Annotated in this window: 159 protein-coding genes, 1 tRNA gene and 3 riboswitches; of the genes, 91 read left to right on the top strand and 69 right to left on the bottom strand. The window is 72.7% G+C overall.

What is annotated here, in order from left to right:
- Positions 1–185: 185 nt before the first annotated feature.
- Positions 186–326, bottom strand: a riboswitch (cobalamin riboswitch).
- A 63-nt stretch (positions 327–389) separates the two neighbouring features.
- The 3 genes from MCM47_RS31545 to MCM47_RS31535 are packed head-to-tail and all read right to left on the bottom strand — an operon-like array spanning position 390 to position 4698.
- Positions 390–2222, bottom strand: coding sequence for a glycosyltransferase family 39 protein (locus tag MCM47_RS31545; RefSeq protein WP_238865385.1), 1833 nt, complete (start codon positions 2220–2222; stop codon positions 390–392).
- A complete protein-coding gene (locus MCM47_RS31540; protein ID WP_238865384.1) occupies positions 2219–3283 on the bottom strand; it encodes a glycosyl hydrolase in 1065 nt (354 codons plus the stop codon). Before MCM47_RS31540 ends, MCM47_RS31545 begins: the two co-directional genes overlap by 4 nt.
- Entirely contained in the window at positions 3280–4698 is a 1419-nt protein-coding gene (locus MCM47_RS31535) for a glycosyltransferase family 2 protein (RefSeq protein ID WP_238865400.1), read from the bottom strand. Before MCM47_RS31535 ends, MCM47_RS31540 begins: the two co-directional genes overlap by 4 nt.
- Before the next feature lie 417 nt (positions 4699–5115).
- Between MCM47_RS31535 and MCM47_RS31530 the strand changes: the two genes are divergently transcribed.
- From MCM47_RS31530 to MCM47_RS31520, 3 genes are all read left to right on the top strand, one after another.
- A complete protein-coding gene (locus MCM47_RS31530; protein ID WP_238865383.1) occupies positions 5116–6342 on the top strand; it encodes a ricin-type beta-trefoil lectin domain protein in 1227 nt (408 codons plus the stop codon).
- Positions 6343–6884: 542 nt separating this feature from the next.
- Positions 6885–7913 (top strand): LamG domain-containing protein, encoded by a 1029-nt coding sequence (locus MCM47_RS31525; protein ID WP_238865382.1) that lies wholly within the window; start codon positions 6885–6887, stop codon positions 7911–7913.
- 138 nt (positions 7914–8051) lie between these two features.
- The gene (locus tag MCM47_RS31520; protein WP_238865379.1) at positions 8052–9755 is read left to right on the top strand and encodes a hypothetical protein; all 1704 of its coding nucleotides are present in this window, start codon (positions 8052–8054) and stop codon (positions 9753–9755) included.
- Between the two features lie 87 nt (positions 9756–9842).
- Here MCM47_RS31520 and MCM47_RS31515 read toward each other — a convergent pair whose 3' ends face one another.
- Positions 9843–10337 carry a GNAT family N-acetyltransferase gene (locus MCM47_RS31515; protein ID WP_238865377.1) on the bottom strand — a complete coding sequence of 165 codons (495 nt, stop codon included), beginning with the start codon at positions 10335–10337 and terminating at the stop codon, positions 9843–9845.
- Between the two features lie 430 nt (positions 10338–10767).
- On the opposite strand from MCM47_RS31515, the gene MCM47_RS31510 reads away from it, so the two are divergent.
- Entirely contained in the window at positions 10768–11724 is a 957-nt protein-coding gene (locus MCM47_RS31510; protein WP_238865375.1) for a helix-turn-helix domain-containing protein, read from the top strand.
- A gap of 81 nt (positions 11725–11805) precedes the next feature.
- Here MCM47_RS31510 and MCM47_RS31505 read toward each other — a convergent pair whose 3' ends face one another.
- The 4 genes from MCM47_RS31505 to MCM47_RS31490 form a co-directional block, all read right to left on the bottom strand.
- Entirely contained in the window at positions 11806–12615 is an 810-nt protein-coding gene (locus tag MCM47_RS31505) for a histidine phosphatase family protein (RefSeq protein ID WP_238865373.1), read from the bottom strand.
- A 154-nt stretch (positions 12616–12769) separates the two neighbouring features.
- Complete coding sequence (gene mctP, locus MCM47_RS31500) at positions 12770–14383, bottom strand: monocarboxylate uptake permease MctP (protein ID WP_238865370.1); 1614 nt, start codon at positions 14381–14383, stop codon at positions 12770–12772.
- Entirely contained in the window at positions 14380–14649 is a 270-nt protein-coding gene (locus tag MCM47_RS31495) for a DUF3311 domain-containing protein (RefSeq protein ID WP_238865369.1), read from the bottom strand. Before MCM47_RS31495 ends, mctP begins: the two co-directional genes overlap by 4 nt.
- A gap of 313 nt (positions 14650–14962) precedes the next feature.
- Positions 14963–15754, bottom strand: a complete 792-nt coding sequence (locus MCM47_RS31490; protein ID WP_238865367.1) for a GntR family transcriptional regulator — start codon at positions 15752–15754, stop codon at positions 14963–14965.
- A 335-nt stretch (positions 15755–16089) separates the two neighbouring features.
- Here MCM47_RS31490 and MCM47_RS31485 point away from each other — a divergent pair, with 335 nt between their 5' ends.
- From MCM47_RS31485 to MCM47_RS31455, 7 genes are all read left to right on the top strand, one after another.
- Positions 16090–17382 carry an extracellular solute-binding protein gene (locus MCM47_RS31485; RefSeq protein WP_238865365.1) on the top strand — a complete coding sequence of 431 codons (1293 nt, stop codon included), beginning with the start codon at positions 16090–16092 and terminating at the stop codon, positions 17380–17382.
- Between the two features lie 89 nt (positions 17383–17471).
- Positions 17472–18491, top strand: coding sequence for a carbohydrate ABC transporter permease (locus tag MCM47_RS31480; RefSeq protein WP_255753041.1), 1020 nt, complete (start codon positions 17472–17474; stop codon positions 18489–18491).
- Positions 18488–19318, top strand: coding sequence for a carbohydrate ABC transporter permease (locus tag MCM47_RS31475; RefSeq protein ID WP_238865361.1), 831 nt, complete (start codon positions 18488–18490; stop codon positions 19316–19318). Before MCM47_RS31480 ends, MCM47_RS31475 begins: the two co-directional genes overlap by 4 nt.
- A gap of 6 nt (positions 19319–19324) precedes the next feature.
- Positions 19325–20878 (top strand): glycoside hydrolase family 3 protein, encoded by a 1554-nt coding sequence (locus MCM47_RS31470; protein ID WP_238865359.1) that lies wholly within the window; start codon positions 19325–19327, stop codon positions 20876–20878.
- 414 nt (positions 20879–21292) lie between these two features.
- On the top strand, positions 21293–22609 hold the full coding sequence (locus MCM47_RS31465; RefSeq protein ID WP_238865357.1) for an extracellular solute-binding protein: 1317 nt from the start codon (positions 21293–21295) through the stop codon (positions 22607–22609).
- A 215-nt stretch (positions 22610–22824) separates the two neighbouring features.
- Positions 22825–23883 (top strand): SIS domain-containing protein, encoded by a 1059-nt coding sequence (locus MCM47_RS31460; RefSeq protein ID WP_238865355.1) that lies wholly within the window; start codon positions 22825–22827, stop codon positions 23881–23883.
- Positions 23884–24651: 768 nt separating this feature from the next.
- Positions 24652–26172 carry a sensor histidine kinase gene (locus MCM47_RS31455; protein ID WP_238865354.1) on the top strand — a complete coding sequence of 507 codons (1521 nt, stop codon included), beginning with the start codon at positions 24652–24654 and terminating at the stop codon, positions 26170–26172.
- A gap of 426 nt (positions 26173–26598) precedes the next feature.
- Here the strand turns inward: MCM47_RS31455 and MCM47_RS31450 are convergent, their stop codons facing one another.
- Together MCM47_RS31450 and MCM47_RS31445 are read right to left on the bottom strand one after the other, a co-directional pair.
- The gene (locus MCM47_RS31450; protein ID WP_014138019.1) at positions 26599–26850 is read right to left on the bottom strand and encodes a WhiB family transcriptional regulator; all 252 of its coding nucleotides are present in this window, start codon (positions 26848–26850) and stop codon (positions 26599–26601) included.
- Positions 26851–27217: 367 nt separating this feature from the next.
- On the bottom strand, positions 27218–28189 hold the full coding sequence (locus MCM47_RS31445) for a diacylglycerol kinase family protein (protein ID WP_238865353.1): 972 nt from the start codon (positions 28187–28189) through the stop codon (positions 27218–27220).
- A gap of 50 nt (positions 28190–28239) precedes the next feature.
- Here MCM47_RS31445 and MCM47_RS31440 point away from each other — a divergent pair, with 50 nt between their 5' ends.
- Positions 28240–28668, top strand: a complete 429-nt coding sequence (locus tag MCM47_RS31440) for a hypothetical protein (protein WP_238865352.1) — start codon at positions 28240–28242, stop codon at positions 28666–28668.
- 69 nt (positions 28669–28737) lie between these two features.
- Here the strand turns inward: MCM47_RS31440 and MCM47_RS31435 are convergent, their stop codons facing one another.
- From MCM47_RS31435 to sodN, 8 genes are all read right to left on the bottom strand, one after another.
- Positions 28738–29730 carry an RNA polymerase sigma factor SigF gene (locus MCM47_RS31435; protein WP_238865351.1) on the bottom strand — a complete coding sequence of 331 codons (993 nt, stop codon included), beginning with the start codon at positions 29728–29730 and terminating at the stop codon, positions 28738–28740.
- A gap of 155 nt (positions 29731–29885) precedes the next feature.
- Positions 29886–30296, bottom strand: coding sequence for an anti-sigma regulatory factor (locus MCM47_RS31430; RefSeq protein ID WP_238865347.1), 411 nt, complete (start codon positions 30294–30296; stop codon positions 29886–29888).
- A gap of 281 nt (positions 30297–30577) precedes the next feature.
- Positions 30578–31054, bottom strand: coding sequence for a GNAT family N-acetyltransferase (locus MCM47_RS31425; RefSeq protein ID WP_238865345.1), 477 nt, complete (start codon positions 31052–31054; stop codon positions 30578–30580).
- A 9-nt stretch (positions 31055–31063) separates the two neighbouring features.
- Complete coding sequence (locus tag MCM47_RS31420) at positions 31064–31447, bottom strand: nuclear transport factor 2 family protein (protein WP_238865343.1); 384 nt, start codon at positions 31445–31447, stop codon at positions 31064–31066.
- Positions 31448–31524: 77 nt separating this feature from the next.
- Positions 31525–32529: an ABC transporter substrate-binding protein gene (locus MCM47_RS31415; RefSeq protein ID WP_238865341.1), complete on the bottom strand. Its 1005-nt coding sequence runs from the start codon at positions 32527–32529 to the stop codon at positions 31525–31527.
- Between the two features lie 16 nt (positions 32530–32545).
- Positions 32546–33313, bottom strand: coding sequence for an ABC transporter ATP-binding protein (locus tag MCM47_RS31410; protein ID WP_238865339.1), 768 nt, complete (start codon positions 33311–33313; stop codon positions 32546–32548).
- Entirely contained in the window at positions 33313–34401 is a 1089-nt protein-coding gene (locus tag MCM47_RS31405; RefSeq protein ID WP_238865338.1) for an iron ABC transporter permease, read from the bottom strand. Before MCM47_RS31405 ends, MCM47_RS31410 begins: the two co-directional genes overlap by 1 nt.
- 121 nt (positions 34402–34522) lie before the next feature.
- Positions 34523–34595: riboswitch (cobalamin riboswitch) on the bottom strand.
- A 131-nt stretch (positions 34596–34726) separates the two neighbouring features.
- Positions 34727–35122: a superoxide dismutase, Ni gene (sodN, locus tag MCM47_RS31400; RefSeq protein WP_238865337.1), complete on the bottom strand. Its 396-nt coding sequence runs from the start codon at positions 35120–35122 to the stop codon at positions 34727–34729.
- A gap of 186 nt (positions 35123–35308) precedes the next feature.
- Here sodN and sodX point away from each other — a divergent pair, with 186 nt between their 5' ends.
- Positions 35309–35749, top strand: a complete 441-nt coding sequence (gene sodX, locus MCM47_RS31395; protein ID WP_238865336.1) for a nickel-type superoxide dismutase maturation protease — start codon at positions 35309–35311, stop codon at positions 35747–35749.
- A gap of 59 nt (positions 35750–35808) precedes the next feature.
- Here the strand turns inward: sodX and MCM47_RS31390 are convergent, their stop codons facing one another.
- The 5 genes from MCM47_RS31390 to MCM47_RS31370 all read right to left on the bottom strand — a co-directional run bounded on the left by MCM47_RS31390 (position 35809) and on the right by MCM47_RS31370 (position 40702).
- On the bottom strand, positions 35809–36402 hold the full coding sequence (locus MCM47_RS31390; RefSeq protein WP_238865335.1) for an ABATE domain-containing protein: 594 nt from the start codon (positions 36400–36402) through the stop codon (positions 35809–35811).
- 145 nt (positions 36403–36547) lie between these two features.
- Positions 36548–37342, bottom strand: a complete 795-nt coding sequence (locus tag MCM47_RS31385; RefSeq protein WP_374209240.1) for an amino acid ABC transporter ATP-binding protein — start codon at positions 37340–37342, stop codon at positions 36548–36550.
- Complete coding sequence (locus MCM47_RS31380) at positions 37339–38313, bottom strand: amino acid ABC transporter permease (protein ID WP_238865334.1); 975 nt, start codon at positions 38311–38313, stop codon at positions 37339–37341. The genes MCM47_RS31385 and MCM47_RS31380 overlap by 4 nt, the downstream gene beginning before the upstream one ends.
- A 36-nt stretch (positions 38314–38349) precedes the next feature.
- Positions 38350–39276: an ABC transporter substrate-binding protein gene (locus MCM47_RS31375; protein WP_238865333.1), complete on the bottom strand. Its 927-nt coding sequence runs from the start codon at positions 39274–39276 to the stop codon at positions 38350–38352.
- Between the two features lie 496 nt (positions 39277–39772).
- Complete coding sequence (locus tag MCM47_RS31370; protein ID WP_238865332.1) at positions 39773–40702, bottom strand: ABC transporter substrate-binding protein; 930 nt, start codon at positions 40700–40702, stop codon at positions 39773–39775.
- Between the two features lie 584 nt (positions 40703–41286).
- Between MCM47_RS31370 and MCM47_RS31365 the strand changes: the two genes are divergently transcribed.
- On the top strand, positions 41287–42483 hold the full coding sequence (locus tag MCM47_RS31365) for an NADP-dependent malic enzyme (protein WP_308222525.1): 1197 nt from the start codon (positions 41287–41289) through the stop codon (positions 42481–42483).
- Positions 42484–42608: 125 nt separating this feature from the next.
- The gene (locus MCM47_RS31360) at positions 42609–43571 is read left to right on the top strand and encodes a zinc-binding dehydrogenase (protein ID WP_238865331.1); all 963 of its coding nucleotides are present in this window, start codon (positions 42609–42611) and stop codon (positions 43569–43571) included.
- Positions 43572–43626: 55 nt separating this feature from the next.
- Here the strand turns inward: MCM47_RS31360 and MCM47_RS31355 are convergent, their stop codons facing one another.
- The 7 genes from MCM47_RS31355 to MCM47_RS31325 all read right to left on the bottom strand — a co-directional run bounded on the left by MCM47_RS31355 (position 43627) and on the right by MCM47_RS31325 (position 54335).
- On the bottom strand, positions 43627–44664 hold the full coding sequence (locus tag MCM47_RS31355) for a PadR family transcriptional regulator (protein ID WP_238865330.1): 1038 nt from the start codon (positions 44662–44664) through the stop codon (positions 43627–43629).
- A 1-nt stretch (position 44665) separates the two neighbouring features.
- On the bottom strand, positions 44666–45595 hold the full coding sequence (locus MCM47_RS31350; RefSeq protein ID WP_238865327.1) for a DUF4097 family beta strand repeat-containing protein: 930 nt from the start codon (positions 45593–45595) through the stop codon (positions 44666–44668).
- 211 nt (positions 45596–45806) lie between these two features.
- Entirely contained in the window at positions 45807–45986 is a 180-nt protein-coding gene (locus MCM47_RS31345) for a DUF6104 family protein (protein WP_031068881.1), read from the bottom strand.
- A 33-nt stretch (positions 45987–46019) separates the two neighbouring features.
- Positions 46020–48047 (bottom strand): serine/threonine-protein kinase, encoded by a 2028-nt coding sequence (locus tag MCM47_RS31340; RefSeq protein ID WP_238865325.1) that lies wholly within the window; start codon positions 48045–48047, stop codon positions 46020–46022.
- 269 nt (positions 48048–48316) lie between these two features.
- The gene (locus MCM47_RS31335; RefSeq protein WP_238865323.1) at positions 48317–52069 is read right to left on the bottom strand and encodes a multifunctional oxoglutarate decarboxylase/oxoglutarate dehydrogenase thiamine pyrophosphate-binding subunit/dihydrolipoyllysine-residue succinyltransferase subunit; all 3753 of its coding nucleotides are present in this window, start codon (positions 52067–52069) and stop codon (positions 48317–48319) included.
- 300 nt (positions 52070–52369) lie between these two features.
- Positions 52370–53500 (bottom strand): cell wall metabolism sensor histidine kinase WalK, encoded by a 1131-nt coding sequence (locus MCM47_RS31330; protein WP_238865321.1) that lies wholly within the window; start codon positions 53498–53500, stop codon positions 52370–52372.
- A 97-nt stretch (positions 53501–53597) separates the two neighbouring features.
- Positions 53598–54335, bottom strand: a complete 738-nt coding sequence (locus MCM47_RS31325; protein ID WP_238865320.1) for a response regulator transcription factor — start codon at positions 54333–54335, stop codon at positions 53598–53600.
- Positions 54336–54901: 566 nt separating this feature from the next.
- Between MCM47_RS31325 and MCM47_RS31320 the strand changes: the two genes are divergently transcribed.
- The 5 genes from MCM47_RS31320 to MCM47_RS31300 all read left to right on the top strand — a co-directional run bounded on the left by MCM47_RS31320 (position 54902) and on the right by MCM47_RS31300 (position 61894).
- Positions 54902–55732, top strand: a complete 831-nt coding sequence (locus MCM47_RS31320; protein ID WP_238865319.1) for a rhomboid-like protein — start codon at positions 54902–54904, stop codon at positions 55730–55732.
- Between the two features lie 134 nt (positions 55733–55866).
- Complete coding sequence (gene lon, locus MCM47_RS31315) at positions 55867–58260, top strand: endopeptidase La (protein WP_238865318.1); 2394 nt, start codon at positions 55867–55869, stop codon at positions 58258–58260.
- A gap of 278 nt (positions 58261–58538) precedes the next feature.
- Positions 58539–59978: a hypothetical protein gene (locus tag MCM47_RS31310; protein ID WP_238865316.1), complete on the top strand. Its 1440-nt coding sequence runs from the start codon at positions 58539–58541 to the stop codon at positions 59976–59978.
- 32 nt (positions 59979–60010) lie between these two features.
- On the top strand, positions 60011–60532 hold the full coding sequence (locus MCM47_RS31305) for a GtrA family protein (RefSeq protein WP_238865314.1): 522 nt from the start codon (positions 60011–60013) through the stop codon (positions 60530–60532).
- Positions 60533–60679: 147 nt separating this feature from the next.
- Positions 60680–61894: an ROK family transcriptional regulator gene (locus MCM47_RS31300; protein WP_238865312.1), complete on the top strand. Its 1215-nt coding sequence runs from the start codon at positions 60680–60682 to the stop codon at positions 61892–61894.
- Positions 61895–61901: 7 nt separating this feature from the next.
- Here MCM47_RS31300 and MCM47_RS31295 read toward each other — a convergent pair whose 3' ends face one another.
- The gene (locus MCM47_RS31295; RefSeq protein WP_238865311.1) at positions 61902–62963 is read right to left on the bottom strand and encodes an ABC transporter permease; all 1062 of its coding nucleotides are present in this window, start codon (positions 62961–62963) and stop codon (positions 61902–61904) included.
- Positions 62964–63165: 202 nt separating this feature from the next.
- Between MCM47_RS31295 and MCM47_RS31290 the strand changes: the two genes are divergently transcribed.
- Positions 63166–64716: an MDR family MFS transporter gene (locus tag MCM47_RS31290; protein WP_238865310.1), complete on the top strand. Its 1551-nt coding sequence runs from the start codon at positions 63166–63168 to the stop codon at positions 64714–64716.
- A gap of 97 nt (positions 64717–64813) precedes the next feature.
- On the opposite strand, the gene MCM47_RS31285 is transcribed toward MCM47_RS31290, so the two are convergent.
- The gene (locus tag MCM47_RS31285; RefSeq protein ID WP_238865309.1) at positions 64814–65071 is read right to left on the bottom strand and encodes a hypothetical protein; all 258 of its coding nucleotides are present in this window, start codon (positions 65069–65071) and stop codon (positions 64814–64816) included.
- Between the two features lie 26 nt (positions 65072–65097).
- Positions 65098–66288 carry an inorganic phosphate transporter gene (locus tag MCM47_RS31280; RefSeq protein ID WP_238865308.1) on the bottom strand — a complete coding sequence of 397 codons (1191 nt, stop codon included), beginning with the start codon at positions 66286–66288 and terminating at the stop codon, positions 65098–65100.
- Between the two features lie 382 nt (positions 66289–66670).
- Between MCM47_RS31280 and MCM47_RS42715 the strand changes: the two genes are divergently transcribed.
- Entirely contained in the window at positions 66671–68305 is a 1635-nt protein-coding gene (locus MCM47_RS42715) for an NlpC/P60 family protein (RefSeq protein WP_308222524.1), read from the top strand.
- 76 nt (positions 68306–68381) lie between these two features.
- On the opposite strand, the gene MCM47_RS31265 is transcribed toward MCM47_RS42715, so the two are convergent.
- On the bottom strand, positions 68382–70667 hold the full coding sequence (locus MCM47_RS31265; protein WP_238865307.1) for an FdhF/YdeP family oxidoreductase: 2286 nt from the start codon (positions 70665–70667) through the stop codon (positions 68382–68384).
- Between the two features lie 166 nt (positions 70668–70833).
- Between MCM47_RS31265 and MCM47_RS31260 the strand changes: the two genes are divergently transcribed.
- Positions 70834–72771 carry a serine/threonine-protein kinase gene (locus MCM47_RS31260; RefSeq protein WP_238865306.1) on the top strand — a complete coding sequence of 646 codons (1938 nt, stop codon included), beginning with the start codon at positions 70834–70836 and terminating at the stop codon, positions 72769–72771.
- A gap of 72 nt (positions 72772–72843) precedes the next feature.
- On the opposite strand, the gene MCM47_RS31255 is transcribed toward MCM47_RS31260, so the two are convergent.
- Together MCM47_RS31255 and MCM47_RS31250 are read right to left on the bottom strand one after the other, a co-directional pair.
- The gene (locus MCM47_RS31255) at positions 72844–74757 is read right to left on the bottom strand and encodes an FAD/NAD(P)-binding domain-containing protein (protein ID WP_238865305.1); all 1914 of its coding nucleotides are present in this window, start codon (positions 74755–74757) and stop codon (positions 72844–72846) included.
- Complete coding sequence (locus MCM47_RS31250; RefSeq protein WP_238865304.1) at positions 74754–75794, bottom strand: amino acid ABC transporter permease; 1041 nt, start codon at positions 75792–75794, stop codon at positions 74754–74756. Before MCM47_RS31250 ends, MCM47_RS31255 begins: the two co-directional genes overlap by 4 nt.
- 665 nt (positions 75795–76459) lie before the next feature.
- On the opposite strand from MCM47_RS31250, the gene MCM47_RS31245 reads away from it, so the two are divergent.
- From MCM47_RS31245 to MCM47_RS31215, 7 genes are all read left to right on the top strand, one after another.
- Entirely contained in the window at positions 76460–77065 is a 606-nt protein-coding gene (locus tag MCM47_RS31245) for a GNAT family N-acetyltransferase (RefSeq protein WP_238865302.1), read from the top strand.
- A 142-nt stretch (positions 77066–77207) separates the two neighbouring features.
- Positions 77208–78158, top strand: coding sequence for an ABC transporter substrate-binding protein (locus MCM47_RS31240; RefSeq protein ID WP_238865300.1), 951 nt, complete (start codon positions 77208–77210; stop codon positions 78156–78158).
- Between the two features lie 40 nt (positions 78159–78198).
- Positions 78199–79230 (top strand): amino acid ABC transporter permease, encoded by a 1032-nt coding sequence (locus MCM47_RS31235; protein WP_238865298.1) that lies wholly within the window; start codon positions 78199–78201, stop codon positions 79228–79230.
- Positions 79231–79250: 20 nt separating this feature from the next.
- Entirely contained in the window at positions 79251–80003 is a 753-nt protein-coding gene (locus MCM47_RS31230; protein WP_238865394.1) for an amino acid ABC transporter ATP-binding protein, read from the top strand.
- A 114-nt stretch (positions 80004–80117) separates the two neighbouring features.
- Complete coding sequence (locus MCM47_RS31225) at positions 80118–81107, top strand: ABC transporter substrate-binding protein (protein ID WP_238865297.1); 990 nt, start codon at positions 80118–80120, stop codon at positions 81105–81107.
- Between the two features lie 91 nt (positions 81108–81198).
- Complete coding sequence (locus MCM47_RS31220; protein ID WP_238865291.1) at positions 81199–82401, top strand: serine/threonine-protein kinase; 1203 nt, start codon at positions 81199–81201, stop codon at positions 82399–82401.
- Between the two features lie 268 nt (positions 82402–82669).
- Positions 82670–83521: a fumarylacetoacetate hydrolase family protein gene (locus MCM47_RS31215; protein ID WP_238865290.1), complete on the top strand. Its 852-nt coding sequence runs from the start codon at positions 82670–82672 to the stop codon at positions 83519–83521.
- Positions 83522–83641: 120 nt separating this feature from the next.
- Here the strand turns inward: MCM47_RS31215 and MCM47_RS31210 are convergent, their stop codons facing one another.
- A complete protein-coding gene (locus tag MCM47_RS31210; RefSeq protein ID WP_238865289.1) occupies positions 83642–84379 on the bottom strand; it encodes a TetR/AcrR family transcriptional regulator in 738 nt (245 codons plus the stop codon).
- 448 nt (positions 84380–84827) lie between these two features.
- Between MCM47_RS31210 and MCM47_RS31205 the strand changes: the two genes are divergently transcribed.
- The 4 genes from MCM47_RS31205 (at position 84828) to MCM47_RS31190 (ending at position 90444) form a co-directional block, all read left to right on the top strand.
- On the top strand, positions 84828–86534 hold the full coding sequence (locus MCM47_RS31205; RefSeq protein ID WP_238865287.1) for a DUF885 domain-containing protein: 1707 nt from the start codon (positions 84828–84830) through the stop codon (positions 86532–86534).
- 193 nt (positions 86535–86727) lie between these two features.
- The gene (locus MCM47_RS31200) at positions 86728–88338 is read left to right on the top strand and encodes an MFS transporter (protein WP_374209239.1); all 1611 of its coding nucleotides are present in this window, start codon (positions 86728–86730) and stop codon (positions 88336–88338) included.
- Between the two features lie 80 nt (positions 88339–88418).
- Positions 88419–89429 (top strand): carbohydrate kinase family protein, encoded by a 1011-nt coding sequence (locus MCM47_RS31195; protein ID WP_238865283.1) that lies wholly within the window; start codon positions 88419–88421, stop codon positions 89427–89429.
- Between the two features lie 43 nt (positions 89430–89472).
- Positions 89473–90444 carry a serine protease gene (locus MCM47_RS31190; RefSeq protein WP_238865281.1) on the top strand — a complete coding sequence of 324 codons (972 nt, stop codon included), beginning with the start codon at positions 89473–89475 and terminating at the stop codon, positions 90442–90444.
- 103 nt (positions 90445–90547) lie between these two features.
- Here the strand turns inward: MCM47_RS31190 and MCM47_RS31185 are convergent.
- Positions 90548–90619, bottom strand: a tRNA-Arg gene (locus tag MCM47_RS31185).
- A 211-nt stretch (positions 90620–90830) separates the two neighbouring features.
- On the opposite strand from MCM47_RS31185, the gene MCM47_RS31180 reads away from it, so the two are divergent.
- From MCM47_RS31180 to MCM47_RS31055, 26 genes are all read left to right on the top strand, one after another.
- Positions 90831–91250, top strand: a complete 420-nt coding sequence (locus MCM47_RS31180) for a response regulator (RefSeq protein WP_238865393.1) — start codon at positions 90831–90833, stop codon at positions 91248–91250.
- 84 nt (positions 91251–91334) lie between these two features.
- Positions 91335–92990 carry an arginine--tRNA ligase gene (argS, locus tag MCM47_RS31175; RefSeq protein WP_238865279.1) on the top strand — a complete coding sequence of 552 codons (1656 nt, stop codon included), beginning with the start codon at positions 91335–91337 and terminating at the stop codon, positions 92988–92990.
- Between the two features lie 88 nt (positions 92991–93078).
- Entirely contained in the window at positions 93079–94473 is a 1395-nt protein-coding gene (lysA, locus tag MCM47_RS31170; RefSeq protein WP_238865277.1) for a diaminopimelate decarboxylase, read from the top strand.
- A gap of 137 nt (positions 94474–94610) precedes the next feature.
- Positions 94611–95903 carry a homoserine dehydrogenase gene (locus tag MCM47_RS31165; RefSeq protein WP_238865275.1) on the top strand — a complete coding sequence of 431 codons (1293 nt, stop codon included), beginning with the start codon at positions 94611–94613 and terminating at the stop codon, positions 95901–95903.
- A gap of 8 nt (positions 95904–95911) precedes the next feature.
- Positions 95912–97000 carry a threonine synthase gene (gene thrC / locus MCM47_RS31160; protein WP_238865273.1) on the top strand — a complete coding sequence of 363 codons (1089 nt, stop codon included), beginning with the start codon at positions 95912–95914 and terminating at the stop codon, positions 96998–97000.
- Positions 97001–97347: 347 nt separating this feature from the next.
- Positions 97348–98283: a homoserine kinase gene (thrB, locus tag MCM47_RS31155; protein WP_238865272.1), complete on the top strand. Its 936-nt coding sequence runs from the start codon at positions 97348–97350 to the stop codon at positions 98281–98283.
- 608 nt (positions 98284–98891) lie between these two features.
- Entirely contained in the window at positions 98892–100970 is a 2079-nt protein-coding gene (gene rho / locus MCM47_RS31150) for a transcription termination factor Rho (RefSeq protein WP_238865270.1), read from the top strand.
- 126 nt (positions 100971–101096) lie between these two features.
- Positions 101097–102245, top strand: coding sequence for an LCP family protein (locus MCM47_RS31145; RefSeq protein WP_238865268.1), 1149 nt, complete (start codon positions 101097–101099; stop codon positions 102243–102245).
- Positions 102246–102382: 137 nt separating this feature from the next.
- The gene (gene rpmE, locus MCM47_RS31140) at positions 102383–102604 is read left to right on the top strand and encodes a 50S ribosomal protein L31 (RefSeq protein WP_238865266.1); all 222 of its coding nucleotides are present in this window, start codon (positions 102383–102385) and stop codon (positions 102602–102604) included.
- A 150-nt stretch (positions 102605–102754) separates the two neighbouring features.
- Positions 102755–103831, top strand: a complete 1077-nt coding sequence (prfA, locus tag MCM47_RS31135; RefSeq protein WP_238865264.1) for a peptide chain release factor 1 — start codon at positions 102755–102757, stop codon at positions 103829–103831.
- 61 nt (positions 103832–103892) lie between these two features.
- Complete coding sequence (gene prmC, locus MCM47_RS31130; protein ID WP_238865263.1) at positions 103893–104759, top strand: peptide chain release factor N(5)-glutamine methyltransferase; 867 nt, start codon at positions 103893–103895, stop codon at positions 104757–104759.
- Between the two features lie 88 nt (positions 104760–104847).
- Complete coding sequence (locus MCM47_RS31125) at positions 104848–105495, top strand: L-threonylcarbamoyladenylate synthase (RefSeq protein WP_238865261.1); 648 nt, start codon at positions 104848–104850, stop codon at positions 105493–105495.
- A 29-nt stretch (positions 105496–105524) separates the two neighbouring features.
- Positions 105525–106166, top strand: a complete 642-nt coding sequence (locus tag MCM47_RS31120) for a protein-tyrosine-phosphatase (RefSeq protein ID WP_238865392.1) — start codon at positions 105525–105527, stop codon at positions 106164–106166.
- A 178-nt stretch (positions 106167–106344) separates the two neighbouring features.
- Positions 106345–107688 carry a serine hydroxymethyltransferase gene (glyA, locus tag MCM47_RS31115; RefSeq protein ID WP_238865259.1) on the top strand — a complete coding sequence of 448 codons (1344 nt, stop codon included), beginning with the start codon at positions 106345–106347 and terminating at the stop codon, positions 107686–107688.
- Between the two features lie 160 nt (positions 107689–107848).
- The gene (locus MCM47_RS31110) at positions 107849–109192 is read left to right on the top strand and encodes an MraY family glycosyltransferase (protein ID WP_238865257.1); all 1344 of its coding nucleotides are present in this window, start codon (positions 107849–107851) and stop codon (positions 109190–109192) included.
- A gap of 295 nt (positions 109193–109487) precedes the next feature.
- Positions 109488–109931, top strand: a complete 444-nt coding sequence (locus MCM47_RS31105) for a hypothetical protein (RefSeq protein ID WP_238865255.1) — start codon at positions 109488–109490, stop codon at positions 109929–109931.
- Between the two features lie 285 nt (positions 109932–110216).
- Positions 110217–111029: a F0F1 ATP synthase subunit A gene (atpB, locus tag MCM47_RS31100; RefSeq protein ID WP_238865253.1), complete on the top strand. Its 813-nt coding sequence runs from the start codon at positions 110217–110219 to the stop codon at positions 111027–111029.
- Positions 111030–111120: 91 nt separating this feature from the next.
- Entirely contained in the window at positions 111121–111357 is a 237-nt protein-coding gene (gene atpE, locus MCM47_RS31095) for an ATP synthase F0 subunit C (protein WP_148642913.1), read from the top strand.
- 40 nt (positions 111358–111397) lie between these two features.
- The gene (locus tag MCM47_RS31090; RefSeq protein ID WP_238865251.1) at positions 111398–111958 is read left to right on the top strand and encodes a F0F1 ATP synthase subunit B; all 561 of its coding nucleotides are present in this window, start codon (positions 111398–111400) and stop codon (positions 111956–111958) included.
- Entirely contained in the window at positions 111955–112770 is an 816-nt protein-coding gene (locus tag MCM47_RS31085) for a F0F1 ATP synthase subunit delta (RefSeq protein ID WP_238865249.1), read from the top strand. Before MCM47_RS31090 ends, MCM47_RS31085 begins: the two co-directional genes overlap by 4 nt.
- Before the next feature lie 151 nt (positions 112771–112921).
- A complete protein-coding gene (gene atpA, locus MCM47_RS31080; protein WP_238865247.1) occupies positions 112922–114496 on the top strand; it encodes a F0F1 ATP synthase subunit alpha in 1575 nt (524 codons plus the stop codon).
- A 32-nt stretch (positions 114497–114528) separates the two neighbouring features.
- Positions 114529–115443, top strand: a complete 915-nt coding sequence (locus MCM47_RS31075) for a F0F1 ATP synthase subunit gamma (protein WP_238865244.1) — start codon at positions 114529–114531, stop codon at positions 115441–115443.
- Between the two features lie 2 nt (positions 115444–115445).
- The gene (atpD, locus tag MCM47_RS31070) at positions 115446–116891 is read left to right on the top strand and encodes a F0F1 ATP synthase subunit beta (RefSeq protein ID WP_238865242.1); all 1446 of its coding nucleotides are present in this window, start codon (positions 115446–115448) and stop codon (positions 116889–116891) included.
- Positions 116892–117075: 184 nt separating this feature from the next.
- Positions 117076–117459: a F0F1 ATP synthase subunit epsilon gene (locus tag MCM47_RS31065; RefSeq protein WP_030302765.1), complete on the top strand. Its 384-nt coding sequence runs from the start codon at positions 117076–117078 to the stop codon at positions 117457–117459.
- Between the two features lie 148 nt (positions 117460–117607).
- Positions 117608–118108: a DUF2550 domain-containing protein gene (locus tag MCM47_RS31060; RefSeq protein WP_238865240.1), complete on the top strand. Its 501-nt coding sequence runs from the start codon at positions 117608–117610 to the stop codon at positions 118106–118108.
- A 125-nt stretch (positions 118109–118233) separates the two neighbouring features.
- Positions 118234–118806 carry a cob(I)yrinic acid a,c-diamide adenosyltransferase gene (locus MCM47_RS31055; RefSeq protein ID WP_238865238.1) on the top strand — a complete coding sequence of 191 codons (573 nt, stop codon included), beginning with the start codon at positions 118234–118236 and terminating at the stop codon, positions 118804–118806.
- 39 nt (positions 118807–118845) lie between these two features.
- Here the strand turns inward: MCM47_RS31055 and MCM47_RS31050 are convergent, their stop codons facing one another.
- Complete coding sequence (locus MCM47_RS31050; protein WP_238865236.1) at positions 118846–119436, bottom strand: hypothetical protein; 591 nt, start codon at positions 119434–119436, stop codon at positions 118846–118848.
- A 154-nt stretch (positions 119437–119590) separates the two neighbouring features.
- On the opposite strand from MCM47_RS31050, the gene MCM47_RS31045 reads away from it, so the two are divergent.
- The 5 genes from MCM47_RS31045 (at position 119591) to MCM47_RS31025 (ending at position 125737) form a co-directional block, all read left to right on the top strand.
- Complete coding sequence (locus MCM47_RS31045; protein WP_238865234.1) at positions 119591–120802, top strand: sensor histidine kinase; 1212 nt, start codon at positions 119591–119593, stop codon at positions 120800–120802.
- On the top strand, positions 120799–121449 hold the full coding sequence (locus tag MCM47_RS31040) for a response regulator transcription factor (protein ID WP_238865232.1): 651 nt from the start codon (positions 120799–120801) through the stop codon (positions 121447–121449). Before MCM47_RS31045 ends, MCM47_RS31040 begins: the two co-directional genes overlap by 4 nt.
- A gap of 179 nt (positions 121450–121628) precedes the next feature.
- Positions 121629–122498, top strand: a complete 870-nt coding sequence (locus MCM47_RS31035) for a 3-hydroxyacyl-CoA dehydrogenase family protein (protein WP_238865230.1) — start codon at positions 121629–121631, stop codon at positions 122496–122498.
- Between the two features lie 374 nt (positions 122499–122872).
- Positions 122873–123217: an STAS domain-containing protein gene (locus MCM47_RS31030; RefSeq protein ID WP_238865228.1), complete on the top strand. Its 345-nt coding sequence runs from the start codon at positions 122873–122875 to the stop codon at positions 123215–123217.
- Between the two features lie 216 nt (positions 123218–123433).
- Positions 123434–125737, top strand: a complete 2304-nt coding sequence (locus MCM47_RS31025; RefSeq protein ID WP_238865226.1) for an ATP-binding protein — start codon at positions 123434–123436, stop codon at positions 125735–125737.
- 21 nt (positions 125738–125758) lie between these two features.
- Here the strand turns inward: MCM47_RS31025 and nucS are convergent, their stop codons facing one another.
- Positions 125759–126418 (bottom strand): endonuclease NucS, encoded by a 660-nt coding sequence (gene nucS, locus MCM47_RS31020; RefSeq protein ID WP_238865223.1) that lies wholly within the window; start codon positions 126416–126418, stop codon positions 125759–125761.
- Positions 126419–126904: 486 nt separating this feature from the next.
- Here nucS and MCM47_RS31015 point away from each other — a divergent pair, with 486 nt between their 5' ends.
- Positions 126905–127297, top strand: coding sequence for an SCO5389 family protein (locus MCM47_RS31015; protein ID WP_238865221.1), 393 nt, complete (start codon positions 126905–126907; stop codon positions 127295–127297).
- A gap of 81 nt (positions 127298–127378) precedes the next feature.
- On the opposite strand, the gene MCM47_RS31010 is transcribed toward MCM47_RS31015, so the two are convergent.
- The gene (locus tag MCM47_RS31010; RefSeq protein WP_238865219.1) at positions 127379–128671 is read right to left on the bottom strand and encodes an LLM class flavin-dependent oxidoreductase; all 1293 of its coding nucleotides are present in this window, start codon (positions 128669–128671) and stop codon (positions 127379–127381) included.
- Between the two features lie 226 nt (positions 128672–128897).
- Between MCM47_RS31010 and MCM47_RS31005 the strand changes: the two genes are divergently transcribed.
- Positions 128898–129221, top strand: a complete 324-nt coding sequence (locus MCM47_RS31005) for an ATP/GTP-binding protein (protein WP_238865217.1) — start codon at positions 128898–128900, stop codon at positions 129219–129221.
- 45 nt (positions 129222–129266) lie between these two features.
- Here the strand turns inward: MCM47_RS31005 and MCM47_RS31000 are convergent, their stop codons facing one another.
- Positions 129267–130034: an ABC transporter permease subunit gene (locus tag MCM47_RS31000; protein ID WP_238865215.1), complete on the bottom strand. Its 768-nt coding sequence runs from the start codon at positions 130032–130034 to the stop codon at positions 129267–129269.
- A 1-nt stretch (position 130035) separates the two neighbouring features.
- Positions 130036–131049 carry an ABC transporter ATP-binding protein gene (locus MCM47_RS30995; protein WP_238865213.1) on the bottom strand — a complete coding sequence of 338 codons (1014 nt, stop codon included), beginning with the start codon at positions 131047–131049 and terminating at the stop codon, positions 130036–130038.
- Positions 131050–131141: 92 nt separating this feature from the next.
- Between MCM47_RS30995 and MCM47_RS30990 the strand changes: the two genes are divergently transcribed.
- Positions 131142–131969: an alpha/beta fold hydrolase gene (locus MCM47_RS30990; RefSeq protein WP_238865211.1), complete on the top strand. Its 828-nt coding sequence runs from the start codon at positions 131142–131144 to the stop codon at positions 131967–131969.
- A complete protein-coding gene (locus tag MCM47_RS30985) occupies positions 131966–132286 on the top strand; it encodes a hypothetical protein (protein ID WP_238865208.1) in 321 nt (106 codons plus the stop codon). The genes MCM47_RS30990 and MCM47_RS30985 overlap by 4 nt, the downstream gene beginning before the upstream one ends.
- Positions 132287–132359: 73 nt before the next feature.
- Here MCM47_RS30985 and MCM47_RS30980 read toward each other — a convergent pair whose 3' ends face one another.
- The 3 genes from MCM47_RS30980 to mce form a co-directional block, all read right to left on the bottom strand.
- Positions 132360–133289 carry a cellulose-binding protein gene (locus MCM47_RS30980; RefSeq protein ID WP_238865206.1) on the bottom strand — a complete coding sequence of 310 codons (930 nt, stop codon included), beginning with the start codon at positions 133287–133289 and terminating at the stop codon, positions 132360–132362.
- A gap of 107 nt (positions 133290–133396) precedes the next feature.
- Complete coding sequence (locus tag MCM47_RS42710; protein ID WP_308222521.1) at positions 133397–137914, bottom strand: hypothetical protein; 4518 nt, start codon at positions 137912–137914, stop codon at positions 133397–133399.
- Between the two features lie 484 nt (positions 137915–138398).
- Positions 138399–138842 carry a methylmalonyl-CoA epimerase gene (mce, locus tag MCM47_RS30970; RefSeq protein WP_238865204.1) on the bottom strand — a complete coding sequence of 148 codons (444 nt, stop codon included), beginning with the start codon at positions 138840–138842 and terminating at the stop codon, positions 138399–138401.
- 256 nt (positions 138843–139098) lie between these two features.
- On the opposite strand from mce, the gene MCM47_RS30965 reads away from it, so the two are divergent.
- Positions 139099–140292 (top strand): acetyl-CoA C-acetyltransferase, encoded by a 1194-nt coding sequence (locus MCM47_RS30965; RefSeq protein WP_238865202.1) that lies wholly within the window; start codon positions 139099–139101, stop codon positions 140290–140292.
- Between the two features lie 72 nt (positions 140293–140364).
- Positions 140365–141321, top strand: coding sequence for a methylmalonyl Co-A mutase-associated GTPase MeaB (gene meaB, locus MCM47_RS30960; RefSeq protein ID WP_238865200.1), 957 nt, complete (start codon positions 140365–140367; stop codon positions 141319–141321).
- A 76-nt stretch (positions 141322–141397) separates the two neighbouring features.
- Here meaB and MCM47_RS30955 read toward each other — a convergent pair whose 3' ends face one another.
- The 4 genes from MCM47_RS30955 to MCM47_RS30940 all read right to left on the bottom strand — a co-directional run bounded on the left by MCM47_RS30955 (position 141398) and on the right by MCM47_RS30940 (position 144293).
- Positions 141398–141913, bottom strand: coding sequence for a MarR family winged helix-turn-helix transcriptional regulator (locus MCM47_RS30955; protein WP_238865195.1), 516 nt, complete (start codon positions 141911–141913; stop codon positions 141398–141400).
- A gap of 39 nt (positions 141914–141952) precedes the next feature.
- Positions 141953–142765, bottom strand: coding sequence for an AIM24 family protein (locus MCM47_RS30950; RefSeq protein ID WP_238865391.1), 813 nt, complete (start codon positions 142763–142765; stop codon positions 141953–141955).
- A gap of 239 nt (positions 142766–143004) precedes the next feature.
- On the bottom strand, positions 143005–143655 hold the full coding sequence (locus MCM47_RS30945; RefSeq protein WP_238865193.1) for an AIM24 family protein: 651 nt from the start codon (positions 143653–143655) through the stop codon (positions 143005–143007).
- A complete protein-coding gene (locus MCM47_RS30940) occupies positions 143655–144293 on the bottom strand; it encodes an AIM24 family protein (protein WP_238865191.1) in 639 nt (212 codons plus the stop codon). The genes MCM47_RS30945 and MCM47_RS30940 overlap by 1 nt, the downstream gene beginning before the upstream one ends.
- Before the next feature lie 148 nt (positions 144294–144441).
- Between MCM47_RS30940 and MCM47_RS30935 the strand changes: the two genes are divergently transcribed.
- The gene (locus tag MCM47_RS30935) at positions 144442–144828 is read left to right on the top strand and encodes a DUF3817 domain-containing protein (protein WP_238865189.1); all 387 of its coding nucleotides are present in this window, start codon (positions 144442–144444) and stop codon (positions 144826–144828) included.
- A 116-nt stretch (positions 144829–144944) separates the two neighbouring features.
- Here the strand turns inward: MCM47_RS30935 and MCM47_RS30930 are convergent, their stop codons facing one another.
- Entirely contained in the window at positions 144945–146561 is a 1617-nt protein-coding gene (locus MCM47_RS30930; protein ID WP_238865187.1) for a M4 family metallopeptidase, read from the bottom strand.
- A 478-nt stretch (positions 146562–147039) separates the two neighbouring features.
- A complete protein-coding gene (locus MCM47_RS30925) occupies positions 147040–148677 on the bottom strand; it encodes a M4 family metallopeptidase (RefSeq protein WP_238865185.1) in 1638 nt (545 codons plus the stop codon).
- A 495-nt stretch (positions 148678–149172) separates the two neighbouring features.
- Here MCM47_RS30925 and MCM47_RS30920 point away from each other — a divergent pair, with 495 nt between their 5' ends.
- The 3 genes from MCM47_RS30920 to MCM47_RS30910 all read left to right on the top strand — a co-directional run bounded on the left by MCM47_RS30920 (position 149173) and on the right by MCM47_RS30910 (position 152061).
- Positions 149173–149703, top strand: a complete 531-nt coding sequence (locus MCM47_RS30920) for a MarR family winged helix-turn-helix transcriptional regulator (RefSeq protein WP_238865183.1) — start codon at positions 149173–149175, stop codon at positions 149701–149703.
- A gap of 139 nt (positions 149704–149842) precedes the next feature.
- Positions 149843–150184, top strand: a complete 342-nt coding sequence (locus tag MCM47_RS30915) for a DUF3817 domain-containing protein (RefSeq protein WP_238865181.1) — start codon at positions 149843–149845, stop codon at positions 150182–150184.
- Positions 150185–150375: 191 nt separating this feature from the next.
- Positions 150376–152061 carry a methylmalonyl-CoA mutase gene (locus MCM47_RS30910; protein ID WP_238865179.1) on the top strand — a complete coding sequence of 562 codons (1686 nt, stop codon included), beginning with the start codon at positions 150376–150378 and terminating at the stop codon, positions 152059–152061.
- An 83-nt stretch (positions 152062–152144) separates the two neighbouring features.
- Here MCM47_RS30910 and MCM47_RS30905 read toward each other — a convergent pair whose 3' ends face one another.
- Positions 152145–152837 carry a TetR/AcrR family transcriptional regulator gene (locus MCM47_RS30905; RefSeq protein WP_238865177.1) on the bottom strand — a complete coding sequence of 231 codons (693 nt, stop codon included), beginning with the start codon at positions 152835–152837 and terminating at the stop codon, positions 152145–152147.
- Positions 152838–153201: 364 nt separating this feature from the next.
- Here MCM47_RS30905 and MCM47_RS30900 point away from each other — a divergent pair, with 364 nt between their 5' ends.
- The 4 genes from MCM47_RS30900 to MCM47_RS30885 all read left to right on the top strand — a co-directional run bounded on the left by MCM47_RS30900 (position 153202) and on the right by MCM47_RS30885 (position 157819).
- On the top strand, positions 153202–154194 hold the full coding sequence (locus MCM47_RS30900; RefSeq protein ID WP_238865175.1) for a tetratricopeptide repeat protein: 993 nt from the start codon (positions 153202–153204) through the stop codon (positions 154192–154194).
- Between the two features lie 735 nt (positions 154195–154929).
- Positions 154930–155598, top strand: coding sequence for a DUF6230 family protein (locus MCM47_RS30895; protein WP_238865173.1), 669 nt, complete (start codon positions 154930–154932; stop codon positions 155596–155598).
- A 134-nt stretch (positions 155599–155732) separates the two neighbouring features.
- The gene (locus MCM47_RS30890; protein WP_374209238.1) at positions 155733–156383 is read left to right on the top strand and encodes a DUF6114 domain-containing protein; all 651 of its coding nucleotides are present in this window, start codon (positions 155733–155735) and stop codon (positions 156381–156383) included.
- Positions 156380–157819 (top strand): hypothetical protein, encoded by a 1440-nt coding sequence (locus MCM47_RS30885; RefSeq protein WP_238865171.1) that lies wholly within the window; start codon positions 156380–156382, stop codon positions 157817–157819. The genes MCM47_RS30890 and MCM47_RS30885 overlap by 4 nt, the downstream gene beginning before the upstream one ends.
- Positions 157820–157918: 99 nt before the next feature.
- On the opposite strand, the gene pyk is transcribed toward MCM47_RS30885, so the two are convergent.
- From pyk to MCM47_RS30845, 7 genes are all read right to left on the bottom strand, one after another.
- On the bottom strand, positions 157919–159346 hold the full coding sequence (gene pyk / locus MCM47_RS30880) for a pyruvate kinase (RefSeq protein WP_238865169.1): 1428 nt from the start codon (positions 159344–159346) through the stop codon (positions 157919–157921).
- A 94-nt stretch (positions 159347–159440) separates the two neighbouring features.
- Positions 159441–160655: an acetate kinase gene (locus MCM47_RS30875; protein WP_238865167.1), complete on the bottom strand. Its 1215-nt coding sequence runs from the start codon at positions 160653–160655 to the stop codon at positions 159441–159443.
- Positions 160652–162868 carry a phosphate acetyltransferase gene (pta, locus tag MCM47_RS30870; RefSeq protein WP_238865165.1) on the bottom strand — a complete coding sequence of 739 codons (2217 nt, stop codon included), beginning with the start codon at positions 162866–162868 and terminating at the stop codon, positions 160652–160654. Before pta ends, MCM47_RS30875 begins: the two co-directional genes overlap by 4 nt.
- 315 nt (positions 162869–163183) lie before the next feature.
- Positions 163184–165559, bottom strand: coding sequence for a 1,4-alpha-glucan branching protein GlgB (gene glgB / locus MCM47_RS30865; RefSeq protein ID WP_238865163.1), 2376 nt, complete (start codon positions 165557–165559; stop codon positions 163184–163186).
- Between the two features lie 221 nt (positions 165560–165780).
- Positions 165781–167271, bottom strand: coding sequence for a phosphotransferase (locus MCM47_RS30855; protein ID WP_238865161.1), 1491 nt, complete (start codon positions 167269–167271; stop codon positions 165781–165783).
- 267 nt (positions 167272–167538) lie between these two features.
- Positions 167539–169263, bottom strand: a complete 1725-nt coding sequence (treS, locus tag MCM47_RS30850; protein WP_238865159.1) for a maltose alpha-D-glucosyltransferase — start codon at positions 169261–169263, stop codon at positions 167539–167541.
- The gene (locus MCM47_RS30845) at positions 169260–171215 is read right to left on the bottom strand and encodes an alpha-1,4-glucan--maltose-1-phosphate maltosyltransferase (RefSeq protein WP_238865389.1); all 1956 of its coding nucleotides are present in this window, start codon (positions 171213–171215) and stop codon (positions 169260–169262) included. The genes treS and MCM47_RS30845 overlap by 4 nt, the downstream gene beginning before the upstream one ends.
- A gap of 1036 nt (positions 171216–172251) precedes the next feature.
- Between MCM47_RS30845 and glgP the strand changes: the two genes are divergently transcribed.
- Positions 172252–174924, top strand: coding sequence for an alpha-glucan family phosphorylase (glgP, locus tag MCM47_RS30840; protein WP_238865150.1), 2673 nt, complete (start codon positions 172252–172254; stop codon positions 174922–174924).
- 70 nt (positions 174925–174994) lie between these two features.
- Here glgP and MCM47_RS30835 read toward each other — a convergent pair whose 3' ends face one another.
- The 3 genes from MCM47_RS30835 to glgX form a co-directional block, all read right to left on the bottom strand.
- Complete coding sequence (locus MCM47_RS30835) at positions 174995–176887, bottom strand: ABC transporter ATP-binding protein (RefSeq protein ID WP_238865148.1); 1893 nt, start codon at positions 176885–176887, stop codon at positions 174995–174997.
- Complete coding sequence (locus tag MCM47_RS30830) at positions 176884–178719, bottom strand: ABC transporter ATP-binding protein (RefSeq protein WP_238865145.1); 1836 nt, start codon at positions 178717–178719, stop codon at positions 176884–176886. Before MCM47_RS30830 ends, MCM47_RS30835 begins: the two co-directional genes overlap by 4 nt.
- A gap of 94 nt (positions 178720–178813) precedes the next feature.
- Complete coding sequence (gene glgX / locus MCM47_RS30825) at positions 178814–181030, bottom strand: glycogen debranching protein GlgX (RefSeq protein ID WP_238865143.1); 2217 nt, start codon at positions 181028–181030, stop codon at positions 178814–178816.
- Positions 181031–181343: 313 nt separating this feature from the next.
- On the opposite strand from glgX, the gene MCM47_RS30820 reads away from it, so the two are divergent.
- From MCM47_RS30820 to MCM47_RS30805, 4 genes are all read left to right on the top strand, one after another.
- Positions 181344–182516 carry an Ig-like domain-containing protein gene (locus MCM47_RS30820; RefSeq protein WP_238865141.1) on the top strand — a complete coding sequence of 391 codons (1173 nt, stop codon included), beginning with the start codon at positions 181344–181346 and terminating at the stop codon, positions 182514–182516.
- A 214-nt stretch (positions 182517–182730) separates the two neighbouring features.
- The gene (locus MCM47_RS30815) at positions 182731–184005 is read left to right on the top strand and encodes an Ig-like domain-containing protein (RefSeq protein WP_308222519.1); all 1275 of its coding nucleotides are present in this window, start codon (positions 182731–182733) and stop codon (positions 184003–184005) included.
- A gap of 190 nt (positions 184006–184195) precedes the next feature.
- A complete protein-coding gene (locus MCM47_RS30810; protein WP_238865139.1) occupies positions 184196–185443 on the top strand; it encodes an Ig-like domain-containing protein in 1248 nt (415 codons plus the stop codon).
- 129 nt (positions 185444–185572) lie between these two features.
- Positions 185573–186118, top strand: coding sequence for an ATP-binding protein (locus MCM47_RS30805; protein ID WP_238865137.1), 546 nt, complete (start codon positions 185573–185575; stop codon positions 186116–186118).
- A 444-nt stretch (positions 186119–186562) separates the two neighbouring features.
- On the opposite strand, the gene MCM47_RS30800 is transcribed toward MCM47_RS30805, so the two are convergent.
- A complete protein-coding gene (locus MCM47_RS30800) occupies positions 186563–187030 on the bottom strand; it encodes a MarR family transcriptional regulator (protein ID WP_238865135.1) in 468 nt (155 codons plus the stop codon).
- A gap of 221 nt (positions 187031–187251) precedes the next feature.
- Positions 187252–188058, bottom strand: a complete 807-nt coding sequence (locus MCM47_RS30795) for an alpha/beta fold hydrolase (protein ID WP_238865134.1) — start codon at positions 188056–188058, stop codon at positions 187252–187254.
- Between the two features lie 120 nt (positions 188059–188178).
- Between MCM47_RS30795 and MCM47_RS30790 the strand changes: the two genes are divergently transcribed.
- Positions 188179–189135, top strand: coding sequence for an alpha/beta hydrolase (locus tag MCM47_RS30790; RefSeq protein ID WP_238865132.1), 957 nt, complete (start codon positions 188179–188181; stop codon positions 189133–189135).
- A 117-nt stretch (positions 189136–189252) separates the two neighbouring features.
- Here MCM47_RS30790 and MCM47_RS30785 read toward each other — a convergent pair whose 3' ends face one another.
- The 4 genes from MCM47_RS30785 to gcvT all read right to left on the bottom strand — a co-directional run bounded on the left by MCM47_RS30785 (position 189253) and on the right by gcvT (position 193722).
- Positions 189253–190620 (bottom strand): L-serine ammonia-lyase, encoded by a 1368-nt coding sequence (locus MCM47_RS30785; protein WP_238865129.1) that lies wholly within the window; start codon positions 190618–190620, stop codon positions 189253–189255.
- Positions 190621–190787: 167 nt separating this feature from the next.
- Entirely contained in the window at positions 190788–192056 is a 1269-nt protein-coding gene (gene glyA, locus MCM47_RS30780) for a serine hydroxymethyltransferase (protein ID WP_238865127.1), read from the bottom strand.
- Between the two features lie 85 nt (positions 192057–192141).
- Complete coding sequence (gene gcvH / locus MCM47_RS30775; protein ID WP_238865125.1) at positions 192142–192522, bottom strand: glycine cleavage system protein GcvH; 381 nt, start codon at positions 192520–192522, stop codon at positions 192142–192144.
- Positions 192523–192600: 78 nt separating this feature from the next.
- The gene (gene gcvT, locus MCM47_RS30770; RefSeq protein ID WP_238865123.1) at positions 192601–193722 is read right to left on the bottom strand and encodes a glycine cleavage system aminomethyltransferase GcvT; all 1122 of its coding nucleotides are present in this window, start codon (positions 193720–193722) and stop codon (positions 192601–192603) included.
- 234 nt (positions 193723–193956) lie between these two features.
- Positions 193957–194064: riboswitch (glycine riboswitch) on the bottom strand.
- A 149-nt stretch (positions 194065–194213) separates the two neighbouring features.
- Here gcvT and MCM47_RS30765 point away from each other — a divergent pair.
- The 6 genes from MCM47_RS30765 to MCM47_RS30740 form a co-directional block, all read left to right on the top strand.
- Positions 194214–195008 carry an enhanced serine sensitivity protein SseB gene (locus tag MCM47_RS30765; protein ID WP_238865121.1) on the top strand — a complete coding sequence of 265 codons (795 nt, stop codon included), beginning with the start codon at positions 194214–194216 and terminating at the stop codon, positions 195006–195008.
- A gap of 164 nt (positions 195009–195172) precedes the next feature.
- The gene (locus MCM47_RS30760; protein ID WP_238865119.1) at positions 195173–196105 is read left to right on the top strand and encodes an enhanced serine sensitivity protein SseB C-terminal domain-containing protein; all 933 of its coding nucleotides are present in this window, start codon (positions 195173–195175) and stop codon (positions 196103–196105) included.
- A gap of 474 nt (positions 196106–196579) precedes the next feature.
- Positions 196580–197569, top strand: a complete 990-nt coding sequence (locus MCM47_RS30755) for an ABC transporter permease (protein ID WP_238865386.1) — start codon at positions 196580–196582, stop codon at positions 197567–197569.
- Between the two features lie 56 nt (positions 197570–197625).
- Entirely contained in the window at positions 197626–199398 is a 1773-nt protein-coding gene (locus tag MCM47_RS30750; protein WP_238865117.1) for an ABC transporter substrate-binding protein, read from the top strand.
- Positions 199399–199497: 99 nt separating this feature from the next.
- Complete coding sequence (locus tag MCM47_RS30745) at positions 199498–200508, top strand: ABC transporter permease (protein ID WP_238865115.1); 1011 nt, start codon at positions 199498–199500, stop codon at positions 200506–200508.
- Positions 200505–201311: ABC transporter ATP-binding protein (locus tag MCM47_RS30740; RefSeq protein WP_238865113.1), on the top strand; the 807-nt coding region annotated here is incomplete at its 3' end. The genes MCM47_RS30745 and MCM47_RS30740, both read left to right, overlap by 4 nt.

Here is a 201311-nt window from a genome sequence, read left to right as displayed (position 1 = left end):
GGCTGAGGCAGCGGTGGTCAAGGCGCTCTCTCCTGGCGGCGATCGGCGGCGGTGGATCGAATCACCGGGCCGTTCGGGGCAGGGGAGCACGGCGCGGCAGCCGGACGGCGTCGCGCGACGGTGTCATCCCCGGCCCGCCCGCGAGGCCCGGAAGTACTACTGGTGCTGAAGGCCTCTGCGGGGAGGGCGACCGGCACACCGTCGGCAGGTACTCGGACTCGCGGGCTCGGCTGGAGCCGCCCGCACACCGCTGCGGGGCAGTCCCGGATTCCCACCGGGTTCCCCTGCGTCGACAGCAGGGACGAGCATACATCTAGTGGCGACTGAGTATGACGGCCCCATATGTAGTGGCGGCGTGTCGCCGAGCCCGGGTTGCGGGCCCGTTGCGCTCAGTATCTGAGGAACACTTTGTACGTGCCGGAATCGCCGGTCGGGGAGCTGAACTGAGCGATCAGGCGGTAGTGCCCGCCGGCCCCGAGAGCGTCCGCGAGAGCCCGGTTCATGGCGCTCGGAGCGGTGCTGTCGAGGACGACCAGGTTGAACCAGCCGTCCCGGACGGCGGTGACGGTGCCGTCGTCGCCGCGGTGCACCACGCCGGCCCGGTCCTGGTACTCGGTGCCCCGGCGGGCCGAGAACCACTGGTCGGGTTTGCTGACGCTCCCCAGGTAGTACTCCGGCAGTCCCTCGACCTCGGTGAGGTAGCGGCCGTGCGGCTGGGCGTGCAGGCGCAGCACGCTGAGCAGCCGGCCGGAGTCGGGACCGTCCTGGTACCGCAGGGACGCCTGCTCCAGCCCGAGGGCGAGCAGCACCACCCACACCAGGATGCCCAGCTGGGGGTTGCGGAAGTGCGCGCCGACCAGCCTGGTGATGCCCACGCCGGCCAGCGGCGCGGCGAAGAGCATGCCGAACCCGAGGTGCCGGAACATCACGCCCGGGGTGCCCAGGCAGGCGTACAGGACCGGGATCAGCAGGGCCGTCCCGCACAGGACGGCGCTCAGCGCGGCGCGGCGAAGCCGGGTGGCCGTGATCTCGTCGTCCTCGGGCGACTCGTACATCCGCTCGCGCCGCACGTAGGCGGCCGCCCCGGCGCAGGCGAGCAGCGTGAACAGGCCGCTCCACCGGGCCGCGGAGAGCAGGACCGACCCGGCCGACCGGGCCTCGTGGCCCTGCGTGGGCGACCAGGCCGCGATGTCGTCCAGCAGGCCGAACGGCAGCAGCAGCCCGACGATGCCGACGGCCAGGAGCAGTGCCCGCAGGGCGGCCGGGCCGCGGCCCTTCCGGGCCGAGGCGGAGATCACCGCGAGGGCGAGCACGGCCGGCAGGGCGACCACCGCGGCGTACTCCGCGGCGACCGCCAGGGCCGCCACCGGCGCGGCCAGCAGCACCAGGGCCACCGGGCCGCGGGCGGTACGGACGACGATCCAGGCGCTGACCGCGACCAGGGCGATCGCGAGGGCGTCCGGGGCCGCGTAGAAGCCGACGACCACGGTGGACTGCACGACGGCGTACGCGGCGGCGCCGCAGATGGCCACGCGCTCGTTGAAGAGGCGGCGGGTCAGTGAGTAGGCGAGGACGGTGGTGGCGAGGGCCAGGACCAGGCTGACCACTCGGGCCCCGAAGATCCCGCTCGCGTTCGCGGCGGCGCCGGCCAGTGGCGGGTAGAGCCAGGGCGCGCCGGGGATGCGGTCGACCAGGTCGGTCGTCATGGGAGCGCCGTCGAACAGGTGGTCCAGCTCCTGCCGGCCGACGATCATGGCGATGGCCTCGTCGGGGTGCGCGGCACCGAGCAGGCGCAGCGAGAGCGCCGCCTGGACGGCCAGCACGGCGAAGAGCAGGGCGCGGCCGATCCAGCGCCGCCGGGGGCTGGGAGCAGGGTCCCAGCCGGTCGCGGGGACGGCCGGGATCGTGTACGGGGCCAGCTCCACGGGCGGGCCGTCGGACGGGTGGAACCGCGGGTCGGCGGGCGCCGGGCCGTCGTCGGGGTACGGGGGTTCGTCCTGGTGGGCGGAGTCGTCCGGGTGGGCCGAGAGGTCGTCCGGATAGGCGGGCTCGTCCTGGTATGCGGGCTCGTCCTGGTACGCGGGGTCGAGGAGCCGGGCAGGCTCGTCCGGGTGCCCGGGGCCGTGTGCTCCGCTCCCGGCCTGCGCGGTGTCCTCGGCCGTCGCCGTCCGGATCGGGGTGTGCGGGGTGAACCAGGGGGAGTCGGTCTCTGAGGGCATCATGGGTTCCGGATGTCGAAGCCGTAGCGGGGATCGGACACGCGCTGCTTGTAGTCCGCGAGCGACGGCGGGGAGGTCTCGATGCGCCAGTCCGCCCGTTTCACCATGTTGAACCAGACGAACCCGACGATGTCGTCGTGCGCCTCGATCCCGGTGAAGAGCTGGTCGATGTCGGCGCGCTGGCGCTTCCCCTGCTGGGAGGCCGTCTCGCTGATGAAGAACGGCTTCTTGCAGAAGGCGCGGATCTCCGCCATGGTCCCGCCGTAGAGCGTGTCGAAGGTCTTCGGGCCGGTGAGGGTGAAGTAGCCGGTCATACCGGCCCAGTCCACGTAGGTGTCCCCGGGGTAGTACGGGGCGAGCCGGGTGTTGGGCGCCGGGACGATGATGTTCGGGCTCCAGACCCAGATCACGTTGGTCGCGCCGGCCCGGTCGAAGATGTCGTGGATCCGGCGCCAGGCGCCGACGAAGTCGGCGGCGCTGGCGGCCTGCCGGCCCCACGGGTACCAGTCGCCGTTCATCTCGTGCGCGATGCTGATCGCGATGGGCAGGTTGAGCTTGGCGGCCGCCTTGGCCACGCCCTTGACGTAGTCGTCCGTCTCGCCGGCCGCGATCGCCGCCATCGAGGGGGAGTGCGGCTCCCAGGCCATGAACGGCAGCGCCCCGGCCTCGTAGATCCGCCGGACGCCGGCGGTGTCGAAGCCGTCGCCCCAGCTCGCGTAGTACTCCACGACGTTCGGCTGCTTGCCGATCATGGCGGTGAAGCTGCTCAGCGGGTCCATCTTCGCGGGGACGTCGTCCAGGGCCGTCCCCAGGTACTTGCGGCTCGGCTTGAGCAGCGGCGTGACGTCGTAGGGGACGTCGGCGGGGGCCGGCTTCCGGTGGCCCGGGGCGGCCGCGGCGGCGGTCCCGGTGCCGGCCGCCTCCGCGGCGACGGACTCGGGTACGGCGAAGCCCGGGTCCTCGGGGCCGCAGGCGGTGGTCAGCAGCAGGCCGGCGGTCAGCACGGCGATCAGGGCGAGCGGGCGGCGGCCGGCCCGGGGGCGGTGGGCGGACACGGTGATCACACAGCTTCCGTGGGACGCGGCTGGACCAGGACGCGGCCCACGATGACGGCGTAGAAGAGGCCGGACGCGAGCACCAGCGCGAAGTTGAGCGCGCCCATGGTGAGCATGCGCCAGATCCCGAAGCCGACCCAGGCCAGGGCGGTCCCGCCGCCCCAGACGATCACGCCGATCCAGAACCGGCGGGTCTTGTTCTTCCGGGCGCCGCTGGAGCCGGTCGGCTGCCAGGCCATCCGGTTGCGGCGCAGGATGTCCCAGATGGCGAAGACGTGGGCCCAGCCGTACATCATCCGGGCCGCCCAGGCCTCCAGCCGGTAGGGGTTGCGGTGCCAGAGCGGGAAGATGAGCGTCGCGTACACGAGGCCGGGGATCACCAGCATCGTGTTCTCCCACCGGATCAGGTCGGGCCGCGTGACCAGCAGCACGATCGGCACCAGCGGGGAGACGATGGTGAACAGGGCCGTGTGGATGTAGTAGAAGAAGCCGGACATGTAGCACATCCGGGTGATCGGGCGGAGCTTGGTGCTCCAGAACTTCCGGCTTCCCAGCAGGCTCATCGAGCCGGTGCACCAGCGGTACTGCTGGTTGAAGAAGCCGCCCACGTTGTCGGGGCAGACCCCGGCCGCCAGGGCGATCGGCACGTAGTGCAGGTTCCAGCCCAGCCGGCGCAGGTCGAAGCCGGTGTGGACGTCCTCGGAGTGCTCGATCAGCGTGGTGCCGCCGTTCTGTTCCAGGGCGGCCCGCCGGTAGACGGCGCAGCTCCCGACGCAGATCGCGCCGTCGTTGCGCTGCCGGGAGACCTGGACCGTCCGGTAGAAGAGCTCCTGGACGGCCCCGGCGCCGCGCTCGATCCAGTTCTGGGAGTCGAGGATGCGGAAGTACTGCGGGGATTGAACGATTCCCAGCTCGGGGTCGTTCTCCATGTAGGGGAGCAGCTCGTCGAGCAGATCGGCCCGGGGCGCGAAGTCGGCGTCGAGGATGAGGATGTAGTCGCTGTCGGAGTTGCGGAAGCCGAACTGGAGGTTGCCGGCCTTCTTGAACCACCCGCGGTTGTTCCGGGTGCCGTAGACGAACTCGAAGTCGACGGCCATCTGCGCGAGTTCCGGGCTGTCGCTGTCGTCCAGGACGTACGGGGTGACCTCGCCCGGGTACTGGTCGCGCAGCTTGGCGACGTGGGTCCAGGTGTTGTGCAGGACCTCGATCGGCTCGCCGGCGACCGGGAGGAAGACGTCGACCGTGGGGTACCGCTCCGGGCGCCAGGCCTTCACCAGCGCGCGGTGCGCCTTGAGGTCGAAGCTCTCGTTGAAGCCGTGCACCCAACGGGATATCAGGTAGTAGACGATCGTGAAGGCGAGGAACGGGACGAACACCCAGAACCACGGGGTGGCGCCGACCAGGCCGATCTCGCTGGCCACCATGGAGCCGAAGCTGACGAGGGAGAAGCAGGTGAGCACCCAGAGGTGGCTGCGGGTGTAGGAGTACTTCTCCACGCCGTCCGGCGGCTGCGGGAGCAGCCCGCGCTGGACCCGGGCGCTCGCGTCCGGCCGGCTCCTGCGGCGTGAGGCGGCCGCCCTCCTACTGCCCGCGAGCTGTGCACTCTCGGTGACAGTCACGTCGCTCTCCCCCGGAAACCGTATTGAAGTGGTCCAAATCCACCCAAGGCCGTTCAGTGTGCGGCCACTGGGACGTCAGGATCGTACGGGACCGGCTCCGGGGGCATCCCACCCTCCTCTCCGGCCGGGCGCCCGGAACCGGCATCGATCTCCGATCGTGATGTGGGGGCAGACGTATACGGTTGGCGGCCGCTGGGCCGTCACCAGGAGAGGGAGGACATCGTGGAGGGCACTGCCGCACAGCTGGCGCGGGGGTTGCGGGCGCTGCTCGCCCACGGCACGGTGGCCGTGCTGCTCCTCGGCTGCACGGCCGAGGCGACCCCGGCGCCCGCGCGCACCAGCGCGGCGGCCGGCGCCGACGACCCGGTGGACAGCGGCTCCGGCAGGCTCTGTTCGACCCCGGAGGTCCGCTTCCCCAAGCGGCTGGTCGACGGCGGCACCAAGGTGATCGAGACCAACCCCTGGAACTCCTCCGGCACGCTGTGCCTGGACACCCAGGGGACCGGCTTCACGGTGACGGAGCTGCGCGACCTCGCGCCCAAGGCGCCGCTCGCCCCGGGCGCCTACCCCAACATCTCCACCGCGCCGGGTGCGAGCGGACTGCCCGTCCCGGTCAGTGCGCTGGGCGACGCGACCAGCGACTGGGACGCCACGGCCCAGGCGACCGGCTCCTACAACGTCTCCTACGACCTCTGGTACGGACCCAACCCCGACAACTGCGCCCCGGGCGAGAGCGCCGAGGTGATGATCTGGCTGGACTCCACCGACAGCGTCAAGCCGGCCGGGAGCAAGGTGACGGACGCCCAGACCCTGGGCGACGCCACCTACGACGTCTTCCAGGCGCCGATCACCGGCCCGCACAGCGTCATCAGTTACGTGCGGACGGCGAACACGCACAGTGCCCACGGGCTGAACCTGCGGCTGTTCACCGCCGACGCCCTGATCCGCGGCTACGTCCCGCCGGGGTCGTACCTGTGCCGGGTGCAGGCGGGCTTCGAGATCTGGAGCGGCGGCACCGGCCTGAAGAGCTGGGCGTTCGCCTTCCACAACAGAGTCGGCCTGCCGGCCGGCGAGGTGCCGGCCGGCGCGCCCGGGATCTGCCTGCGGCACGGCGGCGGGGGCCTGGCCGGGACGCCGGTGACGGTCGGTTCCTGCGGCGACCAGGCGCTCTCGACGGGATGGACCGTCGGCAACGACGGCTCGCTGCGCGGCGGTGCGGCCTGCCTGGCGCCGGCCGAGGACGGCCGGACCGTGGCGCTGGCCCGCTGCACCGGCGGGGCTCCGCAGCGCTGGGCGGCCGGGCCGGGCCAGAGCCTGCTGCACATGGAGTCGGGCCAGTGCCTCAGCACCGTCGGCGGCGTCCTCGCGGACGGGACGGCGGTGACCCTCAAGCCGTGCGCGGGCGCGGTCGGGCAGAAGTGGAAGCTTCCGTACAACGGACTGGCGTAGCGTCGGTCCGCCCCGTCAGCCGCAACACCCTCCATGGGCGTTGGGGCACCGATGCCCTACCATTCCGACACATGAGCGATCGACCGGTACCGACTGGCGAGCCGGAGCAGACCCCGGGGTGGTCCCCGCAGCAGCCGCCGGCCGGCGCGTTCGGCCCGCCGGTGCAGGACGCCGTGCAGCCCGCGGCGGGTCTGGTGCCCCCGGCCGCCGTGCAGCCGCCGGCCGTTCCAGCGCCCGCGCCCGGCCCGATACCCGCGCCCGGTCCGGTACCTGCTCCTGCTCCTGCTCCGGTGCCGGCTCCGGCACCCGCACCGGCGCCTCCGGTCTCGGCGCAGCCGCCGACCGGTCCGGTGCCCCCGGCCGCGGGGCAGCCGCCCGCCGGTGTACCGCAGCAGCCGCCGGCCGGCGCGTTCGGCCCGCCGCCCGGCGCGCCCGTCCAGCCCGGCCCCGGCGCGCCCGTTCCGCCTGCGCCCTTCCAGCCCGGCGCGCCCGTTCCGCCTGCGCCGGGGCAGCCCGGCGCCCCCGGGGCGCCGGCCGGCCTGATGCCGCCCGCGCCCGGACAGCCCACCGCGGCCGGTGCGCCCGGTACGCCCGGCGCTGCCGCGCCGCAGTGGCCGCAGCCGCAGCCGCCGCAGAACGGCTTCCCGCCGCCGCAGACCGCCGCCACCCCGGACTGGGAGGCGCTGGCCGCCAAGAACGAGGAGCAGGCCAAGCGCAAGCGCCGGTTCCGGATCATCATGGCCGCCGTGGCCGTGCTGGTGGTCGGTGCCGCTGCCGCCGGCGGTGTGGTGCTGCTCAAGGAGGACAAGAAGGACGACCCGGCGGCCCAGCCGTCCGCCGCCCCGACCGCGGAGGCGACGACCAAGGGCCCGAGCGCGACGCCGACCGCCACCCCGAAGCCGATCGCCGGTCCCCCGACCGTCGGCTCGCTGCCGGCGACCAAGGGGGGCCCCGCCCTGGGCCTCGGCGCCGACGCCAAGACGGGCTCGGTGGCAGGCTTCCCCTCACAGGTCCTCAAGCTGCCCAGCGGGCAGAACTCCTTCGCGCAGAGCGCCCAGCCGGTCGTCGACACCAACAAGAGCTTCACCGTGTCCGCCCGGGTCTTCGTCGACGTGCCGAACGGGGTCCGCTCCGCGGTCAGCCAGGGTGACGGTCCGTACTACTCCTTCTCGCTCGGCCGTGGCACGAACAACGGCCACGAGCTCTGGTACTTCAAGGTGCAGCTCCAGGGCGGCGGTTCGGCGATCGCCTGGGCCAAGGGCGACGCGACGGTCAACCAGTGGGCCCTGCTGACCGGCGTCTACGACTCGGCTGCCAAGCAGATCACCCTCTACGTCAACGGTGCCGCGCAGTCCTCGGCCCCGGCGGCCGCGGTGCAGAGCAGCGGGACCAACGCGCTCCAGCTCGGGCGGCTCAGCTCGAACGGGCAGTGGAGCGATCCCTGGCACGGGGCCGTCGCGGACGTCCAGACCTGGGACCAGGTGCTGCCGGAGGCCGACATCGTGAAGATCGTCGCGGGCCCCAGCTCGCCGCCGGCGATCCCGCCCACCGCGGGCTGGCTCACCGGCTGAGCCGGTCCCGCCGCGGGCCGACGCTCGCCGCGGACATCCACGGCGCCGGGGCTGCGGGCTGCCCCGGCGCCACTCGTCGTCCCGAGCCCGAGGCGTGCCGCACCGGGCACGCGGTCCTGAGTTGAGGAGCAGTACCTGATGAGCGCCGACGGCCGTTGGATCCGGCCCGTATCCACCCGGCGGCCCGTGCTCACCTCCGCGGACGTCCGCCCGCCCGGTGCGGCCGGCCCGGGGGCGCGACCGGGGAGCGGCGGACCGTCCGGGCGGTCCGGCGGCGAGCAGCCGTCCGCGCGCGGACGCCGGCGACGCACCACGGAGCCGGCGGTCCGGATACCCCGGCCCGGCCTCAAGCCGGACCTGCTGCCGCTGCTGGCCGTGCTGCTCGTCCAGGGCGGGCTCTCGTTCCACCTGCTCGGCAGCAACACCGCCTTCGTGGACGAGGGCACCTACATCTACGCGGGCTACCAGGAGATCGCCAACCTCGCACACGGCACCCCGGTCGCGACGTACGAGACCTTCTTCTCCGGCTCCCCGCTGATCTACCCGGTGGTCGTGGCGCTGGCCGACATGCTCGGCGGCCTGACCACCGCGCGGCTGCTGAGCATGGCGTTCATGCTCTCCGCCACCGTGGCGGTCCACCTGGCGACCCGTCGGCTGCACGGCTCCCTCGCCGCCTTCTGCGCGGCGGCGGCCTTCGCCGCGCTCGGGCCCACCCAGTTCCTGGGCGGCCTGGCCACCTACGACTCGATGGCCCTGGCCCTGCTGGCCTGGGCCGGCTACCTTGCGGTGCGGCTGACCACCGGCGGCGGCTACCCCAGCATGGTCCTGTCCGGCCTGCTGCTGGCGCTGGCCGGCTGCACCAAGTACGCCGCGCTGCTCTGGGTGCCGGTGGTGTGCGCAGTGGCGGTCTTCGCCGGTGCGGGCGGGACGCCCGGCGCGTGGGCGCGGTGGAAGCGCGGGCTGCAGCTCCTGCTGGTCTTCGTGGCCGGGGTCGGCGTCGCGGCGCTGCTGGCCGGCGAGCGCTACATCAACGGCTTCAACCACACCACGCTCAAGCGCGCCCCGGGGCACGACGCCTACTCGTACGTGGCCTCCGAGGCCGCCAAGTGGGTGGGCGCCCTGGTGGTGCTGGCGCTGGTCGGAGCGGTGGTGCAACTGCTGGCCGCACGCCGGCGCGGCGGCGCCGCGTGGTCCGAGGCCTGCCTCGCCGCCGTGCTGCTGGCCGCCGGTGTGCTGGCGCCGGCGAACCAGATCCGCATCCACACCTGGCTCTCGCTGCAGAAGCACGTCGACTTCGGGGCCTGGTTCTCCTGCATCGTGGTGGGCGCGCTGCTGGCCCGGGTGGTCGTCCTGCTGAAGGACCGGATCCACGTCACGGTCGGGATCGTGGTCGCCGCCCTGGTGATCGGCCCGCTCGGCTGGGCGGGGTCGGCCCAGGGCCGGGAGATGTTCGGCGAGTGGTCGAACACCGAATCCTTCGTGGCGGCGCTGGAGCCGTACGTCTCCAAGGGCACGGACCGGTACCTGGTCGAGAACTACAACGTGCCGGCCTACTACCTGCGCGAGTCGACCAACTGGCAGCAGTGGCACGACCTGGTGGCGGTCTACCGGAAGGACCCGACCACCGGCAAGCAGCAGGTCGGGGTGCCGGCGATCCAGGCCGGCATCGAGGCGCACGAGTGGAAGGTGGTGGTCCTGGACTTCACCCAGACCGCCGCCACGGACAAGGCGATCCAGCCCACCCTCAAGGCCGCCGGCTACCGGGTGGTCGCGGTGGTCCAGAGCGGCCAGCACGGCCGGTACACCATCTACGTCGCGCCGGGGCACGAGAAGAGGAAGTGACCCGCTCCGGCGCCGGCACGGCCGGGGCCGGCGGGGCCCGGGAGCGGCGCCGCCCCCGGGAGCCGGCGCGCTCCCGGTACCGGGCCGTCAGAAGGCCATCGTGTAGACCATCAGGTCCATCCCCGGGTACGGCGCCCAGTCCCGCTCCGGTGCGCGCCGGAAACCGAGCCGCTCGTAGATGCGGTGAGCGGTCGTCATCTCGGGGCGGGTGGAGAACGCCATCCCGGCCAGGCCGAGTTCGCGGCTGCGGTCGATGGCGGCGCGGACCAGCGTCTCGCCGACGCCCCGGCCGCGGGCGGCCGCGGCGGTGGCCAGCATCCTGATCTCGCCCTCGTGCGGCTCCGCGATGTCGGCCCACTCGGTGCCGCCCACGGCGAAGGTCACGCAGCCGAGGACGCTCCCCTCGACCGCGTCGACCGCGACGAGGAGTTCGGCCTCCCGGGACCGGCGGGCGGTGTCGCGCAGGAGGTCGACGTACCCACTCCCGGGCGAGGTGTAGCCGTCGCCGACGAAAGCCTCGACGGAGACCCGGCCGGCTGCTTCGAGGTCCTCTTCACGGGCGTGGCGGATGACGATGTCCATGCGGTCAGTGTGCCGGAGCCGTCGCGGCCGCCCGGGGCCGGGTCGGCGGACGGGTCGCTGGACGGGACGGCAGCCGGGACGGCGGACGGGCCGGTGGCCGGGTCGGCGGAGGGCCGAAGCGAGGCGGCCGGCATGGTGCCGTACAGCCGGTCGGGCAGGGCGGGGTCGACGGGGTAGCCGCCGGGGCGGTGCCAGTTGTCGCGGCCGGCGGCGGCGCCCCGGGCGGCCTCGCGCCCGATCAGGCCGCCGAGCAGTCCGAAGCCGCCGACGGCCCCGGCGATGGCGAGTGCGCTGGCGATCGTGTCGGAGTCCATGGCTCCACTCTTCCGCCGTGGCGACCCGTCGACGAGTGGCAGGAATGCCTGATCGCATCGAAAAACTGCCAGTCGACCCCTTCCCCGCGGCCGGGGGCGCGGGGCATCCTGGCGGCATGCTGAAGAACGTGGTCGCGGTGGTGCTGGAGGAGGTCCACCCCTTCGAACTCGGGGTGGCCGCAGAGGTGTTCGGCCTGGACCGGAGCGACGACGGCCTGCCCCGGTACGACTTCGCCATCGCCGGCGCCCGCCCCGGGCCGCACCGGACCCACGCCGGCTTCACCGTCGACGTGCCGCACGGCCCGGAGCGCCTGGCCGAGGCCGACCTGGTGGTGGTCACCGCGACCGGCGTCCGCGAGGACCACCCGGAGCCGCTGCTGGACGCCCTCCGGGCGGCGGTGGACGGCGGCGCCCGGGCGCTCTCGATCTGCAGCGGGGCCTTCCTGCTGGGCGCCGCCGGGCTGCTCGACGGCCGCCGCTCCACCACGCACTGGCGGTACACCGACGAGCTGGCCGCCCGCCACCCGCTGACCACGGTCGAGCCGGACGTGCTCTACGTCGACGACGACCCGGTGATCACCTCGGCCGGCACCGCGGCCGGCATCGACGCGTGCCTGCACCTGGTGCGCCGGCTCCAGGGAGCCGAGGTGGCCCGGGCGATCGCCCGCCGGATGGTGGTGGCCCCGCACCGGGAGGGCGGGCAGGCGCAGTTCGTCGCCCGTCCGCTGCCGGAGGGGGACGGCGACTCCCTCGCCCCGGTGCTGGACTGGATGCGCCACCACCTGGACCGGGAGTCCACCGTCGAGCAGCTGGCGGCCCGGGCGCACATGTCGCCGCGCACCTTCGCCCGGCGCTTCCAGCAGGAGACCGGGACCACTCCGCACCGCTGGCTGGTCGGGCAGCGCCTGCTGCTGGCCCAGCGCTTGCTGGAGTCGACCGCCGAGCCGGTGGACGCGATCGCCGCCCGCTGCGGCTTCGGCAACGCGGCGACGTTGCGCCACCACTTCGGCCGCAGGCTGGGCACGACCCCGCTGGCGTACCGCCGCTGCTTCGCCGAGCCGGCGGCCGGCTGACGCCGGGCGGGCCGCCGGCTGCCCGCCCGCCACCCCGCCCGCGCGTCAGCACGCCCGCGCGCCTGCGCGCCCGACCGCCCGTCAGTCGACGGCCAGGTGACCGGTCTCGTTCCAGTGGTCCGGCCGCAGCCGGCCGCCCTCCGCCCGCCAGAGGCTGGTCGAGCAGTTGTTGACCGGCCCGAGCGCGGTCAGCTGATCCTCGGTCAGCCGGTCGAGCGCGTAGCGGAGCATCAGCACCGTGCAGTCGTGCGCCACCAGCAGCACCGGCCGGCCGGCCTCCTCGGCGCAGACGTCGCGCAGCAGGCTGCGCACCCGCAGGGCGACGTCGGCCCAGGACTCCCCGCCCGGCGGGCGGTAGTACAGCTCGCCCATCTTGCGGCGTCTGGCCGCCTCCTCCGGGTACTTGGCCTCGATCGCGGCCTTCGGCAGCATCTCCAGGATGCCGAGCTCGCGGTCGCGCAGCCGCTCGTCGTAGCGGATGCCCAGCGAGACCGGCACCGCGCCCAGCCCGGCCGCCTGCGCCAGCGCGAACCGGGCGGTCTCGGCGGTGCGCACGTACGGCGAGCACCAGACGCTGCGCGGCCGGTCGGCGCTGGGCAGGCCGGCCCACCAGCGCCCGAGCGCCTGGGCCTGCTGCCGGCCCTGCAGCGAGAGCGGGATGTCGGCGTCCCGGCAGCTGATCGGCACGCTCAGCGCGCCGGCCGCCTCCGCCAGCTGGAACTCCACGTTGGCGGTGGACTCGCCGTGCCGGGTGGCGATCAGGACGGACGGCAGCGGGGCGGGCGCCGCGGTCCCGTCGGCGGTGAGGCCGTTGGCGGCCGGGACGGGCGGCCCACCAGCCGCGTGGGCGGAGTGGTGCTGGCCGTTGAGTGTGGTGCGCAGGTCTGCCATCGCCGCTGCTCCCCGTGGGTCGATCAGTTGCCGGCCGGCTGCCGGTCCGGTCTGGTGGTGCCCTGTGTGTGCGGCCGTTCATACATATGATCGCGCCGTCTCCTCCAGTGTTCACGGAGGAGACGGCGCGACCACAGGGCGCGCGCAGGGGTTGTCAGTGCGCCGATACGGGCTCCGGCGCGTTCTTCAGCTCGTCGTCGCCGGTTTCGGCGCTGTAGTCGCCGGGGCGGGTCTCGTCCGGGCCCTCGGGCGCCTTGACCGCCTTCAGCACCAGCGTGAGCACCACGGCGACCAGCAGGTTGATCACGAACGCGGTCAGCCCGATGTAGCCGAGCTCGCCGATGCCGGGGATCTCGGCCGCGTTGCCGCCGAAGTGCTTGGTGGCGGGGCTGGCGATGTCGTAGGCCTCCCAGGTGCCGTAGATCATGCCGACGGCCCAGCCGGCGAACAGCGCCCAGTGGTGGAACCAGCGGGTGAAGAGGCCGCCGACGATCGAGACGAAGGTCTGCAGGATCCACAGACCGCCCAGCAGCTGCAGGTTGATCGCCGCCTGCTTGTCCATGGTGAGCACGAAGACCAGCGCGCCGACCTTGACCAGCAGCGAGGCGATCTTGGCGACCCGGGTCTCGTCGGCCGGGGTGGCGGCCGGCTTCAGGAACTCCTTGTAGACGTTGCGGGTGAACAGGTTGGCCGCCGCGATCGACATGATGGCCGCCGGCACCAGGGCGCCGATCCCGATCGCCGCGAACGCGACGCCGGTGAACCAGTCCGGGAACATGTCCTCGAACAGCTGCGGCACCGAGAGCTGGGCGTTGAACTTCTTGTCGCCCTTGCCGATCCCGGCCGCGACCGCCATGAAGCCGAGCAGCGCCAGCAGGCCGAGCATCAGCGAGTACGCCGGCATGATCGCCATGTTGCGGCGCACGGTGTTGCGGGACTTCGAGGCCAGGACCCCGGTCACCGAGTGCGGGTACATGAACAGCGCCATCGCCGAGCCCAGCGCCAGGGTGGCGTACGTCCACTGCTTGTTCTCCGGCACGGTGAGCGAGCCGGCCGCCTTGGGGGCGCTGAACTTCTGGCCGACCGCGTCGAAGATGTGGCCGTAGCCGCCGAGCCGCAGCGGGATGTAGATCACCGCGACGATGATCACGATGTAGATCAGGGTGTCCTTGACGAAGGCGATCAGCGCCGGCGCCCGCAGCCCCGAGGAGTAGGTGTACGCGGCCAGCACGCCGAAGGCGATGAACAGCGGCAGGTCCTTGACGAACCAGTTGGCGTTCTCGCCGCCGCCGACGCCCAGCACGTCCAGCACCGCCTGGATGCCGACCAGCTGCAGCGCGATGTACGGCATGGTGGCCAGGATGCCGGTCAGCGCGACCACCAGCGCGAGCGGCTTGGAGCCGTACCGCCCGCGCACGAAGTCGGCCGGGGTGACGTACCCGTGCACCCGGGAGACCGACCAGAGCCGGGGCAGGAAGAGGAAGACCAGCGGGTACGCGATGATCGTGTACGGGACGGCGAAGAACCCCGCCGCGCCGGTCGCGTAGACCGCCGCCGGGACGGCCACGAAGGTGTACGCGGTGTAGAGGTCGCCGCCGAGCAGGAACCAGGTGACCCAGGTCCCGAAGCTGCGGCCGCCGAGGCCCCACTCGTCCAGGTGCAGGGCGTCGTCGGCCTTGCGCCAGCGCGAGGCCAGGAAGCCCATCACCGTGACCAGCAGGAAGAAGAGCACGAACACCGCCAGGGCGGGCACGTTGACGTCCTTCATCGCGCGCCACCCGCCTTCCGGGCGGCCTTGCGGGCCTTCTCGTCCCGGTTGACCAGCAGGTAGGCCGCGACCGTGAAGACGGCCGAGACCGGCACCCAGAGCAGCTGGTACCAGTAGAAGAACGGCACCCCGCCCACCTCGGGGCCGGTCTTGTCGTACGAGCTCACCCAGAGCATCGCGACGATGGGCACGAGCAGGGCGAGGGCGGCCAGCACCCGCTCCGGCGTCACCGCCGGCACGGAGTCGGGGCCGGGTGGCTCGGGCATGACAGGTTCGGTGGCAGCGCGGTCTGTCGGCATGGTTCGGCTCCGCTCCGGAGGAGGGCTCACCCGGTCGGCGCCGCAGCCCCGCGGGGCCGCACAACCCCCCGGAGCCCGCCGAGCAGCACCACTGGTGATCGGCAGTCAATACGGCTGCGAAATCTAGAGCATGGAGTGATCTCTGTCACCGGATTCGACGGAACTTCCCGCCATCCGGACGCACCGCGCGCCGCGACGGCGCCCCGGGCGCCGCCCGGATGCGCGGAGGCACCGGCGTGCGCGGGTGCGCAGGCCGGTGCCCGGGAGCGGGGAGCGGCGCCTACTCGGGGCGCTTGAGCCGGGTGATGAACTTGTAGCGGTCGCCGCGGTAGATCGAGCGCACCCACTCGACCGGGGCGCCCTCGGCGTCGAAGGAGTGCCGGGAGAGCTGGAGCATCGGCAGTCCGAGGTCGGAGCCGAGCAGCCCGGCCTCGCGCGGGGTGGCCAGCGTGGTCTCGATGGTCTCCTCGGCCTCGGCCACGGTGACCCCGTACACCTCGCGCAGGGCGGCGTAGAGCGAGTTGTGCTTGGCCAGGTTGCGGCGCAGGGCGGGGAAGCGCTTGGCGGACAGGTGGGCGACCTCGATGGCCATCGGGTCGCCGTTGGCCAGCCGCAGGCGCTCGATCCGCAGCACCCGGCCGCCGGGCTTGATGTCCAGCAGCGGTGCAAGCCGGTCGTCGGCGGTGATGTAGCCGATCTCGATCAGCCGGGAGGTGGGCTCCAGGCCCTGGGCGCGCATGTCCTCCGTGTAGGAGGTCAGCTGGAGGGCCTGGGCGACCTTGGGCTTGGCGACGAAGGTGCCCTTGCCCTGGATGCGCTCCAGCCGGCCCTCGACCACCAGCTCCTGCAGCGCCTGCCGGACGGTGGTGCGCGAGGTGTCGAACTGCGCGGCCAGCGCCCGCTCGGGCGGCACCGGGGTGCCCGCGGGCTGGGTCTCGGTGAGCTGGAGCAGGTGGCGCTTGAGTCCGTAGTACTTCGGGACCCGGGCGGTCTGGTCCGTGCCGGTCTGCGCCGGGAGGCTCTTCGCCTGGGGGTCGTTCACCTGGGCCGTGCTGCCCCCGTCGCTGCTCATCGGACCTGTCTCCCGCTTCTCGCGCGGCTCCTGGTGGCCGCGCCACATCGTTAACAGCTCACATCGTTGCATGTATGGCAACGGAACGAATACCTCATCACGCGATGAACGATGTGCGGTGTCGGCTTGATAACGGGTGGTCCTGATCGCATGAACAGCCGTTGACAGGCCCATTGGTCTAGGCCAAGCTCCAGGCATCTGGTCTACACCACTAGGCCGGTCACTACGAATCCCCCACCCGTTCGCTGGGGTCCGCGGCACCATTCCTCCCGCCTTGCGTGGGTCTGCCGCAGCCACCCGACGGGGGCAACCCAGGCATCCCTCAGGAGGATGGCGTGAAGCGTCAGCTCATCGCGGCGGTCGGCGTCGCAGCAATGGTCGTCGGCGTGGCGGCTTGTGGTTCGGACGCCAAGTCCAGCGACGAGGGCAAGGGCGGCTCGTCCTCGACCTCCGCGGCCGGCAAGAACTACAGCGGCAAGACCCTGACCGTGTGGCTGATGGACGGCTCCGCCCCGAAGGGCTGGACGGAGTCCGTCAAGTCCGAGTTCGAGTCCACCTACCCGGGCGCCAAGGTCGACTTCCAGATCCAGAAGTGGAACGGGATCGGGGCGAAGATCACCACCGCGCTCTCCGAGGGCTCCGTCGACGTCCTGGAGCTCGGCAACACCCAGACCGCGGGCTACGCGGCCAGCGGCGGTCTGCTCGACATCACCAAGGACAAGGCCGCCCTGGGCGGGGCCGACTGGGCCGCCAACCAGAACGAGGCCGCCACCCTGGAGGGCAAGCAGTACGCGGCCCCGTGGTGGGTCTCCAACCGCGTGGTCACCTACAACAAGGACCTCTGGGCCAAGGCCGGTCTGAGCGCCGCCCCGAAGACCCTGGACGAGTTCTACGCCGACCTCGACAAGCTGAAGGCGACGGCGGGCGTCACCGACCCGATCTACATGCCGGGCCAGGAGTGGTACGTCTACTTCGGCCTCCTCTCCAGCGAGGGCGGCAAGCTGGCCAAGAAGGACGGCGACAAGTGGGTCGGCGGCCTGTCCACCCCCGAGGCGCAGAAGGCCTTCGAGACCTACAAGAAGCTGCAGAGCTACTCGGCCACCGGTCCGAAGGACAAGGACGAGGCCACTCCGCAGCAGAAGGAGGTCTTCGGCAAGGGTGACATCGGCACGATGATCAGCCTCGGCTGGGAGCTGCCGGAGGAGAAGGTCATGCCGAAGGACAAGATCGGCTTCTTCCCGCTCCCGGGCAAGACCGCCGACAAGTCCTCGGGCGTCTTCCTCGGCGGCTCGAACCTGGCCATCGCCCAGGCCAGCAAGAACTCCGAGATGGCCAAGGACTTCCTGAAGGTCGCCCTCAACGACAAGAACGAGGGCCTGGTCGCCGCCGCCGGCTCCATCCCGAACAAGACCTCGCTGAACAGCCAGGTCGCCGGCGAGTTCGCCAAGGCAGCCCTCCCGGCGTCCGCCAACGGCGCGATCACCCCGAACACCCCCACCTGGGCGAACGTGGAGAACGAGCCGAACCCGATCAAGGAGTTCCTGACCGGCGCCCTGACCGGCGACTACGCGGCCGCTGCCAAGAAGGCCGACGACGAGATCGCGAAGCGTCTCAACCAGAAGCAGTAAGCAGGTGAGCGGCGTCGCTCACCGGCTCCCGGCGGGGGGCCGGTGGGCGGCGCCTGTCCGTCGTGGTCGGTTGCTAGGAAGAGAGAACGATGGCTGTGCATTCGGAGCGGGTGCAGACGCAGTCCCCGGAATCAGGGAAGGCTGCCGTGGCCAGTACCGACGAGAGAGACGTCGTCGTCGGTGCCACCCCGAAGAAGAGCGGCAGACCGGTCGACCGGCGGGTCGGCCGGTCCGTCGCCCCGTACCTGCTGCTGCTGCCGGCCATCGCGGCGACGCTGCTCCTGCTCGGGTGGCCGCTGCTCAAGACCGTGCTGGTGTCCTTCCAGAACCTCAACCGGCGGCAGCTGATCCAGCACCTCACCGAGTGGAACGGCTTCGAGAACTACACCGACCAGCTGACCAGCTCGGAGTTCTGGTCGGTCACCGGCCGCACGGTGGCGTTCACCGTGGTCAACGTCGTCCTGATCATGGTGTTCGGCACCCTGGTCGGCCTGCTGCTGGACCGGCTCGGCAAGCGGATGCGGCTGGCGCTCTCGATCTCGCTGATCCTGGCCTGGGCGATGCCGGTGGTCGCCGCGACCACGGTCTTCCAGTGGCTCTTCGACTCGCAGTTCGGTGTCGTCAACTGGGTCCTGGACAAGCTGGGCTGGCACGGGATGGCCCACTACAACTGGACCAGCGGCCAGTACTCGACCTTCTTCGTGATCGTCGTGCTGATCGTCTGGGGCTCGATCCCGTTCGTGGCGTTCAACATGTACGCGGGCCTGACCACCATCCCGAAGGAGCTCTACGAGGCGGCCCGGATGGACGGCGCCGGCTCCTTCAAGATCTTCGGTGCGGTGATCTACCCGATCATGAAGCCGTTCTTCCTGGCGACGACCTTCCTGGAGGTCATCTGGGTCTTCAAGGCCTTCACCCAGGTCTACCTGATCAACAAGGGCGGCCCGGACGGGCTCACCCGGACCCTCCCGGTCCACGCCTTCCTGGAGGGCTTCGGATCCCAGCGCTTCGGCGTCGGCTCCGCGATCGCCGTGCTCACCATCCTGATGCTGGGCGCGCTGATGGCGTACTACTTCCGGATCATTCTGAAGCAGGAGGACGAGCTGTGAGGCGCTCGCTCATCGGACGCACCTGGCCGAACGCGATCGCGGTCGTCCTCTTCGTCTTCTTCATCTTCCCCGTCTACTGGATGATCTCGACGGCCTTCAAGCAGGACAACGACATCATCAGCCGGACGCCGGTGTTCCTCCCGCTGGACGCGACGTTCGAGCACTTCGACAAGGCCGTCCACGCCCCCAACTTCTGGACGTACGTCACCAACAGCCTCGTCGTCACGGTCGGGGCCGTGCTCGGCTCGCTGGTGATCGCGACCCTGGCCTCCTTCGCCATCGCGCGGATGCGCTTCCGCGGCCGCAAGAGCTTCGTCCTGGTCGTCATGGCGGCCCAGATGGCGCCCTGGGAGGTCATGATCATCGCGGCCTACCTGCTGGTCCGCGACAACGACATGCTCAACAGCCTCGTCCCGCTGACCGCGCTCTACCTGATGATGGTGCTGCCCTTCACGATCTGGACGCTGCGCGGCTTCATCGCCGCCGTGCCCAAGGAGCTGGAGGAGTCGGCCATGGTGGACGGCTGCACCCGCACCCAGGCCTTCCTCAAGGTGATCTTCCCGCTGCTGGCCCCCGGTCTGATGTCGACCTCGCTGTTCGGCTTCATCACCGCGTGGAACGAGTTCCCGCTGGTCAACATCCTGAACAAGAAGGAGGAGTTCCAGACCCTCCCGCTCTGGCTCTCCTCGTTCCAGACCAACTTCGGCACCGACTGGGGCGCCACCATGGCCGCGTCCACCATGTTCGCGATCCCGATCCTGATCCTCTTCATCTTCCTGCAGCGCAAGGCCGTGGGCGGACTGACCGACGGCGCCGTGAAGGGCTGATCCCACGTGAGCATCCTCATCCCCACCCTGCCGGCCAGCGACCAGCTGCACCGGGACGCGCTGACCGTCCTGCAGCCCGGCTTCGTCGGCACCGAGCCCCCGGAGTGGGTCCGCCGCCACCTGGCCGCCGGCCTCGGCTCGGTCGCCCTGTTCGACCGCAACGTGACCGACCTGGCGCAGCTTTCCGCGCTCACCCGGGCGCTGCGCGAGGAGAACCCCGACCTCCTGATCGCGATCGACGAGGAGAGCGGCGACGTCACCCGCCTCGAGGCCGGTTCGGGCTCGTCGTGGCCGGGCAACTTCGCCCTCGGTGCGATCGACGACCCGGCGCTGACCCGCGACGTCGCCCGCGAGCTGGGCCGGGCGCTGGCCGCCGCCGGAGTGAACTACAACTGGGCGCCCACCGCGGACGTCAACTCGAACCCGCGCAACCCGGTGATCGGCGTCCGCTCCTTCGGCGCCGACCCCCAGCTGTGCGCCCGGCACACCGCCGCCTGGGTGGAGGGTCTGCAGTCGGCCGGCGTCGCGGCCTGCTCCAAGCACTTCCCGGGCCACGGCGACACCGCGGTCGACTCGCACCACGGCCTGCCGGTGATCGACGTCGACCTGGACGTGCTGCGCGCCCGCGACCTGATCCCGTTCCAGGCCGCGATCGCCGCCGGGACCAAGGCCGTCATGACGGCCCACATCATGATCCCGGCGCTCGACCCGAAGCTGCCGGCCACGCTCAGCCCGCTGGTGCTGCGCGACCTGCTGCGGGCGGCCCCGGCGGACGGCGGCCTCGGCTACCAGGGGCTGATCGTCAGCGACGCGATCGAGATGGGCGCCATCGCCGACACCTTCGGCATGGGCGAGGGCACCGTGCTGGCCCTGGCGGCCGGTGCGGACGCGATCTGCGTCGGCGGCGGCCTGGCCGACGAGGAGACCGTGCTGATGCTGCGCGACGCCATCGTGGCGGGCGTGCAGTCCGGCCGGCTCCCCGAGGAGCGCCTCGCCGACGCCGCCGCCCGGGTGCGCGCGCTCGGCAGCTGGGGCCGGATCGCGGCCCAGGCCGAGCGGCCGGAGCCGGACCTGGCGGTGGGCCTGCGGGCCGCCCGCCGTGCGCTGCGGGTGGTCCGGGCGCCGGGCCGGGTGGTCCGGCCGGTGACCGAGCGTCCGTACGTGGCCTCGTTCGCCGACGAGCCGAACATCGCCGTCGGCGAGGTGACCCCCTGGGGCGTGGCCGACATGCTGGCCGACCGCTTCCCCGGGACCCGCACCCGCGCGGTCCGGCCGCAGGACGCCGCGCCGGAGCAGCTGGACGCGCTGGTGGCCGAGGTGCTGGCCGGTGCCGAGGACCGCAGTCTGGTGCTGGTGGTCCGGGACGCCCACCGCTACGAGTGGATGGCCGCCGCGCTGGCCCGCCTGGTGGCGGCCCGGCCGGACGCCGCGGTGGTCGAGATGGGGCTGCCGCAGTCCCAGCCGGTCGGCGCCCTCCACATCGCCACCCACGGCGCCGCTCGCGTCTGCGGTCTGGCGGCCGTGGAGGTGCTCACCGGGCAGCCGGGAGCGATCGGCTGAGCCGTCGTCGGACCGTGGTCCGGGGCGCCGTCGAGGCGCCTTCGAGGCGGGCCCGCCACGCGCATGTCGCGTGGCGGGCCCGTTCGCGTTCCACCCCGTCGACCTGCGGTTTCGCCACCTGTCGGTGCTCCCTCAAATCGCCCTTAAGCCAGCCTTAAATTCCACTGAGGGTAATGAACCGGCAACGCATCGCCACGCGGTACAACAGGTTGGCAACGCCCTTGGCGGGCAGGTCATTTGGCGTTGACACCGCGAGTGGTCTAGGCCAGGCTCCACTGCATCCGGTTCGAACTCAAACATCACCGGATGTGGTATCAGCCCTTCCCGCACTACGCCGCCCCTTCCCGGAGACCACTCCCGGCGGGCGCCCACGATGCCGGCGGGCACCCAGCTCTAGCACTCTCGGAGGACGGCGTGAAGAAGCGTCAGCTCGTGTCCGCGTTCGGGACCACGGCGCTGGCCGTCGCACTGACGGCCTGTTCCTCGGCCGGCTCGCCGTCCGGCGGCGCCAGGAGCGGTACGACGGACCCGAAGGCGGCGACCGGAACGGTCACCGTCTGGCTGATGGAGGACGCCCAGAAGAACTGGCCCGACCTCGTCCAGCGGGTCAACGACCAGTTCGCCGCGAAGTACCCGAACGTCACGCTGAAGCTGGCGTACCAGGGTTGGGCCGACAAGGTGACCAGGTTCGACAAGGCGCTCGCCGAGGGCTTCGCCCCCGACGTGGTGGAGCTCGGCAACACCGAGACCATGAAGTACATCCTGGCCGGCGCCCTGGCCCCGGTGGAGCGCAGCAGCTTCGACAACTCCGACGCCTGGATCAAGGCGCTCGCCAACACCTGCACCTACCAGGACAAGCTCTGGTGCGTGCCGTACTACGCGGGCGCCCGGGTCGCCGTCTACAACGCGACGGCCTTCCAGAGCGCCACCGGGAACGCCGAGTTCCCCAAGACCGAGGACGAGCTGAGGGCGGCGCTCGACCGGGTCGCGGACAGGAACAAGTCCGACCGGACCTACTCGGCGCTCTACCTGCCCGGCCCGTACTGGTACGCCGCGATGAGCTACGTCTCCGCGTACGGCGGTGCGATCGCCCGCTTCGACAGCAGCGGCAACTGGCACGGCACCCTCAACGACCCGAAGTCCCAGCAGGGCATCGCCCACTTCGTCGACCTGGTGCGCAAGTACAACAAGGGCGACCTCGCGGTCAACGAGCTCAACCAGTTCGAGGCGATGGCCCGCGGCCACGCCGGCGCCTTCTACGGCAACCCCTTCGAGGCGGCCAGCGTCACCGCGCCGGTGACCGGCGACCCGTCCCTCAAGGACGCGGTCAAGATGGCCACCATGCCCGGCCCGGGCGGCAAGCCGCTGCCGACCTTCATCGGCGGGTCGGACCTCGCCGTCACCGCGAAGTCCCCGGTGGCCGCCCTGGCGGCGGACTGGATCCGGATGTTCACCGGCACCAAGTCGCAGCAGGCGCTGGCGGACCGGGACATCCTGCCGAACAACCTGACCCAGCTGGGCCCGCTGAAGAACAAGCCGGCCACCGCGGCCGCGGCCAACGCGGTGCCGGACGCGTGGTTCACCCCGCTGGCACCCGGCTGGGGCGCGATCGAGAAGCAGAAGATCCTGCCGGACATGCTCACGGCGATCCTCAAGAACAACAAGCCGATCGACCAGGCCACCAAGGACGCGGACGCCGCGATCGACCAGCTGATCAACAAGGCCGGCTGACCCGCCGCCGCGGAGCCGCGGGGCCCGGCCCGACCCCTCCCCACCAGCGGGGGAGGGGCCCGGGTCGGCGCCTCGACTGTGCTCCCGGGTGGGGGTCCCCGTAGGATTGCCGCAGGAAACACCGCAGCGAGTGTGCGGACTCGCCGCCGTAGAGGTCCCCACCGGGCATCCCCGCCCGCGTGGGGTGGAACCATCTCATCGGAGGCACACCCAAGATGTCCGACACGCAGACTGTCCCCGTCCCCGGCCGGATCATGGCGGCGGAGATGGCCGAGCAGCCGGCCGTCCTCCAGCGCATCCTCGACGAGGGCGCGCCGAAGATCTTCGAGATCGCGGCCGAGATCGCCGCCCGCAACCCGCGCTTCGTCCTGCTGACCGCCCGTGGCACGTCCGACAACGCGGCGCTCTACGCGAAGTACCTGATCGAGATCCTGCTCGGCAAGCCGGCCGGCCTGACCTCGATGTCGACCACCACCGCGTACGGGGCCAAGCCGGACCTCACCGACGTGCTGGTGATCACCGTCAGCCAGTCCGGCGGTTCGCCGGACCTGGTGGCCTCCACCAAGGCGGCCCGCGAGGCCGGCGCCATCACCCTGGCCGTCACCAACAACGCGTCCTCGCCGCTGGCCGAGGTCTCCGAGTTCCACATCGACGTGCTGGCCGGCCCGGAGAAGGCGCTGCCCGCCACCAAGACCTACACGGCCGAGCTGCTGGCGCTCTACCTGCTGGTCGAGGGCCTGCGCGGCGGCGACGGCGCGGCCGCGAAGGAACTGCCGTCGCTGGCCGCCGGCATCCTGGCCCGCCAGGCCGAGGTGAAGGCGCTGGCCGAGCGCTACCGCTTCGCCCAGCGCCTGGTCATCACCTCGCGCGGCTACGGCTACCCGACCGCCCGTGAGGCGGCGCTCAAGCTGATGGAGACCACCTACATCCCGGCCTCCCCGTTCTCCGGCGCCGACCTGCTGCACGGCCCGCTGGCCATGGTGGACAACGTCTCCCCGGTCATCGCGATCGTCCCGGACGGCAAGGGCGGCGAGGCCCTGCAGCCGGTCCTGGACCGCCTGCGCGGCCGCGGCGCGGACCTGGTGGTCATCGGCCAGCAGGCACAGGTGGAGGTCGCCTCGGCGGGCTTCGCGCTGCCGGCCGGCGTGCCCGAGGAGGTCCAGACGATCCTGGAGATCCTGCCGCTGCAGCTGCTGGCCTACGAGGTCACCATCGCCCGCGGCCAGGACCCGGACGCCCCCCGCGCCCTCGCCAAGGTCACCGAGACGCACTGATCTGTCGCCCGCTCGCCTCCGGGCCGCTCCTGGCCCGGGGCCGACGGTCGGCGCTCCAACGTCCCTCGTGCCTCGGGTCGTCCTCGCTTCTCCCTTTCGGCCCCGGCGCGGTCCTTCGGCTCGGGGCGGGGTCGCCCGCTCGCCTCCGGGCCGCTGCTGGCCCGGGGCCGACGGTCGGCGCTGCAACGTCCCTCGTGCCTCGGGTCGTCCTCGCTTCTCCCTTTCGGCCCCGGCGCGGTCCTTCGGCTCGGGGCGGGGTCGCCCGCTCGCCTCCGGGCCGCTCCTGGCCCGGGGCCGACGGTCGGCGCTGCGGTGCCGGTCGTCGCCCGGGCGGCGTGCGCAAGGCCGAGCCCCCGTCCACAGGGTGTGGACGGGGGCTCGGCCTTTGAGCGGCTGGGGAAGCCGGGTGCGCACCCCGCCGAGGCGGAAAGCACTACGGGCCACGGCGCCGACACGGGACCCTCAACCCGTGCGGCACCGCAGCCCGGAGCTGTCGTCGGGCGCCGAGGCCGGTCGAGGACTGTGCGGGGTCCTCGCCCGGTGGCGTCCGACCGAGGAGAAGCCGTGCGCGGGTCAGGGCAGTTGCGCGGTGGGCTCCTCCTTGGTGCCCTTCCATTGTGGACTAGACCAATCTGCATTGTCCAGGGATCCCCGGAAATTGGTCTGGACAACTCGACGTCCCGCCCGGGCCCCCGCAGTCCGCCCGGCAGCCCGCCCGCGGACGGGTGCGACGGGCCCGCCCGCCCGGCCTGGAGCTACGCTCGCGGTGTGCCCTCGCTGAACGAACTCGTCCGCCGCCACACCACCCTGACCGGTGCCGATGTGGAGTGGCTCCACATGCTGGTCTCGGAGTGGCAGCTGCTCTCCGACCTCTCCTTCGCCGACCTCGTCCTGTGGATCCCCACCTGGGACGGCATCCGCTACGTCTCGGTGGCCCAGATGCGGCCCAACACCGGGCCGACGTCCTACCAGGACGACATGGTCGGCCACCTCGTCCCCCGCGGCCGCCGCCCGCTGTTGGACGCCGCCTTCGACGAGGGGCGGATCGTGCGCGAGGGCGACCCGGAGTGGCGCGAGGAGGTGCCGGTGCGGGTCGAGTCCATCCCGGTCCGGCGCGAGGGCAAAGTGCTCGGGGTGATCGCCCGGAACACCAACCTGCTGACCGTGCGCACCCCCAGCCGGCTGGAGCTCACCTACCTGCAGAGCGCCTCCGACCTGGCCCAGATGATCGCCGCCGGGGCGTTCCCGTTCCCCGGTGTCGAGCAGGCCGACATGGACGCCGCGCCCCGGGTGGGTGACGGCCTGATCCGGCTGGACGCCGACGGCATCGTCACCTACGCCAGCCCCAACGCACTCTCCGCCTACCACCGGCTCGGCCTCACCACCGATTTGGTCGGCAGCCACCTCGGCCGCGCCACCGCCGAGCTCGCCCCGCCGTCGCGGGCGGCCGTGCACGAGGCGCTGGTGAAGCTGGCGAGCGGCTGGGCGCCGCGGCAGACCGAGGTGGAGGCCCAGGGGGGCGTGGTGACCCTGCGGGCCATCCCGCTCAAGCCCAAGGGCACCCTCACCGGTTCGCTGGTGCTCTGCCGCGACGTCACCGAGCTGCGCCGGCGCGACCGCGAGCTGATGACCAAGGACGCCACCATCCGGGAGATCCACCACCGGGTGAAGAACAACCTGCAGACCGTGGCCGCGCTGCTGCGGCTGCAGTCCCGCCGGATGGACTCGGAGTCCGGCCGGGCCGCGCTCGACGAGGCGGTCCGCCGGGTCGGTTCGATCGCGATCGTCCACGAGACGCTCTCCCAGGCGCTGGACGAGCAGGTCGCCTTCGACGAGATCGCCGACCGGGTGCTGGCGATGGTGATGGAGCTCTCCCAGGACGGCCGGGTCACGACCCGCCGCAGCGGCAGCTTCGGGATCCTCTCCGCCGAGGTGGCCACCCCGCTGGCGATGGTGCTGACCGAGCTGCTGCAGAACGCGCTGGAGCACGCCTTCGGACCGTCCGCCTCCGGCCACGTGGAGGTCAGCGCGCTGCGCGGACGCGCGCCGGCCACCGGCATGGGCTGGTCGGACAGCTGGAACGGCGGGGCCCGCCCGGAGGAGTACCTGCTGATCACCGTGCAGGACGACGGCAAGGGCATGCCGGAGGGGTTCGACCCGCAGCAGGCGGGCAACCTCGGTCTGCAGATCGTCCGGACCCTGGCCACCGGGGAGCTCGGCGGCACCTTCGACATGGTGGCCGGGCCGAACGGCGGCACCAAGGTGGTCCTGGAGATCCCGGTGCGCTGAGGCGGGAGGGGGCGCGTGCCCGGCGGGGGAGCCGGATGCGCGCTTCCGTGCAACCACCCGGGCGGCGGCCGGCCGGGCCGCCGCCGGCGAGGGCCCGGCGGCTGGCCGCAGAGACAGAAACGAGGCCCTGTCGACCGGGGGGGGGTGGGTCGACAGGGCCTCTCAACCCGTTCCGGCCGTCGGGGGGAGTCGGCCGGAACGGGGGCTCTGGGTGGTGCGACACCCCACCGGTGCGTTGCACACGGTGAGCGCCACAGCTCCACGATATTGCTCTAAGTGAACAGTATCAAGTGGCTGGGCGGCCCGGTGTCGCAGGACCTCGTCGAGCAAGGTCCTTTGTGCGGAAGGCTTCGCCAGGAAGTGCAGGGAAGCCCTTGATCATGTGTTGATCGGTCCTGCGGTCACTGCTGGTGCTACGGCGTGTGATCAGGCGGTGCGGGCGCGGTTGCGGGCAGCACGGCGCTTCATGGCGCGACGCTCGTCCTCGCTCATACCGCCCCAGACGCCGGCGTCCTGGCCGGTCTCGAGCGCCCACTGGAGGCACTGCTCCATGACCGGACAGCGGCGGCACACGGCCTTGGCTTCCTCGATCTGCAGCAGAGCAGGACCGGTGTTCCCGATCGGGAAGAACAGCTCCGGGTCCTCTTCGCGGCAGACAGCGCGGTGGCGCCAGTCCATGGTCGTCCAACTCCTCCTGCCGACGGGGGTGGCCCGGCGGCATAATCGATGGCTTTGTGAATGTGAACGCTTTCACGAATCCCGCAACAGCAAAAGAGACCAAAGGCCCACCGGGCCCGGGAGGTCTGTGCTGGGGAGGGATTCGGCGATTCGAGGGACACTCCGCGGTCGGCCTCCGTCGGTCCGAGGCTGCCGTCGCTGCGATGTGTCCCGATCGCCATGTAGAGGTTCGCAAACCTCGGGCCCGGATACAACCCCCTTCAGGGAGGAATTTTTGATTCTTCGGTGTCGCCTAGCTCACAGCCAGTACTTCTATGGAGTGAAGGGGGCTTGTGCGTTCGAGAAGAAGGGTGAACCCCCCTTCCGGTCACACAATCACACGCAGTGCCCGCCGTACGCCTGTGAAACTGACGCGACTCCTGTCTCCAAGGTGGTCCCCGTCGACCTGAAACGGGGCCGGTTCCTGTGAAACCAAGGTGAAATGCCGGGCGTCGTGGTAGGAGACGACGTGCTTGCCCGACGGGCCGACCGGGGCGGACCCGTCGCTCGAAGCGCTGTGCGACCGCAGGATCTGACGGACCGTTCGAGCCGTGCCGAACGCCGTCATCCGGGTGATGCCGAAGACGTCGAGATCCGTGTCGAAGGAGGCGAGCGGGGAGGGGTAGACCGGCCGGTTGCCGAGGAACGTCCAGGGGGACGTGTTGCTGACTATGGTCAGCACGAGGCCCGGCACCGGCTCGTGGCCCGGCATTTCCAGGGTGACCGGGCCCGATCGACGCTGCTCACGCTGGGTGACGTAGTGCCGGAGCGCCTGCCTCACGTAGAGCGCGTGGGTGGACTTGCGCCCCGCCCGGCGCTGCTCCTCCACCCGGCCGACCACGCCGGCGTCGAAGCCCAGGCCGGCCGTGAACGTGAACCAGCGGTCCGGCAGCCCGTCGGTCATCGCCTTGCCCAGGCCGATCGGCCGCTCCCGGCGGGCCTCCAGGGCGTTCAGCAGGGCCCCGGTCGCCTCCACGGGGTCGTTGGGCAGGCCCAGCGCGCGGGCGAACACGTTGGTCGAGCCACCGGGCACCACGGCCAGCCGGGGGACCTTCTCACCCGGGCCGTGCGAGAGCAGACCGTTGACCGTCTCGTTGACCGTGCCGTCGCCGCCCAGCGCCACCACCAGGTCGACCGTGCCGTCCTCCGCCGCCTCCCGGGCCAGGTCGCGCGCGTGGCCCCGGTACTCGGTCTGCGCCACCTCCAGCTTCAGGTCGCTGCGCAGGGCGTGGATCAGGACATCCCTGGTGCGGCCGCTGGTGGTGGTCGCTTTCGGGTTGACGACCAGGAGAGCGCGCATGTGCTCAGCCTACGGGTCGGTACGGACCGGGCGGCGGCTACCCTGCTGGAGTGACCGCAGAATCCTCCGCACCCGCACCCACGCCCGGCAGCGACCGGCCGGCCGCCCTGGTCGTGGGCGCCGCCATCACCGCCTTGGCGGGCGCCGCGCTGGCCGTCGTCGGCGTCTGGGACATGGTGTCCGCGCTGTCCGGCCAGGAGAAGCAGCTCGCCCTGAACGAGTTCGGCGGCCTGGTGATCGTGCTGCTCGGCGCGCTGCCGATACTGGCCGCCCGGGCGCTCCTGAAGGGCCGGCGTTGGGGCCGCAGCCCGGCCGTGCTGACCAACTCCATCTGCCTGCCCGTGGCGTACTACATGTGGCAGAGCGGCGGTGCCATGGCGGCCGTCGGCATCGGTGTCGGCCTGCTCGGTGCGGTCGGCATCGGCGCCCTGCTCAGCCCGAAGTCGACGGCGGCCCTCTACGCTCCGCACGAGGGCTGAGCACAGAGGGCCGCACGGCCGTTCACGACCACTGAGGTGCCGTCAGTTCCAGGGCGTGCCCACCACGCCCTACTCCTCCACCAGGAGCTTCTCCCGCAGCTGCGCCAGCGTGCGGGCGAGCAACCGGGAGACGTGCATCTGCGAGATGCCCACCTCGGCGGCGATCTGCGACTGCGTCATGTTCCGGAAGAACCGCAGCACCAGGATCTTCTGCTCCCGGGGCGGCAGTTGGGCCAGCAGCGGCTTGAGCGACTCGCGGTACTCGACGCCCTCCAGTGCCTCGTCGGTGGCGCCCAGGGTGTCCGCGACGGCCGGCGACTCGTCGTCGCTGTCCGGCACGTCGAGCGACAGCGTGGAGTACGCGTTGGCGGACTCCAGGCCCTCCAGGACGTCCTCCTCGGAGATCCCCAGGTGCTCGGCCAGCTCGTGCACGGTGGGGGAGCGGCCGTGCCGCTGGGAGAGCTCGCTGGTCGCCGTGGTCAGCGACAGCCGCAGCTCCTGGAGCCGGCGCGGCACCCGGACCGCCCAGCCCTTGTCCCGGAAGTGCCGCTTGATCTCGCCGACGATGGTCGGCGTCGCGTAGGTGGAGAACTCGACCCCGCGCTCGTGGTCGAACCGGTCCACCGACTTGATCAGCCCGATGGTGGCGACCTGCGTCAGGTCGTCCAGCGGCTCGCCCCGGTTGCGGAACCGCCTGGCCAGGTGCTCCACCAGCGGGATGTGCATGCGCACCAGCTGGTTGCGCAGCTCCACCCGCTCCGGCGAGCCCTCGGGCAGCGCGGACAGCCGGACGAACAGCGCACGGGCCGCCTCCCGGTCCGGCGCGCCCGAGCGGTGCGGGCCCTGGGCGGGCACCGCGCCGCGCAGCGCCTCGGCCGCCGGGTCCTCCGGGGAGGGCGGGGGCGAGGGCGTCTGCGACGGGTCGGTCGGCTCGGTCGGCTGGCTCATCCGGTGGGCGTCCTTCGGGTGCGCGTCGTCGTTGGCGGCGAGGCCGGGAACGCTCGCCTGGGTCGGTACGGCAGGGCCCGCCGTCGCGAGGCCGGTACGGTCCAGATCACTCACGGCCATTCCCCCGTTCCGTTCCGGGAGCACCGGGACCGTGGCGGTCCCGGATTCGTCTTGTGGGTCGTACCGCGTGGAGGGCGGTACCGGGAGCCGTCCGCCGGCCCGGGTGGGGAACCGGGCGGACGGCCCTTGTTCGGTGCTGCTGCGGTTGCCTAGTGCGCGGAGGATCCGCCGCGCTTCTTGTGCAGGCTGATCGACACGGTGTTGTCCTCGCCGACCGAGGAGTCGACCTCGCCGGCCAGCGCGGAGAGCACCGTCCAGGCGAAGGTGTCCCGCTCCGGGGCCCGGCCGTCCGTGGTCGGGGCGGAGACGATGACCTTCAGCGAGTCGCCGACCAGCCGGAACTCGCAGGAGAGGACCGAGCCGGGCACCGCCTGCTGGAGCAGGATGGCGCAGGCCTCGTCCACCGCGATGCGGAGGTCCTCGATCTCGTCCAGCGTGAAGTCCAGCCGGGCCGCGAGCCCTGCCGTCGCTGTTCGCAGCACCGAGAGGTAGGCCCCCGCCGCGGGCAGCCGGACCTCCACGAAGTCCTGCACTCCGGGCTCGCCGTCGATCTGGGACACCCTCACCTCCTGGGTGACGCGCTGTGCTTCCGGGCCGGTGGCCGCGGCACTGTCTGTTGCTTGGCTCAACTGCTTCGCCCCAACTGTCCAGAGGGGTGGTGCGGTACGTACCGGTCATACCCTTCGAAGAGTGGCCGGACGCCGCGCCCGCACGAGACGTTACCGCTTTTGATCCCCGCGCGGGAGTCACTCATGGTAAGCCCTTGCGACACAGGGCGTCAGCGGTCGGAGGGCGCCTTCCGCGATCCCCCGGGAGCGGGCTCCCGCGGGGCGGGCGCGGGTCAGCGGGTGCCGGCCGCGGTGAGCGCCTCACCCGTGAGCCGGTAGACGGTCCAGCCGTCCATCGGCACCGCGCCGAGCGACTTGTAGAAGTTGATCGAGGGCTCGTTCCAGTCCAGCACCGACCATTCCATCCGCGAGTAGCCGCGGTCCACCGCGATCCGGGCCAGCTCCAGCAGCAGCGCCTTGCCGTGGCCGCCGCCGCGGGCCTCCGGGCGGACGTAGAGGTCCTCCAGGTAGATCCCGTGCGTCCCGCGCCAGGTGGAGAAGTTGAGGAACCAGACCGCGAAGCCCACCGGCTCGCCCGTGGCGTCGTCCTCGGCGATCAGCCCGAACAGTGCCGGAGCGGCGCCGAACAGCGCGTCCCGCAGCTGTTCCTCGGTGGCCACCGCCTCGTGCGGGGCCTTCTCGTACTCCGCGAGCTCGCGGATCATGGCGTGGATGACCGGGACATCGGTGGCAACGGCGGTACGGATCATGTGACGAGCCTACTTGGCCTGCTCGTTCTCGTCCCAGGCCTGGACGGAGGTCTGGTCGACGATCCGGCCGTCCCGCAGGTCGGCCATCGAGCTCATCAGGACCCGGATCCCGTCGGGGTACTGGCAGGACTCCAGGAAGGCGAGGTGGCCGTCCTGGACCACCGCCCGCTCCAGCTTGTGGGTCATCTCCCGGCCGTAGAGGTCTTCCAGCATCGCGGCGATCTCCTCCCGGCCGTGCATCACCAGCGGGTGGCTCGGCTGGGTCTTGCGGTCGACGACGCGCAGTTCGGCGTCGTCCGCGTACAGCGCCAGCAGGGCCTCGGCGTCGCTGCGCTCGATGCCCTCGCGGAGTGCGTCGGTGTCGAAGGCGGTCGGCGCGGCCATCGTGCTCATGCTCTCGCTCCTCCGGTCGGTTCCGTCGGCTGGTACCTCCGAGCCTACGCCCGCGGGGCCGCCCCCCACCCGGTGGTTCAGCCCCCCGCCGTAGCGCGCAGGTACGCCGCGAGCGCGGTGATCGCGGCCGGGTTGCGCGGGCTCTCGACCAGGTCGGCGTAGTCCAGGACGAAGATCCGGTCGTTCCTGACCGCGGAGACGCCGGCCAGCGGCGGGAAGGACTTCAGGAAGCTCCGCTTGGCCCCGGCGTCGGGGTCGCCGTAGTCGTTGATCAGGATCACCTCGGGGTCGCGCCGGACCACGCTCTCCCAGCCGACGGTGGTCCACGAGTCGGCGATGTCGCCCGTCACGTTCTCCCCGCCGGCCCGGGTGATGATCTCCTGCGCGGCGGCGAACCTCCCCGCGGTGTAGGGCTTGTCCTCGCCGCTGTCGTAGAGGAAGACGCGCTGCCGGCGCGCGGGCTGCGGCACGGCGGCGATCTGCGCCCTGAAGTCGGCGATCAGCCGGTCGGCCCGGTCGCGGACGTCGAAGATCTCGCCCAGGTTGGCGAGGTCGGTGTAGAGCGCGTCCAGCGGGGACATCACCCCGCGCTCGGGGCCCGAGCCGCTGCGGCAGGACTCGCTCAGCACGTAGGAGTCGATGCCGAGGCCGGCCAGCGCCTTCGGGGTGAAGCCGTCGGCCTCGCCGAAGCCGTAGTGCCAGCCGGCGAAGACCAGGTCGGCCCCGGCCTCCAGTACGAGCTCCTTGGTGATCCGCTGCCTGGAGAGCCAGGTCGTCCGCCGGTAGCCGTCCTTCCAGGCCACCTCGTCCACCCGGCCCCTGTCGTCGGGCATCACGTAGCCGGCCATCCGGTCGGCGACGCCGAGCGCGAACAGCAGCTCGGTGATGCCGACGTCGTTGCTCACCGCCCGGGCGGGTTTGCGCTGGTAGGTGGTCCTGGTCCCGCAGTTGTCGACGGTCACCGGGTAGTGGGCGGCGGCGCCGGAGGAGGCGACGGCGTCCCCGGCGGGGGCGATGTCGGCGCCGCAGGCGGTCAGGGCGAGGGCGAGCAGGGCGGCGGAGGCCGCGGCCTTGGTGCGCACGGGATGTCCTCGGGGGTCAGCGGAGTCGGTCGAAGAGCAGTTGGACGGCGCCCGTCCCCGGGTGCCGGACGGGGGTCGCGCGGACGCCGAACACCTCGGCCAGCAGGGCGGGTTCGAGCACCTCGGCGGGCGCCCCCGAGGCGACGATCCGGCCGGCCGCGATGACGTGCAGCAGGTCGCAGTGGGCGGCCGCCAGGTTGAGGTCGTGCAGCGCGGTGAGCACCGTCGGGCCGGCCTCCCGGACCAGCGCCAGGACCTCCAGCTGGTGGCCGATGTCCAGGTGGTTGGTGGGCTCGTCGAGCACCAGCACGCGCGGTTCCTGGACCAGCGCGCGGGTGATCAGTACGCGCTGCTTCTCCCCGCCGGACAGGCTCAGGAAGCCGCGCCCGGCGAGGTGCCCGGCGCCCATCCGCCGCAGCGCGGCGGCGCACTTCCCGTCGTCGCCCGCGGTCGGCCGGGCGAACCCGCCCCGGTGCGGCAGCCGGCCCATCCCGACCACCTCGGCGGCCGTGAAGTCGAATTCGGCGGAGTGCTCCTGCGGCAGGGCGGCCACCCGCCGGGCGGCCTCGCGCGCGGGCAGCGCGTGCAGGTCCTCGCCGTCCAGCCGGACGGCTCCGGCGGAGGGCCGCAGCGCCCGGTAGACGCAGCGCAGCAGGGTGGACTTGCCGCTGCCGTTCGGCCCGACCAGGCCCACCAGCCGGCCGCCGGGGGCGGCCAGGGTGACGTCGTGGACCAGCCGGACGCCGGCCAGGTCGACCGAGAGGCCGTCGAGGGAGACGTCCATCAGCGGCCTCCGAGGGTGTGGCCGCGACGGCGCATCAGCAGCAGGAAGCAGGGCACCCCGAGCACCGCGGTGACCACGCCGACCGGAAGTTCGGCCGGGGCCAACAGGGTCCGCGAGACGACGTCCACCCAGACCAGCAGCAGCGCGCCCGCGAGGGGAGCGACCAGCAGCACCCGGCGGTGACCGGCGCCGACCAGCATCCGGGTCAGGTGAGGCACCATCAGGCCGACGAAGCCGATCGCGCCGCTGACGGCCACCACGGTGCCGGTGACGGCCGCGGTCACGGCGAACAGCTCCCGGCGCAGCCGGTCGCCGTCCACGCCGAGCGAGGCGGCGGTCTCGTCGCCCATCGCCAGCGCGTCCAGCCGCCCGGCCGCGCAGGCCAGGTGGCCGAGGCCGGCCAGTACGGTGGCGGCGGCGATCGGGACCGATCCCCAGGTCGCCCCGCCGAGGCTCCCGAGCAGCCACATCATGGCGCTGCGGGCCGCCTCCCCGCGCGCGGCGGCGAACACCATCAGCGCCGTCACCGCCGAGAAGCCGTACGACATCGCCGTGCCGGTGAGGACCAGCCGCAGCGGGGTGAGGCCGCTGGAGGTCCGCGCGGCGGCGTACACCAGCACCATGGCGAGCAGCGCCGCGCCGAACGCGGAGACCGAGATCGCCCAGATCCCGAGCGAGGCGAAGGCGCCGAGCAGCAGCACCGCGTTGGCACCGACCGAGGCGCCGGAGGAGATGCCGAGGACGAACGGGTCGGCGAGCGCGTTGCGGACCATCGCCTGCACGGCGACCCCGGTGGCCGCGAGCCCGGCGCCGACCACGGCGGCCAGCACGGTGCGCGGAAGCCGGATCTCCCAGACGATGGCGTACGCGGCGGCCTCCTCGGCCGGCAGCCGACCGCCCGTCAGCCCGGCACCCAGCAGCCGCAGCACGTGCGACCAGCCGAGTCCGGTGGAGCCCAGGGCCACCCCGCAGACCAGGGAGAGCAGCAGCGCCGCGGCCAGACCGGCGGCCAGCGGGCCGGCGGGCAGGCGGCGGGCCGCCGCGGGTGCGGGCGCCGTCGGGGGCGGTGCGGTCGCTGTGGTGGTCAAGGGTGGCGCGCCTTCGCCTCTGGCCGCGGCCGGCGGCGGGCGATCGCGCCCGGGCCGCAGGCGTGCCGGGGGCGCCATCCCCTCGCAGTCCGCGGCGAGTTGTCGGGAGGTCGGCGCCCCCGGGCGATCGGGCTCGCGGGCACGGGGCACCGCTTACCGTTGCGGGTCAGCGCCGGATTCGCACCGGCTTCCCCCGCGGGGCGCCCTGGCAGCATAACAAGTGATCAGGCCAAGTGACCCTTACCGGGCGGTCGGCTCCGCCGAGAACGCGACCGCCCCCGTCCGGCGGGCCGGACGGGGGCGGTCGGTGCGGGCTGATCGGCGATCAGGCCTGCTTGGTCTCCCAGAAGATCTTGTCGACCTCGGCGATCAGGTCGAGCAGGGCCTGGCCGGTGGCCGGGTCCGTCGACGCCTTGGTGGCCGAGGCGGCCTTCAGGGTGTCGTTGATCAGCTGGTGCAGCTGCGGGTACTTCTCGAAGTGCGGGGCCTTGAAGTAGTCGCTCCACAGCACCGAGATGTGGTGCTTGACGGCCTCGGCGCGCTGCTCCTTGATGATGATGGCGCGGGCGCGGAAGTGCGGGTCCTCGTTGGCCTGGTACTTCTCCTGGGTGGCCTTGACCGACTCGGCCTCGATCCGGGCCTGCGCGGGGTCGTACACGCCGCAGGGGAGGTCGCAGTGGGCGTGGGCGGTGGCGCGAGGTGCAAACAGACGAGAGAACATGGGAGTCCTTCCTTAGATCGTCTTCCCGCGCCCGAGATTACCCCTCCGGTCCCCGGGTTTCGCGATCGGGCGGTGGGCCTCGGTCAAAAGGCGGAGTCGGAACCGGGCCAATCCGGACACCGGCCGGGAGGTCGCCGGTGCGGCAGACTGGGACGCGGCCGGCCGGGAGGAGGAGTCGTGGCGCGGATGACGGAGCCGGAGGGCGGCACCCCGGGGGGTGGCGCGCCGTTCGGACTGATCGACGTGGCGGGTCCCTCGATGGTGCCGACCCTGCGCGAGGGGGACCAGCTGCTGGTCCGCTACGGCGCGCGGATCCGGCCGGGCGCGGTGGTGGTGTTCCGCCACCCGTTCCAGCAGGACCTGCTGGTGGTGAAGCGGGCGGCCGAGCGCCGGGCCAAGGGCTGGTGGCTGCTCTCCGACAACCGGCCGGTCGACAGCGACAGCCGCAGCTACGGCGCCGTCCCGGACGAGCTCGTGCTCGGCCGGGTGCTGCTGCGGCTGCGGCCGCGCCCGGCCTGGCTGGCGCCGGGCCGGGGGCTGGAGCGCCTGCTGCTCTCCGGCCCGCTCGCCCGGGTGCCGGGCCTGGCCCGCCGCTGCGGCGTCTGGGTCGACCCGGACAGGCCGTAGCCCGGACCGGCCGGGCGGCCGGGCGGCCGGGGGGACCGGGAGAGCGGACCGGGTTGCTGTCAGGCCTGCCCGCCGAGGGCGGCCGCGTCCTGGGCCTCCTGGCGCTTGCGGGCCCGGTAGGCGGCGACGTTGGCCCGGGTGGCACAGCGGTCCGAGCAGTACCGCCGGGACCGGTTGGTGGAGGTGTCGAGGTAGGCGTTGCGGCAGGGCGCGGCCTGGCAGATGCCCAGCCGGTCGGCGCCCAGCTCGGTCAGGTGGACCGCCAGCCCCATGCAGGCGACGGCGCTGAAGTGGGCGGTGGCGGTCGGCGAGTTGTCGGCCAGGTGCAGGTGCCAGCGCGGGTGCCCGGCGTCGTCCAGGTGCTCGTGGCCGGAGATCAGCGGGCTGACCGGGAACTCCATGAGCAGGCTGTTCAGCAGGTCGACGCCGCGGACCTCGTCGCCCTCGGCGGCGGCCTCGAACACCCCGCGCAGCCGGGTCCGGACGGTCCGCAGCCGCGGCAGGTCCGACTCGTCGGCGAGCGCGGCGGCGCGCGAGGACTCGGAGAAGAGGGCGCGCACCGCCTCCACCGAGGTCAGCGAGTCGGTGCCGCGCTCGGGCTCCTCGGTGTTCACCAGCCGGACGGCCAGATCGGCGTACGAGGCGAGCTCCACGGTGGTCCTTCCAGAATGCGGTAACGGGCTGAATGCCTCCAGCCTATTACCCGGGCGGGGAAAGCGTCGGCGCCCGGCAGGACCGGCCTGCCGGGCGCCGCGGGGTGCGGTGGGCGCACCCCGGTGAGTTCGGAGCAGCTCGGGATCAGAGCACCTTGGAGAGGAAGGCCCGGGTGCGCTCGTGCTGCGGGTCGGTGAGGACGTCGCGCGGGTTGCCCGACTCGACGACCACGCCGCCGTCCATGAAGACCAGGGCGTCACCGACCTCGCGGGCGAAGCCCATCTCGTGGGTGACGACGACCATGGTCATCCCCTCCTCGGCCAGTCCGCGCATGACGTCGAGGACGTCGCCGACCAGCTCGGGGTCGAGCGCCGAGGTGGGCTCGTCGAAGAGCATCAGCTTGGGCTTCATGGCGAGCGCACGGGCGATCGCGACACGCTGCTGCTGGCCGCCGGAGAGCTGGGACGGGTAGCTCTTGGCCTTGTCGGACAGGCCGACCCGCTCCAGCAGGGCCATCGCGCGCTCCCGGGCGTCCGCCTTGGACTCGCCCTTGACCTGCACCGGCGCCTCGATGACGTTCTCCATGGCGGTCATGTGCGGGAACAGGTTGAAGCGCTGGAAGACCATGCCGATGTCGCGCCGCTTGAGCGCGACCTCGCGGTCCTTGAGCTCGTAGAGCTTGTCGCCCTTCTGCCGGTAGCCGACGAGCTCGCCGTCGACCCAGAGGCGCCCGCCGTTGATCTTCTCCAGGTGGTTGATGCACCGCAGGAAGGTCGACTTGCCGGAGCCGGACGGACCGATCAGGCAGAACACCTCGCCCTGCTTGACCTCCAGGTCGATGCCCCTGAGAACCTCGACCAGGCCGTAGGACTTGTGGACGTTCTCGGCGCGGACCATCGGGCCGCCGGCGGCGTCGACGGGCTTGCTCAGATCGGTCATACGTGACCACCTCCCTCGAGCCCCGGGACCACGTCGGTGGTCTTCTTCGGGGTGGGCTTCCCACGGAACAGACCCCGCACCCGCTGCAGCGGGGTCGGCGGGAGCGTCCGGTTGGAGCCGCGGGCGTAGTGCCGTTCGATGTAGTACTGGCCGATGGTCAGCACGGAGGTGAAGAACAGGTACCAGAGGCTGACCACGATCAGGATCGGGATGTTCTGGTAGTTCCGAGAGTAGATCACCTGACCGGCGCGGAAGATCTCCTCCAGGGAGATCACCGAGACCAGCGAGGTGGTCTTGAGCATCGAGATGGTCTCGTTGCCGGTCGGCGGGATGATCACCCGCATGGCCTGCGGCAGGATGATCCGCCGCATGGTCTGGAACTGGCTCATGCCGAGCGCGTGCGAGGCCTCGGTCTGCCCCAGGTCGACCGACTGGATGCCGCCGCGGACGATCTCCGCCATGTAGGCGGCCTCGTTGAGGCCCAGGCCCAGCAGGGCGGCGACGAAGGTCGGGATCAGGACGTTGGTGGACTCCGACCAGAACTCCGGTCCCCACGGCACACCGATCGAGAGCTTGGCCCAGATCAGGCCGAGGAAGTTCCAGAACACCAGCTGCACCAGGACCGGTGTCCCGCGGAAGACCCAGATGTAGACCCAGGCGGTGGCCGAGAGCAGCGGGTTCGGGGAGAGCCGCATCACCGCGAGGATGATGCCGCCGACCACACCCATGAGCATGGAGAGCGCGGTCAGCTCCAGCGTGACGAGCATGCCGTGCACGATGCTGTCGTGGAAGAGGTACTTCCCGACGATGTCCCACTTGAAGGCGGGGTTGGTGAAGAGGGCGCTCACGAGCATCGCAGCCAGTACGGTGATGACTGCGGCGCCCGCCCAGCGTCCGGGGTGGCGGACCGGGACGGCCTTGATGGTCTCAGGCCGTCCCTTCTCCGCGTGCCCCTTGTCCAGAGAGTTCACGGTGTGGCCTCGGGGGAGAGATGTGCCGGCGGAGGGTCAGCTGACGGCGCCGTTGAGGGTGGACTTGTCGAGGGCGCCGGCCTCGACGCCCCACTTGGTGAGGATCTGCTTGTAGGTGCCGTCGTCGATCAGCGACTGGACCGCGCCCTGGACGGCCGGGGCGATCGCGGCGCCCTTGGCGAGGGCGATGCCGTACGGCGCGGAGTCGTAGGTGGTGCCGATCTTCTCCAGCTGGCCGCCGGACTGCTTGACGGCGTAGTCGACGACCGGGGAGTCGGCCATCATCGCCTGGTCGCGGCCGGAGACCACCGCGTTGGTGACGTCGGTCTGCAGGTCGAACTTGTCGCCGTCGTTGACCACGCCCGGCTTGCCGGCCTTGGCGCAGGCGGGGTTGCGGACGTCGACGATCTCCTGGGCCTGGGTGGTGCCGGTCTGGACGGCCACCTTCTTGCCGCAGAGGTCGTCGGCGCTGATCTTGTCCGGGTTGCCCTTCTTGACCGCGATCGCGCTGCCCGCGTTGAAGTAGGTGACCATGTCGACGGTCTGCTCGCGCTCCTTGTTGTCCGTGAGGGACGACATGCCGAGCTGGAACTTGTTCGACTGGATGCCGGGGATGATCGCGGTGAACTGCGAGTCCTGGACCTCGGCCTTGAGGCCGAGCCGGGCCGCGATGGCGTTGGCCAGGTCGACGTCCATGCCGATGATCTTGCCGCTGTCGTCCTTGAACTCGTTCGGCGCGTAGGAGGCGTCCGAACCGACGATGATCTTGCCGGCGGACTTGATGTCGGCGGGGACGAGCGCGGCGAGCTTGTCGTCGACCTTGACCTCGCTGACGGTCGCGGTGGCGTTGGGGGCGCCGCCGCCCTCTTCCTTGCTGCTGCTGCAGGCGGTCAGCGCGAGCGAGAGGGACGCGGCTGCCACGCCGGCGGCGAGGAGGCGGGTGCGCTGGGTACGGGCGGTCATGGGGGGATCTCCTCCTGAGGGAGAGGTCGGGCGGAGCGCGCCGCGGGGGAGCGGCACACCGGGGCAGCAGGCCGTACGGCGCTGTACGGGTACGGGTGGTATTTCGCTGTACTGCGTACGGGCAAAGCCGGTGGTGCAGGGCCTGGGCATGGTCTGCGCAGGGTGGAGCGAGGTACTGCTTCCGCCACCCTCCGCCGAGGTGGACGTTGATCGAACCGCCTCGACCAGTGGTCGGCTCGATCCGAGATGGGGGGAATCCTGCCACCAGATGACGGTCGGGGGGCCCTCATTCAGATCAAAATCGGATAACGAGGGGCCTCGCTGTCCGCTATACGGACGAATGCCAGGCTCCTGTCACCCTGCGTATAAGTATGCGGATCCCCCTGCACTCCGCCCGGGAGGCCCGCCCGCGCGCCCGGGGGATTGCGGACGCACGAGGGCCGGGTCGGATCCCGCCCGGATCCGACCCGGCCCCTTCGTCCGGTTGCCGGCGGTCTCAGATGCCGCCGTTGACCACCGCGTTCTGCGCCGCGCCCGCGGAGACGTTCCACTTGGAGAGGATCTTGTCGTACTCGCCGCTGCGGATCAGCTGGTCCACCGCCTTGGACAGCGAGTCGCGCAGCGCGGTGTCGTCCTTGCGCACCGCGATCCCGTACGGGTTGGACTTGGACTGCGCGCCGGTGACCTCGAAGCGGTTGCCGTTGTCGGTGGTCTTCGCGGCGTAGGCCGCGACCGGGAAGTCGTTCAGACCGGCCGCCGACACGCCGGAGGCGACCTCGGCCAGCGCCTTCGCGTCGGTGTCGAACTTGTGCACGGTGAGCGGCTTGCCGGCCCGGCTGCAGGCGGTCACCTGGCGGCCGATGATCTCGTCCTGCGTGGTGCCCTGCTGCACCGCGACGACCCGGCCGCAGAGGTCGTCCAGGGTGTGGATGCCCTTCGGGTTGCCCTTGGGGACCGTGATCGAGCTGCCGGCGATGAAGTAGTCCACGAAGTCCACGCCGGGGTGGATCTGCCTGCCGGTGTCGTCCACGCCCTCGCGGCGCTGGCGGATGTCGCTGAGCGCGGACATCACCACGTCGTACTGCTTGGCGTGAAGGTTCGGTATCAACTTGTCGAAGGGAGTGTCGACGATCTCGATCCGGACGTTGAGGACCTTGCCGAGGGCCTCGGCGATGTCCGGGTCGAGACCGGCCGGCTTGCCGTCGGCGCCGCGGAAGTCCACCGGGGTGTAGTTCAGGTCCGAGCCGATCCGGAGCACGCCGGCGCTGCGCTGGGCCTTGGGGAGCTTGTCGCGTGCCACCTCCCCCGCGTCCTTCGCGGTCTTCTCCTGGCCGCCAGCGCTGCAACCGGTCAGCAGGAGGGCTCCGGCGGACACCAGCGCGAGGGCGGCGGCGGCCGTACGTCGGGGGTGGGGACGGTGGTGCATGGGCGGGCTCCTGTGGGAGGGACGTGGAGGCTTCGCGGTGTCGCGGAGGTGTACGCGAGGTGGCGGGCCATGGGATCCTCCCATCCCGCCTTCCGGGGCCCGGCGGCGGGTGTGTCAGAATTCGGTACCGGGTGACCCCCGACGCTCGAACCCAGACCGCCGAGTCGAGACAGGCTCGGGGTGCAGAGGAACGGAAGTCATCGACGCCGACTCCGTATCCGTGGCACCGGCTCCCCTCGCGTCTGCGTTCACTCCTACGGGTGTTCGTGCACGTTCGCCGTTGCCGCCACCGGGTCCGGGCGCTTCCGACGCCCGGCGCCGTCAAGTGGTCGAGATGCGGATGAAATGCACGTAACGAGGACGAAAAGGCACAGGTGCGGTGCCGCCGTCCGACCTACGCTCGGCCCGGTAGCACAGCGCAGACAACTGGAAACAACCCTCACCCGAGGGCGCAGGCCCCGACGGCAGCGCCCCGACCCCGCCATCCCCCCGGGTCCGCTTCGGCGTACCCGGTTTCGGGTTTCCGGCGGGGTCGCCCCAGCTCCGTCGGCCGTGCCCTCGCTATCAATGACGAAGAGGTCATCGTGGCAGCGGAGATCATCCACACCAGCACGCAGGACACCGACGATCCGGTCGACGCCGTTTTCGCGCTCCACCGCGGCGGCAAGATGGAGGTTCGGGCCACCGTCCCCGTGCGCGACGCGGACGACCTGTCCCTCGCCTACACCCCCGGTGTCGCCCGGGTCTGCACGGCCATCGCCGAGCAGCCGGAGCTGGTGAACGACTACACCTGGAAGGCCAACACGGTGGCGGTCGTCACCGACGGCACCGCCGTGCTGGGCCTCGGCGACATCGGCCCGGAGGCCTCGCTGCCCGTGATGGAGGGCAAGGCCATCCTGTTCAAGCAGTTCGGCGGCGTCGACGCGGTCCCGATCGCGCTGGCCTGCACCGAGGTGGACGAGATCGTCGAGACCGTCGTCCGGCTCGCGCCCTCCTTCGGCGGCGTGAACCTGGAGGACATCTCCGCCCCGCGCTGCTTCGAGATCGAGCGCCGGCTCCAGGAGGCCCTGGACATCCCGATCTTCCACGACGACCAGCACGGCACCGCGATCGTCACCACCGCGGCCCTGTGGAACGCGGCCAAGGTGACCGGCCGGGAGATCGGCTCGCTGCGCGCGGTCATCTCCGGCGCCGGTGCGGCCGGCATCGCCATCGCCAAGATGCTGGTGGCCGCCGGCATCGGCGACGTGGCGGTCTGCGACCGCAAGGGCGTGGTCCACGACGGCCGCGGGGACCTCACCGACGTCAAGGCGGAGATCGCCGCGCAGACCAACAGGTCCGGCATCAAGGGCTCGCTGGCCGACGCGCTGGCCGGCGCCGACGTCTTCATCGGCGTCTCCGGCGGCACCGTGCCCGAGGAGGTCGTGGCGACCATGGCCGAGGGTGCCTTCGTCTTCGCGATGGCCAACCCCAACCCGGAGATCCACCCCGAGGTCGCGCACAAGTACGCGGCGGTCGTCGCCACCGGGCGCAGCGACTTCCCGAACCAGATCAACAACGTGCTGGCCTTCCCCGGGATCTTCGCCGGCGCCCTGCAGGTCCGGGCCAGCCGGATCACCGAGGGCATGAAGCTGGCCGCCGCCAAGGCGCTGGCCGGCGTGGTGGCCGAGGAGCTGACGCCGCAGAAGGTCATCCCCTCGCCGTTCGACGAGCGGGTCGCCCCGGCGGTCACCAAGGCCGTCGCCGACGCCGCCCGCGCCGAGGGCGTGGCGCGGATCTGACGCGAACGGGGGAGCGCTTCCGCCACGAGGAGCGCTCACCCGAGAGGTGAAGGGCCGGGTTCCGGGATACGCGTCACACCGACGTGTGGTTCCGGGCCCGGCCCTTCGCCGTTATCGTCCGGATCATGTTTGCTGCCTACGCCGCACGAATCGACGCCGACGACCCGCTGAGCGCCCTGGAGTTGGGCGAGCTCCCCGAACCGCAGGCGCGGCCCGGGTGGAGCGTGGTCACCGTCAAGGCCGCCAGCCTCAACCACCACGACCTCTGGTCGCTGCGCGGGGTCGGCCTGCCCGCGGAGAAGCTGCCGATGATCCTCGGCTGCGACGCCGCCGGCGTCGACGAGCACGGCAACGAGGTGGTCATCCACTCCGTGATCGGCCAGAGCGGCCACGGCGTGGGCCCGGACGAGCCGCGCTCGATCCTGACCGAGCGCTACCAGGGCACCTTCGCCGCCCGGGTGGCCGTGCCCACCTGGAACCTGCTGCCCAAGCCCGCCGAGCTCTCCTTCGAGCAGGCCGCGTGCCTGCCCACCGCCTGGCTGACGGCCTACCGGATGCTGTTCACCAACGCCGGCGTGAAGCCGGGCGACACCGTGCTGGTGCAGGGGGCCGGCGGCGGCGTCTCGACCGCGCTGGTCGTCCTCGGCAAGGCCGCCGGTCTGCGGGTCTGGGTCACCGGCCGGGACGAGGCCAAGCGCGCCCGGGCCGTCGAGCTCGGCGCCGACGCCGCCTTCGAGAGCGGCGCGCGGCTGCCCGAGCGGGTGGACGCGGTGATGGAGACGGTCGGCGCCGCCACCTGGTCGCACTCGGTGAAGTCGCTGCGCCCCGGCGGCACCATCGTGATCTCGGGGGCCACCTCCGGCCCCAGCCCGAAGGCCGCCGAGCTGAACCGGATCTTCTTCCTGGAGCTCAAGGTGGTCGGTTCGACCATGGGCAGCAAGGAGGAGCTGGCCGGGTTGCTCTCGCTCTGCGCGACGGCCGGCGTCCGGCCGGTGATCGACTCGGTGCTGCCGCTGGCCGAGGCCAGGGAGGGCTTCGCCCGGCTCGCCAAGGGCGACGTGTTCGGGAAGATCGTCCTCAACCCGTGAGCGCGCGGGTGCCCGGTGCTCCCCCCGAGGGGCACCGGGCACCCTTCGCGCCGGCTCAGCCGAGCAGGCGCTTCAGCCGCTCGCCGGCCTGGCCCAGCACCGCACGGGCCTCGGCGAGCCGGTCGGCCGTCACGCGGCCGTCCCGGGCGGCGTCGCGGACCTGGTCGCGGAAGCGGTCGAGCAGGCGCTCCAGCTCCCGGGCGGGGTCGGCGGCCGGGTCGGTGGCCGTCCACGCCGGCGGGTCGGCCGGGGCGGAGCCGGCCGGCTCGTCCTTGTCCAGGTCGATCCGGGTGACGGTGATCCGCTCGGCGGCCGGCCCGGCCTCCTCGGCCGGGTGGCCCCAGCGGGCCGCGTCGGCCAGGCCGGCCAGCCCCTTGGTGAGCTCGGAGAGCCCCTCGGCGAGGCCCGTCGGCCAGTCGCCCCTGGCGGCGTGCTCGCGCACCTGCTGCTCGACCCGGCGCTTGATCCGCAGCGCCTCCTGCTGCGCCGCCGTCCGTGCCGCCCTCGACTGCTCGCGCAGCCGGCGGGCCTCCTCCTCGGCGGCCTTCGCCTTGGCCTTGGCCGCCTTCTCCTGCTCCTTGGCGCGCTTGGCCTGTTCCTTGGCCTGCCGCTTGAACTGGCTGAACTCCTCCTTGGCCCGCTGCCAGGCGTCCTTGTCCCCCCAGGGCCCGGCCCACGGGTCCCCGTCCTCGGCGCGCTCGGGCCGGGGGGCCTGCCTGGCCGCGCCCCACAACTCCTCACGGAGGTCCTTGGCACTGTCCCGGACGTCCTCGCGGATCGCCCCGGCGAGCTGGGCCACCGAGTCGCGGATCTCCAGCTCCAGCTCGTCCAGCTCGCCCTGGCGGGCCGCCAGCTCGGTGCGGCCGGCGTCGGTGAGCCGGTAGACCTTGCGGCCGCCCTCGGTGCTGTGGGCGACCAGGCCCTCCTGCTCCAGCTTGGCGAGGCGGGGGTAGACGGTGCCGGCGGACGGCGCGTACAGGCCCTGGAACCGCTCCTCCAGGAGGCGGATGACCTCGTAACCGTGCCGCGGCGACTCGTCGAGCAGCTTCAGCAGGTAGAGCCGGAGCCGGCCGTGGCCGAAGACGGGGCTCATGTCAGGCCTCCTTGGTCAGGTCGGGGCCGTCGCCGGCGTCCTTCGCCGGCTTCGGGCCGGACGGGAGCTCCTTGACGAGCACCGGGCCGTCGTCCTCGGCGTCGGGGCGGCGCAGCACGGTGACGGCACCGGAGACGGTGGTCACCGAGAGGCTGCCCTGGCCGTCCCCGAGCTGGCCGGAGAGGCGCTTGGCGCCCCAGGTGCCGCCGACCTTGAGCTGGTCGAAGGTGCTGGAGATGTCCCCGCTGTTGGTGCCGGCCTCGACCCTGGTGTCGGCCAGCGAGGGGAGCCGGACGCCGACCGGGCCGCTGACCGTGGTGACCTTGATCTCGGTCGGGTTGACCACGTCGAGGTCCAGGGTGACCGCGCCGGTGACGGCGTTGGCCAGCACCTTGTCGGCCTTGCCGGCGACCACGGTGAGCCCGCCGGAGACGGTGTTCAGCTTGAGCTGGCCGGCGACCGACTGGACGTCGACGTCACCGGAGACGGTGTTGGCGGAGGTCCGCCCGGCCAGGCCGACCAGGGTGACGTCGCCGTTGGCCGACTGGGCCGAGACGTGCCCGGCGAAGCCGGAGACGGTGGTGTCGGCCGAGACGGTGCCGACCTTCACCTCGGTGCCGGCCGGCGCGGTCAGGGTGACCGAGGCGGTCCGCCTGCGCTTCAGCGAGGAGAAGAAGCCCTTCACCGAGTCGACCGACTTGAGCACGTCGCCGAAGTCGCTCCAGCTGCTGAGGTCCTTGTAGGTGACCGTCAGGACGCCGTCCACCAGGGTGACGTGGAGCGCCTCGCCCTTGAGCTCGGTGACCTCCAGACGGGCCGGCCCCTCGGCGGCGACCACGTTGACCGCCCCGTCGATGATCCGGACGTGGACCGTCCGGACCTCCTCGTCGATGGTGATCCTGTCGGGGCCCTCGATCGTCCACTGGCTCATCTCTGCCGCCTCCCGTTGCGACTCGCGATGTATCGCGTTCTCTTCCAAAGACGATATATCGCGTGACGCCGAAGTCAAGGGAGCCCGCCCCCGAGGCCGACCCGGAGCCGTCCCCGATCCGCCCCCTACGGGAGGCACGCGAAGGGCCCGGGAGGCGGTTGCCTCCCGGGCCCTTCGGCGGCGTCTCACCGGGTCGCCCGTCGTCCCCGGGTCACTCGTCGTCCTCGTCGTCGAGCCGCGCCAGCCAGGTGGCCAGCCGCTCGACCGGGATCTCGAAGTCCGGGTTCAGGTCGACGAACTCGCGCAGGCGCTCGGCCAGCCACCCGAAGGTGACCTCCTCGTCGCCGCGCCGGCTCTCCAGCTCCTCGATGCCGCGGTCGGTGAAGTACACGGTTCGCTCCGGTCCGATGGGGATGGGACCTGGTCAGGATAGACCGGGCTGGCCGTTGGCCCGCCAGGTGCTGACGACCACCTTGGCCGCCCCGGACGAGGCGTCGGCGATCTCCACCGCGGCGATCGCGATGTTCTGGCTGGTGCGGTCCCGGATGCAGAGCAGCCGGCCCGCGGTGACCCGGTTGAAGGTCAGGTCGGTGTCGGGCCGGGAGTCGATCGCGGCGGCGCACTGCTCGGGGGTGACGGCGGCGTCGCTGATCACCGCGAAGTCGGACTCGCCGTCGCCGACCGAGTCGAAGGAGTCGGCCCGGCCACCGCAGCAGACCGCCTTCTTGACGCCCAGGCCCCACTTGAGGCCGTTGGTGTTGCGGGGCACCACCTTGCCGGAGTTCAGGTCGATCCGGTAGGCGTCGCTGGCGTACTCCGTCCCCGGGATGGCGAGCGAGACCTTCTCGAGCGCGGGGGTGTAGCCGCTCGGCCGGGCCGGCGCGGAGACCCCGCCCGAGGCCGGCGAGGCCGACTTCGAGGACGACGCCGGCGGGGTCTTGCTCGCGGTCGGGCTCGGGGCCGCCGTCGGGGAGTCCGCGGCCGCGGGCGTGCTCTGGGCCGGCGCCGGCAGGCTGCCCGGCGTCTGCGGTGCGGACGCCGCGTTGTCGGCCTTCTTGTCGTCGTTCCCGAGCTTCTTCATCAGCACCACGCCGCCCGCGGTGCCGCCGAGCGCCATCACCAGGGCGACGACCAGCAGTGCCTTCCAGGAGACGCCCTTGCGCTTGGGCTCCGGCGCGGCGGCCGGGGTGTCGGTCACCACCGGGCCGGGCGGCGGGGTGTCGTAGGAGGGAGGCTCGTGGCGCAGCTGCACGGTCGGCGGGGAGGAGATCACCGGCCCGGTCGGGGACTCGGCGGTCGGCTGGGGGGCGCCGTACGCGCCGAGCGGCGGCGGGCTGAAGCCGGGCGGCGGGGTGACCGGCGGCTGCTGCGGGGCGCCGTACGACACCGCCGTCGCCGGGTGGGTCGGCTGCGGCGGCGTGGCCCCGGTCGGGGCGACGCCGGGCGCGGTCGGCGGTGCGGCCGGGGCCGGCGGCGGGGTGGCCGGCGCGGCCGGCAGCGGGGTCGGCGGGGTCTTCGGCAGGTCCGAGCGCCGGGTGATCTCGGTGTTGACCTGCTTGGGCAGCCAGTCGTCGGCGAACCGCAGCTGACCGCCGACCGACGGGTGGTTGCGGGCGATCTCGATGATCTCGGCCGGCTTCGGCCGGTCCTCGGGGGACTTGGCCAGGCAGCGCAGGACCAGCTCGCGCAGGTCGGCCGGGACGCCCGCCAGCTCGGGCTGCTCGTGCACCACGCGGTAGAGCACCGCGGTGTCCGGGCCGTCGCCGAACGGGGCGGTGCCGCCGGCCACGTACGCGGCCAGCGCGCCGAGCGCGAAGACGTCGGTGGCCGGGGTGACCGGGCGGCCCTGGGCCTGCTCGGGGGACATGAAGGCGGGCGAGCCGATCCGGTAGCCGGTGCCGGTGAGGGCGGTGGCGTCGGCGGCCCGGGCGATGCCGAAGTCGATCACGCGCGGACCGTCGCCGGCCACCAGCACGTTGGCGGGCTTGAGGTCGCGGTGCACCACCTCGACGCTGTGGATGGCCTGCAGCGCCTCGGCGATGCCGCCCAGCAGAAGCAGCACGGTGCGGACCGGCAGCGGCCCGTTCTCCCGGACCACCTGCTGCAGCGACGGGCCCGGCACGTAGGCGGTGACCAGCCAGGGCGCCTCGGCGTCCACGCCGGAGTCGATCACCTGCGCGGTGTACAGCCCGTGGATGCGCTGGGCGTTGGTGACCTCCTGGGCGAAGCGGCGGCGGAACTCGCCGTCCTCGGCGAACTCCGGGCGGACCACCTTGAGGGCGACCGGACGGCCGCCCGGCGTGTAGGACAGGTAGACGCGGCCCATGCCGCCCGCGCCGAGCCGGGCGAACAAGCGGTAGCCGCCCACCTCCCGGGGGTCGTCCGGGTGCAGCGGTTGGAACACCGGGGGCAACGGGGAGGCGACGGCGTCCCGTGGTGCGTCGGCAGTCATGCGGTGGGTCCCCCTGGGAGAGCGTGAGGTCATCGGCCGGCCGGGGGCGATGACGGGCGCCCCGGCGGCGGTCTGGCGAGGCATAACCTATCGATCCGTCAGGTCGCTCCGCAGGTCGGTGCCGGTTTGGTTGCAGAGCTGGGACCTTGGCATGGCGCGTCCGTGTCGTTCCCGGGCCGCGAAAGGCCCCGGCCCCCGTGCGTGTGCACGGGGGCCGGGGCCTTCGTTCGACTGCCGTCCGACGGGGTCGGGCCGGGGCCGGAGCGGGATCAGAGCGAGAAGATCTCCTCCAGCAGCGACTGCTGCTCGGCGGCGTGGCGCTTGGCCGAGCCGACCGCCGGGGCCGAGGAGGCCGGGCGGGCGACGCGGCGCAGGCGCGAGCCGTTGGCGCTGCGGCCGATGACGACCTGCAGGTGGTCGACCAGGTTCATCGCGATGAACGGCCAGCCGCCCTGGTTGGCCGGCTCCTCCTGCGCCCAGATGAACTGGACGTCGTCGCCGTAGCGGGCCAGCTCCTCCTGGAGCTCGGCCACCGGCAGCGGGTAGAGCCGCTCGACCCGGACGATCGCGGTGTCGGTGACCCCGCGCTCGGCGCGCGCCGCCTCGACGTCGTAGTAGAACTTGCCCGCGGTGATGACCACCTTGCGGACCTGCGACGGGTCGACGGTGGTGTCGCCGATGACCGGGCGGAACGAGCCGGTCAGGAACTCCTCGGTCGCACTCGCCGCGGCCTTGAGACGCAGCATCGACTTCGGGGTGAAGACGACCAGCGGCTTGTGGTGGGGGTTGTGCGCCTGCCAGCGCAGCAGGTGGAAGTAGTTCGACGGCAGGGTCGGCATGGCGACCGTCATGTTGTTCTGCGCGCACAGCTGCAGGAAGCGCTCGGGGCGGGCGGACGAGTGGTCCGGGCCCTGGCCCTCGTAGCCGTGCGGCAGCAGCAGGACGACGCCCGAGTGCTGGCCCCACTTCTGCTCGGCGGACGCGATGTACTCGTCCACCATGGTCTGCGCGCCGTTGACGAAGTCGCCGAACTGCGCCTCCCACATGACCAGCGCGTTCGGGCGGGTCAGCGAGTAGCCGTACTCGAAGCCCATGGCCGCGTACTCGGACAGCAGGCTGTCGTACACGGTGTAGCGGGCCTGGTCCTCGGTCAGGTACAGCAGCGGGGTGTAGTCCTCGCCGGTGTTCCGGTCGATCAGGACGGCGTGGCGCTGGCCGAAGGTGCCGCGGCGGCTGTCCTGGCCGGCCAGGCGGACCGGGTGGCCCTCCATCAGCAGCGAGCCGATGGCGAGGGTCTCGCCCATCGCCCAGTCGATGGTGTTGTCCTCGACCGAGGCGGCGCGGCGCTGCAGCTGCGGCAGCAGGCGCGGGTGGACGGTCAGCCAGTCCGGCAGGTTGACCTGCGAGGCGGCGATCCGCTTCACCATCTCCTCGGAGATGCCGGTCTGGATGGAGACCGGGAAGTCGGCGACCGGCTTGCCGTTGGCGGCCGGGGCCGGCGCCTGGGCGGCGTCGCGGACCTCGGCGAAGACCTTCTCCAGCTGGCCCTGGAAGTCCTGGAGCGCCTGCTCCGCCTCTTCCATGGTGATGTCGCCGCGACCGATCAGGCCCTCGGTGTACAGCTTGCGCACCGAGCGCTTCTTGTCGATCAGGTCGTACATCAGCGGCTGGGTGAACGACGGGTTGTCGGCCTCGTTGTGACCGCGGCGGCGGTAGCAGATGAGGTCGATCACCACGTCCTTGTGGAACTCCTGGCGGAACTCGAAGGCGAGCCGCGCGACGCGGACCACGGCCTCCGGGTCGTCGCCGTTCACGTGGAAGATCGGGGCCTCGATCATGCGGGCCACGTCGGTGCAGTACATCGAGGAGCGCGAGGACGCCGGGGCGGCGGTGAAGCCGACCTGGTTGTTCACCACGATGTGCACGGTGCCGCCGGTGCGGTAGCCGCGCAGCTGCGACATGTTCAGGGTCTCCGCGACGACGCCCTGGCCGGCGAAGGCCGCGTCGCCGTGGATCTGGATCGGCAGCACCGGGAAGGTGGTGCCGCCCTGGTCCAGGATGTCCTGCTTGGCGCGGGCGATGCCCTCGACGACCGGGTCCACGGCCTCCAGGTGGGAGGGGTTCGCGGCGAGCGAGACCTTGATGGTCTCGCCGTCCAGGCCGGTGAAGGTGCCCTCGGCGCCCAGGTGGTACTTGACGTCGCCGGAGCCGTGCATCGACTTCGGGTCGAGGTTGCCCTCGAACTCGCCGAAGATCTTGCCGTACGGCTTGCCGACGATGTTGGCCAGCACGTTGAGGCGGCCGCGGTGGGCCATGCCGATGACCGCCTCGTCCAGGCGGTGCTCGGCGGCGGCGTCGATGGTGGCGTCGAGCAGCGGGATGAGCGACTCGCCGCCCTCCAGCGAGAAGCGCTTCTGGCCGACGTACTTCGTCTGCAGGAAGGTCTCGAAGGCCTCGGCGGAGTTCAGCCGGCGCAGGATGCGCAGCTGCTCCTCGCGCTCGGGCTTGGTGTACGGCTTCTCCAGGCGCTCCTGCAGCCACTTGCGCTGCTTCGGGTCCTGGATGTGCATGTACTCGATGCCGACGGTGCGGCAGTACGTGTTGCGCAGCAGGCCGAGGATGTCGCGGAGCTTCATCATCCGCTGGCCGCCGAAGCCGCCGACCGCGAACTCGCGCTCCAGGTCCCACAGGGTGAGGCCGTGCGTGGTGACGTCCAGGTCGGGGTGCTTGCGCTGCTTGTACTCCAGCGGGTCGGTGTCGGCCATCAGGTGGCCGCGCACGCGGTACGCGTGGATCAGCTCCATGACGCGGGCGGTCTTGTTGACCTCGTCGTCGTGGGTGGTGGCGACGTCGGTGGCCCAGCGGACCGGCTCGTACGGGATCCGCAGCGACTCGAAGATCTCGTCGTAGAAGCCGTTCTCGCCGAGCAGCAGGCGGTGGATCTCGCGCAGGAACTCGCCGGACGCCGCGCCCTGGATGACGCGGTGGTCGTAGGTCGAGGTCAGCGTCATGATCTTGGACACGCCGAGGCGGGCCAGGGTCTCCGGGGCGGAGCCCTGGAACTCGGCCGGGTACTCCATGGCGCCGACGCCGACGATGGTGCCCTGGTTCTGCATCAGGCGCGGCACGGAGTGCACGGTGCCGATGCCGCCGGGGTTGGTCAGCGACACCGTGACGCCGGTGAAGTCGTCCATGGTCAGCTTGTTGGCGCGGGCCCGGCGGACGATGTCCTCGTAGGCCTGCCAGAAGCCGAAGAAGTCGAGGGTCTCGGCCTTCTTGATGGCCGCGACGACGAGCTGGCGGTCGCCGTTGGGCTTCACCAGGTCGATGGCCAGGCCCAGGTTCACGTGGTCGGGCTTGACCAGGAAGGACTTGCCGTCCTCCACCTTGTAGCTGTGGTTCATGCCCGGGTGCGCCTTGACGGCCTTGACCAGGGCGTAGCCGATCAGGTGGGTGAAGGAGACCTTGCCGCCGCGGGCGCGCTGCAGGTGGTTGTTGATGACGATGCGGTTGTCGATCAACAGCTTGGCCGGGACGGCGCGCACCGAGGTCGCGGTCGGCACCTCCAGGGAGGCGTCCATGTTGGTCGCGACGGCCTTGGCCGGGCCGCGGAGCTGGACCAGCTCGGGGCCGGTGGCGGCGTCGGCCGCGGCCGGAGCCGGGGCGGCGGCCTTGGGGGCCGGCGGCGCGGCGGGCGCTGCGGCGAGCGGCGCGGGGGCCGGGGCCGCGGGGGCCGGCGCGGGCGCGACCGGGGCGGCGGGGGCCGGCGCGGCCGGAGCGGCAGCGGTGGGCGCGGGGGCAGCGGCAGGGGTCGGCGTGGGGCCGGCCTGGGTCGCGGCCTGGGTCACTGGGGTCACCTCGGTACCGGGCTTGTAGTCGGCGAAAAAGTCCCACCAGGCTCGGTCGACCGAGTTCGGGTCCTGGAGGTACTGCTGGTAGATCTCGTCGACGAGCCACTCATTGGGGCCGAAGCCAGTGGAGCTTGCCGAGCTGTTTGGGGGTTCTGGGGACTGTGGCGACACGGCGGCAACCGCCCTCTTCCGCTTCCTTTTGGGATGTTTGGACAGCGGGGATTAAGGCTACGCCCCTCATCAGTGATCGCGCAGTCCCCAGGGCGCAGGCGTCGCCCAGATCACAGTCCTGACCTGCGGTTTGGCTGAAAATGTGCGTTAGAAACTCGCTAGAGATGGGAAGCGATCGCGCCTGATCGCCCACCATACCCGGACAGAACCGGACAAAACCTGGTGCGGTCCGCGGACGATCCTCCGTCCGCAGCTGTGTCGGTTCTGTGACATGGGCGGTGCCCGAATCGTTGCTCCCGGTCACCGGGGGCCGGGCAGCCGCACCTCGATCCGGCAGCCGCGGGCGGCCTCGGCCACCTCGATCCGCCCGCCGTGCAGGTCCACCGCCCACCGGGCGATGGCCAGCCCCAGGCCGGTGCCGCCGTCGGAGCCGGGCCCCTGGGCGGTGGCGGTGCCGCTGCGGCTGAACCGCTCGAAGACCCGGCCGCGGTCGGCCGCCGGGATGCCCGGGCCCTCGTCCTCGACCTCCAGCAGCAGGGCGCCGGGTCCGTCGCCGGGCCGGGCGCGGACCGTCACGGTGCCGCCGGGCGGAGAGTGCTTGCAGGCGTTGTCGACGAGGTTGGCGACCACCTGGTGGAGCCGTTCCGGGTCCGCCACACCGGTCAGCCCGGCCGGGCTGACCTCGAGGGCGAGCCGCACGTCGCCGCGCCGGGAGAACGCCCCGCCGGCCGTCGCGCCGTCCACGGTGACCCCGCGCAGCACGCCGTCCAGGAACTCGCGGACCTCGAAGGGGCGGGCGTCCAGGTCGACCACGCCGTCGTCGATCTTGGAGAGGTCCAGCAGGTGGGTGACCAGGCGGCCGAGCCGCTCGGTCTGCTCCAGGGCCGCGCCCAGGGTCGCCGGATTCGGCTGGACCACGCCGTCGACCACGTTCTCCAGCACGGCGCGCAGCGCGGCGATGGGCGTGCGCAGCTCGTGCGAGACGTTGGCGACCAGTTCGCGGCGGTGCCGGTCGGCGGCCTCCAGGTCGGCCGCCATCTGGTTGAAGGTGGCCGCCAGCTCGCCGATCTCGTCGCGCGAGTTCACCTCGACCCGGCGGCTGTAGTCGCCGGAGGCCATCGCGCGGGCGGCGGCGGTCATGTCGCGCAACGGGGCGGTGAGCCCGTGCGCGAGGAACTGCATGAAGAGCAGCGAGGCGATCATGGAGAAGACCATGATGATCCGGATCTGCGTCTCGGAGCGGATCGCCACGACGACCATCCCGGTGGCCAGGAAGACCGAGACGATCACCAGCAGGGCGAGCTTGCCCTTGATCGAGCGGACCGGATCGAGCGGCCGGATGTCGGCCCAGACCCGGCGGGCGGCGCGGGCGGCCAGGGTCGGCCGCGGGGTGCCGTCGGCGGCCCCGTTGCGTTGCTGTGGAAAGGTCATTGGTCCCTGTGATCCCCCGCGTGCGGTGGTCCCCCGCATGGTGTGCAGGGCGGTTCGGGACACGGGCCCCCCGGAGGCCCGGTGCCCGAGGCGCCGCCTAGGAGAGCGGAGCCTCCAGCGCGTATCCGACACCGTGCACGGTGCGGATCCAGCTCGCGCCGATCTTCCGGCGCAGCGCCTTGACGTGGCTGTCGACGGTGCGGGTGCCGGACGCGTCCGTCCAGTCCCAGACCTCGGCCAGCAGCTGCTCGCGGGTGAGCACGGCGCGCGGCTGGGCGGCGAGGCAGGCGAGCAGGTCGAACTCGGTCGGCGTCAGGTGGACGTCGCCCGAGGCCAGCCGGACCCGCCGCTGCACGTGGTCGATCTCCAGCTCGCCGAAGCGCAGGCTGCCGAGCGCGGGCGTGCGGGCCGCCTGCTGGGCGCGCTCGACGCGGCGCAGCAGCACGTTGACCCGGGCCGCCAGCTCCCGCATGGAGAACGGCTTGGTCATGTAGTCGTCCGCCCCGACGCCGAGGCCGACCAGCAGGTCCGTCTCGTCGTCGCGCGCGGTCAGCATCAGGACCGGCACCGGGCGCTGGGCCTGGATCCGGCGGCACACTTCCAGGCCGTCGAAGCCGGGCAGCATGATGTCGAGGACGACCAGGTCAGGCTGCCAGGTGTGGAAGCCGTCGACCGCGCCCGGACCGTCGTGGGCGACGGCGACCTTGAAGCCCTCCGCGCCCAGCCGGGCCGCGATCGACTCCGCGATCGTGGGTTCGTCCTCCACCACCAGCACTCTGCGCTGGCTGCTCACCGTGCCGCCGCTGTTGTGGTTGTCCTGCTGAATTTCTGTCACGGTCACGCCACCGCCCCCAGGGCTGCGGGCCGGCCACCTGTGGGGATGGCGGGGCTCCGCTCGTAGTCTTGTTCCGTCGTGGACTGTGCCGGGTCCGCCGTCCCGTTTCCGAACGCGCGTGGATCGGTGGACAGGTGTGGACTGCCCACGTCTCCCCGCGCACTCCGCAGCGTACGGACAACGGGTGGTTCCCGGCAGGTGGACCGGACGTTTCCGGCCCGCGGGCCGGCTTGTCGGGCCGCCCTCGGACCCACTCGGAAGTGGGCACGGGCCGATACCTTACCCGGCGAATTTTCACTGCGTAACGGTATGTATGCAGTCGGGTTGACGTGGAGCCGCCGGTCAGAGCCGCTACTCGTGCGTAAACAGAGGGATGGTCCGGACCAAATACCGCGGTTCCGGCCGCTCGGCGGTCCACCGATCTTCACGGGGATTTCCCAGCCGACTCCCAGGACCCGGACGTAACGTGGTCACGACAAGGATCGGGGGGCGGGATTTCCGGCGTTCGCCGGTACGTTGGGCACCGGACGGGAGCCGAGGGCTGCGGGGTCTGGAGCGGAGGCGGCATGGCGGGGCTGCGGATCGGCGCCGAGCGGAGCGGGCCGCACCGGGGGCCCGGTGCGGGCACCGGTTCCGGGCCGCCGTACGGGATGCTGCGGCTCGGACTGCGGTCGACCCTGCTCGGCTGGCTGCTGGCCCGGGTGCCGACCCCCCGGCGCAACCCCTTCGCGCTCGGCTACGTCGCCGTCGTCGGCGCCACCACCACCTTCGCGATGCTCGCCGACCCGGACCTGGTGCTCCGTCTGCAGGAGGCGTCCAGCTCGGACGGGGACAACCTGTTGCACCACCCGCTGCGCGCGCTGCTGTTCAGCGGCTTCTGGGTGGCGGGGACGGTCTGGATGCCGTACCTGTGGGCCTTCGCCTTCACCGTCGCACCGCTGGAGCGCCGGGTCGGCGCGGGGCGGGCGGCGGCCGTGTTCGCGACCGGCCACATCGCCGCGACGGTGCTCTCCCAGGGAGTGGTGATCGCCGCCGTGGTGGCCGGGCGGCTCGGTCCCGCCGAGCTCGACCGCCTGGACATCGGCGTCAGCTACGGCGTGCTGGCCAGCCTCGCCGCCCTGGCCGGGCTGCTCCGGCCGATGGGCCGGCTGCTCGCGCTGGGCGGTGCCGCCCTGATGCTCGCCGACCAGTACGCCACCGACCAGGACCTGGTGACCGGGATCGGCCACCCGGCGGCGCTGCTGGCCGGGGTGGCGCTCTGGCGCTGGCTGCGCCGCGTCCCCGACCGGCGCGCGCACCCGGGGGAGGCCGCCCAGGCCCCGGCGCAGGCGGTCGCCCACGCCGCGTCCGGTGCGTCCTCCGCGTCCGGCGGGGCCGCGGTGCTCGACCGGATGTGAACCCCTCGCAGGTGCTTTTGACGGGACCTCGGGCGCCCGTCCCCGTTCGCTCATGGCGAACAGAAGGCGGGGAACATCCGGCGGCCGCCAAACCTTAGTCAGGTCAGCTCAAGTTCACTGACTGGGGAGAGATCATGGCATCGACGTCCACACCGCTCACCCTGCCCGTGCTGCCGCTCGACGACGAGGTCGTGCTCCCGGGCATGGTCGTCCCGCTGGACCTGAAGGACACCGAGGTGCGCGCGGCGGTGGAGGCCGCGCGGTCCGCGGCCACCGGCACCGGTAAGCCCCAGGTCCTGCTGGTCCCGCGGGTGGACGGCTCGTACGCGGCGGCGGGCACCCTCGCCACCGTCGAACAGGTCGGCCGGCTGGCCGACGGCGACCCGGCCGCGCTGGTCCGCGCCGTGCGCCGGGTCCGGATCGGCGTCGGCACCACCGGGCCCGGCGCCGCGCTCTGGGTGGAGACCACGCCCTTCCGGGAGTCCTCGGTCGGCACCCCGGTGGCCGGGCGCGCCGCCGAGCTGGTGAAGGAGTACAAGGCGCTCTCCACCCAGTGGCTGCGCAAGCGCGGCGCCTGGCAGATCGTCGACCGGGTGGCCCAGATCGAGGGCGTCGGCGAGCTGGCCGACAACATCGGCTACGCGCCCTTTGTCACCGCCGAGCAGAAGCTCAAGGTGCTGCTGGAGGCCGACCAGGTCGCCCGGCTGGAGTACGCCCTGACGCTGCTGCGCGACCACCTCGCCGAGGAGGAGGTCAACGACACCATCCGCAAGGACGTCGAGGAGGGCGTGGCCAAGCAGCAGAAGGAGTTCCTGCTCCGCCGCCAGCTGGAGGCCGTCCGCAAGGAGCTGGCCGAGCTGAACGGCGACCCGGCCGACGAGGAGGGCGACTACCGCGCCCGGGTCGAGGCCGCCGACCTGCCCGAGAAGGTCCGCGAGGCCGCGCTCAAGGAGGTCGACAAGCTGGAGCGGGCCTCCGACCAGTCGCCGGAGGGCTCCTGGATCCGCACCTGGCTGGACACCGTCCTGGAACTGCCGTGGAACGAGCGCACCGAGGACGCCTACGACATCGCCGGCGCCCGCGCGGTGCTGGACGCCGACCACTCCGGCCTGGCCGACGTGAAGGACCGGATCGTCGAGTACCTGGCGGTCCGCAAGCGCCGGGCCGACCAGGGCCTCGGGCTGGTCGGAGGGCGGCGCGGCGGCGCGGTGCTCGCACTGGTCGGCCCGCCCGGCGTCGGCAAGACCTCGCTCGGCGAGTCGGTGGCCCGGGCCATGGGCCGCAACTTCGTGAGGGTGGCGCTCGGCGGCGTCCGGGACGAGGCCGAGATCCGCGGCCACCGGCGCACCTACGTCGGTGCACTGCCCGGCCGACTGGTGCGGGCCATCAAGGAGGCCGGCTCGATGAACCCGGTGGTCCTGCTGGACGAGATCGACAAGGTCGGCTCGGACTACCGCGGCGACCCGGCGGCCGCCCTGCTGGAGGTGCTGGACCCGGCGCAGAACCACACCTTCCGGGACCACTACCTGGAGGTCGAGCTGGACCTCTCCGACGTCGTCTTCCTGGCCACCGCCAACGTGCTGGAGGCCATCCCCGAGCCGCTGCTCGACCGGATGGAGCTGGTCCGGCTGGACGGCTACACCGAGGACGAGAAGGTCGTCATCGCCCGCGACCACCTGCTCCCGCGCCAGCTGGAGAAGGCCGGCCTGCGGACCGGGGAGGTCGCGGTCGACGAGGAAGCGCTGCGCCGGCTGGCCGGCGAGTACACCCGCGAGGCCGGCGTGCGCAACCTCGAACGCTCGATCGCCCGGGTGCTGCGCAAGATCGCCGCACAGAGCGAGCTGGGGGAGCGCGAGCTCCCCGCCGCGATCGGCGCCGACGACCTGCGCGCCCTGATCGGCCGGCCGCACCACGTCCCCGAGTCGGCGCAGGAGCCGGCCGAGCGGCGCACCGCCGTCCCCGGCGTGGCCACCGGCCTCGCGGTGACCGGCGCCGGCGGCGACGTCCTCTACATCGAGGCCTCGCTCGCCGACGCCGAGACCGGCGGCACCGGGCTCACCCTGACCGGGCAGCTGGGCGACGTGATGAAGGAGTCGGCGCACATCGCGCTCTCCTTCCTGCGCTCGCGCGGCGCCGAGCTCGAACTGCCGGTCACCTCGCTGCGGGACCGCGGCGTGCACCTGCACGTCCCCGCCGGGGCCGTCCCCAAGGACGGGCCGAGCGCCGGCATCACCATGACCACCGCGCTGGCCTCGCTGCTCTCGGGCCGCAAGGTGCGGACCGACGTGGCGATGACCGGTGAGGTGTCGCTGACCGGGCGGGTGCTGCCGATCGGCGGGGTGAAGCAGAAGCTGCTCGCCGCCGACCGGGCCGGCGTCACCACGGTGATCATCCCCAAGCGGAACGAGGCCGACCTGGACGACGTCCCGGCGGAGGTGCTGGAGCGGCTCACCGTCCACCCGGTCTCGGACGTGCGGGAGGTGCTCAAGCTGGCCCTGGAGCCGGCCGAGGTGCTGGTCGCCGCCTGACGGCGGTTCACCCGAAGGGGTGCGGAGAACCGGGCGCGGTTCCCCGCACCCCTTCGGGCTTGTGCAACAAAGTGTCAGTAGTCCATCCTGGGCGCATGCATCGCCACGCGTACCTGAGCCGTCGACTCGTCGTCGACCTGGCCTACGCGTGCTCCGCGAGCTGTCACCGCGCGTTCTGACGCGGTGATCCGCCCGGCCGCCCCGCGCGCCGTGGAACCCCCTCCGGGTGGAGTGCACCGCCACGCCGTCCACTCCTCCTCACCCGATGGGACTCCGCCATGCGCTTCGCGCTGCCCAGGCGCGCCGCCGTGCTCACGGCCGCCGCCCTGCTGTTCGCCGGTGCCGCCCCGGCACACGCCGACACCCCGTTCGGCCCACTGCCGCCGCACAACCCCTACGCCGGGCCGGACGGCACCGCCACCATGCACGGCGACACCGGCTCCTCGGACGCCACCCCGCTGCCCGGGCCGAAGGCCGGCCCGCTCGCCTCCGACCGCGTCGCCCTGCAGTCCGCCTGCCCGACCGTGCTGGTCGGTTCGGACGGCTACCCCGTCGCGCTCTGCACCACGATCTTCGGCCTCACTCCCACCGTCCACCTGCTCGATCCCGCCGACGGCGGCTCGGTGGCCGAGCTGCCGCTCGCCAAGGGCTCGCTGCTCGGCGGCGTCTACGCCTACCTGGACCACGAGGACCGGCTGGTCGCCGTCGACGGCGACCGCCACCTGCTGCGGATCGGCCACCACCGGGACGCGGCGGGGCGGTGGCAGCTGACCGTGGACAGCCGGCTGCCGCTGGCCGGTGCGGTGCCGGAGGGGGACGCCGTCACCGGCGTCTCCCCGGACTGGCAGGGCCGGGTCTGGTTCGCCACCGGCGGCGGGGTGGTCGGCACCGCGGACGACCGCACCGGGACCGTCCGCGCGCTGGCCCTGCCGGCCGGGGAGAGGATCGCCAACTCGATCTCCACCGCCCCGGGCGGCACCGCCGTCGCCACCACCCACGCCACCTACCTGCTCACCGCCGCGCCCGACGGCACCCCGCGGATCGCCTGGCGCCGCCCCTACGACCGGGGGCCCGGCCGCAAGCCCGGCCAGCTCAGCTGGGGCACCGGCTCGACGCCGACCTTCTTCGGCCCGCGTACCGGCACCGAGTACCTGACCATCGTCGACAACGCCGCGCCGACCGTGAACCTCCTGGTCCACCGCGTCTCGGACGGTGCGCAGATCTGCTCCGTCCCCGTGCTGAAGGCCGGCGGCAGCGGCAGCGAGAACTCCCCCGTGGCGGTCGGCAGCACCGTCTTCGTCGCCTCCACCTACGGCTACCCCTACCCCAAGCTGCCCGCCGACGCCGGGCCGAGCGTGCCCTCCTCCGACCGGTTCCAGGGCGGGCTGAGCCGGGTGGACGTTCGGGCCGACGGCTCCGGCTGCGACCTCGTCTGGGACAACAGGGTGCGCTCGGCCGCCGTCCCCCGGCTCTCCACCGCCGACGGGCTGATCCACACCGTGCTGCGCAACCCCGTCATCCCCGGCACGACGGCCACCTCGGTCCTGGACCCGTACTACTACGCGGAGGTCGACCCGCGCACGGGCGAGGTGGTGCGCACCCGCTACACCGGGGCCGGCTTCCTGTTCGACACCCTGCAGATGGTCGGCTCGATCGCCCCCGGCGGAGTGGTCTACCAGGGCACCACCACCGGAGTCCTGCGGATCACCGCCGAGTAGCGGGTGGGGGGCGGTGTGGCCACACTGCGAAGATGCCGTCCCCCACGCAGCGGGCCCTGGCCAAGGTGCCGGCCGGGCTGCGCCCGTTCCTGGTCAGGCACCGCCGGCTGGTGAAGTTCCTGATGGTCGGCGGCCTCTGCTTCGCGCTGACCACGGTGCTCGACTTCACCCTGAAGTTCACCGTGCTGGAGCGGAAGCCGGTGGTCGCGCTCACCGTCGCGACCGTCGCGGGCACCGCGGTCTCCTACGTGCTGAACCGCCAGTGGTCCTTCCGGGCGACCGGGCGGCGGCGCGAGGCGCTGCTGTTCGTGCTGGTCAGCGCGGTGGCGGTGGTCGTCAACGACCTGCCGCTGATCGCCTCGCGCTACCTGTTGGAGCTGCGCGAGCCACAGGTGACGGCCTTCACCCAGGAGGTGGCCGACTTCCTCAGCGGGATGGTGGTGGGCACCTTCGTCGCCATGCTGTTCCGCTTCTGGGCGATGCAGCGCTGGGTCTTCACCCGGACCGCGGAACCGGCCGTCGCCCCGGCAGAGCAGCCGCAGTGGATCCCCTGACGCGGGCTGCGGGGCAGGACGTCGCACCGGCCGGCCTCCCTGCGCCGTCCCCACCGGGAGCGGGCGCCCGAACGCGGTTACGCTGCAAACGACCCGGCCCGACGGCCGGGGAGCGGCAGCCGAGCGCGGCGAGCGGGGTGAAGGGCGATGCGCGACACGGAGGGCCTCCGGGCCGGCCCCGCCAGCCAGCAGGGCATGCGCCGGTCCAACCTGGCGCTGGTGCTGGGCGTGATCGCCCGCGCCCCGCGCTCCCGGGCCGAGGTGGCCGCCGAGACCGGGCTGACCCGGGCGGCCGTCTCCTCGCTGGCCGAGGAGCTGATCGCCGCGGGCCTGCTGGTCGAGGAGGGCCCCGCCGCGCCCAGCGGCAAGGTCGGCCGGCCGGGCACGGCGCTCGGGCTCAACCCCGAGGGGCCGGGCGGGCTCGGCGCCGAGATCGGCGTGGAGCACCTCGGCGCCTGCGTGGTCGACCTGCGCGGCGAGGTCCGCTCCTGGCGCCGCCAGGAGATCCGCAACCGGGACCGGCGGCCGGCCGCCGTCATGGCCGACCTCGCCGAGCTGCTGCGCCGGGCCACCGCCGAGGCGCGGTTGCGCCCGGCCGGGCTGGCGCTGGCCGTCCCCGGACTGGTCGGTGACGGAGGCGGGGTGCTGCTGCGGGCCGCCAACCTGGGCTGGCGGGACGTGTCGCTCGCCGCGGAGCTACGGCTCGCCCTGCGGGCCGCGGGTGCGGAGGCGCTGGCGGAGCTGCCGATGGAGGCCGACAACGAGGCCAACCTCGGCGGACTGGCCGAGCTCTGGCTGGGCGGCGGGCCGGACCACTTCCTGCACGTCTCGGCGGAGGCCGGGGTGGGCGGGGCGATCGTGGTCGGCGGCCGGCTCCTGCGCGGGGCCCGCGGATACGCGGGCGAGCTCGGCCACGTGCCGGTCCACCCGGACGGGCGGCCCTGCGCCTGCGGTGCGCGCGGCTGCCTGGAGCAGTACGCGGGGGAGGCCGCGGTGCTGCGGGCCGCCGGGCTGGACGGGATCCGCGGCGACTGGGTGGCGATGCTGGCGGAGCGGGCCGAGGCCGGCGACGAGGAGGTGCGCGCCGCGCTGGCCGGGGCCGGTGGGGCGCTGGGCACCGCCGCGGCCGGGGCGGTCAACCTGCTCGACCCGGCCGAGGTGGTGCTGGGCGGCGGCTACGCCCAGCTGGCGCCCTGGCTGCTGCCCGCGATGCGGGCCGAGCTGGCGGCCCGGGTGACCGTCCGCCCATGGTCGGGCGAGCGGCTGAGGGTCTCCCGGCTGGGCCGCCGCGGCCCCCTGCTGGGAGCCGCGGTCGGCGTGGTCCGGGCGATCGTCGCCGACCCGGGCCGGCTGGAGGGGTGACCCGCGCTCAGGCGGCCTCCGGCCGGTTCTCCAGCAGCTCGCGGCTGCGGCGCGGCGGGCGGCCGACGACCGCGGCGAAGGTGATGCCGACACCGACCAGCGCCCAGACCACCAGCACCGCGATCGGCTGGGTGAGCCCGGTGGCGTCGAAGTAGACGATCGAGCGGGCTGCGTCCGTCCCGGCGCCGTTCGGGATCCAGGCGCCGATCGCCCGCCAGAACGCCGGCATCATCGGCGGCGGGAAGACCCCGCCCGCGCTCGGGTTGCCGAGCACCACGAAGACCAGCACCGCGATGCCGATGCCGATGATGTCGAACAGGCACTGCAGCGCCATGGTGAACGCGCCGACCGCGAAGACCACCAGGGCGCCCACGCCGACCAGGCCCCAGAACCCGCCGGACAGCGCGCCCAGCACCGGTCCGACGATGATCGCGCCGCCGATGCCGGCCGCGACCGAGTACAGCGCCAGGGTGCCGAGCCGGATCAGCGCACGGTGGACGTTGGCGGGCTTGGCGCCCGCGCTGACGCCGAGGATCGAGGCGACCAGGTAGCCGCCGACGCACCATCCGATCACCAGGTAGAACGAGGACAGGCCGTTGGTGTCGGACTTGGGCAGCGGCACCACGTCCTGGGTCTTCACCGTCCGGCCCTGGCTCTTCTCCAGGGCGCTGACGACGGCCTCGGCGGCCTTGGCGGCGGACGGGCCGCGCGCACCGCCGACCAGCAGCGTGTCCTCGGTGCCGGCGGGGTTCACGACCAGCGCGGCGTAGATCTTCTGGTCCTTGATCTGCGCGGTGGCGGTGTCCGCGTCCGGTGCGGTCACCGCCTTCACGGCCTCGTCCGGCACCGACTCCAGCGCCGCGACCAGCTTGGGGGAGACCTGCGGCGGGGCGACCACCGCGATCGACAGCTCGTGCGGCTTGGGCTCGTGGAGCGCGCCGACGTACGAGGTGATGAAGCCGAGCTGGAGCAGGAGCACGGCGATCACCAGCAGCGCGGCGCGCGGAGTGACCGCTCCCTTCAGTTCGGCGAGGAGACCCTGCCTCGGTACCTGCCCGGCGGCGGTCATCAGACGACTCCTTGTCCATGTGTCCGGAGGGGAAGAGCAAATACTTCATACCATGAAATAGTTTCGCGGCCCTGCGCGCCCCGCCGCCCGGGCTCCCAGAAGGTTGCCTTAGCCAACTACTGATCCTATGGTTGCGCAAGGCAACGATTCTGCCCGCCGTCCGGCGTTCCCGCCTCCGCCCGCACCCCGCCGAAGGACCCCGATGACGACCACCGTCCGAGCCGCGGCCGGAGCCGCCGCCACCGACGACCGACCCATGACCCACCGGCAGGTGATGGAGGCGCTCTCCGGCCTGCTGCTCGGCCTCTTCGTGGCCGTCCTCTCCTCCACCGTCGTCTCGAACGCGCTGCCCCGGATCCTCACCGACCTGCACGGCGGCCAGTCCGCCTACACCTGGGTGATCACCGCGACCCTGCTCACCCTCACCGCCTCCACCCCGATCTGGGGCAAGCTCGCCGACCTCGCCAGCAAGAAGGTGCTGCTGCAGATCGCGCTGGTCGTCTACATCGCCTCCTCGGCGCTGGCGGGGCTCTCGCAGAACACCGGCCAGCTGATCGCCTGCCGCGCCCTGCAGGGCGTCGGCGCCGGCGGGGTGACCGCGCTGGCCCAGATCTGCCTGGCGGCGATGGTCCCGCCGCGCGAGCGCGGCCGGTACAGCGGCTACTTCGGCGCGGTCTTCGCCCTGGCCACCATCGGCGGGCCGCTGATCGGCGGCGTCATCGTGGACACCTCCTGGCTGGGCTGGCGCTGGTGCTTCTACGTCGGCATCCCGTTCGCCCTGGCCGCGATCGCGGTGCTGCAGCGCACCCTGAAGCTGCCGGTGGTCAGGCGCCGGGTGCGGATCGACTACGCGGGCGCCCTGGTCGTCACCGGCGCGGTGAGCCTGCTGATGATCTGGATCACCCTGGCCGGCAAGAGCTACGCCTGGCTCTCCTGGCAGACCGCCGCCATGGTCGGCGGCGGGCTGGCGCTGGGCGCCCTCGCGGTGGCGGTCGAGCGGCGCGCCGCCGAGCCGATCGTCCCGCCGCACCTGTTCCGCCACCGCACCGTCACGCTGGCCGCGATCGCCGGCGTCCTGGTCGGCATCGGGATGTACGGCGCGACGACCTTCCTCAGCCAGTACTTCCAGCTGGCCAGGGAGAAGTCCCCGACCGTCGCCGGCCTGATGACCCTCCCGATGATCCTCGGCCTGGCCGTCTCCTCCACCGTGGCCGGCAGGCTGATCACCAGGTACGGCCGCTGGAAGGCCTTCCTGGTGGCCGGCACCCTGCTGCTCGCGGTCGGCTTCGCGCTGCTCGGCACCGCCCGCGCCGACACCCCCTACGGCATGCTCGCCGTCTCCATGGCGGTGACCGGGACCGGCCTCGGCCTGACCATGCAGAACCTCGTCCTCGCGGTGCAGAACACCGTCCCGCACGGCGAGCTGGGCGCGGCCAGCTCGGTGGTCACCTTCTTCCGCACCCTGGGCGGCGCGATGGGCGTCTCCGCGCTCGGCGCGCTGATGAACGACCGGGTCGGCCACTACCTCGCGGAGAACCTGGCGGCCGCGCACCTGCCGGCCGGCGCAGGTGCGGTCGGCGGCGGCATCCCGGACCTGCACCGGCTCCCGGCCCGGGTCGTCCCGCTGGTGACCGACGCCTTCGGGCACGGTGTGGGCGTGGTCTTCCTGGTCGCGGCGCCGTTCGCGCTGCTGGCCTTCGTGACGGTGCTCTTCATCCGCGAGACCGTGCTGCGCACCACCCAGCAGGACTGACCGGCGGGGTCCGGACATGCGGCAGGGGCCGGGGCCGGCAGCACTCCTACGAGTACTGCCGACCCCGGCCCCTGCGGCGTCGTGTGCGGCGCCGTGCTCAGTGGCCGGCGATCAGCGACAGCCCGTAGAGGACGGCCGCCCCGCAGACCGCGAAGCAGGCGTACGCGCCGGCCAGGGCCAGCTTGCCGGTGCCCCCGGACGCGGCCCCGGCGCCGGCGGCCGAGCGCCGTGCGGACAGCGCGGCCTCGCGGCGGGAGAGCGCCAGGATGCCCAGCGCGAAGACGGCGACCACGGCGACGGTGATGCCGAAGCTGAATCCGGCGGTCTGCGCCAGGGCGTTCCACTTGATGTGCATGGTGTGTGCTCCTCGGCCGGCGGCGCTCAGGCCGCGACCGTGGTCGAGGCGGTGGTGGGGACGGCGGCCGGGCCTGCCGCGACGGGGGTGACGGCGTCGACCGGGGCGGTCCCGGAGACCTCGTTGACGTTGTCCGCGCCGACCGGCTGGCGGCGGGAGAGGACCCACATCGCACCGGAGCCGGCCACCAGCGCGGCGCCGACCACGGCCACGCCCCAGTTGCCCTGCTGGGCCACGAAGGCGGCGGCGCCGGACACCGTGGCGGCGGCGGGCAGGGTCAGGCCCCAGGTGTAGACCATGCGGCGGACCAGGCTCCAGCGCAGCTTGCCGTCGGGGCCGCCGAGGCCGGCGCCCATGATGCCGCCGGAGCAGACCTGGGTGGTGGAGAGGCCGAAGCCCATGTGGGAGGAGGTCAGGATGACGGTGGCGGCGGCCGACTCGGAGGCGAAGCCCTGCGGCGCCTTGATGTCCGCCAGGCCCTTGCCCATCGAGCGGATGATCCGCCAGCCGCCCATGTAGGTGCCGATCGCGATCGCGGCGCCGGCCGAGACGATCACCCAGGTGGGGGGCAGTGCGCCCTTCGGCAGGGCGCCGACCGAGACGAGGGTCAGGGTGATGATGCCCATCGTCTTCTGGGCGTCGTTGGTGCCGTGGGCCAGGGAGATCAGCGAGGAGGAGAACATCTGGCCGGTCTTGAAGCCCTTGGTGACGGTCTCGCCGTTGCTCCTGCGGGTGATCGCGTACGCCAGCTTGGTGGCGCCCCAGGAGGCCAGGCCGGCGACCAGCGGGGAGGCGATCGCGGGGATGAGGATCTTGGTGATCACGGTGTCGAAGTTGACGCCGTTGACGCCGACGCCGACCACGGTGGCGCCTATCAGGCCGCCGTAGAGCGCGTGCGAGGAACTGGACGGCAGACCCCTCAGCCAGGTGAGGAGGTTCCACAGGATCGCGCCGACCAGGGCGGCGAAGATGATCTCCGGGTGGATGCCGGTCTTCTCGTTGACGATGCCGCCGGAGATGGTGGTGGCGACCTTCACGGACAGGAACGCGCCCGCGAAGTTGAGGACGGCCGCGATGGTGACCGCGACCTTGGGCCGAAGGGCTCCCGTCGCGATGGAGGTGGCCATCGCGTTGGCGGTGTCGTGGAACCCGTTGGTGAAGTCGAAGGCGAGCGCCGTGATGATCACAACGGCCACCAGGAACGAGATGTGTTCCATACCCAAACAATCGTCGTAGTTGTCGCACTGACGTTGGTGTCGGTCGCGACGGTAGGGAGGCTCGGTGAACGGAAGGTGAACTGAGCCGGGATTCGCAGTTCCGTCAGTGTCGCTAGGGTGTCTGACGCCTTGACGGGAGATGTCCTGAACGGCGCTGAGCTGGACATTAGCCGAGATCGTCCCGGTTCGCGTAGTTCTGCTGAGAGCTGCCTCACACCGGAGCCGAGAATTCACCGAGCCGCCCTGGTGCGGTCTGTTTCCGGCGGGTAACCCGTGGCAGGATCGGCGGGGATTCCGGGGACCCCGGAGCGGACAGGTCGGGGAGGACACACCCATGGGCGGGGCTGCCAAGCACACGGAATCGGCCGGAACGAGACCGTGGGTGCGAGCCGCGCTGCGCTGCGGGGCCCTGCTCGCCGCCGCCGCGCTCGCGCTGCCGGTCGGCGCGCAGGCCGCGTACGCCGCGCCCGGCCCCGGCACCCCGGGCGTCACCGCCCCGACGGTCGCCCCCGGAGCCGACCCGCTGGCCGACGCCAAGGCCACCCTCGGCCCGATGCTCGACCGGCTGCACGAGCTCTACACGAGCGCCGAGGCCGCCACCGAGCAGTACAACGCCGCCGTCGCCAGGGTGGCCGAGCAGCAGGCCGCGGCCGCCGACCTCAAGGACCGGCTGGAGCGCCAGCAGAAGCAGGTGGACGCCGGCACCGACGTCGCCGCCCAGCTCGCCGCCGCCCAGTACCGCAACGGCGCCGCCTCCGCCTACGCCGAGCTGCTGCTCTCCAAGGACCCCTACGAGGCGGTCACCATCGCCGAGCTGCTCGCCGCCGCCAGCCGCTCGCAGTCCGAGTTCCTGGACCGGCTCAAGAGCGACCGGGACGCGCTCACCGAGCTGCGGCGGAAGAACGACGAGGCGCTGAAGGCCGCCGAGGCACTGGTCGCCCAGCAGGACACCGCGAAGGCGAAGGTCGCCACCGACCTCGCCGCCCTCGAACAGCTGGTCTCCTCGCTCACCGGCGCGCAGCGCACCGAGCTGGAGAAGCTGGAGAAGGCCAAGGCCGACGAGGCCCAGCTGGCGTTCCTCGCCTCCGGCGCGCTCGGCAAGGGCGAGCGGACGCCGTCGCTGGCCGGCCGCGCCGCCGTCGCCTACGCGCTGGCGCAGCTGGGCAAGCCGTACGTGTGGGGCGGGGCCGGCCCCGACGTGTTCGACTGCTCCGGCCTCACCTCGCAGGCCTGGCTGCACGCCGGCAAGCCGATCCCGCGGACCAGCCAGGAGCAGTGGGCCCAGCTGCAGCACGTGCCGCTGAACCAGCTGCGCCCCGGCGACCTGGTGGTCTACTACGAGGGGGCCACCCACGTCGGGCTGTACATCGGCGGCGGGCTGATCGTCCAGGCGCCCCGGCCGGGTGCGGTGATCAAGGTGTCGCCGATCGGCTCGATGCCGATCCTGGGCGCCGTCCGGCCCGACCCGGAGACCGCGCCGGACGAGGCGGGTGGCGTCTGGAAGGTGCCGGACCTCCCGGCCGGCTGGGACTCCGCCACCCCCATCGCCCCGGTGCCGGCCGCCCAGCTGCCGGCCGTCCCGAACCAGCCGACCCCCGCGCCCGGCACGCCGGCCACGCCCGTCACCCCCGCCCCGGGGACGCCGAGCACCCCGGCTCCCGGCACCGGCACGCCGACCGACCCGGGGACGCCGTCCACCACCCCGACCGGGACGCCGACGACCACGCCGAGCGGCACCCCGACCGGGACGCCCACCGGCACGCCCACCGGCACGCCCACCGGGACGCCCACCGGGACGCCGACGACCACGCCGACCGGGACGCCCACCGGCACCCCGACCGGGACGCCGACCGGCACCGGCACGCCGACCGGCACCGGCTCGCCGAGCGGGACGGGCGCTCCCTCGACCGGCTCGCCGAGCGCGACCACCACGGCCGGCGGCACCGGCTCGGCCCCGGCGTCCGCCCCGGCCTCGGGGAGCGCCCCGGCGACGCCGCTGCCGTCCGCGCAGAACTGACCGCCGAACGCCGAGGGGCCGGCGGACCCGTCACGGGTCCGCCGGCCCCTCGGCGTGCGCTCGGTACCGCGGAGGCTCAGCGCTCGCCGCTGTCCGGCTCGAAGCGGACGACGACGGCCTTGGAGGTCGGGGTGTTGCTGATGTCGGCGGTGGAGTCCAGCGGCACCAGCACGTTGGTCTCCGGGTAGTACGCCGCGGCGCCACCGCGGGCGACCGGGTAGTGCACCACCTTGAAGTGCGGTGCCCGGCGCTCCACGCCGTCCTTCCACTCGCCCACCAGGTCGACGTACGCGCCCTCGGCCAGGCCGAGCTCGGCGGCGTCGGCGGGGTTGACCAGAACGATCCGACGGCCGCCGGTGATGCCGCGGTAGCGGTCGTCCAGGCCGTAGATCGTGGTGTTGTACTGGTCGTGCGAGCGCAGCGTCTGCAGCAGCAGCCGGCCGGCCGGCACCTCGGGCGCGGTCAGCGGGTTGACCGTGAAGTTCGCCTTGCCGGTCGCGGTCGGGAAGGTCCGGGAGTCGCGCGGCCCGTGCGGCAGGGTGAAGCCGCCGGGGCGGCGGACCTTCTCGTTGAAGTCCGCGAAACCGGGCACCACGCGGGCGATCCGGTCCCGCAGGGTGTCGTAGTCGGTGGCGAAGTCCTCCCACGGCACGCTGTCCTGCGGACCGAGCACGGCGCGGGCCAGCCGGCAGACGATCGCCACCTCGGAGAGCAGCCCCGGGGCCGGCGGGCGCAGGCCGCCGCGCGAGGAGTGCACCTGGCCCATCGAGTCCTCGACCGAGACGAACTGGGCGCCCCGGGCGGTGACGTCCCGGTCGGTGCGGCCGAGGGTGGGCAGGATCAGCGCCCGCGCGCCGGTGATCACGTGCGAGCGGTTGAGCTTGGTGGAGACGTGCACGGTCAGCCGGCAGCGGCGCATCGCGGCCTCGGTGACCTCGGTGTCCGGGGTGGCCGCGACGAAGTTGCCGCCCATCGCGAAGAACACCTTGACCCGGCCGTCCCGCATCCCGCGGATGGTGTCGACCGAGTCGAGGCCGTGGGCGCGCGGCGGCTCGAAGCCGAACTCGCCGGCCAGCGCGTCCAGGAAGGCCTTCGACGGGCGCTCGAAGATGCCCATCGTCCGGTCGCCCTGCACGTTGCTGTGCCCGCGCACCGGGCAGACGCCGGCCCCCGGGCGGCCCACGTTGCCCCGGAGCAGCAGGAAGTTGACCACCTCGCGGATGGTCGGCACGGCGTGCTTGTGCTGGGTCAGGCCCATCGCCCAGCAGACGATGACCTTGCGGGAGCCGAGCACCAGCCGGGCCAGCTCCTCGATCTGCTCCCAGGGCAGGCCGGTGGCGGCGAGCACCTCCTCGCGTCCGGTGGTGCGGGCCTCGGCGGCGAACTCCTCGAAGCCGTGGCAGTGCTCCTCGACGAAGGCGCGGTCGACGCCGCCGTCCGCGTCCAGGATCAGCTGGTTCAGCGCGCGGAACAGGGCGAGGTCGCCGCCGAGGCGGATCTGCAGGAAGAGGTCGGTCAGCTTGGTGCCGTGGCCGACGAGGCCGCGGGCGTGCTGCGGGTTCTTGAACCGCTCCAGGCCGGCCTCGGGCAGCGGGTTGACGCTGACGATGGTGGCGCCGGCGCGCTTGGCCCGCTCCAGGGCGGAGAGCATCCGGGGGTGGTTGGTGCCCGGGTTCTGGCCGGCCACGATGATCAGGTCGGCCTGGTAGAGGTCCTTGAGCGAGACGCTGCCCTTGCCGACGCCGAGCGTCTCGGTGAGCGCCGAGCCGGACGACTCGTGGCACATGTTGGAGCAGTCGGGCAGGTTGTTGGTGCCCAGCCGGCGGGCGAACAGCTGGTACGCGAAGGCGGCCTCGTTGCTGGTCCGGCCGGAGGTGTAGAAGGCGGCGCCGTCCGGGGTGTCCAGCGCGCGCAGCTCCTCGGCGATCAGCGCGAAGGCGTCGTCCCAGGAGATCGGCGAGTAGTGGGTGGCGCCCTCGTCCAGCAGCATCGGCTGGGTCAGCCGGCCCTGCTGGCCGAGCCAGTAGCCGGAGCGCTCGGCCAGCTCGGAGACCGAGTGGGCGGCGAAGAACTCGGCGCGGATCCGGCGTTCGGTGGCCTCCTCGGCGACGGCCTTGGCGCCGTTCTCGCAGAACTCCGCGGTGTGCGTCTTGTCCGGCTCCGGCCAGGCGCACCCCGGGCAGTCGAAGCCGTTCGGCTGGTTGACCTTGAGCAGGGTGGCCAGGGTGCGGCGCGGGCCCATCTGTTCGGCGGCCATCCGCAGGCTGTGACCGACCGCGGGCAGCCCGGCCGCCGCGTGCTGGGGCGCCGACACCTCGGGGGCGTCCTGCGCCGGGTCGCTCTGCGGGGCCTGCTTGGCCATGACTGCGCTCCTCGGCTGCTGGGTCGGCCACCCGCGTCCTTGCGGGGGCCCCGGCCCCGGTGCTGCGGGACCCGGCCCCATCCTTTCACCTGGACGGCGGTGCCGGGAGGGCCGCCGACCCCGGCGCTAGAGTGTGAGCGCTTGCGGAGAGGCGGGGGTGGGACGGGTGAGGGTCGGGGACGTGCTCGACGGCCGGTACGAGCTGGTCGAGCGGCTCGGCCAGGGCGGCTTCGGCGTGGTCTGGCGGGCCTTCGACACCCGGATGCAGCGCCAGGTGGCCGTCAAGGTCATCGGCCACCACGGCGAGGACCAGCAGAAGGCGGCGCTCCGCTTCGTCCGGGAGGCCTGCGCGGCCGGCAACCTCTCGCACCCGCACATCGTCACCGTGCACGATCTCGGCGAGGGCGAGCTCGCCGGCCGGCAGGTCACGTTCCTGGTGATGGAGCTGCTCACCGGCCGCACCCTGACCGCGGTGCTCCGGGCCGGCCTGCCCGACCCGGTGCGCAGCCTGACCTGGGGGCGGCAGATCTGCGACGCGCTGGCCGCCGCCCACGACGCCGGGATGGTGCACCGGGACATCAAGCCCGACAACATCATGGTCACCGAGGCCGGCGTGGTGAAGGTGCTGGACTTCGGCATCGCCCAGCTGGACACCGGGGCCGGCGGGCTGACCACGACCGGCACGGTGATCGGCAGTCCGGCGTACATGGCGCCCGAGCGCTGGACCGGCGGCCGGGTGGACGGCCGGGCCGACCTCTACGCCTTCGGCTGCGTCCTGGTGGAACTCTGCACCGGGGCCCGGCCGTTCGCCGGGGACTCGACGCCGGTGCTGATGTACCAGCACCTCAACGAGCCGCCGCCGGCGCTGGACCCGGCGCAGTTCGGGCTGCCCGCGGAGGTGGCCGGGCTGGTCGCCGAGCTGCTGGCCAAGGACCCGGCGGACCGGCCGGCCGACGCCCGGGCGGTGGAGCGGCGGCTCGCCGTACTGGCGGAGCGGTACGCGGCTCGGGCGTCGGCTGCGGGACCGGCCGGGCCGGGGCCGACCGCCACCGTGCTGGACCGGCCGGTGCCGCCGGTCGCGCCGCCGGTGACCCCGCCGGTGACCCCGCCGCCCGCCGAGCGACCCGCGCCGGTCCCGGGGCCGGTCCCGCCGCAGCCCGGGGACGCCGCGCCGGCCGGGGCCGAGGCGCCCGGGCCCGTCCCGCCGCTCCCGGCGGCTCCGCCGGCGCTCCCGGCCCCGGCCGCCTCGGCCCCGGCCGGGCCGGTGCTCCCGCCGTTGACCACCCCGCCGGTCACCGCCCCGCCCGCGGCGGCCGACACCGTCCGGGCGGCGCTGCGCGAGCGCCGGAGCGCGGCCTTCCGGGCGGCGACGGCCGGCGAGTCCGCCGCGGCGCTGCAGTCGGTGGCCCAGGACGCCGTCGTGGCGCTCGGCGCCACCGACCGCGACACCCTGGCCACCTGGCGGGACTTCACCTGGTACCTGAGCCGGGCCGGCGACCTCGACGGGGCGATCCGGCTGCTCACCGTCGTGGTCGAGGACATGCGGCTGGCTCTCGGCCCGGCCGATCCGGACACCCTGAGCGCGCGCTACCACCTGACCTGGTGCATCGGGGAGAGCGGCGAGACGGTCACGGCGATCCGCCAGCTCTCCCAGCTGCTGCCCGATCTGCACGCCGTCTGGGGCGGCCACGACGCCCGGGTGCTCAAGGCGCGGCACGACCTGGCCGTGTACGCGGCCAACCGGGGCGACCTCGACGGCGCCGTGCTGCAGCTGCGCACCCTGCTGCCCGACCTCGCCCGGGCGCTCGGCGAGCAGCACCCGACCACCGTCCAGGCCTGGCACGACCTGGCCGGCTACCAGCAGCGGCTCGCCCAGCCGGCCCGGCGCTCCCGGACGGTGCGCCGGGCGCGGATCGGCCGGGAGGAGGCCGTGGTCCTGGTCCGGCGCCTGCTGGCCTGGGACTTCGCCTCGGACCAGGAGGCCAACGCCTGCCTGACCGCGCTGGAGCGCGGCACCGGGATCAAGGGCGTCGGCGACTGGATCCTCTCCGCGCCCGACCACGTGACCGCCGAGGACCTGGTGGAGGAGCTGCTCAGCCCCTGAGTCCCGGCCGGGAGCGTCGAACCCCGGCCGGGACGTCGTCCGGCCCCGGCCGGGGTGCCGGCCGCCGAGGGCTCAGCGGCCGGCCAGCGCCGCCGGGGTGCCGGCCAGGGCGCGGAGCAGCGCCCGGGCGGCGGCGTCGTTCTGGCGGAACCCGGGTGCGTCCGTGCGGGGCCGGGCGAAGGCGGCGGCGGACCGGTGGGTGGTGTGCGGGCCGAGGGCGGTGCGCCGCGGGTGCGCCCCGCCGTCCAGCGCCGGGTCGAGCACCCGGCTGTCGCCCGGGCGGACGGTGACCAGCCCGGAGCGGTGGGTGTGCTCGGCGTCGGCGACCACCTCCTCCACGATCCGCCCGGCGCCGTGCAGGTCGCGCAGCAGCGGGTCCCTGGTGCGGGTGAGGTCGTGCTTGGGCAGGTACGCCTCGACCAGTGCGGTGGCGGTCACGGTGTGGCCGGGCACGGTGGTTCCGGACGCCCGCCAGGTGCCGGTGGACTCGTCCCGCTCCACCCGGATGCCGGCGCCCAGGAAGCGCACCACGCCGGCCTCGGAGAGTGCGAGCAGCTGGCGCAGCCGGAAGCCGGGCGGCCCGGAGGCGACGTAGCTGAAGAAGCCGAAGAACCACTCGTCCACCTCCTCGGCGACGGAGCGCGCGGTGAGCCGGCCGGAGGAGAGGACGCGCGGCAGTTGGACGAAGAGCGAGAGGACGGCGAGGAAGGCGCCGAGGTCGGCACTGTGCGCCGGGTCGGCGCGCCGGCCGGCGTCGGCGGCGATGTACCGGCGCAGGTGGTCCTGGAGGTCCTGGGCGGAGCCGAGTTCGAGACCGGCCAGCGGGTGGTCGAGCTGCTCGAAGTCCAGCCGGTCGGCCGGGTCGGGGACGGCCCGGTCGATCAGCCCGGAGAGTTCGGGGGAGTACCAGCCGTACGCGTCGTAGCCGGCCAGGAACTCCGCCCAGGGCAGCGCGGTCCGTTCCGGGTGGGCGTGGAACAGCTCGTGGTAGTGCCCGAAGCCGATGTCCTTGGCCATCAACGGCCAGAAGTCGCGCCGGAATTCGAGGGGGCCCGGACGCTCCAGCACGGCGTCGACGGCGGCCGCGTCGAAGTACCGGGGGAGCGGGGCACGGGGGCCCTGCAGGGCGTAGTCGGTCTTGGAGTGGTACGGCACCCCGCGCCGGGAGCCGACGTGGATCACCGGTTCGCGGCCGGACGCGCGGTACACCAGGCCCGTGGGCGTCTCCTCGAACCGGCCGCCGCGGCCCTCGGTGAGCAGCGCGACCAGGTCGACGAAGGCGAGGCCGAAGCCGCGCAGCACGACGTGCTCGCCGGGCGCGATGCCGTCGAGGTCGGCGTCGGCGGAGAAGGCGGGCGGCAGGTGGAAGCGGCCGTGCCGGGCGGCGAACTCGGCGTCGGCGGCGTACCGGGGGTGCGGGGCGGAGTCCAGGTGGCCGAGGGTGAGGGCGACGTGGTCGGCGGTGAGCACCCGGTCGCCGAGGTGGACCGACTGCGGCCCGTCGACCGGTCCTTCGATCCGGCGGGCGGTGTCGCGGTGCACGGTGACGGTGACGTGCGGCGGGAGGTCGGCGACGGCGCGGCGGAACACCCAGTCCAGGTAGGCGCTCTGGGCCCGGCGGGTGGGGAAGTCGGTGGGCGCGAGGGTGCGCAGCTCCTCCCGGATCGCCGGGTCGTCCGCCTCCCGGAAGGGCTCGAACTCCTCCGGCCGGGCGGCCCATTCGGCCATCGAGGGGCCGGGGCGGACCGGTCCGTCGATGGCGGAGCGCTCGTCGGTGAACATCGTGACGTCCTCGGCCATCGAGTTCATCCGCAGCAGCGGGGACTGGTCGCGGCGCCAGATCCGGCCCGCCCCGGGCGGGTAGGGGTCGACCAGGTGGATCTCCAACGGTCGGTCGGCGGGGAGGAGTTCGGCGGCGTTGGCGGCGATCCGCTCCAGCAGGCCGGTTCCGCGCGGGCCGGCTCCGACGATCACCAGCGTGCTCATGCCCGCACCTCGTCGGCCGCAGCGGCAGGGGTGGCAGGGGCGGCCGGGGCCGCCGGGTCGGCGGCGGCGCGCAGCCGGCGCAGGGCGGTCCGGGCCCGCTGCAGCGGAGTGGGCGGCAGCCCCTCGCGGGTGGCGCCCTTCGCGTAGTGGCGTTCGACGTAGTACTGGCCGATCGACAGCACGGTGGTGATCACGACGTACCAGATGGTGGCCACCATCAGCATCGGGATGACCTGGTAGGACTGCAGGTAGACCAGCTGCACCGAGTAGAGCAGGTCGGAGACGGCCAGCACGCTGATGATGCTGGTGCCCTTGAGCGCGCTGATCAGCATGTTGCCGGCGGTCGGCACGATGGTGCGCATCGCCTGCGGGACGACGATCCGGCGCAGCACCCGCCACCGGCCCAGGCCGAGTGCGGAGGCGGCCTCCAGCTGGCCCCGGTCGACGGCGAGGATGCCGCCGCGGACCACCTCGGCGGCGTACGCGGCCTCCAGCAGGGTCAGGCCGACCAGGGCGGTGAAGGTGGGCCCGAACAGGTTGACCGTCCGGACCGTGAGGAACTCGGGACCGAACGGGATGCCGAGGCCGAGGGTCGGGTAGAGCGCGCCGATGTTGAAGAAGAGCAGCAGCTGCACCAGGGCCGGGGTGGAGCGGAAGATCCAGATGTAGACCCAGCTGAGCGTGCGCAGCACCGGGTTGGCGGAGAGCCGCATCACGGCCAGCACGGTGCCGAGGGCGAAGCCGAGGGTCAGGGTGGCGGCGGTCAGCCAGAGGGTGAGGGCGAGGCCGTTCAGGACGGAGGGCGCGGTGAACCACGCCGCCACCACGTCCCACTGGAAGGCCTTGTTGCGGATCACCGAGTTGAGCACCATCGCGAAGAGCAGGAGGGCGACGGCGGCGGAGACCCACTGGCCGGTGCGGCGGCGCCCGACGATCCTGGCCCCGGGGTCGGCGGCGGTGGCTGTGGCGGCGGGTGGTGGACCGGCCTGCTTGCGGACGGCGGCCGGCGGGGGAAGGACGTCCTGCGGGGTGGCCATGAGGAGGGCTCCAGGGGGCGGCGCGGGTGCGGGGCGGGTGGTACGGAAGCGGTCACGTACGGGCCGTCACGCCGGTCCGCGTCCCTCAACACGGCCGGCTTGCACTTGCACTCCGGCCCGATCGTACGCATCTGCGAACGGCGGCTGTCAAGGGTCACCGAGCGGGTCGCAGGGCGACAGGTGATCGCAACAGAGCGGTAATGGAAGGTGGTTGACGCCGCACAGGCTTCACTGCTCAACTAAGGGCCATGTACGCCGAGCAGCTCCTGGTCACCCGCGACCACATCGACTTCGGTCGAGTGTGGTCCGCGGCGTGTCTCGGCTGACCCGGCAGCGGGCCGCCCAGCCGGCCCTGTCCTCCTCCGGAGGCCCCTCCCTCGGTGCCCCGTCGCGGGCCGGGAGAGCCGTCGTCCACTGACGGCTCGTCAGGCGCACGCTGCCGCCGCTCCTTGAAGCACCGCACTGCGCTCCGGCAGTTCCACCGGCATCGCCGCCGTCACCGCCCCGGTCACCGTCACCGCTCCGATCAGAGTTCCGTTCACCGCTCCTGTCGCCGCCACCAGCACGTACCGGTGGCGGCGCACCGCGCCCGGCCGTGCCACGGCCTCCTCCGCCCTGCCCGCCCGCAGCCCGCCGGAGCCGTCCGACCCGAAAGGTCCGTCACCATGCCCGTCGAAGCCCTCCGAACCGCCGACCCCGGCGAGGGCGCAGCCGCCGGTCCCGCGCCCGGCGTCGGCCCGGTGGTGGAGATCCGCCGGGCCGCGATCGGCGACCCGCTGGTCGAGCCGCTGCTGCGCGAGCTCACCCACGAGTACGTCACCCGGTACGGGCCCGAGGCGCGCGAGGAGATGAGCCGGTACCCGGCGGAGGTCTTCGCCGAGCCGGCCGGCGGCCTGCTGCTGCTCCTGCTGGAGGACGGCGCCCCGGTGGCCGGTGGCGCGTACAAGCGGTACGACGAGCGGACGGCCGAGCTGAAGCGGATGTGGACGCACTCCGCGCACCGCCGCCGCGGACTGGCCGGCCGGGTGCTGGCCGAGCTGGAACGGGAGGCCGCCGCGGCCGGATACAGCCGGATCTACCTCACCACCGGCCCGCTCCAGCCCGAGGCCAAGGGCCTCTACCTGGCCCACGGCTACACGCCGCTGTTCGACGTGGACGCGGACCCGCTCGCCCCGCGCGCCGAGGGGGAGGACGGGCCGCCCGGCGGCCACCGGCCGCTGCCCTTCGAGAAGCACCTGCCGGGCGGTGCGCCCGGCGCCCGCACGTCCTGACCTCCGCCGAGCCCCGCCCGTCCCCAGCCCCGCCCGTCCGGAGCCCCGCCCGTCCCCAGCCCCGCCCGTCCGGAGCCCCGCCCGTCCCCAGCCCCGCGCCTCCCGAGATCTCCCGAGAACGACTTCCGAAAGGCACCGCCCCGTGAGAACGACCACCGTCCGCCGCCGCCTGTTCGCGGCCACCGCCCTGCTGCCGGTCCTGGCGCTGGCGGCGTGCGGATCGGACCCGAAGACCGCTGCCCCCTCCGGCGCCGGCAAGGCCGCGGTCGACGCCGCCGCGCAGGACCTCGTCTCCTCCGTCCCCAAGTCGGACGCCGCGGCGGCGCTGCTGCCGGAGGACGTCCGCAAGGCCGGGACGGTGAAGTTCGGCTCCTCGCTGGGCTACCCGCCGTCGGCCTTCTACGCCGACCAGGCCACCAAGAAGCCGGCCGGCGTGGACATCGACCTCACCGACGCGGTGGCCAGGGTGCTCGGCCTCACCGTGCAGCGGGAGGAGGCCGCCTTCGAGACCATCCTGCCCGCGCTCGGCAGCGGCAAGTACGACGTCGGCACCGGCAACTTCGGCGTCACCACGGCCCGCCTGAAGACCATCGACTTCGTCACCTACGTCGACGACGGCCAGGGCTTCGCGGTCCGCAAGGACGACACCGCGATCCAGCCGGTCACCGAGCTGGTCCAGCTCTGCGGGCTGACCATCGGCACCGGCGCCGGCACCACCTTCGAGACCACGCTCAACAGCAAGAAGAACGTCTGCTCCGACGCCGGCAAGAAGCCCTACGAGGTCAAGGCGTTCAGCGACAACGGCGCCGTCCTGACCAGCCTCCAGCAGGGGCGGGTGGACATCGTGATGTCCACCATCAACGGCCTGCGCTACCAGGCCTCACAGGAGGCGTCCGGCACGCGGTTCCTGGGCGAGTTCCACCGGCTGGACGTCGGCTTCGCGTTCAAGAAGGGCTCCCCGCTGACACCGGCGTTCCAGGCGGCCGTCAACCAGCTGATCAAGGACGGGACGTACGACCGGATCCTGAAGAAGTGGGGGGTCTCCGACTCGGCGATCAAGGAGTCCCTGATCAGCCCGCCCGAGCACGCGTGACCCCCTGTCCGGGCTCCGTGCCTGTTGGAGGAATCCCCCCATGACCATCACCACCACCGCCGGTACCACCGCGACCGGCTCCGCGACCGGCTCCGCCGGCGCGTCGGCCGGTACGGCAGCCGGCCGGCTCGACCTCGCCGAGCTGACCGGGCTGCGCACCGTCCCCGCCCGACATCCCTGGCGCTGGGCGGCCGCGGCCGCCGCCCTCGTCGTGCTGGCCCAGTTCGCCCACGGCCTGGCCACCAATCCCGGCTGGGACTGGGCGACCTTCCGGATCTACTTCTCCACCGACACCATCCTGCGGGCGGTCGGCCGGACCATCGAACTCACCTTCTACGGGACCGTGCTGGGCTTCCTGCTCGGTGCCCTGGTGGCCGCCATGCGGCTGTCCCGCAGCGCCGTGCTGCAGTCCATCGCCTGGGCCTACGTCTGGGCGTTCCGCTCGATCCCGCTGATCGTCCAGCTGGTCTTCTGGTTCAACCTGTCCTACCTCTACAAGCGGTTCGGCGTCGGGATCCCGTTCGGCCCCACCTTCGCCGACTTCGAGACGGTGGGCGTGCTGGGTGCGCTGGGCGCCGCCGTGCTGGGCCTCGGGCTGCACCAGGCCGCGTTCGCCGCCGAGATCATCCGCGGCGGCGTGATCGCCGTGGACGCCGGCCAGCGGGAGGCCGCCGCCGCGCTGGGCGTGCCCCGTTGGCGCCAGGCCTGGCGGATCGTCCTGCCGCAGGCGATGCGCGGCATCCTGCCCGCCGGCGCCAACGAGGTCATCTCGCTCTTCAAGGGCACGTCGGTGGTCTACGTGATGGCCATCGGCGAGCTCTTCTACCAGGTGCAGGTCGTCTACGGCCGCACCGGCCGGGTGGTGCCGCTGCTGATGGTGGCCACCGTCTGGTACGTGCTGCTGACCACCGTGCTGTCGATCGCCCAGTACTACGTCGAGCGCCACTTCGCCCGGGGCTCCGACCGGACCCCGCCGCCCACCCCGCTGCAGCGGGCCCGGACCTTCGTCCGGGGCCTGCGGGCCGCCCGCACTCCCAGCCCCGCCCCGACCGCCTCCGGAGGACGCTCGTGACCACCACCGCGCTGGAACCCATGGTGCAGGTCAGGGGCCTGCACAAGAGCTTCGGGCAGCTCGCCGTGCTGCGCGGGGTCGACCTCGACGTGCCGGCCGGCTCGGTGACGGTGGTGCTCGGCCCGTCGGGCTCCGGCAAGTCGACCCTGCTGCGCTCGATCAACCACCTGGAGAAGCTGGACCGCGGCTTCGTCGCGATCGACGGCGAGCTGATCGGCTACCGGCGCTCCGGCGACCGGCTGTACGAGCTCAAGGAGCGCGAGGTCCTGCGGCAGCGCACCAACATCGGCTTCGTCTTCCAGAACTTCAACCTGTTCCCGCACCTCACCGTGGTGGAGAACATCGTCGAGGCGCCGATCAGCGCACTCGGCCGGCCCAGGGCCGAGGCCCGGGCGGCCGCGCTGGAGCTGCTCGCGCGGGTCGGTCTGGCCGACAAGGCGGGCGCCTACCCCCGGCAGCTCTCCGGCGGTCAGCAGCAGCGGGTGGCGATCGCCCGGGCGCTGGCGCTGGAACCGAAGGTGCTGCTGTTCGACGAGCCGACCTCGGCGCTCGACCCGGAGCTGGTCGGCGAGGTGCTGGACGTCATCAAGGACCTCGCCAAGGGCGGCACCACCATGATCGTGGTCACCCACGAGATCGGCTTCGCCCGCGAGGTCGCCGACACCGTCGTCTTCATGGACGGCGGCGTGGTGGTCGAACAGGGCCCGCCGAAGGCCGTCCTGGACGACCCGCAGCACGAGCGCACCCGCGCCTTCCTGGCCAAGGTGCTCTGATCGTCGGGCCTTCGGGCCCGACCCGGGGGACCGCCGAGCGCGGGCCTCCGACGCCCACCCCCCCGTAGTCCCCCTCCCTCCCCGCAGTCCCCTTCACCCGGCAGGAGTTCCGCCATGTCCCTACCCCGTCGTGCCCTCGTGACCGCCGCCGCCGCGCTCGCCGCCACACTCACCCTGGCCGCCTGCGGCAGTTCCTCGGACGCCTCGGCGGAACTCGCTCCCGCCAAGGGCAGCGTGGCGCCGGACGGCACCAAGGTGAACCTGACGCCAAATCAGAACAGAGTCACCACGCCCAAGGTGGAGGCCGTCGCGGCGCTGGTTCCGGAGGAGATCCGCAAGAGAGGCACGTTGACCGTCACCGACTCCATCGGCACCACGCCGCCGCTCGACTTCTACGCCAACGACGACAAGACGATCATCGGGGTCGAGCCGGACATCGCCTCGCTCATCGGCAACGTGCTCGGCCTCAAGGTCGAGTTCAACCCGGTCTCCTGGGAGAACATCTTCGTCGGGCTGGACAGCGGCAAGTACGACGTCGGAATCTCCAACATCACCGTTACCGAGGCCCGCAAGGAGAAGTACGACTTCGCGACCTACCGCCTGGACGTCCTCGGCTTCGAGGCCAAGAAGGGTGCCGGCTTCAAGGTCGCCGGTGCCAAGGACGTCGCCGGCCGCACGATCGGCGTCGCGTCCGGCACCAACCAGGAGAAGCTGCTGATCGGCTGGAGCGAGGAGAACGTCAAGAACGGGCTCAAGCCGACCGACATCAAGTACTTCCAGAACAGCTCGGACTACTACCTGGCGCTCTCCTCCGGACGGATCGACGCCTACGTCGGCCCGAACCCGAGCCTGGCCTTCCACGCCGTGCAGACGGGGGAGAGCGAGGTGGTCGGCACCTACTCGGGCGGCGGCGCCGACGTCCTCGGGAAGATCGCGGCGACCACCAAGAAGGACAGCGGCCTGGTCCGGGCGCTCAACGGGGCGATCGACGAGATCATCAGGAACGGCACCTACGCCCAGGTCCTCAAGCGCTGGGGCCTGGAGAGCGAGGCGGTGCAGGCCTCCGAGATCAACCCGCCCGGCCTGCCCAAGCCGAAGCCGTAATCCGTTCACCCGGATGTGCTCCCCCGCCGCTATGGTGGCCCGGTCACGGTGAACGCCGTTCGGATCCGCGGGACTTGGTGGTGGGGGAGCAATGGAGGCTGGGGAGGTGCTGGACGGCCGGTACCTGCTGGAGGCCAAGCTCGGCGAGGGCGGCTTCGGCGTGGTCTGGCAGGCCCGCGACGGCAACATCGGCCGGCGGGTCGCGGTGAAGGTGCTGTCCGAGGAGAAGGCCCGTGACGAGGAGGCCGTCCAGCGCTTCGTCCGCGAGGCCAAGACCGCGGGCAGCCTCTCCCACCCCAACATCGTCACGCTGTACGACTACGGGACGGTGCGCGAGGGCGGCTGGTCCACCCACTACCTGGTGATGGAGCTGGTGCCCGGCCGGCCGCTCTCCGCCCTGCTCCGGGAGGGCCTCCCGGAGCTGGAGGTCTCGCTCAGGTGGGTCCGGCAGGTGTGCAAGGCGCTGGCCGCCGCGCACGCCTCGGGCGTGGTCCACCGGGACATCAAGCCGGAGAACATCATGATCACCGACGGCGGCGAGGCCAAGGTGCTGGACTTCGGCATCGCCCGGCTGCTCACCCAGTCCGGCGGCGCGCTCACCTCCACCGGCGTGGTGATCGGCACCCCGCCGTACCTGGCCCCCGAGTGCTGGGCCGGCGCCCCGATCGACGGCCGGGCAGACCTGTACGCGCTCGGCGTGGTGCTCTTCCAGCTCTGCACCGGGCAGCGGCCGTTCAACGCGGGCTCGGCGGTCACGATGATGTACCAGCACCTGAACGAGCCGCCGCCGCCGGTCCGCACGCCCTACCCGGCGCTCGCCGCGCTGGTCCGCGAGCTGTTGGCCAAGAGCCCGGCCGATCGGCCCGCGGACGCGGCCGAGGTCCGCCGCCGGCTGCGCGAGATCCGGCTCGGACCCGAGGAGCCCACCCCCGAGGCGCTGCGCAAGCGGGCCGACCGGGCCTGGGAGCACGGGACGGAGGGCCGGCCGGGGGAGGCCGTCGCGATGCTGATCCCGCTGATCCCGCAGCTCGCCCGGGTCTGCGGCCCGCGCGACCTCCGCACCCTGCGCACCTGCCACGACCTCGCCCTCTGGCTGGCCCGGGACGGCAGCCCGGGCGCCGCCGTCGCGCTGCTGCGCGAGCTGGAGGCGGCGCTGGCCTCCGAGCCGCAGGCCCGGGCCGACGTGGCGCGCGACCTCGACCGCTGGCGGCGCGCCTGCGACCGGGGCGGCCCGGGCACCCCGCGCCCGCTGGCCCTCGACCGGCTCCTCGACGGCGGCGCGCAGCGCGGCTGACGCCGGCGGTGACCGGGTGGGCGGCTCCGGCGGGCGGCTCCGGGCGCCGCCGTCCCCCGTCGGCCGGCCCGCCCGTCCGGAGCGAGGGCTGTCAACCGTAGGGGCAACCGATTCGGCGGCGTTCGGGCTTGTGTGAATTGATAGGAATTCGCCCACCGGAACCGTCTGGTGACCGGGCGGGGCGCGTTGATATACCTCGCAGGCAAGAGTCCGGGCGCGGTGTGCGGCCGCCCCGGCCAGCTGCGACGAAACTGGTGGTGACGCTCAGATGAAGCTCCTCCGTGTCGGACCGCCGGGCGCCGAGCGTCCGGTCGTGCAGGGCCAGGACGGCACCGCGTACGACCTCTCCGGCCGGGCCCGGGACATCGACGGCGCCTTCCTGGCCGAGCTCGACCCGCAGGCGCTGGCCCGCGACATGGCCGCCGGCCTGCTGCCGGTGGCCGACATCGCCGGGCAGCGGGTCGGCGCGCCGGTCGCCCGGCCGGGCAAGGTGGTCGGGATCGGGCTCAACTACCGTGACCACGCGGCCGAGGCCGGGGCGCCGATCCCGGACGAGCCGGTGATCTTCCTCAAGCCCAGCTCCACCGTGGTCGGCCCGTACGACGAGGTGCTGGTGCCGCGCGGCGGCGAGAAGACCGACTACGAGGCCGAGCTGGCGATCGTGATCGGCCGCACCGCCCGCTACCTGGAGGACCACCGGGCGGCGGCGGAGGTCATCGCGGGCTACACCATCGCCAACGACGTCACCGAACGCGCCTTCCAGTTCGAGCGCGGCGGCCAGTGGGACAAGGGCAAGTCGGCGGAGACCTTCACCCCGCTCGGCCCCTGGCTGGTCACCACCGACGAGGTGGCGGACCCGCAGCGGCTGTCACTGCGGCTCTGGGTCAACGGAGAGCTGCGGCAGGACGGCTCCACCGCGGAGATGGTCTTCCCGGTGCTGGAGATCGTCCGCTACGCCAGCCAGTTCATGGTGCTGGAGCCCGGGGACGTGATCGTCACCGGCACCCCGGCCGGCGTCACCCTCGGCCGCCCGGGCACACCGTTCCTGACCCCGGGCGACATCGTCGAGATCGAGGTCGACGGCCTCGGCCGCCAGCGCCAGGTGCTCGGCAAGGCCTAGGGTCCTGCCCGCTCGGCGCCTGCCGGTGCGGGCCCGTTCGCCCGCCGGTGCGGGCCCGGCGCCCGCCCTGCGCAGGGCCCCGCGGCCCCGCGGCGCTGCCGTGACCCCGGGCACGGGGGGTCAGGGCCGCGGTGTCAGCAGTTCGCGCAGCCGGCGCACCCGCGAGTCGTCCGGCCGCTCCAGCGCCAGCAGCCCGGCCAGCACCGCCGCGGTCTGCGGATCGCCGAGCGCCGTCGCCGCCGCCATCGCCACGAACTGGTCCACCAGCCAGTCCCGCAGCTCTTCCACGGGAACCGTCCGGCCCTCGTCCAGCCAGGTCAGCGAGGCGCCCTCGATCACCGCGATCCACGAGCGGACCAGCAGCGTCAGCCGCGGCCCGGCCTCCCGCACGCCGAGGTGGCGCAGCGTCCGTTTGAGCGCGGCCCGCCGCACGTCGTCGACGATGGCCGAGGTCCGCGCCGTCTCCACCACCGAACCGCCGCGCAGCAGCGCCGAGTAGCCGGCGTCGTGCTCGGCCACGAAGGCGAAGTAGCGGTCCAGCACCGCCGCCAGCTGCTCGGTCGGGGTCCCGGTCAGCGGCACCGTGAACCGGTTGCTCAGCTCGTCCGCCGCGGTGCGCAGCGCGGCCTCGTACAGCTGCTGCTTGCCGCCCGCGAAGTAGCGGTAGACCAGCGGCCGGGACGCTCCCGCGGCGGCCGCCACGTCGTCCAGGCCGACCTCCTCGGGCGGGCGGGAGGCGAACAGCTCCAGCGCGACCGCGATCAGCTGCTCCCGCCGCTGCTCCACCGGGAGCCGCCGGTAGGCGGCGCGTCGGGGGCGTGCCTGGGGGGACGGAACGGGCGCTGAGCTGGCTTCCATGGCGGTCAGCGTAGTGGCCGATCGACCGATCCGGGCCGGTCATGCGTGGTACTTCTCGAACGGCCGTCCGTACGGCCCGGAGGCAAGGCACGGCCCCCCGGCGGCCTCCCGGCCTCCCCGCGGCCTCCCGGCGGCGCAGCCGTACCGCGTCCGGTCGCGGGCCCCGGCGGCCGGGCGGCACCGGGCCCGCCGCCCGCGGGTGGGCGGGGTACCACCGGCACCGCTGCCGCCGGCCCCTCGCACGGCTTCGCGGGCATCGGACACTTCTGCCCCGCCGTGATCGGCGCCCTCCGGCGGCTCTTCGTAGGCGCACGGCCCCTCGGCGGGAAGGGTTCGCCGCCGCGCGGGTGCGGGGAGCGCGTGGCCGGCGCCCGAGCCTCCCTGATTGGCCGGAGCATGCCACCGGTGGGGGGCTTGCATTCGGCTGCGACCGCGAAATGATGTCCGAATGGTTGAAGAACTAATCACCTCCGACGGCACCACCCCGCGCCGTGTCGCCGACGCCTACGTCCAGGCGCTCGCCCAGCTGGACCCGCTGACCGCGGTGTATCTGGGGCTCAACCCCGAGGACGACCGCCTCCCCGACCTCTCCCCGGCCGGCGCCGAGGCGGTCGCCGAACTGGCCCGGCACACCCTGGCCGTGCTGGAGGAGGTCGAGCAGGCGGGCGCCGCCGAGGACGAGGCGGAGCGCCGCTGCGCCCGGCTGCTGCGCGAGCGGCTCACCGCCGAGCTCGCCGTCCACGCCGCAGGGGAGGGCTTCCGGGCGATCCGCAACCTGGGCTCCCCGGTGCACAACGTCCGCGACATCTTCACTCTGATGGCCACCGAGACCGAGCAGCAGTGGGACGTGGTCGGCCGCCGGCTGGCCCGGGTGCCCGTCGCCCTGGCGCAGTTCCGCGAGACGCTGGCCGAGGGCATCGAGCGGGGCCTGCTCTCCGGTCCCCGCCAGGTCGCCACCATGGTCGAGCAGCTCGGCGAGTGGCTGGAGGGCGAGGTGCCCGGCGGCTGGTTCGGCGGGTTCGTCGGCAAGGCTCCCGAGTCGCTCCGCCCCGGGCTGGCCGAGCACGCGACGGCCGCCACCGCGGCCGTCGCCGAACTGCGCGACTGGATGCGCGACGTCTACGGCCCGGCCGCCGCCGGCGCCCCCGACACCGCCGGGCGGGAGCGGTACGGCCGGTGGGTCCGCTACTGGACCGGCGCCGACCTCGACCTCGACGAGGCGTACGCCTGGGCCTGGCAGGAGTTCCACGACCTGCTCGCCCAGATGCGGGCGGAGGCCGAGAAGGTGCGCCCGGGTGCCGACCCGATGGAGGCGATGAAGTGGCTGGAGACCGACGGTCCGGCCATCGCGGGGGCCGAGGCCGCCCGTGAGTTCCTCCAGGGCCTGATGGACCAGGCCATCGACGACCTCCAGGGCACGCACTTCGACCTCGCCGAGCCGGTCACCCGGGTCGAGTCGATGATCGCCCCGCCCGGCAGCGCCGCCGCCCCGTACTACACCGCGCCGTCGCTGGACTTCACCCGCCCCGGGCGGACCTGGCTGCCGACCCTCGGCCGGGAGACCTTCCCGGTCTGGGACCTCGTCTCGACCTGGTACCACGAGGGCGTTCCCGGCCACCACCTCCAGCTGGCGCAGTGGAACTACGTCGCCGACCGGCTCTCCACCTACCAGGTCAGCATCGGCGGGGTGAGCGCCAACCTGGAGGGCTGGGCGCTGTACGCCGAGCGCCTGATGGACGAGCTGGGCTACCTCACCGACCCCGGCCACCGGCTCGGCTACCTCAACGCCCAGATGATGCGGGCGCTGCGGGTGATCGTCGACATCGGCATGCACGTCGGCCTGGACTTCCCGGCGGACTCGCCGTACCGCCCGGGCGAGCCGGTGCTGCCCGACTCGGCGCGCGAGTTCTTCGGTCTGTACTGCGGGCTCTCGGCCGAGTTCCTGGACAGCGAGCTGGTCCGCTACCTGGGCATGCCCGGCCAGGCGATCGGCTACAAGCTGGGCGAGCGGGCCTGGCTGCGCGGCCGGGCGGCGGCGCGGGCGGCCCACGAGGCGCGCGGCGAGGTCTTCGACCTCAAGGCCTGGCACATGGCGGCCCTGTCGCAGGGCTCGCTCGGCCTGGACGACCTGGTCGCCGAGCTGGCCGCGCTCTAGCCGGCAGCGGGCGGCGACCCCGCGGGCCCCGGGTGCTCCGGCACCCGGGGCCCGCGCGCGTCCCGGGCCCCGTCCCCTTCTCCCGCTGCGCTCTCCCCGCTGCTTTCACTTCCTCCGTCGCTGGTCCCAGGACCCTGGTTCTTTTGTCCCAAATAGCCATATTTGGTCAGGTTTTTCCTTGCCATCCGCCACCATGAGCGTTTGGCTGGAAAGCGACTGCGTGTCCTCTCCGACCCGACGGAAGGCTCCCTCAGTGTCTGCGCAACCTGCCACCGGTCCCCGGACCGAAGCGGCGGCGGACAACCGTCGCTGGTGGGCGCTGGCGGTCATCGCCATCGCCCAGCTGATGATCGTGCTCGACATCACCATCGTGAACATCGCACTGCCGTCGGCCCAGAAGGACCTCGGGATATCCGACGCCAACCGCCAGTGGGTGATCACCGCCTACACGCTGGCCTTCGGCGGCCTGCTGCTCCTGGGCGGCCGGCTCGGCGACCTCTTCGGCCGCAAGCGCGTCTTCACCGTCGGCCTGCTGGGCTTCGCCCTCGCCTCCGCGCTCGGCGGCGCCGCGGCCGGCCCGGCCATGCTGTTCGGGGCCCGCGCCCTCCAGGGCGCCTTCGGCGCACTCCTCGCCCCGTCCGCGCTGGGCCTGCTCTCGACCACGTTCAGGGACCCCCGCGAACGCAGCACCGCGTTCGGCATCTTCGGTGCCATCGCCGGCGGCGGCGCCGCGATCGGCCTGCTCCTCGGCGGCCTGCTGACCGAGTACCTGAACTGGCGCTGGTGCCTGTTCGTCAACACCCCGATCGCGATCGCGACCGCCTTCGCCGCCTACTACGTGCTCACCCGCGACCACATCGAGAAGGGGCGCCGGGTCAAGCTGGACCTGCCGGGCGCACTGCTCGGCTGCGGCGGTCTGCTCGCCATCGTCTTCGGCATGTCCGAGGCCGTGTCGCGGGGCTGGGGCGACTGGCTGGTGCTCGGCTCGCTGGCCTTCGGCGTGGCGCTGCTGGCGGTGTTCGTCCTGGTCGAGAAGCGCACCGAGCACGCCCTGCTGCCACTGCACATCGTCGGCGAGCGCAATCGCGGCGGCGGCGCGCTCTCGGTGGGGCTGGCGATGGTCGGCATGTTCGGCCTGTTCCTGTTCCTGACCTACTACCTCCAGGTGATCAAGCACTTCTCGCCGGTGATGTCCGGCGTCTCCTTCCTGCCGATGACGGCCGCCATCATCATCAGTTCGACCGGCTTCGCCGCCCGGCTGATGACCAGGGTGCCGTCGCGCAACCTGATCGGTCCGGGCCTGCTGCTGGCCGCGGCGGGCATGGCCTGGCTGACCCAGATGAAGGTGGACAGCCCCTGGGCGGGCATGGTCCTGCCGGCGGAGCTGCTGCTCGGCTTCGGCATGGGCCTGGTGTTCATGCCGTCGATGAGCCTGGCCACGCTGGGCGTCGCCCCCGCCGAGACCGGCGCCGCCTCGGCGACCATCAACTCGGCCCAGCAGGTCGGCGGGTCCTTCGGCACCGCACTGCTGAACACCATCGCGGCCAGCGCCACCGCGAGCTACCTGGCCACCAGGATCGCCTCCGACCCCGCGGTCCAGGCCCAGGGGGCGGTGCACGGGTACGTGGTCGCGACATGGGTGGCGATGGGCATCCTGATCCTCGCGGCGCTGATCGCCTTCCTGATGATCAACCACCGGCCGGCCCCGGGGGAGGCCACCGGCGACGCGGGCGGCCCGGCGGTCGAGGCCGCGGCCACCGGCGCGGGCTCGACGGCCACCGGCGCCCGGCAGCAGGCGAAGTGAATCTTGCCGCAAGGTCTTGCAGCCAACCTCCGGCGCCTGCTTGACTCCTGGCCACCACCCGGGATCAAGGAGGCGCCGCCGTGACGCAGTTCGACTCCTCGTACGGAACGCCGGATTCCGCGCCCGACCTCGACCTGCTGGTGGTCGGCGGGGCCGGCGTGGACACCGTCGTCCGGGTCGAACGGCTCGAAGTCCCGGACGGCGACTCGCGGTACGTGCCGCCGGTGCGCGACTACGTGGCCCACACCGGCAACGGCGTCGCCCTCGGCGCCCACCACCTGGGCCTGCGCACCGCCTTCATCGACTTCCTGGGCGACGACCCGCAGGGCGAGCTGATCCTCGCCGAGTACGCCCGCCGAGGCCTGAAGTTCGCCCACCTCGTCTCGCCGCACGGCACGCCCCGCGCGGTCAACCTGGTCGACGCGGCCGGCCGCCGGTTCTCCTTCTACGACGGCCGGCACCCGGCCGACCTGCGCCTGCCGCGCGAGTTCTACCTGCCGTACCTCGAGCGCAGCCGGCACGTCCACCTCTCGATCACCGGCATCAACCGCGACATGTACCCGGACCTGCACCGGCTCGGCCGCACCAGCTCCACCGACCTGCACGACTGGGACGGCCGCAACCCCCACCACCGGCACTACGCGGTCAACTCGGACCTGGTCTTCCTCTCGGTGGCCGGCTGCCGGGGCCGCCACGAGGAGGTGATGCGGGCGGTCCTCGCCGAGGGCCGGGCCGCCGTCGTGGTCGCCACCGCCGGAGCCGAGGGCGCCTTCCTGCTCTCCCGCGACGCCGCGGACGCCCCGCCGCTGCACGTCCCCGCCGTCGACCCGGGCCGGCCGGTCGTCGACACCAACGGCGCGGGGGACGCGTTCGTGACCGGCTTCCTCGACGGGTGGCTGCGCGGCCGCCCGCTGCCGGAGTGCGCCCGGGCGGGCGCCGTGGCCGGGGCGTTCGCCTGCACCCGGGCGGGGACGCACACCGCGTTCATCACCGCGGACGCCCTCGCGCGCGCCGTGTCGCAGGCTCGACGGTCGCGTTCTCATCAAGCTCCCAGCCGGGGATCACGGCCCTCCAAGCCTGCTTCGCCATAGTCGGACCCGTCCCCGCACGCACCAGGGCAGGAGCAGACCAGGTATGGGCCAGCACCGCCGCAAGCCCCGACGCCGAATGCTGGGCCCCACCCTGCTGACCGGCCTGTCGGCCCTCACGGTCGCGGCCCTGGTGGTGGGTTCGCACACGCTGGCCTCGCACGTCACGGCGGTCGGCAGCCCCTCGACGGTGCACCCGCTGCCGCCCGCGCCGGCCGCCGCCGTCCCCGCGCCGGCCGGGTCCACGCTCCCGTCCCCGGCCCCGTCCTCGGCCGGCCCCGCGGCGACCGCCACCCCGGCGACCGCCACCCCGGCGACCGGCGCGACGTCGGCCGGTGCGAGCGCCACCCCGTCCGTCCCCGCCGCCGAGCCGGGCACCACCGCGGTGGCCCCGGCCACCGCCGAGGCGGCCACCGTCGGCGCCCTCTTCGCCGGCGCCGTCGCGGCCGGGAACCACTTCTGCACGGCCAGCGTGCTGGACAGCCCGACCGGCAACCTGCTGCTGACCGCCGCCCACTGCCTGGACGGCACGGCCGGTGTCACCTTCGCCCCCGGCTACCGCGACGGCCGCGCCCCGTACGGCACCTGGCGGGTCACCGCGATCCACACCACCGACGGCTGGTCCCGCGACGGCGACCAGGACGAGGACTTCGCCATCCTGGAGACCGCCGCCGCGGACGGCCGCCGGATCGAGGACGTGGTCGGCGCCAACCGGCTCGGGACCGACGAACCCTTCGGCGCCACCGTCCGCCTCTACGGCTACCCCGGCGACTCCGAGTCGCCGGTGCTGTGCACCAACACCACGAGCCGTCACAGCACGTACCAGCGCGCCGTCGACTGCCCCGGCTATCCCGGCGGCACCAGCGGCGGCCCCTGGATCAGCACCGCCACCGGCCACGTGATCGGCATCATCGGCGGCTTCCAGGAGGGCGGCGACACCGAGGACACCTCGTACGACGCGTACTTCGACCACACCATCGCCGCCCTCTACGCCGAGGCGGTCGCCGCGGCCTCCTGACGGCGCGCCAGGGACCGGGCGAGAACGGCGCCCGGAACAGCAGAAGGCCCAGGCTGGTGGCAACTCGCCACTGACCTGGGCCTGTTCAGCACTTCTTGCGAAGTGCCCCCGGCAGGATTCGAACCTGCGCACCCGCCTCCGGAGGGCGGTGCTCTATCCCCTGAGCTACGGGGGCCTGCTTGGTGTCTCGGCGCTGTGCGCTCCGACGTGGAGAACATTACCAGGCCCGGGGCGCGGTCCGTGCACGGGTTTCGATCGATCGCTCCGCGCGGTCGCGGCGGCGGGTCGTGCAACGGCCCCGCGGCCGGGGGCGGAGGGGGGAGCGGAAGTGCGCAAAGGCCGGACGGGGCGGTGGGCGCGCCGATACCCTCGGTGAGGTGTCGGGAGTGTCCGGGCGGGTCCTCGTGGTGGACGACAGCGAGGTGATCCGCCAGCTGATCAGGGTCAACCTGGAGCTCGAGGGCTTCGAGGTGGTGACCGCCGCCGACGGCGCCGAGTGCCTGGAGGTGGTCCGCCGGGTGAAGCCCGACGTGGTGACGCTGGACGTGGTCATGCCGCGGCTGGACGGTCTGCGGACGGCGGCCCGGCTGCGGGCGGCACCGGGGACGAGCTCCCTGCCGATCGCGATCGTCTCGGCCTGCTCCCCGGCCGACCTCGACCTCGGCGAGGCGGTCGGCGTGGACGGCTACCTGGGCAAGCCGTTCGACCCCGCGGACCTGGTGGCGCTGGTCCGGCGGTTGATGGGCCTCGGCGGGAACCCCGCCGGATTTCGCCCTGAGCGAACGAATCGGACCGATCGCGGCTGAGAGCCGCAGGGACGGGGCGGCCCGGCGTCTCAACCGGCAAACCGAGTGGCGGGCGGGCACCCCCTCTCGCCTACGCTTGGCGTCGTGACCCCCGCAGAGCTTTCCCAGGCAGTCCAGGCCGCAGTGAGCGCCGCCGTCGAGGCGGGCGAGCTGGCCGTCGCCGTGCCCGAGCACGTGACGATCGAGCGGCCCAAGAACAGGGACCACGGCGACTACGCGACCAACGTGGCCCTCCAGCTCGCGAAGCCGGCCGGTCGGCCGCCGCGAGCCGTCGCCGAGCTGCTGGCGGACCGCCTGCGAGGGATCACCGGCGTCTCGAAGGTCGACATCGCCGGTCCGGGCTTCCTGAACATCACCCTGGACACCGCCACCCAGGGCGAGCTGGCCCGCACCATCGTCGAGGCCGGCGAGGCCTACGGCCGCAACGAGGCGCTCAAGGGCCTGAAGATCAACCTGGAGTTCGTCTCCGCCAACCCGACCGGCCCGATCCACATCGGCGGCGTCCGCTGGGCCGCCGTCGGCGACTCGCTGGCGCGCGTGCTGCGGGCCTCCGGTGCCGACGTCACCACCGAGTACTACCTGAACGACGCCGGCGTGCAGATCTCCAAGTTCGCCGCCTCGCTGCAGGCCGCCGCGAACGGCCGGGAGGTGCCCGAGGGCGGGTACGTCGGCGAGTACATCGTCGACATCGCCAAGGCGATCACCGACGGCCTCCCGGGCGTGCTCGACCTGCCCGAGGACGAGCAGCTGCAGGCCTTCCGCACCGAGGGCCTCAGGCTCATGGTGGCCGAGATCAAGCGGTCCATGGACGAGTTCGGCGTGGACTTCGACGTCTGGTTCTCGGAGAAGTCGCTGCACGACTCCGGCGCCGTCGAGAAGGCCATGGACCGGCTGCGCGAGCAGGGCCACGTCTTCGACCGGGACGGTGCCGTCTGGCTGCGGACCACCGACTTCGGCGACGACAAGGACCGCGTCCTGGTCAAGGCCGACGGCGAGACCACCTACTTCGCCGCCGACGCCGCGTACTACCTGTCCAAGCGCGACCGCGGCGCCGAGGTCTCGGTCTACATGCTGGGTGCGGACCACCACGGCTACGTCAACCGCCTCAAGGCCATCGCGGCCTGCGCCGGCGACGACATGGACCGCAACATCGAGGTCAAGATCGGCCAGTTCGTGAAGATGCTTCGCGACGGCGAAGAGGTCCGCATGTCCAAGCGGGCCGGCAACATCATCACGATCGACGACGTGGTCGACTGGATCGGCGTGGACGCCGCCCGCTACACCCTGGCGCGCTCCTCCACCGACTCCACCATCACGCTCGACATCAACGTGCTGACCAGCCAGACCAACGAGAACCCGGTCTTCTACGTCCAGTACGCGCACGCCCGGATGTGCTCGGTCCAGCGCAAGGCCGGCGAGCTGGGCATCTCCCGCAGTGCCGACTTCAAACCCGAGCTGCTCGCCACCGAGTGGGAGTCCGACCTGCTCGGCCAGCTCGGCGAGTTCCCGCGCGTCCTGGCCACGGCCGGCGAGCTGCGCGAGCCGCACCGGGTCGCGCGCTACCTCGAGGAGCTGGCGGGCAAGTACCACCGCTTCTACGACAACTGCCAGATCCTGCCGAAGGGCGACGACGAGGCCACCGACCTCACGCACGCCCGCCTCTGGCTCGCCGACGCCACCCGTACGGTGATCGCCAACGGCCTGACGCTCCTGGGCGTGACGGCGCCCGAGCGGATGTAGTACCACCCCCAAGCGCACGGCGGGGGGGGCGGGCGGGCGACGTGGCCCGCCCCCCCCCCTCGCCATAGGTCAAGGACGAGAGAGCCAGATGAGCCGCTCCGCACACCCCGCAGGCCCCCGTCACGGCGACGTGCTGCCCGAGGGCCACTACCAGGCGCCGCCGAGCGACCTGAACGCCCTCGACCCCAAGGTGTGGTCGAAGACCGTCACCCGCGGCGCCGACGGCGTCGTCACCGTCGGCGGTGTCGACGTCCAGCGGCTCGCCGCCGAGTTCGGCACCCCGGCCTACGTGATGGACGAGGAGGACTTCCGCACCCGCGCCCGCGCCTGGCGGGACGCCTTCGGCGCCGACGCCGACGTCTACTACGCGGGCAAGGCGTTCCTGTCCAAGGCCGTCGTCCGCTGGCTGCACGAGGAGGGCCTGAACGTCGACGTGTGCAGCGGAGGCGAGCTGCACGTCGCGCTGGCCGCCGGGATGCCCGCCGAGCGGATCGCGCTGCACGGCAACAACAAGTCGGTCCACGAGCTGGAGCAGGCCGTGAAGGCCGGCGTCGGGCACGTCGTGGTCGACTCCTACGCGGAGATCGAGCGCCTCGCCGCGATCGCCGCCCGCCAGGGCGTCCGGCAGCAGGTGCTGATCCGGATCACCGTCGGCGTCGAGGCGCACACCCACGAGTTCATCGCCACCGCGCACGAGGACCAGAAGTTCGGCCTCTCGCTCACCGGGGGAGCGGCCGCCGAGGCGGTCCGCCGGGTGCTCGCCCACCCCGACAGCCTGGAGCTGCGCGGCATCCACTCGCACATCGGCTCGCAGATCTTCGACACGGCCGGCTTCGAGGTCGCCGCCCGCCGGGTGGTCGGCCTGCTGGCCGAGATCCGTGACGAGCACGGCGTCGAGCTGCCCGAGATCGACCTGGGCGGCGGCCTGGGCATCGCGTACACCAGCGACGACGACCCGCGCGAGCCGGCCGAGATCGCCGCCGCCCTGGCGGAGATCGTCCGCCGCGAGTGCGCCGCCGCCGACCTGCGCGCCCCGCGGCTGTCCGTCGAGCCGGGCCGCGCGATCGTCGGCCCGACGGCGTTCACCCTGTACGAGGTCGGCACCGTGAAGCCCCTGGAGGGCCTGCGCACCTACGTCAGCGTGGACGGCGGCATGTCCGACAACATCCGTACCGCGCTCTACGACGCCGAGTACTCGGTGGCGCTGGTCTCGCGCAGCAGCGACGCCGAACCGATGCTCTCCCGCGTGGTCGGCAAGCACTGCGAGTCCGGCGACATCGTCGTCCGCGACGCCTTCCTGCCCGCCGACCTGGCCCCCGGTGACCTCATCGCGGTGCCCGCCACCGGGGCCTACTGCCGCTCGATGGCGAGCAACTACAACCACGCCCTGAAGCCTCCGGTGCTGGCCGTCAAGGACGGCGCGGCCCGGGTGATCGTCCGGCGCGAGACGGAGGAGGATCTCCTGCGTCTCGATATCGGATGACGAAATCCTCGTCTCAGATCATGGAACGACCGTAGATCCGTGCGGAAAGTCCCGGAGACTGGTACGGACCGAAGTTCCGGCGGCCCCCGAAATCCCGCCGGAATTACCGAAGCACGATGAATGCAGAGCGGAGTCGGATGATGCGTACGCGGCCGCTGAAGGTGGCGTTGCTGGGCTGTGGTGTGGTGGGCTCCGAGGTGGCGCGCATCATGACGACGGACGCCGCCGACCTCGCCGCGCGCATCGGCGCGCCGGTCGAGCTCGCCGGCATCGCGGTCCGCCGGGCCGGTCGGACCCGCCCGGGGGTGCCCGAGCACCTGATCACCACCGACGCCGAGGCCCTGGTCAACCGGGGCGACATCGACGTGGTGGTCGAGGTGGTCGGCGGGATCGAGCCGTCCAAACACCTCATCCTGTCGGCGTTCGAGCAGGGCGCCTCGGTGGTCAGCGCCAACAAGGCGCTGCTCGCCAAGGACGGCACCGAGCTGCACGCGGCGGCCGCCGAGGCCGGCGTGGACCTGTACTACGAGGCCGCGGTGGCGGGCGCCATCCCGCTGCTGCGCCCGCTGCGCGAGTCGCTCGCCGGCGACAAGGTCAACCGGGTGCTCGGGATCGTCAACGGCACCACCAACTTCATCCTCGACAAGATGGACTCCACCGGCGCCGGTTACTCGGAGGCGCTGGAGGAGGCCACCGCGCTCGGCTACGCCGAGGCCGACCCGACGGCCGACGTCGAGGGCTTCGACGCCGCCGCCAAGGCCGCGATCCTGGCCGGCATCGCCTTCCACACCGAGGTGACCGCGGCGGACGTCTACCGCGAGGGCATCACCGAGGTGACCGCCGCCGACATCGCCTCCGCCAAGGAGATGGGCTGCGTCGTCAAGCTGCTCGCTATCTGCGAGCGGGCGGCCGACGGCGCGTCCGTCACCGCGCGCGTCCACCCGGCGATGATCCCGCTGTCGCACCCGCTGGCGTCCGTCCGCGAGGCCTACAACGCGGTGTTCGTCGAGGCCGAGGCGGCCGGTCGCCTGATGTTCTACGGCCCGGGCGCCGGCGGTTCGCCGACCGCCTCGGCGGTCCTCGGCGACCTGGTCGCGGTCTGTCGCAACAAGCTCGCCGGCTCCACCGGCCCCGGTGACTCGGTGTACACCCAGCTGCCGGCCAAGCCGATGGACCAGGTGGTCACCCGGTACCACGTCAGCCTGGACGTGGACGACCGCGCGGGCGTGCTCGCCCAGGTGGCGTCCGTCTTCGCCGAGCACGGCGTCTCCATCGACACCGTGCGCCAGCAGGGCCGCGACGGCGACGCCTCGCTCGTCGTGGTCACCCACCGTGCCACCGACGCCGCGCTGTCGGCGACGGTCGACAAGCTCCGCGCACTCGACAGCGTGCGCGACGTGGCCAGCATCATGCGGGTCGAAGGGGAGTAGGAACAGCCATGAACGCCGTCATCGCCCGAGGCGCCCACACCCACCAGTGGCGTGGCCTGATCGAGGAGTACCGCGACCGGCTGCCGGTCACGGACTCCACCCCCGTGGTCACCCTGCTGGAGGGCGGCACGCCGCTCGTCCCCGCCCAGGTGCTCTCCGAGCGCACCGGCTGCGAGGTCTACCTCAAGGTCGAGGGCGCCAACCCGACCGGCTCCTTCAAGGACCGCGGGATGACGATGGCCATCTCCAAGGCCAAGGAGGAGGGCGCCCAGGCGGTCATCTGCGCCTCCACCGGCAACACCTCGGCCTCCGCCGCCGCGTACGCGGTGCGCGCCGGCATGGTCTCCGCGGTGCTGGTGCCGCAGGGCAAGATCGCGCTCGGCAAGATGGGCCAGGCGCTGGTCCACGGCGCCAAGATCCTTCAGGTGGACGGGAACTTCGACGACTGCCTCACCCTTGCGCGTGAACTGTCCGAGAAGTACCCGGTGGCGCTGGTCAACTCGGTGAACCCGGTCCGGATCGAGGGTCAGAAGACCGCCGCCTTCGAGATCGTGGACATGCTCGGCGACGCGCCGGACATCCACGTGCTGCCGGTCGGCAACGCGGGCAACATCACCGCGTACTGGAAGGGTTACCGCGAATACGCGACCGACGGCCTGGCCGCCCGCACCCCGCGGATGTGGGGCTTCCAGGCCTCCGGCTCGGCCCCGATCGTGGACGGCGCCCCGGTGCTCAGGCCGCAGACCATCGCCACCGCGATCCGGATCGGCAACCCGGCGTCCTGGGACTACGCGCTCGCCGCGCGGGACGAGTCGGGCGGCCTCATCGACAAGGTGACCGACCGTCAGATTCTCGCCGCCTACCGGCTGTTGGCCGCGCAGGAGGGTGTCTTCGTGGAGCCGGCCTCGGCCGCCTCGGTGGCCGGCCTGCTGGCCAAGGCGGAGGCCGGCCTGGTCGACCCGGGCCAGCGGATCGTCTGCACGGTGACCGGCAACGGGCTCAAGGACCCGGACTGGGCGGTGGCCGGCGCGCCGCAGCCGCAGGTCGTCCCGATCGACCCGGAGGCCGCCGCGCAGCGCCTCGGCCTGCTGGACTGACCGGTCGCACGCCGATCGCACGGCGGGCCGACCCCTTCGGGGGGCGGCCCGCCGCCGTTCTCGGCTGACACTTCTGTGTCAATTCCGCCGCGCATTCCGATGCCATTCCGGCACGCATTCCGGCCAGAAACGGCAACACACCAGATCGAAGGCCCACGGGGTGTACCACTGTGGAACCCGTCTTCGATACTCTGGGTTCGGCCGTGTGGCACATGCCCCGGGTCCGGTCCCTCTGCGGACCGCGCCGACGACTGTGACCGCCCGCCCCGGCCGGGGCCCGCGGCTCCCTCCCCACCCTCGCACCGACGCGCTTCGCGCCGCCCGATTTCCCCAGGAGAGTCCACCGCATGGCCGGTCCTGCGTTCCGTGCCGCCGCCGTCCGGGTCCGGGTTCCCGCGACCAGCGCCAACCTCGGCCCCGGCTTCGACGCCTTCGGACTCGCGCTGGGTCTGTACGACGACGTGGTCGTCCGGGTCGCCGACTCCGGGCTCTCCGTCGACATCGCCGGCGAGGGTGCCGACACGCTCCCGCGCGACGAGAGCCACCTGCTGGTCCGCTCGATGCGCGCGGCCTTCGACCGCCTCGGCGGCCAGCCGCGCGGCCTCGAAGTGGTCTGCGCCAACCGGATACCGCACGGCCGCGGCCTGGGCTCCTCCTCCGCCGCGATCTGCGCCGGCATCGTGGCCGCCCGCGCCGTCACCATCGGCGGCCCGTCCGCGCTCGACGACGACGCACTGCTGGCCCTGGCCTCCGAGCTGGAGGGCCACCCGGACAACGTCGCGGCCTGCCTGCGAGGCAACTTCACGGTCGCCTGGACGGAGGAGGACACCGCGCGGGCGATCGCCCTGGAGCCGTCCGGGTCGGTCGTCCCGGTGGTCTTCGTACCGGCCACCGAGGTGCTCACCGAGACCGCCCGCGGCCTGCTGCCCAGGACCGTTCCGCTGGCCGACGCCGCCGTCAACGCGGGCCGGGCCGCGCTGCTGGTCGAGGCCCTGACCCGCCGCCCGGAGCTGCTGTTCGCGGCCACCGAGGACCGGCTGCACCAGGACTACCGGGCCTCCGCGATGCCGGACAGCGCCGCCCTGGTGGGGGCGCTGCGCGCCGAGGGCATCCCCGCGGTGATCTCGGGCGCCGGCCCGACCGTGCTCGCGCTCACCGACGAGGCGGGCGCGGACAAGGTCCTGGCCTTCGCCGGCGACCACGGCGGCAACGGTCCGCTGTTCGCCGCGCACCGGCTGGAGCTCGACCGGGCAGGGGCCTCGGTGCTCCCGCTCGACGTCTGAGCACCCCGTCCGAGGGGGCCGGTTCCGGCGTGTCCGGAGCCCGGTCGTCCGGACACGATTGGCAAGCGCAAGGCTGGGGAATGTGTGAGGGGGTCGGTAGTGTTAACCTCATTGCTGCACCAGGTGCCCTCCGGGGCTCGGTGCGCCGCGTCCCGATCCCAGCACTCCGCACCAGCGGAGTCCCGGCGATGCACGGGGCGACGATTCTCCGGGAGCCCACCGCAGCGCGTACGCAGCCTGCCTGCGCGACTTGCGGCCGCATCCCGAAGCCGTGACGGCACCTGACTCCCACCCGCGGCCTCCCACCTGAGGCCAGGACGGGCGGAGCACGGGCCACCGTCACGCGACGGGGGCCCGGGATTCGCAGGCAGCGTGGGGGTACGCCCCCTCCCGGCCGGAGGCCGGGGGGAGGGTCGGCACGCGACCGACCCGCCGCGCCACTCAGCACCACCGTGCTTCATGCACCGCACCTCGCAGCTCTCCCTCGACGGGCTACCCGCCATTCGGGGGACCACCGCCTCGGACCGACGCAGTCGAGCGTCGGTCAGGACAGCACAACCGGTCGCCGAGCCAGACAGGCCGACGTCCGCTCCAGGGAAGGACCCTTAGTGAGCGACACCACCGATCTGATGGGCGCGCGCCCGGACGCCGAGGCGTCGGACGCAGCCGCCGCCCCCGCGGCCCCGGCCCGGCGCCGTCGCACCGCCGCCGCGGGCCTGGACGGCCTCGTCCTGGCCGAGCTGCAGAAGCTCGCCTCGACGCTCGGGATCAGCGGCACGGGACGCCTGCGCAAGAGCCAGCTGATCGAGGCCATCAAGGAGAAGAGCGGCGGGGACCCGCTGCTCGCCGCGGGCGGCGCCACCGCCGCCCCGGCCGCCAAGCGCGCCGCCAAGGCGGACAGCGCCGAGCCGGCCGCCGAGAAGCCGGCCCGCCGGACCAAGGCCGCCCAGGCCGAGGCCCCGGCCGCCGAGGCGCAGGCCCAGATCGAGATCCCGGTCCAGGCCGCCGCCGAGACCGCCGCGCCCGCCCGTAGCGAGCGCACCCGCCGCCGTGCCACCTCGGCCGCCGGCGCCCCGACCGCCGAGGCCGCCGCCGAGGCGCCCGCCGCGGTCGCCACCGAGACCAAGCAGGCCGAGGGCCGCCCGGCCGAGGCCCGCGGCTCGGAGACCCGCGAGGAGGGCCGCACCGAGACCCGCCGTGACCGCCGTGACCGCCGTGACCGCCGCGAGGGCGGCGAGCGCGAGGGCCGCCCGGAGGGCGGCGAGTCGCAGGCCGGTCAGGACGGCGAGGGCCGCGAGTCCCGCCGTGACCGCCGCAACCGCCGTGAGCGCACCGACCGCCAGGGCCAGCAGCAGGGCGGCCAGGCCGACGGCGGCCAGGCCCGCCAGGGCCAGCAGCAGGCCCAGCCGCAGGCGCAGCAGCAGGGCGGCTACGAGGACGACGAGTTCGGCGACGGCCGGCGCGGCCGCCGCGGGCGCTACCGCGACCGCCGCGGCCGTGGCCGCCGCGAGGGCTTCGAGGCCGGCGTGGCCGAGCCGCAGGTCGGCGAGGACGACGTCCTGATCCCGGTCGCGGGCATCCTCGACATCCTCGACAACTACGCCTTCGTGCGCACCTCCGGCTACCTGCCGGGCCAGAACGACGTCTACGTCTCGCTCGCCCAGGTCCGCAAGAACGGCCTGCGCAAGGGCGACGCCATCACCGGCGCGGTGCGCCAGCCGCGCGACGGCGAGCGCCGCGAGAAGTTCAACGCCATGGTGCGGCTGGACTCGGTCAACGGCATGGACCCGGAGAGCGGCCGCGGCCGTCCCGAGTTCAACAAGCTGACCCCGCTCTACCCGCAGGAGCGGCTGCGCCTGGAGACCGACCCGGGCGTGCTGACCACCCGGATCATCGACCTCGTGTCGCCGATCGGCAAGGGCCAGCGCGGTCTGATCGTCGCGCCGCCGAAGACCGGCAAGACGATGGTGCTGCAGGCGGTCGCCAACGCGATCACCCACAACAACCCCGAGTGCCACCTGATGGTCGTCCTGGTCGACGAGCGTCCGGAAGAGGTCACCGACATGCAGCGGTCGGTGAAGGGCGAGGTCATCTCCTCGACCTTCGACCGGCCGGCGGAGGACCACACCACCGTCGCCGAGCTGGCGATCGAGCGTGCCAAGCGCCTGGTGGAGCTGGGCCACGACGTGGTGATCCTGCTGGACTCGATCACCCGCCTCGGCCGCGCCTACAACCTGGCGGCGCCGGCCTCCGGCCGCATCCTGTCCGGTGGTGTCGACTCGACCGCGCTCTACCCGCCGAAGAAGTTCTTCGGTGCCGCGCGCAACATCGAGAACGGCGGCTCGCTGACCATCCTGGCCACCGCGCTGGTCGAGACCGGCTCGCGGATGGACGAGGTGATCTTCGAGGAGTTCAAGGGCACCGGCAACATGGAGCTCAAGCTCGACCGGAAGCTCTCGGACAAGCGCATCTTCCCGGCCGTCGACGTCGACGCCTCCAGCACCCGCAAGGAGGAGATCCTGCTGGGCAGCGAGGAGTTGGCCATCGTCTGGAAGCTCCGCCGGGTGCTGCACGCGCTCGACTCGCAGCAGGCGATCGAGCTGCTGCTGGACAAGATGAAGCAGACCAAGTCGAACGCCGAGTTCCTCATGCAGATCGCCAAGACGACCCCCGGGTCCGGCGACTGACCGTACATGAGTAGTTCCTGAGCACAGAACCCTGGTCCGCGCGAGCGGGCCAGGGTTCTGTGCTCGTTCCGGAGTTGGGACGGATCGACCCCTTCCGATCATGTTGTCCGACTTACCCTGGAACGGATGGCCGAGCACACGAGGGTGACGACGCGCCGCCGCAGGGTCCTGCTGGCGGCCGCCTGCGCGGCCGCCGCGCTCGTCGTCCTCGGTGTCGGCGCGGCCGGCTACGCGTACTTCAAGCTGAACGGCAACATCAAGAGCGTCGACATCGACGCCCGGCTGGGCACCGCCAGGCCGTCGACCGCCACCGACGGGTCGTTCAACGTCCTGGTGCTGGGCTCGGATTCGCGGGCCGGCGGGAACGGCGACCTGGCCGGCGGGGACACCGGCGGCACCGCGCGCTCGGACACCGCCATGGTGGTCCACGTCAACCAGGACCACTCGCGGGCCGAGGTGGTCTCGATCCCGCGCGACACCCTGGTCGCCCGCCCGGACTGCGCCGACGGCAACGGTCGGATCGTGCCCGGGGCCAAGCGGGCCATGTTCAACAGCGCCTACGAGACCGGTGGTGCCGCCTGTGCGGTCAAGACCACCGAGCAGCTCACCGGGTTGCGGATGGACCACTACGTCGAGATCGACTTCGCCGGCTTCGCCCGGGTCGTCGACGCGATAGGCGGGGCCACCGTGACCACCACGGTGGCCATCCACGACAAGGACAGCGGGCTGGACCTCCCGCCCGGCGAGCACCACCTCGACGGGCGGCAGGCGCTGGCCTTCGTCCGCACCCGGCACGGCGTCGGCGACGGCAGCGACCTCGGCCGGATCGAGCTGCAGAAGCAGATGGTGAGGTCGCTGCTGCGGCAGACCGGCGGGGCGGGCCTGCTCGCCAACCCGGTCAAGCTCTGGTCGGTCGGCGACACCCTGACCCGCAGCATCACCACCGACTCGGCGCTGGCCTCGGTGAACTCCCTGGTGGGGCTGGCCCAGGAGCTCAAGGGGATCGGTCCGGACCAGCTCGCCATGGTCACCCTGCCGGTGGTGGCGGCCCCCGGGGATCCCAACCGCGTGGTCGCCGAGCAGCCGCGGGCGGACGAGGTCTGGGCGGCGCTGAAGGCCGACCGGGAGCTCCCGCCGGCGGTGCTGGGGGAGCAGCCGGAGAACCCCGCCCTGGCGACCCCGACGGGCCCGGCCGGGACGTCGCCCACGGCCTCCCCCAAAGCGGGCACGGGGGCGGGCACGGGGGCGGGCACGGGGGCGGGCACCACCCGCTGATCCGGCCCGGAATATCCCGGAACGCTCCCCGGTTTGGGAAGAAGCGGCCGGTCCTGGCAGACTGGTCCGTCGGTCCCGGTTCACGTGCGGCACTCCAGCCGCCGACCCGGTGCCCTCCCGATCACTAGGAGATCCCCTTGAAGTCCAACGTTCACCCCGAGTACGTGGTCACCCGTGTGACCTGCACCTGCGGCAACGAGTTCACCACCCGCTCGACCGAGACCAGCGGCGAGATCCGCGCCGAGGTCTGCTCGCAGTGCCACCCGTTCTACACCGGCAAGCAGAAGATCCTCGACACCGGTGGCCGCGTGGCCCGCTTCGAGGCCCGCTTCGGCAAGCAGCACAGCGCGAAGGCCTAGCGCTCCCGCGGCGCCGGTTCCCGGTGCCCCCGTACTCGTTCCGGGGGCGCTGGGGGCCGGCGCCGTTCGCATCCCCCGGCGCACGAGCGCCCCGCGACCCCCGCCCCGCGACCCCCCCCACCACCCCATCTCACGGGAAGAAGGCCACCCATGTTCGAGGCAGTCGAAGAGCTCCTCGTCGAGCACGCCGACCTCGAGACGAGGCTGGCCGACCCGTCCGTCCACGCCGACCAGGCCAACGCCCGCAAGCTGGCCAAGCGCTATGCGGAGCTGACCCCGATCACCCGGGTCTACCGGGAGTGGCGGCGGGCCGGCGAGGACATCGAGGCCGCGCGTGAACTCGCCGCCGAGGACCCGGACTTCATCTCCGAGGTGAAGGACTCCGAGGCCCGCCGCGAGGAGCTGACCGAGGAGCTCCGGCTGCTGCTCGTGCCGCGCGACCCGAGCGACGACAAGGACGTCATCCTGGAGATCAAGGCGGGCGAGGGCGGTGAGGAGTCGGCGCTGTTCGCCGGCGACCTGCTGCGGATGTACCTGCGCTACGCCGAGCGGATCGGCTGGAAGACCGAGATCATCGACTCCAACGAGTCCGACCTCGGCGGCTACAAGGACGTCTCGGTGGCCGTGAAGACCAAGGGCAACGCCGAGCCCGGCCAGGGCGTCTGGGCCCGGCTGAAGTACGAGGGCGGCGTGCACCGCGTGCAGCGCGTCCCCGCCACCGAGTCGCAGGGCCGCATCCACACCTCCGCGGCGGGCGTGCTGGTCACCCCCGAGGCGGAGGAGGTCGAGGTCGAGATCCTCGCCAACGACCTGCGGATCGACGTCTACCGCTCGTCCGGCCCCGGCGGCCAGTCGGTCAACACCACCGACTCCGCGGTCCGGATCACCCACCTGCCGACCGGTATCGTGGCGTCCTGCCAGAACGAGAAGAGCCAGCTGCAGAACAAGGAGCAGGCGATGCGCATCCTGCGGTCGCGGCTCCTGGCCGCCGCCCAGGAGGAGGCCGAGCGGGAGGCCTCGGACGCGCGCCGGAGCCAGGTCCGCACCGTGGACCGCTCCGAGCGGATCCGCACCTACAACTACCCCGAGAACCGCATCTCGGACCACCGCACGGGCTTCAAGTCGTACAACCTGGACCAGGTCCTGGACGGCGACCTGAACGCGGTGATCCAGTCCTGCGTGGACGCGGACGCGGCGGCCAAGCTCGCCGCGGCCCAACAGAACTGAGACCGGCGTCCGGGCACCACTGCCGTCAGTAGCCGGAGCGCAGAAACAAGAGGTCGTACGGATGAACCTGCTGCTCGCCGAGGTGGCCCAGGCCACCCAGCGGTTGGCCGCGGCCGGCGTGCCGTCGCCGCGCTTCGACGCGGAGGAGCTCGCCGCCCACGTCCACAACGTCAAGCGCAGCCAGCTGCACACGGTGAAGGACGCCGACTTCGACGCGCGCTACTGGGAGGCCGTCTCCCGGCGCGAGGCGCGCGAGCCGCTCCAGCACATCACCGGGCGGGCGTTCTTCCGCTACCTGGAGCTGGAGGTCGGCCCCGGCGTCTTCGTGCCCCGCCCGGAGACCGAGTCGGTCGTCGAGTGGGCCATAGACGCCGTGCGCGACATGGACGTCGCCGAGCCGCTGGTGGTCGACCTCTGCTCCGGCTCCGGCGCCATCGCGCTGGCCCTGGCCCAGGAACTGCCGCGCTCCAGCGTGCACGCCTTCGAGCTGGACGAGGGCGCGCTGCGCTACACCCGGCGCAACATCGAAGCGAGCTCCGACCGCGCCCGCGTCACCCTGCACGCCGGCGACGCCACCCGCGCCTTCGAGGACGACCGCTCCTGGGACGGCCGCTTCGACCTGGTCATCTCCAACCCGCCGTACATCCCGCTCACCGAGTGGGAGTACGTGGCGCCCGAGGCGCGCGACCACGACCCGCAGATGTCGCTGTTCTCGGGCGAGGACGGCCTGGACACCATCCGCGGCATCGAGCGGGTCGCCGCCCGCCTGCTGCGCCCCGGCGGCGCCGTGGTGATCGAGCACGCCGACACCCAGGGCGGCCAGGTGCCGTGGATCTTCAACGAGGACGGCGGCTGGACCGACACCGCCGACCACCGCGACCTGAACAACCGCCCGCGCTTCACGACGGCACGGAAGGCCTCGCTGTGACAGGCCGGCGCCGTACCACCGCGGGCAGGGCGGCGCCGCCGAGCGCGACCGCCCACGTGATCAGCCATCTCGGAAGGGGACCGCACCGATGAGCCGCCGCTACGACTGTGCCGACGCCGGGGACCGTGCCACCGGCCTGCGTGAGGCCGCCTCGGCTATCCGCCGCGGCGAACTCGTCGTACTGCCCACCGACACCCTGTACGGCGTGGGCGCGGACGCCTTCTCGCCCGATGCCGTCGCCGCGCTGCTGGCCGCCAAGGGCCGCGGCCGCAACATGCCCTCGCCGGTCCTGGTCGGCTCGCCGACCACCCTGCACGGCCTGGTCACCGACTTCTCCGAGCAGGCGTGGGAGCTGGTCGACGCCTTCTGGCCCGGCGGCCTCACCCTCGTCGCCCGGCACCAGCCCTCGCTGCGCTGGGACCTCGGTGAGACCCGCGGTACCGTCGCGGTCCGGATGCCCCTGCACCCGGTCGCGATCGAGCTGCTGAACACCACCGGCCCGCTGGCCGTCTCCAGCGCCAACAAGACCGGCGGCCCGTCCCCGGCCACCTGCGACGAGGCCCAGCAGCAGCTCGGCGACGCCATCTCCGTCTACCTGGACGGCGGCACGGCGGACCACGCCACCGCGTCCTCCATCGTCGACGTCACGGGCAAGGTCCCGGTCCTGCTGCGGGCCGGCGCGATCAGCGCCGAGCAGCTGAGGGAGGTCGTCCCCGACCTGGAGGCCGGCAGTTGACGGCCGCCTCCCTCCATGCCGGGCCCGGCATATCGCCGTACCTGAGCGTGGGTCCCAGGCCGCTGGACCACTTCCGCATCCTGTTCGTCTGCACCGGGAACATCTGCCGCTCGCCGATCGCCGAGCGGCTCACCCGGCGTGAGCTGGACACCCGGCTCAGCCCCCGGGTGGCCGGCCGGATCCTGGTGGAGAGCGCCGGCACCTGGGGCCACGAGGGCGCGCCGATGGAGGAGCACGCCGCCACGGTGCTGGACGAGTACGGCGCCGACAGCGGCGGCTTCACCGGCCGCGAGCTGCTGGACGAGCACGTGGTCGAGGCCGACCTGGTGCTCACCGCGACCCTGGACCACCGCGCCCAGGTGATCTCGATGGGCCACGAGGCCGGGCTGCGCACCTTCACCCTGAAGGAGTTCACCCGCCTGGTGCGGACGATAGACCCGGGCACCCTGCCCGATCCGCGGCGCGGCGCCGACGTCACCGAGCGCGCCCGCGCCCTGGTGCGGGCGGCGGCCGCACTGCGCGGCTGGTTGCTCGCCGCCAGCCCGGAGTCGGACGAGGTGCACGACCCGTACGGCGCACCGATCGGCATGTTCCGCAACTGCGGCGAGGAGATATTCCACGCGGTGGACCCGGTGGTCACGGCGCTGACGGGCATCCCCGCGCCGCGGTGAGGGTGAGGGAGTGAGGGGGTGACACTCCGGCACCGGGCGCCGGTCCCGGTGGCTGCCGCCGGGTGGGTGCACCCGGTACGCGTCGGCAGGACGGCCGGGAGGACCGGTCCTACGCTGGAGGAACCCTCACCCCAGCCTCCGGCCGGGAGGCGCCCCGATGCAGCCCGGGAGCCCCGCCATGACCGTCACCGATGCCGCGACCGGATCAGCCGGAACCGCCGAGACGACCGGGACGACCGGGACGACCGGGACGACCGGGACGACCGGGAGGGGCGCCCCCTCCGGCGGCCGCTGGGCCTCCGAGACGCTGCGCCGGGCCGACCCCCAGCTGGCCGACCTGCTCGCGGCCGAGGCCGAGCGCCGCGCCGAGAGCATCCAGCTGCTCGCGGGGGAGAACCTCACCAGCCCGGCCGTGCTGGCCGCGCTCACCGGTCCCCTGATCGACAAGTACGCCGAGGGCTACCCGGGCCGCCGCCACCACACCGGCTGCGCGCTGGCGGACGCCGCCGAGCTGCTGGCGATCGACCGGGCCCGCGCGCTGTTCGCCGCGCCGCACGCCAACGTCCAGCCCCGGTCCGCCACTTCGGCGATGCTCGCGGCCTACGCGGCACTGCTGCGACCGGGTGACACGGTGCTGGCGATGTCGCTGGAGCACGGCGGCCACCTGAGCTGCGGCTCGCGCGCCAACTTCTCCGGCCGCTGGTTCGAGTTCGTCGGCTACGGGGTGCGCCGCGAGGACGGCCTGGTCGACCTCGACGAGGTCCGCGCGCTCGCCCGGCGGCACCGTCCCAAGGCCATCGTGGCCGGCTCCATCTCCCACCCCCGCCACCCCGACTGGGCCGCCTTCCGGGAGATCGCCGACGAGGCGGACGCCTTCCTGATCGCCTCCGCCGCGCAGACCACCGGCCTGGTCGCGGCGGGCCTGGCGCCCTCCCCGGTGCCCTACGCGGACGTCACCGTGGCCGCCACCCACAAGCTGCTCCGCGGTCCGCGCGGCGGCCTGCTGCTCTCCACCGCCGAGCTGGCCGAGCGGATCGACCGGGCGGTCTTCCCGTTCAGCCAGGGCGGCGCGGCGATGAACGAGGTGGCCGGCAAGGCCGTGGCGCTGGCGGAGGCCTCGACGCCCGCGTACCGGGCCTACGCGGAGCGGACGGTGTCCGGGGCGCGGATCCTCGCCGAGGGGCTCGCAGAGGCCGGAATGCGCCCGCTGACGGGCGGTACCGACACCCACCTGGTGACCGCGGACGTCTCGCCGCTCGGGATCAGCGGCGCCGAGGCGGAGCGCCGCTGCGCCGCGGCGGGCGTGCTGCTCGGCAAGTGCGCCGTCCCGTACGATCCCGCGCCGCCCGCCGAGACCTCGGGGATCCGGCTCGGGACCGGTACCGTGACCTCGCAGGGCATGGGCGAGGCCGAACTGGCCGAGATCGCCGGGCTGGTCGGACGGCTGCTCACCGGGGGCACGGACGTGCGGATCGGGGCCCGCGTCCGGGAGCTCGCCCGGGTCTTCGCCGGCCGGCGATGAGCGGGCAACCCGATCTCCTACCCGGTAGGGCGAACCGCGATGCGTGCCCCGGGCGTCGGACTCAATAAGGTGTGTGCCGTGGCGACGCACCTCGAAACCCGGACAGACACGGGAGTACCTTCGGTACCCACCCGTCGGACAGTGATGCAGGAGGCCAGTGGTGCGTGAGTATCTGCTGGTGCTGTTCTGCACCGCGGCCGTCACCTACCTGCTGACCGGGCCGGTCCGGAAGTTCGCGATCGCGGCCGGCGCGATGCCGCCGCTGCGCGCCCGTGACGTGCACCGGGAGCCCACACCGCGGCTCGGCGGCATCGCCATGTTCGGAGGGCTCTGCGCCGGCATCCTGGTCGCCTCGCAGCTGGACAACCTGTCCAAGGTCTTCTCCCAGGGCACCGACATCCGCGCGCTGCTCTCCGGCGCCGGGATCATGTGGCTGCTCGGCGTGCTCGACGACAAGTGGGGCGTGGACGCGCTGGTCAAGCTCGGCGGCCAGATGATCGCCGCCGGTGTGATGGTCTGGCAGGGCGTCACGGTGATCACCCTGCCGGTGCCCGGCGTGGGCGCGGTCGCGGTGAGCCCCACCCAGGGCATGGTCATCTCGGTCACGCTGGTGGTCGTCATGGTCAACGCGGTGAACTTCATCGACGGCCTGGACGGCCTGGCCGGCGGCATGGTCTGCATCGCCGCGATGGCGTTCTTCCTGTACTCCTACCGGCTCTGGTACGGCTACACGATCATGGACGCGGCCCCCGCGGTGCTCTTCAGCGTGCTGTTGATCGGCATGTGCATGGGCTTCCTGGCGCACAACCTGCACCCGGCCCGGATCTTCATGGGCGACTCCGGCTCGATGATGCTCGGCCTGATGCTCGCCGTCGCCGCGATCTCCATCACCGGCCGCGTCGACCCCGACCTGATCACCAGCGAGACCGGGTCGCAGACCGCCACCGTCCACGCCCTCGTCCCGATCTACATCCCGCTGCTGCTGCCGCTGACCGTCATCGCGCTGCCGCTGGCCGACCTGCTGCTCGCCGTGGTCCGCCGCACCTGGGCCGGCCAGTCGCCGTTCGCCGCCGACAAGCGCCACCTGCACCACCGCCTGCTGCAGGTCGGCCACTCGCACAGCCGGGCGGTGCTGATCATGTACTTCTGGGCCGCGCTGATCGCCTTCGGCACGGTCGCCTTCTCGGTGACCAACACCGGCCGCACGGTGGTGCTGACGCTGGCCGGGCTCTGCCTGGTCGGCCTGGTCGTACTGCTGACCCCGCGGTTCCGCCCGCGGGCCCCGCGGGCCGTGCAGTCCTTCGTCCCGCCGCGCTACCGCCGCCGCCCCGCCGCCGGCCGTGCCGCCGCCGCGGCGGTCACCGGGAGCGAGGCCGCCGCGGTCGCGCCGGCCTCCGCACCGATGGCTGAACTGTCGGCGAAGGACAAGGAACTGCTCGGTGAACTCGGCAAGGGTTCGTCCGCGGTCTCCGGCCGGGGGCACGGTAGTGGCCGTGTCCGATAGGTGAATTGACGTACCGTCATCCGGGTTCATCCAAACGGCGGCACTCTTGCTCCGTTGGTGTGACAGGTGCCACACATTCATGGTAAAGCTCTCATCAAATAGTTTGTGATACCGTTCACGAGTACCGAGAACACGCCGAAAGACCTCACAGGTGGATGACTTCCGTCCCTGGCCGGTCTCCCTCGACGGGCTCGCCGTCGAGCGGCCGGCCTGCGGCTCCCCCTCGGTCCGGTGTCACCCACCACGTTCTGTGCCCGTCCCCCTGCCACATCGACATGCCGCCGGAGTTGCCGACATGCCGTCCAACGACGCCCGGATCCTCCGAGGCGCCGCGATCCCCACTGCGGTCGCCGGAGTCATCGCGATGGTGATCTCCTTTGCCGTCGCGGGTGGCAAGGGACTGCTCGGCGCCCTCTTCGGAACGCTGCTGGTGATGGCCTTCTTCAGCTCCGGCCAGGTCGCACTCGACCGGCTGACCAGGTCGAACCCGCACATCATGATGGCCGCGGCGCTCCTGGTCTACACCACTCAGATCCTGCTGGTCGGCATCGTCCTCGCGGTCTTCAAGAACACCGACCTCTTCAACCGGCAGGCGTTCGCCTTCACCCTGCTGGGCTGCGCCCTGATCTGGACGGGCTTCCAGGTGCGCGGCGCACTCAAGGCCAAGACCTTCTACGTCGACCCCGACGCCACCGAAAACAAGGCCGACAAGCCTTCCGACCCGGGGCGTCAACAGTGACGAGGCCGGGCTGTCCCCCCAACGAGGGGGGCGGTGTTTATGCCGCACTGACGGGCTGCTATCGTCCGTCGCAACAACGGAGTACGGGAAGAGGCCTGGTCTGTCCGATCGGTGGACGGATCGCCCCCCGGACCCGCGCAGTCTTCGATGATCCCGCGACGGTGCGACGCACTGCCGCGCAGGGTCCGCGAGAAACCCATCAAGTACCAGTGCCGCTCCGTGGTCGCAGGCCACGCCGACACACCGAGGTTGCCGTAACCATGCGTCACGACGAAGGAGTCCGTGGTGAGTGCTGAACTCACGAAGCTCGCCTCAGGCAGTTGCCACTTCGGGGACGCAGGCTGCGGCTTCCCGGCCCCGGGTCTGAACGAGTTCCAGTTCAAGCCGATCTTCACGATCGGCAGCGTCGAGTTCAACAAGCCGATGCTGCTGTCGATGATCGTCGCGCTGCTGGTCGTCGTCTTCTTCTGGTCGGCCTTCGCCAAGCCCCGCCTCGTTCCGGGCAAGCTGCAGCTGGTCGCCGAGATCGGCTACGACTTCGTCAAGCGGTCCATCGTGCTGGAGACGATCGGCAAGAAGGGCGAGAAGTACGTCCCGATGCTCGTCTCGATGTTCTTCTTCATCTGGCTGATGAACATCATGTCGATCATCCCGTTCGCCCAGTTCCCGGTCACCGCGGCGATCGCGTTCCCGGCCGGCCTCGCGGCCGTCGTCTGGGTCACCTACATGACGCTGACCTTCAAGAAGCACGGCTTCGTCGGCGGCTTCAAGAACCTCTGCTGGCCCTCGGGCATCCCCGGCTGGGTCATGTTCATCCTGGTGCCGATCGAGTTCTTCTCGAACATCTTCGTGCGCCCCTTCACGCTCGCGGTCCGAGCCTTCGCGAACATGTTCGCCGGCCACCTGCTGATCGTGATGTTCTCCATCGCCTCCTGGTACCTGCTCAGCCCGACCCTGGGTGCGCTCTACGGCTCGGCCTCGTTCATCGTCGCCGTCGCCCTGACCGCCTTCGAGCTGCTGGTCCAGTTCCTGCAGGCCTACATCTTCGTGATGCTGGCCAGCAGCTACATCGCCGGTGCCCTCGAAGAGGCGCACTGAGCCAGGGGGCCTCGGCCCTCCCTGAACCAACCTCCCGGATCGCCCGGTGGCCAATCACCACCGGTTCACCACCCTGCAAAGGACAACTGCAATGAGCTTCCTCGCTGAGGGCACTGTCTACGGTTCCGTCGCTTCCATCGGCTACGGCCTCGCTGCGATCGGCCCCGGCATCGGCGTCGGTCTCATCTTCGGTAACGGTGTCCAGGCCATGGCCCGCCAGCCCGAGGCTGCCGGTCTCATCCGTTCCAACATGTTCATCGGCTTCGCGCTGACCGAGGCGCTGGCCCTCATCGGCATCGTCATGCCGTTCGTCTTCGGCAACAAGTAATCCCGCCGCAGACCCTTTCGAGGAAGGTCCAGATATGAGCATGGGCATCGTGGCTCAGCTTGCGCAGGAAGAGGAGAAGATGAACCCTCTCCTCCCCGCGTGGCCCGAGATCATCATCGGCCTGCTCTGCTTCTTCATCGTCTTCGGCCTGCTCGGCAAGAAGCTCCTCCCCAGCATCGAGAAGGTGCTGTCGGAGCGCCGGGACGCCATCGAGGGCGGGATGGAGCGGGCCGAGGCCGCTCAGGCTGAGGCCCAGGCCCTGCTTGAGCAGTACCGCGCCGAGCTCGCCGAGGCGCGTCACGAGGCTGCCCGCATCGTCGAGCAGGCTCGCGAGCAGGGCGCGGCCCAGCTCGCCGAGATGCGCGAGGAGGGCCTGCGTCAGCGCGAGGCCATCGTCGCCGCCGGCCACGCCCAGATCGAGGCCGACAAGAAGCAGGCGACCGCCGCCCTGCGCCAGGACGTGGGTTCGCTGGCCTCGCAGCTGGCCTCCCGCATCGTGGGTGAGTCCCTCGAGGACCACGCGCGGCAGAGCGGCGTCGTCGACCGCTTCCTGGACGAGCTGGAGGCCAAGGCCGCCGTTGCTCAGGGTGCGGCCAAGTGATCGGCGCTAGCCGCGAGGCCCTCGCCGCCGGGCGGCAGAACCTCGAGGGTCTGACCGACTCCACTTCGGTGGACGCGGCCAAGCTCGCCGAGGAGCTCACCGCCGTCACGGTCCTGCTGGACCGTGAGGTGTCGCTGCGCCGTGTCCTGACCGACCCGTCCCGGTCGGGTCAGGACAAGGCCCAGCTGGTCTCCTCGCTGCTGGCCGGCCAGGTTTCCGGCGAGACGGTCGACCTGGTCTCGGGCCTGGTCCGCTCCCGCTGGTCGGGTGCGCGCGACCTGGTCGATGCCACCGAGGAGCTGGCCGCGTACGCCGAGGTCATCGCCGCCGACAAGGCCGGTGTCCTGGACGACGTCGAGGACGAGCTGTTCCGGTTCGGCCGGGTGGTGAGCGGCTCGCACGAGCTGCGCAACGCCCTGACCGAGCCCAAGGCCGGTGCCGCCGCCAAGGCGGAGCTGATCAAGAAGCTGCTCGGCGGCCGCGCCAACGCGGGCACCGTCCGGCTGGTGATCGCCCTGGTCAACCACCCGCGTGGCCGTAGCCTTGAGCAGGGCCTCGAGTCCTACTCGAAGCTCGCCGCCGCTCGGCGCGGGCGCGTGGTGGCCCTGGTCACCACCGCGGTGCCGCTGTCGGACGTCCAGAAGGAGCGGCTCTCGGCCGCTCTGGGCCGGATGCAGGGCCGCCAGGTCCACCTGAACATCGACGTCGACCCCACGGTCGTCGGCGGGGTCCGGGTCCAGATCGGCGACGAGATCATCGACGGCACCGTGTCGAGCCGCCTCGAAGGCGCTCGCCAGTCGCTCGAAGGCTGAGCACCGAAGCACATCCGACCCTCGGTCGGGACCCGGCTCCACCGGAGCCGGCAAATCGTACGGCCGGTTCGAGAGACCCGGCCGAGAGTCGAATACTTGCGGCCCTCAATGGCGGGCCGAGGATCGCAAACTAGGAGAGCAGGGAAGCCTGATGGCGGAGCTTACGATCCGTCCGGAGGAGATCCGGGACGCGCTGGCCGACTTTGTCCAGTCGTACCAGCCGGACGCCGCCTCTGTTGAAGAGGTCGGCACGGTCACCGAGGCCATGGACGGTATTGCCAAGGTCGAGGGTCTGCCCTCGGTCATGGCCAACGAGCTGCTGAAGTTCGAGGACGGCACGCTCGGCCTCGCGCTGAACCTCGACACCCGCGAGATCGGTGTCGTCGTCCTCGGCGAGTTCAGCGGCATCGAGGAGGGCCAGACGGTGCGCCGCACCGGCGAGGTTCTCTCCGTGCCGGTCGGCGACGGCTACCTCGGCCGTGTCGTGGACCCGCTGGGCAACCCGATCGACGGCCTGGGCGACATCGCCTCCACCGGCCGCCGCGCCCTGGAGCTGCAGGCCCCGGGCGTCATGGCCCGCAAGTCGGTCAAGCAGCCGCTGCAGACCGGCATCAAGGCCATCGACGCGATGACCCCGATCGGCCGTGGCCAGCGTCAGCTGATCATCGGTGACCGCCAGACCGGCAAGACCGCCGTGGCCGTCGACACGATCATCAACCAGCGCGACAACTGGCGCTCGGGCGACCCGGAGAAGCAGGTCCGCTGCATCTACGTCGCCGTCGGCCAGAAGGGCTCCACCATCGCGTCCGTCCGCGGCGCCCTGGAGGAGGCCGGCGCGCTGGAGTACACCACGATCGTGGCTGCTCCCGCCTCCGACCCGGCCGGCTTCAAGTACCTCGCCCCGTACACCGGCTCGGCCATCGGCCAGGAGTGGATGTACGACGGCAAGCACGTCCTGATCATCTTCGACGACCTGTCGAAGCAGGCCGAGGCCTACCGCTCCGTCTCCCTGCTGCTGCGCCGCCCGCCGGGCCGCGAGGCCTACCCGGGTGACGTCTTCTACCTGCACTCCCGCCTGCTGGAGCGCTGCGCCAAGCTGAACGACGCCCTGGGCGGCGGCTCGATGACCGGTCTGCCGATCATCGAGACCAAGGCCAACGACGTCTCGGCGTACATCCCGACCAACGTCATCTCCATCACCGACGGCCAGTGCTTCCTGGAGTCCGACCTGTTCAACGCCGGCATCCGCCCGGCCGTGAACGTCGGTATCTCGGTCTCCCGCGTCGGTGGCTCCGCCCAGATCAAGGCCATGCGCTCGGTCGCCGGCCGCCTGCGTCTGGACCTGGCCCAGTACCGCGAGCTGGAGGCGTTCGCCGCCTTCGGTTCCGACCTGGACGCGGCCTCCAAGGCCCAGCTGGAGCGCGGTGCGCGCATGGTCGAGCTGCTGAAGCAGGGCCAGTACCAGCCGTTCCCGGTCGAGGAGCAGGTCGTCTCCATCTGGGCCGGCACCACCGGCAAGATGGACGACGTCCCGGTGGCGGACATCCGCCGCTTCGAGCGCGAGTTCCTGGACTTCGTGCGCCTGCAGCACAAGGACCTGCTCGCCGGCATCGTCGAGACCGGTCTGCTCGCCGACGGCACCGTCGACGCGCTGACCTCCGCGATCGAGTCCTTCAAGCAGGGCTTCACCACCGCCGACGGCAAGCTCCTCGGCGAGCAGGCCTGAGTCCGGTAGCGAGGGAAAGGACGTAACGACCCATGGGAGCACAGCTTCGGGTCTACAAGCGCCGGATCCGCTCTGTCACCGCGACGAAGAAGATCACCAAGGCGATGGAGATGATCTCCGCGTCGCGCATCGTCAAGGCGCAGCGCGCGGTGGCCGCCTCCACTCCGTACGCCGATGAGCTCACCCGGGCGGTGAGGGCGGTGGCCACCCGGTCCAACGCCAAGCACCCGCTCACCACCGAGAACCCGAACGCCGCGGTCGCCGCGGTCCTGCTGATCACGGCCGACCGTGGTCTGGCGGGCGGTTACTCGTCCAACGCCATCAAGGCCGCGCTGGCGCTCACCGAGCGCCTGCGCGCCGAGGGCAAGGAAGTGGTGACGTACATCGTCGGTCGCAAGGGCGTCTCGTACTACACCTTCCGCAACCTCACGGTGGCGGGGTCGTTCACGGGATTCTCCGACAAGCCGACCTACGGTGACGCGAAGGCCGTGGCGGCCGACCTGATCGAGGCCTTCACGGCCGAGACCGGCGGCGTGGACGAGCTGCACCTGATCTCGACGAAGTTCGAGTCGATGCTGACGCAGACGGCGGTGGACGCCCGGCTCCTGCCGCTGAAGCTGGACGAGGTCCAGCTCAGCGACCAGAAGCCGGCCAAGGCGGAGATCTTCCCGCTGTACGACTTCGAGCCGTCGGCCGAGGGCGTCCTGGACGCCCTGCTGCCGCGGTACGTCGAGAGCCGGATCTACAACGCGCTGCTGCAGTCGGCCGCTTCCGAGCACGCCGCCCGCCGCCGCGCGATGAAGAGCGCGACGGACAACGCCGGCGAGCTCATCAAGTCGCTCACGCGGCTTGCCAACTCGGCCCGTCAGGCCGAGATCACCCAGGAAATCAGCGAGATCGTCGGTGGCGCCAACGCGCTCGCTGACGCCAGCCGCGGGAGCGAATGAGTATGACCACCACTGTTGAGCCGACCACGGCGACGGGCCGCGTCGCGCGGGTCATCGGCCCGGTCGTCGACGTGGAGTTCCCCGTCGACGCGATTCCGGACATGTTCAACGCCCTGCACGTCGAGGTGGACAACCCCGACGGCACGGGCAAGAAGACCCTCACCCTCGAGGTCGCCCAGCACCTCGGCGACGGCCTGGTCCGCGGCATCTCGATGCAGCCGACCGACGGCCTGGTCCGCGGTTCGCAGGTCGTCGACACCGGTGCCGCCATCTCGGTGCCGGTCGGCCAGATCACCAAGGGCAAGGTGTTCAACGCCCTCGGTGAGGTGCTGAACGTCGACAAGGCGGAGTTCGACTCGCAGGTCGAGGTCCGCTGGCCGATCCACCGCAAGGCCCCGAACTTCTCCGAGCTCGAGTCGAAGACCGAGATGTTCGAGACCGGCATCAAGGTCATCGACCTGCTCACCCCGTACGTCCAGGGTGGCAAGATCGGTCTGTTCGGTGGTGCCGGTGTCGGCAAGACCGTTCTGATCCAGGAGATGATCTACCGCGTCGCCGAGAACTTCGGTGGTGTGTCGGTGTTCGCCGGCGTCGGCGAGCGCACCCGTGAGGGCAACGACCTCATCGACGAGATGGTCGACTCGGGCGTTCTGGACAAGACCGCGCTGGTCTTCGGCCAGATGGACGAGCCGCCGGGCACCCGTCTGCGCGTGGCCCTGTCCGCGCTGACCATGGCGGAGTACTTCCGTGACGTCGAGAAGCAGGACGTGCTCCTCTTCATCGACAACATCTTCCGGTTCACCCAGGCCGGTTCCGAGGTGTCGACCCTGCTCGGCCGTATGCCCTCCGCGGTGGGTTACCAGCCGAACCTGGCCGACGAGATGGGCCTCCTGCAGGAGCGCATCACCTCGACCCGCGGTCACTCGATCACCTCGATGCAGGCGATCTACGTCCCCGCGGACGACCTGACCGACCCGGCGCCGGCGACCACCTTCGCCCACCTGGACGCGACCACCGTTCTCTCGCGTCCGATCTCGGAGAAGGGCATCTACCCGGCCGTCGACCCGCTGGACTCCACGTCCCGCATCCTCGACCCGCGGTACATCGCGCAGAACCACTACGACACGGCCGTCCGTATCAAGGGGATCCTGCAGAAGTACAAGGACCTCCAGGACATCATCGCGATCCTCGGTATCGACGAGCTGTCCGAGGAGGACAAGGTCACGGTTCACCGTGCCCGCCGCATCGAGCGCTTCCTCTCGCAGAACACCTACGTGGCGAAGCAGTTCACCGGTGTCGAGGGTTCGACCGTGCCGCTGTCGGAGACCATCGAGGCCTTCAACGCGATCGCGGACGGCAAGTACGACGCCGTTCCGGAGCAGGCCTTCTTCATGTGCGGTGGCATCGAGGACCTCGAGAAGAACGCCGCCGAGCTCGCGAAGAAGTAGTCGCGGCCGGTAGCAGCTGAGTGACCGTGAGGGGTGGCCCCAGGCCCTGGGTGCCACCCCTCGCGTCGCATCGGCTGTGATTCCGGTCAAATCCGTGCCGCCGGTTTCATGCCGGGGGCGCGGGCCCGTTATTCTTACCGAAACTCCCGAGTAATCGGGTGTTGCATGAGCCTAGGAGCCCACGTTGGCTGAGCTGCACGTCGAGCTGGTCGCAGCCGACCGCAAGGTGTGGTCCGGTGCGGCCACCATCGTCGTCGCCCGTACGGCCTCCGGTGACACCGGCATCATGCCGGGTCACACCCCGGTGCTGAGCGTGCTGGAGACCGGCCCGGTCACCATCCGCACCACGGACGGCGGCACCGTGATCGCCGCTGTCCACGGCGGCTTCATCTCCTTCGCCGACAACAAGCTGTCTCTGCTCGCGGAGATCGCCGAGCTGGCGGACGAGATCGATGTCGCCCGTGCCGAGCGCGCGCTGGAGAAGGCCAAGTCGGACCTGGACGAGCACGCCGAGCGCCGCGCCGAGGTGCGGCTGTTCGCGGCGCGCGGTCTCAAGGCCCACGCCTGAGTGCGCCGGACCCTGGCTTAGCGGGGTCGACCGACGGTCCCGGGGACGCGTGAGCGTGACCCCGGGACTGTCGTCTCAGTTGGTAGGTCAACGCGGTCGCCTGGTTCGACCGATACGGGGAACGCGGGTAGCGAGGAGGTAGGTGAGCATGGTCCTCGCCCTTGTGGTGTGTGCGGCGGTCGTGGCGCTGGGTGTGATCGGCCTGGTCGCGTTCGCGGTACGCCGCCGTGTGATCCAGCGGGCGGGCGGCACCTTCGACTGCAGCTACCGGCTCAAAATGCCCGCCGACGCCTCCACGCAGCCCGACCTCGACGAGAACGGCAAGCCCACCTCGGCCCCGGTCCCCCAGACCGATGGCAAGGGGTGGGTTTTTGGTATCGGCCGCTACAGCGGGGACTCGATCGAGTGGTTCCGGGTGTTCTCGTACGCCCCGCGCCCGCGCAAGGTGCTGCCGCGCCGGGAGATCGAGGTGCTCGGCCGGCGCTACCCGGAGGGGCAGGAGGAGCTGGCCCTGCTCTCCGGCTCGGTGGTGCTGCGCTGCCTGCACAACGGGGCGCCGCTGGAGCTGGCGATGAGCGAGGACGCGCTCACCGGCTTCCTCGCCTGGCTGGAAGCCGCCCCACCCGGGCAGAGAGTCAACGTCGCGTAGCGACGAGACCCTCGGGGTGGGGGTACCTCCCGGCCGAAGGCTGGGGGAGGGTGAATGTCGCGTAGCGACGAGACCCTCGGGGTGGGGGGTTAACGGCGCTTAACCGGCCCGGCTACGCTGGCCGCATGGTCAATCTGACGCGCATCTACACCCGTACCGGCGACGACGGCACCACCGCGCTCGGCGACATGAGCCGGACCACCAAGACCGACCCGCGCCTGGTCGCGTACGCCGACACCAACGAGGCGAACGCCGCGATCGGGGTCGCGATCGCCGTCGGCGGGCTCGGCGAGGACGTCGCCGCGGTGCTCACCCGGGTGCAGAACGACCTCTTCGACGTCGGAGCGGACCTGGCCACCCCGGTCGTGGAGGACCCGAAGTACCCGCCGCTGCGGGTCCTGCAGTCCTACATCGACCGGTTGGAGGAGGACTGCGACCGCTTCCTGGAGCCGCTGGAGAAGCTGCGCAGCTTCATCCTCCCCGGCGGCACCGCCGGCGCCGCCCACCTGCACCTGGCCTGCACGGTGGTGCGTCGGGCCGAGCGGGCCACCTGGGCGGCGATCGAGGAGCACGGGGACACCGTGAACCCGCTCACCGCCAAGTACCTCAACCGGCTCTCCGACCTGCTGTTCATCCTGGCCCGGACGGCCAACAAGGAGCAGGGCGACGTGCTCTGGGTGCCGGGGGAGAACCGCTGAGCCGCTGCCGCGGCCCGGCTGCCGGGCCGCGGCACCGGCTCAGCGGTTCTGCGGGACCTCCCAGCCGACCACGCGGCCGTTCTCGACGATCGCGCCGGCCGGTGCCTGCTTGGGCCAGAGCGAGTAGCAGCCGGCCACGATCGCGTTGATCACGGCCGCCGTGCCGAGCTTCACGTACCAGCCGGTGAAATCGGAGAAGTGCGCGGCGCCGGCGGAGAGCGGCACCAGCAGGGTGATCAGGGAGAGCGTGACGCCGGCCGAGACCGCCGTCCGGCCGGCGATCCGCCACTCGTGGCGGGTCCGCTCCGGCCCGTACTCGGGGGAGCGCGGGGGCTTGGGCCCGCCGGCGTAGCGGTGCTGGAACCGCCCGTCGGCCCAGCGCACGATGGACGGCCCGTAGCCGATGGAGAAGCCCGCGTAGCTCGCGGCCAGGGCGTGCGTCCAGCTCACGGCGGAGCCACCGCGCAGGTCGAGGACGGTGAGGGCGAACAGGGTCAGGTCCACCACCGGCAGGCCGACCAGCAGCACGGTGCTCAGGGTCCGCATCCGTAGCAGGTAGCGGGTGGCCAGGCCGAGGCCGAGCAGGACCCAGAAGGCGGCCTCGGCCGCGACGATCAGTGTGACGATCATGATGTGCACCCCGTTTCCACGATGCCTCCAGCCTCCCGGGCGCGGGTGCGCGCGGCGTCGTCGCCGGAGCCGAACCGGGCCTGCATCCTTCGATGTACCGCGGCTCCTCCGCGCACCCGAGCCGGGGCCGGTCCGGGGATGATCTGATGGGCTCGTGCGCAGACCGACACTCACCCCGCGGCAGGAGGACCGGGCGATCGCCCTCTTCGGGCTGCTCGGGGGCCTGCTGCTGATCGCCCTGAAGGTGTACGACCACTCCTCGACGGTCCCGCGCTGGGTGACCGTCCCTCCGCTGCTGGTGATGGCCGCGCTGGAGCCGGTCCGGCGGACCCGGCCGGTGCTCACCGTGACGGTCGGCGGGTTCGCCTTCGCGGTCAGCATCTTCACCGGCGCCCTGCTGGCGACCAGCCTGATGTACACCGACCTGCTGTACGCCGCGGTGCTCTACGGCACCCCGAGGATGTCGCGGATCCTGCACCTGACCGGTGCGGCCTCGGTGCTGGTGCTCTCCACGCTGGTGCTGGTCTACAGCGACGCCTCCAACGCGGCGGCCGTCGTGGTGCTGACCACGCTGATCTACCTGGCGCCGGTCTGGACCGGCGACCTGGTGCGCAAGCACCGCGAGGAGGCGGACACCCAGCGGCTGCGCGCCGAACAGACCGCGCTGCTCTCCGAGATGGACCGGCGCGAGGCGGTGATCGCCGAACGCGCCCGGATGGCCCGCGAGTTGCACGACGTGGTGGCCAACCACCTGTCGGCCATCGCGATCCGCGCCACCGGCGCGCAGTCGGTGGCCCGGCGCCGCCACCGGCCCGAGGACGACCCGCTGGTGGAGGCGCTGGGGGTGATCCGGGAGAACAGCGTCCAGGGTTTGGCCGAAATGCGCCGCATGATCGGGCTGCTGCGGGACAGCGGCGGGGGCGAGGCCGACGAGTCCTACGCCGCGCCGGACCTGCGGGCCGTCGACGCGCTGCTGGCCAAGGCGAGGGCGGCCGGCCAGGACGTCGGACTGGACTTCGAGCTCACGGAGAGTGGCGAGCGCGGTGAGCTGGCCGTACCGGTCGGGCTGGCGGCCTACCGGATCGTGCAGGAGTCGCTGACCAACGCGCTCAAGCACGCCGGCCCGGGCCGGGTCGCGGTACGGCTCGACTACCGGCCGCAGGAGCTGCGGATCGCCGTCGACAGCCCGTACCGCAGGGGCGCGGGCCAGGAGCTGCCCGGCGCCCGGGCGGGCATGGTCGGGATGCGGGAGCGGGCCGGTCTGCTGGGCGGCAGCTTCGCGGCCGGTCCGGAGGGCGAGTGCTGGGAGGTGCGCGCGGTGCTGCCGCGCGCCCTGGTGACCGAGACCGAGGAGGGGCGGGCATGACGATCCGGGTGCTGGTGGCGGAGGACCAGGCGGCGGTGCGGACCGCGCTGGTGATGATCCTGCGGGCGGAGCCGGACCTGGAGGTGGTCGGGCAGGCCGCGGACGGCGAGGAGGCGGTGCGCCTCGCGCTGGAACTCCGGCCCGACGTGGTGCTGATGGACGTGCAGATGCCCCGGCTGGACGGGGTCTCGGCGACCCGCCAGGTGGTCTCCGCCGGGGCGGCCCAGGTGCTGGTGCTCACCACCTTCGACCTGGACGAGTACGTCTACGGAGCGTTGCGGGCCGGAGCGGCCGGGTTCCTGCTCAAGGACCTGGAGGCGGACGCCCTGGTCGAGGGCATCCGCACGGTGGCGCGCGGGGACGGCATGCTGGCGCCGTCCGTGACCAGGCGGCTGATCGGCACCTTCGCCCGCCCGGAGCGCACGGTCGGTCCCGCGGCACGGGAGGCCCTGTCCGGCCTCACGCCGCGCGAGCGGGAGGTGCTGGCCTGCATCGGCGCCGGGCTCTCCAACGGCGAGATCGCGGGGCGGTTGGCGATGGCGGAGGCGACCACGAAGACGCACGTCAGCCGCATCCTGGCCAAGCTGCAGCTGCGCAGCCGGGTGCAGGCGGCGATCCTGGCGCAGGACGTCGGTCTGACCATCTGATCGACCGACCTGCTCGTCCGGCCGGGTCGGTCGCAGATCACACTCCCGGTTGGCACCACGGCGAGCCGATCGGCACTAAAGTCGCGCGGTGAGCGATGCGGCTCGTGGTGGGTGACCCCTGCGCTGAGCCGCCTTCAGGGCCCGCCCGCGAGGCGGCGACGGCATCGGGAGACCCAGCCATGAGCAATGCGTCCAGCAAGCAGATCGCCGTGATCGGCGCCGGCCTCATGGGAGCCGGCATCGCCCAGGTCTCCGCCCAGGCCGGCCACCCGGTGGTGCTGCGGGACGTGACCGAGGAGGCGCTGCAGCGCGGCCTCGCAGGCATCCGCGCCTCGTACGAGAAGTTCGTCTCCAAGGGCAGGCTGTCGGCGGAGGAGGCCGAGGCGGCGCTGGGCCGGATCACCACCACCACCGACCTGGGTGCGGTCGCCGAGGCCGACATCGTGGTCGAGGCCGTCTTCGAGCAGCTGGAGGTCAAGGAGGGCGTCTTCCGCGAGCTCGACAAGCTGGCCAAGGACGGCGCGGTGCTGGCCTCCAACACCTCGGCCATCCCGATCACCCGGATCGCCGCCGCCACCCAGCGCCCCGAGTCGGTCGTCGGCGTGCACTTCTTCTCCCCGGTGCCGCTGATGAGGCTGGTCGAACTGGTCCGCGGCTACAAGACCAGCGACGAGACGCTGGCCACCGTCCGCGCCTTCGCCGAGGGCGTCGGCAAGGAGGTCGTGGTGGTCAACCGCGACGTCGCCGGCTTCGTCACCACCCGCCTGATCACCGCGCTGGTCGTGGAGGCCGCCAAGCTCTACGAGTCGGGCGTGGCCACCGCCGAGGACATCGACACCGCCTGCCGGCTCGGTTTCGGCCACCCGATGGGCCCGCTGGAGACGGCCGACCTGACCGGCGTCGACATCCTGCTGCACGCCGCCCGGAACATCTACGCCGAGACCCAGGACGAGAAGTTCGCCGCGCCGGAGATCATGGCGCGCATGGTCACCGCCGGTGACCTGGGACGCAAGAGCGGCCGGGGCTTCTACCCGCACCCGGGCAAGTGACCCACCGGGGCAACTGACGCGGCGGGCCGCGCGGTCGCAGGACCGGACGGCCCGCCCCGCCCGGGAGCGGGTGAGTTTCCTCACGCCGGGTGCCGCAGACGGGTGATTTGGGCGGTAATCGAGCGTAGGTGTGGAGAGTACCTGCGTATATTCCCTCGGACGAGTGAAGTTGCTTCAGATCTGGCCGGAACCAGCAACCTGCGGAGCTGGTTCCCCGTCAGATGAGGGGGAACCCGGCCCGGGCTCACGACGCCGTGGCCGGTCCCGGGCGCGGGGCTCGAGGCCCGCCCGGACGGACACCGCCCGACCCCGGACCCGGCACGGCCGGGGCGGGCCGACCTGTACCAGTGACCCGCCAGGCGGAGGAGGAGACCATGCGCATCACCGGCGACCACGCGGCGCTGGCCATCGAGGGCCGCCTCGACGTGCGCACCGCCGCCGACGCGCGGGTCCGGCTGCACCAGGCCGTCGACGGCGGGCTGGGGGACCTCGTCCTGGACCTCGCCCGGCTGGAGTTCTGGGACGCCACCGGCCTCGGCGTGATCATGGGCACCCACCGGCGGGCCGGCCGGATCGGCCGGCGGCTGGTGCTGCGCTCCGTCCCGGCCCAGCTCCAGCGGCTGCTGGTGGCCACCCGGCTGCACCGCATCCTCGCGGTGGAGGGCGTGGTCGCCGAGGCCCGCGGCGCGACCCTGCCCGCGCTGGGCCCGGTGCTGTAGGGCGTCCGCAGCCCTTCCGAGAGCCCCTGTCGCCGGCCCCGGACCGCCTTCGGGGCGGGACCGCCCTGCACGCGCGCGGGCGGATGTGCAAGAGTCTGCCGTCAGATGAACGGCCGCCGGGCCCGGGATCGGCTCCCCGGCCCACCGCAGGGCGGGGTGCCCGGGTCCGGGGCGGCCGTACGCAGTGGTCGGCAGGACAAAGGGGCGGAGCAGATCGTGGGACAGCCATCCGGTGAGTTCCGGCAGGAGGCCGTGCGCACCCGAGGCGGTGAGCTGGTCTCCGGCGGCCTGCTGGTGACGGTCGGCACCCCGGACGGTTCCGAGGTCCGCCCCTGCCCCGAGGAGTGGCGGCCGCAGCCGCGCCGGATCGGACGCAGCGAGCCCGCCCGCGGCCCGGTCGGCGGCCCCGGCCGCGCGGTGGGCCCGCTCGCCCTCGGCGCCGGCCCCGCCGACCTGCCGCTGCTCGACCGTGAGGCGGACGTCGCCCAGTTGCTCGGCCTGCTCGCCGAGGGCCGCTCGATACGGCTGGTCGGCCAGGCCGGTTCGGGCCGCAGCGCCCTGCTCTCCGCGGTGGCCGAGGCGGCCGGCGACCTCGCGCCGGGCGGCGTCGTCCAGCTCTGCGGGCACCACCGGACCGCCGCCGACCTGCTCCAGGACCTCTTCGCCGCCACCCACCACGCCCCCGGCTTCCGCCCCGACCCCGGGCAGCTCGCCGAGCACCTCGCCCGGGTCGGCGCCGTCGTGGTGATCGACGAGGTCGAGCCCACCGGTGCCGAGCTGGAGCACCTGCTCGCGGCCGCGCCGGACTGCGCCTTCCTGATCTCCGCCGCGCCGGACAGCCCGCTGCTGCCGGCCGGCTCCCGGCTCCAGGACCACCCCGTCGCCGGCCTCTCCCGGGCCGCGTGCCTGGCGCTCACCGCCCGGCTGGCCGGGCGGCCCCTGGACGCCGCCGAGAAGGCCTGGGCGGTCGACCTCTGGTTCGAGTCCGAGGGACTGCCGCTGCGCTTCGTCCAGGCCGCCGCGCTGCTGCGGCAGCGGGACGTCGCGGTGGACGCGCTGGTCGCGGCGGAGGAGGACCGGCTGGACGTCTTCGGCGCCGTTCGGGCGCCCGTCCACGACCCCGACCCGGCGGTCCGCGAGGGCCGGTTGCGCGGCAGCGTCCCGCTGCCGTCGGTGGCCGAGACCGCCTCGCCGGCGGTCCGGCTCGCCGAGGGGCTGAGCGAACCGGCCCAGGCCGTGCTGCGGCTCGCGGTGGCGCTCGGCGGCGAGTGCCCGACCGCCCCGCACCTGCCCGCGCTGATCGACGTCGGCCAGGGCGAGAGCGCGCTGCACGAACTCGCCGACGCCGGGCTGGCGGTGTCCATCGGCGGCCACCACCGGCTGACCGCCGGCGCGCTCGAACTGCTCGCCCCGCACTGGCCGGCCCGCGGCTGCACCGACGGCGCCGCCCAGCACTTCGCCTGGTGGGTAGGGCACAGCTCGGTCTCCCTGGAGCAGATCGCCGCCGAAGCGGAGGTGGTGATCGGCGTCCTGCTGGCCGACCGGGCCGCCGGCCGGCACGCCTCCGTCGTCCGGCTGGCCCGTGCGGCGGCCCCCGCGCTGGCGCTGGCGCTGCGCTGGGGCGCCTGGGAGCGGGCGCTGCGGCTGGGCCTGGAGGCCGCCCGCAAGACCGGTTCCCGGGCCGACGAGGCCTGGTTCCACCACGAGCTGGGCGTGTTCGCGGTCTGCGTGCAGGAGCCCGGGCGGGCGACGGCCGAGCTGGAGGCCGCACTGGCGTTGCGGGCCGCCGTCGGCGAGCCGCGCGGGGCCGCGGCCGCCCGCCGGATGCTCGACCTGCTGCGCGCCGAGGGGCGACAGCTCCCGTCCGGCGAGCCGGCTGCCCCGGCGCCGCCCCGGCGGCCGGTCATCCGGGCGATCGCCCAGGTGCCGTGGCGCTTCAAGACCACCCCGGGCCCGGTCGGGCGCACCCGGCGGACGGTGGTCGCCGCGTCGGCGGCGGTGCTCGCGATCGGCGTGCTCGGGACCGCGGTGACGCTGACCGTGGCCGGCCCGGAGGAGCACCGGGGCACCGATCCGCACAGCAGCTCGGACGACGGCACCGGAGTGCCCGCCGGGCGGCCGTCCCCGCGGCCGAGCCTCAGCCCGGCGGCGGGCGCGGCGTCCCCGGAGAGCCCGGGCGAGTCGCCGACCGCGGACGAGACCGAGCCGGAGCCCTCGGCGAGCACCAGCGGGCCGTCGCACTCGCCGTCGGCGTCGAGGAAGCCGAGCAAGTCGCCGACCGCGGGCGAGACCGCGACCGCGCAGCCGTCCACGCCCGGCCAGCCGGTCCAGCCGCCGGTCGTGCCGCCCGTGCAGACGCCGGTCCAGCCGGGCCCGCAGCCGCCGGTGACGCACGGGCCGGCTCCGAGCCCGAGCGCCACGCAGACGACGCCGTCCACCTCGCCGTCCGCGAGCAACAGCCCCTCCGGCACGCAGCCGCCGACGGGCTCGGCGAGCCCGTCGGCGTCACCGACGTCCTGACGGATCAGGGGGCGGCCCCGGTCAGAACAGCTTCAGCTTGTCGTCGTCGATGCCGCGCAGCCCGTCGTAGTCCAGCACCACGCAGCCGATGCCGCGGTCGGTGGCCAGCACGCGGGCCTGCGGCTTGATCTCCTGCGCGGCGAAGACACCCTTCACCGGGGCGAGCAGGGGGTCGCGGTTGAGCAGCTCCAGGTAGCGGGTGAGCTGCTCGACGCCGTCGATCTCGCCGCGCCGCTTGATCTCGACGGCGACCGTGGTGCCGTCCGAGTCGCGGCAGAGGATGTCGACCGGGCCGATGGCGGTGGGGTACTCGCGGCGGATCAGCGACCAGCCCACGCCCAGCACCTCCATCCGGTCCGCCAGCAGCTCCTGCAGGTGCGCCTCGACGCCGTCCTTGATCAGGCCCGGGTCGACCCCGAGCTCGTGGGAGGAGTCGTGCAGCACCTCCTCCAGCGTGATGATGAGCTTCTCGCCGGCCTTGTTCTCCACCGTCCAGACCCCGTCGGCCTCCTTGAGGGCGCACGGCGGGGACATCCAGTTGAGCGGCTTGTAGGCGCGGTCGTCGGCGTGGATGCTGACGCTGCCGTCGGCCTTGACCAGGATGAGCCTGGTGGCGGAGGGCAGGTGGGCGGAGAGCCGACCGGCATAGTCGACTGAGCAGCGGGCAATTACGAGACGCACGGTCGACCACGCTAGCCCACCGGGGCCACTTGATGCGATTCCGCGACGACCGGGTGAAGAATCCGCGAACCCCGCCACCATGGGGAGCCCCGGCGATCCGGCGAAGGTGCGTCGGCACTCTGGCGCGCACACCCGTGGACGGCTACGGTGTGTGACGGCATGCTCGCAGGTGCGCTGTCAACGGGGATGGAGACTTCAGATGAACGATCCGACGGTATCCGGCCAATCTGGTACACCGAGGCGTATTTGCGGAGCAATCCCCAGGAACCACCGGCCTGGTCCGCCCCCGACTGCCACGCTGTTCTGAGCGGCCGGCTCTCCCGACGCGTCCCCGGACGCGCCCCGGGCGCCGCCGCCTTCGCACGCTGCCGGAAACAGCCGTACGACGGCGTTCCGGACATCACGCGCGATGACGCCCACCACCCTCAGCTGCACCTACGCATCACCACCCGGGCGCCGCGCGGGTGGACCGTGAGAGGAGAACCCATGTCGCTCGACGTCTCACCGGCCCTGCTGGAGAAGGCCGAGCGGGGCGAGGTCGACGAGCGGGAATTCGTCGACTGCGTCCGCGTCTCCCTGCCGTACGCCTGGGAGCTGATCAGCTCCCTGGTCGCGCAGGCGAAGGTCGACGGCACCGACTTCGCCGACAACCAGGTACCGCCGCCCAGCGAGCAGGCCCGCGGCCAGCTCCTCCGGGCCCTCGCCAGCGACGCGATCCGGGGCGCCCTGCAGCGCCACTTCGGCGTCCGGCTGGCCTTCCAGAACTGTCACCGGGTGGCGGTGTTCCTGCCGTCGAACGCCAACCGGGCGCGGTTCGAGCGCTTCACGTCCGTCCGGGAGCAGCTGCTGAACCAGTCCGAGGAGCTCCGGGACTGCTGACCGGCCACCGGGCCCGCCGCGCAGCGGGCCGGACCGCCGACGGGCCGCCCCGCTCCCCTCGACGGGGGCGGGGCGCCGGCGTCAGCCCAGCTGCGGCAGGACCTCGGCCCCGAGCCGGGCGATGTTGTGCAGGGTCGCCTCGCGGTCGCCGCTGCCCTCGGCGAGCAGCGCGAAGCGGCGGATGCCGGTCCGCTCGGCGGTGGCCAGCAGCCGGTCGGCGCACTGCTTCGGGGTGCCGACCGCGTGCAGGTCGCAGAGGAGCTCGGTGTACTGGTGCGGGTCGCGCATCTTGCGCTCCCGCCCGTCGACGGTGCGGTGCGCGCCGAGCCCGTACTCGAACCAGCCCGGCATCGACCGCAGCAGGGTGTCCCGGGCCGTCGCGGTGCGGTCGTCCACCTGGGCCACGCCGGCCGCGACGTGCTGGCGCTCGACCCGGCGCAGCTGCTCCTCGCCGCGCCCGGCGGCCCGCCAGGCCTCCCGGTACAGTTCGAGCATCTGCAGCTTGTCGTCGTCGCCGGAGTGCATGCCCAGCAGCATCGGCAGCCCGCGCTCGGCGGCCAGCCGGACGCCGCCGGGCGAGGTGCAGGCGACCACCACCGGCGGTCCGGCCACCGGACGCCCCGCGGCGGTGAGTTCCCCGCCGGCGTCGTCCGCGTCGGCGTCCTTGCGCTGGCGGGGGAACCGCACCAGCCCGGACCGGTCGCCGAGGCCGAGCCAGGTGCCGAGGTCGGGCCGCCGCGGCGGCTCGGCGGCCCGCGGCACCACGGCCACCTCGGGGAAGCTGAACTGGGGCCCGTCGGCGCCGACCCGGGAGCCGCGCAGCCACCGCAGCAGCAGGTCGAGCCGCTCCGGGAAGCCCCGCTCGAAGGCATCCACGCCGCTGCCGAAGACGTCCAGGTCGATCCACGGACCGCCGCGGCCCACGCCGAGGGTGAACCGGCCGCCCGAGGTGAGGTGCAGCAGGGCGGCCTGTTCGCCGAGCGCGACCGGGTGGGCGGTGGAGAGCACGCTGACCGCCGTGCCGACGCCGATCCGGCGGGTGCGGCCGAGCAGCAGTGCGGCGAGGGTGGCGGCGTTCGGACAGACCCCGTACGGGACGAAGTGGTGTTCGGCCAGCCATACGCTGTCCAGGCCCGCGTGCTCGGCCTCCACGGCGGCGCGGACGGTGCGGTCCAGCGCCTCGCCGTGGGTCTGGCCGGGGAACTGCGCCGAGAGCAGGAAGACGCCGACGCGTACCGACGCGGTGTCCGCGGGCAGGGCGGCGGAGCGCTGCGGCGCGGGCACCGGGGTGCCGGGGGCGGCGGTCACCGGGCCGGCGGGCGGTCGGACCCCGACGGGCCGACGGGTCTGGGCACGGGCGCTGGTCTTGGTCATGGGGGCCTCCTCGGGTGCGCGCAGGGTCTGCGGTCCCCGCCTGTCCCCTTGTGAGTAACCGATGTCATGTGCCAATGGCACGCGGAACCACGAATTTCACAGAAGAACGGGTGGATATCACCGGAAACACCGGAGTGCCGGGCGATGCCGTGATAGTGGCCTTGGGGAGGAGTCAACGGCCGTAGGCTGGAACGGTTCCGAGCCCCCCGAGAGAGGTAGCACCGACGTGTCGCCCCGCCGCAACCGGATCAAGAGTGCCGCCGAGCGCGAGCCGGCGGAGCAGGCCGCCCCGTTGGGCGGCTCACTGCGCCGCACCGAGAACTACCGCGGCGACGACTGGGTGGTGCAGACGGTGGCCGGCACGGCCGGACGCCACTACCGCTGCCCGGGCTGCGACCAGGAGATCCCGCCCGGCGTCGGCCACGTGGTGGCCTGGCCGATGCACGGCGCCGGGGTCGACGACCGCCGGCACTGGCACCGGGCCTGCTGGGGCGCCCGCGAGCGCCGGGCCTCCAACCTGCAGCGCGGGCGCAGCGCCCCCCGCTACTAGCCGCGTCGGGGGCGCTGCGTCCGGGGGCGCCGCGTCGCGGGCCGGTCAGGCGTCGCGCTTCTTCAGCACCAGCGCGCCGCCGACCAGGGCGGCCAGCGTCCAGGCCAGGCAGATCGCGAACCCGGCCCACGGGCCGTACGGCTGGCCGTGCTGCTCGTAGACCAGCAGCATCCGCGAGCCCGCGTAGTCCGGGAAGTAGTGGGCCAGCGTCTTGACCTTCGGTACCGCCGAGAGGATCGGCGAGAGCAGGAAGAAGAACGGCACCAGCACGCCGAGGGCCAGCGTCTGGTTGTGCAGCATCGCGGTGACGCCTGCCGAGAAGAGGCAGAGCATCGTCAGGTAGAGCGCGGCGCCGAACACGGCGCGGAGCACGTGCGGTTCGCCGAGGCTGGTGGAGTGCTCGCCCAGCAGCGCCTGGCCGACGAAGAACGTGATGAACGCGGTGACCAGGGAGACGGCGAAGGCCAGGGCGCCGAGCACCACGGCCTTGCCGGTCAGCAGCGTGCCGCGCTGCGGGACGGCGGCCAGGGTGACCCGGATCATGCCGCTGCTGTACTCGTTGCCGATCGCCAGCACGCCGAAGACGATGATGGCCAGTTCGCCGAGCATGATGCCGGAGAAGGCCGTCCCGGTGGCGTCGAACGGGGTCTCCTCGCCGCGCCGGAACTCCGCGAAGTTGTTGTTGGTCAGCAGCGACAGCAGCGCGCCCAGGCCGACGGTGACGACGAAGGCGAGGGCGAGCGTCCAGACCGTCGAGCGGACGCTGCGGATCTTGGTCCACTCGGAGCGCAGGATCGCCGGGAAGGACGCCATCTCAGTTCTCCTCCGTGCCACGGGCGGCGGGCTGCCGCGCCGTACCGCCCTGCCAGCCGGCGCCCCACGCGCCGGCCGCGCCGGCCGCGCCGGCCGCGTCGCGTCCCTCGCCGGCCCCGGCGTGGTACTCCACCGAGTCGGCCGTCATCTGCATGAACGCCTCTTCCAGGGAGGCCTGTTGAGGGCTGAGCTCGTGCAGCACCACACCGTGGGTGGCGGCCAGTTCGCCGAGCTCGGCGAGGTCCCCGTCGACCACCTCGTACGAGCCGTCCGGGCCCGGCTCGTGCCGGACCCCGGCACCGGCCAGCACGTCCAGCAGCCGCTCGGGCTGCGGGGTGCGCAGCCGGACCGCGGAGCGGGAGTTGCGCCGGATGAACTCGGCCATCGGCATGTCGGCGAGCAGCCGCCCCTTGCCGATGACGACCAGGTGGTCGGCGGTGACGGCCATCTCGCTCATCAGGTGCGAGGAGACGAAGACGGTCCGGCCCTCGCCGGCCAGCCGCTTCATCAGGTTGCGGATCCAGAGGATGCCCTCCGGGTCGAGCCCGTTGACCGGCTCGTCGAACATGACGATCTCGGGGTCGCCGAGCAGCGCCGAGGCGATGCCCAGGCGCTGGCCCATGCCGAGCGAGAAGCCGCGGGCGCGCTTGCGCGCGACCGAGGTGAGGCCGACCAGGGAGAGCACCTCGTCGACCCGGGCGTTCGGGATGCGATTGCTCTGGGCCAGCCAGAGCAGGTGGTCGCGGGCGGTGCGCCCGGGGTGGACCGCCTTGGCCTCCAGCAGTGCTCCGATGTACTTCAGGGGCTCGCTGAGCTGCCCGTATCTCCTGCCGTCGATGGTGACCCGCCCGGCCGTGGGCCGGTCCAGGTCGAGGATCATCCGCATGGTGGTGGACTTGCCCGCGCCGTTGGGCCCGAGGAAGCCGGTGACCACCCCCTGCGGGACCCGGAAGCTCAGCCGGTCCACGGCGAGGGTCTTCCCGTAGCGTTTCGTCAGGTCGTGCAACTCGATCATTCGCGCTCCCTTACTCTCCGTCAGGCTATGACAAACCGGACGGGGCGGCCCGCTGAGTGGGCCCGCCGGGCGCACCGGAATACGGTGGCCCCATGACCCAGCTCCCCTCCGCAGTGTCCGTCCGCGAGAGCGGTTCCGGAACACCCCTCGTGCTGCTGCACGCCTTCCCGCTCGACGCATCGATGTGGTCCGCCCAACTGGACGCACTGCCCGGACCGACCGGCCACCGGGCCCGGGTGCTCGCCCCCGACCAGCGCGGGTTCGGCGGCACCGAGCTGGGCACCGGCGAGCCCTCGCTGGACGCGGTCGCCGACGACGTCGCCCTGCTGCTGGACGCGGCCGGGATCGAGCGTGCCGTGGTCGGCGGCCTCTCGATGGGCGGGTACGTCGCGATGGCCTTCGCCCGCCGCCACCCGGACCGGCTGGCCGGCCTGCTGCTGGCCAACACCAGGGCCACCGCCGACGCCGAGGCGGTCCGCGCCAACCGGGAGCGGATCGCCGCCGCGGTCCTGGCCCGCGACAGCGTCCAGTTGCTGCTCGACGAGAAGGTGGCGGCGAACCAGCTCGGCCCGGACTCCGGCCACCTGGTCGAGCGGGTGCAGGGGATGGTCGCACGGGCGGCGCCGGCCGCGGTCGCCTGGGCGCAGCGGGCGATGGCGGCCCGGCCGGAGGCCCTGGACGTGCTGGCCGGACTCCGGGTGCCGGCCGCGGTGGTGGCGGGGGAGCGGGACGGCCTGGTGCCGCTCTCCGAGGCCGATCTGATGGTCCGGGCCCTGCCCGACGCCGAGTTGACCGTCGTCCCCGGAGCGGGCCACCTGAGTGCGCTGGAGGCGCCCGAGGAGTTCAACGCCGCGGCGTGCCGGCTGCTGGAGCGGGTGGCGGGGCGAGCGGGAGCAGCGGGGAGCGGGGCGGCGGGATGAACGAGCACAGCGGGGAGCCGGGTGCCTGGGACTTCTCGGCGCTGGAGGTCACCGGTCGGATGCCCGTCACCAACCGCGGGGAAGGCCTGGTCGAACTGACCCTGGAGCCGCTCGGCGAGGACTACTGGCTGCGCCCGGGGGAGACGTTCATCGTCACCTCGTACGGGGACTACGGCTCGGGACACCCCTTCGAGGTGCAGTACTGGCCGGACTCGGTGTCGGTCTGGTGCACCTCGTGGTTCGGCACCGTCTCGGACGACGACGGCAACCAGCTCAGCTGCGGCCACCAGCGGCCGGACGGCGCCTACCCGCGCTGAGCCGCGGCAGACCGGCGGACAGCGGAACGGGCCCCCGCCCCGGGGAGGGGTGGGGGCCCGTTCGGCCGGAGCGTCAGCGCGACTGCTGGGCGGGCACGCCCATGGTGTCGTCGTTCGGCAGCGAGGCGGCGGCCACGGCCGCGCCGGTCAGCGTCGCCAGCATCTCGCGGACGTTGGTCAGCTGGGCGTTGATGCTGTCGCGGCGGTTGGTGAGCGCCGCCAGCTCGCGCTCGGATTCGCTGCGGATCCGGTCGGCCTTGGCGTTGGCGTCGGCCACGATGTCCTCGGACTGGCGCTGGGCCGTCTCGACGGTCTGGCGGGCGCGGCGCTCGGCGTCGGTGCGCAGCTTCTCCGCCTCCAGGCGCAGCTGCTCGGCGCGGTGCTCGATCTCGGCCAGGCGCTTCTCGGCCTTGGCCTGACGGGCGGCCAGGTCGCGCTCGGACTGCTCGCGGCGCTTGGCCAGGTTGGTCTCGAACTCCAGCGCGGCCTGGGCGGCCTTGGTGCGGGTCTCCTCGAAGAGGGCGTCCGCCTCCTCGCGCTTGTTCTGCGCGTCCTTGTTGGCCTCGGCGCGCAGCTGGGCGGCGTCGCTCTTGGCCTTGTCGACGATCCGCAGGCCCTCGTCCTCCGCCTTGGCCTTGCGGTCCTTGGCGTAGTTCTCGGCCTCGGTGCGGACCTGCTGCGCGGCGGCCTCGGCGAGCTCGCGGTGCTGCTCGGCGGCGCGGTGCGCCTCGTCGCGCAGGTCCTTGGCCTCCTCCTCGGCGAGGCGCAGGATCTTCTCGACCCGGGCGCCGAGACCGGCGTACGAGGGCTCCTGCTCGGCGACCGCCGCCTGGGCGGTCTGGGTCTCCAGGTGGAGCTCCTCGATGCGCTTCTCCAGCGCGCTGATCCGGGTCAGGGCACTGTCACGGTCGGCCACCAGCTTGGTGATCCGCTCGTCGACCTGGGCACGCTCGTACCCACGGCGCACCAGGTCGAAGCCGTGAGGGGAGTGACTGTCGCTCATGGGGTTCTGGGCTTCCTGTCGTCAAACCGCTGAGGTGGTTGAGGGAATCCTGACACGGTACCGGAGTGTCGACGGCGAAATGCCGTTGTCCCGCGGACAATGTCCGCTCAATCGGGTGGTGCGCTCTTGGAGCGATTGCCACCCGACCGGGGGGCGCCAACTCCGGCACCCGCCTTGGCACCCCCGTCCTTCTTGCCACTGCTTCCCCCGTTGGCCTGGGCGACCGGTGACGGTGCCTCGAAGGCCTCCAGGGCGGACAGGACGTCCTGGACCCTGGAGATCTCGGTGTTGATGTCCTTCCGGCGGCGCACCAGCTCGTCCAGCTCGCGCCGGCCCTCGTCGGTGACCCGCTTCGCCTCGGCCCGTGCCTCGGCGAGCACGCGCTCCGCCTCGGCCTTCGCCAGCTCGATCTGCTCGTCCGCCGCCTCGTCGGCGGTGCGCAGCCGCTTCTCGGCCTCGGCCGCCGCGGACTCCAGCTTCTCCTCGGCCTCGTCCTGCGCCGACTTCAGCTTGGCCTCGGCCTTGACGATCAGGGCCTCGGCACGGTCGGTCGAGTCGGCGAGCTTGGTCTCGGCCTCCTTCAGCAGGCTCTCCGCCTTGCGGACCGCGGAGATCCGGACCTTGCTGGCCTCGGCGGACGCCTCCGAGGTCAGCTCGTTGGCGCGCTCCTCGGCGGCCGCGACCAGTGCCGCCGCCCGCTCCTCGGCCTCGGCGACGGTGGCCACCGCCTGCTCCTCGGCCTCGGTCAACTGGTCCTGGGCGGCCGTCACCAGCGCGTCCACCCGCTCGCCGGCCGACTTCATGGCCTGCGCGTTCTCCTTGCGGGCGCGCTCGTGCAGGGCCTCCACCTCGGCGTCGGTGCGCTCGCGCAGTTCCTCGGCGCGCTCGCGGATCGCGGTGGCGTCCCGGCGGGCCTCGGAGAGCAGCGCGTCGGCGTCGGACCGGCCCTTCTCGACCTCGGCCTGCCCGGCCGCCTCGCCGGCGGCGACCAGCCGGTCGGCCTCCTTGCGGGCCGCCGCGACCATCGCGTCGGCCTGCTCCTCGGCGGCGGCGGTGGTCGCCAGCGCGGTGGTCTGGGCGTCCTCGCCCAGCGCCTCGGCGTCGGCGAAGGCCTTCTCCAGCACGGACTTGGCGTGCTCGCGGGTGGCCTTGTCGAACTGCTCGGCGGCCTCGCGGGTTTCGGCGTCGTAGGCGTCGGCACGGGCGCGGGTGGCCGCGTCGTACTCGTCCGCGAGGGTGCGGGTGGCGAGTGCGTACTCCTCGGCCTCGCTGCGCAGCGTGGCGGCGAACTCCTCGGCCTCGGCGACCGCGGCGGCGGCCCGCTCCTCGCCGGCGGCGACCGTCCGGGCGGCCCGCTCCTCGGCGTCGGCGCGGTGCTGCTCGGCGGCCTCCTGGGCGGCCTGCAGCTCGGCCTCGGCGTCGGCGCGCAGCCGTTCGTCGTAGGCCTGCGCCTCGGCGCGCCGGTGCGCCAGCTCGGCCTCGGCGGCCTCGCGCTCGGCGGCCAGTTCCTGCTCGGTCCGCTCGCGCAGGGCGGTCGTCTCGGCGGCGGTCCGGGCCCGCAGCTCGGCCGTCTCGCGCTCGGCCTCGGCCCGCAGCTCGACGGTCTCGCGCTCGGCGGTGTCGCGCAGCTCGGCCACGGCGCGGTCGGTCCGCTCGCGCAGCTCGGTGGTCTCCCGCTCGGCCAGCTCGCGCAGCTCCGCGCTCTCCCGCTCGGCGGTGTCGCGCAGTTCGGCGGCGGCCTGCTCGGCCTCGCGGCGGGTCTCGGCGGCCTCCGCCTCGGCGGTGGCCCGGAGCTCGGCGATCTGCTGCGAGGCGGCCTCGTGCATGCCGGCCACCGACTGACGGACCTCGGCGGCCTCGTCCTCGGCGACGGCGACCAGGCGGGCGGCCTCGGCCTTGCCGGCCTCGACCAGCTCCTCGCCCTCGGCGCGGGCCCGGTCGAGCTCGGCCTCGGCTTCGGCGCGGAGGGAGTCGGCGGTGGCGCGGGCCTGGGACAATTCCCGGCCGGCCTCGGCGCGGACCGTCTCGGCCTGTTCGGCGGCCAGCGCGAGGTCGGCCTCGGCCCGCTCGCGCAGCGTTCCGGCGGTCTCCTCGGCCTCCGCCAGCCGCTGCTCGGCGGTGGTCCGGGCGCTCTCCAGCGCCTCCTCGGCCTCGGCGCGCAGCCGGGAGGTCTCGGCGGCGGTCCGCTCGGACAGCTCGGCGGCGGTCCGCTCGGCCTCGGTGCGGACCCGGTCGGCGTACGCCTCGGCGCTCTCGCGCTGGGCCGCGGTGTCGGCCGCGGTGCGCTCGGTCAGCTCGGCGGCGGCCTGCTCGGCCTGCTCGCGGGCGGCCCGCGCGGCGGCCAGCTGCTCGGCGGTCTCCTCGCGCTCGCGGAGCAGCCCGGCGGAGGCCTCCTCGCGCTCGCGCCGGCTCTCCTCGCGCAGGGCCTCGGCGGCCGCTTCGGCCTCGCCCCGGAGGCGGGCCGCCTCGGCGTCGGCCTCGGTGCGAAGCCGCTCGGCGTCGGCGATCGCGGCGTCCCGGACGGCGGCGGCCTCGGCCTGGGCGTCGGTGCGCAGCGCCTCCGCCGCGGCGCCCGCCTCGGCCCGGACCCGCTGGTCGAACTCCGTGGCCTCACGGCGCAGTTCCGCGGTCTCCCGCTCGGCGGCGGCGCGGTTCTCGGCGGCCGCGGCCTTGGCGGCGGCGAGGGCGTCCTGGCCCTGCTGCTCGGCGGCGGCGACGGTCTTGTCGGCCTCGGCGCGGGCCCGCTCCAGGGTCTGCTCGGCGCGCCCCTGGGTCTCGGCGGCCTGCTCCTGGGCCTGTGCGCGCAGCCGCTCGATCTCGGCCGCCGCGCCGGCGCGCAGCTCGTCCGCGTCGGTCTTGGCCTTGGTGAGCAGCTCCTCGGCGCTCTTGGCCGACTCCTCGATCTGGACGACGGCCTGGCGGCGGGCCTCGCCCCGGGTCCGGTCGGCCTCGGCGGCGGCCTGGGCGCGCAGCTCCTCCGCCTCGGCCCGCAGCCGGGCGGCCTCGTCCTGCATCTCCTGGATGCGCTCGCGGATGGCCGCGGCGTCGTCCAGGGCGGCGTTCTGGGCCTGCTCGACGGCGGCCCGCGCCTGCTCGCGCAGCCGCTCGGCCTCGGCGGCGGCCTCGGCCCGGATCCGTTCGGCCTCCGCGGCGGCCTCGGCCCGGGTGGTCGCGGCGTCCTGGTCGGCCCGGCCGAGCACCTCCTCGGCGGTCTTGGCGGCCTTGGCCAGGTGGACGGTGGCGTCCTTGGCGCCGGCCGCGCGGCCGGCCTCCTCGGCCTCGCTGCGCAGCCGCTCGGCGGCGGCCTCGGCCTGCGCCCGCAGCTCGGCGACGTCGCGCTCGGCCAGGGCCCGCATCTCGGCGATCGCGGCCTCGGCCTCGGCGCGCAGCTCCGCGGCCACCGACTCGGCGGTGGCGCGCAGCCGCTCGCTCTCCTCGGCGGCGGCGGCCTTGGCGGCGTCGGCCTCGGCCTGCTTGGTGGCGGCCTCGGCCCTGATGGCCTCGGCCTCCTTGGTGGCCTGGGCGACCATCCGGGCCACCTCGGCCCGGGCGGTCTGCGAGCGCTGCTCGCTGGCGGCCTCGCCGTCCGCGACCTTGCGCACGGCGGCGGCCTCGGCGTCGGCCTGCAGCTGCTCGGCGGCGGCCTCGGCCTGGGCGCGCAGCTCGGCGGCCTCCCGCCTGGTCCGCTCGGCCTCGGCGATCGCCTCGGCACGCAGCCGCTCTATCTCGGCCTGGGCGTGGGCGAGGGCCTCCTGGGCGCGCTGCTGCTCGGCGGCGGCGGCCTCCTTGAGGCGGCCGATCTCGGCCTGCGCGGCGGCGAGCTGCTGCTCGGCGGCGGCGTGGGCGGCGGCCAGCTGCTGCTGGGCCTCACCGCGGGCGGCGGCCAGCTGCTGCTGCGCCTCGCCACGGGCGGCGTCGACGTCGGCGGCGGCCTGGGCGCCGGCCTGCTGGGCCTGCTCGGAGGCGGCGCGCAGCAGCCGCTCGGCGTCGTTCTGGGCGCGCTGGAGGGCGGCCTCGGCGGCGGCCTGGGCCTCACCGCGGGCGGCGTCGACGTCGGCGGCGGTCTGCGCGCGGGCCTGGTCCGCCAGGGCGGCGGCTTCGGCACGGGCCGCGGCCATCAGCCGGTCGGCCTCGCCGCGGGCCTCCTGGAGCAGGCGCTGGGCCTCCTGCTCGTGTCCGGCCCGGGTCTGCTCGGCCCAGCTGACGTTCTCCTTGACGTGCTGCTCGGCGCTGCGCCGCAGCTCGGCAAGCTCCTCCTCCAGCTGGCGGCGGCGGGCGGCCAGCTCGGCCTCCAGCCGGGCGGTGCGCTCGGCGGCCTCCGCCATGATCCGCTGGGTCGCGGCCTGGGAGTCGCGCAGCTGGCGCTCGGCGTCGGCGCGCAGCTGCTGGGCCTGCATCTCGGCGGTGCGGAGCATCTGCTCGGCCTGGCCGGAGACGGCGTCGAAGGCACGCGGCTGGGCGAGCATGCGGCGGGACTCGTGCAGCTTGGCCCGGAGCACCTCCACCTGGTAGGCGAGGTCCTCGGCATGCTCGACGGCCTTGTCCCGCTCCTTTCGAGTCCGATCCATCTCGGCCTCGAACTGGGAGAGGTGATCGTCAACCTCGTAGCGGTCGTAGCCCCGCACTCCGCGGTCCCATCCATCTCCTGGTCGCGTCCTCGACCCGGCCGTTCCCGGGCACCCGTGATGTCCGGGGCCCCGGTCCGACTGGTCCTTGCATCCGCGGCCGGTGGACGACCCCTCGCAGGGGCGTCCGCCGCGGTCGTCGGAGTCCCGGCGGGCGACGGAGCGCGGTCGTGCCGCGTTCCCCCGTCCGAGTGGACTCCTGGGCGAACTCTTGCCTTGTGGAGAATGGTGACAGATCCGAACTGCGACTGTTCAGCCGTGCCCGCGTAATGGACTCCCCTGCGACGGGCCGACCACCGGAGGGCGGACGGGCCTGTCATCGGCCGTGCTCGACGTCCCCGTCCCCCGGAGCCTTCGCGCACCTGGGCATTGTAGTGGGAGTGTTCGGCCGGGGAATGGCCGCGTGGGAGTTTTCCGGGCATTGGCCGACATTACTGACGGGTCACCGGCGGGTGCCGCCCGGGAACGGCACCCGCCGGGCGGCTCAGTGGGCCTCGTGCGAGCCCGGTTCGGCCGAGGTGACCAGCTCGGTCAGCACGCCGCCGCAGTCCTTGGGGTGCAGGAACGTGATCCGCGAGCCCATCGAACCGATCCGCGGCTCGTCGTAGAGGACCCGGACGCCCTTGCCCCGGATCGCCTCGGCGTCTCCGTCGACGTCGGCGGTGCCGAAGGCGATGTGGTGGACGCCCTCGCCGTTCTTCTCCAGCCACTTGGCCACGGTGGAGTCGGGTCGGGTGGGCTCCAGCAGCTGGAGGTAGGAGGCGCCGCCGTCGCCGGTGTCGTTGATCTTGAGCATGGCCTCGCGCACCCCCTGCTCCTCGTTGACCTCGCTGTGGAAGACCTCGAAGCCGTAGGTGGCGCGGTAGAACTCGACGGTCTTGTCGAGGTCGCGGCAGGCGATGCCGATGTGGTCGATGCGGGTCAGCACGATGGCCTCCGGTTCTGGGCGGGTGACGGGACGCCAAACAGTGCAGCGCATGCGTCCGGGGCGCGCCAGTGACGGAGGTGCGAGCCTGCTCACACGGCGGGCCGCCGGGCAGGGTTCACCCGGATCGCGTTGACACGGTGTTGACTGGACAGTGCCAGTGCGCTCGATCACACCGTCGGTCCGGTGACGGGCGGGTTACAGGTCAGTACATTGAGCGCATCCTCACCTGGCCACGACGTGCGAAGGGGCCCGTCCCATGACCAACACCACCTCTGTGATCGTTGCCGGTGCGCGGACCCCGATGGGGCGCCTGCTCGGCTCGCTCAAGGGCTTCTCCGGCGCCGAGCTCGGCGGCATCGCGATCAAGGGTGCCCTGGAGCGGGCCGGCGTCTCGGGCGACCAGGTCCAGTACGTGATCATGGGCCAGGTGCTGCAGGCCGGCGCCGGCCAGATCCCGGCCCGCCAGGCCGCCGTCAAGGCCGGCATCCCGATGAACGTGCCGGCGCTCAGCATCAACAAGGTCTGCCTCTCCGGCCTCGACGCCATCGCGCTCGCCGACCAGCTGATCCGCGCCGGCGAGTTCGACATCGTGGTGGCCGGCGGCCAGGAGTCGATGACCAACGCCCCGCACCTGCTGCCGAAGTCCCGCGAGGGCTTCAAGTACGGCGCGATCGAGATGCTGGACGCGATGGCGCACGACGGCCTGACCGACGCCTACGAGAACATCCCGATGGGCGAGTCCACCGAGAAGCACAACGCCCGCCTCGGCATCCCGCGCGACGTGCAGGACGAGATCGCCGCCGCCTCGCACCAGCGGGCCGCCAAGGCGCAGCAGAACGGCCTCTTCGAGGCCGAGATCGTCCCCGTCGAGATCCCGCAGCGCAAGGGCGAGCCGGTCGTCTTCAGCCAGGACGAGGGCATCCGCGCGGACACCACCGTCGAGGGCCTGGGCAAGCTGCGCCCGGCCTTCGCCAAGGACGGCACGATCACCGCGGGCACCTCCTCGCAGATCTCCGACGGCGCCGCCGCCGTGGTCGTCATGAGCAAGGCCAAGGCCGAGGAGCTGGGCCTGACCTGGATCGCCGAGATCGGCGCCCACGGCAACGTGGCCGGCCCGGACAACTCGCTGCAGTCGCAGCCGTCCAACGCGATCAAGCACGCCCTGGCCAAGGAGGGCCTGGAGGTCGGCGACCTCGACCTGATCGAGATCAACGAGGCCTTCGCAGCCGTCGCCCACCAGTCGATGAAGGACCTCGGCGTCTCCGCGGACATCGTCAACGTCAACGGCGGCGCGATCGCGCTCGGCCACCCGATCGGCATGTCCGGTGCCCGCGTGGTGCTGCACCTGGCGCTGGAGCTGCAGCGCCGCGGCGGCGGTGTCGGCGCCGCCGCGCTCTGCGGCGGCGGCGGCCAGGGCGACGCGCTGATCGTCCGGGTTCCGAAGGCCTGACGGGCCGACTCACCTCTCGGGGCTGCGGACCGCCACAAGCGGTCCGCAGCCCTTCGGCGCTAGGAGCTGCTGATGATCGATGTCGCGACGCTGGTCGAGCAGGCCCGACAGGGCCGTCCGCGCGCCGTGGCCCGGCTGATCTCGCTGGTCGAGAACGCCGCCCCCGAACTGCGCGAGGTGATGGCGGCGCTCGCGCCGTACACCGGCCGCGCCTACACCGTCGGCCTGACCGGCTCGCCGGGTGTGGGCAAGTCGACCTCCACCTCCGCCCTGGTCTCCGCGTACCGGCGGCTCGGCAAGCGGGTCGGGGTGCTGGCCGTCGACCCCTCCTCGCCGTTCTCCGGCGGCGCGCTGCTCGGCGACCGGGTCCGGATGCAGGACCACGCCACCGACCCCGAGGTCTTCATCCGTTCGATGGCCACCCGCGGTCACCTCGGCGGCCTCTCCTGGGCGGCCCCGCAGGCCCTGCGGGTGCTGGACGGGGCGGGCTGCGACGTGATCCTGGTCGAGACCGTCGGCGTCGGCCAGTCCGAGGTGGAGATCGCCGCCCAGGCGGACACCACCGTGGTGCTGCTGGCCCCCGGCATGGGGGACGGGATCCAGGCCGCCAAGGCCGGGATCCTGGAGATCGGCGACGTCTTCGTGGTGAACAAGGCCGACCGGGACGGCGCCGACGCCACCGCCCGGGAGCTGAACCACATGCTCGGCCTCGGCGAGGCCCGTGACGCGGGCGACTGGCGCCCGCCCATCGTGAAGACCGTCGCCGCCCGCGGCGAGGGCGTGGACGAGGTGGTCGAGGCGCTGGAGAAGCACCGCGCCTGGCTGGAGGAGCACGGCGAGCTGGCCACCCGCCGGCGCCGCCGGGCCGCCGACGAGGTCGAGGCGATCGCCCTGGCCGCGCTGCGGGCCCGGATCGGCGACCTGCACGGAGACCGCCACCTGGCCACGCTGGCCGAGCGCGTGGTGGACGGCGAGCTGGACCCGTACCGCGCGGCCGACGAGCTGGTCGCCGGGCTGACCCGGGGCTGACCCGGGGCTCGCAACGCCGGAGGGCCGGCTCCCGTGGTGGGAGCCGGCCCTCCGGCGTCGGCGTCGCGGTGCTCGCTCAGGCGCGCCCGCGCAGGCCGCGCAGGTGCTCGGCGACCGGGGCCAGCGCCTCGTACATCGCGTCCAGCTGCTCGGGGGTGAACCGGTCGATGAAGTGCGCGCGGACGCTGCGCACGTGGTCGGGCGCGACCCGCTGCATGGTCGCCCAGCCGTGCTCGGTCAGGTGGGCGTAGAGGCCGCGCCGGTCGCCCGGACACTCCTGCCGCAGCACCAGCCCGGCCGACTCCATCCGGGTGATCTGGTGCGACAGCCGGCTCTTGGACTGCAGGGTCGCGGTGGCCAGGTCGGTCATCCGCATCCGCCGCTCGGGGGCCTCGGAGAGCACGACCAGGATCTCGTAGTCGTTGATCGCCAGGTTGTGCGGCTGGAGCTCGCGGCCGAGCTGGTAGTCCAGCAGTTTGGCGACCTCCAGATGGGCGCGCCACATCCGCTGCTCCCTGGCGGTCAGCCAGGGAGTCTCCTCCTCGGGTTCCGAGGGGGAGACGTCCGCGGCGTCGATGGTGTGCGTATCCATGCAACGAGCATACCGCATTTAGTTCAATCTTGTACGAGTTTACAGGCCGAAACGCCGCCCGAGATCGCCCAGGTTACCGAGCCCGGGGACGTTGACGTTGGGCAGCTGGCCGCCGTGGCCGGAGGCGTGCTGGGAGGGCACCCCGCCCATCGGTACGCCCGCCTCGGCGTGCACCTGGCCGACCGCGCGCTCGGCCATCAGCACCTCGGTGGACTGCAGCAGCACCTGGCCGGCGCCGATGAACTCGAACTGGTGCTCCTCGCCCGAGGCGCCGCCCAGCCCGGTGAGCCGGCGGATGCCGCCGATCACCCCGTGCATGTAGTCGTGGTCGTAGTGGTGGCACGGCGCCGGGCAGTCCGCCCAGCCGACCAGCGCCTGCGGGTCCACCCGGATCGGCGGCTCGACGAAGTGCACCGGGCCGTTGGAGGCGGCGACGAACTTGCCGGTGCCGATCAGTGTGAGGAAGCCGGGGATGATCGACTGCTTGAGCCGCAGCGTCGGCTCGAAGGCCAGCAGGTTGCCCGAGCGGACGGTGAGGTTGCCGTCCTCCAGGTCGTAGGAGTTGAGGTCGAAGGCGCGGTCGGCGAGCAGCAGCTTGCCCCGGCCCTCGGCGACCACCCAGTCCGCCGCGTGCATCGGCGAGTTGAAGTGCATGCCGAGCATCCGGTCGATCGCGCCCGCGCCCACGCCCTTGAAGGAGATGTCGCCGTAGTAGGCGATCATCTTGCCCTTCTGCAGGAAGTACGAGCCGTTCAGGTCGACCGAGAAGGCGTACGGGTTGACGTTGTCGTTGGCCGGCAGGCTGTGCGCGTCGTGCACCACCGGGCCGGAGCCGTCCTGCGCCTTGGGCAGCGGCGCCTGGGCGCCGCCGTACTGCTCCTGGGCGTACTGCTGCGGCGGCTGGGCCGGGTAGCCCTGCGGAGGCGGGGGCGGGTACCCCTGGCCGGGCGGCGGGCCGTAGCCGGGCGGCGGCGGGGCGGCCGGGAAGCCCGGCTGGGTGGGCTGGTTGTACGGCGAGGGCTGGCCGTACGGCGACGGCTGGCCGTACGGGTCGTGCGGCTGCCCGTACGGGGGCTGCGGCGGGTAGGACATCAGAGCTTCTCCTCGCTCGCCTGCACGAACACCGTGCCGTTGCCGGACAGCTCCAGCTGGAACGCCTCGCCGGAGCCGCGGCCGATCATGTCGCGCCAACCCAGCGCGGTGGACAGCTTGTTCTGGACCTGGCCGCGGTGGGCGACGTAGGCCTGGGGGTCGACGTGCACCGGCTGGTGCGGGGTGATCGGCAGCTCGAAGACGCCGCCGTGCGCCATCACCGCGACCGCGCCGTGGCCCTCCAGCTTGGTGGTGAACAGGCCCTGGCCGGTCACCTGGCCGCGGACCATGCCCATCACGCCGCCCTGCGAGCCCATGAACATGGTGGACTGCTGCAGCGTGCCCTCGAAGGCCAGCAGCCGGTCCGCCTCGACGTACAGGGTGTCGCCGTTCAGGTCGATCACGTGGACGTGGTGGCCGCCGTGGCCGAACATCACGCTGCCCTGGCCCTCGACCGTCATCAGCGGGGTGTCCTCGTTGGCCACCCGGCGGCCGATCATCGACATCACGCCGCCCTGCCCGCCGGTGATGTTCGGGGTGAACCGCACCTCGCCGGTGTACGCGAGCATCGCGCCGCGCTGGCTGAACAGCCGCTGCCCGGGGACGACCCGGGCCTCGATCATCTTGTTGTTGATCCTGGTGAACGGCATCAGACGTCGCCCCCGATGGTCAGCTTCTCGGACGGCTGCACGTACACCAGGCCCTCACCGGTGAACTCCACCTGGACGGCCTCGCCGCCGCCCTCGCCGATGAAGGTGGTCCAGCCGGCACCCGACTTCAGGCTGCGGCTCAGGTTGCCGGTGTGCGCCACGTACGCCCCCGGGTCGACCCGCAGCGGCATGCCCTGGGAGACCCGCAGGATGACGGCCGGTCCCTTGGAGGTGACGGCGGCCCAGCCGTGGCCCTCGACCTTGGTGGTGAAGAGGCCGTTGCCGGAGGAGATGCCGTTGAGCCCGGTGAAGGTCGTGCCCGTCTTCAGCGTGCCCTCGGTGCAGAGCAGGTTGTCCGACTCGACGTAGAGCGTCTCGCCGTTCAGCCGGACCAGGTTGATCTCGGTCGCCCGGTCGGCGAAGTAGCAGGTGCCCTGCCCCTTCACCTCCATGACGACCATCTGCTCGCCGGTCAGGCGCCGGGTCACCATGCCGCGCAGGCCGTCGCCGCCGCCGGTGAGCTTCTTGAAGCTCATCTGGCCGGTGTAAGCGACCATCGAGCCGTTTCTGGCTTTGACGCCGTCGCCCGTCATGTCGACGGCGAGCGTCTTGGACCCTTGGAGTCGAAACTGTGCCACGGCCGAAATGTAGCGGGCCCCGGCCCGGCCCGGGGAGGGGGCGTCGGCGTTCTGGTACCGGTCTGCGACAAACGGGGCGTCCCGGACGGGGCGGGCGGCGGGCCCGGCACGGACCCCGGGCGCAGGCCCGGCCGCGCGCTCGGTGATAATGGCGGGGAGGCTTGTGCGCCGGTTCACAAGCGATCTCCGACCCCCATACGAGGTACCCATCGTGAACAGCAGCGCCGTCCACCGCCTGCGCCTGGTCTCCGGCCCCGAGGGCCTCTCCTTCCTCCTGCTCCTGGTCTGCTCGGTGCTCAAGCGCACCACCAGCTTCGACGCGGTGCCGGTGATGGGCATGGTCCACGGGATCCTGTTCATCCTGTACGTGGTCTTCTGGATCATGGCGTGGCAGACGCAGAAGTGGGACGCCAGGCGCGGCGTCCTGCTCTTCGTCCTCTCGGTGCTGCCCACCGGCGGCTTCTTCGCCGAGCGCACCCTGAAGAAGGAGGAGCGCGGCGAGCTCGCGCCGGTGCGCGAGCCCGCCGCCGCCTGACCCTCCCGCCCGGCGAGCAGCAGGCTGCCGGGGCCCCTCTCCCGGTGGCCCCGGCAGCCTGCTGCCGTTTCGGAGGCGGTCCGGTTCCCCGTCGCGGGGTCCGGCCCGCCGGCGGACTAGTTGACGCTCACCGCGCTCCAGGCCGCGGCGACGGCCTTGTACTCGGTGCTGCCGGTGCCGCCGTAGAGGTCCGACGCCGCCTTCAGGGTCGCCGTGCGGGCGGCCTTGTAGTTGGTGGTCGAGGTGAAGTAGGTGGTCAGCGCCCGGTACCAGATCGCGGCGGCCTTGTTCCGGCCGATGCCCGTGACGGTGGAGCCGTTGGAGGTCGGGCTGTTGTAGCTGACGCCGTTGATGGTCTTGGCGCCGCTGCCCTCGGCCAGCAGGTAGAAGAAGTGGTTGGCCACGCCCGAGGAGTAGTGGACGTCGAGGTTGCCGACCCCCGAGTACCAGGCGTCCTTGGACTTGCCGTCCTTGGAGGGCTGGTCCATGTAGCGCAGCGGCTTGCCGTTGCCGAAGATGTTGATCTTCTCGCCGATCAGGTAGTCCGGCACGTCGCCCGGCAGGTTGGCGTACCACTCGACCATCGTGCCGAAGATGTCCGAGGTGGCCTCGTTGAGGCCACCGGACTCGCCGGAGTAGACCAGCCCGGCGGTGGCGGAGGTGACGCCGTGGGTCATCTCGTGGCCGGCCACGTCGATCGCGGTCAGCGGGTTGGTGTTGCCGGAGCCGTCGCCGTACGTCATGCAGAAGCACGAGTCGTTCCAGAACGCGTTCACGTAGGCGTTGCCGTAGTGCACCCGGCTGCTCGCGCCGACGCCGTTGTTCTTGATGCCGTTGCGGCCGAACGTGCTCTTGTAGTAGTCCCAGGTGGCCGCCGCGCCGAACTGGGCGTCCACGGCGGCGGACTGGGTGTTGGAGGCCAGGCCGTTGCCCCAGACGTTGTCCGCGTCGGTGTACAGGGCGTTGCCGCTGGCGGCGTTGCCGGTCCACTGGTTGCCCCGGGAGGCGTCCTTGAGCTGGTAGGTCGAGCCGCTCTGGGTGGTGGTCAGCGTCACCGAACCGACGTGGACGCCCTTGCCGCTGCCGGTCGCGGTCTGGAACTCCTCGTGGCTGGAGAGCAGGGCCCCGGTGGCGGCGTCGGTGACCAGTCGCTGGCTGCTCGGGGTGCCGTCGGCCCGCTGCCCGTGGACCACGGTCTGGTAGGCGAGTCGCGGGTTGCCGTCGGCGGCCCAGACGACCAGCTGCGCCGCGTCGGCGCCGTCGACCCGGCTGATGGCCGCCTCGTCCTCGTCGGCGGCGACGCCGACGGTCGCCCGGACCGCGCCGAGCGCCTGCGCGGAGGCCTTCTCGGCCGACAGCGCCGGGGTGAGGCCGGCCAGGGCGAGCCGGCCCTCGTAGGCCCGGTCCACCGAGGTGATCGTGCCGTTGGCCTTCTGGTGCACCACCAGGTCGCCGCCGAGCACCGGCAGGCCGCCCAGGGTCCGCTCGTACCGCAGGTGCCGGTCGCCGTTGCCGTCCAGCACCGCGTCCTTGACCACCAGCTTCTCCTGGCCGCCGAGCGCGAGCGCCTGCGCCACCGGGGCGGCCTCGCCGCCGGCCAGGGCGATCAGCGCCTCGCGCTGCTGGACGGGCGAGGGGGCGGCGGCCTGGGCGGGGGCGGCGGCGACCTGGATGGCGCCGGCCAGCAGGGCGGTGGCGGAGAGTACGGCTCCGGCTGTCAGCTTTCGCTTCACGTACGGGGTTCCTTCCGGGAAACCGCGTGTGCGCGGTCGCGCCGCATACCGGGGCGCCGGGGTTGGCGCCGTGGGGCGGTAGGGCGCTGACGTGCTGCTCCCGTGCGGTCCTTGACGAGCCGTCGATGGGTGGGGGCGACGGTCGTCGAACGGGGCTTGGTCAGAAGCATGACAAGTGCGGTGCGGGAAAGGACAGGGCGGCGGCCGGGATTGGCCAGGTCTCGCCAGTCGCCGGTACCGGTGGTGCGGGCGGGGCAGGTGTCCGGATCGCGGGGTTTGCCCGCTGGCGGGATCCCGCCAGCGGGCGGGCTTGCCGGGGGCGGCGGCGCTTGCTAACCGGCGAGCCGCGGGCGGCCGCCCGCCTCCGCCGCCCGGCCGCCCGCGGTCCCCGCGGCCCGACGGGCCCGACGCGGGAACGCGCGAGCGCCCGGGGCCTCCCCTCCCAGTGAGGACCCCGGGCGCCCCTGCGGCGCTGGCGTCAGTTGACGTTGACGCCGCTCCACGCGGCCGCCACCGCGTTGTACTCGGCGCTGCCCGCGCCGTAGAGGTCGGCCGCCGCGCTCAGGGTGCCGGTGCGGGCGCCCTTGTAGTCGGTGGTGGAGGTCCAGTACACGGTCAGGGCGCGGTACCAGATGGCCGCGGCCTTGGTCCGGCCGATGCCCGTGACGGTGGAGCCGTTGGAGGTCGGGCTGTTGTAGCTGACGCCGTTGACGGTCTTGGCGCCGCTGCCCTCGGCCAGCAGGTAGAAGAAGTGGTTGGCCACGCCGGACGAGTAGTGGACGTCCAGGTTGCCCACGCCGGAGTACCACGAGTCGGCGGAGCCGCCGTCCTTCGAGGGCTTGTCCATGTAGCGCAGCGGCGTGCCGTCGCCGTTGATGTCGATCAGCTCGCCGATCAGGTAGTCCGGGGTGTCGGACGCCAGGTTGGCGGAGAACTCGACCATGGTGCCGAAGATGTCCGAGGTGGCCTCGTTCAGGCCGCCGGACTCGCCCGAGTAGTTCAGGCCCGCGGTGGCGGAGGTGACGCCGTGGGTCATCTCGTGGCCGGCCACGTCGAGCTCGGTCAGCGGGTGGGTGTTGCTGGTGCCGTCGCCGTAGGTCATGCAGAAGCAGGAGTCGTTCCAGAACGCGTTCACGTAGTTCTTGCCGTAGTGGACGCGGCTGGTGGCGCCGACCCCGTTGTTCTTGATGCCCAGGCGGCCGAAGGAGTTCTTGTAGTAGTCCCAGGTCGCCGCCGCGCCGAACTGCGCGTCCACCGCGGCCGACTGGCCGCTGGAGACGGTGCCGGTGCCCCAGACGTTGTCGGCGTCGGTGTACAGGGTGCCCGAGCCCGAGGTGCGGCCCTTGAGGTCGCTGGTCGACTGCCCGCCGCGGGTGGTGTCCTTGAGCTGGTAGGTCGAGCCGCTCAGGGTGGTCGTCAGCGGGACGGTGCCGACGAAGACGCCCTTGCCGGTGCCGGTCGCGGTCTGCACCTGCTCGTGGGTGGAGAGCACCTCGCCGGTGGCGGCGTCGGTGACCAGCAGCTGGCTCGACGGGGTGCCGTCGGCGCGCAGGCCCTCGACGGTCGTCCGGTACGCCAGGCGCGGGTTGCCGTCGGCAGCCCAGACCACCAGCTGGGCGGCGCCGGCCTGGTGGACCTCCTTCAGCGGGGACTCGTCCTTGTCGGCGGCGATGCCGACGGTCGCCTGGACGGCGCCGGAGGCCTGGGCGGACGCCTGGTCGGCGGGGATCTTCGGGGTCAGGCTCGGCAGGGCGATCTGCGCGCTGACGGCCTTGTCCACGGACTTCACGGCGCCGTCGGCGGCCTGGTGCACGACCAGGTCGCCGCCGAGGACGGGCAGGCCGGCGAAGGTGCGCTCGAAGCGGAGGTGGCGGGTCCCGTTGGCGTCCACCACGGCGTCCTTGGCGACCAGCTTCTCCTGGCCGCCCAGTGCCAGCGCCTTGGCCAGCGGGTCGGACTGACCCTTCGCCACCGCGAGGACGGCCTCGCGCTGCTGCGCGGCCTGGGCCTCGGCCGACGGGGTCGGGGCGGCCTGGGCGGCGGTGCTCACCTGGATGACGCCGGTGAGGAGGGCGGTGGCGGAGAGTACGGCGCCGGCTGCGAGCTTTCGCTTCACGTACAGGGTCCTTCCGGGAAACCGCGTGTGCGCGGTCGCACCGCGTTCCGGGGTGCCGGGGTTGGCACCTGAGGGGCGGAACGGGCGCTGACGTGCTGCTCCGTGCGGTCGAGCGGCGGGCCGCCGATGAGTGGGGTGGCGGCCTGCCGGACGGGGCTGGCCGAAAGCATGACAATCCAACAAGTGAAATGACAGGTCTGGTTCACCGATTGGCCAGGTCTCGCCAGTCCGGCGGATTGTGAACAGGGCGACAAAAGCGGTCAGAACACCCCGTCTTTCAGCGGGTTACCGCCCGAACCGACGCCTGATACCGGGCCGAACGCCCGTCCGGCGGTCAACAACCTGCCCGCCGCGGGTGGTTGTCGCCCGTTCACATGTGTGCAACGTGCTGGTACGGACCAGCGGACCCCACTGGCGGGATCCCGCCACGCATCGCGCTTGTCCACCATCAGGACGCCTGGTAACACCCGTCCCGCACGCCGGTACGGTAAGGAGGTGCCCAAGCCCCTCGCACTCGACTTCGACCCGATCGCCCGCGCCGACGAGCTCTGGACCCGCCGCTGGGGCTCCGTGCCCTCGATGGCGGCGATCACCTCGATCATGCGCGCCCACCAGATCCTGCTCTCGCGGGTGGACGCGGTGCTCAAGCCGTACGGGCTGACCTTCGCCCGCTACGAGGCGCTGGTGCTGCTCACCTTCAGCCGGACCGGCGAGCTCTCGCTGTCCAAGATCGGCGAGCGGCTCATGGTCCACCCGACCAGCGTCACCAACACCGTCGACCGCCTGGAGCGGGCCGGCCTGGTCGCCCGCCGCCCCAACCCGCTGGACGGCCGCGGTGTGCTCGCCGCGATCACCGCCCGTGGCCGCGAGACGGTGGAGGACGCCACGCGGGAGCTGATGGCGATGGAGTTCGGCCTGGAGGAGTACGGCGCCGACCAGTGCCGGCAGGTCTTCGAGCTGCTCAAGCCGCTGCGGGTCGCCGCCGGCGACTTCACCGAGGAGGGCGGCGCCCCGGCCGGGCAGTGACCGGACCGGAGTCGCCGTGATCCACGGAACGGGCCCGAGGCCGCTGCACGGCGCACCCGTAAACGGCGGCTACCCTCGTTCGGAGCGGTGCGCGGATCGGGGCGTACCGGCCGATCCTGCCGAGCGAGGCGATGTGAGTATGAAGGCGACCCCCCTGCTGGGCTGGTACCGGGCCCTGGCCGTGGCGACCGGTGTGGCGCTGCTGGTGTTCTGCGGCTTCATGGTGGCGAAGTACGGCTTCGGCACCGCCGAGGACCTGACCACGTACGTGGCGATGCTGCACGGCTACCTCTACATCGGGTACTTCGTGGTGACCTTCCTGCTCGGCCAGAAGCTCAAGTGGCCGCTCGGCCGGATGGTCTTCACCCTTGCCGCCGGCTGCATCCCGTTCGCCTCCTTCTTCGCCGAGCGCCGGGTGGCCGCGGAGGCCGCCGCCAAGCTGCCGGCCGGCGGGGCCGCCCGGCAGACCGCCGGGGTCTGACCCGTCGCGCCTGCGAGGGCGCCCCTCCCCGCTCCGGGGAGGGGCGCCCTTTCGCATGTCCGCGGCCCGTCCGCAGGTCCGGGGGCGTGTTGCCGTCGACAAGTACTAGGACGTCCGAGTAAATTAGTAGGACGTCCTAATAGCTGTGCCGCCCGGTGCCGTGGCGGCCGTACGGAGCGGAGTTCTTGGCCATGGACGCCGAGGAGATCGAGCGCGGGCGGCAGCGCTGGCAGCAGCGGTACGACAGCGCCCGCAAGCGGGACGCGGACTTCACCACCCTCTCCGGCGACGAGGTCGAGCCGGTCTACGGGCCGGCCCCCGGGCAGGCCGTGCCGGGCTTCGAGCGGATCGGCTGGCCGGGCGAGTACCCCTTCACCCGCGGCCTGCACCCGACCGGCTACCGCGGGCGGACGTGGACCATCCGCCAGTTCGCCGGCTTCGGGAACGCCCAGCAGACCAACGAGCGCTACCGGATGATCCTGGAGGCGGGCGGCGGCGGCCTCTCGGTGGCCTTCGACATGCCCACCCTGATGGGCTACGACTCCGACGACCCGAAGTCGCTCGGCGAGGTCGGCCACTGCGGTGTGGCGATCGACTCGGCCGCCGACATGGAGGTGCTGTTCCAGGGCATCCCGCTCGGCGACGTCACCACCTCGATGACGATCAGCGGACCCGCCGTCCCGATCTTCTGCATGTACCTGGTGGCCGCCGAGCGCCAGGGCGTCGACCCGGCGGTGCTGAACGGCACCCTGCAGACGGACATCTTCAAGGAGTACATCGCCCAGAAGGAGTGGCTCTTCGCCCCCGAGCCGCACCTGCGCCTGATCGGCGACCTGATGGCGTACTGCGCCGAGGGCATCCCGGCGTACAAGCCGCTCTCGGTCTCCGGCTACCACATCCGCGAGGCCGGGGCGACGGCCGCGCAGGAGCTGGCGTACACGCTGGCGGACGGCTTCGCCTACGTCGAGCTGGGCCTCTCCCGCGGCCTGGACGTGGACGTCTTCGCGCCCGGCCTCTCGTTCTTCTTCGACGCCCACCTCGACTTCTTCGAGGAGATCGCCAAGTTCCGCGCCGCCCGCCGGATCTGGGCCCGCTGGATGCGCGACCGCTTCGGTGCCACGACCGACAAGGCGCAGTGGCTGCGGTTCCACACCCAGACCGCCGGGGTCTCGCTGACCGCGCAGCAGCCGTACAACAACGTGGTCCGCACCGCCGTCGAGGCGCTCTCGGCGGTGCTCGGCGGCACCAACTCGCTGCACACCAACGCCCTGGACGAGACCCTGGCGCTCCCCTCCGAGCAGGCCGCCGAGATCGCCCTGCGCACCCAGCAGGTGCTGATGGAGGAGACCGGCATCACCAACGTGGCCGACCCGCTGGGCGGCTCCTGGTACGTCGAGGCGCTCACCGACCGGATCGAGGAGCAGGCCGAGGCGATCTTCCAGCGGATCCTGGACAAGGGCCGCGAGGACCACGAGATCGGCCCGATCACCTCCGGCATCCTGCGCGGGATCGAGGAGGGCTGGTTCACCGGGGAGATCGCCGAGGCGGCCTTCCAGTACCAGCAGGGGGTGGAGAAGGGCGAGAAGCGCGTCGTCGGCGTCAACTGCCACCCGCGCAGCGTCACCCCCGAGCTGGAGATCCTGCGGGTCAGCCACGAGGTCGAGCGCGAGCAGGTGCGCGTGCTGCGCGAGCGCAAGGCCGGCCGGGACGAGGCGGCGGTGCGGGCCGGGCTGGACGCCATGCTGGCGGCGGCGCGCTCCGGGGAGTCGATGATCCCGCCGATGCTCGACGCCGTCCGGGCGGAGGCGACCCTCGGCGAGATCTGCAACGCCCTGCGCGAGGAGTGGGGGATCTACCGGGAGCCCGCCGCGTTCTGACGGCCTCCCGGCCCCGTACGCCGAAGCCGCCCCGCACGGAACGTGCGGGGCGGCTTCGGCGTACGGGCGCGGGTCCGCGCCGGTCAGGCCACCAGGCTGGGGAACGGCCCGAGCAGCAGGTTGGTGAACCGCCTGGTCCACTCGGCGGTGATCGGCTCGCCGCTCACCAGCACCCGGTGCTCCACCGTCCCGGCGATGGTGTCGAAGATGATGTCCACCTCCTCGCAGGCCGCCGTCTCGTCGCAGTCCGGGGCCAGCTCGCCGCGCGCCTGCGCGGACGCCCGGCCCTGCCGGACGAGGCGCTTCTGCGGGTCGACGATCGCCTCCCGGATCCGCCGCCGCAGCTGCGGGTCGCGGGTGCCCTCGGCGAAGAGGGCGAGCAGCGCCGCCTGGGTCTCCGGCCGGGCCAGCAGGGCGGCGAACTGGGAGACCACCGCCTCGATGTCGGCCCGCAGGCTGCCGAGGTCCGGCATGACGAGCTCGTCGAAGAGGCTCGCGACGGCATCCACCACCAGCTCGTTCTTGGACGGCCAGCGGCGGTACAGGGTGGTCTTGGCGACCTTGGCCCGGGTGGCCACGTGGCCCATGGTCAGGCCGCCCCAGCCGAGCTCGGCCAGGGCCTCGCGGGTGGCGTCCAGGATGGCGCGGTCGGCGGCGGCGCTGCGCGGCCTGCCCTTGGCCCTGGCGGTGGTGCTGTCGGGGCTCTCCGGGGCTTCCGGGAGGCCGTCCCGGGCGGCCGGCCGGTCCGGGGTCACGGGGGGCTGGGGGGCCGGCACCGCGCCTCCTTGCGATTTACTGGTAAGTAACATGGGTGGGACCGGTAACGGTAGCGACTCCCCGCGCTCCGGGTCAGCCTGGCCGCCCGGGAAAGTGGGGCAGCTCACGTCCCGGGAAAGGCGGATGGGGTTGCGGCGGGGGCCCTCGGTCCAGTTACGCTACGAGTCGTAGCGAAAGCAGTGACGACCAGGCGCCGCAACCCCGTGGGACGGGGGCGGCGCGGGCGCGGGTGGGGATCCGCGCTGGACGGTTGGGGTTTCAGGGGGCGGGCGTCAGTCCCGGGAGGCCGGTGCCGCGCAGCCCGCGCGGGCGGTTTTCCCAGGTTGGTGCCCGGGAGCGGCGCGGACGGGGGAGGATGGTGCCATGCAGCCACGGAATTCGCGTCCCAACAGCGCCGCCCTGCGCGGTGCGGTCGATCTCGCCGCAGTGAAGGCGGCCGGCGAGGCCGCCCAGAAGGCCGAGCAGGCCCGGGCCGAGCGGGCCCGCCAGGCGGCCGCCGCCGAGGCGGCCGGGGTGGCACCCGACCGGCCCGCGTACGAGCTCGTCATCGATGTCACCGAGGACACCTTCGAGTCCGAGGTCGTCCAGCGCTCCACCGAAGTGCCGGTGGTCATCGACTTCTGGGCCGAGTGGTGCGGCCCGTGCAAGCAGCTCAGCCCGATCCTCGAACGGCTGGCCGACGAGTACGCCGGCCGGATCGTGCTCGCCAAGATCGACGTCGAGGCCAACCAGCTGCTCGCCCAGCAGTTCGGCATCCAGGGCATCCCGGCCGTGATGGCCGTGGTGGCCGGCCAGCTGGTCCCGCTGTTCCAGGGGGCCGAGAGCGAGGCCAACGTCCGCAAGGTGCTGGACCAGCTCATCCTGGTCGCCGAGCAGCGGTTCGGCGTGGTCGGCGGTTCCGCGGTGCCCGGTGCGGCCGGCGGGTCCGCGCCCGTGGTGCCGGAGGACCCGGCGCTGGCCGCCGCGCACGAGGCACTCGACCGGGGCGACCTGGGCGGCGCGGTCCAGGCCTACCGGAACGTGCTGGCCGACCAGCCGGGCAACACCGAGGCCCGCCTGGGCCTGGCCCAGGCGGAGCTGCTCCACCGGGTCGAGGCGCTCGACCCGCAGGCGGTCCGGGCCGCGGCCGCAGCCGACCCCAAGGACGTCGAGGCCCAGCTGCAGGCGGCCGACCTGGACCTGGTCGGCGGGCACGTCGAGGACGCCTTCGGCCGGTTGGTGGACACCGTCGGCAGGACCTTCGGCGAGGACCGGGACACGGCCCGCCTCCGTCTGCTGGAGCTGTTCGAGGTGATCGGCCCGGAGGACCCGCGGGTGACGGCGGCGCGTACGGCGCTGGCCCGCGTGCTGTTCTGAGCCCGCCCGTTCCGGGCCTGCTCCGCCGGGACCGGCCGGACGCCGCCCGCGGGCGCGTTCTGGCACGGCGGATGACCTGCGGTGTCGCTGGTGATTTGGCGACAATCCGGTCATCGCGTGAGAGGTTTACCAAATCTTGACAACACCCGTGGGTGGTCACTTCAGGTGATCACCCACGGGTGTTTCGCAGGTGTTTCCGACGCATTTCGCCGTCACGTTTCCTTCATTTCGTCACTCTGGGTGAGCAGTCGGCCGATTTCATGATCGCCGACATGTGATGTTGGATTACCCGTCAGTAATGAACCCCTTGTGCTTCGCCCGGGATTCAAGCAGCATCGGCGACGCCCGGTCCCAGACTCCACGCCCCGGCAGCCGGTCGGCGCACGGAGTGAGGGATCCCCACCGGGCGAGCCGTCGGTCACGGCCGGCGGCAGGGAGGGCAGGGGGGTATCCGCGGTCCCACGGCGGTTCCTGTCCTTCGACCGGCCGCGCGGCCCGCGCGGTCGCTGGTTGTCGCTCGGGGGTGATCGCCGATGTCGTCGGTCCTGCCCGCCGCCCCTCAGGGGTGGTCGGTGAAGGGACGGGAGTGCCGCTGTGTGCCGGCCGCTCCCGCGTCCGACGACGCCCACGGCGCTCTCCGCTACCGAGGACGTAGCTCTCTCCCATCCCAGGCCCCCACCGGTGCGGGACGCACCGCCGGGCGCCGGAGATGTACGTCCTAGAAGGAGGACTCGCATGTCCCAGACCTACGGCAAGACCCGCTGGAAGCGCTTCGCCCTCGTGATGGTGCCGGGCATCGCCGCCACCGCCGCGGTCGGCGTCGCGATGGCGAACAACGCGCTGGCGGCGTCGTTCAGCGTCTCCGGCCAGAGCTTCAAGGTCACCACGCAGGAGCTGCACGGCAAGAACTTCGCGCAGTTCGGCTCCATCGACGCCGAGGCCAACGGCACGCCCCACCCGGTCGCCGTCTCGGCCTTCGACTCGGCCACCATCAAGGGCCTCTGCCAGTCGGTCGTGACCGACCCGAACATCATCCCCGGCCTGCCGTGGAAGCTGCCCAAGATCACCCTGCGTCTGGAGGCCGGCTACTCCGACGACGTCGCGAAGCAGGTCTCCGCGAAGAACCTGCTGATCGACCTGGACCAGCTGAACGCGGACGCCGAGTTCACCAACATCAACATCGGCCAGGACGCCGCGACCCTCAAGGGCACCGCGACCGAGAACTGGAAGGGCGCGCTGCCCGGCAGCACCAAGCCCACCGGCAAGGTCGGCTTCGCCCAGGCGGCCGAGAAGGCCGACCTGTACAACGTGCAGCAGACCGCCTGGGCCACCTCGGCGGGCACCTTCACGCTGAACGGCCTGAAGCTCAACCTGCACACCGACGGCGGGCACGAGTGCTACTAGGCCGCTGACCGGCGGCGGGTCCTGCGACCCGCCTCCGAGCACGGCACCCGGGGGGCCGGGGACGGTGTGTGCGCCGTTCCCGGGCCTCCCCCTCCCGTTTTCTCCCCTCGTTCACACCATCGAGGAGCTGCACCGTGTCCAGCGCCCTTGCCGAGCTGCGGCCCGCCGACCACGAGAACCCCGTCCAGTGGGTGCGCCGGGTGTTCCGTAACTTCCGCCGGTCCCGGCCGTTCTACGGCGGCTTGCTGGCCATGTTCGCCGGCGTCCCGATCATGTACTTCCCCTACGCCAAGCTCTCGTTGAACGGCATGACGGTGGCCATGGCCACCACCGCCGGCGCCGGGTCACTGATCATCGGCGTCCTGCTGATCGTGCTGGGGCTGACCGCCTGGTTCCAGTCGGCCGTGCGGGTCTTCGCCGGTGTCGCCACCATGCTGCTCACCCTGGTGTCGATCCCGGTCTCCAACCTCTCCGGCTTCGGCATGTCGCTGCTTCCGGGCCTGATCGGCGGCGGGCTGATGGTCGCCTGGGCGCCGAACCCCGTCGCGGCCGAGCCGGCCGCCGACCCCGCGACCGCCGCGGCCGTCGCCGCCGAGCCCGTTGCGGAGACCGCCGCCACCGCGGCAGCCGCCCCGGCGAAGGCGACCGCGCCGACCGCCGAGGCCGCCACCGCGCCGCTGCCGGCCGTGCCCGGTCAGGGCGAGCGGCCGGTCCTCGACAAGACCCCGACCGCCGAGGGCACCCTCCCGCGGCAGCAGGGCGGCGACGTCGAGGAGGCGCGGTGACCTCCCCGCAGGAGCAGCAGGGCCGGCCCGCCGAGCCGGAGCAGCGCTCCGGGCGGCACGCCGCCCGCCGGACGCCGGTCCGGGCCAGGCTGCGGGGGCGGGCGCTGGCCATGGCCGCGGTGCCGACCGCGCTGCTGATGGCCGCCACGTACACGCCGAACGCGGCCGTCGCGGAGCCCGCCGCCGGCAAGCCCTGCGCCAGCGCGCCGGACACCCCGGTGCAGCCGCCCGCGGTGGCCGAGACGCCCGTTCCGAAGAGCGAGCTGCCCCCGCCGCTGCCCGGCCCGTCCGTGCCGCTCCCGGCGGACCCGACCACCGCGCCGGCCGCGCCCTCGACGGCGTCGTCGGCGCCGACGGCGGCCCCCAAGACTCCGGCGGCCCCGACGTCCGGGCCGATCAGCCAGGCTCCGGCGCCCGCGTCGAGCCCGGCCTCGGCCCCGGTGCGGTCGGCGGCCGTCGAGGGCTCCGGCAAGGTGGTCCAGGCCGGGCTGATCGACGACGTCGTCGGCGGCATCACCAACCTGCTGAACCCGAGCGCCTCGCCCAGCCCGTCGGCCTCCACCGGCAGCGCGACGGCGGCCCCGACCGCCCCGTCCGCGACCACGGCGCCCGCCGCCGGCAACCGCGCGGCGGCGGCCCCGGCCGCTCCGGCCGCGGGCGCTCCGGCGCCCGCCGCGCCCGTGCCGTCCTCCGCCGCCGGCCCGGCCCCCGCGGCCGCGCCCTCCGGCCACGCGGCGGCCGCGCCGGATCCGACGGCGTCCGCCTCGCCGGGCAGCGGCAAGACCGCCGCGAAGCCGTCCGCCGGCGCCAGGGCCACCGGCTCGGCGGCGCCGTCGTCCGGGGCCCGGACGCCGTCCGCCTCCGCCTCGCCGAGCGCCGACCCGAACTGCCTCGTCCCGCTGAAGGGCCTCTCGGCCGGGGAGACGCCGGACAACCCGATCCTCGTCCCGGACCAGAACTGGACCCTGCAGACCAGCCGGCTGACGCTGAACCACGCCGTGCTGATGGGCGTGGTCAAGGTCCAGACGCCCACCGGCACCAAGCGTGTGCTGAAGTTCGTGGTCGACAGCGTGGACATCGAGAACCTCGACATGTCGACCCTGGAGGGCAACGGCAGGACCTTCCACGTCAAGGGTGCGCCCGGCTCGGTCTCCACCATGCGCAAGGGCCCGGTGACCATGTACGTGGAGCGGATGTCGGGCCACCTCTCCAAGGTGCTCGGTCTGCCCGTCCCGATCGACCTGGGCGAGCTCACCCTCACCCCGGACGGCCCGCTGCCGCAGTGGCTGTACGACCTGATCGGCAAGCTGGAGATCCCGCTCTGGCTGGAGATGACCGGGGTCACGGCGGTCCAGGCCGGCCAGTTCGGCGGCACGCTGAAGATCCCCGGCATGCGGCTCTACAACGACGACACGCCGTACGTCGGCAACCGCTAGGTCCGGTCGCGGGTCCCTGCGGCCCGCACGGCTCCGGGAACGCCCGTGGGGCGGCCCCCTCCACTGCGGAGGGGGCCGCCCCACGGGCGTTCCCGGCGACTACTCGCCGCGGGTGCCCAGGTGGTGGACCTGGACCATGTTGGTGTTGCCGGGGACGCCGGGCGGCGAGCCGGCGGTGACGATGACGGTGTCGCCCTCGCCCAGCTCACCCATGCGCAGCAGCTCGCGGTCGACCTGCGCGACCATCTCGTCGGTCGAGCCGACCTGCTCGGTCACGTACGCCTGCACGCCCCAGCTCAGCGAGAGCTGGTTGCGGGTGGCGGCGTCCGGGGTGAACGCGATGACCGGGATCGGCGAGCGGTAGCGGGAGAGCCGGCGCGCGGTGTCACCGGACTTGGTGAACGCGACCAGCGCCCTGCCGTTGAGGAAGTCGCCCAGCTCGCAGGCGGCGCGGGCGATCGAGCCGCCCTGGGTGCGCGGCTTGCGGCCCGGGTTCAGCGGCTGCAGGCCCTGGCCGAGCAGCTCCTCCTCGGCCTTCTCGCAGATCCGGCTCATGGTGCGGACCGTCTCGACCGGGTACTTGCCGACGCTGGACTCGGCGGAGAGCATCACCGCGTCGGCGCCGTCCAGGATGGCGTTGGCGACGTCGGAGACCTCGGCGCGGGTCGGGCGCGAGGCGTGGATCATCGACTCCATCATCTGGGTGGCGACGATGACCGGCTTGGCGTTGCGGCGGGCCAGGGTGATCAGCTGCTTCTGGACCAGCGGCACCCGCTCCAGCGGGTACTCGACGGCCAGGTCGCCACGGGCCACCATGATGGCGTCGAAGGCGAGGACGATCTCCTCCATGGCCTCGACGGCCTGCGGCTTCTCGATCTTGGCGATGACCGGCACGCGGATGCCGACCTCGTCCATGACCTCGTGGACGTCCTTGATGTCGGCCGCGTTCCGGACGAAGGAGAGGGCGATCATGTCGACGCCCAGCTCCAGGGCGAAGCGCAGGTCGTCCTTGTCCTTCTCGGACAGGGCGGGCACGTTCACGGCCGCGCCGGGCAGGTTGATGCCCTTGTTGTTCGAGAGCACGCCGCCCTCGACCACCACGGTCTTCACCCGCGGGCCGTCGACGCTGACGACCTCCAGGGCGATGACGCCGTCGTTGATCAGGATCGGGTCGCCGGGCTTCACGTCGCCGGGCAGGCCCTTGTAGGTGGTGCCGCAGATGTGCTGGTCGCCGGGGACGTCCTCGGTGGTGATGGTGAACTCGTCGCCGTTGTCGACGGTCACCGGGCCGTTGGCGAAGGTCGCCAGACGGATCTTGGGACCCTGGAGGTCGGCAAGGACGCCGATGGCCTTGCCGGTGTCCTCCGAGACCTGGCGGACCTTGCGGTACCGCTCCTCGTGGTCCGCATGGGTGCCGTGGCTCATGTTCAGTCGGGCGACGTTCATGCCCGCCTCGACGATGGCCTTCAGCTGTTCGTAGGAGTCCGTGGCCGGACCCAGGGTGCAGACAATTTTCGCTCGGCGCATATCGGTCAGTCTATCCGTTCGTGTTATAGGTGCATTCGGCGCGAATCGCGAGGAATCGCCGACGAAGGATTTCGCGGACCGAGACGACGGGGTGTCAGTCCGCGGACTCCCGGTGGACCAGGGCGAACGCCTGCCGTGCGATCTCCAGCTCCTCGTCGGTGGGCACCACGGCGACCGCCACCCGGGAGTACGCGGAGGAGATGATCCGCGGTTCGCCGGAGCGCACCGAGTTCAGCTCGGGGTCGACGGCGATCCCCAGCTCCTCCAGCCCGGCGGTGGCCGCCGCCCGCACGGGGGCCGCGTTCTCGCCGACGCCGGCGGTGAAGGCGATCGCGTCCACCCGGCCGAGCACCGCGTAGTAGCCGCCGATGTACTTGCGCAGCCGGTGGACGTACGCGTCGAAGGCCAGCCGGGCGTCCGCGTCGCCCTCCGCCGTGCGGCGCATGATCTCGCGCATGTCGTTGTCCCCGCAGAGGCCGAGCAGGCCGCTGCGGCGGTTGAGCAGGTCGTCGATCTCGTCCACGGACAGGCCGCCGACCCGGTGCAGGTGGAAGACCACGCCCGCGTCGACATCACCCGAACGAGTGCCCATCACCAGGCCCTCCAGCGGGGTGAGGCCCATCGAGGTGTCGACGCAGCGCCCGCCGGAGACCGCGGAGGCGGAGGCGCCGTTGCCCAGGTGCAGCACGATCACGTTGACCTCGGCCGGGTCCTTGCCGAGCAGTCGGGCGGTGGCCCGCGAGACGTACTGGTGCGAGGTGCCGTGGAACCCGTAGCGGCGCACCCGGTGCTCGTCCGCGACCGCCCGGTCGATGGCGTACCGGGCCGCGTGCTCGGGCATCGAGGCGTGGAAGGCGGTGTCGAAGACGGCCACCTGCGGCAGGTCCGGGCGCAGCGCCCGGGCCACCTCGATGCCGGTGATGTTGGCCGGGTTGTGCAGCGGGGCCACCGGGACGAGCCGGCGGATCTCCCGGAGCACCTCGTCGGTCACCACGGTCGGCTCGGTGAACCGCAGGCCGCCGTGGACGACCCGGTGGCCGATCGCCGCCAGCTCGGGGGAGTCGAGGCCGATGCCGTCGGCGGCCAGCTCCTCGGCGACGGCCTTCAGCGCGGCGTCGTGGTCGGCGAAGACCTGCACCGCCTCGCGCCGCCCGCCGGTACGCGGGGTGTGCACCAGCCGGCCGCCGGCCTCACCGATCCGCTCGACCAGTCCGGACGCCAGGCGCGAGCCGTCCAGCATGTCGATCAGCTGGTACTTCACCGACGAGGAGCCGGCGTTCAGGACCAGGACCCGGGTGCCTTCACTCACTGCTGTGCCTCCTGCGACGGGCCGTGCTCCTGCGACGGGCCGTGCTCCTGCGACTGGATGGCCGTGATCGCGACGGTGTTGACGATGTCCTCGACCAGCGCCCCGCGCGAGAGGTCGTTGACGGGCTTGCGCAGACCCTGCAGGACCGGGCCGACCGCCACCGCGCCGGCCGAGCGCTGGACCGCCTTGTAGGTGTTGTTGCCGGTGTTGAGATCCGGGAAGATCAGTACGGTGGCCCGGCCGGCCACCGGCGAACCGGGCAGCTTGGTGGCGGCGACGTGCTCGTCCACCGCCGCGTCGTACTGGATCGGCCCCTCGACCAGGATGTCCGGGCGCAGCCGGCGGACCAGTTCGGTGGCCTTGCGGACCTTGTCGACGTCGGCGCCGGAGCCGGAGGTCCCGGTCGAGTAGGAGAGCATCGCGACCCGCGGCTCGACGCCGAACTGCGCGGCGGTGGCGGCGGACTGGATGGCGATGTCGGCCAGCTGCTGGGCGTCCGGGTCCGGGTTGACCGCGCAGTCGCCGTAGACCAGCACCTTGTCGGCCAGGCACATGAAGAAGACGCTCGACACGATCGCCGCGCCCGGCGAGGTCTTGATCACCTCGAAGGCGGGCCGGATGGTGGCGGCGGTGGAGTGCACCGCGCCGGAGACCATGCCGTCGGCTATGCCCTCCTGGACCATCAGGGTGCCGAAGTAGGAGACGTCGGTGACGACGTCGTGGGCCAGCTCGACGGTCATGCCCTTGTGCGCGCGCAGCTTCGCGTAGAGCTCGGCGAACTGGCGGCGCAGCGGGCTGGTGGCCGGGTCGACGATCCGGACCCGGGCGCGGTCGGCCGCCGGTTCTCCCCCGGCCCGGTGGCCGGGAGGTGCCCCCACCGCCGGCAGGGCGATGCCGAGGGCGGCCGCCTTGCGACGGACGGCGTCGGGCTCGCCGAGCAGGGTGAGGTCGCAGATGTTGCGGCGGAGCAGGATCTCGGCGGCGCGCAGCACCCGCTCCTCGGTGCCCTCGGGGAGGACGACGTGCCGGCGGGCCGAACGGGCCCGCTCCAGCAGCTCGTGCTCGAACATCATCGGGGTCACCCGCTCGGACCGGCCGACCTCGATCCGGTTGGTCAACTCGACGGTGTCCACGTGCAGTTCGAAGAGACCGAGGGCGATCTCGGCCTTCCGCGGGCTGGCTGCGGAGAGCTTGCCCTCCAGGTGGGTGAGGGTGGCGGCGGTGGGCCAGCTGCCCTCCGGGACGACCGCCACCGGGGTGCCGGGGGCCAGCCGGGCGGCCAGCGCCATGACGTTCGGGCCGGGGTGCTGGCCGAGCGTCAGCAGCACGCCGGCGATCGGCGGCGCGCCGGCGGCGTGCGCGGCCAGCGAGCCGATCACCAGGTCGGCGCGGTCCCCGGGGGTGACCACCAGGGCGCCCTCGGTCAGCGCGTCCAGGAAGGTGGGCAGCATGGCGCCGCCGAAGACGAAGCCGCGGACGTCCCGGGCCAGGCCCGCCGCGTCCCCGGTGAGCACCTCGGCGCCGGTGGCCTCGACCAGCTGGGCGACGGTCGGCGCGGCCAGCGCCGGCTCCTCCGGGATGACGTACGCGGGGATCGCCAGCTTCTCGGTGAGCTTGCGCTGGATCCGCTGCTTGGCGGAGGGTGCGACCCGGTTGGCGATCATCGCCAGCGTGGCACAGCCGAGATCGGTGTAGGCCCGGTGGGCGTTGCGGACCTCGGCGATCACCGCCTCGGCGTCCTGGGCGTGGCCGCCGACCACCGGCAGCACGGCGGCGCCGAACTCGTTGGCGAGCCGGGCGTTGAAGGCCAGTTCGTCCGGGATGTTGGTGTCCGCGAAGTCGGTGCCCAGGACCAGCACGGCCTGGCAGCGACGCTCCACCGCGCGGAAGCGGTCGACCAGGACGGAGACCAGCTCGTCCTGCCCGTGGGCGGCCTGCAGGGCGGCGGCCTCCTCGTAGGTGAGGCCGTACAGCTCGGAGGCCGGCAGGTCCAGCCGGTAGCGGGCCCGCAGCAGCTCCACCACGTGGTCGGAGCCGGCCTCTGCCCCGGCCCGCGGGCCGGGAGGCGCCCCCACGGGCGCGTGCGCGTGCACCAGGGGCCGGAACACCCCCACCCGGTCCACCTGGCGGGTGAGCAGTTCCATGACCCCGAGCTCGACCGCCTGGCGGCCGTCTCCCCGGTCGATCCCGGTCACGTACACGCTGCGCGCCACGGCGGCTGTCTCCGTCCCGTCGTCTCAGAGAGTGGTCGTCTCGACCATACCTTCGCACCGCGAACACACGTCCGCGAGCAGAGTCCCGCCCCGCGGGCAAGGGACGAAGGTCACGTCGGGTCGGGGCCGGGGCCGGGGTCGGGGTCGGGGTCGGGGTCGGGGTCGGGCGGGCTCGCCGCAGCCGTCGGAGCCGGACGGTTCCGGCTCGCCCCCGCGCCAGGGCCCCCGCCTGCCGAGGACCGGTCCCCGGCGGGGAGCCCGGGGCGTGTCCGGCGATTCCCGCCAGGCGCGAATCGTCGGACACGCCCGTGGGTCTCAGGCCGGGCGGAGCCAGATGGTGGCGAGCGGGGGGAGGACCAGCTCGGCACTGCGGGGCTGGCCGTTCCACCCCGTGGCCTCCGCCTTGATCGGGCGCGAGTTGCCGACGCCGCTGCCGCCGTAGGTCTCGGCGTCGGTGTTCAGCACCTCCTCCCAGAGCTGTTCGCGGCCGTCGAGCGCGGGCAGGCCGACCCGGTGGCCGTGCCGGACCACGGGGGAGAAGTTGCAGACGGCGACCAGCGGCGTGCCGTCCGCCGCGTGGCGGACGAAGGAGAGCAGGTTGTCGTCGGCTGCCCCGCCGTCGAGCCAGCGGAAGCCGTCCGGGGTGGTGTCCAGCTCCCACAGGGCCGGGGCGTCCAGGTACTGCCGGTTGAGGTCGCGGACCAGGCGGCGCACCCCGAGGTGCTCCTCGGCGGCCGGCCACGCCTCGTCGAGCACCCACCACTGCGGGCCGTGCTCGTGGTCCCACTCCGCGCCCTGGGCGAACTCCTGGCCCATGAAGAGCAGCTGCTTGCCGGGGTGCGCCCACATGAAGCCCAGGTACGCCCGGTGGTTGGCGCGCTGCTGCCACCAGTCGCCGGGCATCTTGGCGACCAGTGCCTGCTTGCCGTGCACCACCTCGTCGTGCGAGATCGGCAGGATGTAGTTCTCCGAGTAGGCGTACACCATCGAGAAGGTCATCTCGTTGTGGTGGTACTTGCGGTGCACCGGCTCCTTGGACATGTAGACCAGCGAGTCGTGCATCCAGCCCATGTTCCACTTCAGCCCGAACCCGAGGCCGCCGCTGTCGGTGGGCCTGGTCACGCCGCCCCAGGCGGTGGACTCCTCGGCGACGGTGACCACGCCGGGGCAGCGGCGGTAGACGGTGGCGTTCATCTCCTGGAGGAAGGCGGCCGCGTCCAGGTTCTCCCGGCCGCCGTGCTGGTTGGGCGTCCAGGCCCCGCCCTCGCGGGAGTAGTCGAGGTAGAGCATCGAGGCGACGGCGTCCACCCGCAGGCCGTCGATGTGGAACTCCTCGCACCAGTACACCGCGTTGGCGACCAGGAAGTTGCGCACCTCGGTGCGGCCGTAGTCGAACTCCAGGGTGCCCCAGTCCGGGTGCTCGGCCCGGAGCGGGTCGGCCGGTTCGTACAGCGGCTCGCCGTCGAAGCGGGCCAGCGCGAAGTCGTCCTTGGGGAAGTGCGCGGGCACCCAGTCGACGATCACGCCGATGCCGTGCCGGTGCAGGGTGTCGACCAGGTGGCGGAAGTCGTCGGGGGTGCCGAGCCGGGCGGTGGGGGCGTAGTAGCCGGAGACCTGGTAGCCCCACGAGCCGCCGAACGGGTGTTCCATCACCGGCATGAACTCCACGTGGGTGAAGTTCAACTCCTTGAGGTAGCGCGGGAGTTCCTCGGCGATCTCGCGGTAGGTGGTGAGATCGGGCCGCCAGGACGGCAGGTGCAGCTCGTACACCGACATCGGCGCCCGGTGGTGCGCGGAGCGGGCCCGCCGGGCCATCCACTCGTCGTCCTGCCACCGGTACGACGACGAGGTGACCACCGAGGCGGTGCCGGGCGGGCACTGGGCGGCCCGGGCCAGCGGGTCGGCCTTGTCGAGCACCCAGCCCTGCCGGGTGTGGATCTCGTACTTGTACTGGGTTCCCTCGGCCAGGCCCGGCACGAACAGCTCCCAGATGCCGGAGGAGCCGAGCGAGCGCATCGGGTGCCCGGTGCCGTCCCAGTGGTTGAAGTCGCCGATCAGCCGGACGCCGACCGCGTTGGGCGCCCAGACCGCGAACGCGGTGCCGTGCACCCCGTCGACGGTGCGCACGTGCGAGCCGAGCGCCTTCCAGAGCTGCTCGTGCCGGCCCTCGGAGATCAGGTGCAGGTCCAGCTCGCCCAGGGTGGGCGGGGTCCGGTAGCCGTCGTGCTGGCGCAGCGGTGCGCCGCCGGGATAGGTCACCAGCAGCCGGTAGTCGGGCACCTCGGCACCGGCCAGCAGGCCGGTGAACAGGCCGCCCTGCTGGTGGGTGAGCTCCGCCGGGCCGTGCGCGGTCTCCACCACCACCCGCTCGGCGAACGGGCGCAGCACCCGGATCGCGGTGCCGCCGTGCACCGGGTGCGCGCCGAGCAGGGCATGCGGGTCGTGGTGCTTACCGCCGACCAGCCGGTCCACCTCGGCGGGCGGCAGCGGCGCCTCGGGCAGCCGCAGCGCGCCCACCGGCGCGGCGGGGTCCCCGTCCGCCGCCGGCGGCTGCGGTTCGGCGCGCCGGGGGGCGGTGGGCGCCGCGCCCGCCGCCGGCGCCGCGGGCTCGCGCCGTGCGGAGTCCGCGGGTGCCAGGAAGGTCGCGGGGACGGTACGGGTGGTGCGGCCGGGCGGGTCGAGCGGCGTCACGGCGTGGTCCTCCTGCGGAATCGGGGTGGCCGCGGGAACGTCGGCGGCAAGGTGGGCTTGCTCCGGGGGCGGGAGCGGGGGTGGAGCCGGGGAACGCGGGCGGGGGGCGAGGGCGGAGGCTGGGCGAGGACGGGCGGTCGGGAAGGGGACGGGTGGGACGGGTGGGACGGCCGCCTGGGCGGCCGGCCGGGGTGCGGCCGGCCCGGTCGGCCGGCCCCGGTTCAGACGGTCAGGGCGAGCCGGTTGATCGCGGCCAGCGGGATCGGCAGCCAGCTGGGCCGGTGCCGGGCCTCGTAGACCACCTCGTAGACCGCCTTGTCGATCTCCAGCGCGCGCATCAGCTCCGGCGAGGCGGCCGGGTCGGTGCCGCCCCCGGCGGTGTAGCCGGCGCAGAACGCCGTGCGGTTGCGCTGCGCCCAGGCGGCGGCCAGGTGGGCCAGCTCCGGGTCGGGCGGGCCCCCGGCCAGCAGGTGGGCGGCCGCGTAGTCGAAGGAGCGGAGCATCGCGGCGACGTCCCGCAGCGCGGTCTGCGGCTCGCGCCGCTCGGCCACCGACTTGGCCGGCTCGCCCTCGAAGTCCAGCAGCACCCAGCCGTGCGGGGTGCGCATGGCCTGGCCGAGGTGCAGGTCGCCGTGGATCCGCTGGACCGGCATCCCGTCCGGGTGGGCGTCGGCCAGCTGCTGGAAGGCGCTGCGCAGCGCGGCCCGGTAGCGCATCAGTCCGGGGACGGCGGCCACCGCGCTGTCCAGGCGGTCGGCCATCGCGGTGGCCAGCTGCCGGGTCTGGGCCCGGTCCAGCCGGGCCACCGGCATCGAACGGGCCAGCACCCGGTGCACCTCCGCGGTGGCCCGGCCGAGCCGGTGCGCCTCGATCGCGAAGTTGCCGGGCGACGGGTCCCCCTTGAGCCGGCCGACCTGGTCCAGCGCCAATTCCCAGCCGTCCTCGGCCTCCGGCAGGTAGCGCTGGAGCAGGCCGAGGGTGGCCGGTTCCGCGCGCTCCAGACGGCTCTCGAACCAGGCGGCGACCCGGGGGATCCGGGTGGAGCCGGCCCGCGAGAGCGCCAGTGAGAGCTCCAGGTCCGGGTTGGTGCCGGGGTGGATGCGCCGGAACAGCTTGAGGATGTACGAGGTGCCGTAGATGACCGAGCTGTTCGACTGCTCGGCGGTGGAGGCGCGCCCGGGGAGGTTGGCGGGCAGGCCGGAGCCGGGGGTGCGGCGGAACGACAGCGAGCCGAACCGGTCGCCGGTGGCCAGGTGTTCGAGCAGGCGCCCGGTCAGCTCCGGGTCGTGCACCGCGTCGTAGAGCGCGGCGCCGTCGTACGGGCCCTGGCTGAGCCGGCCGAGCACCGCGGTCGGCTCGATGTCCGCCGGGCCCTGCGAGCGGACGCCGAGCAGCAGCTGGTAGAGGTCCCCGTGCGGGGCGCCGGCGGTGGCGGCGTGCTCGACCCGCAGCAGCAGGTGCAGCAGGGCGGGGTCGCCGACCTGGAGCGGGGTGCCGACCACCGGGGTCAGACCGGTGATGGGCCGTCCCTTGCCGGCGTACCAGCGCTGGGTGGGGAGCCACTCGGCGATCAGCGGCAGCGCCGCCTGGACGAGTTCGCTGACCCCCAGTGCGGTTCTCCGGGCCCCGACGCCCCGCGGGCCCGCCGGCGCGGCGGTGCCGGCGGGTGTGTCGCGGTGCAGGTGGGCCTGAGAACGGGAGGTTTCGGACATGACTCCCTTTCCCCGGAAGCGGGCGGACTGCCCGACGGGTCTGGCCGGGTCCGTCAGTCTTCCGGATTTCGGCGGCGCGGCGGCTGCGGCACGCGAGCAGGGGGCTCGGGTGTCACGCCTTCGTGTAGGTGGCCGTTGGGCTGTTCTCCGTACGCGGTGGTGCAGAGAACTCCGGGGGCGCGGGGTTTCAACTCGCGCCCCCGGAGGGTCAAGTGGTGCTCGCGGTGCTCCCCGCGGTGGTGCGGTGACGCGGCCTCCGGCGGATCGTTACTTCGATCGCCTGGTCCCGCTCAGCCGCGGGGGCCGGCGGAGCTGGAACCAGTAGAAGCCGTGGCCGGCGAGGGTGAGCAGGTACGGCCACTCGCCGATCGAGGGGAAGCGCCCCCCGCCGATCAGCTCCACCGGGTACCGCCCGCCGTACTGCCGCAGGTCCAGTTCGGTCGGCTGCGCGAACCGCGAGAAGTTGTTCACGCACATGACCAGGTCCCCCTCGTACTCGCGCACGAAGGCCAGCACCGCGGGGTTGCTGGAGGGCAGCTCGGTGTACGTCCCGAGACCGAACGCCGGATTGAGCTTGCGGATCTCGATCATGCGACGCGTCCAGTGCAGCAGCGAACTCGAACTGCTCTGCTGCGCCTCGACGTTGGTCACCTGGTAGCCGTACACCGGATCCATGATGGGCGGCAGACTGAGCCTGCCCGGGTCGGCGGAGGAGAAACCCGCGTTGCGGTCCGGGGTCCACTGCATCGGCGTGCGCACGCCGTCCCGGTCGCCCAGCCAGATGTTGTCGCCCATGCCGATCTCGTCCCCGTAGTACAGCACCGGCGAGCCGGGCAGGGAGAGCAGCAGGGCGGTGAACAGCTCGATCTGGTTGCGGTCGTTCTCCAGCAGCGGGGCGAGCCGGCGGCGGATGCCCACGTTGGCACGCATCCGCGGGTCCTTGGCGTACTCCGCGTACATGTAGTCGCGCTCCTCGTCGGTGACCATCTCCAGGGTCAGCTCGTCGTGGTTGCGCAGGAAGATGCCCCACTGGCAGCCGTGCGGGATGCGCGGGGTCTTGGCCAGGATCTCCGAGACGGGGTAGCGGGACTCCCGGCGGACCGCCATGAAGATGCGGGGCATCACCGGGAAGTGGAACGCCATGTGGCACTCGTCGCCGCCGGAGGCGAAGTCGCCGAAGTAGTCGACGACGTCCTCCGGCCACTGGTTGGCCTCCGCCAGCAGCACGGTGTCCGGGTAGTCGGCGTCGATCTCCTTGCGGACCCGCTGGAGGAACTCGTGGGTCTCCGGCAGGTTCTCGCAGTTGGTCCCCTCGCGGGCGAACAGGTACGGCACGGCGTCCAGCCGGAAGCCGTCGATGCCCAGGTCGAGCCAGAACCGCAGCGCGGCGATCATCTCGTCCTGGACCCGGGGGTTGTCGTAGTTGAGGTCCGGCTGGTGGGAGAAGAACCGGTGCCAGAAGTACTGCTTGCGCACCGGGTCGTAGGTCCAGTTGGAGGTCTCGGTGTCGACGAAGATGATCCGGGCGTCCGGGTACTGCTTGTCGTCGTCCGCCCACATGTAGAAGTCGCCGTACGGGCCGTCCGGGTCCTCCCGGGAGGCCTGGAACCACGGGTGCTGGTCGCTGGTGTGGTTCATGACGAAGTCGATGACCACGCGCATGCCGCGGGCGTGCGCGGCGTCCACGAACTCCATGAAGTCGGCGAGGTCGCCGAACTCCGGCAGGACCGACTTGTAGTCGGCGACGTCGTACCCGCCGTCGCGCAGCGGCGAGGCGAAGAACGGTGGCAGCCAGAGGCAGTCGACCCCGAGCCACTGCAGGTAGTCGAGCTTGGACGTGAGCCCCTTGAGGTCCCCGACCCCGTCGCCGTTGCTGTCCTGGAAGGACCGCACCAGCACCTCGTAGAAGACCGCACGCTTGAACCATTCGGGGTCCAGGTTCTTCTTCGAGGTCTCGGGGAAGGTGTCGGGGACGGGCTCGTTCACTGTCACGCTGGGTTCCTCCGAACCGTGAGGAGGTGAGCCGGCTCGGCTGAGGGATCGAGCCGGACGTAGTTGTGCCGGCCCCAGGTGTAGGCGGCGCCGGTGAGCTCGTCGTGCACCACGAAGGGCCCGTCCCCGTCGAGGGTGACGGTGGCCTCCTGGGCGTGGTGCGGGTCCAGGTTGACCACCGTGATGACGTGGTCGGTGAGGCCGTCCGGGGTGGTCGCGGTCTTGGAGTAGGCGAGCACCTGGTCGTTGTCGGTCGGGTGGAAGCGCAGGGCGCGCAGCTGCTGGAGGGCGGGGTGGCGGCGGCGCAGCCGGTTCAGCACGGTGAGCAGCGGGGCCAGGGTGTCGGTGCGGTTCCAGTCGCGCGGGCGGAGCTCGTACTTCTCCGAGTGCAGGTACTCCTCGGAGCCCGGGTGGGCCGGGTCGTTCTCGTACAGCTCGTAGCCGGCGTAGACGCCGTAGCTGGGGGAGAGGGTGGCGGCCAGGACGGCGCGGATCGCGAACGCCGCCCGGCCGCCGGTCTGGAGGTACGCGTGCAGGATGTCCGGCGTATTGGCGAAGAAGTTGGGCCGCATGTACGCGGCTGCGTCACCGGAGAGCTCGGTGAGGTAGTCGATGAGTTCCTGCTTGGTGTTGCGCCAGGTGAAGTACGTGTACGACTGGTGGAAACCGATCTTCCCGAGGGTGTGCATCATCGCGGGCCGGGTGAAGGCCTCCGCCAGGAACACGACATCCGGGTCGGTGCGGGCGATGTCGCCGAGCACGCGTTCCCAGAACACCACGGGCTTGGTGTGCGGGTTGTCGACCCGGAAGATCCGCACTCCATGGGACATCCAGAACCGGAGGATTCGAATCGTCTCCTTGACGATTCCGTCCATGTCCTGGTCGAAGTTGATCGGATAGATGTCCTGGTACTTCTTGGGCGGGTTCTCCGCGTAGGCGATGGTGCCGTCGGCGCGGTGGCTGAACCATTCGGGGTGCTTGTTCACCCACGGGTGGTCCGGCGAGCACTGCAGCGCGAAGTCCAGCGCCACCTCCAGGTGCAGGGCCGCGGCCTCGGCGACGAAGTGGTCGAAGTCCCCGAGGGTGCCGAGGTCCGGGTGGACGGCGTCGTGCCCGCCCTCCGGCGAGCCGATCGCCCACGGGGAGCCGACGTCGTGCGGACCGGCCGTCAGGGCGTTGTCCGGGCCCTTGCGGAAGGCTCGGCCGATCGGGTGGACCGGTGGCAGGTACACCACGTCGAAGCCCATCGCGGCGATCGCCGGCAGCCGCTCGGCGGCGCTGCGCAGGGTGCCCGAGCGCGGCGGTTCGACGCCCGCCGGGTCCACCACCGCGCCCTCCGAACGCGGGAAGAACTCGTACCAGGAGCCGAACAGCGCCCGCTCGCGGTCCACCTGCAGCGGCAGCGGGCGGGAGGCGCTCACCAGTTCGCGCAGCGGATAGCGGGCCAGCAGGTCCAGCACCTCGGGAGCGAGTGCGGCGGCGAGCCGCGAGAGCGGCGGCATGCCGGCGTCGCGCAGCGCGTCCACCGCGGCCAGCACGTGGGCCCGGCCCTCCTTCTTCGGCACGCCGCCCGCGGCGCGTTCCAGCAGCAGCGCGCCCTCCTCCAGCACCAGTGCGGTGTCGATCCCGGCGGGCAGTTTCACGGCGGCGGTCCGGCGCCAGGTGGCGACCGGGTCGCTCCACGCCTCCACCAGGTACGACCAGCGGCCGGGTGCGGTCGGCGTGACGTACGCCCCCCAGCGGTCGGTGCCCTCGGCGAGTTCGCGCATCGGCGTCCAGGGGCCGCTGCGGCCGCGCGGGTCGCGCAGGACGACGTTGGCGTTCACCGCGTCGTGGCCCTCGCGGAACACGGTGGCGGTGACCAGGAAGGTCTCGCCGACCACGGCCTTGGCCGGGCGGCGGCCGGCGTCCACCAGGGGGTTGACGTCCAGGACGGGGATGCGGCCGATCACGGTGTCGCTCTCTGTCGTCTTGCGGGCGGCGGTCTTGCGGGCGGGGGAGGTCCGACCGGCCGCGGCCCGGGCGGGGGCCTTGCGGGGCGCCGTGCCGGCCTTCGCGGTGGCGGTGCCGGCTCCGGCGGTGGTCTCGGTGGTGGACGTGGCGGCGGTGGCGCTGCGCCGGGTGGTGGTGCGCTTGCGCGGTGCCGTGGGTCGGCTCTCCTCGGCCCCGGGTTGCCGGGCCGGCTCTGCCTGCTGCTCCGTACGGATAGCCCCGGCACCCCGGGGTCCCGGCATCGGCGCGTCTGTCCGAGTGTCAGAATCCATCCGTCCGGCGGATTCCGCGACCGCTGGGTCGACGGTGTCGGCCACCGGTGTGGACTGGTCCCGCGTGTCGCCGTGCATGCCAAACTCCTGCCCGAGATCGGCGGCAGCTCCCGCGGGCCGCACGGGCCGGGGGGAGTACCGGGAGGACTGCTGGGTGGGGGAGGCCGTGCGACCGGAAGCCTGCCCGCGCCGCCGTCCCCGGCAACCTGCCCCGCTCCCGTCAAGCCCGTGACGGGGAGCCCGAGAGCCCGCGCGCGTCCCGGCGCACGCCTCTCGGGGCACGCCCCTGGGCGACCCAACCCACCCGTGAACGAGCAGGCCGAGGACGAGGACACGCACCGGCGCGCGGTGAGCGCCGAATGGGCTAAGGAGGATGAGGAACGATCAACGCGAAAAGGATTCGGACGTGCTGCTTCGAGGAGGGCGCCACCCGTCGCCGCACTCCCCACAGCATCAACGACCTTGGTTCATAGTCGCATCGGGGACAAGACTTTCGCAGCGGTACGACAGTAGTTTCGGCCCTTCTCGGGGCGGAGGTGCCCGGCGGAAATGGATCTGTTCCACGGTGTTCATGCATTGGTAGTGCGAACCGTCGGAAAGTGCGCCTCGCGCGCCCCCCGTGCAGTCCAATGCGCCGAATGCGATCTCATCAATAGGCCGAACGGAGGCGCAATAGCCCGCTTGACGCACCATCACGACGGTGGCCGCGGCTACGCTTCACGCCGTGAAGGCAATCCGCAGATTCACCGTCCGCACCGTCCTGCCCGAACAACTCCAGCCGCTGCACGAGCTGGCCCTCAATCTGCGCTGGTCGTGGCACCCCGAGACCAGGGACCTCTTCCGGTCCGTGGACCCGGAGGTCTGGGCCGCGACGGGTGAGGACCCGGTGCGCCTGCTCGGGGAGGTCCCGGCGGCCCGGCTCGCCGCGCTCGCCGCCGACCGGCGGTTCCTGCGCAGACTCGGCGACCTCGCCGACGACCTGCGGGAGTACCTGGCCGGCCCGCGCTGGTACCAGACCGCCGAGCGGGCGGCCGGCGCCGCGCAGCCCGCCGCCGTCGCCTACTTCTCGCCCGAGTACGGCATCGCCGCCGCCCTGCCCCAGTACTCCGGCGGCCTCGGCATCCTGGCCGGCGACCACCTCAAGGCCGCCAGCGACCTCGGCGTCCCGATCATCGGCGTGGGGCTCTTCTACCGGCACGGCTACTTCCGCCAGTCCCTCGACCGGGACGGCTGGCAGCAGGAGCGCTACCCCCTGCTGGATCCGGACGAACTGGCCGTCACCCTGCTCCGGGAGAGCGACGGCACCCCCTGCCGGGTCGACCTCGCCCTGCCCGGCGGCCGGACCCTCGCGGCGCACGTCTGGAGGGCCCAGGTCGGCCGCGTCCCGCTGCTGCTGCTCGACTCCGACATCGAGGCCAACACGCCCGCCGAGCGCGAGGTCACCGACCGCCTCTACGGCGGCGGCAGCGAGCACCGGCTGCTCCAGGAGATGCTGCTCGGCATCGGCGGCGTCCGTGCGGTCCGCTCCTACTGCCGGCTCACCGGCCACCCCGCCCCCGAGGTCTTCCACACCAACGAGGGGCACGCCGGCTTCCTCGGCGTCGAGCGGATCCGCGAGCTGATCGCCGACGGCGCGGCCGGCCCCGGCCTCGACTTCGCCGCCGCCCTGGAGGCCGTCCGGGCCGGCACCCTGTTCACCACCCACACCCCCGTACCGGCCGGCATCGACCGGTTCGACCGCGACCTGGTCGCCCGCCACTTCGGCGGGGACGCCGCGCTGCCGGGTGTGCCGGTGGACCAGGTGCTCGCGCTCGGTGCCGAGTCCTGGCGCGGCGGGGACCCGAAGCTGTTCAACATGGCCGCCATGGGCCTGCGGCTCGCCCAGCGCGCCAACGGGGTCTCCACCCTGCACGGCGAGGTCAGCCGGTCGATGTTCAACGGCCTCTGGCCGGGCTTCGACCCCGCCGAGGTGCCGATCACCTCGGTCACCAACGGCGTGCACGCCGCCACCTGGATCGACCCGGCGGTGGTCCGGCTCGGGGCCGCCGAGATCGGTGCCGAGCGCGCCGAGTCCGCGATGACCACCGGCGACGCCCAGCGCTGGACCGGGCTGGAGAAGATCGCCAACACCGACATCTGGGAGCTGCGCCGCACCCTGCGCTCCCAGCTGGTCGACGAGGCGCGCAGCCGGCTGCGCGCCTCCTGGCGCCAGCGCGGCGCCGGCGAGGCCGAACTCGGCTGGGTCGCCTCCGCGCTCGACCCCGACGTGCTGACCATCGGCTTCGCCCGCCGGGTGCCCTCCTACAAGCGGCTCACCCTGATGCTGCGCGACCACGACCGGCTCCGGGCGCTGCTGCTGCACCCCACCCGACCGGTGCAGATCGTGGTCGCCGGCAAGGCCCACCCGGCCGACGACGGCGGCAAGCGGCTGATCCAGCAGATGGTGGCCTTCGCCGACGACCCGGCGGTCCGCCACCGGATCGTCTTCCTGCCGGACTACGACATGGCGATGGCCCGCCACCTCTACCCCGGCTGCGACGTCTGGCTGAACAACCCGCTGCGCCCGCTGGAGGCCTGCGGCACCTCCGGGATGAAGGCCGCACTGAACGGCTGCCTCAACCTGTCCGTGCTGGACGGCTGGTGGGACGAGTGGTACGACGGCCAGAACGGCTGGGCGATCCCCACCGCCGACGAGGCCGGCGGCGTCCTGGACCCGGACAGCGGCGAGGCCGAGCGCCGGGACGACATCGAGGCTGCCGCGCTGTACGACCTGATCGAGCACCAGGTGGCCGCCCGCTTCTACGACCGTGGCGCGGACGGGCTGCCGCACCGCTGGATCGCGATGGTCCGGCACACCCTGGTGACCCTCGGGCCCAAGGTGCTCGCCGGGCGGATGGTCCGCGAGTACGTCGACCGGCTGTACACCCCGGCCGCCCTGGCCCAGCGGGAGCTGGCCGCCGAGGACCACGCCGGCGCGCGGGAGTTGGCCGGCTGGAAGGCACGGGTCCGGGAGGCCTGGCCGGCCGTCCGGGTGGAGCACGTCGAGGCGGAGTGCCCCGACGAGGCGCAGGAGCTGGGCAGCTCGCTGGCGCTGCGGGTGCAGGTCGCGCTCGGCACGCTGGAGCCCGGGGACGTCGAGGTCCAGGCGGTCTCCGGGCGGGTCGACGAGTCGGACGGCATCTCGGACGCCCGGGTGCTCGCGCTCAAGCCGGTCGGCGGGCCGGACCTCGACGGCCGCACCCGCTACGAGGGCTCGCTGGAGCTCTCCCGGACCGGCCCGTTCGGCTACACCGTCCGGGTGCTGCCCGCGCACCCGCGGCTGGCCTCACCGGCCGAGCTGGGCCTGGTCGCGCTGCCCGCCGAGTCGACCGGGATGGACGCGGGGCTGCTGCGCTGAGCACGGGGCGGGGGGCGGGGCGCGGTGCCCCGGGCCCCCCGCCCGTCGGGCCCTTCCGCAGGGGCGCGGCTCAGACCAGGCTGTCCCGCCAGGCCTGGTGCAGTTCGGCGAACCGGCCTCCGCCGCCGATCAGCTCCTCCGGGGTGCCGTCCTCGACGATCCGGCCCTGGTCCATCACCAGGACGCGGTCGGCGATCTCGACCGTGGAGAGCCGGTGGGCGATGATCACCGCCGTCCGCCCGGCCAGCACCGTGCGCATCGCCCGCTGGACGGCCTGCTCGCCCGGCACGTCCAGGGAGCTGGTCGCCTCGTCCAGGATGAGCACCGCCGGGTCGGCCAGCAGTGCGCGGGCGAAGGCGACCAGCTGGCGCTGGCCGGCCGAGATCCGGCCGCCGCGCTTGCGCACGTCGGTGTCGAAGCCGTCCGGCAGCGCGGCGATGAACTCGTACGCTCCGATGGCCCGGGCGGCCTGCTCGACCTCCTCGCGGGTGGCGCCGGGCCGGCCGATGGCGATGTTCTCGGCGACGGTTCCGGAGAACAGGAAAGACTCCTGGGTCACCATCACCACCCCGCGCCGCAGGTCCGCGGTGGCGAGGTCGCGCAGGTCCACCCCGTCCAGGGTGATCCGGCCGCCGGTCGGGTCGTAGAAGCGGGCCAGCAGCTTGGCGACGGTCGACTTGCCCGCGCCGGTGGCGCCGACCACGGCCACCGTCCGGCCGGCCGGCAGCACCAGGTCGAAGGCGGGCAGCACCTCCTTGCCGGTGCGGTAGGCGAAGCGCGTCCTCTCGAAGCGCACCTCCCGGCCGACCACCCGCTCGCCCGCCGCGCCGCGCGGCTCCGGCAACTGCACGGGCTCGGCCGGCTCGACCACGGTCGGCTCGTGGGCGAGCAGTCCGGCGATCTTCTCCAGGGCGGCGGCGGCCGACTGGTAACCGTTCAGGAACATCGCCAGGTGGTCGATCGGGTCGAACAGCCGGCGCAGGTAGAGGACGAAGCCGGTGAGCACGCCCAGCTCCACGGCGCCGTCGGTGACCAGGAAGGCACCGAGCAGCACCACCCCGGTGATCCAGACGTTGGCGGTGGTGCGGGAGAGGCCGACGTACCGGGCGATCTCCAGCAGGCCGTCCGCCGTGGCGGTGGCCGACTGCCGGTTGACGACGCCGAACGCGGCGTCGTTGGCCTGCTCGCGGCGGAACGCCTGCACCGGGCGGATGCCGTTCATGGTCTCGGTGAACCGGACGATCAGCGAGGCGGCCGAGGTGCGCGAGCGGCGGTAGACCCGGCGCGAGCGGGTCCGGAACGAACGGGCGATCAGGAACAGCGGCACGAAGGAGGCCAGCGAGACCAGGCCGAGCCGCCAGTCCATCACCAGCAGCAGCACCGAGATGTAGCAGACCGAGAGGAAGACGGTCAGCAGCTCCTGGAGCCCCTCGGAGAGCAGTTCGCGCAGCGCGTCCACGTCGCTGGTGGCGCGGGAGATGATCCGCCCGGAGGTGTACCGCTCGTGGAAGTCCAGGCTGAGCCGCTGGGCGTGCCGGAAGATCCGGCCGCGCAGCTCCAGCAGGATGTCCTGGTTGACCCGGGCGCTGATCCTGATGAACGCCCACTGCAGGGCGGTGCTCAGCAGGGCGAAGGAGAGGTAGGCGCAGATCACCGCGATCAGCGGTCCGGCGTCGTGCTCGCGCAGCGCCGGGATGCCGCGGTCCATCGCGATCGCCACCAGCAGCGGGCCGGACTGCAGCGCGGCCTGCTGGAGCAGGATCACCGCCATCGCGACGGCGATCCGGGCCCGGTGCGGGCCGAGCAGTGCGCGCAGCAGCGCCCGGGGCGCGCCCGGGGGGACGGGGATGTCCTCCTCGTCGGCGGGCGGCGGCGGGAGCTCGTCCTCGGGTGCGGCCGCGGTGCCCGCGCCGTCCCGCGCGTCCTTCGCCGTCCTCCGGCCGGGTTCGACGGTGGTGGTCATCGGGTGGGACTCCCCTCCGGGACGAGGGCCCCGGGTACGCGGGCGGACTCGCCCGTCATGAGTTCGCGGTAGCGCGCCGAGCTGCGCAGCAGCTCCTGGTGGGTGCCGACGGCCTCGATCCGGCCGTCCGCGAGCACCGCGACCCGGTCGGCGAGCAGCACGGTGCTCGGCCGGTGGGCCACCACCAGCGCGGTGGTGGAGGCGAGCACCTGCCGCAGCGCCTGCTCGACCAGCGCCTCGGTGTGCACGTCCAGCGCCGAGAGCGGGTCGTCCAGGACGAGGAACTCCGGGTCGCCGACCACCGCGCGGGCCAGCGCGAGCCGCTGGCGCTGGCCGCCGGAGAGGCTGAGCCCCTGCTCGCCGACCTCGGTCCCCACCCCTTCGGGCAGCTTCTCGACGAAGCTGGCCTGGGCGGTGGCGAGTGCGGCGGCCAGCCGCTCCGGGCCGGCGCCGGGCGCGCCCATCAGCACGTTCTCCCGGACGGTGGCCGAGAACAGGGTGGGCTCCTCGAAGGCCACCGAGACCAGCTCGCGCAGCCGCTCCCGGGGCAGTTCGCGGACGTCCCGGCCGTCCAGGGTGATGGTGCCGGCGGTGGCCTCGTAGAGACGGGGGAGCAGCGCGGTGAGCGTGGTCTTGCCGCTGCCGGTGGCGCCGACCAGGGCCATCGTCTCGCCGCTGCGGATGTGCAGGTCGATGCCGCGGAGCAGGTCGGGTCCGTCCGGCGGGGCATCCGGGTAGCGGAAGCGGACGCCGGTGAGGCGGATGCCGTCGCGCACCCCGGCGTCCGGTCCGGGGACGGGGGCGGCCGCCGTGGGCCCGGCGGTCTCCGCGGGCAGCGGCTCGTCCAGGATCTCGAAGAACCGGTCGCTCGCGGTGGCCGCCTCGTTGGCGTAGGCGAGCAGCCAGCCCAGCGACTCGACCGGCCAGCGCAGCGCCAGCGCGGTGGAGAGGAAGGCGACCAGCGTGCCGGTGCTCAGCTCGTCGTGCGCGACCAGGTAGCAGCCGGCCGCCAGGGCGCAGCCGAGCGCCAGCTCGGGCAGGCCCACGATGACCGCCCAGAGGTTGGCGAGCAGGCCGGCCTTGCGCAGTTCGGTGCGGCGCAGCGCGCGGGCCTGCCCGCGGAAGCGCTCGGCCATCGCCCGGTGACGGCCGAAGGCCTTGAGGATGCGGATGCCGAGGACGGACTCCTCGATCACGGTGGCGAGGTCGCCGTTCTGGTCCTGGGCGCGGCGCGCGGCGCCGGAGTAGCCGACCTCGAACCGCCGGGTCAGCAGCATCAGCGGGGCGGCGGGCAGCAGCGCGATCAGCGCGAGCCGCCAGTCCTGGGTGAACATCAGCGCGGTGCCGGCCAGGAAGGTCAGCGAGTTCACGATCAGGAAGACCAGCGGGAAGGTCAGGAACAGCCGCATGGTGTACATGTCGGCGGTGGCCCGGGAGAGCAGCTGGCCGGAGCCCCAGCGGTCGTGGAAGGAGATCGGCAGACGCTGGAGCCGGGCGAAGAGGTCCCCGCGCATCGCCGTCTCCACCCCGGCCAGGGGTCGGGCGAGGATGACCCGCCGGGTGTAGAAGAGGCCCGCCTCCAGCAGTCCGAGCACCAGCAGCAGGGCGATCAGCGGGGGCAGCGCGCCGAGGTCGTGGTCGGCGATCGGCCCGTCGACGATCCGGCCGAGCACCATCGGTACGAGCAGCAGGGCGAACGACGCGAGCAGGGCGGCGCCGACCGAGACGGCCAGCCGCAGGCGGATCGGCCGGGCGTAGGGCCACAGCCGGAGCAGCGAGCGGACCGTCGACCGGCGGGCGGGCGCGGGCGTGGGGGTTCGGTTCTCGGGCATCGCCGCGAGGGTAGGTCGTGACCGCGTCATTTCTCATCCGGTTTTTCGGACCTGTCGACGAGAACCGGCCACCTGCGCGCAGGTGCCGGTCGGCTCACTCCGGCGCGGAGGTGCGCAGCAGCCGCAGGGAACGGCCGAGCAGGGTCACGGCGTCCTGCGGCCGGTGCGCGCGGCTGCCGTTGCCGGTCTCCTCGGCCGCGGTGTCCAGAACCGTTCGGTACCCAGGGTCCGGCGCGGCCCAGGGTTCACCCGGGAGGGTGAAGGCGACCGGACCGGGCCCGGCGTTCATCAGCAGCAGGAAGCTGTCGTCGCGCAGCGGGCGGCCGTACGGGTCGCGCTCCGACATCGCGGCGCCGGAGAGCAGCATGCCCAGGCAGGCGGTCGGGGCGAACCAGTCGGCCTCCGTCATCTCCTTGCCGCGCGGGGTGAACCAGGCCAGGTCGGGCTGGCCGCCGGGCGTCGCGGCCCGGCCGGAGAAGAAGGCCCGCTGCCGCAGCACCGGGTGGGTCCGGCGGAGCCGGACCAGCAGGGCGGTGAGGTCGCGCAGCCCGGCCCAGCGGCGGTCCGCCAGCAGCGACCAGTCCAGCCAGCTGACCTCGTTGTCCTGGCAGTAGGCGTTGTTGTTGCCGCCCTGGGTGCGGCCGAACTCGTCGCCGGCGGTGATCATCGGGACGCCGGTGGAGAGCAGCAGGGTGGCCATCAGGTTGCGCAGCTGGCGCAGCCGCAGGGCGTTGACGCCCGGGTCCGCGGTCTCGCCCTCGGCGCCGTGGTTCCAGGAGCGGTTGTCGTCGGTGCCGTCCCGGTTGGCCTCGCCGTTGGCCTCGTTGTGCTTGCGGTCGTAGGAGACCAGGTCGCGCAGGGTGAAGCCGTCGTGCGCGGTGACGAAGTTGACCGAGGCGTAGGGGCGGCGGCCGCCGCGCTGGTAGAGGTCGGAGGAGCCGGAGAGCCGGTAGCCGAGCTCGCGCACGTCCGGGCGGGCGCCGCGCCAGAAGTCCCGGACCGTGTCGCGGTACTTGTCGTTCCACTCGGCCCACAGCGGCGGGAAGCCGCCCACCCGGTAGCCGCCCGCGCCGACGTCCCACGGCTCGGCGATCAGCTTGACCCGGCTGAGCACCGGGTCCTGCGAGACCGCGGCGAGGAACGGGTGGTCCATCTCGACGGCGTCGCTGCCGCGGGCGAGCGCGGCGGCGAGGTCGAAGCGGAAGCCGTCCACGCCCATCTCGGTGACCCAGTACCGCAGCGAGTCGGTGATCAGCCGGACGACCTGCGGGCGGCGGGTGTCCAGGGTGTTGCCGCAGCCGGTGTAGTCGGCGTAGCCGCGCGGGCGGTTGAGCGGCAGCCGGTAGTAGCCGGCGTTGTCGATGCCGCGCAGCGAGAGGCTGGGGCCGAGCTCGCCGGCCTCGGCGGTGTGGTTGTAGACCACGTCGAGGATCACCTCGATGCCGGCGGCGTGCAGCGCGCGGACCATCCGCTTGAACTCGCCGACCTGGCCGCCGCGGCTGCCCGAGGCCGAGTAGCCGGCGTGCGGGGCGAAGTAGCCCACGGTGTTGTAGCCCCAGTAGTTGACCAGTCCGCGGGACTGCAGGTGGTCCTCGCTGGCGTACTGGTGGACCGGCAGCAGCTCGACGGCGGTGACGCCGAGGCCGGTCAGGTGTTCGACGGCGGCGGGGTGGGCGAGGCCCGCGTAGGTGCCGCGCAGCTCGGGCGGGACGCCGGGGTGGCGCATGGTGAAGCCGCGCACGTGCAGCTCGTACAGGACGGTCTCGGCCCACGGGATCTTGGGGCGCTGGTCGTCGTACCAGTCGTCGTCGTCGTGGACCACCACGGATCTGGGCACGTACCGGGCCGAGTCGCGGTTGTCCCGGACGGTGTCGGCGACGTCGGCCTCGGGCCAGTTGCGGACGGCGGCGCAGACCGCGTCGTGCGCGGTGTAACAGCCGTCGACGGCGCGGGCGTACGGGTCGAGCAGCAGTTTGGCGGGGTTCCAGCGGGCGCCGGTCCACGGGTCCCAGCGGCCGTGGACGCGGAAACCGTACCGGGTGCCGGGCAGCACGCCGGGCAGGAAGCCGTGCCAGATCTGGAAGTCCTGCTCGGTGAGCCGGTGTCTGGTCTCCCGGCCGTCCTCGTCGAACAGACAGAGGTCGACGGCCTCGGCGCCGGCCGCCCAGAGCGCGAAGTTGGTGCCCTGCCGCCCCCGCGCGTCGGTCCTGAACCGGGCGCCGAGCGGCTGCCAGCTGCCGGGCCACGGCGGCTCGGCGGTGGCCCCGCCGTGCGACCGCACCCCGGCTTCCAGCTCCTGCCCTGACGCCATGGCCGTGCCCTCCCTGCATCGGGGTGTCCCGGACCCCGTTCACCTTCTCCTTCCCTGATCCAGCTGACCGGAAGCCCGCTGAACGGAGGCTTACCGGCGGATGGCCCCGAGGAGGAGCGACCCGGAGGGCGCGGGCGGCGCGGGCGCGGGGCATACCGCACCACCGGGGGCCGCGGGGCCGGGCCCGCCGCGTGTCCTGCCGGGACCGTCCTCGTTGTCCGGGCATCGGACGGAAGCGGGGGGAGGCCCCGGAATGCGGCCCCGAGGACGGGTTTGGGCACGGCGTGCGGGGGCGCTTGCCTGGTGCCTGGCGATGCTGACCGGGTGCACGGCCGGGGACGGCGGGTCCCCGGGCGACGGCACGCCCGCCGCGAGCGCCACGGAGCCGCCGCCGGCCTCCCGCGCGGCCGTCACCGCGCTGCCCGCCGACGGCGCCCGGGACGTCCCGCCCGAGGGTCCGGTACGGGTCACCGCCGTCGGGGGCCGGCTGGTCTCGGTACGGCTGACGGACGCCAAGGGTGCCGAGGTGGCCGGAACGGTCTCCGAGGACGGCTCGACCTGGATGCCGGACGGCCTGCTCCCGCTCGGGGCCGCCCTCACCCTGGACGCGGAGGCCGAGGACGACCGGGGCCGCAGGGCGGTGCGGCACACCGCGTTCGCGACGGTCGCCCGCGCCCGCACCTTCGTCGCCTTCTTCACCCCGGACGACGGCGCCACGGTCGGCGTCGGCATGCCCGTCTCGCTGCGCTTCAGCCGCCCGATCGCCGACCGTGCGGCGGTGGAGAGGGCGATCGCGGTGACCACCGACCCGCCGGTGGAGGTGGCCGGGCACTGGTTCGGCAACGACCGGCTGGACCTGCGCCCGCAGAAGTACTGGGCGCCCGGCACCAGGGTCGCGGTCGCGTTGCGGCTCAAGGGCGTGCAGGGCGCGCCGGGCGAGTTCGGGACCCAGGCCAAGGAGGTCCGCTTCACCATCGGGCGGGCCCAGGTCTCCACGGTGGACCTGGACGCCCACACCCTGACCGTCCGGGCCGGCCAGGGCGGCAAGGTGGTGCGCACGCTCAAGGTCTCCGGAGGAGACCGGAACCACAGCACCTACCGGGGTGTCCTGGTGGTCTCCGAGAAGCACCGGGTGACCAGGATGAACTCGCAGACGGTCGGTCTGGGTGACGAGTACGACATCAAGGACGTCCCGCACGCGATGCGGCTGACCGCCTCGGGCACGTTCATCCACGGGAACTACTGGGCCGACCCGGAGGTGTTCGGCACCGCCAACACCAGCCACGGCTGCATCGGCCTGGCCGACACCAGGGGCGGGGCGGGCCAGGACACCCCGGCGGGCTGGCTCTTCGAACACACCGTGGTGGGGGACGTGCTGGAGGTGAAGGCCTCCGCGGGTGAGGTCGTCCCGCCGCAGAACGGGCTCAACGGCTGGAACCTCCCCTGGGAGCAGTGGGTGGCGGGCAGCGCGCTCGACAGGCCGTAGCACCCGCGCCACCGCCCGTAGCGCGCCGTCCCGGACGCACTCCCCTTCACGCCGAGTCCATGGCGGGTTCACCTACCTCCCCCCAGGTTTCACTCGTTCGGCTTAGTTATCCTGCATTTGGCGCCGAAGCCCGGCGCAGGTAGATCGCCGGTTCGGTGCAACCCGTCCGGGCACGTGCGCGTCCATCAGGATGGACACCGGGAGGGGAGAGACCGTGAAGCCGGTTAGGGCGGCCGACGCCGCGATACACACCACCACCATCCGCCGCAGCGGCCGGGTGCGCCGCGGAGCGGTGGCACTGGCGATGGGCGGCGTGCTGCTGCTCACAGCGGCCTGCAACGACGGCGGCGACGGCAACAAGAGCGGTGGCGACGCCGCCGCGACCGCGGGGGCGGGCGGCACCGACACCCCGGCGCCCGGTCAGAGCTCGGCCGCGCCGAAGACCTCGGCCGCCGTGCTGACCGTCGAGCCGAAGGACGGCGCGCAGGACGTCGCGCCGACCAACGCGCTGAACGTGTCGGTGGCGGGCGGCACGCTCACCACGGTCGAGGTGACCGACAAGGAGGGCAAGCCGGTCGCCGGGGCGATCTCCGCGGACGGCACCGGGTGGAAGCCCAGCGCCCCGCTCACGGTCGGCATGGCCTACAAGGTGAACGCGCAGGCCAAGGACGCCGAGGGCCTGGTGGCCGCGTCCACGACCTCGTTCACCACGCTGACGCCCGAGAAGAAGGTCTCCACCAACGACAACATCACCGACAACGCCACCTACGGCGTCGGCATGATCGTCTCGGTGGTCTTCAACAAGGACATCAAGAACAAGGACGCCGTGGTCAAGGGGATCTCCTTCGAGACCAGCAACGGCACCGAGGTGAAGGGCCACTGGTTCGGCACCCGCCGGCTGGACTTCCGTCCGTCCGAGTACTGGAAGCCGGGCACCAAGGTCACCATCAAGTACCGCCTGAAGAACGTCGAGGTCGCGCCGGGCGTCTACGGCGACGTGGACAAGGACGAGCCGTTCACCATCGGCCGCTCGCAGGTCTCCACGGCCGACTCGGCCAGCCACCAGATGACGGTGGTCCGGGACGGCCAGAGCCACACCGTGCCGGTGACCCTCGGCGACGAGAAGAACCCGTCCTGGAACGGCGTGATGGTCATCTCCAGCAAGGAGAAGGTCACCCGGATGAACTCGCAGACCGTCGGCCTCGGCGGCGAGTACGACATCCCGGACGTTCCGCACGCGATGCGCCTCACCACCTCCGGCACGTTCGTGCACGGCAACTACTGGGCGAACCCGTTCGGCAAGACCAACGCCAGCCACGGCTGCATCTCGATGCAGGACACCAAGGACGGCAGCGACGCCTCGGTGGCGGGCAAGTTCTTCAACGAGTCGATGATCGGCGACGTGGTCAAGGTCGTGAACTCGAAGGAGAAGACGGTCTCCCCGGACAACGGGCTGAGCGGCTGGAACATCGCCTGGGCCAACTGGTAGGCCGTACCCGGCGCGGCCCCCGGCCAGTCCCGGTTCTGTAACGACCGGCCCGATCCTCACTCGTTGGGGTCGGGCCGGTCGTCGTTCATGGGGTAATTACCGCTCGAATGGCGCAACCTTTCCGTTGGCCGCGGCGTGTATCTGTCGGACCCCGCCGGGACCACGGGCGGGATCGAGGGAGGGATTCGACGTGAGGTCGATACGCAAGGTCATGGCCGCCGGCATTCTCGGCGGCGCGCTGGTGCTGACCAGCGCCTGTAGCGGCGGCGGCAGCGGCAGCGCGGCCAAGGCCGAGCTGGGGGCGGGCGCGGCCGCGGGGGCCGCGTCGACCGCGTCGGCGTCCGCCCCGGGCGGGTCGGCCGCACCGTCCGCCGCCGCCACGCCGAAGGTGTCGGCCGCCGTGGTGGACATCCAGCCGAAGAGCGGCTCGGTGGACGTCGCCCCGAACGGCGCGCTGAAGGTCGCCGTCGCGGGCGGCAGGCTCACCACCGTCAAGGTGAGCGACAAGTCCGGCAAGGAGGTCGCCGGCACCATCGCCGCCGACGGGGGCAGCTGGACCCCGTCCGCAGGCCTCACGGTCGGCACCGCCTACCAGGTGAGCGCGATGGCGGCGGACGCCGACGGCGTGGTCGCCACGGCGGACAGCAGCTTCACCACGCTCACGCCCGACCGGGAGGCGAAGGCCAGCGACAACGTCGACGACAACGCCACCTACGGCGTCGGCATGATCGTTTCGGTGGACTTCGACCGGGACGTCAAGAACAAGGACGCCGTCGCCAAGGGCATCACCTTCGAGACCGACAACGGCACCGTGGTGAAGGGCCACTGGTTCGGCGACCGCCGGCTGGACTTCCGCCCCGAGGAGTACTGGAAGCCGGGCACCAAGGTGACCGTGCACTACCGGCTGAAGAGCGTGGAGATCGCCCCGGGGGTCTACGGGGGCGTGGACCGGGACGAGCCCTTCACGATCGGGCGATCGCAGGTCTCGACGGTTGACGCCAAGACCCACCGGATGACGGTGGTGCGCGACGGACAGTCCTCCGTCATCGACATCACCTCCGGTGCGCCCGACCACCCGACCTGGAACGGCACCATGGTGATCATGTCGAAGGAGGGCGTGGTGCGCATGCAGTCCAGCACCCTGCCCGGCATGACCGGCGCCCCGTACGACCTGCAGGTGCCGCACTCGATGCGGCTGACCACCTCCGGCACGTACATCCACGGCAACTACTGGAGCGACGTGTTCGGCGAGGACAACGTCAGCCACGGCTGCGTCGGCCTGAAGGACGTCAAGGGCGGCGGCGACTCCACGTCGATGGGCAGGTTCTACGACGGCTCGATGGTCGGGGACGTGGTGAAGGTGCAGAATTCCACGCGCGGCCAGGTCGAGCCGGACAACGGTCTGAGCGGTTGGAACCTGGCCTGGAGTGCCTGGTAGGAGGCCGTTCGCGGCAACCCGGGCTTGACGACCCCGGGGTCCGGGTTGCACGCGGCATATGCCGATCGGACGGTGATCGTTTGCTCATTGTCCGTACGCGGCTGCTTGCGTTCCGCAATGATGGGTCGCATGGCGGGTTGGGGCGAAACAGATCAGTCATCACTACCCGGGGCGAGCCTGGTCGCCGACGCGTCGCCGGCGTGCTTCCAGGACGCGCTCGAGGCCCTGGAGCGACTCAGCTCGGAGGAGCTGGAGCAGATGTATTCCGGCAGGCTGTCCGACCAGTCCGAGGCGGGCGAGGTCCGGCTGCCGTCGCGGCCGGAGTCCGGTCCGGTGGCCCGCCGGCTGGTGCTCTCGGTGCTGGAGTCGTGGGAACTGCACCAGCAGTTGGAGGTCGGCGAGCTCCTCACCGGCGAGCTGGTCGCCAACGCGGTGCGGCACGCCGCCGGGCGGACCATCGGCCTGCAGGTGACCCGGAAGCCGGGCTGGCTGCGGGTGGAGGTGCGGGACTCCTCGCGGGCGCTGCCTTGCCTGATCGTGGCCGAGCCGCTGCCACCGACCGACGGCGGCCGGGGGCTCAGGATCGTCGATGACCTCGCGGACCGCTGGGGCGCGGACCTGCTACCGCGCGGCAAGGGCGTCTGGTTCGAGCTGAAGGTGCGCGAGCGGTCCTGACCGGCGGGGCCGGGAGCGCCGGGCCGTCGGGGGAACCGGCGCGGGCGCCGGGGTGCCGGATGTGCCCGGCCCGGAAAACACGCAGGGCCCCCGATGCGCCGGGGTTTCGGCGGCTGGGGGCCCCTGCAGGTCATCGCGCCGGCCAAGGGGGTGCGTGCCGCGCGATGGGCGACGGCCGTGCCAGGTCGGGCCAGCCGTAGTCGGTGCGCCTGCGGCGGGGGGCGCGAGGACGTCTCGCGGGCGCCCGCCGTCGGGCTGCTCCGACTATCGCACGGATCTCAGCATGTGGGCAAACCGGGAATCTTGGATTGCAAGGCTTGTAACCTGGTTCACCTTTGGATTTTGCATAGGTTAACGCCCGAACCTGAGATTATTCATGATCGATGCAAAACCGGCCCGGGCTGACCGGACCGCCGGGCCGGGTGGTTGGGGTTGCGGCAGGCGCTAGGCGAGGCGGCCGCCGACGTTCCGGATCAGCTGGTGCAGCACTCGCACGGTGGTGGCCCAGTCGGCGTCGTCGATGCCCCGGAGGATCCGTTCGCGAACGGCCGGGGCGTGCTCCGCGAGGTCGGCACGGGCGGCTTCGCCCGCCCCGGTGATCCACAGCCGTCCCGCCGCGTCGCTCCTCAGCCAGCCGAGCTCCAGCAGTGCGGCCGCTTCCTCGCCCGGGTCGGCCCCGGGGCCGAGGTGCGCGCGCAGGGCCTGCCGGAGTTCGGGGACGGTCAGGCCGCGCCCGTCGGGGGAGAGGTCCTGCGCGGAGAGGAGGCGCAGCAGCCAGAACTGCGCTTCGGTGAAGCCGAGGTCGGCCCGCCGGGCCCGGATGAATGCCATGAGGGCCGCATGGGCCGCTCCGGTCCAGTACGCGGCGGACTGCGTGGCCGGCTCCGGTTCGGAGAGCTGCTGGTTCGTCATCTGTGTTCCCCCCTGGTTGATCCCTTGCTGCATGGCACGGTAAGACCGGGAGCTCACTCGGAGTCAAGGAATTTACGTGCGGCCACGAGGCGGTGCGGCGCCCGCCGCGGTGCCGGGTGAGCTCGGGTCGCGCGGGGGGAGGGAGGGGGGCGGACGCGCCGGGTCGCTGCGCTGCGGTCGCGGCCGCGCGGGTCGGTCCGTCCTCCGGGCGGGAGGCCGTTTCAGAGGGTGGCGAGGAAGGCGCGGACGGCCCCGGCGAAGGCCTCGGGGGCGGCGGTGTACACCAGGTGGTCGGCGTCCAGCTCGACGGCCGTGGTGCCCGGGCGGCGCTCGACCATGGCGCGGACCTGCTCGGCCGGGATCACGCCCCTGGTCCCGTGGACCAGCAGGGCGGGGCAGCCGGTGGCGGTCCAGTCGGCCCAGTGGTCGCCGTGCACCGCGTCCTCGGACCGGTACATCTCCTGCGGGTGGAAGGGCAGTCGCCAGCTGCCGTCGGCGTTCTGCCTCAGGCGGTCGGCGAAGTAGGGCGCGGCAGGGCCGAGGCCGGCGACGAGGGCCTCGCGGGTGGGGGCGTTGTACGGGAGGTTCAGCAGGAAGCCGAAGGGGTTCGAGCCGTCCAGGCCGAGTGCGGCCGGGCCCTCGGCGTTGACCAGGGCGCTGACCCGCTCGGGGTGGCGGGCGGCGAACTGGTAGGCGTTGACGGCGCCGAGCGAGTGGCCGAGCAGGACGGCCCGCTCCAGGCCCAGGTGGTCCAGGAGGGCTGTGAGGTCGGCGAGGTAGCCCTCGCGGGAGTAGTCGGCGGTGCGGTCGGACTCGCCCTGGCCGCGCTGGTCCGGGGCGACGACCCGCCACTCGGGGCCGAGGGCCCGGGCGAGGTCGGCGAAGGTGGCGCCCTCGGAGAGGTGGCCGTGCAGGGCGACCAGCGGGCGGCCGGTGCCCCCGAAGTCCAGGTAGGAGAGCCGGCGGCCGTCGATCAGCAGCTCGGAGCGGACGGCGGTCGCGGTGGTCGGGTCGGTGGCGGCGTTCATCGTGGTTCCCCCTCGTGTGGTTGACGAGTAGAACCATAGCCCGGGGTTGAACATATGTGCAAGACATTTGTGTTAGACGACCGTCCATATCTCGGGCCGGGGGCGGGCTAGCATGCGGCCGTGGGGATCACTGAGCAGCAGCTGCCGCCCGCCGGGCTCGCCGACGCCGGACTGACCGCCTTCGTCGAGGCCGTCCGCCGCGATGCCGGGCCGACGGTGCGGGAGGCGGGCGCGGACGCGGTGCGAGAGGCTCAGCGGCTCCGGGTGCGGAGCCGCCCGGTGGGGCCGGCGGTCGCGGAGGTCCGGGACACGGTGGCGGGTCGCCGCGGGCTGCCCGTCCGCCTCTACCGGTCCGCGCCCGACCCGCGCGGGGTGGTGGTGTTCCTGCACGGGGGCATGTGGACCATCGGAGACCTGGACTCGCACGACCGGCTCTGCCGCCGGCTGGCCCTGGCCACCGGTGCGGCGGTGGCGGCCGTCGACTACCGCCGCGCGCCGGAGCACCCCGCGCCGGCCGCGGTGGACGACGCGGTGGACGCCGTCCGGTGGGCCGCCGCCGGGCTGGTCCGGGGCGGCGAGCCGCTGATCGTCATGGGCGACAGCGCCGGTGGGCACCTCGCCGCGCTGGCCTGCCTGCGCCTGCGGGACGAGGGTGGCCCGCTCCCGCAGGGCCAGGTGCTCGCCTATCCCAACACCGACCTCACCCTCTCCCACCCCAGCGTGCGGGAGAAGGGCACCGGCTGGGGGCTCTCCGCCGACGACCTGGCCTGGGGTGTCGAGGGGTGGGTGCCGGACCCGGCACTGCGCGCCGATCCGTCGGTCAGCCCGCTGCACGCCGCCGACCACTCGGGACTGCCGCCCGCGGTCGTGGTCACCGCCGAGCACGATCCGCTGCGCGACGAGGGCGACGCCTACGCCAGGGTACTGGCGGCCGCGGGCGTGCCGGTGGTGCACCGTCGGGAGCCGGGTCTGGTGCACGGCTTCCTCACCATGGACACCCTCTCCCCGGCGGCCGCCGCCCGGGGCGACCGCCTGTTCGCGGACGTGGCCGAGCTGATCGCCGGGGCCGGAGCCTGAGCCGGGGCCGGCACCCGGCGGGAGGCGCCGACCGCACGCCCGAGCCCCCGGGCGCGTGGGCGCTCCGGGGGCCCGGGCCGGGGAGTACGGGTGCGGGGCCGGGTAAGGCCGCCGGCGTCAGCACTCGATGACGTTCACGGCGAGGCCGCCGCGCGAGGTCTCCTTGTACTTGATCTTCATGTCCGCGCCGGTCTCCTTCATGGTCTTGATCGCCTTGTCGAGGGAGACGTGGTGCCGGCCGTCGCCGCGCAGCGCCATCCGGGCCGCGGTGACGGCCTTCACGGACGCCATGCCGTTGCGCTCGATGCAGGGGATCTGGACCAGGCCGCCGACCGGGTCGCAGGTGAGGCCGAGGTTGTGCTCGATGCCGATCTCGGCGGCGTTCTCGACCTGCTCGGGGCTGCCGCCGAGGACCTCGGCGAGGCCGCCGGCCGCCATCGAGCAGGCGGAGCCCACCTCGCCCTGGCAGCCGACCTCGGCGCCGGAGATGGAGGCGTTCTCCTTGAAGAGCATGCCGATCGCACCGGCCGAGAGGAGGAAGCGGACGATGCCGTCCTCGTCGGCGCCCGGGATGAAGTTCAGGTAGTAGTGCAGAACCGCGGGGATGATCCCGGCCGCGCCGTTGGTCGGCGCGGTGACCACCCGGCGGCCGGAGGCGTTCTCCTCGTTCACCGCCATCGCGTAGAGGGTCACCCACTCCATCGCGTTGGCCGGACCGATGCCCTCGGCGCGCAGTGCGCGGGCGGCCGCGGCGGCCCGGCGGCGGACCTTGAGGCCGCCGGGAAGGATGCCCTCGCGGGACATGCCGGCCCGGACGCACTCCTGCATCACGCGCCAGATCTCCAGCAGGCCGGCCCGGATCTCCTCCTCGGTCCGCCAGGCCTTCTCGTTCTCCAGCATCAGGCCGGAGATGGACAGACCGGTCTCCCGGGTGAGGCGCAGCAGCTCCTCGCCGGTGCGGAAGGGGTAGCGGAGCACGGTGTCGTCGGGCTTGACCCGCTCCGCGCCGATGGCGTCCTCGTCGACCACGAAGCCGCCGCCGACCGAGTAGTAGGTCTTCTCCAGCAGGGTGGAGCCGTCGGCGGCGAAGGCCCACAGGGTCATGCCGTTGGCGTGGTACGGGAGGGAACGGCGCCGGTGCAGGACCAGCTGGGTGTCCGGGTCGAAGTCGATGGCGTGGCTGCCGAGCAGGTGGATCCGCTTCTCGGCGGTGATCCGCTCGACGTCCCGGTCGGCCTGGTCGACGTCGACGGTGCGGGGGGAGTTGTTCTCCAGGCCCAGCAGCACCGCCTTGGGGGTGCCGTGGCCGTGCCCGGTGGCGCCGAGCGAGCCGAACAGCTCGGCACGCACGCCCGACACGTCCGTCAGCAGGCCCTCCGACTTCAGGCGGCGGGCGAACATCCGGGCGGCGCGCATCGGGCCGACGGTGTGGGAGCTCGACGGGCCGATGCCGATGGAGAAGAGGTCGAAGACGCTGATGGCCACGGAGGACGTCCTTGTCTGGTCTCGTGGAAGGACAGGCAGGCGGGGGCTGGCGGGCGGGGGCCGACACGGGACGGGGCACCGCGCGCACTGTCCAGTGTGCGCGGTGCCCCGGAAACTGCGGGTTTCGCGGCGGGGTGAGGCCGGTCACCCGGGCCCGAACGGTCGGGTCAGAGGTTGGGGTACAGCGGGTACTTCTCGGCGAGGGCGGTGACCCGGGCCTTCAGCGCGGCGGCGACGGTCTCGTCGAAGGCCGGCTTCAGGGCCTCGGCGATGATGTCGGCGACCTCGCGGAAGTCCTCGGCCTGGAAGCCGCGGGTGGCGAGCGCCGGGGTGCCGATCCGCAGGCCGGAGGTGACCATCGGCGGCCGCGGGTCGTTCGGGATGGCGTTGCGGTTGACCGTGATGCCGACCTCGTGCAGGCGGTCCTCGGCCTGCTGGCCGTCGAGCTGGCTGTTGCGCAGGTCGACCAGGACCAGGTGCACGTCGGTGCCGCCGGAGAGCACCGAGGCGCCGGCCTCGGCGACGTCCGCCTGGAGCAGGCGCTCGGCGAGGATGCGGGCGCCGTCCAGGGTGCGCTGCTGGCGCTCCTTGAACTCCTCCGAGGCGGCGACCTTGAAGGCGACCGCCTTGCCGGCGATCACGTGCTCCAGCGGACCGCCCTGCTGGCCCGGGAAGACCGCGGAGTTGATCTTCTTGGCCCACTCGGCCTTGGAGAGGATGACGCCGCCGCGCGGGCCGCCCAGGGTCTTGTGGGTGGTCGTGGTGACCACGTCCGCGAACGGCACCGGGTTGGGGTGCAGGCCCGCGGCGACCAGGCCGGCGAAGTGCGCCATGTCGACCATCAGCAGGGCGCCGACCTCGTCCGCGATGCGGCGGAACTCGGCGAAGTCCAGCTGGCGCGGGTAGGCGGACCAGCCGGCGATGATCAGCTTCGGCTGGTGCTCCTTGGCGAGGCGCTCGACCTCGGCCATGTCGACCTGGCCGGACTTCTCGTCCACGTGGTACGCGGCCACGTTGTAGAGCTTGCCGGAGAAGTTGATCTTCATGCCGTGGGTCAGGTGACCGCCGTGGGCCAGGCTCAGGCCCAGGATGGTGTCGCCCGGCTGGATCAGGGCGAACATGGCGGCGGCGTTCGCCTGCGCGCCGGAGTGCGGCTGGACGTTGGCGTGCTCGGCGCCGAACAGGGCCTTGATCCGGTCGATCGCGATCTGCTCGACGACGTCGACGTGCTCGCAGCCGCCGTAGTAGCGGCGGCCGGGGTAGCCCTCGGCGTACTTGTTGGTCAGCACCGAGCCCTGGGCCTCCATGACCGCCACCGGGGCGAAGTTCTCGGAGGCGATCATTTCCAGGGTGGTCTGCTGGCGGTGCAGCTCGGCGTCGACCGCGGCGGCGATCTCCGGGTCGAGGTCGTGCAGGGACTGGTTGAGAACCGTCATGGTGTGGTCTTCCCGGGAGGAGGGAGTACGGGAGGGCGGGCCGACGCCGGGGCGGCCGCGGTGCGGCGCCCGCCCCGGCGGGGGGTCAGGCCTGCGGGTTGGTCAGCGCGTCGTACTCGGCGGCGCTCAGCAGCTCGTCGGTGGCCTCGACGCGGACCTTGAACAGCCAGCCGCCCTCGAACGGGGCGCTGTTGACCAGCGAGTTGTCGTCCAGGACGTCCTGGTTGACCTCGGTGACCTCACCGGTGACCGGGGAGTACAGGTCGCTGACCGACTTGGTCGACTCCAGCTCGCCACAGGTCTCACCGGCGGTCACGGTGTCGCCGACCTCGGGCAGCTGCACGTAGACGATGTCACCGAGCGCGTCGGCCGCGTGCGCGGTGATGCCGACCGTGGAGACACCGTCCTCGGCGGCGGTCAGCCACTCGTGCTCCTTGGTGTACTGCAGGTGCTGGGGGTTGCTCATGGCGTCATTCTCCAGGATGGGAAGCGGGTACGACGAAGCGGCCCGTCGGGCGGACGCGCCTCGGGAAGGGGGGAGGGGTCAGCGAGCGCGCTTGTAGAAGGGCAGCGCCACGACCTGGACCGGCTCGTGCTTGCCGCGCACGTCCACCGCGACGGTGGTGCCGGGGGCGGCGTGGGCCGCGTCCACGTACGCGATCGCGATCGGCTTGCCCAGGGTGGGGGAGGGGGCGCCGGAGGTGATCCGGCCGATCGGCTCGCCCTCGGTGGAGACCACGGTGTACTCGGCGCGCGGCACCCGCTTGCCCTCGGAGACCAGGCCGACCAGGACCCGCGGCGGGTTGGCCTCGGCCTCGGCGGCGGCCCTCTCCAGCGCCTTCCGGCCGACGAACGCGCCCTCGTTGGTGGTCTTGTCGAAGCGGACCACCCGGCCGAGGCCGGCGTCGAACGGGGTCAGCTCGGTGGAGAGCTCGTGCCCGTACAGCGGCATGCCGGCCTCCAGGCGCAGCGTGTCGCGGCAGGACAGGCCGCAGGGGACGAGGCCGCGGTCGGCGCCGGCCTCGGTCAGGGCGTTCCAGATCTGCTCGGCGTCGCCCGGGTTGCAGAAGATCTCGAAGCCGTCCTCGCCGGTGTAGCCGGTGCGGGCCAGAAGCACGTCGCGGCCGGCGACCTGGGCCGGGAGGATGGCGTAGTACTTGAGGCCGGGCAGGTCGGCCTCGGTGGTGGCGGCCAGGATGCCGGTGGCCTCCGGGCCCTGGACGGCGATCAGCGCGTAGGTGTCGCGGTCGTCGGTGACGACGGCGTCGTAGCCCTTGGCGCGGGCGATCAGCTCGTCCAGCACCAGCTGGGCGTTGGAGGCGTTGGCGACGACGAGGAAGGCGTCCTCGCGCAGGCGGTAGACGATCAGGTCGTCCAGGATGCCGCCGTCCTCGGCGCAGATCATGGTGTAGCGGGCGCGGAGCACGCCGAGCGCGGAGACGAAGCCGACCAGCGCGTGGTCCAGCATCTCGCCGGCCTGCGGGCCGGTGACGGTGATCTCGCCCATGTGGGAGAGGTCGAAGAGACCGGCCTTGGTGCGGACGGCGAGGTGCTCCTCGCGCTCGCTGCCGTAGCGCAGCGGCATGTCCCAGCCGGCGAAGTCGGTCATGGTGGCGCCGAGACGGCGGTGCAGCGCGTCGAGCGCGGTGAGGCGGAGGGACGACATGGCCTGGAACTCCTCGGTCTGGGCACTCAGGGGTGCGCACGCCGGACCGGACCCGCTCGGGGAGGGACCTGACCTGCGCGCGGGCATGCGGCGGCTGGGTCTCCCCATCTGTCGTCGAACCTGAGAGCTTCACCGCAACACGGGCCCGCAGCTGTTTCCAGCTAACAGGACAGCATGGCGGCTTGCACCGTGGGTGGGCGCGCGACAGGGCCGTGCGCCGCTTTCCAGATCTGCCTAACCCGTGCGGTAGGGGGGCCTGAGAGATTCCGGGGAGGACTTGCTCCTTCGGCGCCGGCTGTGCCGCCCCTCGGGGGGCACTCCGGACTCTCCCGCGCGGGTTCGAGCGGCCGGTATGGAGTTTGGGATCGGCCTCCGCGGGAACGCGTAGCCGCGCACATCATGGCACGTCCCGCGCCCGGGCGGGAGAGGGGCCCCGGTCGGCCCGCTAGGCTGCACGCGTCGACGAGCGAGTGAGGCGGTACTAGGGGCGCATGGGGTACCCGGTGGAGCAGCAGCAGGGGTGGGGCGGCCCGGAGTCGGCGCCGCCGGGCGGGGGATGGCCCGCCAACGAGCTGGAGCAGGTGCTCACCGCCGCGCTCGGCGATCCGGGCGCGACCCCGCGGGTGATCGAGGTGCTGGCCCGCAGCCAGGTGTGGGTCCCGCTGCCGGCCGGGGCCGACCCGCAGGGCCGGGCGCTGGACCTGCCGACCATCGAGCTCGCCGGCGACCCCTACGTACCGGTCTTCTCCTCGCAGGAGGTGTTCCTGCAGCAGGCGCCGGGGATGGCGTTCGCGATCGCGCCGGTCTGGGAGTTCGCCCGCGGGTTGCCGCTGGGCGTGGGCATCGCGGTGAACCCGGAGGCGGCGGTCGGCATCCCGGTGCCGCCGCAGGGCGTGGCGGAGCTGCGGCGCGGGCCGCGGGACGACCGCTGGGAGGCGCCGGACGCGCCGACCGGCGGGCGGGTGGCGCTGCGCGAGCCGGTGCCCGGCGAGGACCCGGAGGCCTTCCTGGCCGCCTGCCGCTCGGAGCTCTCGGCGCTGCCGGGCGTGCTGACCGCCCGGCGCGCGCTGGCCAGCGTCGAGGGCGAGCCGACCGTGATGTTCGTCGGCGTCCAGCTGGACCCGGCGGCCCCGGCCGACCCGGCCGTGGTGAACGGGGCGCTGGGCCGGGCGCTGGGAACCGCGCCGCTGCCCGGTGGCGTCCACCTCGTGCTGCTCGACCTCGCGGAGGACCCCGTGGTCGAGTGGTTGCTCAACCGGGTCCAGCCGTTCTACACACGGATGTGACGCACCCCTCCCCGCCCGCGGTCGGGCGGCCCGCGCGCGGGTCGGAGGGGTCAGGCAGGCACGTCGGCATGGCGGTGGTGGGTGGCGCCCCATAGGGTGCGTGCAGACACTCCGCCGGGCCCGGCGGCCAGGCGAGGGAAGAAGAGGCGCAGCGAGGTGGGCGCATGAGTGCGGGAGCGGTAGCGGGCGGTGCACCGGGGCCCTGGGGCCAGGCACCCGCCGGGCGCCCCGGCGCGGATCCGAGGGCCCTGGAGCACGCCCTGCGCGAGGTCGCGCCGGAGCGCTGGGAGGCGTACGAGGCGCTGCTGCAGGCGCTGGCCGACGGCCAGGTCTGGATGCTGCTCTGGCACGGGACGCCGGGGAGTCCGGACGCTCAGTACGGGAACATGGAGATCAGCGGCCACGGCTACGCGCCGGCGGTCACGTCGCCCGAGCAGCTCGCGGCCTCCGGCTGGACGCGGGCGCACGAGGTGATCTCCGGGCGCGAGATCGCCGCCTCCCTCTACCGGACCCGCTGGGGCCTCTGGCTGAATCCGCACGCCCCCGGCGGCGGCGTCGGGGTGCCCTGGGCGGACCTGCGGCGGATCGCGGCCGGACTCGACCGGCTGCCGGCCGGGCCGCTGAAGCTGAGTGAGCCCCAGGTGCCGGCGCAGCAGTTCTTCGCGCTGCTGGAGCGCCAGGCGGTCGAGGTGCGGGCGGTCCGCTCGCTCCGCCGGGCCTGGGTGCAGCCCTCGGTGGGGGAGCCGTACCTGGCCATCGGCCTGGACCTGTACGAGAGTTCGCCGCCGACCGTGGAGGCCGTCCGGGCGCTGATGCAGCGGGCGATCGCGGTCGCGCCGGAGGGGCTGGCCGTCTCCACGGTGGCGATGGGGGACGAGTACGACCCGGTGGCGCTCTGGATGCGCGCCAATGCGCGGCCGTTCTACGACCGCGAGGCGGGCGGCCGGCCCGCGACCGGGCCGTACCCGCCGGTGCCCCCGCCGCCGTACCCCTCGCAGGCGGGGCCCGGCTACGCCTACGGGACGCAGCCGCCCGCGCAGGGCTGGCAGGGCCAGCCGCCGCCGCAGCAGCCGTGGCCCGGCTACCCCGGGCGCTGATCCGCAAGACCCATCGCCAGGGCCGGTCTGACGTGACGTCAGGCCGGCCCTCGCGCATATCCGGACGATTCCCGGGAAAGTCCTGGCAGGCATATTGACATGCCTGGTACAGCTGTGTGAAGGGGGATGTGCCGGGGATTCGGGATGTGCATGTCGACAGATCACAGTTGGGCATCTGTCGCTTGGCAGGGCTGGCGCAAGCCAGTTCGGATGGCAGAGAGTTCTGCAACAACGCACCGCGCGTGGTTGGCGCCTCACAAAGGCGAACGCGCAGGCGGACAGCTTGATCCACGCGATGCCCATCCCGCGTGGCGGCAGTACACGCGCACGCAGGACCGCACGACGTACCGCCGAGATCCACCGCACCCGTACCTCCGCATGTCCGTACCTCCGCACGTCCGCACCAGCCGTACCGCCGATCCGGCGACCGGCACCCGTGGGCCGGCCACCGTCGGCGAGGGGACCGAACTGACCATGACCGCACTCACCAAGACCGCCGGGAACGAGCCGGAGGCAGACGCCGCCGCCAGCCCGGCCAAGAAGATCGAGGGCCGCTCGCTCGGCCAGATCGCCTGGACCCGTTTCAAGCGGGACAAGGCCGCCGTCGCCGGCGGCGTCGTGGTGATCCTGCTGATCCTGCTCGCCGTGCTGGCCAAGCCGATCGAGTCGGTCTTCGGCCTGGACCCCGACGCGCTCAACCAGGACCTGCTGGACGCCAACCTCGGCGGCCTGCCGATGGGCGACTGGGGCGGCATGAGCGCCGACCACCCGCTGGGCATCGACCCGCTGCAGGGCCGCGACCTGCTCTCCCGCATCATCGAGGGCTCCTGGGTCTCCCTGCTGGTCGCCTTCGGTGCGACCCTGCTCTCCAACACCATCGGCACCGTGCTCGGCGTGATGGCCGGCTACTACGGCGGCTGGGTGGACACCCTGATCAGCCGGGTGATGGACGTGTTCCTCGCCTTCCCGCTGCTGCTCTTCGCCATCGCGATCTCCGCCTCGCTCCAGGGCGGCGCGTTCGGCCTGCACGGCCTCCCGCTGCACATCATGGTGCTGATCTTCGTGATCGGCTTCTTCAACTGGCCCTACATGGGCCGGATCGTGCGTGGCCAGACCCTCTCGCTGCGCGAGCGCGAGTTCGTCTACGCCGCCCGCAGCCTGGGCGCCCGCGGGCCGTTCATCCTGTTCAAGGAGCTGCTGCCGAACCTGGTCGGTCCGATCCTGGTCTACTCGACCCTGCTGATCCCGACCAACATCCTGTTCGAGGCGGGGCTCAGCTTCCTCGGCGTCGGCATCCAGGCCCCGCAGGCCTCCTGGGGCGGGATGCTCAACGACGCGATCAAGTACTACCAGGTGGACCCGCAGTACATGGTGGTCCCCGGTCTGGCGATCTTCCTCACCGTGCTCGCCTTCAACCTGCTCGGCGACGGGCTGCGTGACGCCCTCGATCCCAAGAGCAACTGACCCAACGTCAGGACCCTTCGTTTCGTCTCCACTTCCTCAAGGGGTTGATCTCACCCATGCGTAGGTCCCGTACCGTCGCGCTGACCGCCGCGGCCGCTGCCGCGGTCCTGGTCGTCACCGGCTGCTCCTCCAGCTCGAAGAGCGGCGACAGCTCCTCCTCCGCGTCCGGCAGCAGCGCCGGTGCCGGTGCCGACGCGGCCACCAAGGGCATCGTCAACGCCTCCGACAAGAAGGGCGGCACCGTCACCTTCGAGATGCGCGGTACGCCGGACTCCCTCGACCCCGGCAACACGTACTACGCGTACATCTACAACTTCTCCCGCCTGTACGCCCGTCCGCTGACCACCTTCCAGCCGGCCGCCGGCGAGGAGGGCAACAAGCTGGTCCCGGACCTCGCCGAGTCCCTGGGCAAGCCCAGCGCGGACGGCCTGTCCTGGACGTACAAGCTGCGCGCGGGCCTGAAGTACGACGACGGCACGCCGATCACCTCCAAGGACGTCAAGTACGCCGTGGAGCGCTCCAACTTCGCGCCGGACGTGAACTCCAACGGCCCGACGTACTTCAAGGAGCTGCTGGTCGACAACGAGACCCCGTACGAGGGTCCGTACAAGGACAAGACCGGCGACCTGAAGTCGATCGAGACGCCGGACGACCTGACCGTCGTCTTCCACCTGAAGCACGCCTTCGCGGACTTCGACTACCTGGTGAGCGCCCCGCAGACCGCGCCGGTCCCGCAGGCCAAGGACACCGGCGCCGACTACGTCAAGCACGTGGTTTCCTCGGGCACCTACAAGTTCGAGAGCTACGAGGACGGCAAGCAGGCCGTCCTGGTGCCGAACACCAACTGGGACAAGAGCACCGACCCGATCCGCAAGCAGCTCGCGGACAAGCTCGTGCTCAAGATGAACATCGACCAGGCCACCGTCGACAAGGACCTGCTGGCGGGCAACGCCCAGGTGGACCTCGTCGGCGCCGGCGTCGACCCGCAGACCCAGGCGCAGATCCTGCGCGACCCGAAGCTCAAGGCCAAGACCGACAACGCCTACGGCGGCCGCCTGGTCTACACCGCGATCAACACCAAGGTCGCGCCGTTCGACAACCTCGACTGCCGCAAGGCCGTCCAGTACGCGATCGACAAGGTGTCGGTGCAGACCGCGCTCGGCGGCCCGATCCGCGGCTCGATCGCCAACACGGTGCTCCCGCCGGACATCCCGGGCCACCAGGACTTCAACCTCTACGAGAGCAAGGACAACAAGGGCGACGAGGCCAAGGCCAAGGAGGCCCTCAAGGCCTGCGGCAAGCCCGACGGCTTCAACACCGTCCTGACCGCCCGCACCGAGCGCGCCACCGAGGTCGCCGCCGCGACCTCGATCCAGGCCGCGCTGAAGAAGGTCGGCATCACCGCCGAGATCCAGCAGTTCCCGCAGGGCAAGTACCTCACCGACAGCGCCGGTGCCCCGCAGTTCACCCAGGACCACAACATCGGTCTGATGATGATGCAGTGGGGTGCCGACTGGCCGACCGGCTACGGCTTCCTGCAGCAGATCGTCGACGGCCGTGCGATCAAGGCCTCCGGCAACAGCAACCTGGCCCAGCTGAACGACCCCGAGGTCAACAAGCTGCTCGACGAGGCGGCGGTCAACCCCGACCGCGCGGCCCGCGAGAAGATCTACGCCCAGATCGACAAGAAGGTCATGGAGCAGGCCGTCTACGTCCCGCTGACGGACTTCAAGGTCTTCCTGTACCGCCCGGACAGCGCCACCAACCTCGCTTCGACGCCGGCCTTCTCGGGTGAGTACGACTACCTGAACATCGGCACCACCAAGTAAGAGCCTGGCTCCGCAATCCCTGAAGGCAGGTGAAGGCAGCGGCGCCCGCCGCCGTCCGGAGGATCCCGGACGGCGGCGGGCCGCCGGAGCCGCCCAACTGTGTTTGCCTACATCATCCGCAGGATCCTCGCGGCCGCGGTGCTGCTGCTGGTGGTCAGCGCGGTCACCTTCGCGATCTTCTTCCTGCTCCCGCGCCTGGCCGGTGAGACGACCGACCAGCTGGCCGCGCAGTACATCGGGAAGAACCCCTCGCCCGACGCGATCGCGGCGGTCAAGAAGAACCTCGGGTTCGACCAGCCGCTGTACTCCCAGTACTGGCACTTCCTGAAGTCGCTGGTCAGCGGCGCCGAGTACAAGTTCGGCCCGGAACCGGCCACCTGCCACGTGCCGTGCTTCGGCTACTCGTTCAAGAACCACCTGGAGGTGTGGCCGGAGCTGACCAAGCGCGTCCCGGTCACCATCTCGCTCGCCATCGGCGCGGCGGTGCTCTGGCTGCTCTCCGGCGTCACCACCGGTGTCATCTCCGCGCTCAAGCCGAAGTCGATCTTCGACCGGCTCTCCATGGGCGTCGCGCTGGCCGGCGTCTCGCTGCCGGTCTTCTTCACCGGCGCGCTGCTGCTCACGCTCTTCAGCTACGAGTGGCCGATCCTGGACAACCTGCAGTACGTCAACTTCACCGACGACCCGCTGATGTGGGCCCGCAACCTGATCCTCCCGTGGATCTCGCTGGCCTTCCTCTACTCCGCGCTCTACGCCCGGCTCACCCGGGCCGGAATGCTGGAGACGATGAGCGAGGACTACATCCGCACCGCCCGGGCCAAGGGCCTGATCGAGCGCAAGGTCGTCGTCAAGCACGGGCTGCGCTCCGCGCTCACGCCGATCGTCACCATCTTCGGCATGGACCTCGGTCTGCTGCTCGGTGGCGCGATGATCACCGAGCAGGTCTTCTCGCTCCAGGGCGTCGGCTTCTTCGCGGTCTCCGCGATCACCGACAACGACCTGCCGAAGATCCTTGGCGTCACGCTGCTCGCCGCCTTCTTCATCGTCCTCTGCAACCTCGTGGTTGACCTCCTGTACGCCGCTGTCGACCCCCGGGTGAGGCTGTCGTGACCGAGCTCCAGAAGACCCCGGCGGACGCCGCGCAGGCCCCGGCCGGCGCGGCGCAGGCCCCGACCGGGACGCCGTTCCTCTCCGTCCGGGACCTGCGGATCCACTTCGACACCGACGACGGCCTGGTCCGCTCGGTCGACGGGGTCAGCTTCGACCTGCACAAGGGCCGGACCCTCGGCATCGTCGGCGAGTCCGGCTCGGGCAAGTCCGTGACCTCGCTCGGCATCATGGGCCTGCACCGCTCCAAGCGGGCCCGGATCAGCGGCGAGATCCACCTCGACGGCGAGGAGCTGATCGCGGCCGGCCCCGACCGGGTCCGCCAGCTGCGCGGCCGCTCGATGGCGATGATCTTCCAGGACCCGCTGACCGCGATGCACCCCTACTACACGGTCGGGGCGCAGATCGTCGAGGCCTACCGGGTGCACCACCCCGAGGCGAGCAAGAAGCAGGCCCGGGCCCGCGCGGTCGAGATGCTCGACCGGGTCGGCATCCCGCAGCCCGACCGCCGGGTGGACGACTACCCGCACCAGTTCTCCGGCGGCATGCGCCAGCGCGCCATGATCGCCATGGCCCTGGTCAACGACCCCTCGCTGCTGATCGCCGACGAGCCCACCACCGCCCTGGACGTCACCGTCCAGGCGCAGATCCTGGACCTCATCCGGGACCTCCAGGAGGAGTTCGGCTCGGCCGTCATCATCATCACCCACGACCTCGGGGTGGTCGCCGAGCTCGCCGACGACATCCTGGTCATGTACGGCGGCAAGTGCGTCGAGCGCGGCCCCGCCGACACCCTGTTCGACGCC

This window comes from Kitasatospora sp. A2-31 (assembly GCF_022288725.1).
Lineage (GTDB): Bacteria > Actinomycetota > Actinomycetes > Streptomycetales > Streptomycetaceae > Kitasatospora.
Note: the sequence above shows the minus strand (reverse complement) of the source record. Positions and strands in the feature narration are given on the sequence as shown.

Excerpts from the sequence above, each read along its gene's own strand:
- MCM47_RS31545 (WP_238865385.1), bottom strand. The coding sequence starts at position 2,222 with ATGATGCCCTCAGAGACCGACTCCCCCTGGTTCACCCCGCACACCCCG.
- MCM47_RS31535 (WP_238865400.1), bottom strand. The coding sequence starts at position 4,698 with ATGGTGGCCAGCGAGATCGGCCTGGTCGGCGCCACCCCGTGGTTCTGG.
- MCM47_RS31525 (WP_238865382.1), top strand. The coding sequence starts at position 6,885 with ATGCCGCCCGCGCCCGGACAGCCCACCGCGGCCGGTGCGCCCGGTACG.
- MCM47_RS31520 (WP_238865379.1), top strand. The coding sequence starts at position 8,052 with ATGAGCGCCGACGGCCGTTGGATCCGGCCCGTATCCACCCGGCGGCCC.
- MCM47_RS31515 (WP_238865377.1), bottom strand. The coding sequence starts at position 10,337 with ATGGACATCGTCATCCGCCACGCCCGTGAAGAGGACCTCGAAGCAGCC.
- MCM47_RS31510 (WP_238865375.1), top strand. The coding sequence starts at position 10,768 with ATGCTGAAGAACGTGGTCGCGGTGGTGCTGGAGGAGGTCCACCCCTTC.
- MCM47_RS31505 (WP_238865373.1), bottom strand. The coding sequence starts at position 12,615 with ATGGCAGACCTGCGCACCACACTCAACGGCCAGCACCACTCCGCCCAC.
- mctP (WP_238865370.1), bottom strand. The coding sequence starts at position 14,383 with ATGAAGGACGTCAACGTGCCCGCCCTGGCGGTGTTCGTGCTCTTCTTC.
- MCM47_RS31495 (WP_238865369.1), bottom strand. The coding sequence starts at position 14,649 with ATGCCCGAGCCACCCGGCCCCGACTCCGTGCCGGCGGTGACGCCGGAG.
- MCM47_RS31490 (WP_238865367.1), bottom strand. The coding sequence starts at position 15,754 with ATGAGCAGCGACGGGGGCAGCACGGCCCAGGTGAACGACCCCCAGGCG.
- MCM47_RS31480 (WP_255753041.1), top strand. The coding sequence starts at position 17,472 with ATGGCTGTGCATTCGGAGCGGGTGCAGACGCAGTCCCCGGAATCAGGG.
- MCM47_RS31460 (WP_238865355.1), top strand. The coding sequence starts at position 22,825 with ATGTCCGACACGCAGACTGTCCCCGTCCCCGGCCGGATCATGGCGGCG.
- MCM47_RS31450 (WP_014138019.1), bottom strand. The coding sequence starts at position 26,850 with ATGGACTGGCGCCACCGCGCTGTCTGCCGCGAAGAGGACCCGGAGCTG.
- MCM47_RS31445 (WP_238865353.1), bottom strand. The coding sequence starts at position 28,189 with ATGCGCGCTCTCCTGGTCGTCAACCCGAAAGCGACCACCACCAGCGGC.
- MCM47_RS31425 (WP_238865345.1), bottom strand. The coding sequence starts at position 31,054 with ATGATCCGTACCGCCGTTGCCACCGATGTCCCGGTCATCCACGCCATG.
- MCM47_RS31420 (WP_238865343.1), bottom strand. The coding sequence starts at position 31,447 with ATGAGCACGATGGCCGCGCCGACCGCCTTCGACACCGACGCACTCCGC.
- MCM47_RS31410 (WP_238865339.1), bottom strand. The coding sequence starts at position 33,313 with ATGGACGTCTCCCTCGACGGCCTCTCGGTCGACCTGGCCGGCGTCCGG.
- sodN (WP_238865337.1), bottom strand. The coding sequence starts at position 35,122 with ATGTTCTCTCGTCTGTTTGCACCTCGCGCCACCGCCCACGCCCACTGC.
- sodX (WP_238865336.1), top strand. The coding sequence starts at position 35,309 with ATGACGGAGCCGGAGGGCGGCACCCCGGGGGGTGGCGCGCCGTTCGGA.
- MCM47_RS31385 (WP_374209240.1), bottom strand. The coding sequence starts at position 37,342 with ATGACCGATCTGAGCAAGCCCGTCGACGCCGCCGGCGGCCCGATGGTC.
- MCM47_RS31375 (WP_238865333.1), bottom strand. The coding sequence starts at position 39,276 with ATGACCGCCCGTACCCAGCGCACCCGCCTCCTCGCCGCCGGCGTGGCA.
- MCM47_RS31370 (WP_238865332.1), bottom strand. The coding sequence starts at position 40,702 with ATGCACCACCGTCCCCACCCCCGACGTACGGCCGCCGCCGCCCTCGCG.
- MCM47_RS31360 (WP_238865331.1), top strand. The coding sequence starts at position 42,609 with ATGTTTGCTGCCTACGCCGCACGAATCGACGCCGACGACCCGCTGAGC.
- MCM47_RS31355 (WP_238865330.1), bottom strand. The coding sequence starts at position 44,664 with ATGAGCCCCGTCTTCGGCCACGGCCGGCTCCGGCTCTACCTGCTGAAG.
- MCM47_RS31350 (WP_238865327.1), bottom strand. The coding sequence starts at position 45,595 with ATGAGCCAGTGGACGATCGAGGGCCCCGACAGGATCACCATCGACGAG.
- MCM47_RS31340 (WP_238865325.1), bottom strand. The coding sequence starts at position 48,047 with ATGACTGCCGACGCACCACGGGACGCCGTCGCCTCCCCGTTGCCCCCG.
- MCM47_RS31330 (WP_238865321.1), bottom strand. The coding sequence starts at position 53,500 with ATGACCTTTCCACAGCAACGCAACGGGGCCGCCGACGGCACCCCGCGG.
- MCM47_RS31320 (WP_238865319.1), top strand. The coding sequence starts at position 54,902 with ATGGCGGGGCTGCGGATCGGCGCCGAGCGGAGCGGGCCGCACCGGGGG.
- lon (WP_238865318.1), top strand. The coding sequence starts at position 55,867 with ATGGCATCGACGTCCACACCGCTCACCCTGCCCGTGCTGCCGCTCGAC.
- MCM47_RS31310 (WP_238865316.1), top strand. The coding sequence starts at position 58,539 with ATGCGCTTCGCGCTGCCCAGGCGCGCCGCCGTGCTCACGGCCGCCGCC.
- MCM47_RS31305 (WP_238865314.1), top strand. The coding sequence starts at position 60,011 with ATGCCGTCCCCCACGCAGCGGGCCCTGGCCAAGGTGCCGGCCGGGCTG.
- MCM47_RS31300 (WP_238865312.1), top strand. The coding sequence starts at position 60,680 with ATGCGCGACACGGAGGGCCTCCGGGCCGGCCCCGCCAGCCAGCAGGGC.
- MCM47_RS31295 (WP_238865311.1), bottom strand. The coding sequence starts at position 62,963 with ATGACCGCCGCCGGGCAGGTACCGAGGCAGGGTCTCCTCGCCGAACTG.
- MCM47_RS31290 (WP_238865310.1), top strand. The coding sequence starts at position 63,166 with ATGACGACCACCGTCCGAGCCGCGGCCGGAGCCGCCGCCACCGACGAC.
- MCM47_RS31285 (WP_238865309.1), bottom strand. The coding sequence starts at position 65,071 with ATGCACATCAAGTGGAACGCCCTGGCGCAGACCGCCGGATTCAGCTTC.
- MCM47_RS31280 (WP_238865308.1), bottom strand. The coding sequence starts at position 66,288 with ATGGAACACATCTCGTTCCTGGTGGCCGTTGTGATCATCACGGCGCTC.
- MCM47_RS31265 (WP_238865307.1), bottom strand. The coding sequence starts at position 70,667 with ATGGCCAAGCAGGCCCCGCAGAGCGACCCGGCGCAGGACGCCCCCGAG.
- MCM47_RS31255 (WP_238865305.1), bottom strand. The coding sequence starts at position 74,757 with ATGAGCACGCTGGTGATCGTCGGAGCCGGCCCGCGCGGAACCGGCCTG.
- MCM47_RS31250 (WP_238865304.1), bottom strand. The coding sequence starts at position 75,794 with ATGGCCACCCCGCAGGACGTCCTTCCCCCGCCGGCCGCCGTCCGCAAG.
- MCM47_RS31245 (WP_238865302.1), top strand. The coding sequence starts at position 76,460 with ATGCCCGTCGAAGCCCTCCGAACCGCCGACCCCGGCGAGGGCGCAGCC.
- MCM47_RS31235 (WP_238865298.1), top strand. The coding sequence starts at position 78,199 with ATGACCATCACCACCACCGCCGGTACCACCGCGACCGGCTCCGCGACC.
- MCM47_RS31230 (WP_238865394.1), top strand. The coding sequence starts at position 79,251 with ATGGTGCAGGTCAGGGGCCTGCACAAGAGCTTCGGGCAGCTCGCCGTG.
- MCM47_RS31225 (WP_238865297.1), top strand. The coding sequence starts at position 80,118 with ATGTCCCTACCCCGTCGTGCCCTCGTGACCGCCGCCGCCGCGCTCGCC.
- MCM47_RS31220 (WP_238865291.1), top strand. The coding sequence starts at position 81,199 with ATGGAGGCTGGGGAGGTGCTGGACGGCCGGTACCTGCTGGAGGCCAAG.
- MCM47_RS31215 (WP_238865290.1), top strand. The coding sequence starts at position 82,670 with ATGAAGCTCCTCCGTGTCGGACCGCCGGGCGCCGAGCGTCCGGTCGTG.
- MCM47_RS31210 (WP_238865289.1), bottom strand. The coding sequence starts at position 84,379 with ATGGAAGCCAGCTCAGCGCCCGTTCCGTCCCCCCAGGCACGCCCCCGA.
- MCM47_RS31205 (WP_238865287.1), top strand. The coding sequence starts at position 84,828 with ATGGTTGAAGAACTAATCACCTCCGACGGCACCACCCCGCGCCGTGTC.
- MCM47_RS31200 (WP_374209239.1), top strand. The coding sequence starts at position 86,728 with ATGAGCGTTTGGCTGGAAAGCGACTGCGTGTCCTCTCCGACCCGACGG.
- MCM47_RS31190 (WP_238865281.1), top strand. The coding sequence starts at position 89,473 with ATGGGCCAGCACCGCCGCAAGCCCCGACGCCGAATGCTGGGCCCCACC.
- lysA (WP_238865277.1), top strand. The coding sequence starts at position 93,079 with ATGAGCCGCTCCGCACACCCCGCAGGCCCCCGTCACGGCGACGTGCTG.
- MCM47_RS31165 (WP_238865275.1), top strand. The coding sequence starts at position 94,611 with ATGATGCGTACGCGGCCGCTGAAGGTGGCGTTGCTGGGCTGTGGTGTG.
- thrC (WP_238865273.1), top strand. The coding sequence starts at position 95,912 with ATGAACGCCGTCATCGCCCGAGGCGCCCACACCCACCAGTGGCGTGGC.
- thrB (WP_238865272.1), top strand. The coding sequence starts at position 97,348 with ATGGCCGGTCCTGCGTTCCGTGCCGCCGCCGTCCGGGTCCGGGTTCCC.
- MCM47_RS31145 (WP_238865268.1), top strand. The coding sequence starts at position 101,097 with ATGGCCGAGCACACGAGGGTGACGACGCGCCGCCGCAGGGTCCTGCTG.
- prfA (WP_238865264.1), top strand. The coding sequence starts at position 102,755 with ATGTTCGAGGCAGTCGAAGAGCTCCTCGTCGAGCACGCCGACCTCGAG.
- prmC (WP_238865263.1), top strand. The coding sequence starts at position 103,893 with ATGAACCTGCTGCTCGCCGAGGTGGCCCAGGCCACCCAGCGGTTGGCC.
- MCM47_RS31125 (WP_238865261.1), top strand. The coding sequence starts at position 104,848 with ATGAGCCGCCGCTACGACTGTGCCGACGCCGGGGACCGTGCCACCGGC.
- glyA (WP_238865259.1), top strand. The coding sequence starts at position 106,345 with ATGACCGTCACCGATGCCGCGACCGGATCAGCCGGAACCGCCGAGACG.
- MCM47_RS31105 (WP_238865255.1), top strand. The coding sequence starts at position 109,488 with ATGCCGTCCAACGACGCCCGGATCCTCCGAGGCGCCGCGATCCCCACT.
- atpE (WP_148642913.1), top strand. The coding sequence starts at position 111,121 with ATGAGCTTCCTCGCTGAGGGCACTGTCTACGGTTCCGTCGCTTCCATC.
- MCM47_RS31090 (WP_238865251.1), top strand. The coding sequence starts at position 111,398 with ATGGGCATCGTGGCTCAGCTTGCGCAGGAAGAGGAGAAGATGAACCCT.
- atpA (WP_238865247.1), top strand. The coding sequence starts at position 112,922 with ATGGCGGAGCTTACGATCCGTCCGGAGGAGATCCGGGACGCGCTGGCC.
- MCM47_RS31075 (WP_238865244.1), top strand. The coding sequence starts at position 114,529 with ATGGGAGCACAGCTTCGGGTCTACAAGCGCCGGATCCGCTCTGTCACC.
- atpD (WP_238865242.1), top strand. The coding sequence starts at position 115,446 with ATGACCACCACTGTTGAGCCGACCACGGCGACGGGCCGCGTCGCGCGG.
- MCM47_RS31060 (WP_238865240.1), top strand. The coding sequence starts at position 117,608 with ATGGTCCTCGCCCTTGTGGTGTGTGCGGCGGTCGTGGCGCTGGGTGTG.
- MCM47_RS31055 (WP_238865238.1), top strand. The coding sequence starts at position 118,234 with ATGGTCAATCTGACGCGCATCTACACCCGTACCGGCGACGACGGCACC.
- MCM47_RS31050 (WP_238865236.1), bottom strand. The coding sequence starts at position 119,436 with ATGATCGTCACACTGATCGTCGCGGCCGAGGCCGCCTTCTGGGTCCTG.
- MCM47_RS31040 (WP_238865232.1), top strand. The coding sequence starts at position 120,799 with ATGACGATCCGGGTGCTGGTGGCGGAGGACCAGGCGGCGGTGCGGACC.
- MCM47_RS31035 (WP_238865230.1), top strand. The coding sequence starts at position 121,629 with ATGAGCAATGCGTCCAGCAAGCAGATCGCCGTGATCGGCGCCGGCCTC.
- MCM47_RS31030 (WP_238865228.1), top strand. The coding sequence starts at position 122,873 with ATGCGCATCACCGGCGACCACGCGGCGCTGGCCATCGAGGGCCGCCTC.
- MCM47_RS31015 (WP_238865221.1), top strand. The coding sequence starts at position 126,905 with ATGTCGCTCGACGTCTCACCGGCCCTGCTGGAGAAGGCCGAGCGGGGC.
- MCM47_RS31010 (WP_238865219.1), bottom strand. The coding sequence starts at position 128,671 with ATGACCAAGACCAGCGCCCGTGCCCAGACCCGTCGGCCCGTCGGGGTC.
- MCM47_RS31000 (WP_238865215.1), bottom strand. The coding sequence starts at position 130,034 with ATGGCGTCCTTCCCGGCGATCCTGCGCTCCGAGTGGACCAAGATCCGC.
- MCM47_RS30995 (WP_238865213.1), bottom strand. The coding sequence starts at position 131,049 with ATGATCGAGTTGCACGACCTGACGAAACGCTACGGGAAGACCCTCGCC.
- MCM47_RS30990 (WP_238865211.1), top strand. The coding sequence starts at position 131,142 with ATGACCCAGCTCCCCTCCGCAGTGTCCGTCCGCGAGAGCGGTTCCGGA.
- MCM47_RS30985 (WP_238865208.1), top strand. The coding sequence starts at position 131,966 with ATGAACGAGCACAGCGGGGAGCCGGGTGCCTGGGACTTCTCGGCGCTG.
- MCM47_RS30980 (WP_238865206.1), bottom strand. The coding sequence starts at position 133,289 with ATGAGCGACAGTCACTCCCCTCACGGCTTCGACCTGGTGCGCCGTGGG.
- MCM47_RS30965 (WP_238865202.1), top strand. The coding sequence starts at position 139,099 with ATGACCAACACCACCTCTGTGATCGTTGCCGGTGCGCGGACCCCGATG.
- meaB (WP_238865200.1), top strand. The coding sequence starts at position 140,365 with ATGATCGATGTCGCGACGCTGGTCGAGCAGGCCCGACAGGGCCGTCCG.
- MCM47_RS30955 (WP_238865195.1), bottom strand. The coding sequence starts at position 141,913 with ATGGATACGCACACCATCGACGCCGCGGACGTCTCCCCCTCGGAACCC.
- MCM47_RS30945 (WP_238865193.1), bottom strand. The coding sequence starts at position 143,655 with ATGCCGTTCACCAGGATCAACAACAAGATGATCGAGGCCCGGGTCGTC.
- MCM47_RS30935 (WP_238865189.1), top strand. The coding sequence starts at position 144,442 with ATGGCGGGGAGGCTTGTGCGCCGGTTCACAAGCGATCTCCGACCCCCA.
- MCM47_RS30915 (WP_238865181.1), top strand. The coding sequence starts at position 149,843 with ATGAAGGCGACCCCCCTGCTGGGCTGGTACCGGGCCCTGGCCGTGGCG.
- MCM47_RS30910 (WP_238865179.1), top strand. The coding sequence starts at position 150,376 with ATGGACGCCGAGGAGATCGAGCGCGGGCGGCAGCGCTGGCAGCAGCGG.
- MCM47_RS30900 (WP_238865175.1), top strand. The coding sequence starts at position 153,202 with ATGCAGCCACGGAATTCGCGTCCCAACAGCGCCGCCCTGCGCGGTGCG.
- MCM47_RS30895 (WP_238865173.1), top strand. The coding sequence starts at position 154,930 with ATGTCCCAGACCTACGGCAAGACCCGCTGGAAGCGCTTCGCCCTCGTG.
- pyk (WP_238865169.1), bottom strand. The coding sequence starts at position 159,346 with ATGCGCCGAGCGAAAATTGTCTGCACCCTGGGTCCGGCCACGGACTCC.
- MCM47_RS30855 (WP_238865161.1), bottom strand. The coding sequence starts at position 167,271 with ATGTCCGAAACCTCCCGTTCTCAGGCCCACCTGCACCGCGACACACCC.
- MCM47_RS30835 (WP_238865148.1), bottom strand. The coding sequence starts at position 176,887 with ATGACCACCACCGTCGAACCCGGCCGGAGGACGGCGAAGGACGCGCGG.
- MCM47_RS30830 (WP_238865145.1), bottom strand. The coding sequence starts at position 178,719 with ATGCCCGAGAACCGAACCCCCACGCCCGCGCCCGCCCGCCGGTCGACG.
- glgX (WP_238865143.1), bottom strand. The coding sequence starts at position 181,030 with ATGGCGTCAGGGCAGGAGCTGGAAGCCGGGGTGCGGTCGCACGGCGGG.
- MCM47_RS30820 (WP_238865141.1), top strand. The coding sequence starts at position 181,344 with ATGCTGACCGGGTGCACGGCCGGGGACGGCGGGTCCCCGGGCGACGGC.
- MCM47_RS30805 (WP_238865137.1), top strand. The coding sequence starts at position 185,573 with ATGGCGGGTTGGGGCGAAACAGATCAGTCATCACTACCCGGGGCGAGC.
- MCM47_RS30800 (WP_238865135.1), bottom strand. The coding sequence starts at position 187,030 with ATGACGAACCAGCAGCTCTCCGAACCGGAGCCGGCCACGCAGTCCGCC.
- MCM47_RS30795 (WP_238865134.1), bottom strand. The coding sequence starts at position 188,058 with ATGAACGCCGCCACCGACCCGACCACCGCGACCGCCGTCCGCTCCGAG.
- glyA (WP_238865127.1), bottom strand. The coding sequence starts at position 192,056 with ATGACGGTTCTCAACCAGTCCCTGCACGACCTCGACCCGGAGATCGCC.
- gcvH (WP_238865125.1), bottom strand. The coding sequence starts at position 192,522 with ATGAGCAACCCCCAGCACCTGCAGTACACCAAGGAGCACGAGTGGCTG.
- gcvT (WP_238865123.1), bottom strand. The coding sequence starts at position 193,722 with ATGTCGTCCCTCCGCCTCACCGCGCTCGACGCGCTGCACCGCCGTCTC.
- MCM47_RS30765 (WP_238865121.1), top strand. The coding sequence starts at position 194,214 with ATGGGGTACCCGGTGGAGCAGCAGCAGGGGTGGGGCGGCCCGGAGTCG.
- MCM47_RS30760 (WP_238865119.1), top strand. The coding sequence starts at position 195,173 with ATGAGTGCGGGAGCGGTAGCGGGCGGTGCACCGGGGCCCTGGGGCCAG.
- MCM47_RS30755 (WP_238865386.1), top strand. The coding sequence starts at position 196,580 with ATGACCGCACTCACCAAGACCGCCGGGAACGAGCCGGAGGCAGACGCC.
- MCM47_RS30750 (WP_238865117.1), top strand. The coding sequence starts at position 197,626 with ATGCGTAGGTCCCGTACCGTCGCGCTGACCGCCGCGGCCGCTGCCGCG.